At 61.8% G+C, this 230,686-nt stretch carries 208 protein-coding genes, 7 tRNA genes, 1 other RNA gene and 1 pseudogene (1 of these 217 cut by a window edge); 92 read left to right on the forward strand and 125 right to left on the reverse strand.

Translation table 11 applies throughout. The features are described from left to right. Window position 1 precedes the first annotated feature (1 nt). The 10 genes from K3179_RS00005 (at window position 2) to phoB (ending at window position 8,991) form a co-directional block, all read left to right on the forward strand. Window positions 2-76 (forward strand) — tRNA-Glu (locus tag K3179_RS00005). Window positions 77-122: 46 nt separating this feature from the next. Then, a tRNA-Glu gene (locus K3179_RS00010) sits at window positions 123-197 on the forward strand. 65 nt (window positions 198-262) lie between these two features. Beyond that, window positions 263-1,435 carry a sensor histidine kinase gene (locus tag K3179_RS00015; protein ID WP_221561922.1) on the forward strand — a complete coding sequence of 391 codons (1,173 nt, stop codon included), beginning with the start codon at window positions 263-265 and terminating at the stop codon, window positions 1,433-1,435. 150 nt (window positions 1,436-1,585) lie between these two features. Then, window positions 1,586-2,947 (forward strand): porin, encoded by a 1,362-nt coding sequence (locus tag K3179_RS00020; RefSeq protein WP_221561923.1) that lies wholly within the window; start codon window positions 1,586-1,588, stop codon window positions 2,945-2,947. A gap of 124 nt (window positions 2,948-3,071) precedes the next feature. Then, window positions 3,072-4,115 carry a substrate-binding domain-containing protein gene (locus tag K3179_RS00025; RefSeq protein ID WP_221561924.1) on the forward strand — a complete coding sequence of 348 codons (1,044 nt, stop codon included), beginning with the start codon at window positions 3,072-3,074 and terminating at the stop codon, window positions 4,113-4,115. Between the two features lie 17 nt (window positions 4,116-4,132). Continuing rightward, window positions 4,133-5,518 carry a phosphate ABC transporter permease subunit PstC gene (gene pstC / locus K3179_RS00030; protein ID WP_160594696.1) on the forward strand — a complete coding sequence of 462 codons (1,386 nt, stop codon included), beginning with the start codon at window positions 4,133-4,135 and terminating at the stop codon, window positions 5,516-5,518. Further along, window positions 5,511-6,761 (forward strand): phosphate ABC transporter permease PstA, encoded by a 1,251-nt coding sequence (pstA, locus tag K3179_RS00035; protein WP_221561925.1) that lies wholly within the window; start codon window positions 5,511-5,513, stop codon window positions 6,759-6,761. The genes pstC and pstA overlap by 8 nt, the downstream gene beginning before the upstream one ends. Before the next feature lie 38 nt (window positions 6,762-6,799). After that, window positions 6,800-7,546, forward strand: coding sequence for a phosphate ABC transporter ATP-binding protein PstB (gene pstB / locus K3179_RS00040; RefSeq protein ID WP_221562955.1), 747 nt, complete (start codon window positions 6,800-6,802; stop codon window positions 7,544-7,546). Window positions 7,547-7,559: 13 nt separating this feature from the next. Further along, entirely contained in the window at window positions 7,560-8,231 is a 672-nt protein-coding gene (gene phoU, locus K3179_RS00045) for a phosphate signaling complex protein PhoU (RefSeq protein ID WP_090479900.1), read from the forward strand. 70 nt (window positions 8,232-8,301) lie between these two features. Beyond that, the gene (gene phoB, locus K3179_RS00050; RefSeq protein WP_100261027.1) at window positions 8,302-8,991 is read left to right on the forward strand and encodes a phosphate regulon transcriptional regulator PhoB; all 690 of its coding nucleotides are present in this window, start codon (window positions 8,302-8,304) and stop codon (window positions 8,989-8,991) included. Here the strand turns inward: phoB and K3179_RS00055 are convergent. From K3179_RS00055 to K3179_RS00075, 5 genes are read right to left on the reverse strand one after another with little or no spacing between them, the layout of a single operon-like run. After that, window positions 8,988-9,719 (reverse strand): extensin-like domain-containing protein, encoded by a 732-nt coding sequence (locus tag K3179_RS00055; protein WP_247712743.1) that lies wholly within the window; start codon window positions 9,717-9,719, stop codon window positions 8,988-8,990. The genes phoB and K3179_RS00055 overlap by 4 nt on opposite strands. Continuing rightward, entirely contained in the window at window positions 9,716-10,354 is a 639-nt protein-coding gene (locus K3179_RS00060) for a LysE family translocator (RefSeq protein ID WP_221561926.1), read from the reverse strand. The genes K3179_RS00055 and K3179_RS00060 overlap by 4 nt, the downstream gene beginning before the upstream one ends. 21 nt (window positions 10,355-10,375) lie before the next feature. Next, window positions 10,376-13,915 carry an error-prone DNA polymerase gene (locus K3179_RS00065; protein ID WP_221561927.1) on the reverse strand — a complete coding sequence of 1,180 codons (3,540 nt, stop codon included), beginning with the start codon at window positions 13,913-13,915 and terminating at the stop codon, window positions 10,376-10,378. A 1-nt stretch (window position 13,916) separates the two neighbouring features. Then, window positions 13,917-15,365, reverse strand: coding sequence for a UdgX family uracil-DNA binding protein (locus tag K3179_RS00070; protein ID WP_221561928.1), 1,449 nt, complete (start codon window positions 15,363-15,365; stop codon window positions 13,917-13,919). Next, the gene (locus K3179_RS00075; RefSeq protein WP_221561929.1) at window positions 15,362-16,606 is read right to left on the reverse strand and encodes a putative DNA modification/repair radical SAM protein; all 1,245 of its coding nucleotides are present in this window, start codon (window positions 16,604-16,606) and stop codon (window positions 15,362-15,364) included. Before K3179_RS00075 ends, K3179_RS00070 begins: the two co-directional genes overlap by 4 nt. A 226-nt stretch (window positions 16,607-16,832) precedes the next feature. On the opposite strand from K3179_RS00075, the gene K3179_RS00080 reads away from it, so the two are divergent. The 3 genes from K3179_RS00080 (at window position 16,833) to K3179_RS00090 (ending at window position 18,460) form a co-directional block, all read left to right on the forward strand. Next, entirely contained in the window at window positions 16,833-17,555 is a 723-nt protein-coding gene (locus K3179_RS00080) for a carbonic anhydrase (RefSeq protein WP_221561930.1), read from the forward strand. Window positions 17,556-17,688: 133 nt separating this feature from the next. Next, window positions 17,689-18,087, forward strand: a complete 399-nt coding sequence (locus tag K3179_RS00085) for a PilZ domain-containing protein (RefSeq protein ID WP_221561931.1) — start codon at window positions 17,689-17,691, stop codon at window positions 18,085-18,087. A gap of 55 nt (window positions 18,088-18,142) precedes the next feature. Further along, window positions 18,143-18,460: a hypothetical protein gene (locus tag K3179_RS00090; protein ID WP_221561932.1), complete on the forward strand. Its 318-nt coding sequence runs from the start codon at window positions 18,143-18,145 to the stop codon at window positions 18,458-18,460. Here K3179_RS00090 and K3179_RS00095 read toward each other — a convergent pair. Both K3179_RS00095 and K3179_RS00100 read right to left on the reverse strand, forming a co-directional pair. Next, window positions 18,457-20,046, reverse strand: coding sequence for a Y-family DNA polymerase (locus tag K3179_RS00095; RefSeq protein ID WP_221561933.1), 1,590 nt, complete (start codon window positions 20,044-20,046; stop codon window positions 18,457-18,459). The two genes, K3179_RS00090 and K3179_RS00095, sit on opposite strands and share 4 nt — an antisense overlap. Next, a complete protein-coding gene (locus K3179_RS00100; RefSeq protein WP_221561934.1) occupies window positions 20,043-20,825 on the reverse strand; it encodes a hypothetical protein in 783 nt (260 codons plus the stop codon). Before K3179_RS00100 ends, K3179_RS00095 begins: the two co-directional genes overlap by 4 nt. Window positions 20,826-20,972: 147 nt before the next feature. Here K3179_RS00100 and K3179_RS00105 point away from each other — a divergent pair, with 147 nt between their 5' ends. Next, on the forward strand, window positions 20,973-21,458 hold the full coding sequence (locus K3179_RS00105; RefSeq protein ID WP_221561935.1) for a pyridoxamine 5'-phosphate oxidase family protein: 486 nt from the start codon (window positions 20,973-20,975) through the stop codon (window positions 21,456-21,458). 58 nt (window positions 21,459-21,516) lie between these two features. Here the strand turns inward: K3179_RS00105 and K3179_RS00110 are convergent, their stop codons facing one another. Together K3179_RS00110 and K3179_RS00115 are read right to left on the reverse strand one after the other, a co-directional pair. Next, complete coding sequence (locus tag K3179_RS00110) at window positions 21,517-23,094, reverse strand: amino acid permease (protein ID WP_221561936.1); 1,578 nt, start codon at window positions 23,092-23,094, stop codon at window positions 21,517-21,519. A gap of 118 nt (window positions 23,095-23,212) precedes the next feature. Then, entirely contained in the window at window positions 23,213-24,643 is a 1,431-nt protein-coding gene (locus K3179_RS00115; RefSeq protein WP_221561937.1) for a sodium-dependent transporter, read from the reverse strand. A 130-nt stretch (window positions 24,644-24,773) separates the two neighbouring features. Here K3179_RS00115 and panB point away from each other — a divergent pair, with 130 nt between their 5' ends. Continuing rightward, window positions 24,774-25,649, forward strand: a complete 876-nt coding sequence (gene panB / locus K3179_RS00120; protein WP_221561938.1) for a 3-methyl-2-oxobutanoate hydroxymethyltransferase — start codon at window positions 24,774-24,776, stop codon at window positions 25,647-25,649. A gap of 16 nt (window positions 25,650-25,665) precedes the next feature. Next, complete coding sequence (locus K3179_RS00125; RefSeq protein WP_221561939.1) at window positions 25,666-26,739, forward strand: DUF475 domain-containing protein; 1,074 nt, start codon at window positions 25,666-25,668, stop codon at window positions 26,737-26,739. Here the strand turns inward: K3179_RS00125 and K3179_RS00130 are convergent. From K3179_RS00130 to K3179_RS00160, 7 genes are all read right to left on the reverse strand, one after another. Beyond that, the gene (locus K3179_RS00130) at window positions 26,666-27,673 is read right to left on the reverse strand and encodes a bile acid:sodium symporter family protein (protein WP_221561940.1); all 1,008 of its coding nucleotides are present in this window, start codon (window positions 27,671-27,673) and stop codon (window positions 26,666-26,668) included. The two genes, K3179_RS00125 and K3179_RS00130, sit on opposite strands and share 74 nt — an antisense overlap. Window positions 27,674-27,708: 35 nt before the next feature. Continuing rightward, entirely contained in the window at window positions 27,709-29,424 is a 1,716-nt protein-coding gene (locus K3179_RS00135; RefSeq protein ID WP_221561941.1) for a tetratricopeptide repeat protein, read from the reverse strand. After that, complete coding sequence (prsR, locus tag K3179_RS00140; RefSeq protein WP_221561942.1) at window positions 29,408-30,772, reverse strand: PEP-CTERM-box response regulator transcription factor; 1,365 nt, start codon at window positions 30,770-30,772, stop codon at window positions 29,408-29,410. Before prsR ends, K3179_RS00135 begins: the two co-directional genes overlap by 17 nt. Continuing rightward, window positions 30,772-32,877: an XrtA/PEP-CTERM system histidine kinase PrsK gene (gene prsK / locus K3179_RS00145; RefSeq protein WP_221561943.1), complete on the reverse strand. Its 2,106-nt coding sequence runs from the start codon at window positions 32,875-32,877 to the stop codon at window positions 30,772-30,774. Before prsK ends, prsR begins: the two co-directional genes overlap by 1 nt. Continuing rightward, window positions 32,877-34,265, reverse strand: a complete 1,389-nt coding sequence (locus tag K3179_RS00150; RefSeq protein ID WP_221561944.1) for a TIGR03013 family XrtA/PEP-CTERM system glycosyltransferase — start codon at window positions 34,263-34,265, stop codon at window positions 32,877-32,879. Before K3179_RS00150 ends, prsK begins: the two co-directional genes overlap by 1 nt. A 135-nt stretch (window positions 34,266-34,400) precedes the next feature. Then, complete coding sequence (locus tag K3179_RS00155) at window positions 34,401-34,694, reverse strand: hypothetical protein (protein WP_221561945.1); 294 nt, start codon at window positions 34,692-34,694, stop codon at window positions 34,401-34,403. A 75-nt stretch (window positions 34,695-34,769) separates the two neighbouring features. Then, a complete protein-coding gene (locus tag K3179_RS00160; RefSeq protein ID WP_221561946.1) occupies window positions 34,770-36,155 on the reverse strand; it encodes a helix-turn-helix domain-containing protein in 1,386 nt (461 codons plus the stop codon). A gap of 148 nt (window positions 36,156-36,303) precedes the next feature. On the opposite strand from K3179_RS00160, the gene K3179_RS00165 reads away from it, so the two are divergent. Next, a complete protein-coding gene (locus K3179_RS00165; RefSeq protein WP_221561947.1) occupies window positions 36,304-37,902 on the forward strand; it encodes an isocitrate lyase in 1,599 nt (532 codons plus the stop codon). Between the two features lie 21 nt (window positions 37,903-37,923). Further along, on the forward strand, window positions 37,924-38,106 hold the full coding sequence (locus K3179_RS00170) for a hypothetical protein (protein WP_006832439.1): 183 nt from the start codon (window positions 37,924-37,926) through the stop codon (window positions 38,104-38,106). Between the two features lie 80 nt (window positions 38,107-38,186). Here K3179_RS00170 and K3179_RS00175 read toward each other — a convergent pair whose 3' ends face one another. From K3179_RS00175 to efp, 7 genes are all read right to left on the reverse strand, one after another. Further along, window positions 38,187-39,521 (reverse strand): amidohydrolase, encoded by a 1,335-nt coding sequence (locus K3179_RS00175; RefSeq protein WP_221561948.1) that lies wholly within the window; start codon window positions 39,519-39,521, stop codon window positions 38,187-38,189. Window positions 39,522-39,640: 119 nt separating this feature from the next. Further along, window positions 39,641-41,476 carry an SLC13 family permease gene (locus tag K3179_RS00180; RefSeq protein ID WP_221561949.1) on the reverse strand — a complete coding sequence of 612 codons (1,836 nt, stop codon included), beginning with the start codon at window positions 41,474-41,476 and terminating at the stop codon, window positions 39,641-39,643. A gap of 63 nt (window positions 41,477-41,539) precedes the next feature. After that, the gene (locus tag K3179_RS00185) at window positions 41,540-42,136 is read right to left on the reverse strand and encodes a hypothetical protein (RefSeq protein WP_221561950.1); all 597 of its coding nucleotides are present in this window, start codon (window positions 42,134-42,136) and stop codon (window positions 41,540-41,542) included. An 83-nt stretch (window positions 42,137-42,219) separates the two neighbouring features. Then, a tRNA-Leu gene (locus tag K3179_RS00190) sits at window positions 42,220-42,304 on the reverse strand. Window positions 42,305-42,363: 59 nt separating this feature from the next. Further along, window positions 42,364-43,182: an inositol monophosphatase family protein gene (locus tag K3179_RS00195; protein ID WP_221561951.1), complete on the reverse strand. Its 819-nt coding sequence runs from the start codon at window positions 43,180-43,182 to the stop codon at window positions 42,364-42,366. 9 nt (window positions 43,183-43,191) lie between these two features. Beyond that, window positions 43,192-43,545, reverse strand: coding sequence for a hypothetical protein (locus K3179_RS00200; protein ID WP_221561952.1), 354 nt, complete (start codon window positions 43,543-43,545; stop codon window positions 43,192-43,194). A gap of 3 nt (window positions 43,546-43,548) precedes the next feature. After that, window positions 43,549-44,112 (reverse strand): elongation factor P, encoded by a 564-nt coding sequence (gene efp / locus K3179_RS00205; RefSeq protein WP_090480322.1) that lies wholly within the window; start codon window positions 44,110-44,112, stop codon window positions 43,549-43,551. A 162-nt stretch (window positions 44,113-44,274) separates the two neighbouring features. Between efp and K3179_RS00210 the strand changes: the two genes are divergently transcribed. Next, window positions 44,275-44,646 carry an elongation factor P gene (locus tag K3179_RS00210; RefSeq protein ID WP_247712744.1) on the forward strand — a complete coding sequence of 124 codons (372 nt, stop codon included), beginning with the start codon at window positions 44,275-44,277 and terminating at the stop codon, window positions 44,644-44,646. A 1-nt stretch (window position 44,647) separates the two neighbouring features. Here the strand turns inward: K3179_RS00210 and K3179_RS00215 are convergent, their stop codons facing one another. The 4 genes from K3179_RS00215 to K3179_RS00230 are packed head-to-tail and all read right to left on the reverse strand — an operon-like array spanning window position 44,648 to window position 48,178. Then, a complete protein-coding gene (locus K3179_RS00215; protein WP_221561953.1) occupies window positions 44,648-45,322 on the reverse strand; it encodes a M23 family metallopeptidase in 675 nt (224 codons plus the stop codon). 17 nt (window positions 45,323-45,339) lie between these two features. Then, the gene (locus K3179_RS00220) at window positions 45,340-46,551 is read right to left on the reverse strand and encodes a L,D-transpeptidase family protein (RefSeq protein ID WP_247712745.1); all 1,212 of its coding nucleotides are present in this window, start codon (window positions 46,549-46,551) and stop codon (window positions 45,340-45,342) included. Between the two features lie 50 nt (window positions 46,552-46,601). Then, on the reverse strand, window positions 46,602-47,231 hold the full coding sequence (gene thiE, locus K3179_RS00225; protein WP_221561954.1) for a thiamine phosphate synthase: 630 nt from the start codon (window positions 47,229-47,231) through the stop codon (window positions 46,602-46,604). Between the two features lie 53 nt (window positions 47,232-47,284). After that, window positions 47,285-48,178, reverse strand: coding sequence for a fructose bisphosphate aldolase (locus K3179_RS00230; RefSeq protein WP_221561955.1), 894 nt, complete (start codon window positions 48,176-48,178; stop codon window positions 47,285-47,287). Between the two features lie 120 nt (window positions 48,179-48,298). Here K3179_RS00230 and K3179_RS00235 point away from each other — a divergent pair, with 120 nt between their 5' ends. Then, complete coding sequence (locus K3179_RS00235; RefSeq protein WP_221561956.1) at window positions 48,299-49,057, forward strand: flavodoxin family protein; 759 nt, start codon at window positions 48,299-48,301, stop codon at window positions 49,055-49,057. Here K3179_RS00235 and K3179_RS00240 read toward each other — a convergent pair. From K3179_RS00240 to tkt, 3 genes are read right to left on the reverse strand one after another with little or no spacing between them, the layout of a single operon-like run. Continuing rightward, window positions 49,054-50,253, reverse strand: a complete 1,200-nt coding sequence (locus tag K3179_RS00240) for a phosphoglycerate kinase (RefSeq protein ID WP_221562959.1) — start codon at window positions 50,251-50,253, stop codon at window positions 49,054-49,056. The genes K3179_RS00235 and K3179_RS00240 overlap by 4 nt on opposite strands. 11 nt (window positions 50,254-50,264) lie before the next feature. Next, complete coding sequence (gap, locus tag K3179_RS00245) at window positions 50,265-51,272, reverse strand: type I glyceraldehyde-3-phosphate dehydrogenase (RefSeq protein WP_221561957.1); 1,008 nt, start codon at window positions 51,270-51,272, stop codon at window positions 50,265-50,267. A 15-nt stretch (window positions 51,273-51,287) separates the two neighbouring features. Continuing rightward, complete coding sequence (tkt, locus tag K3179_RS00250) at window positions 51,288-53,267, reverse strand: transketolase (RefSeq protein WP_221561958.1); 1,980 nt, start codon at window positions 53,265-53,267, stop codon at window positions 51,288-51,290. 176 nt (window positions 53,268-53,443) lie between these two features. On the opposite strand from tkt, the gene K3179_RS00255 reads away from it, so the two are divergent. From K3179_RS00255 to K3179_RS00275, 6 genes are all read left to right on the forward strand, one after another. Next, entirely contained in the window at window positions 53,444-53,635 is a 192-nt protein-coding gene (locus tag K3179_RS00255) for a hypothetical protein (RefSeq protein ID WP_221561959.1), read from the forward strand. Further along, window positions 53,632-53,973: a cell division protein ZapA gene (locus K3179_RS00260; protein WP_221561960.1), complete on the forward strand. Its 342-nt coding sequence runs from the start codon at window positions 53,632-53,634 to the stop codon at window positions 53,971-53,973. Before K3179_RS00255 ends, K3179_RS00260 begins: the two co-directional genes overlap by 4 nt. A 10-nt stretch (window positions 53,974-53,983) precedes the next feature. Beyond that, window positions 53,984-54,151: non-coding RNA, 6S RNA (gene ssrS, locus K3179_RS13615), on the forward strand. A gap of 80 nt (window positions 54,152-54,231) precedes the next feature. After that, window positions 54,232-54,804, forward strand: coding sequence for a 5-formyltetrahydrofolate cyclo-ligase (locus K3179_RS00265; RefSeq protein WP_221561961.1), 573 nt, complete (start codon window positions 54,232-54,234; stop codon window positions 54,802-54,804). Beyond that, complete coding sequence (locus K3179_RS00270; protein ID WP_221561962.1) at window positions 54,801-55,034, forward strand: DUF2842 domain-containing protein; 234 nt, start codon at window positions 54,801-54,803, stop codon at window positions 55,032-55,034. Before K3179_RS00265 ends, K3179_RS00270 begins: the two co-directional genes overlap by 4 nt. A 47-nt stretch (window positions 55,035-55,081) precedes the next feature. Next, window positions 55,082-56,533: an MFS transporter gene (locus K3179_RS00275; protein ID WP_345721643.1), complete on the forward strand. Its 1,452-nt coding sequence runs from the start codon at window positions 55,082-55,084 to the stop codon at window positions 56,531-56,533. Window positions 56,534-56,598: 65 nt separating this feature from the next. Here K3179_RS00275 and K3179_RS00280 read toward each other — a convergent pair. From K3179_RS00280 to thyA, 5 genes are all read right to left on the reverse strand, one after another. Next, window positions 56,599-56,675, reverse strand: a tRNA-Asp gene (locus K3179_RS00280). Window positions 56,676-56,966: 291 nt separating this feature from the next. After that, window positions 56,967-58,262 carry a dihydrolipoamide acetyltransferase family protein gene (locus K3179_RS00285; protein ID WP_221561963.1) on the reverse strand — a complete coding sequence of 432 codons (1,296 nt, stop codon included), beginning with the start codon at window positions 58,260-58,262 and terminating at the stop codon, window positions 56,967-56,969. A gap of 5 nt (window positions 58,263-58,267) precedes the next feature. Beyond that, window positions 58,268-59,329 carry an alpha-ketoacid dehydrogenase subunit beta gene (locus K3179_RS00290; RefSeq protein WP_221561964.1) on the reverse strand — a complete coding sequence of 354 codons (1,062 nt, stop codon included), beginning with the start codon at window positions 59,327-59,329 and terminating at the stop codon, window positions 58,268-58,270. Continuing rightward, window positions 59,326-60,657 carry a 3-methyl-2-oxobutanoate dehydrogenase (2-methylpropanoyl-transferring) subunit alpha gene (locus K3179_RS00295; protein WP_221561965.1) on the reverse strand — a complete coding sequence of 444 codons (1,332 nt, stop codon included), beginning with the start codon at window positions 60,655-60,657 and terminating at the stop codon, window positions 59,326-59,328. The genes K3179_RS00290 and K3179_RS00295 overlap by 4 nt, the downstream gene beginning before the upstream one ends. A gap of 77 nt (window positions 60,658-60,734) precedes the next feature. Continuing rightward, window positions 60,735-61,661 carry a thymidylate synthase gene (thyA, locus tag K3179_RS00300; RefSeq protein ID WP_221561966.1) on the reverse strand — a complete coding sequence of 309 codons (927 nt, stop codon included), beginning with the start codon at window positions 61,659-61,661 and terminating at the stop codon, window positions 60,735-60,737. Window positions 61,662-61,778: 117 nt separating this feature from the next. On the opposite strand from thyA, the gene K3179_RS00305 reads away from it, so the two are divergent. The 4 genes from K3179_RS00305 (at window position 61,779) to K3179_RS00320 (ending at window position 64,827) form a co-directional block, all read left to right on the forward strand. Next, window positions 61,779-61,855 (forward strand) — tRNA-Pro (locus K3179_RS00305). 108 nt (window positions 61,856-61,963) lie between these two features. Beyond that, window positions 61,964-63,940, forward strand: coding sequence for a site-specific integrase (locus K3179_RS00310; RefSeq protein WP_221561967.1), 1,977 nt, complete (start codon window positions 61,964-61,966; stop codon window positions 63,938-63,940). Window positions 63,941-64,112: 172 nt separating this feature from the next. Continuing rightward, window positions 64,113-64,598: a helix-turn-helix domain-containing protein gene (locus K3179_RS00315; RefSeq protein ID WP_247712746.1), complete on the forward strand. Its 486-nt coding sequence runs from the start codon at window positions 64,113-64,115 to the stop codon at window positions 64,596-64,598. Window positions 64,599-64,740: 142 nt separating this feature from the next. Continuing rightward, a tRNA-Leu gene (locus K3179_RS00320) sits at window positions 64,741-64,827 on the forward strand. A 409-nt stretch (window positions 64,828-65,236) separates the two neighbouring features. Here the strand turns inward: K3179_RS00320 and K3179_RS00325 are convergent. Together K3179_RS00325 and K3179_RS00330 are read right to left on the reverse strand one after the other, a co-directional pair. Beyond that, window positions 65,237-65,668 carry a YbjN domain-containing protein gene (locus tag K3179_RS00325; RefSeq protein ID WP_221561968.1) on the reverse strand — a complete coding sequence of 144 codons (432 nt, stop codon included), beginning with the start codon at window positions 65,666-65,668 and terminating at the stop codon, window positions 65,237-65,239. 9 nt (window positions 65,669-65,677) lie between these two features. Further along, window positions 65,678-66,478 (reverse strand): helix-turn-helix domain-containing protein, encoded by an 801-nt coding sequence (locus K3179_RS00330; RefSeq protein ID WP_221561969.1) that lies wholly within the window; start codon window positions 66,476-66,478, stop codon window positions 65,678-65,680. A gap of 85 nt (window positions 66,479-66,563) precedes the next feature. On the opposite strand from K3179_RS00330, the gene K3179_RS00335 reads away from it, so the two are divergent. Beyond that, window positions 66,564-68,138, forward strand: a complete 1,575-nt coding sequence (locus K3179_RS00335; RefSeq protein WP_221561970.1) for a carbon-nitrogen hydrolase family protein — start codon at window positions 66,564-66,566, stop codon at window positions 68,136-68,138. 125 nt (window positions 68,139-68,263) lie between these two features. On the opposite strand, the gene K3179_RS00340 is transcribed toward K3179_RS00335, so the two are convergent. Further along, on the reverse strand, window positions 68,264-69,643 hold the full coding sequence (locus K3179_RS00340; protein WP_221561971.1) for a hypothetical protein: 1,380 nt from the start codon (window positions 69,641-69,643) through the stop codon (window positions 68,264-68,266). 563 nt (window positions 69,644-70,206) lie between these two features. On the opposite strand from K3179_RS00340, the gene K3179_RS00345 reads away from it, so the two are divergent. After that, window positions 70,207-72,444, forward strand: a complete 2,238-nt coding sequence (locus K3179_RS00345; RefSeq protein WP_221561972.1) for a GmrSD restriction endonuclease domain-containing protein — start codon at window positions 70,207-70,209, stop codon at window positions 72,442-72,444. A gap of 268 nt (window positions 72,445-72,712) precedes the next feature. On the opposite strand, the gene K3179_RS00350 is transcribed toward K3179_RS00345, so the two are convergent. The 5 genes from K3179_RS00350 to K3179_RS00370 form a co-directional block, all read right to left on the reverse strand. Further along, window positions 72,713-74,455, reverse strand: coding sequence for a nuclease-related domain-containing DEAD/DEAH box helicase (locus K3179_RS00350; protein ID WP_221561973.1), 1,743 nt, complete (start codon window positions 74,453-74,455; stop codon window positions 72,713-72,715). Next, entirely contained in the window at window positions 74,443-76,350 is a 1,908-nt protein-coding gene (gene drmB / locus K3179_RS00355) for a DUF1998 domain-containing protein (protein WP_221561974.1), read from the reverse strand. The genes K3179_RS00350 and drmB overlap by 13 nt, the downstream gene beginning before the upstream one ends. A gap of 2 nt (window positions 76,351-76,352) precedes the next feature. Beyond that, complete coding sequence (locus K3179_RS00360) at window positions 76,353-79,580, reverse strand: helicase-related protein (RefSeq protein ID WP_221561975.1); 3,228 nt, start codon at window positions 79,578-79,580, stop codon at window positions 76,353-76,355. After that, a complete protein-coding gene (locus K3179_RS00365; RefSeq protein ID WP_221561976.1) occupies window positions 79,580-81,751 on the reverse strand; it encodes a UvrD-helicase domain-containing protein in 2,172 nt (723 codons plus the stop codon). Before K3179_RS00365 ends, K3179_RS00360 begins: the two co-directional genes overlap by 1 nt. Window positions 81,752-81,894: 143 nt before the next feature. Next, window positions 81,895-82,320 (reverse strand): very short patch repair endonuclease, encoded by a 426-nt coding sequence (locus K3179_RS00370; protein ID WP_247712747.1) that lies wholly within the window; start codon window positions 82,318-82,320, stop codon window positions 81,895-81,897. On the opposite strand from K3179_RS00370, the gene K3179_RS00375 reads away from it, so the two are divergent. Continuing rightward, window positions 82,319-84,022 (forward strand): DNA cytosine methyltransferase, encoded by a 1,704-nt coding sequence (locus K3179_RS00375; RefSeq protein ID WP_221561978.1) that lies wholly within the window; start codon window positions 82,319-82,321, stop codon window positions 84,020-84,022. The two genes, K3179_RS00370 and K3179_RS00375, sit on opposite strands and share 2 nt — an antisense overlap. A 311-nt stretch (window positions 84,023-84,333) precedes the next feature. After that, entirely contained in the window at window positions 84,334-87,438 is a 3,105-nt protein-coding gene (locus tag K3179_RS00380; protein ID WP_221561979.1) for an SNF2-related protein, read from the forward strand. On the opposite strand, the gene K3179_RS00385 is transcribed toward K3179_RS00380, so the two are convergent. After that, window positions 87,432-87,785: a hypothetical protein gene (locus K3179_RS00385; protein ID WP_221563075.1), complete on the reverse strand. Its 354-nt coding sequence runs from the start codon at window positions 87,783-87,785 to the stop codon at window positions 87,432-87,434. The genes K3179_RS00380 and K3179_RS00385 overlap by 7 nt on opposite strands. 126 nt (window positions 87,786-87,911) lie before the next feature. On the opposite strand from K3179_RS00385, the gene K3179_RS00390 reads away from it, so the two are divergent. Continuing rightward, on the forward strand, window positions 87,912-89,156 hold the full coding sequence (locus K3179_RS00390) for a hypothetical protein (protein WP_345721657.1): 1,245 nt from the start codon (window positions 87,912-87,914) through the stop codon (window positions 89,154-89,156). Between the two features lie 183 nt (window positions 89,157-89,339). On the opposite strand, the gene K3179_RS00395 is transcribed toward K3179_RS00390, so the two are convergent. The 10 genes and pseudogenes from K3179_RS00395 to K3179_RS00435 form a co-directional block, all read right to left on the reverse strand. Continuing rightward, the gene (locus K3179_RS00395) at window positions 89,340-90,548 is read right to left on the reverse strand and encodes a transposase (protein WP_345721658.1); all 1,209 of its coding nucleotides are present in this window, start codon (window positions 90,546-90,548) and stop codon (window positions 89,340-89,342) included. Window positions 90,549-90,677: 129 nt separating this feature from the next. After that, window positions 90,678-90,950 (reverse strand): annotated as a pseudogene (locus K3179_RS13620) (transposase family protein); the annotation flags it as partial. 177 nt (window positions 90,951-91,127) lie between these two features. Then, window positions 91,128-91,631: a hypothetical protein gene (locus K3179_RS00400; protein ID WP_221561981.1), complete on the reverse strand. Its 504-nt coding sequence runs from the start codon at window positions 91,629-91,631 to the stop codon at window positions 91,128-91,130. Further along, a complete protein-coding gene (locus tag K3179_RS00405) occupies window positions 91,628-92,257 on the reverse strand; it encodes a hypothetical protein (protein ID WP_247712750.1) in 630 nt (209 codons plus the stop codon). The genes K3179_RS00400 and K3179_RS00405 overlap by 4 nt, the downstream gene beginning before the upstream one ends. Further along, the gene (locus K3179_RS00410; RefSeq protein ID WP_221561982.1) at window positions 92,257-92,787 is read right to left on the reverse strand and encodes a hypothetical protein; all 531 of its coding nucleotides are present in this window, start codon (window positions 92,785-92,787) and stop codon (window positions 92,257-92,259) included. Before K3179_RS00410 ends, K3179_RS00405 begins: the two co-directional genes overlap by 1 nt. Window positions 92,788-93,080: 293 nt before the next feature. After that, a complete protein-coding gene (locus K3179_RS00415) occupies window positions 93,081-96,041 on the reverse strand; it encodes a type I restriction endonuclease subunit R (RefSeq protein WP_221561983.1) in 2,961 nt (986 codons plus the stop codon). Then, window positions 96,038-97,213, reverse strand: a complete 1,176-nt coding sequence (locus tag K3179_RS00420) for a restriction endonuclease subunit S (protein ID WP_221561984.1) — start codon at window positions 97,211-97,213, stop codon at window positions 96,038-96,040. The genes K3179_RS00415 and K3179_RS00420 overlap by 4 nt, the downstream gene beginning before the upstream one ends. After that, window positions 97,206-98,714, reverse strand: a complete 1,509-nt coding sequence (locus tag K3179_RS00425; RefSeq protein ID WP_221561985.1) for a type I restriction-modification system subunit M — start codon at window positions 98,712-98,714, stop codon at window positions 97,206-97,208. Before K3179_RS00425 ends, K3179_RS00420 begins: the two co-directional genes overlap by 8 nt. Then, on the reverse strand, window positions 98,711-100,210 hold the full coding sequence (locus K3179_RS00430) for a type I restriction-modification system subunit M (protein ID WP_221561986.1): 1,500 nt from the start codon (window positions 100,208-100,210) through the stop codon (window positions 98,711-98,713). The genes K3179_RS00425 and K3179_RS00430 overlap by 4 nt, the downstream gene beginning before the upstream one ends. Before the next feature lie 426 nt (window positions 100,211-100,636). Next, the gene (locus K3179_RS00435; protein WP_247712751.1) at window positions 100,637-102,025 is read right to left on the reverse strand and encodes a DcaP family trimeric outer membrane transporter; all 1,389 of its coding nucleotides are present in this window, start codon (window positions 102,023-102,025) and stop codon (window positions 100,637-100,639) included. A gap of 141 nt (window positions 102,026-102,166) precedes the next feature. On the opposite strand from K3179_RS00435, the gene acs reads away from it, so the two are divergent. Together acs and K3179_RS00445 are read left to right on the forward strand one after the other, a co-directional pair. Continuing rightward, window positions 102,167-104,098 carry an acetate--CoA ligase gene (gene acs, locus K3179_RS00440; RefSeq protein ID WP_221561987.1) on the forward strand — a complete coding sequence of 644 codons (1,932 nt, stop codon included), beginning with the start codon at window positions 102,167-102,169 and terminating at the stop codon, window positions 104,096-104,098. Window positions 104,099-104,104: 6 nt separating this feature from the next. After that, the gene (locus tag K3179_RS00445; protein WP_221561988.1) at window positions 104,105-104,740 is read left to right on the forward strand and encodes a response regulator transcription factor; all 636 of its coding nucleotides are present in this window, start codon (window positions 104,105-104,107) and stop codon (window positions 104,738-104,740) included. Here K3179_RS00445 and K3179_RS00450 read toward each other — a convergent pair. The 5 genes from K3179_RS00450 to K3179_RS00470 all read right to left on the reverse strand — a co-directional run bounded on the left by K3179_RS00450 (window position 104,710) and on the right by K3179_RS00470 (window position 112,885). Continuing rightward, window positions 104,710-108,075, reverse strand: coding sequence for a hybrid sensor histidine kinase/response regulator (locus tag K3179_RS00450; RefSeq protein ID WP_221561989.1), 3,366 nt, complete (start codon window positions 108,073-108,075; stop codon window positions 104,710-104,712). The genes K3179_RS00445 and K3179_RS00450 overlap by 31 nt on opposite strands. 103 nt (window positions 108,076-108,178) lie before the next feature. Beyond that, the gene (locus K3179_RS00455) at window positions 108,179-109,954 is read right to left on the reverse strand and encodes a sodium:solute symporter family protein (RefSeq protein WP_221561990.1); all 1,776 of its coding nucleotides are present in this window, start codon (window positions 109,952-109,954) and stop codon (window positions 108,179-108,181) included. A gap of 11 nt (window positions 109,955-109,965) precedes the next feature. After that, window positions 109,966-110,244 carry a DUF4212 domain-containing protein gene (locus K3179_RS00460; RefSeq protein WP_090480089.1) on the reverse strand — a complete coding sequence of 93 codons (279 nt, stop codon included), beginning with the start codon at window positions 110,242-110,244 and terminating at the stop codon, window positions 109,966-109,968. A gap of 111 nt (window positions 110,245-110,355) precedes the next feature. Then, on the reverse strand, window positions 110,356-111,030 hold the full coding sequence (locus K3179_RS00465) for an exonuclease domain-containing protein (RefSeq protein ID WP_221561991.1): 675 nt from the start codon (window positions 111,028-111,030) through the stop codon (window positions 110,356-110,358). Beyond that, window positions 111,023-112,885, reverse strand: coding sequence for a putative nucleotidyltransferase substrate binding domain-containing protein (locus K3179_RS00470; protein ID WP_221561992.1), 1,863 nt, complete (start codon window positions 112,883-112,885; stop codon window positions 111,023-111,025). Before K3179_RS00470 ends, K3179_RS00465 begins: the two co-directional genes overlap by 8 nt. Before the next feature lie 111 nt (window positions 112,886-112,996). Between K3179_RS00470 and K3179_RS00475 the strand changes: the two genes are divergently transcribed. From K3179_RS00475 to K3179_RS00485, 3 genes are read left to right on the forward strand one after another with little or no spacing between them, the layout of a single operon-like run. Continuing rightward, window positions 112,997-113,470, forward strand: coding sequence for a low molecular weight protein-tyrosine-phosphatase (locus K3179_RS00475; RefSeq protein WP_221561993.1), 474 nt, complete (start codon window positions 112,997-112,999; stop codon window positions 113,468-113,470). Further along, on the forward strand, window positions 113,463-114,794 hold the full coding sequence (locus K3179_RS00480) for an ABC1 kinase family protein (protein ID WP_221561994.1): 1,332 nt from the start codon (window positions 113,463-113,465) through the stop codon (window positions 114,792-114,794). Before K3179_RS00475 ends, K3179_RS00480 begins: the two co-directional genes overlap by 8 nt. Further along, entirely contained in the window at window positions 114,791-115,597 is an 807-nt protein-coding gene (locus K3179_RS00485; protein ID WP_221561995.1) for a fructosamine kinase family protein, read from the forward strand. Before K3179_RS00480 ends, K3179_RS00485 begins: the two co-directional genes overlap by 4 nt. Here the strand turns inward: K3179_RS00485 and recG are convergent. After that, complete coding sequence (gene recG / locus K3179_RS00490; protein WP_221561996.1) at window positions 115,594-117,657, reverse strand: ATP-dependent DNA helicase RecG; 2,064 nt, start codon at window positions 117,655-117,657, stop codon at window positions 115,594-115,596. The genes K3179_RS00485 and recG overlap by 4 nt on opposite strands. Before the next feature lie 57 nt (window positions 117,658-117,714). Between recG and K3179_RS00495 the strand changes: the two genes are divergently transcribed. Together K3179_RS00495 and mfd are read left to right on the forward strand one after the other, a co-directional pair. After that, window positions 117,715-117,993, forward strand: a complete 279-nt coding sequence (locus K3179_RS00495; RefSeq protein WP_090480114.1) for an FAD assembly factor SdhE — start codon at window positions 117,715-117,717, stop codon at window positions 117,991-117,993. A 55-nt stretch (window positions 117,994-118,048) separates the two neighbouring features. Beyond that, window positions 118,049-121,534: a transcription-repair coupling factor gene (gene mfd / locus K3179_RS00500; RefSeq protein ID WP_221561997.1), complete on the forward strand. Its 3,486-nt coding sequence runs from the start codon at window positions 118,049-118,051 to the stop codon at window positions 121,532-121,534. Here the strand turns inward: mfd and K3179_RS00505 are convergent. Further along, on the reverse strand, window positions 121,531-122,850 hold the full coding sequence (locus tag K3179_RS00505) for a bifunctional diguanylate cyclase/phosphodiesterase (protein ID WP_221561998.1): 1,320 nt from the start codon (window positions 122,848-122,850) through the stop codon (window positions 121,531-121,533). The two genes, mfd and K3179_RS00505, sit on opposite strands and share 4 nt — an antisense overlap. Window positions 122,851-122,976: 126 nt before the next feature. Between K3179_RS00505 and K3179_RS00510 the strand changes: the two genes are divergently transcribed. Together K3179_RS00510 and K3179_RS00515 are read left to right on the forward strand one after the other, a co-directional pair. Next, window positions 122,977-123,759: an NAD kinase gene (locus K3179_RS00510; protein WP_221561999.1), complete on the forward strand. Its 783-nt coding sequence runs from the start codon at window positions 122,977-122,979 to the stop codon at window positions 123,757-123,759. Between the two features lie 98 nt (window positions 123,760-123,857). Next, a tRNA-Asn gene (locus K3179_RS00515) sits at window positions 123,858-123,932 on the forward strand. Between the two features lie 8 nt (window positions 123,933-123,940). On the opposite strand, the gene K3179_RS00520 is transcribed toward K3179_RS00515, so the two are convergent. After that, window positions 123,941-124,678, reverse strand: coding sequence for a sulfite exporter TauE/SafE family protein (locus K3179_RS00520; protein WP_221562000.1), 738 nt, complete (start codon window positions 124,676-124,678; stop codon window positions 123,941-123,943). A gap of 60 nt (window positions 124,679-124,738) precedes the next feature. Between K3179_RS00520 and K3179_RS00525 the strand changes: the two genes are divergently transcribed. After that, window positions 124,739-125,353: a GNAT family N-acetyltransferase gene (locus tag K3179_RS00525; RefSeq protein WP_221562001.1), complete on the forward strand. Its 615-nt coding sequence runs from the start codon at window positions 124,739-124,741 to the stop codon at window positions 125,351-125,353. Window positions 125,354-125,372: 19 nt separating this feature from the next. On the opposite strand, the gene secA is transcribed toward K3179_RS00525, so the two are convergent. The 3 genes from secA to K3179_RS00540 all read right to left on the reverse strand — a co-directional run bounded on the left by secA (window position 125,373) and on the right by K3179_RS00540 (window position 129,239). Next, the gene (gene secA, locus K3179_RS00530; RefSeq protein WP_221562002.1) at window positions 125,373-128,135 is read right to left on the reverse strand and encodes a preprotein translocase subunit SecA; all 2,763 of its coding nucleotides are present in this window, start codon (window positions 128,133-128,135) and stop codon (window positions 125,373-125,375) included. A gap of 109 nt (window positions 128,136-128,244) precedes the next feature. Further along, complete coding sequence (locus tag K3179_RS00535) at window positions 128,245-128,514, reverse strand: hypothetical protein (protein WP_100260971.1); 270 nt, start codon at window positions 128,512-128,514, stop codon at window positions 128,245-128,247. A gap of 104 nt (window positions 128,515-128,618) precedes the next feature. Next, entirely contained in the window at window positions 128,619-129,239 is a 621-nt protein-coding gene (locus K3179_RS00540; protein WP_221562003.1) for an energy transducer TonB, read from the reverse strand. 114 nt (window positions 129,240-129,353) lie between these two features. Between K3179_RS00540 and argJ the strand changes: the two genes are divergently transcribed. The 4 genes from argJ to K3179_RS00560 all read left to right on the forward strand — a co-directional run bounded on the left by argJ (window position 129,354) and on the right by K3179_RS00560 (window position 135,196). Beyond that, the gene (gene argJ / locus K3179_RS00545; RefSeq protein ID WP_221562004.1) at window positions 129,354-130,580 is read left to right on the forward strand and encodes a bifunctional glutamate N-acetyltransferase/amino-acid acetyltransferase ArgJ; all 1,227 of its coding nucleotides are present in this window, start codon (window positions 129,354-129,356) and stop codon (window positions 130,578-130,580) included. Beyond that, window positions 130,577-131,374: an inositol monophosphatase family protein gene (locus tag K3179_RS00550; RefSeq protein WP_425594726.1), complete on the forward strand. Its 798-nt coding sequence runs from the start codon at window positions 130,577-130,579 to the stop codon at window positions 131,372-131,374. Before argJ ends, K3179_RS00550 begins: the two co-directional genes overlap by 4 nt. A gap of 100 nt (window positions 131,375-131,474) precedes the next feature. Further along, window positions 131,475-133,661, forward strand: coding sequence for an RNA degradosome polyphosphate kinase (locus K3179_RS00555; protein ID WP_221562005.1), 2,187 nt, complete (start codon window positions 131,475-131,477; stop codon window positions 133,659-133,661). Then, window positions 133,658-135,196, forward strand: a complete 1,539-nt coding sequence (locus K3179_RS00560; protein ID WP_221562006.1) for a Ppx/GppA family phosphatase — start codon at window positions 133,658-133,660, stop codon at window positions 135,194-135,196. Before K3179_RS00555 ends, K3179_RS00560 begins: the two co-directional genes overlap by 4 nt. A gap of 3 nt (window positions 135,197-135,199) precedes the next feature. On the opposite strand, the gene apaG is transcribed toward K3179_RS00560, so the two are convergent. Then, window positions 135,200-135,598, reverse strand: a complete 399-nt coding sequence (gene apaG, locus K3179_RS00565; protein ID WP_090482842.1) for a Co2+/Mg2+ efflux protein ApaG — start codon at window positions 135,596-135,598, stop codon at window positions 135,200-135,202. A 239-nt stretch (window positions 135,599-135,837) separates the two neighbouring features. Here apaG and K3179_RS00570 point away from each other — a divergent pair, with 239 nt between their 5' ends. From K3179_RS00570 to K3179_RS00580, 3 genes are read left to right on the forward strand one after another with little or no spacing between them, the layout of a single operon-like run. Next, a complete protein-coding gene (locus tag K3179_RS00570; RefSeq protein WP_221562007.1) occupies window positions 135,838-137,103 on the forward strand; it encodes a TadE/TadG family type IV pilus assembly protein in 1,266 nt (421 codons plus the stop codon). 3 nt (window positions 137,104-137,106) lie between these two features. Continuing rightward, the gene (locus tag K3179_RS00575) at window positions 137,107-137,586 is read left to right on the forward strand and encodes a TadE/TadG family type IV pilus assembly protein (protein ID WP_221562008.1); all 480 of its coding nucleotides are present in this window, start codon (window positions 137,107-137,109) and stop codon (window positions 137,584-137,586) included. Further along, entirely contained in the window at window positions 137,583-137,984 is a 402-nt protein-coding gene (locus K3179_RS00580; RefSeq protein ID WP_221562009.1) for a TadE/TadG family type IV pilus assembly protein, read from the forward strand. The genes K3179_RS00575 and K3179_RS00580 overlap by 4 nt, the downstream gene beginning before the upstream one ends. A 4-nt stretch (window positions 137,985-137,988) precedes the next feature. On the opposite strand, the gene K3179_RS00585 is transcribed toward K3179_RS00580, so the two are convergent. The 3 genes from K3179_RS00585 to K3179_RS00595 are packed head-to-tail and all read right to left on the reverse strand — an operon-like array spanning window position 137,989 to window position 140,382. After that, entirely contained in the window at window positions 137,989-138,600 is a 612-nt protein-coding gene (locus K3179_RS00585) for a 2-hydroxychromene-2-carboxylate isomerase (protein ID WP_221562010.1), read from the reverse strand. Beyond that, the gene (locus K3179_RS00590; protein WP_221562011.1) at window positions 138,597-139,802 is read right to left on the reverse strand and encodes a trans-sulfuration enzyme family protein; all 1,206 of its coding nucleotides are present in this window, start codon (window positions 139,800-139,802) and stop codon (window positions 138,597-138,599) included. The genes K3179_RS00585 and K3179_RS00590 overlap by 4 nt, the downstream gene beginning before the upstream one ends. Before the next feature lie 40 nt (window positions 139,803-139,842). Continuing rightward, window positions 139,843-140,382, reverse strand: coding sequence for a TetR/AcrR family transcriptional regulator (locus K3179_RS00595; protein ID WP_247712752.1), 540 nt, complete (start codon window positions 140,380-140,382; stop codon window positions 139,843-139,845). Between the two features lie 71 nt (window positions 140,383-140,453). Between K3179_RS00595 and K3179_RS00600 the strand changes: the two genes are divergently transcribed. Continuing rightward, window positions 140,454-140,840, forward strand: a complete 387-nt coding sequence (locus K3179_RS00600) for a hypothetical protein (protein ID WP_345721670.1) — start codon at window positions 140,454-140,456, stop codon at window positions 140,838-140,840. Between the two features lie 43 nt (window positions 140,841-140,883). Beyond that, window positions 140,884-142,155 carry a phospholipid carrier-dependent glycosyltransferase gene (locus K3179_RS00605; RefSeq protein WP_221562012.1) on the forward strand — a complete coding sequence of 424 codons (1,272 nt, stop codon included), beginning with the start codon at window positions 140,884-140,886 and terminating at the stop codon, window positions 142,153-142,155. 4 nt (window positions 142,156-142,159) lie between these two features. Here K3179_RS00605 and K3179_RS00610 read toward each other — a convergent pair whose 3' ends face one another. From K3179_RS00610 to pgi, 10 genes are all read right to left on the reverse strand, one after another. Next, entirely contained in the window at window positions 142,160-143,272 is a 1,113-nt protein-coding gene (locus K3179_RS00610) for a glycosyltransferase (protein WP_221562013.1), read from the reverse strand. A 31-nt stretch (window positions 143,273-143,303) separates the two neighbouring features. Next, entirely contained in the window at window positions 143,304-144,371 is a 1,068-nt protein-coding gene (gene leuB / locus K3179_RS00615; RefSeq protein WP_221562014.1) for a 3-isopropylmalate dehydrogenase, read from the reverse strand. Then, complete coding sequence (gene recO, locus K3179_RS00620; RefSeq protein ID WP_221562015.1) at window positions 144,368-144,967, reverse strand: DNA repair protein RecO; 600 nt, start codon at window positions 144,965-144,967, stop codon at window positions 144,368-144,370. The genes leuB and recO overlap by 4 nt, the downstream gene beginning before the upstream one ends. Before the next feature lie 32 nt (window positions 144,968-144,999). Then, window positions 145,000-145,245 carry an accessory factor UbiK family protein gene (locus K3179_RS00625; protein WP_090482686.1) on the reverse strand — a complete coding sequence of 82 codons (246 nt, stop codon included), beginning with the start codon at window positions 145,243-145,245 and terminating at the stop codon, window positions 145,000-145,002. Between the two features lie 31 nt (window positions 145,246-145,276). Continuing rightward, a complete protein-coding gene (locus K3179_RS00630) occupies window positions 145,277-145,831 on the reverse strand; it encodes a TspO/MBR family protein (protein ID WP_221562016.1) in 555 nt (184 codons plus the stop codon). Window positions 145,832-145,948: 117 nt separating this feature from the next. Beyond that, a complete protein-coding gene (locus tag K3179_RS00635) occupies window positions 145,949-146,812 on the reverse strand; it encodes a hypothetical protein (RefSeq protein WP_221562017.1) in 864 nt (287 codons plus the stop codon). A gap of 46 nt (window positions 146,813-146,858) precedes the next feature. Beyond that, entirely contained in the window at window positions 146,859-148,214 is a 1,356-nt protein-coding gene (gene gorA, locus K3179_RS00640) for a glutathione-disulfide reductase (protein ID WP_221562018.1), read from the reverse strand. Between the two features lie 64 nt (window positions 148,215-148,278). Beyond that, entirely contained in the window at window positions 148,279-149,670 is a 1,392-nt protein-coding gene (locus K3179_RS00645; protein ID WP_221562019.1) for a DEAD/DEAH box helicase, read from the reverse strand. 206 nt (window positions 149,671-149,876) lie between these two features. Beyond that, a complete protein-coding gene (locus K3179_RS00650; RefSeq protein WP_221562020.1) occupies window positions 149,877-150,863 on the reverse strand; it encodes a calcium/sodium antiporter in 987 nt (328 codons plus the stop codon). Next, window positions 150,860-152,443: a glucose-6-phosphate isomerase gene (gene pgi, locus K3179_RS00655; RefSeq protein ID WP_221562021.1), complete on the reverse strand. Its 1,584-nt coding sequence runs from the start codon at window positions 152,441-152,443 to the stop codon at window positions 150,860-150,862. The genes K3179_RS00650 and pgi overlap by 4 nt, the downstream gene beginning before the upstream one ends. Before the next feature lie 53 nt (window positions 152,444-152,496). Between pgi and lepB the strand changes: the two genes are divergently transcribed. From lepB to K3179_RS00675, 4 genes are read left to right on the forward strand one after another with little or no spacing between them, the layout of a single operon-like run. Next, complete coding sequence (lepB, locus tag K3179_RS00660; protein ID WP_221562022.1) at window positions 152,497-153,396, forward strand: signal peptidase I; 900 nt, start codon at window positions 152,497-152,499, stop codon at window positions 153,394-153,396. Continuing rightward, the gene (gene rnc, locus K3179_RS00665; protein ID WP_247712753.1) at window positions 153,393-154,064 is read left to right on the forward strand and encodes a ribonuclease III; all 672 of its coding nucleotides are present in this window, start codon (window positions 153,393-153,395) and stop codon (window positions 154,062-154,064) included. The genes lepB and rnc overlap by 4 nt, the downstream gene beginning before the upstream one ends. Then, entirely contained in the window at window positions 154,061-154,966 is a 906-nt protein-coding gene (era, locus tag K3179_RS00670) for a GTPase Era (RefSeq protein ID WP_221562023.1), read from the forward strand. Before rnc ends, era begins: the two co-directional genes overlap by 4 nt. Before the next feature lie 12 nt (window positions 154,967-154,978). After that, a complete protein-coding gene (locus K3179_RS00675; protein ID WP_221562024.1) occupies window positions 154,979-156,232 on the forward strand; it encodes an MgtC/SapB family protein in 1,254 nt (417 codons plus the stop codon). A 10-nt stretch (window positions 156,233-156,242) separates the two neighbouring features. Here the strand turns inward: K3179_RS00675 and K3179_RS00680 are convergent, their stop codons facing one another. The 5 genes from K3179_RS00680 to plsY form a co-directional block, all read right to left on the reverse strand. After that, a complete protein-coding gene (locus tag K3179_RS00680) occupies window positions 156,243-156,425 on the reverse strand; it encodes a hypothetical protein (protein WP_160594611.1) in 183 nt (60 codons plus the stop codon). Then, the gene (topA, locus tag K3179_RS00685; RefSeq protein WP_221562025.1) at window positions 156,425-158,971 is read right to left on the reverse strand and encodes a type I DNA topoisomerase; all 2,547 of its coding nucleotides are present in this window, start codon (window positions 158,969-158,971) and stop codon (window positions 156,425-156,427) included. Before topA ends, K3179_RS00680 begins: the two co-directional genes overlap by 1 nt. Window positions 158,972-159,119: 148 nt before the next feature. Beyond that, window positions 159,120-159,485, reverse strand: coding sequence for a hypothetical protein (locus K3179_RS00690; RefSeq protein WP_221562026.1), 366 nt, complete (start codon window positions 159,483-159,485; stop codon window positions 159,120-159,122). Then, on the reverse strand, window positions 159,485-160,600 hold the full coding sequence (gene dprA, locus K3179_RS00695) for a DNA-processing protein DprA (RefSeq protein ID WP_221562027.1): 1,116 nt from the start codon (window positions 160,598-160,600) through the stop codon (window positions 159,485-159,487). The genes K3179_RS00690 and dprA overlap by 1 nt, the downstream gene beginning before the upstream one ends. Then, complete coding sequence (gene plsY / locus K3179_RS00700) at window positions 160,597-161,196, reverse strand: glycerol-3-phosphate 1-O-acyltransferase PlsY (RefSeq protein ID WP_345721678.1); 600 nt, start codon at window positions 161,194-161,196, stop codon at window positions 160,597-160,599. Before plsY ends, dprA begins: the two co-directional genes overlap by 4 nt. Before the next feature lie 96 nt (window positions 161,197-161,292). Here plsY and murI point away from each other — a divergent pair, with 96 nt between their 5' ends. From murI to K3179_RS00720, 4 genes are all read left to right on the forward strand, one after another. Next, entirely contained in the window at window positions 161,293-162,087 is a 795-nt protein-coding gene (gene murI, locus K3179_RS00705; RefSeq protein ID WP_221562029.1) for a glutamate racemase, read from the forward strand. Window positions 162,088-162,193: 106 nt separating this feature from the next. Beyond that, window positions 162,194-163,414, forward strand: a complete 1,221-nt coding sequence (gene hemA, locus K3179_RS00710; protein WP_221562969.1) for a 5-aminolevulinate synthase — start codon at window positions 162,194-162,196, stop codon at window positions 163,412-163,414. Window positions 163,415-163,479: 65 nt separating this feature from the next. Beyond that, complete coding sequence (locus tag K3179_RS00715; RefSeq protein WP_221562030.1) at window positions 163,480-164,172, forward strand: nitroreductase; 693 nt, start codon at window positions 163,480-163,482, stop codon at window positions 164,170-164,172. A gap of 50 nt (window positions 164,173-164,222) precedes the next feature. Continuing rightward, window positions 164,223-164,990 (forward strand): hypothetical protein, encoded by a 768-nt coding sequence (locus K3179_RS00720; protein WP_221562031.1) that lies wholly within the window; start codon window positions 164,223-164,225, stop codon window positions 164,988-164,990. A gap of 12 nt (window positions 164,991-165,002) precedes the next feature. Here the strand turns inward: K3179_RS00720 and K3179_RS00725 are convergent, their stop codons facing one another. Together K3179_RS00725 and K3179_RS00730 are read right to left on the reverse strand one after the other, a co-directional pair. Further along, window positions 165,003-166,205, reverse strand: a complete 1,203-nt coding sequence (locus K3179_RS00725) for a type III PLP-dependent enzyme (protein WP_221562032.1) — start codon at window positions 166,203-166,205, stop codon at window positions 165,003-165,005. 188 nt (window positions 166,206-166,393) lie between these two features. Beyond that, window positions 166,394-166,951, reverse strand: coding sequence for a LemA family protein (locus K3179_RS00730; RefSeq protein WP_221562033.1), 558 nt, complete (start codon window positions 166,949-166,951; stop codon window positions 166,394-166,396). Window positions 166,952-167,016: 65 nt separating this feature from the next. On the opposite strand from K3179_RS00730, the gene K3179_RS13555 reads away from it, so the two are divergent. Both K3179_RS13555 and K3179_RS00740 read left to right on the forward strand, forming a co-directional pair. Next, entirely contained in the window at window positions 167,017-167,961 is a 945-nt protein-coding gene (locus K3179_RS13555) for a DUF3137 domain-containing protein (RefSeq protein WP_221562034.1), read from the forward strand. A 155-nt stretch (window positions 167,962-168,116) separates the two neighbouring features. Beyond that, window positions 168,117-169,130: a hypothetical protein gene (locus tag K3179_RS00740; RefSeq protein ID WP_221562035.1), complete on the forward strand. Its 1,014-nt coding sequence runs from the start codon at window positions 168,117-168,119 to the stop codon at window positions 169,128-169,130. A gap of 3 nt (window positions 169,131-169,133) precedes the next feature. Here K3179_RS00740 and K3179_RS00745 read toward each other — a convergent pair whose 3' ends face one another. From K3179_RS00745 to K3179_RS00765, 5 genes are all read right to left on the reverse strand, one after another. After that, complete coding sequence (locus K3179_RS00745) at window positions 169,134-170,312, reverse strand: carboxynorspermidine decarboxylase (RefSeq protein WP_221562036.1); 1,179 nt, start codon at window positions 170,310-170,312, stop codon at window positions 169,134-169,136. 41 nt (window positions 170,313-170,353) lie between these two features. Continuing rightward, window positions 170,354-171,343, reverse strand: coding sequence for a peptidyl-alpha-hydroxyglycine alpha-amidating lyase family protein (locus K3179_RS00750; protein WP_247712754.1), 990 nt, complete (start codon window positions 171,341-171,343; stop codon window positions 170,354-170,356). Window positions 171,344-171,441: 98 nt separating this feature from the next. Further along, window positions 171,442-172,074 (reverse strand): hypothetical protein, encoded by a 633-nt coding sequence (locus K3179_RS00755; protein ID WP_221562037.1) that lies wholly within the window; start codon window positions 172,072-172,074, stop codon window positions 171,442-171,444. 11 nt (window positions 172,075-172,085) lie between these two features. Further along, complete coding sequence (locus K3179_RS00760; protein ID WP_221562038.1) at window positions 172,086-172,781, reverse strand: hypothetical protein; 696 nt, start codon at window positions 172,779-172,781, stop codon at window positions 172,086-172,088. Between the two features lie 375 nt (window positions 172,782-173,156). Continuing rightward, window positions 173,157-174,368 carry a saccharopine dehydrogenase family protein gene (locus K3179_RS00765; RefSeq protein WP_221562039.1) on the reverse strand — a complete coding sequence of 404 codons (1,212 nt, stop codon included), beginning with the start codon at window positions 174,366-174,368 and terminating at the stop codon, window positions 173,157-173,159. A gap of 65 nt (window positions 174,369-174,433) precedes the next feature. Between K3179_RS00765 and K3179_RS00770 the strand changes: the two genes are divergently transcribed. Genes K3179_RS00770 through K3179_RS00780 form a run of 3 tightly spaced genes read left to right on the forward strand, consistent with a single transcriptional unit; the run spans window position 174,434 to window position 176,343 of the window. After that, window positions 174,434-175,393 (forward strand): threonine ammonia-lyase, encoded by a 960-nt coding sequence (locus K3179_RS00770; RefSeq protein WP_221562040.1) that lies wholly within the window; start codon window positions 174,434-174,436, stop codon window positions 175,391-175,393. Window positions 175,394-175,447: 54 nt separating this feature from the next. Beyond that, window positions 175,448-175,882 carry an MAPEG family protein gene (locus tag K3179_RS00775; RefSeq protein WP_221562041.1) on the forward strand — a complete coding sequence of 145 codons (435 nt, stop codon included), beginning with the start codon at window positions 175,448-175,450 and terminating at the stop codon, window positions 175,880-175,882. Between the two features lie 11 nt (window positions 175,883-175,893). Further along, window positions 175,894-176,343, forward strand: a complete 450-nt coding sequence (locus tag K3179_RS00780; protein ID WP_221562042.1) for an MAPEG family protein — start codon at window positions 175,894-175,896, stop codon at window positions 176,341-176,343. A gap of 22 nt (window positions 176,344-176,365) precedes the next feature. On the opposite strand, the gene trxB is transcribed toward K3179_RS00780, so the two are convergent. Together trxB and K3179_RS00790 are read right to left on the reverse strand one after the other, a co-directional pair. Then, entirely contained in the window at window positions 176,366-177,331 is a 966-nt protein-coding gene (trxB, locus tag K3179_RS00785) for a thioredoxin-disulfide reductase (protein WP_221562043.1), read from the reverse strand. Window positions 177,332-177,396: 65 nt separating this feature from the next. After that, window positions 177,397-178,176 (reverse strand): tyrosine-protein phosphatase, encoded by a 780-nt coding sequence (locus tag K3179_RS00790; protein ID WP_221562044.1) that lies wholly within the window; start codon window positions 178,174-178,176, stop codon window positions 177,397-177,399. A 136-nt stretch (window positions 178,177-178,312) separates the two neighbouring features. On the opposite strand from K3179_RS00790, the gene K3179_RS00795 reads away from it, so the two are divergent. Then, entirely contained in the window at window positions 178,313-178,771 is a 459-nt protein-coding gene (locus tag K3179_RS00795) for a response regulator (protein WP_221562045.1), read from the forward strand. A 7-nt stretch (window positions 178,772-178,778) separates the two neighbouring features. Here the strand turns inward: K3179_RS00795 and K3179_RS00800 are convergent, their stop codons facing one another. The 9 genes from K3179_RS00800 to K3179_RS00840 form a co-directional block, all read right to left on the reverse strand. Continuing rightward, window positions 178,779-180,167 carry an alpha,alpha-trehalose-phosphate synthase (UDP-forming) gene (locus K3179_RS00800; RefSeq protein ID WP_221562046.1) on the reverse strand — a complete coding sequence of 463 codons (1,389 nt, stop codon included), beginning with the start codon at window positions 180,165-180,167 and terminating at the stop codon, window positions 178,779-178,781. Beyond that, window positions 180,164-181,963: a glycoside hydrolase family 15 protein gene (locus K3179_RS00805; protein WP_221562047.1), complete on the reverse strand. Its 1,800-nt coding sequence runs from the start codon at window positions 181,961-181,963 to the stop codon at window positions 180,164-180,166. Before K3179_RS00805 ends, K3179_RS00800 begins: the two co-directional genes overlap by 4 nt. Beyond that, the gene (gene otsB / locus K3179_RS00810) at window positions 181,948-182,691 is read right to left on the reverse strand and encodes a trehalose-phosphatase (protein WP_221562048.1); all 744 of its coding nucleotides are present in this window, start codon (window positions 182,689-182,691) and stop codon (window positions 181,948-181,950) included. The genes K3179_RS00805 and otsB overlap by 16 nt, the downstream gene beginning before the upstream one ends. A gap of 40 nt (window positions 182,692-182,731) precedes the next feature. After that, window positions 182,732-183,391 carry a retropepsin-like aspartic protease family protein gene (locus K3179_RS00815; protein WP_221562049.1) on the reverse strand — a complete coding sequence of 220 codons (660 nt, stop codon included), beginning with the start codon at window positions 183,389-183,391 and terminating at the stop codon, window positions 182,732-182,734. Window positions 183,392-183,444: 53 nt separating this feature from the next. Further along, the gene (gene egtD / locus K3179_RS00820) at window positions 183,445-184,443 is read right to left on the reverse strand and encodes an L-histidine N(alpha)-methyltransferase (protein WP_221562050.1); all 999 of its coding nucleotides are present in this window, start codon (window positions 184,441-184,443) and stop codon (window positions 183,445-183,447) included. Further along, on the reverse strand, window positions 184,440-185,666 hold the full coding sequence (egtB, locus tag K3179_RS00825) for an ergothioneine biosynthesis protein EgtB (RefSeq protein ID WP_345722210.1): 1,227 nt from the start codon (window positions 185,664-185,666) through the stop codon (window positions 184,440-184,442). The genes egtD and egtB overlap by 4 nt, the downstream gene beginning before the upstream one ends. Before the next feature lie 177 nt (window positions 185,667-185,843). Next, window positions 185,844-186,950 (reverse strand): GGDEF domain-containing protein, encoded by a 1,107-nt coding sequence (locus tag K3179_RS00830; protein WP_221562052.1) that lies wholly within the window; start codon window positions 186,948-186,950, stop codon window positions 185,844-185,846. A gap of 90 nt (window positions 186,951-187,040) precedes the next feature. Beyond that, window positions 187,041-188,414, reverse strand: a complete 1,374-nt coding sequence (locus K3179_RS00835; protein WP_221562053.1) for a class II 3-deoxy-7-phosphoheptulonate synthase — start codon at window positions 188,412-188,414, stop codon at window positions 187,041-187,043. A gap of 111 nt (window positions 188,415-188,525) precedes the next feature. Then, entirely contained in the window at window positions 188,526-191,462 is a 2,937-nt protein-coding gene (locus K3179_RS00840; RefSeq protein WP_221562054.1) for a M16 family metallopeptidase, read from the reverse strand. 97 nt (window positions 191,463-191,559) lie between these two features. On the opposite strand from K3179_RS00840, the gene K3179_RS00845 reads away from it, so the two are divergent. The 7 genes from K3179_RS00845 (at window position 191,560) to K3179_RS00875 (ending at window position 195,804) form a co-directional block, all read left to right on the forward strand. Beyond that, window positions 191,560-192,141 carry a NifU family protein gene (locus K3179_RS00845; RefSeq protein WP_221562055.1) on the forward strand — a complete coding sequence of 194 codons (582 nt, stop codon included), beginning with the start codon at window positions 191,560-191,562 and terminating at the stop codon, window positions 192,139-192,141. Between the two features lie 27 nt (window positions 192,142-192,168). After that, window positions 192,169-192,777, forward strand: coding sequence for a malonic semialdehyde reductase (locus K3179_RS00850; RefSeq protein WP_221562056.1), 609 nt, complete (start codon window positions 192,169-192,171; stop codon window positions 192,775-192,777). Between the two features lie 36 nt (window positions 192,778-192,813). Then, window positions 192,814-193,431 carry a tRNA (adenosine(37)-N6)-threonylcarbamoyltransferase complex dimerization subunit type 1 TsaB gene (gene tsaB / locus K3179_RS00855; RefSeq protein WP_221562057.1) on the forward strand — a complete coding sequence of 206 codons (618 nt, stop codon included), beginning with the start codon at window positions 192,814-192,816 and terminating at the stop codon, window positions 193,429-193,431. Continuing rightward, entirely contained in the window at window positions 193,428-193,880 is a 453-nt protein-coding gene (locus K3179_RS00860; RefSeq protein ID WP_247712755.1) for a GNAT family N-acetyltransferase, read from the forward strand. The genes tsaB and K3179_RS00860 overlap by 4 nt, the downstream gene beginning before the upstream one ends. 117 nt (window positions 193,881-193,997) lie before the next feature. Further along, window positions 193,998-194,435 (forward strand): Ros/MucR family transcriptional regulator, encoded by a 438-nt coding sequence (locus K3179_RS00865; protein WP_221562058.1) that lies wholly within the window; start codon window positions 193,998-194,000, stop codon window positions 194,433-194,435. A 72-nt stretch (window positions 194,436-194,507) separates the two neighbouring features. Beyond that, a complete protein-coding gene (locus K3179_RS00870) occupies window positions 194,508-194,930 on the forward strand; it encodes a Fur family transcriptional regulator (RefSeq protein WP_100260913.1) in 423 nt (140 codons plus the stop codon). Then, window positions 194,902-195,804: a lysophospholipid acyltransferase family protein gene (locus tag K3179_RS00875; RefSeq protein ID WP_221562059.1), complete on the forward strand. Its 903-nt coding sequence runs from the start codon at window positions 194,902-194,904 to the stop codon at window positions 195,802-195,804. Before K3179_RS00870 ends, K3179_RS00875 begins: the two co-directional genes overlap by 29 nt. Here K3179_RS00875 and K3179_RS00880 read toward each other — a convergent pair. The 4 genes from K3179_RS00880 to K3179_RS00895 form a co-directional block, all read right to left on the reverse strand. After that, complete coding sequence (locus K3179_RS00880; RefSeq protein WP_221562060.1) at window positions 195,801-196,685, reverse strand: LysR substrate-binding domain-containing protein; 885 nt, start codon at window positions 196,683-196,685, stop codon at window positions 195,801-195,803. The genes K3179_RS00875 and K3179_RS00880 overlap by 4 nt on opposite strands. Window positions 196,686-196,755: 70 nt before the next feature. Continuing rightward, entirely contained in the window at window positions 196,756-197,676 is a 921-nt protein-coding gene (locus K3179_RS00885) for a hemolysin family protein (protein WP_221562061.1), read from the reverse strand. A 17-nt stretch (window positions 197,677-197,693) separates the two neighbouring features. Next, window positions 197,694-198,185, reverse strand: a complete 492-nt coding sequence (gene ybeY, locus K3179_RS00890) for an rRNA maturation RNase YbeY (RefSeq protein WP_221562062.1) — start codon at window positions 198,183-198,185, stop codon at window positions 197,694-197,696. Beyond that, complete coding sequence (locus K3179_RS00895; RefSeq protein ID WP_221562063.1) at window positions 198,186-199,217, reverse strand: PhoH family protein; 1,032 nt, start codon at window positions 199,215-199,217, stop codon at window positions 198,186-198,188. 149 nt (window positions 199,218-199,366) lie between these two features. Between K3179_RS00895 and K3179_RS00900 the strand changes: the two genes are divergently transcribed. Then, window positions 199,367-199,945 (forward strand): hypothetical protein, encoded by a 579-nt coding sequence (locus tag K3179_RS00900; RefSeq protein WP_221562064.1) that lies wholly within the window; start codon window positions 199,367-199,369, stop codon window positions 199,943-199,945. On the opposite strand, the gene miaB is transcribed toward K3179_RS00900, so the two are convergent. Together miaB and K3179_RS00910 are read right to left on the reverse strand one after the other, a co-directional pair. Beyond that, a complete protein-coding gene (gene miaB, locus K3179_RS00905; protein WP_221562065.1) occupies window positions 199,934-201,280 on the reverse strand; it encodes a tRNA (N6-isopentenyl adenosine(37)-C2)-methylthiotransferase MiaB in 1,347 nt (448 codons plus the stop codon). The genes K3179_RS00900 and miaB overlap by 12 nt on opposite strands. Window positions 201,281-201,660: 380 nt before the next feature. Continuing rightward, window positions 201,661-202,122 (reverse strand): peptidylprolyl isomerase, encoded by a 462-nt coding sequence (locus K3179_RS00910; protein WP_221562066.1) that lies wholly within the window; start codon window positions 202,120-202,122, stop codon window positions 201,661-201,663. 103 nt (window positions 202,123-202,225) lie between these two features. On the opposite strand from K3179_RS00910, the gene mgtE reads away from it, so the two are divergent. The 6 genes from mgtE to K3179_RS00940 all read left to right on the forward strand — a co-directional run bounded on the left by mgtE (window position 202,226) and on the right by K3179_RS00940 (window position 207,530). Beyond that, window positions 202,226-203,677 carry a magnesium transporter gene (mgtE, locus tag K3179_RS00915; RefSeq protein WP_221562067.1) on the forward strand — a complete coding sequence of 484 codons (1,452 nt, stop codon included), beginning with the start codon at window positions 202,226-202,228 and terminating at the stop codon, window positions 203,675-203,677. 198 nt (window positions 203,678-203,875) lie between these two features. Next, window positions 203,876-204,265, forward strand: coding sequence for a DUF1489 family protein (locus K3179_RS00920; RefSeq protein ID WP_090482511.1), 390 nt, complete (start codon window positions 203,876-203,878; stop codon window positions 204,263-204,265). 118 nt (window positions 204,266-204,383) lie between these two features. Beyond that, window positions 204,384-204,518, forward strand: a complete 135-nt coding sequence (locus K3179_RS00925) for an entericidin EcnA/B family protein (protein WP_100260903.1) — start codon at window positions 204,384-204,386, stop codon at window positions 204,516-204,518. A 173-nt stretch (window positions 204,519-204,691) separates the two neighbouring features. Beyond that, window positions 204,692-204,937, forward strand: coding sequence for a hypothetical protein (locus K3179_RS00930; protein WP_221562068.1), 246 nt, complete (start codon window positions 204,692-204,694; stop codon window positions 204,935-204,937). Between the two features lie 186 nt (window positions 204,938-205,123). After that, entirely contained in the window at window positions 205,124-206,431 is a 1,308-nt protein-coding gene (locus K3179_RS00935; RefSeq protein ID WP_221562069.1) for a YjiH family protein, read from the forward strand. Between the two features lie 139 nt (window positions 206,432-206,570). Beyond that, entirely contained in the window at window positions 206,571-207,530 is a 960-nt protein-coding gene (locus K3179_RS00940) for a hypothetical protein (RefSeq protein ID WP_221562070.1), read from the forward strand. A gap of 12 nt (window positions 207,531-207,542) precedes the next feature. Here the strand turns inward: K3179_RS00940 and K3179_RS00945 are convergent, their stop codons facing one another. The 3 genes from K3179_RS00945 to K3179_RS00955 all read right to left on the reverse strand — a co-directional run bounded on the left by K3179_RS00945 (window position 207,543) and on the right by K3179_RS00955 (window position 210,396). Then, a complete protein-coding gene (locus K3179_RS00945) occupies window positions 207,543-208,232 on the reverse strand; it encodes a DsbA family oxidoreductase (protein WP_221562071.1) in 690 nt (229 codons plus the stop codon). Then, window positions 208,229-209,011 carry an NAD(+) diphosphatase gene (nudC, locus tag K3179_RS00950; protein ID WP_247712822.1) on the reverse strand — a complete coding sequence of 261 codons (783 nt, stop codon included), beginning with the start codon at window positions 209,009-209,011 and terminating at the stop codon, window positions 208,229-208,231. Before nudC ends, K3179_RS00945 begins: the two co-directional genes overlap by 4 nt. Before the next feature lie 80 nt (window positions 209,012-209,091). Continuing rightward, window positions 209,092-210,396 carry a serine hydrolase domain-containing protein gene (locus tag K3179_RS00955; protein WP_221562073.1) on the reverse strand — a complete coding sequence of 435 codons (1,305 nt, stop codon included), beginning with the start codon at window positions 210,394-210,396 and terminating at the stop codon, window positions 209,092-209,094. A gap of 110 nt (window positions 210,397-210,506) precedes the next feature. On the opposite strand from K3179_RS00955, the gene K3179_RS00960 reads away from it, so the two are divergent. Beyond that, window positions 210,507-210,728 (forward strand): hypothetical protein, encoded by a 222-nt coding sequence (locus K3179_RS00960; RefSeq protein ID WP_090482492.1) that lies wholly within the window; start codon window positions 210,507-210,509, stop codon window positions 210,726-210,728. Here the strand turns inward: K3179_RS00960 and mutY are convergent. Next, window positions 210,725-211,744, reverse strand: coding sequence for an A/G-specific adenine glycosylase (gene mutY / locus K3179_RS00965; protein ID WP_221562074.1), 1,020 nt, complete (start codon window positions 211,742-211,744; stop codon window positions 210,725-210,727). The two genes, K3179_RS00960 and mutY, sit on opposite strands and share 4 nt — an antisense overlap. A 14-nt stretch (window positions 211,745-211,758) precedes the next feature. Between mutY and K3179_RS00970 the strand changes: the two genes are divergently transcribed. The 5 genes from K3179_RS00970 (at window position 211,759) to K3179_RS00990 (ending at window position 218,198) form a co-directional block, all read left to right on the forward strand. Further along, window positions 211,759-212,346, forward strand: a complete 588-nt coding sequence (locus K3179_RS00970) for a DUF721 domain-containing protein (RefSeq protein ID WP_221562075.1) — start codon at window positions 211,759-211,761, stop codon at window positions 212,344-212,346. After that, entirely contained in the window at window positions 212,327-213,061 is a 735-nt protein-coding gene (locus K3179_RS00975) for a DsbA family protein (RefSeq protein WP_221562076.1), read from the forward strand. Before K3179_RS00970 ends, K3179_RS00975 begins: the two co-directional genes overlap by 20 nt. Before the next feature lie 114 nt (window positions 213,062-213,175). Continuing rightward, a complete protein-coding gene (locus K3179_RS00980; RefSeq protein ID WP_221562077.1) occupies window positions 213,176-213,922 on the forward strand; it encodes a thioredoxin domain-containing protein in 747 nt (248 codons plus the stop codon). 31 nt (window positions 213,923-213,953) lie between these two features. After that, window positions 213,954-217,376 (forward strand): AAA family ATPase, encoded by a 3,423-nt coding sequence (locus K3179_RS00985; RefSeq protein WP_221562078.1) that lies wholly within the window; start codon window positions 213,954-213,956, stop codon window positions 217,374-217,376. A gap of 42 nt (window positions 217,377-217,418) precedes the next feature. Beyond that, window positions 217,419-218,198: a class I SAM-dependent methyltransferase gene (locus tag K3179_RS00990; RefSeq protein WP_221562079.1), complete on the forward strand. Its 780-nt coding sequence runs from the start codon at window positions 217,419-217,421 to the stop codon at window positions 218,196-218,198. Between the two features lie 2 nt (window positions 218,199-218,200). Here the strand turns inward: K3179_RS00990 and K3179_RS00995 are convergent, their stop codons facing one another. The 5 genes from K3179_RS00995 to rpmF form a co-directional block, all read right to left on the reverse strand. Further along, window positions 218,201-218,578 (reverse strand): MerR family transcriptional regulator, encoded by a 378-nt coding sequence (locus K3179_RS00995; RefSeq protein WP_221562080.1) that lies wholly within the window; start codon window positions 218,576-218,578, stop codon window positions 218,201-218,203. 16 nt (window positions 218,579-218,594) lie between these two features. Further along, window positions 218,595-218,894, reverse strand: coding sequence for an integration host factor subunit alpha (locus tag K3179_RS01000; RefSeq protein WP_090482821.1), 300 nt, complete (start codon window positions 218,892-218,894; stop codon window positions 218,595-218,597). Window positions 218,895-219,000: 106 nt separating this feature from the next. Continuing rightward, window positions 219,001-219,966 (reverse strand): beta-ketoacyl-ACP synthase III, encoded by a 966-nt coding sequence (locus tag K3179_RS01005; protein WP_221562081.1) that lies wholly within the window; start codon window positions 219,964-219,966, stop codon window positions 219,001-219,003. Beyond that, on the reverse strand, window positions 219,963-221,000 hold the full coding sequence (gene plsX / locus K3179_RS01010) for a phosphate acyltransferase PlsX (RefSeq protein WP_221562082.1): 1,038 nt from the start codon (window positions 220,998-221,000) through the stop codon (window positions 219,963-219,965). Before plsX ends, K3179_RS01005 begins: the two co-directional genes overlap by 4 nt. 27 nt (window positions 221,001-221,027) lie before the next feature. Next, window positions 221,028-221,207 carry a 50S ribosomal protein L32 gene (rpmF, locus tag K3179_RS01015; RefSeq protein WP_090482457.1) on the reverse strand — a complete coding sequence of 60 codons (180 nt, stop codon included), beginning with the start codon at window positions 221,205-221,207 and terminating at the stop codon, window positions 221,028-221,030. Window positions 221,208-221,450: 243 nt separating this feature from the next. Between rpmF and K3179_RS01020 the strand changes: the two genes are divergently transcribed. After that, window positions 221,451-221,849 carry an MAPEG family protein gene (locus K3179_RS01020; RefSeq protein WP_221562083.1) on the forward strand — a complete coding sequence of 133 codons (399 nt, stop codon included), beginning with the start codon at window positions 221,451-221,453 and terminating at the stop codon, window positions 221,847-221,849. A 36-nt stretch (window positions 221,850-221,885) separates the two neighbouring features. Here the strand turns inward: K3179_RS01020 and K3179_RS01025 are convergent, their stop codons facing one another. Next, entirely contained in the window at window positions 221,886-222,527 is a 642-nt protein-coding gene (locus tag K3179_RS01025; protein ID WP_221562972.1) for an MBL fold metallo-hydrolase, read from the reverse strand. Between the two features lie 165 nt (window positions 222,528-222,692). On the opposite strand from K3179_RS01025, the gene K3179_RS01030 reads away from it, so the two are divergent. Further along, window positions 222,693-223,835 carry a sensor histidine kinase gene (locus tag K3179_RS01030; RefSeq protein ID WP_221562084.1) on the forward strand — a complete coding sequence of 381 codons (1,143 nt, stop codon included), beginning with the start codon at window positions 222,693-222,695 and terminating at the stop codon, window positions 223,833-223,835. Between the two features lie 42 nt (window positions 223,836-223,877). Here K3179_RS01030 and K3179_RS01035 read toward each other — a convergent pair whose 3' ends face one another. Beyond that, window positions 223,878-224,519, reverse strand: coding sequence for a S24 family peptidase (locus K3179_RS01035; RefSeq protein WP_221562085.1), 642 nt, complete (start codon window positions 224,517-224,519; stop codon window positions 223,878-223,880). Between the two features lie 176 nt (window positions 224,520-224,695). On the opposite strand from K3179_RS01035, the gene K3179_RS01040 reads away from it, so the two are divergent. Both K3179_RS01040 and K3179_RS01045 read left to right on the forward strand, forming a co-directional pair. Beyond that, complete coding sequence (locus K3179_RS01040; RefSeq protein WP_221562086.1) at window positions 224,696-224,911, forward strand: hypothetical protein; 216 nt, start codon at window positions 224,696-224,698, stop codon at window positions 224,909-224,911. Then, complete coding sequence (locus K3179_RS01045) at window positions 224,901-225,260, forward strand: hypothetical protein (protein ID WP_247712757.1); 360 nt, start codon at window positions 224,901-224,903, stop codon at window positions 225,258-225,260. Before K3179_RS01040 ends, K3179_RS01045 begins: the two co-directional genes overlap by 11 nt. Here K3179_RS01045 and K3179_RS01050 read toward each other — a convergent pair whose 3' ends face one another. The 6 genes in view from K3179_RS01050 to fsa are tightly spaced (at most 40 nt apart) and all read right to left on the reverse strand, a layout consistent with a single transcriptional unit that may run on beyond the window. Continuing rightward, window positions 225,261-226,199 (reverse strand): D-2-hydroxyacid dehydrogenase, encoded by a 939-nt coding sequence (locus tag K3179_RS01050; RefSeq protein ID WP_221562087.1) that lies wholly within the window; start codon window positions 226,197-226,199, stop codon window positions 225,261-225,263. Between the two features lie 40 nt (window positions 226,200-226,239). Then, window positions 226,240-227,688 carry a cysteine--tRNA ligase gene (cysS, locus tag K3179_RS01055; protein WP_221562088.1) on the reverse strand — a complete coding sequence of 483 codons (1,449 nt, stop codon included), beginning with the start codon at window positions 227,686-227,688 and terminating at the stop codon, window positions 226,240-226,242. A 26-nt stretch (window positions 227,689-227,714) separates the two neighbouring features. Beyond that, window positions 227,715-228,389 (reverse strand): nitroreductase, encoded by a 675-nt coding sequence (locus tag K3179_RS01060; RefSeq protein ID WP_221562089.1) that lies wholly within the window; start codon window positions 228,387-228,389, stop codon window positions 227,715-227,717. Then, complete coding sequence (locus K3179_RS01065) at window positions 228,386-228,658, reverse strand: hypothetical protein (RefSeq protein WP_221562090.1); 273 nt, start codon at window positions 228,656-228,658, stop codon at window positions 228,386-228,388. The genes K3179_RS01060 and K3179_RS01065 overlap by 4 nt, the downstream gene beginning before the upstream one ends. Beyond that, entirely contained in the window at window positions 228,659-230,485 is a 1,827-nt protein-coding gene (gene cobT, locus K3179_RS01070) for a cobaltochelatase subunit CobT (protein ID WP_221562091.1), read from the reverse strand. 10 nt (window positions 230,486-230,495) lie between these two features. Beyond that, window positions 230,496-230,686: the 3' end of a fructose-6-phosphate aldolase gene (gene fsa / locus K3179_RS01075; RefSeq protein WP_090482431.1), read on the reverse strand. 469 nt of this gene lie beyond the right edge of the window; 191 of the gene's 660 nt are visible here — the last part of the coding sequence; its start codon lies beyond the right edge, outside the window — the gene reads right to left on this strand; it ends in the stop codon at window positions 230,496-230,498.

Raw genomic sequence — 230,686 nt, forward strand, 5'->3', positions numbered from 1 at the left:
TGGCCCGTTCGTCTAGCGGTTAGGACGCGGCCCTTTCACGGCTGAAACACGGGTTCGATTCCCGTACGGGTCACCACGGTGGCGTTATTGCATCTGCAATCCGCGCAAAGCGCCACTTGTGTGGCCCGTTCGTCTAGCGGTTAGGACGCGGCCCTTTCACGGCTGAAACACGGGTTCGATTCCCGTACGGGTCACCACTTCTCCCAAATTTCGCACCGATTACGGCTGGCGCAGGCATTCGCGCCAAGCTAAGCGGCGTCGCATGAGCGCGCGCTCCTTTCCCTGGTCCGCCTTTGCCCTGGCGATTGCGACGACCATCGGTCTTCTCGTGCTCGAGGTCCCTTTTCTCATCGTAGCAGTGGTCCTGCTTGTCTGGGCAGGTTCGCTCTGGCTCGTCGGCTCGTCACCGCCCCCTCCCGCTGAGAAGACTAGCGACGGTGCAATCTCGCGCGATTCCATGGGTGATCTGTTCGAACACTCCGAAACGCCCGTCCTTCTGACCGAGAGTGGGCGAGTCATTATCGCCAATATTGCCGCGCGCAGGCTGCTGGGTGCCCACATTCTCGGGCAGGACGTGAAGATGGCTCTTCGCCAGCCGGAAGCGGTGCGCCTGCTCGAAACGCCGGAAGACGGGGCTGCCGTGGTCAGGGGGCTCGCGCGCCGCAAGGACATCTGGCGCATCAACCGCAAGAAGCTGGACAAGAACCTTTCGGTCATCGAGTTGGTCAACAAGACGGCCGAAGCCGATATCAGCCGTGCCCATACCGATTTCGTCGCAAACGCCAGCCACGAGCTGCGCACTCCGCTGGCCGCCATCCTGGGTTATGTCGAAACCCTGCGAGAGGACGGCTCCGACATCGAGCCAAAGATGGCGGACAAGTTCCTCGCAACGATCCAGCGAGAGGCCAAGCGGCTGCAGGACCTGGTGAGCGACCTTATGTCCCTGTCGCGCATCGAAGCTGAAAAACACGATCTGCCTGCAAAGACGGTCGCGCTTGGAGAACTGGCCAAGCGGGCGGCCCAAGACGGCGCCGGACCCGAGCGCCTGGACCGCCTGGACTTCGAAGCCCACGGTGAGTTTCTCGTTCGCGGCGACGAACAGCAGCTGGAGCAGCTCGTCCGCAACCTGGTCGATAATGCGATGAAATACGGGGCGCCGGAAACGCCGGTTACTGTTAGGCTCGTGCCGCAAGGCGATGCGCGCGTCCTGCTGACCGTGACCGATCGGGGGGACGGTATCGCTCCTGAACACATTCCTCATCTGACGCGCCGCTTCTACCGTACCGATCCCGGCCGCAGTCGCGCTTCGGGAGGCACCGGTCTTGGCCTCGCGATCGTGAAACATATCGTCGAACGGCATCGCGGCAAGCTCGTCATCGAGAGCAAGCAGGGCGAAGGAACGCGGGTGAAGATCACCCTGCCCCTCGCCGACTAAACTCGCCAAACGCGCCGTTCCGCGTGATTTTCCACAGCTATGCACACGAAATCCACAGGCTTCGAGTGCAGTGTGAACCTGTGTCACAAACCCGTAATTATCGGGTCATAGAGGCGTCTCCGGATCGTAACCTTGTAAGGGATTCGTCACATGAATTCGCCATTCCGGCTCTCCGTCATTGCCGCTGCCCTAAGCTGCACCATTGCAACTCCCGTCTCGGCGCAGGCCGACAATGCCACGTCGGCGGCTCAGGAACTGGCTGAGATGCGCGCCCAGCTCGCTGCTCTTGTCACGCGCATCGACCAGCTCGAAGGCGAACTCGCCGAAGAAAAAGCCGCCAACGCTGCGCAGGACGCGACGATTTCCGCCAATGCGGAAGCGGTTGCTACAGCTGCTCCGGCAGCGGAACCGCAGGTCGCCGAGCTCGAGAAGAAGGATGGCTGGAGCTTCAAGCCGCGCGGCCGCCTGATGTATGACGTCGGCTTCACGAGCGTTCCCGAATCGACGGGCCGCGACGACGGCTTCGGCAACGAAGTGCGCCGTGCTCGTCTTGGCGCGTCCGGCGGGCTTGGCGGAGGCTTCGGCTACAAGTTCGAACTCGACTTCGCCGGGAACGAAGTCGAAGCGGCCGATGCCATCCTGACCTACGAAGACGGCGGGCTGGAGGTCGCGATCGGCCACCATAACAATTTCCAGTCGCTCGAAGAGCTGACCAGCAGCCTCCACACGACCTTCATCGAACGTGCAGCCTTCACCGATGCATTCGGCTTCGAGCGCCGCATCGGCGCATCGGTCAGCTACAGCACCGGCATCGTTCTTGCGCAGGCCGGCGTGTTCACCGACAATTTCGATGACACCGGCACCGACAATCGCGGAGTTGATGGCCGGCTGGTGGTGATGCCGAAAAGCGGCAATACGCAGTTCCATCTCGGCGGCTCGGTGCATTACAACGAGCTGGGCCAGGATGACGCCAGCGTTCGCTATCGCCAGCGCCCGCTCGTGCACTTCACCTCCGAGCGGTTCGTGAACACCGGTAACCTGGACGCCGACAGCGAGTTCGGAATCGGTCTTGAAGGCGCCGTAATTTCCGGTCCTTTCCATGCTGCTGCCGAAGGCTTCTGGCAAAACGTCGACATGCCCGCGATGACCGACAACCCGACTTTCTTCGGCGGCTATGCCGAAGTCGGTTATTTCCTCACGAAGGGTGACAGCCGCGGGTACAAGGGCGGGAAGTTCGATCGCACGAAGCCTGAAAGCCCGGTCGGCGAAGGCGGCATGGGTTCGGTTCAGCTAAACCTGCGCTACGACTATCTCGATCTCAACGACGCAGGAATCGTCGGCGGCATCCAGAACGGTTACCTCGCGTCGCTGATCTGGAAACCGACGGATTACACGCTTTTCAGCCTCAACTACGGCAAGATGGACTACACCGATGCAGTCCATGCCAAGGCGGATGGCGAGACCGATTACACCGTCGATGCTTTCGGAATTCGTGCTCAGGTCGATTTCTGATCCATATCCCGCTAGGGGCATCGACAACGATTCGGTGCCCCGGAGCGGAAGTCACACTTTTGTCGTCACCTTGTAACAATCCCGCGCTCTTGCGCGGCTAGTTGGACAACATAGGGGTTCTACCATGACCAAGACTTTCAAGATTGCTCTCGCCGCCGCTTCGGCTCTCGCGCTCACCGCTTGTGGTGACAATTCCGCCGGTGGCGGTTCGCGCGAACAGATCAAGGCCGTCGGCTCCTCGACCGTCTTCCCGTTCTCAAAGGCGGTCTCGGAAGCCTTTGCCCGCGACACCCAGTTCGCATCGCCGATCATCGAATCGACCGGTACTGGCGGCGGCATGAAGCTGTTCTGCGCCGGCGTCGGCGCCGAAACGCCCGACATCGCCAACGCATCGCGCCGCATGAAGGCTAGCGAATTCGAAACCTGCCAGACCAATGGCGTGACCGACATCATCGAAGTCCAGGTCGGCCTCGACGGCATCGCCCTTGCCTCCTCAAAGGGTGGCATCATGATGAACCTTACTCCCAAGATGGTGTACGAAGCGCTGGCCGCTTCGCCCTATGGCGGTGAGCAGACCACCAAGACCTGGGCCGATGTCGATCCCTCGCTCCCGGCCGAGCCGATCCTCGTTTACGGTCCGCCGAGCACCTCGGGCACGCGCGATGCGCTCAAGGAACTGATCCTCGAAGCAGGCTGCAAGACCGACGAAGCGACCAAGGCTCTCAAGGAAACCGACGAAGACCGGTACGACCAGGTCTGCACCGAAGTTCGCAGCGACGGCGCCTATGTCGACCAGGGCGAACAGGACAACCTGATCGTCCAGAAGATCGAAGGCAATCCGAATGCCGTGGGGATTTTCGGGTACTCCTATCTTGAGGAAAATCTCGACAAGGTGCAGGGCCTGCCGATGAACGGCGTCGATCCGACCTACGAGAATATTGCCAGCTTCGAATATCCCGGCGCCCGTCCGCTCTACATGTACGTCAAGAAGGCGCACCTCGACGCCATCCCCGGCCTGAAGGAATTCCTCAGCCAGTGGGCAGGCATGTGGGGCAAGGACGGACCGCTCGCCAAGATCGGCCTCGTCGCCAATCCCGATGATGCGGCAGCTGCAGCCAATGCTGCTGTCACCGAGTACACCACGCTCGACGGTTCCGAGCTGAAGTAAGGGTAACCACGCACGCAATGTCGCTAACCATTCTGCTCCTCCTGGCCCTCGGGCTCGGGCTCGCCGGATGGTTGGCGGCTCGTGCGCGTGCGTGGACCTTCCGCAAGGCGAGCCCGACCGGACGGCTCGCCAGCTTGCCGAGCTATCACGCGTGGTACGTCGCGCTCTGGATAGTCCTGCCCGTTCTTGTCTTCATCGCCATCTGGAGTGCGGTTGCGCCGGGTCTCGTGACCCAATCGGTGCTGGCCGCGCCCGCAGCCGACCAGCTTCCTGCCTTCGGCTTCCAGCGCCAGACGATCCTCAACGAAGCGCGTGCGGTTGCCACCGGGGCTGCCCAGGGCGTCTTCAATCCCCTCGCCCGCGAATTCGTCGAGCCTTATCGTGACGCGCTGTCGTTCTATAACTGGATCGGCATCGCCGCGACGCTGGTCATCGCCTTCCTCGGCGGGGCCTTCGCTTTCCTGCGCCTTAAACCCGACTTCACTGCCCGCACGCGGGTGGAACGTATCGTCATGGCGATCCTGCTGGGCGCCTCGCTGGTGGCTATCCTGACGACCATCGGGATTTTCGTCAGCCTCGTTTTCGAGACGCTGCGCTTCTTCGGAATGGTCAATCCGATCGACTTCCTTTTTGGTACGCACTGGGCACCTGACCCGATGAGCAATCCGGAAAACCCGGATGCCACTCGCTACGGCGCGATCCCGCTTTTCTGGGGCACGCTGTTCATCGGTGCGATCATCGCCATGATCGTGGCTATACCGCTCGGCCTGATGAGCGCTGTCTACCTGACGCAATACGCGAACCCGCGCCTGCGCGCCTGGGTAAAGCCCACCCTCGAAATCCTCGCCGGTGTGCCGACTGTGGTCTACGGTTACTTCGCCGCGCTCACCATCGCCCCGGCCATCCGCGACCTGGCGGTCGACCTCGGGGCATCGAACCCGTCTTCCGAAAGCGCGCTCGCCGCAGGCCTGGTGATGGGTGTCATGATCATTCCGTTCGTGTCCTCGATGGCCGACGATTCCATCGCAGCCGTGCCGCAATCCATGCGCGACGGAAGCCTTGCGATGGGCGCCACGACGAACGAGACAATCCGCCGTGTTCTGGTTCCGGCAGCCCTTCCCGGCATCGTGGCCGGTGTGATGCTCGCCATCAGCCGCGCGATCGGCGAAACCATGATCGTGGTCATGGCCGCATCGACCGCTGCAAACCTCAGCGCCAACCCGCTCGATTCCATGACGACGGTGACTGTGCAGATCGTCGCCATGCTGACGGGCGAAGGCAGCTTCGACCATCCGGCCACGCTCAGTGCCTTTGCGCTCGGCTTCGTCCTGTTCATGGTCACGCTCGGTCTCAACTTTATCGCCCTGCGCGTCGTTAAGAGGTTCCGCGAAGCTTATGAGTGAGCACATCGCCCCCACGCGTACGCCCGCTTTCGAGGCGCGCCTCAAGAAACGCTATGCTGCGGAAAAACGCTTCCGGTCGCTTGGCCTTGCAGCGATCGTTTTCTCGGTCGCCGTGCTGGTTTACCTTCTCGGCACCATGACGCTGAACGGCATCGGCGGCTTCCAGCGGGCCGAAGTCGAGGTTCAGATCGATTTCACCCAGGCAGGACTGTCGGCCGATCCCGCGACCTTGGAATCGCCGCAGGCCATTCAATCGCTCCAAAGCCAGGGCCTGCCCGAAGTGGTCCAGTATTTCGCGCAGGAATCGCTCGGCGAGGCCGGTGCGCGAGGGCTTGGCGCGCAGGCATGGCGCGATGTCGCGCAGGCCATTATCGACGATCCCTCCATCGTTCGCGGTCAGGAAACCTTCTGGCTTCCCGCGAGCGCGGACCTTGCCAGCGGTTATGCCGGCGAAGGGTCGCAGGAATTGCAGACTCTTGCTGCCGAACTCGATGCCGCGGGCAAGATCGACAAGAATTTCGATGCCGGCTTCTTCTCCCGCGCCGATGCCACCAACCCGCAGCAAGTGGGTATCTGGGGCGCCCTCAAGGGCTCGATGCTGACGATGGTCGTCACGCTTCTGCTGGCCTTCCCGATCGGCGTGCTGGCCGCGCTTTACCTCGAAGAATACGCGCCCAAGAACCGCTGGACCGACCTGATCGAGCTTTCGATCAACAACCTTGCAGCCGTGCCGTCGATTATCTTCGGCCTGCTCGGCCTCGCCGTTTTCCTGACCCTGTTCCCCAATCTGCGTTCCGCCCCCGTAATCGGTGGTATGACGCTCGCGCTCATGACGATGCCGGTCATCGTCATCGCAGGCCGCAACGCGATCAAGGCGGTTCCTCCAAGCATTCGCGACGGCGCACTGGCCGTCGGGGCATCGCCGGTCCAGGTGGTTTTCCACCACGTCCTGCCGCTCGCACTGCCCGGCATCCTGACGGGTACGATCATCGGCATGGCACGCGCGCTCGGCGAAACCGCTCCGCTGCTCATGATCGGGATGCGCGCTTTCGTCGCCAGCCCGCCCGACGGCTTTACATCGCCTGCCACCGTCCTGCCCATGCAGATCTTCCTCTGGTCGGATGAAATCGACCGCGGTTTCGTGGAACGGACAAGTGCGGCTATCATCGTCCTATTGCTGTTCCTCCTGCTGATGAACGGCCTCGCCATCTACCTGCGCAACAAGTTCGAGAAAAAGTGGTGACCGTAGTTCACGAAAACCTGGAAGATACCGACGCCAAGATGAGCGCGCGGGACGTCTCCGTTTACTACGGCGACAAGAAGGCGATCGACGAGGTCTCGATCGATATCCCTACGCGCTATGTCACGGCATTCATCGGCCCGTCGGGCTGCGGCAAGTCGACTTTCCTGCGCACGCTTAATCGCATGAACGACACCATCCCTTCGGCCCGCGTCGAAGGGGACATCATGCTCGACGGCGAAGATATCTACAAATCGGGCATGGACGTGGTGCAACTGCGCGCCCGCGTCGGCATGGTCTTCCAGAAGCCCAACCCCTTCCCCAAGTCGATCTATGAGAACATCGCCTACGGTCCGAAAATTCACGGTCTGGCCGAAGGGAAGGACGAACTGGACGCGGTCGTCGAAAAATCGCTGCGCCGTGCCGGTCTGTGGGAAGAAGTGAAGGATCGCCTGCAGGACAGCGGCACCGCGCTTTCGGGCGGTCAGCAGCAGCGCCTTTGCATCGCGCGGGCCATTGCGGTCGACCCCGAAGTCATTCTGATGGACGAGCCCTGCTCGGCCCTCGACCCGATCGCCACGGCGAAGATTGAGGAACTGATCGACGAACTCAATGGCCGATATGCCATCGTGATCGTCACGCACTCGATGCAGCAGGCGGCGCGCGTCAGCCAGCGCACGGCCTTCTTCCACCTCGGAAAGATGGTGGAATATGGTCGTACATCTGACATATTCACCAACCCGCTCGAAAAGCGGACCCAGGATTACATCACCGGCCGGTACGGATAAGGCTTTGGAAAAGATGCAAGAACATACCGTAAAAGCCTTCGACGAAGACATCACGCGCCTGCGCGGCCTGATCGCCGAAATGGGCGGATTGGCCGAAGTCGCGATCCAGCAATCGCTCGACGCACTCGTGCGCGGCGACGATGATCTGGCGAAGAAGGTCGTCAAAGGCGACAAGAAGATCGACGCGCTGGAAAGCGAGATCGACAAGCTTGCTGTGCGCATCATTGCCCTGCGCGCACCCATGGCGGACGACCTTCGCGAAGTGATCGCCGCGCTCAAGATCGCCGGAGTGGTGGAACGTATCGGCGACTATTCCAAGAACATCGCCAAGGCGAGCCGCGAGATCGGCGACAATCGCAAGAAGTTCGAACCGCTCACCCTGCTTCCCGCCATGGCCGAAGTCGCCAGCGAGATGGTCCACGATGTGCTGACTGCCTACGCTGCTCGGGATCCGGAACTCGCCAAGGAAGTCATCCTGGCCGACGAGAAGGTCGATGCCTTCTACAACTCGATCTTCCGCAACCTCGTGAGCCACATGGTCGAAAATCCCTCGATGATCTCGAGCGCGGCGCAGCTACTCTTTGTAGCCCGCAATCTTGAACGTATAGGGGATCACGCGACTAACGTAGCCGAAATGGTGCACTTTGCAGCAACCGGACAATATCCGGTAGACGAAGACGGCTGACACATTCCTGTAGCCTGGGGGTCATAAAGACGTGTCCAACGAGAAACCACGCTCGCATGGAGACGCGAAAGTGCAGGCTGCCAAACTTCTTCTGGTTGAGGACGATCCCGCCCTCTCCGAGCTTCTGGAATACCGCTTTTCAAATGAAGGCTACAACGTCCGGACCACGCCGGACGGCGACGAGGCGATCCTGCTTGCGAGCGAGGAAACGCCCGACCTAGTTATCCTCGACTGGATGATCGAGGGGACGAGCGGGATCGAGGTTTGCCGCAGGCTGCGGCGCGACAAATCGACGGCGCATGTCCCGATCATAATGCTCACCGCGCGCGAGACCGAAGACGACCGTGTGCGCGGGCTCGAGACCGGCGCCGACGACTACCTCACCAAACCGTTCTCACCGCGCGAACTGCTCGCCCGTGTCGCCGCCGTGATGCGGCGTATCCGGCCGGTTCTGGCAGGCGAGACCATCGAGGCGGGTGACCTGTCGCTCGACCCGGTCGCGCACAAGGTCATGCGTCGCGGCAAGGTGCTCAAGGTCGGGCCGACGGAATACCGCCTGCTGAAGTTCTTCATGGAGAGCCCGGGCCGCGTCTTCAGCCGCAACCAATTGCTCGACGCAGTATGGGGCACGGAAAGCGACATCGAACTCAGGACCGTCGATGTCCACATCCGGCGCCTTCGCAAGGCCTTGGAGGTCGAGGGAATGAAAGACCCGATCCGCACCGTCCGCAGCGCTGGATACTCGCTCGAAGCGGTCTAGCGGCACAGCCCCCCGCGCCGAGCGCCCATGTCGAAGTGGAAGTGGTCGGTGTGGGCGGCATTGTAATCGGGCGAAAGCACGATGCCGAAGCTGTCGCAGGCGCGGTCGCGGACTTCGCGCAGGAAGCGGGCCTTGTCCCCCTCCCCGTCCCCGTCCCAGTCGCCCAGAACGCTGATGCGCGTGCCGTCGGCGAGGACGAAACCGGCAATATCCAGCGCGTTGCCCGTGGCGTGCTGGCTCCACGGCCCCTCGCCGCGACCATAGAGTCGGCGGCAGGAATACGCGCCCAAATGCTCGATCTGCGCCACTTCGCTACCGAAAATCTCCTGCGCCGCCGGATCGAGGCCGTCACGCTTCCATAGCTGTAATGCAATCGCCACCGGACAGGTCGTAGGCGGCGTGTCCGGGCTGAGGGGGAAATCCGACAGTTGCGTGCGGTCTTCGCGCCGGCACGGCCCCTCGCCCGCAGGTTCGAGCGCGTTGAACGCAACCTCACTCCGCTCCAGCACGGCCCGGCACTGCGGGACATCGCCGCGCAGTGCCAACAGCTTCGCTTCGGTCGCCCAGCCAACCGGGTCGTTCAGGTCGAGCGGTGCCCACGGATCATGCTCTGGATGCGCGGCGAGCCAGGAACGCCCTGCCACGGCAAGTGCGACAAGCATCAGCAGGACGATTACCCGGCGGTCTCCGACGAACTTCCCGATGTGGCGCGAAAGCGTGAATTTCAAATCTGCGTACCCATGAGATCGACCAGGATGGCGATCGCTATCAGGATGAATACGATTCCGATGCCCCGATCGATCCAGACGCGTGTTGCCGCGCGCTCCATCAGGCGGGCGAGCCGTTTTCCGGCGGCAATATAGAGCCACCCGATCACGAGGTCCGCCACCAAGGCGACCACCGCCAATACGACGATTTGCATCGGCACGCTGCGCTCCGGATCGACGAAGGGCGGGATGATTGCGACCATGTAGACAAGGGACTTGGGATTGCCGATTGCCACCGCGATACCATCGCGGAAAGCATGGTTGGACACCTTGCGCGACGGCGCGTCACCCTCGTCCTCGTCCGCGTGGAAAGAATGCCGGATCGCCTTGAAGCCGAGCCAAGCGAGATAGGCAACGCCGGCGATCGCGAGCAGCCGGAAGGCCAGCGGATAGGCGCTCGCCAAGGCGCCCAGGCCGAGCGCGGCGAAGGCCCACCAGACGAAATAGCCGACCTGCATGCCCATCAGCGCCGCCCATCCCGAACGCGGCCCGCGCCAGATGGCCTGCCCCATGACGAACATCATCGACGGGCCGGGCACGATGCTGGTCGTGGCCGTCACGATCAGGAATGCGAGGAGGGTTTCGGTGCCGATCACGCTGCGCCCTTAACCGCGGCCTCAATGGAAGTCGCGCGATTTCGGAATGATGCGCACATCGCGCGGGTGGCTGCCATGCCAGCCACATTCGCGATTGCCCGGCGGCGGTTCCTGCCACGGCTCGACGGGCTGGTAGGGATCGTCTGTGCCTTCGCGCAGATTGTCGCGTGGATTGAACTTGTCCGGCAGCGGCGAGGAGACATGGTCCGCGCGCGCAAGCGGGGCGTTGAGCATGTCGTCGGACAGCCTGTGCAACTGGTCGGTCGCATCGGTCATGTGCTGCGCGATCACGTGGATCACCTCGTCATCGTATTCGACACGCCCGCGCACCTCCATCAGGCGCGCACCCATGACCACGCGGCGCTGCTTTTCCTTCAGGTCCGGCCAGACGACGAGATTGATCACGCCCGTCTCGTCTTCCAGCGTGATGAAGCACACGCCCTTGGCGCTGCCCGGACGCTGGCGGATCAACACCACGCCTGCGACATGGACCATGGAGCGGAATTTCTTCGCGCGCAGGTCGCAGGCGCGCACGAAGCCTCGCTCTGCAAGACTGGCGCGCAGGAAGGCCATGGGATGCGCCTTCAGGCTGAGGCGCGTGGTCTGGTAATCGGCGACGACCTCTTCCGACAGCGGCATCTGCGGCAGGCGCGTAGGCTGTTTTTCCGCCCCTTCGTCCCGCGCAGCCGCTGCAGCGAACAAGGGCAGGTCCGGCCCGCCGACCAGGCTGCGGGCATCCCACAGGGCCTGGCGCCGCGTAAGGCCCATCGAGCCGAAAGCATCCGCACTCGCCAGCCGTTCGACATGGGCGGGACCGGTGCGGGCACGGTCGCGCAGGGCGCGCACATCGGCATAGGCGCCGTTCGCCTCGCGCTCCGCGATCAGCTGCGCCGCAACCGCCTCGGGCAGTCCGTCGATCTGGCGCAGGCCAAGGCGCAGCGCGATATGCTTGTCGAGCCGTCCGCTATCGCCCGCACCCGCCCCGCCTTCGCCGGTCCGTTCCAGCGTGCAGTCCCATTGCGACAGGTTCACATCCGCCGGGAGTACACGCACGCCATGTTCCGCCGCATCGCGCACGATCTGCGCGGGCGCATAGAAACCCATCGGCTGCGAATTGAGCAGCGCACAGGCGAAGGCGGCGGGGAAGTGGCATTTGAGCCAGCTCGACACATAGACGAGATGCGCAAAACTGGCCGCATGGCTTTCGGGAAAGCCGTATTCGCCGAAGCCGCGGATCTGGTTGAAGCACCGCTGCGCGAAGTCGCGATCATAACCGCGCGTGACCATGCGCTCGACCATCATGTCCTGAAGCTCGTCCACCATCCCGCGGCTGCGGAAAGTGGCCATTGCCTTGCGCAACCGGTTCGCCTCTTTCGAGGAGAATTTCGCTGCGTCGAGGGCGATCTTCATCGCCTGTTCCTGGAAAATCGGGACGCCCAGTGTGCGCTCGAGAATGCTCGACAGTTCGTCCGGCGGGCCATGCTGCGGACTTGGCGCAGGGATGACCACGGGCTCGGCCCCGCGGCGGCGCTTCAGATAGGGGTGGACCATGTCGCCCTGGATCGGCCCGGGCCGCACGATGGCGACCTGGATGACGAGATCGTAGAACTGGCGCGGACGCAGGCGCGGAAGCATGTTCATCTGCGCCCGGCTTTCGACCTGGAAGACGCCGAGCGAATCCCCCGTGCGCAACATGGCATAGGTTTCCGGGTCCTCGCGCGGGACATTCGCCAGCGTCAGCGTGCGGCCGTGATGGTCGTCAAGCAGGTCGAGGCACTTGCGGATGCAGGTCAGCATCCCCAGCGCCAGCACATCTACCTTGAGGATGCCCAGCGCCTCGATATCGTCTTTGTCCCATTCGATGAAACTGCGATCGGGCATGGCGCCATTGCCGACCGGTACCGTCTCCGTCAGTGCACCTTCGGTCAGGATGAAACCACCGACGTGTTGCGACAAATGACGTGGCATTCCAATCATTTGCTCGGTCAGCTTGAGAACCCGCTTCAGATGTGGATCGGTCACATCCATGCCGGTTTCCTGGGCGTGCTTCTCGCTGATCTCGCGGCCCCATCCGCCCCACACCGTCTTGGCGAGCGCTGCGGTGACATCCTCGGTCAGTCCCATCGCCTTGCCCACTTCGCGGATCGCCATGCGCGGGCGGTAATGGATCACCGTGGCGCATAGCCCGGCGCGGTGGCGACCGTATTTGCGATATAGATACTGGATCACCTCCTCGCGCCGCTCGTGCTCGAAATCGACGTCGATATCGGGCGGCTCCTTGCGGTCTTCGGAGATGAAGCGATCGAACAGCAGCTGGTGCTGCGCCGGATCGACATTGGTGATGCCGAGGCAATAGCAGACAGCCGAATTGGCCGCACTCCCACGCCCCTGGCACAGGATCGGCGGGTCGACCTTCTCCCGCGCGAAATCGACGATGTCCTTGATGGTCAGGAAATAGCGCGCGAGGTCCATCTTGCCGATCAGCGCCAGTTCCTTGTGCAGCGTTTCGGTGACGCTATCGGGAATGCCTGCCGGATAGCGCCACTCGGCACCCTTCCAAGTCGTGCTTTCGAGATATTCCTGCGGTTCGACGCCGCCGGGATAGAGTTCTTCGGGATATTCGTATTTCAGCTCGTCGAGGCTGAAGTCGCAGGCGTCGGCCACTTCACGCGCAGCGGCGATGGCGTGCGGCCAGCGTTCGAACAGGCGGCACATGGTCTCGGGCGGCTTGAGATAACGCTCGGCATTGCCGTGGAGCAGGTGCCCGGCGCGTGCCACGGTGGTCTTGTGCCGGATCGCGGTCATCACGTCCTGCAGCGGCCGCCTGTCGGGCGTCGCGTAATGGACATCGTTGGTGGCGAGGATCGACAGGCCGTTCGCGCGGGCCAGCGTATCGAGCCGTTCGATCCGCGCAACGTCGCTGTCGGTATAGAGGAAGGCCGCGGCGATATGGCGCAGGGTCGGCAGGCCTGCGGCAAGGTGCGGGACGATGCCCTCGATCGGGGCGGCGACCAATTCCTGCACCTTCTCGCCGCCGAGCCCCACGACATTGCTTGCCCATGCGGGGACGGTGAACTCTCGCGCAAGGTCGCGCGGGGGAAGCAAGATCAGCTGTACGCCTTGGGTATGCGCGGCCAGCATCGGCAGGGAGATGTCGCATTCGCCCTTCTCTTGCCATTCGCCCGACAAGGTGCGCATGCGCCCGGCGGAAATCAGGCGGCACAGGCGGCCATAGGCCTTGCGGCTCTTGGGATAGGCGAGGAAGGCTAGCCCCTCGACCGTTTCGATCCGGCAGCCGATGCACGGTTTCAGCTTGAGTGTCTTGGCTTCTGTATGAACGCGCACCACGCCCGCCATGGTGTTGGCATCGGCGATCCCGACCGCGTCATAGCCCAGCGCGCGCGCCTGCAGGACGAGGTCGACGGCATCCGACGCGCCGCGCAGGAAGCTAAAACAGGATACGAGGCCGAGTTCGACGAAGGGGCTGCGCGGCGGGGCGTCTATGCCCGCAGGGTCGAGCTCGATCGTCCGCTTGGGTATCTGGAGGTCGTTCTCCGGCATTTCACGCCAGTTCCTCCAGCCGCGCCTTCACTGCGGCAAGGTCGGCATCGAACAGCCGCGCCTGCTCCTCGCGCGCGGCACCTTCGAGACGCAGCAGGTAGGATGGGTGCGCGGTGACCCACAGCTCGCTGCCATCCTCCAGCGCGATGGGGGCGCCGCGCACTTTGGTAATGCTCACCGTCTTGCCGAGAACGCTGCGCGCCGCGCTCGCGCCCATGGCGAGCACCAGCTTCGGCTTCACGATCTCCCGCTCGCTCTCGATCCACCAGCGGCAGGTGTCGATTTCCTTCGCGCCCGGGTTCTGGTGGAGCCGCCGCTTGCCGCGCTGGACATATTTGAAGTGCTTCACAGCATTGGTGACATAAGAGCTGCGCCGGTCGATCCCGACCTTTTCGAGATGCGCGTCGAGCAGCTGACCGGCAGGCCCGACGAAGGGGCGGCCGATCTGGTCCTCCTGGTCGCCCGGCTGTTCACCGACGATCATCAGAGCCGCGTCCTGCGGCCCCTCGCCCATGACGGCATGGTTATCGAGGCTGCCGATAGGACATTTGCGGCAGGCATGGATCGCCTTGTCGATCGCGGCGAGCGTATCGGGCCGTTCCTCGAATTCCAGCGCGCCCTTCTCGACCATCTTCGCCTCGCGCCCCTGCGCGCCCGCGATGAGGTCGGGGATGAGCGATGCCTCGGGCATGTTCTTCCAGTATTTCTTCGGCATCTCCTTCAGCATCGCGCCGATCTTCAGGCGCGCGGGGTTGAAGATGGAAGCGTAATAGGTGCGCCAGAGGTCCTCCATCGGATCGCCGCCGGGCGCATCGTGACGCTCGGCAGGCGGGCCTTCGGACATGGTCTCCCCGTCCCAGTGCAGGCTGCCGCGAGGGGTCAGGATCGACCAGCGCATGTTGGAGAAGCGCCGCATGAAGAAACCCGCATTGGCGCGCAGGATGTGATGCTCCGGCTCGAACCAGGCGACGTAATGCTCGCCCACTTCCCCCTCCCCGGAATTAGCCTCACTCTCCACCAGCCGGAAACGGACGAAGGCGTGCATCTTGTGGCTGTCGCGGCGGACATTCTTGTCGAGTTCCTCCACGCGGCGGACATCGGGATCGGCCTTGTCCTCCATCATCCGCGGGTTCGATTGCAGCCGCCAGAGCACGCGATAGAGCAGCGCGAACCGCTCGGGGTCGGAATGCAGGATCGCATTCCTTGCAAGGCTGACGAAGCGGCGGTTGGCGCGCACCGGCTTCGCATCCATGGGCGGCACGGGCATACGCCGCTCCCCATGCGCGAAGAGGTCGCCGCTGCCGCCCGGCTCTACCCAGGCAATACGGTCGGGCGGCACGTCGCACTGGACGAGCGCACGTGCGCGCTCGCGCCAGAAGTCGAAGTCATCGGCTTCGGGCAAATGCACCACATAATAGGTGCCGAGCTTGACGTGCTGGAGCGCAGTCATGCCGCGAACAATTCAAGCTGCTCGGTCTTGGGCGCGAGCAGGCTGCGCAGATCGGCGCGGTCGGTCAGCGTGACGGGGCGCCAGTCGACGGTGCAGATGAAAGGGCGCACCTTGGTGATCGACTGGGTGAGCAGCGCGACGTCGTCGAGCCGCAGCGCGCGGTGACGGCGGCTGGCGAGGATCTTGCCCACTGCCTTCACACCGAGACCCGGCACGCGCAGCAATTGCTCCTTGCTCGCGCGGTTCACATCGACAGGGAAAGCTTCGCGGAACTTCAGCGCCCAGGCGAGCTTGGGGTCGATATCGAGCGGCAGGTTTCCATCCGCCTCGGTCGCCTGCATCACATCGCTGGGCTTGTAGCCATAGAAACGCATCAGCCAGTCGGACTGGTAGAGCCGGTGTTCGCGGATCAGCGGCGGGCGCTTCAGCGGCAGCACGGCGCTGGCATCGGGAATAGGCGAAAAGGCGCTGTAATAAACGCGGCGCAGGCGGAAATTGTCGTAGAGGCGACTTGCTTTGCCCACGATATCGGCATCGGTGGCGGCATCGGCGCCGACAATCATCTGCGTCGATTGGCCCGCAGGCGCGAAACGCGGGGCGTGGCGGAAACGCTTCCTTGCATCCTTCGCCTCGACCAAGTCGGCCTTGACCTTGCCCATCGCGCCTTCGATCTGGCGCGCATCCTTGTCGGGCGCGAGGCGGGTCAGGCCGCTGTCGGTCGGCAGTTCGACATTGATCGAGACACGGTCGGCATAAAGCCCCGCCTGGTGCACGATTTCCGGATCGGCTTCCGGAATGGTCTTCAGGTGGATGTAGCCGCGAAAGTCGTGCTCTTCGCGCAATATCCGGGCGACCTCGACGATCTGTTCCATCGTGTGGTTCGAGCTTTTCACAATGCCCGAGGACAGGAACAGCCCCTCGATATAATTGCGGCGGTAGAAGGCGAGCGTGAGGTCGACCACTTCCTGCGGGGTAAAGCGCGCCCGCGCCACGTTCGAGCTCTTGCGATTGACGCAGTAATGGCAGTCGAAAATGCAGTGGTTGGTCAGCAGGATCTTCAACAGCGAGATGCAGCGGCCATCGGGCGCATAGGCATGGCAAATGCCCATTCCTTCGGTCGAACCAATCCCCTTTCCGCCAAGGCTGTTCTTCTTTGCCGTGCCGGACGACGCGCACGAAGCATCGTATTTCGCCGCATCGGCGAGAATTTCCAGTTTCTGCAGGATGGTTTGCGCGGCCATATGTTCACTATACGTTCCGCTGTAGGATTCGCAAATATCAAAAGTTACATCGAGACGGGAACCTCACCGCAGCTTCCGCGTATACAGGCCACGGACCGGGCCCCTCTGGCGTGCAACCGCACGTGATGTCGGACGTAAGTAACGCCGACGGCCTGTCACACAAAGCAACGGCATCGTCGGCATACCTACATTCAGCGACCTTCTGGTCGTCAGTCTGGAGTATGCAATGAAATATCTCACTTCCCTCGCCCTGATCGGTCTTGCCGCGACACCTCTCTCAGCGCAGGAAAAAGACTGGAATTTCGGTGACGGTGTTTCCCCCGAACGCTGGGCAACCGTGAATGCGGCCTACGCCCTGTGCGATGCGGGCCTCCACCAGTCGCCCATCGATCTCGGCGCAGCCAATGCACGCGGCGATATCGCCCTCGAAACCAAATTCGGCGAAACCAGCGGCACGATCTCGCTCGGCACCGAAAAGGTCCAGGTGGACTTTCCCGCCGGCCTCGGAATGAATTCGGGTGGCAAGGAATTCGCCCTGATCCAGGTTCACTTCCACACACCGTCGGAACACGCGATCAGCGGCAAGCGCTATCCCCTCGTCGCGCACTTCGTGCACGCCACCGAAAGCGGTGAACTGGGCGTGCTGGGAGTCATGTTCAAAGAAGGCGACGCCAATCCCGCGCTTGAGACCATCGTGGCAGGTGTCGGTGCCGGCAAGGGTGCCGCAGTCGAATTCGACGTGAACGACATGGTGCCCGAAGACACCGGCATCTATCGCTACATGGGATCGCTCACCACGCCGCCGTGCAGCGAAGGCGTGAACTGGCATGTCGCCGACGAAGTGATGACCGCCAGCGCCGAGCAGATCGCGGCGATGGAAGCCAACCTCGGCCCTTCCGCACGATCAATCCAACCGCTGGGAACGCGTCTCCTCGTCGCACCCGAATAACGGCAAATAACCTCTTGAAACGGGTCGGAAGCTTGCCGCTTTCGGCCCGTTTCCTAATGGCGCGGTAATCCTGTCGGGAAGCGTGACATTTACCCTTCGCAACGCACAACGCGGAACCAAGGGGAGAAAATGTGTGGGGCTATTCCGCAGGAAGCAAGCCATAGCGCCGCAGGAACGGCGAGCGACGGCCCGCTATGCCGTCGACTGTCCCGCCACGCTCAAGATGCTGGGCGGTGATCGGGTCGGGCGCTTGTCCGACCTTTCCGATGCCGGGGCACGACTGGAAACGAATAATCCTCCCAGCGAAGGCGTGTCGGGCCTGCTTTCGTGGAACGGTCACGAACATTTCGGCAAGATCGTCTGGGCCAACGACAAGAGCTGCGGCATCATTTTCGAACGGCCCATCCCCATGCACATCGTGGATGAGACCGTCGAACAGGTGGAAGTCCAGACCGGTCCCGTGGCCAATTTCGGCAAGATACCGCTGGGCCAGAAGCGTTCTCGCCGGGCATCGCTGGTTTCCGAAGGTTGACCGTTCAGGCACGCGAAAGCGCGCGGGCGTAGAAGGCCGCGCGGAGGAGATTTCCATGCGCGCTTTCCTTTTCCTGTCTTCCCTCGCCGTTTTGGCTACCCCGTCGCTTGCTCAGGATGCCGATGCCTCTGTCGAAGAAGACAGCCGTGAAGTGCGCGAGTGCGTCGCGCCGCAAGTGATCGTCCCGACCTTCAACAACACGCCAGAAGCGATGGAACAGTCGCGCATTGCGGCGACGATGATGGCCGGCGACCTGGTGTGCAAGACCAGCGCGCTCAATCCCGAACTTTCGGAACTCCAGCACGGGCCTGAAGAGGCCCTGCTCCCGGATGAGGAAGAAGCTGGCGAAGAAGCCGCAGCCGAGCCTGCCTAGGCGCACAATCCCTGCAGGTACCAGTCGGGTGCGCCGCCGCGCCCGTCCCCCACGATGCCGAGCCGGTATATCCAGTACCGGCGGCCGCGGTCGTCCTCGATCCTGTAATAGTCCCGTAGCCGCGTGCTGCCGCGTTCGCGCCACCATTCCGGCGCGATCCGTTCGGGCCCTTCGACCCGCGTGACCTCATGCACGCCGCCGCGCCAGCGAAAACGCTTGGGATAGCCGTCGGGCGTTGCGTAAAGCACCGAAATCCTTTCCGCTTTGTCGAGCATTTTCAAAGGTCTCTTGTGGAAAGCCAACTCTCCTTGTGAAGCGGGTTCAGGCGCCAGCGGGGGTTGCCAGCGCTGCGCGCGTTCGGGAATGTGGCTGGCAAAGGCGACGGGGCGGCTGACCGCCTTTACCCCGAGCCGCACAGTCAGCCGGTCGATACAGGCCGCCAGCGATGTGCCATGCGTTTCGGCCGCCGCCTCGATATCGCCCTGCTCAAGGGCGAGCGGTTCCGACCAGCTGGCGCGCAGGCGCAGCATCTCGATCCCGAAACCCGCATCGACATCGTCCAGCCGAGCCGCGAAGAGGCGACATATATGCGTCGCCTCGCGCGTGGCAGAGGCCATTTCCAGGCGGCGCACGACGACTTCGCCATCGACGCGCCACAGGCCCAGTTCGAGCCGCCTCGCCCCTTCGCCTCGCCCTTCCAGTTCGCGCGCCATGTCCTGCGCCAGGTCTTCGACGACCTTGTCCAGCAGCTGGCGGTGGCGGATCGGCTCCATCAGGCGGCGCTGCACCAAGGGCATGTGCTGCGGGACCACGGGCAGCAAGGGCTCCGGCACCCGACCGAGGATCTGGTCGAGGCGGATGAGCGGGTTGGCGGCAGGCGACTTGCGGTTGCGAAAGCGACGCTGGATGGCATCGCGACCGCTACCTCCGTTCTCGATACCGGCGAGATCTCCCAGCCGCTTTAGACCTAGCCGCCGCAGGACCGTGAGCACATCGTCGTCGAGCCTCAGCGCAGCGACGGGCAGGTCTGCCAGCCGGGCCTCGAAATCGCCCTGCCCTTCCAGGATCGCGCCTTGCGGGCCGAAATGGGACAGCGCCCATGCCGCACCCGCCGTAGGGGCGATGGCACAGCGCAGGCCAAGCTCGCGCCGCGCGAATGCTGCCTCGACATCGGCGACCAGCCTTTCCTCGCCGCCGAACAGGTGCGGGACGGCGGTAACGTCGACCAGCAGGCCGTCGGGCGCGTCCATTGCGGACCACGGCCCCCAGCGCCGCGCCCAGATCGCCAGCTTTTCGAGAAAGGCGAGATCGCCTGCCGGATCGCTCGGCGCGGTGACGATATCGGGGCACAGGGTCCGCGCATCGGCCAGCATCATGCCGCGCCGCGCACCTGCGACCATGCCTGCGCGGTTCACCGCCTCGATGCGCGGTCCGTGCGCGGTATCGGCGATCAGGACCAGCGGTCTGTTGTCGAGCGAGCGGCGGCCCTCGTCCCCGGCGTTTCGCCAGCGGTCCATGGCCATAGCGGGCAGCCAAATGGATAGGATGCGGCGGGAAGATGCGGCATCCGGCGTATTCGCGCTCATCGCGCGCGGGGCGAGCGGCGATGCTGCAACCCGGCCGTCCAGCCCGCCACCGCGCGATCGGTATCCTCGCGCAGCTTGCTTGCGGTCAGCGCAGTGTCGCCGCCGCTTAATGTCCAAGTGCCCGGAGCATGGGAGCGGGCGCGGAAAAGCTCCGCCTTCCACGCCGGATCACCGGGAGCCTGCGCATTCCATGCAGACGCAGCAGACGGCGCGCTGGCCACTTCCCAGCGCATCCGGGCAGACGACAGGTCGTGCGCGGCGTCGATCCGCACGAGGAACAGCGGGATGCCGTGCCTCTCGCTCATCAGCGTCAAGCGGCGCGAGGCGGTGAAATCGAGCGCCTTGGCATTGCCAGCCATCTCGCCGATCACGAATGCGAAATCGCGACAGCGCAGCCCTTCCTCGAGAGCGAAGAGCGCATCCTCGGCCTTTTCGGCCATGACATGGATGAGCCGCGATTGCAGGCTTTGGGGCAGGCCCGCACGATAGGGTCGCCCGTTCAGCCGCGCCGCATCGCGGGTTTGCACCCACAGCACGTTGCGCCGATCGTCGGCTTCGCTGCCATCCGCACGCGGCAGGTGCCGCAAATCGTCGAGCGCCAATGCCAGCGCCACCCCTGCCCCCGCCGCGTCGCCCGAAGCGGTGAACACTTCGGTGTGGTGAGCCGCACCCTGTACAGCTGCAAGCCCCGGGCGCCAGCGCACGCTGCGCCGCGCAGACAATGCGGCAACGTCTTCGAAGGCCGTAATCGGCAGGGAGGAAAGATCGGCATAGGACATGAGAGAATCGACTCGCTTGTTCTTATTATGTTCCAATATCCCCGCTTGCGCAATTCATCCCTTCATCACTTCGGTCCGGCGCGCCTCGCGGAACGCAGACCCTCTCCCGAGCGTACGATAGGCAAACGCAAACACGAGAGGTCACTCATGAAATATTCCGAAGGCAATCCCGACGCGCTCAAGAAGAAGTTCTGGCTCGCCATGTCAGATTCGCCGTTCGTCTTCCTCGAACTCGACGGTCGTTCCGACACCGCGGTGCCGATGACCGCCCAGCTCGACAAGGACGCCAACAGCTCGATCTGGTTCTTCACCCAGAAGAACTCCACCTTCGCCCAGCTCGGCAAGGTCACGGCAAGCTTTGCCGGCAAGGACCACGACATGTTCGCGCGCTTCGACGGCATGCTCTCGGTCGAAACCAGCAAGGAACGCTTCGACCAGTTCTGGAACAATTTCGTCGAAGCCTGGTACGATGGCGGCAAGGACGATCCGGACATCCTGTTCCTGCGCATGGATCTCGGCGATGCCGAAATCTGGAGCGGAGACCTGGGCCTGCTCAACACCGCCAAGATGGCACTGGGCATGAATGTCCACGACGAAGCCGAAGAACGCCACGCCGACAACGTCGATCTCTAAGTCGACCCAATAACTACAAAATCGAAGGGCCGCTCCTAACGAAGCGGCCCTTTTTCGTTCAATCTTTCGGTGGGTGGATCGGAAGCATCGTTTCGTCGCCCACAACCGCGTCAACCACCTCGACGATGCCGTGTCCGAGATGGCTGTTGCGCCGACCGTAACCGAAGTAGACGACCAAGCCGATCGCCGACCACAGGGGCAGCATAACCATCGCCTCGAACGGCAGGTTGAGGAAGAGGAAGGCACACCCGGCCACCGTCGCAGGGCCGACGAACCACAGCATCGGAGTACGGAAATCACGTTTACGTTCGGGATCCGTCCTGCGCAGCGTCATCACGGCCAGAGCGACCATCAGAAATGCATAGAGCGTTCCCGCATTGGCGATGTCGGCCAGCTGTCCCACCGGGAAGAACGCTGCCCCCAGCGCCACGATGACGCCGGTCATGGCGGTCACGATATGGGGTGTCTTCCACTTCGGATGCACCTTGGAGAGGCTTTCCGGCAGCAGCCCGTCGCGGCTCATCACGAAAAAGATGCGCGTCTGTGCGAAGAGCAACACGAGAATGACGGAAGGAAGCGCAAGAAAAGCCGCAATGCCCAGCAGGTTACCGATCCCGGAGAAACCGATCTGCCGCAGCACGTGCGCAAGCGCTTCGTTCGAGCAGACCAGCGCATCCGAATAGGCAGGCAGCGCGCATTGCCGCGCAAGCTCTTCCGATCCGGCAGGGAACGGAATACCGCCCGGCCCCATGATCGGTTGTCCACCGATCGTCCCGATCGCACCCGCCGCAACGAGGATGTAGAACACGGTACAGAAGACAAGCGATCCGACCAGTCCGATAGGGACGTTGCGCTGCGGGTTCTTCGTCTCTTCCGCTGCGGTCGAGACGGCATCGAATCCCACATAGGCGAAAAAGATCGTCGCCGCCGCGCCAACCGCGCCAACGCCCGATCCGAAACCGCCGAAGACACCGGCAGGCAGGAAAGGGTTGAACTGGTCGGGATCGAAATAGGCGCTGGTCAGCGTCAGGCCGATGAAGGCGGTAAGCGCGGTGACCTTGATGGCGACGAGGATCGCGTTGACCTTCGCGCTTTCGCTTGTGCCGATCATCAGCAACCAGGTCACTAAGAGGGCGATGACTAGTGCGGGCAGGTTGACGAGACCTCCCGGTTCCCCGCCAAGGACGAGCGGGCCTGCCGACAGCCATTGCGGCAGCTGCACGCCGAGAAATTCCGTCAGGATGGTCCCTGTGAAATAACCCGACCAGCCGACCGATACCGCCGAAGCGGCAATGGCGTATTCGAGGATCAGGGCCCAGCCCACGGTCCAGGCGAGGAATTCGCCCATGGTGGCATAGCTGTACGTATAGGCCGATCCCGCGACCGGGATCATGGCGGCAATCTCGGCGTAGCAGAGCGCTGCGACGATGCAGACCGCGCCGGCTATGACGAACGCCAGCATCAATCCGGGCCCGGCCTTCTGCGCGCCGGCTGCGGTCAGCACGAAAATGCCGGTGCCGATTATACAGCCGATGCCGAACAGCATGAGTTGGAAAGCACCGAGCGACCGGTGCAGCGATTTCTTTTCCGCTGCGGCCAGAATGGCGTCGAGCGGTTTAACTCTGTCGAGGATCATGGATGGCCGGAAGGCTCCGCCGGCCCGCAACGGGACCTCCCCGTCCTGCCAGCCGGCGCGCAACAATTACTCCCAAGTCGCGCGCCAGCCTAGCGAAAACTTCCAGCCTGAATTTTTTTCAACTGCCCAGGATGCCGGGGAAAAGGCCGGTTACCAGAATAATCGTCACTGCGAGCGGGCACAGCCAGGCAAGCAGGAAGCGCCAGACGTTGAAGGCCAGCGGCGACAGGCCGGTGGTGGTGCGCAGCAGGTTCGTATCCGCCTTCCAGCCGATGAAGAGCGAGGTCAGCAAGGCACCGACCGGCAGCATCACCTTTCCGGTAAATCCGTCTACCGTGTCGAGAATGTCGGTGTTCTCGAACAGCGACCAGAACCCGAGCGGGCGAACGTCCGACAACACGTTGTAGCCGAGCAGGCAGAAGATACCGATCAGGAACGCGCCGATGCCGAAGATCAGCGCCGACTTCGTGCGGCTCCATCCACGCTCGCCGATGCCCCATGCGGTCGGCACCTCGAGCAGGGAGATCGAACTGGTCACTGCCGCCACGAGGATCAGGACGAAGAACAGGAAGCCGAACAGCGCGCCGCCCGGCATCGTCTGGAATGCAAAAGGCAGCGTCTGGAAGACAAGCGTCGGACCTGCTGCAGGATCGAGGCCCACTGCAAAGACGATCGGGAAGATCATCAGACCGGCCAGAAGCGCCACGCTGGTGTCGGCGACCGCAATCATCGCCGCGGTACTGCCGAGATTACTCTTTTCCTTGATGTAAGAACCGTAGGTGATGAGACCTGCGACACCCAGGGATAGCGAGAAGAGGGCCTGCCCAAGTGCGCTATTCATCACCTGCGGGGTCAGTTTCGACCAATCGGGGGTGAACAGGAAGGCCATGGCATCGCCGATGTCGCCCTCGATCGCCCCGTAGACCACGAGGCCAACAAGCAGCACGAAAAACATTGGCATGAGGTAGGTCGCGGCCTTCTCGATACCCGAGCTGACGCCGCGTGCGACGATGTAGAGTGTCAGGCCCATGAAGGCGAAGTGCATCGCCAACAGCAGGCTCGGGCTGGCGAACATGTCGCCGAGGCGCTGCTGGATCTGCTCCTGGCTTTCGCCCGCCAGCGCACCGCGGAACGGATCACCCGCGCCGATTGCCTGGATGAGGTCGAGGCCCATAACGCCCGCGTAATAGAGCACCCACCCGGCCACGACCGAGTAGAACGAAACGATGAGGAAAGCCGCAATCGCGCCCACACCGCCGAAGATCGACCAGCTCGGCGAAGCTTTCGATTCCTGCGATACCCTGCGGATCGAACCGACGGCATCGGTCTGGCCGACGCGTCCGATGAAGATTTCAGCCAGCACCAGCGGCAGGCCGAGCAGGAAAACGCAGGCGATATAGAATATGACGAAGGCCCCGCCCCCGCTTTCTCCGGCTAGCGTCGGAAAACGCCAGATATTGCCGAGACCGACGGCCGCACCCACGGCGGCTAGAATGAATGCGCTGCGCGAGGACCAACCCTCGCCCGTGGTTTGCGAAGTAGCGACCATGTGTCGTTAAAATCCCTTGTGTCCAGCGGCGCTCTCCCGTGCCGCTCCTCGGGGTGGGCTTAAAGCACGGAAACCCTTCGCTGTCCAAGCGTTGCTTTGCCTTCTTCCCAGCACTTGCTACGGGACGCATATGTCGACCACTTTCCAGCTCGATACGAGCACCAGCCGCGCGAACCCTACCCCGCAGCCGATGAAAAGGCTCACGGTGCCGAAGATTCGCGCGCACAAGGCCGACGGTGAAACCAAGCAGCCGTTGGTCATGCTGACGGCTTACACGGCCCGTCAGGCGCAATTGCTCGATGCACATTGCGACATCCTGCTGGTAGGAGATTCGCTGGCGCAGGTGATCTACGGCCTGCCGTCCACCATTCCCGTTACGCTCGACATGATGGCCAACCATGCCGCCGCGGTCGTTCGTGGGAGCTATCACGCGGTAGTGGTCGTCGACATGCCTTTCGGTTCCTACGAAGCCTCGAAGGAACAGGCGTTCGAAAGCGCCTCGCGCCTGCTCAAGGAAAGCGGTGCGGCAGCGGTGAAGCTGGAAGGCGGCGAGCAGATGGCGGAAACGGTCGCCTTCCTGAACCAGCGCGGCATTCCCGTGATGGGCCATGTCGGCCTCACCCCGCAGGCGGTAAACGTCCTGGGCGGATACATGGCCCGCGGACGCGACGATGCGGAGGCCAGGAAAATCGTCGGAGACGCCAAGGCGCTGGATGAGGCGGGCGCGTTCGCCATCGTCCTCGAAGGCGTGCTCGAACCCATCGCCATCGAGGCCACCAAGGCAGTCTCCTGCCCCACCATCGGGATCGGCGCCTCGGCGCAATGCGATGGACAGGTGCTGGTGACCGAGGACATGCTCGGCATGTTCGAGCGCGTCCCGCGCTTCGTGAAGAAATACGAAAATATCGCCGAAGTGATCGACCGCACGGTCGCACAATATGCAGAGGAAGTGCGCGAACGCAGCTTCCCCTCCGCAGATCAGACTTACCAGCCCAAGAAGGGCTAAGGACCTCAAGAAATCGATGGAAACGCTCCGCAAGTACTACACGTTCTCGCTCGTCTTTACGGCAATCTGTTTCGCTCTCGCCGGATGGTACGGATGGACCAGCACGGGCTCCGTCTCGGCGACGCTCGGCATCCTGTGGATCGTGCTCGTCCTGTCGATACTGGAGGTGTCGCTCAGCTTCGACAACGCGGTAGTGAACGCCACTGTCCTGCGCGACATGGACCCGGTCTGGCAGCAGCGCTTCCTGACCATCGGCATATTGATCGCCGTCTTCGGCATGCGGATCGTCTTTCCGATCGCAATCGTCGCGATCGCAGCCAAAATCGGCCCCATGGAGGCGATCAACCTGTCTTTGAACGATCCGAAGGAATACGAACGGCTGGTTTCCGACGCGCACATCGGCATTGCCGGTTTCGGCGGTGCATTCCTTGCCATGGTCGGCCTGACGTTCTTCTTCGAAGAGGACAAGGAGATCCACTGGATCGCGGTGCTGGAACGTACGATCAACAAATTTTCCAACGTGCCCGCGGTGGAGATCGGCCTCGTCCTCATCCTCGTCTATTTCGTCTCGACCATGCTGGCACCGGACGATGCGATCGTGTTCCTGACGGCGGCGATCCTCGGCCTCGTCACCTTTATCGCAGTCCACGCCATCGCCGCCATCATCGAGGCACGCGAGGCGCGAAAGAAGGCTGCTGGCGAGATCGTGAAATCGGGCCTCGGCGGATTCCTCTACCTTGAAGTGCTGGACGCAAGTTTCAGCTTCGACGGCGTGATCGGTGCGTTCGCCCTGTCGAACAACATGATCATCATCGCGCTCGGCCTGTCGGTCGGCGCAATGTTCGTGCGATCGATGACGATCCATCTCGTGCGGACAGGTACGCTCGCTCAGTACCGCTACCTCGAACACGGCGCTTTCTGGGCCATCATCGTGCTCGGCATCATCATGCTGCTGTCAGCGCGCTGGCATATTCCGGAAACAATCACGGGCCTGCTGGGCGCCGTGCTGATCGGCCTCAGTTTCTGGTGGTCGGTGCGCCATAACCGGAAACATCCGGGTGAAGAGCGGACCGAGTTGCCAGCCGAGTAGCGAGCGGCGCGGCCAGAACCAGCTGGAAGAAATGGTAGAGCAGCAGCGGCAGGACGATGAAACCTGCCGCCGCCGGCTCGAACAGAACGGTAGCCAGCGGAGCGCCGATCGCGGCTGACTTCTGGGCACCGGCGAAAAGAAACGCGATCCGGTCCGACCTCGGCAGGCCCAAGACGCCCGAGGCGAGCCATGCGCCTGCGTGACCCATAAGGAGGAACAGCGCGACCAATCCCATGGTAGCAGCCCATCCCGCTCCCTCGATACGCGTCCAGATGCCCTGCTCAACTGCCCCCGAAAAGGCGACGTAGACCGCAAAGGCGATGACAAGCCTGTCGAGCCAGACGATCCGCGTCTTCTGCGCGGCGATGAATGCGGATGTCTTGCCCTGCACCAGCTGGCCTATCGCAAAAGGCAGGATCAGGATCAGGACGATCTTCACGAGCGCATCGTTTCCGACCATTCCTTCCCCGCTTCCGCCAAGGGCGAGGAAGATTGGCACCGAAATGAAAACGCCCAGAATGCTCATGGAAGCTGCCGCGATGACGGACAGCGCAATGTTCCCACCGGCGAGCGAGCTATAGGACGTGGACGACTGCACCGTCGTGGGAAGGACACCGAGGTAGAGAAAACCTATCGCAAGCAGCGGCGGCAACAGGGCATTCCCGGCGTGCGACAGGGCCAGCCCGACGGCTGCCATGGCGCCGAAGATCCACAGCGTCAGCGGAAGGAAAAAGCGCCAGTTCGCTATACCCGAAACGATCTCGGAGCGGGCGATGCGCATCCCATTGGCAAGGAAGAGGAAGAAAATTCCGGCATTGGCCGCCGATTGTGCCGCATTCCGCCAGACCCCTGTCGCGGGGAAAATGGCAGCCAGCACCATCGCGGCGAGCAAGAGCCGCAGCATAGGGTCTTTCGTGATAGTGCGGATCGCCATAGGTCTGACGCCCTGCCGCCCCTTTCCCCAGCTGTCTAGGTCCCCGTCAGCGCGCGCAACTTGGCCGCGAGTTCGGAACGCAGCTGTGCGTCCTTTTCCGGCAAGGCAGCAAGAAGTGCAGCGATGGCAGGCTGGTTCATCCGCTGTGTCTCATAGGCTTCTATGGCCCAGTCGAGTTGATCGACGCCGTCGCCTTCGCCCAATTCGCGCGCGGCAACGCTTCGTGCGGCGAGAACCCAGGGCACGTTCCTCATCCCGTTTTCCAGAGCCCGGTCCAGCAATCTCACGGCATCCTGCCACTGTCCTGCAGCCGCATAACCGTCGGCAGCCATTGCAGCGGCTTCCGCGTGGAGTGGGTTGGCCTCGGCGAATGCCGCAATGAGGCGGGCAGCATCGGCACGCTCCCGGGTAGCCGCCATCCTCAGCACCAGCGGCCAGTTCCGGCGAACGCGCGCCGCCTCCTCGTAGGCGGCATAGGCGCCGTCCTTGTCATTTCCTGAAAGGAGCGCATCGCCAAGGAGGGCGGCGGCATCCGCGGATTGCGGAAACTTTGCGCCAAAGCTGCGCGCAATTGCAGTAGCGCGCTCGACATCGCCTTGACGCAAAGCGCTCCTTATCGAGCTGCGTAGCGCGGCGGCGTCATCCCTATCCTGGATATCGCCGGGGGGAATTGGGCGCAGTGCGGTCTGGTCGATCGCGGCCAAGTCGAGGAAGAGCGCTGCCTCCTCGCGTTCGTCCAGCGCTTCATATGCTCGCCCCACAAGTGTGCGCAGCCAAGGAGAGCCACCGGGACCCCGCGCCTCCTCCGCGAAACGATAGATCAGTTCCTGCTCGCTCCCGTTTCGCGAAAGGGCAAAGGCTAGCAAGTCACGGATGCGATGGTTGGCAGGCTGTTCCTGGCCGAGCCGGTCGAGCTCCTGCGCCGCACTCTGGTAATTGCCCAGTTCGACATCGATTATTGCCGAAAGCAGCTTCGCCGCAGCTGTTTCGCGGCGCGTATCCTCGGTGAGCTCCAGCGCCTCGCGAGCAGCGACGAAGTCACCACCCCGGGCTAGCCCGATCGCGTTCAGATACGGATCGTCGAATTGCGCGAGAACCGCTTCGGCTCGTCCGCTTTCTCCGGCATCGAGCAGGGTTGCTGCATATTCGAGTTGCAATGAACGCTCATTTGCCACCTGAGCGACTGCTCGTTCGAACCATTGCGCAGCAGGAACCATACCCTCGCTGTCGCGAGCCAGCTGGCCACGAAACCTCAAGGCCTCGACGTCATCGGGTCCCAACTCAATGGCCCGCTCGGCCGCCTCGATTGCAGCAAGCTGGTTGCCGAGACGATAGCGCAGGCGGCCGATGGACACCCAGACGCGTGGATCGCCGGGTGCGGCCGTCCTGGCCTGTTCGAGAGCGGCCGCAGCGGCCGTTACATTCCCTTCGCGCAGCTCGAGATCGGCGAGCATTCTGAAACCGAGCGAGGCTGTCGCCTGGTCGAATCGGCCATCGGCAAGCCAGGACCGCGCCTCTGCGAGATCGCCGCGCTGCAACGCTGCTTCTCCAGCATAGGCTGCATAGACGCTTCGATCGCGGTCAGTCTTCGCCAAGCGGTCGACCGTCAGCTGCGCCGCCCCCGCATCGCCGCGGGCGACTTGCGAACGCAGTTGCTCGAGATCGTTGCTTGCAACAGGCGCTCCACCACAGGAAGCCGCCGCGGTGCACAGCAGTGCGAGAGCAAAGGCGAGGTCAGGCCTGAAGATCATACTGCTTGAGAAGATCGTAGAGCGTAGGGCGACTGATCCCGAGCATCTTCGCGCTGTTCGAGATGTTCCCCTGCGTGCGGGCCAGCGCCTTGCGAATCATACGCCTGTCTGCCTCTTCGCGGGCCTGCTTGAGGTTGAGCGCCAGTTCGCCGCCGTCCTCGTCCGCATGCATATCGAGATCGTCTGCGCCGACGAGTTTCCCGTCGGCCATGATGACCGCTCGCTTGATCCGGTTTTCCAGTTCCCGGACATTGCCGGGCCAGTTCCAGCTATCGATGGCTGCCAGCGCATCGGGCGCGAAGCCCTTGACCTGCGGGTTCATTTCGGAAGCGAACTTCGCGAGGAAATGCTTGGCCAGAAGCACCGCATCGCCGGGTCGCTCGACCAGCGAAGGAATTTTTACCACGATTTCTGCGAGTCGATAAAAGAGGTCTTCCCGGAAACTTCCGTCGGCAATCATGGCCTCCAGGTTCTGGTGCGTGGCGCACACGATGCGCGTATCTACGGCGATGGGCTTGCGTCCCCCGATCCGTTCGATCACGCGCTCCTGCAGGAAGCGGAGCAGCTTCACCTGCAAGGGCAGCGGTATATCGCCAACTTCGTCGAGGAAGAGCGTGCCGCCATCGGCAAGTTCGATCTTGCCTTCCGTCGTTTTGACTGCGCCTGTGAAGGCACCCTTTTCGTGACCGAACAGTTCGCTTTCCAGCAGGTTCTCGGGGATCGCCGCGCAGTTGATCGCTACGAAAGCGCCGCGTTTGCGATCGCTTGCCTCGTGCAGCCCCTTGGCTAGCAATTCCTTGCCCGTACCGCTCGCTCCAAGGAGCATGACCGAAACGTTCGTAGGCGCCACGCGCTCGATCGTGCGGGCGACCTTGGCCATTTCGGGCGCTGCCGTGATCATCGATCCGAGCACCGTCTTCTCCTCGCCCACCTTTTCGGCGAGGCGTCGGTTCTCCGCTTCGATTGCGTGCAACCGGTGTGCACGATCGACGATCATTCCAAGCTGCTCGATATCGACCGGCTTCTGGTAGAAATCGTAGGCTCCTCGCTCGATCGCTTGCAGTGCACTTTCACGTGCCCCGTGCCCGCTCGCGACGACGACCTTGGTATCCGGTTTCATTTCCATGATCGCATCGAGCACAGCGAAACCTTCGGTCGTGCCATCCGGATCCGGCGGAAGACCGAGATCAAGCGTAACCACGGCAGGCTCTTCCGAACGCAACAGGGCCAAGGCCTGATCGCGATTTCCGGCGATCACGACCTCGTAATCGTCATAGGCCCACCTGAGCTGCGCCTGCAGGCCCTCGTCATCCTCAACCACCAGGAGCTTGGGTTTGTATTCGGCCATCAGACCGTCTCCTCGATATGTTCTCTAGGCCCGGCATAGATTGCCCGTGCGGATCGCAGCGGCAGGCTGACAGTGAATCGGGTCCCCAGGCCTTCGCGCGATTCGACATCCAGCCGGCCGTCCATTGCGCGAACGGTCTCGCGCGCCTCGTAGGCTCCGATGCCGAAACCTCCGTCCTTCGAAGACACGAAGGGCTTGAACAGCCCATTGCGGACGAATACGGGGCTCATGCCCTTGCCGTTGTCGATGATCTGGCACTGCCCGCTGATCCCGTCGCTGAAGACTTCGATCATCACCGGAACGTCCGGCTCGCTCGCGTCGACCGCATTCTGCACGAGATGGACGAGCGCCTGCTCGAGCCCATCGCGGTCGCCGATGATCTCTATATCCTCGCAGCGAGACAAACGTACCGGGTGCACCCCGTCGAAGCGCTTGACGAGAGAACGGGAGACCTCCGCCAAGTCGATGACCTGCATTTCTTCGCGACCGCCGGTTCCATACCGCCCGAGCCGCGCCAGCAGCAGATTGAGCTTGTCCGCGCTGTTCCTGAGCGTGACCAGCATGTCCTTGCGGAATTCGGGCTTGTCGGCGTGCTTTTCCGCATTGCGCAGGAGGAGCGACATCTGGCTGGAGAGGTTCTTGATGTCATGCATGACAAACGCCATGCGCCGGTTGAATTCGTCGAAGCGACTCGCTTCCGACAGGGCAGCCTGCCCGCTCTGTTCGGCCAGATAGCTCGCCAGCTGCCGTCCGACGATGCCGAGTAGGTCGAAGTCCTCCCAATCGAGCTCACGCTCTATGGCGGGTCGGGCAAGGACGACCACCCCGACCAGCCGGTCGAAGTGGAGCAAAGGCACGGCAGCCCAGGCACGGCTTTCCGCCTCGGCCCAGGCCGGCATGTGGTCCAACTCGCCATGATGGTCCTTGCCGGCTCGGACCTCATCGAAGTCCAGGATCAATCCTTCGCGTTCCATTATCCCGGCAAGATCTGCATTCATCGCGCAGGACGGCAGTTGTGCACTTGGCCAGTTCCAATGCGCCCCCAGCCCCAGCGTGCCATCGTCTTCCGGCAACAGCAAAAGCCCGCACGGACTGTCGGTGATATCCGCCAGCGCCTTGATCGCCCGCTCTTGCAGGCTGCTTTCGTCGAAACCGGTCCGCCCGATGGTGTTCGTGAAGCGGATCCACTCGTTGCGATAGTCGTAGCGGTGTTTGAACAGATGTTTGACCGCGGTCACCCGCAACCAGCCGCGCACGCGCTGGGAGGGCAACCAGATCAGCGCCAGGGCGCCCGCTGCCAGGATGAGGCCGACCTGCGTGAGCGCGCGGATATCGCCGCGTAGCATGTCGAGCGAATTCGCCAGCACCAGCATCAGGACGAAGTAGGCCCCGATGACCAGCAAGGAGAGAGAGCGAAACGTGAGCGTACGCGAGGGCCGGAACTCCAAGCCTGCAGCGCTCGAATTGAAGCCGACGGCGAATGGTATCGCAATGATTGCCGCTGCAAGGCCGCTGATTGCCTGCAGTTCGAGAGGCACCTCGCCTGTCAGGTAGCTGAGCGTGTAGAAATTGAGCGAGAAGGCCCACATGCCCGCCAGTGCCGCGGCGTTCCAGCGCAGGATCCGGCGCGAGGACAGGGCTGCACCGACATAAAGGTTATGCAGCAGGACCAGAGCGCCAACGACGGTCAGCGCCCGCAGGATTGCGGAGGTCTCGAAAACGAGCGTCGCAGCACCCGGCGAATTCGCATTGCGCAATGCAAGCATGACGAGAACGATCTGGAAGGCTTCGACGATCGCCAGCACGATCGCCGCCGGGCGCACGAGCCGCAGGGTCTCGTCGCGTCCATCGTTCGCGAACAGGCGCAAGAGCACGTAAATCCAGGCGAGGTTCTTGGCGACTTCGGTCAGGGCGACGACAGGCTGCTGGGCCCCGAAACTTGCAGCCGCAAAGCACCAGTTGGCCGTGAGGGCAAGCGCCGCCACACCTGCCCAGCGATCGGAACGCTCCGCCGCTCCCGAACGCGCGATCCACAGGGCCGCAAGTCCGCTGACCAACGCGCCCAGTAGGAACGAAAGCGATCCGATATTTGCGAGCCAGGGCATCAGCGAGCGCCCTCCGGCCACAGGATCACCCGCGCCGTCTGCAGGAGGATCAGGAGATCGAGGAAAGGCGAATAGTTCTTCGCGTAATAAAGATCGTATTCCAGCTTGCCGCGCGCATCCTCGATGCTTGCGCCATAGGGATAATTGATCTGCGCCCAGCCGGTGATGCCGGGTTTGACCATGTGCCGTTCGGCATAGAACGGAAGCTTTTCATCCAGTTCGGCCACGAATTGCGGGCGCTCGGGGCGCGGACCGACGAAGCTCATTTCGCCTTTCAGCACGCTCCACAACTGGGGTAGTTCATCGATCCTTACGAGACGGATGAAGCGCCCTACGCGGGTGATGCGCGGGTCGTCCTTTTCCGCCCATTTGATACCCTCCACCTCGGCATCCTGCCGCATCGAACGCAGTTTCGGGATCTGGAAGGTCTGGCCATAAAGCCCGACACGCTCCTGCCGGTAGAACGCAGGGCCCTTGCTTTCGAGCTTCACGAGAAGCGCGAAGAAACCGATGAGCGGCAGTGTCAGTATGAGGACGGCCAGGCTCACAACGACATCGAACAGCCGCTTCAAAACGGCCGAAATGCGCTGTCCGGCGATAAAGCCATCGGAAAAGATCAGCCAGCTGGGATTGAGCGTATCGAGATCTAGCTTGCCGGTTTCGCGCTCCAGGAAACCCGACAGGTCGCTGACATCGACGCCCTTGGTCTTGACCCGCACGAGGTCCTTCAGCGGCAGGGAATTGCGCCTTTCCTGCATGGCAAGCACGACTTCCTGGGCCCGGATCCGCTCCACGTACTTGCCGAGATCGCCGATCTCCTCGCGGCCGATCGCCCCGGCGACCCGTTCGGTCACGGCACCGCCCATTGCGACGAAAGTGAGGACGCGGAAACCGCTGTCGGGCCGATTGGAGAGATCAAGCAGGCGCTGGGCCCGTGGACCTGCACCGAGTACCAGTACGCGCCTGCGAAACACCTTGGCATCCAGCATGCGGGTCGCGATGAAGCGGTTCATAACCAGGAACAGCAAACCGAGCGCCATCGCGTAGAGCAGTATCGACCGCCACAGCGCCGTTCCGGGCATGACCAGATTGACGAAAGAAATGGACAGGATGCCCAGACCGAATGCTACGAACAGCCGTGCGGTCGCAAAGCGGATCGAACGCAAGGCTAGCGGGGTGTAGGTGCCGACAGCAATCACTGCGAGCCAGACGATCCCGGCGAAACCGCCGATGGCCGCCGCCCGTTCCGAGAAGGAGCCTGGGTGGATGGATAGCTGGAAGGTGCGCAACTGCCAGCCCACCTCGCCTGCCAGTCCGAGCAAGAGCAGGTCGAACAGGCAAAGCAGCATCACCTCCTTGGGGATGTAGTGCTTGAAGACTCTGATCATGGCAGGCGGCGATACCCCGAAGGTTGGTTAAATCCTTCCTTACCATGGCATTGGTGAACTGTCGGTAAACTTTACACCAAAGAAAACGGCGCCCCGGATTGCCGGGACGCCGCTAAGCTGGAATTGGTCAAATGGTCAGTTATTGACAGCGTCGCCAACGGCCTCGCCGGCTTCCTGCGCAGCGTCGCCGACCTGTCCGGCAGCTTCGCCCACCTGATTGGCTGCATCGGTAATGGCTTCATCCTTCGCCACTTCCGAACCGCCCATCTGGGTGAAGATCACGATCGCAGCTATGGCGGCAACCAGCAGGATGATTGCGATGACCCAGCCGGAGCCACCGCTACGCCGCGGTTCGTCGGTGACGACGGTGTGCGTCGTATGCGTGTTGCCGTCGGGCGTGCGCGTTTCGGTAATACGTTCTTCTGCCATGGAAAAATCCTTTCCCATCCATGTTTTACTGCGGCGCCAACGCGCGAGGGTTCCCCGCCGTTCCCCGCGTGATGGTTACCGCTCGACGAATTCGAACGGAGTGTTGCCGCGACGCATCCGGTCGAACTGCAATTTCCTGCCGCGCGGGGGCAGCGAACGCTGGCGGCAGTTCTGTCTCTGGCAGGCCGCACAACCGGGACCGATCGGCTGCGCATCGACAGGTTTGAGCGACAAGCCTCTCGCCTGCGCAAGGTCGGCAGCCAGCACCGCCTCGATCCCAACCGCCACCACGAAACGCGCTTCGCCTGGCGCTCCGCTGCCCTCTACGCTGCGCATCATGGTCAGCCACCCACCCGCCTGGCCTTCACCGGCCTGCTCCAGTGCAACAAATTGCGTGACGAGTTCGCCGCCGGTTTCAAACGCCCGATGCGCATCCCACAGGGGACAGGACACATCCGCGCTGGCAAAATGCGCGGTGCTCGCGCCGATGAAGCTTTTCGAGAACTGCCCAGCCCTGTCGATCCGGACCATGAAGAATGGCAAGCCTCGTTGCCCCACCCGCTGGAGAGTGGTGAGACGATGGGCCAATTGCTCGAAACTCACCGAAAAGCGCCGCTCCAGGACGGGGAGATCATATCCCGTCGCTTCGCAGGCGCGCAGGAAGCGGCCGTAAGGCATCAGCAGGGCCGCAGCGAAGTATCCTTCCAGGTGGCGCCGGAACAGGGCACGGGCGGCCTCTTCCTCGAATTCCGCGCCTTGGGCGACCGCTTCGATCTCGTCGCGGCTTTCCAATTGCGCCACTTTGAGCGCGAGCTGGAAATTGCGCGATGCGGGACCGAGCATCTCGGACAGCTGAATCTGTCTTGCATGGAGGTCCAGGCGGCTGAGACTTTCGGGAAGCACATCGCGGGGCAGGATGCGAACCGACAATTGATGCCGTTCGCGCAGGCGCTCGGTCAGAGCCAGCCCGATATCGCCGCGCGACAGGCGCATCTCGTCCGCCAGCGCTTCCGCCGAATGGTCGAGGTCGGCAAAGTGGTTGCGCCACCGTTCGATTTCCCGGCGAGAAGCCGCAAGCGCGTCGTCATGAGAATCGGCACCGGGACCGGCCTTGTCGTACAGCCGCGCGAAGGCTGCTGCGACCTGGGGCGCCGTGGACAGGAACTCCTCTGCCTCGTCACGGTCGATATCGAGATCGGAAAAGCGTTCGTCGGCAAGTCGGCGCATGAGGCCATCGAGGCCACCGACCGCCTCATCCTCTCGCAGCGAGCTGGGATCGAAGTCGAATTTCTCGACCAATGCCATCACAACACGGGCGCTCACCGGACGCTGGTTGCGTTCGATCAGGTTGAGATAACTTGGCGAGATTGCCAGCCGCGTCGCCATGGCCGCCTGGGTCAGGTTTTCACGTTTACGCAGTCGGCGAATAGCCGGTCCAGCCATGAGTGCGGCATCAGCCATTTGTAAATTCCTTTACAACGTTACACACTAAACTGGCAGATAAGGATTGTATAGACAACAAATTCTGTAAATTTTCCTGTCGCGGCGACGGAAACCTCCCCAAGTTCATCGGCAAGGCCACCGCGCCAGAAATTACAGGAGATTCGCCATGACCTACCAAAGCCGCATCGCCGAACTCGGCCAGACCATCTCGGAGAACGGGGCACCCTGGGGCGCGATCGACGCTGCCAGCGCTGCACGTATGGCCGTACAGAACCGCTTCCCGACCGGTCTCGACATCGCGCGCTACACCGCAAAGATCATGCGCGAAGACATGGAAGCCTATGACGCCGACCCGACGAAATACACCCAGTCGCTCGGTTGCTGGCACGGGTTCATCGCGCAGCAGAAGATGATTTCGATCAAGAAGCACTTCGGCAGCACCAAGCGTCGTTACCTCTACCTTTCGGGCTGGATGGTTGCCGCTCTGCGCAGCGAATTCGGTCCCCTGCCCGACCAGTCGATGCACGAGAAGACCAGCGTTCCGGCGCTGATCGAGGAACTCTATACCTTCCTGCGCCAGGCCGACGCCCGCGAACTGGGCGGCATGTTCCGCGAGCTCGACGAAGCCAAGGCCAAGGGCGACGCGGTCAATACGCACCGCCTGCTCAAGGAAATCGATGAGCACGACACGCATGTTGTGCCGATCATCGCGGACATCGACGCAGGTTTCGGTAATGCCGAAGCCACCTACCTGCTCGCCAAGAAGATGATCGAAGCCGGTGCCTGCGCCCTGCAGATCGAAAACCAGGTTTCGGACGAAAAGCAGTGCGGCCACCAGGACGGCAAGGTCACGGTTCCGCACGATGAATTCCACCAGAAGATCCGCGCGATCCGCTACGCCTTCCTCGAACTCGGCGTTCCCGACGGGATCATCGTTGCCCGCACCGACAGCCTTGGCGCAGGCCTGACCAAGTCGATCGCCTATTCGAAGGAACCGGGCGATCTGGGTGACCAGTACAACAGCTTCCTCGATTGCGACGAAGTCGACGCTGCCGACATCAAGAACGGCCAGGTCTTCATCAGCCGCGACGGCAAGCTGCTGGCGCCCAAGCGCCTGCCCAGCAACCTGTACCAGTTCCGCCCCGGAACCGGTGAAGACCGCTGCGTGCTCGACTGCATCACCGCGCTGGAAGCGGGTGCCGACCTGCTTTGGATCGAGACCGAGAAGCCGCATGTCGAGCAGATTGCCGGTATGGTCGACCGTGTCCGCGAAGTGATCCCCAATGCGAAGCTGGTCTACAACAACTCGCCCAGCTTCAACTGGACGCTCAACTTCCGCCAGCAGATCTTCGACAAGTGGGAAGCAGAGGGCAAGGACGTGTCGGGTTACGACCGCGCCAAGCTCATGAGCATCGACTACGACGGCACCGAACTCGCTGCCGAAGCCGATGAGAAGATCCGCACCTTCCAGGCCGATGCTGCAAAGCGTGCAGGTATCTTCCACCACCTCATCACGCTGCCGACCTACCACACGGCCGCGCTGAGCACCGACAACCTCGCCAAGGAATACTTCGGCGAACAGGCGATGCTCGGTTACGTCAAGAACGTGCAGCGCGAGGAAATCCGCCAGGGTATCGCCTGCGTGAAGCACCAGAACATGGCCGGTTCGGACATCGGCGATGACCACAAGGAATACTTTGCCGGCGAAGCGGCCCTGAAGGCCGGCGGCAAGGACAATACCATGAACCAGTTCGCTGCAGCCTAACGGAGAGGAAGGATGACTACGATGACCGAAGACACTCCAAAGACCGAGCCGGGCCGCGCACGTGCCCTGTTCTCGACCGCCGATTTCCGTCTCCTGCGCACCGCTCTCACGAGCTACGCGCGCCAGACCGAAGACCGCGAGGAGCTGGCGAAGATCAACGCCCTGCACCATCGCCTCGGGACCTACGTTCCCTCGGATGGCTAAGACCTAATTCCAAGTTCTCCTGGGGAGGAGAAACGGCCGTCGCAGCACCCCCAATGCTGCGGCGGCCGTCAATTTATGGGTCAGCCTCCGCTGCGCGGCATCAGGTCGAGCGCAGCACCGGCCAGCGCTTCGGCCCCGGTCGCAACGACCTTTTCTGCATCGGGCGCCCAGAACGGCGAATGGAGCGAGGGAAGCGGTTTGCCTTCCTCGTTGAGCGCGGTGAGCATTTCGTCGGTCGTGCCGCTGATCCAGAAGATCATGCTCTTCACGTCTTCGGGCGACGCGCGGCGGAACTGGCTGAAATCCTCGCCGCCCATGACCGCCGGCCATTGCATCACGCGCTCCTCGCCGAAACGCGCGCGGAAGGATGCGGCGCGTTCCTCGGAAAACTCCGGATCGTTGAAGGTCGAGGGCGTATATGGATCTTCCACCGTAACCACGGGATGCAGTTCTTCGGGCAGGCCTGCCGTAATCGCCTCGCCCTTCGCAACGCGGCGGATGCCGTCGAGCAGCAGCTGGCGGCTCTCATCCGAATAGCTGCGCACGGTCAGCTGCAGCTTGGCTTCATCGGAGATGATATTGTGCTTGGCCCCTGCATGGAAGCTGCCGACCGTGATCACTGCCGGATCGAGCGGCGAAGAATTGCGGCTCACCACCGTCTGCACTTTCATCACGATAGCGCTGCCGAGCACCACCGGATCGATTGTGGTGTGCGGATAGGCACCATGTCCGCCGATACCCTTCACCGTGATGTCGACGCTGTCGACATTGGCCAGAGCATAGCCCGGCGTGTAGCCGATGGTACCTGCCGGAGCGGGCGCAGCGGCGTCGTGGAAGGCCAGCACGTAGTCCGGCTTGGGAAAGCGCGTGTAGAGCCCGTCCTCGATCATCGCGATCGCGCCAAGGCCAAGCTCCTCCGCCGGTTGCAGGATCATCACCAGCGTGCCCTGCCATTCGTCCTTGTGTTCCACCAGCAGCTGCGCGGCGCCGATGAAGCCGGCCATGTGCGTATCGTGGCCGCAGGCGTGCATGACGCCGGTCGTCACGCCGCTGGCAGGCGTTGCCGTTTCCTTGCTGGCGAAGGGAAGCCCCGTCTGTTCGATCACCGGCAGCCCGTCCATGTCCGCGCGCAGCATGACCACCGGACCGTCCCCGTTCTTCATCACCGATACGACGCCGGTCTGGCCCACGCCTTCGGTCACCTCGAAGCCGAGATCGCGCATCCGCTTGGCCAGCTTGGCGGCGGTCTTGTGCTCCTCAAAGCTCAATTCCGGATGCGCGTGCAGGTCGCGATAAAGCTCCATCAGGCCGGGCATGTCCTCGGCCAGCGAAGCGCGCAGGTCCTGCGCCGAGGCAGGTGTAGCGAAGGCCATCGCGGCAAGCGCGGCGAGTGTTGGATGCAAGTTGGACTTCATTGGTATCTCCCCCACAGAGTGGAACATGTGGAACACGGTCCTGGGGAAGGAATCCCCGGGCCCGCATCCGGCGTTCGATTGAGCGCCTGTCTGGCACGCGCGGCAGCAGTAGGGAAGGCCTAGAGCCCGTAGGTAAAGACCAGCGCAGCCGAGAGCGCCACGACCATGATGATCACCAGCGGCACGCCGGTGCGCACGTAATCGAAGAATTCGTAGCTGCCCTCCGACATGATCAGCATGTTCGTCTGGTACGCGATTGGGGTCGCATAGCAGAGGTTGCAACCGAACAGGACGGCCAGCACCATCGGTTCAGGCGGCAGCCCGAGCTGCGTCGCGATGGCAAAGGCGATGGGCGTGCCGACCGTGGCCGCTGTAGCATTGGATGCGAAGTTGGTGATCACGGTCATGGTCAGCATGATGACGGCAAGCGCCGCTGCCGGGCTGAGATACTGCAGGCCGCTCGCCATCACGAGCCCGATCCAGTCTGCCGCCCCGCTTTCAAGGATTACGCGGCCAAGCGCGATACTGGCAGCCACCAGCACGATGACCGAGGCAGAAAGGGCGCGTCCCACGCGGTCGAACTTCACGCATCCGGTCACGAACATCAGAATCGCACCGAGCAGCGCCGAAATCGCGATTGGCACTTTCAGCAGGTAGAAGCCCTGCGATCCGTAGAAAGGCAGGCCCACCGATGCGAGCGCCACCGAAGCACCCATGATCGTCGCCGCCAACACCGCCTTGGACCGCCGAGGCAACTCGCGCCGCCCTTCGAGCGTCAGAAGGCCATCGGCACGTTCGAAATGCTCGATATCGTCGGGCAAGCCCATCACCAGCAGGACATCGCCTTCGATAAGGCGCATGTCCCCGCCTTCGGAGAACTGGTCCTTTTCCCCCATCAGCCGCTCTGGCCGGTGGGTACCGATAACCGCAACGCCATACAGGTCGGCGATGCCCGAGCTTGGCAGGGTGCGACCGATCAGGCGGGAATCGGCAGTAACGGTCATTTCGACCACGGCGATGTCGACGCCCTTTTCATGCGAGTTGCGGCGGATGCGGTCGATCACCCAGCTTGGCGCGGCATCGCCGCGAAGGACCGACATGGCCTCTTCGATGGCGGCATGGGTACCGGTCATCAGCAGGCGATGCTGCGGCCGCAACAGGCCGGGCGGTACGTCATGAAACTCGATCCCGTCTGGCAGGCGAGAGGCCACTTCGGATAGCTCGCGACCATTCAGGACGGAATTTTCGGTAATACGCAGCCGCGTTTCGAACTTGCGCAGGGCGTGGACCTGCTCGATCCGGTTGCTCTTCAGCATGCGAGGCATGACCAGCCAGACGTATGGCAAGGCGACCAGGCAGGCGACGATGACGATCGGCGTGAAATGGAACACGCCCATGCGCTCCATCCCCAGGTCCACCGCGATGGAAACGACGAGGATATTGGTCGACGTCCCGATCGTGGTCGCTAGGCCGCCGAGGAGCGATGCCGCGTTGAGCGGGATCAGCGTCTTCGATGCCGGCATCAGCCCTCGCTCTGCCAGGGCGACGAAGATCGGGATCAGCAATACCAGCACCGGCGTGTTGTTCACGCCCATGGACAGGATGAAGCAGACCACCAGCGAGAACAGCAGGCCCAGCTGCAAATTGACCTTGAAGACCCGTTCAAGGAACCGCGCGGCAGGCTCCAGCGCCCCAGTGACCACAAGGCCCCGCCCCATGACCATCAGCGCGCAGATAGTGATCAGCGCGTAGTGTCCGAAGCCGGAAAAGGCGAGTTGCAGCCCGTCGGTCGGCGCACTGCCTTCCAGCGGGAAGAAATAAAGCCCTACCGCAATAACCGCGATCGTCAGCAGCGAGATGATTTCAATGGACATTCGCCCGCGCGCAAAGGCGACGAACATGGCGAGGGTAACCGCCATGGCGGCAATCGCGTGATAGGACGGCATGCCGATCATTCGCCGCGGTGAATTCCACCGCTACGCAGGAATATCAAGGGTTTTCGCGCTATGACGCGCTTCTCAGGCCTGACTGCGCGATCTTTCCGCCCACAACAGGGTCAATGCCAGCGAGGCGGTTGCCGCCGTGCCTGTCCCGCCTGCGGGGAAGGTCCACGCCTTTGCGTCCACCATGGCGAGGAAGTTGAGGACTATTGCCCCAAGCCCCGCCATTGCCGCCAAGACGCCAAGGCCCTTCCCCCAGCCCGTGCCATTACGAGCGAGTCCTACTCCTGCGGTGAGTGCGGCTGCGCCGAGGATCAGCTTGGCGAGGAAGTAGAGGAAGAACGCGCCAGCGAGCACGGTCGCGAACAGTTGCGGTTCACTCTCGCCAGCTTCCATTGCCGGTGCGAACATGGAGAGGCCCATGCCCACTTGAAGCAGGTTGAGGATGCCCGAAACGCCGATGGCGGCCCACAACAGCGATTCCTCCGGTCTGCGCACCGATAGGGAAAGCGCGAAGATCGAGACTGCAACAAAGGCGAAGAGTTCGGTGAACCACGTGAGGGGCCGCAGCATCTCGTTCTCGGAGCCCGAGACGACGGTAATGTAGAATAGCTGGCTCGCCACGGTGAGCAGAAGCGCTGCGCCGACAGCGCTTACCAGTGATTGTGTTTTCATGGTCGGTCCCTTCGCCGCCCCTTGAGGGCTTTCATGCACCACCATTCGTGCCAGCAGGCAAGAAAGTTACAGCAAAGAGAGAGTGGTACCCCCGGCCGGACTCGAACCGGCACTTCGTAAGAAACTCGATTTTGAGTCGAGCGCGTCTACCAATTCCGCCACGGAGGCCCATGATGGACGGCGGGGATTAGCCCCGCTCGCCCATGCCATCAAGCGCTGTTTTCGCTCTATTTCAGCGCGCCTGCCAGCATCTTGTGCAATTTGGAGTGCAGCACGTCGTTCGCGGCGAGCACCTGCTTCGAATGGATCGGCTGCGAACGGCCGCGGAAGTCGGAGACGAAGCCGCCTGCTTCGCGCACGATCAGGCATCCGGCTGCGGTGTCCCAGTCGTTGAGGCCACTTTCCCAGAAACCGTCGAACCGGCCTGCCGCGAGCCATGCAAGGTCGAGCGAGGCCGCGCCGAAGCGGCGGATGCCTGCGACATTGGGGCCGATCGCACCGAAGATGCGCGACCATTCGGAGAAGTCGCCATGGCCCTGGAAGGGAATGCCGGTGGCGATAAGCGCTTCCGACGGCGCGCGGCGCGATGAGACGCGCAGGCGGCCGTCGTGCAGCCAAGCACCGCGGCTCTTTTCCGCCCAGAAGGTCTCGTCGGTGACGGGGTTGTAAACGACGGCGGCGGTCACATCGCCCCAATCGTCGCTGCCCAGCTTGCGTTCCTGCACCGCGATGCTGATCGCGAAATGCGGGATGCCGTGAAGGAAGTTGCTGGTGCCGTCGAGCGGGTCGACGATCCAGCGCGGCATGCCGTCTGCACCTTCGATGGTGCCGGCTTCTTCCATTTCGAAGCCCCAGTCGGGACGCGCCTGGAGCAGCTCGTCGTAGATTGTGCGCTCGGCGCGCATGTCGGCCTTCGACACGAAATCGGCAGGGCCCTTGCGGCTAACCTGCAGGTGTTCGATCTCGCCGAAGTCGCGGCGCAGGCGGCCACCCGCCTTGCGTGCGGCTTTCTCCATCACGCGGATCAGTCCGGAAATTGCGGCCATGGGTATCTCTTACTCGGTGAGCACGCGGATCGAACGGGCTTGCAGGTGGATATCTCCCCACTCGCAGGCCATGTCGAATTTCGTGCCTTCAATGTTGAACGTATCGATCGCGAAGCGGCGTTGCTTGCCCTCGCCGCCGGTTTCGCGGCGGTCGAGGCTAAGCTTGGAAATGCCTGCGAACTTGAGCATTCCGGGGTGGAAGCAGCATTCCTCGCCCTCTCCCGGCGCCTCGTATTCCGGGTGCCCCGGTTCGAGGCAGAAATCCATCTCCAGCGTCAGTTCGTCATCGTTGATGATGACCGCACGCAGGGTGCTCCTGGCGACATCGACATTGTCGAACCGGCTGGCGATGGATTTGCCCATAAATCAGGACGCCTTGCCGACGTAGCTCTGCTCGTAGACGTCGACGATGATGCGCGTGCCGCTTTCGATGTGCGGCGGGACCATGATGCGAACGCCATTGTCGAGCACGGCGGGCTTGTAGCTGGAGGACGCGGTTTGGCCCTTCACCACCGCATCGGCCTCGACGATTTCGGCTTCAATTTGTGCGGGCAGTTCGACCGAAATCGGCTTTTCTTCCCACAGTTCCAGCTTCACCTGCATGCCGTCCTGAAGGAACGGGCGGGCATCGCCCAGGAGGTCGCTCGGCAGGTTGATCTGCTCGTAGGTGTTCTGGTCCATGAAGACGAGCATGTCGCCGTCTTCATAGAGGAACTGGTATTCCTGGGTATCGAGGCGCACCTTCTCGACCGTGTCGGCGCTGCGGAAGCGGACGTTGGTCTTGCGGCCATCCTGCAGGTTCTTCATCTCGACCTGCATGTAGGCGCCGCCCTTGCCGGGCTGGGTGTGCTGGATCTTGGCGACCTTCCAGATGCCGCCTTCGTATTCGATGATGTTGCCCGGACGGATGTCCACGCCGCTGATCTTCATGAGGAACCTGCCTTCGATGTGAAAGAGCGCCGCCCCTTGGATGACACGCGGATTCGTGCGGGGCGGTCGTGCGCCGCGCGCCTTACCCGAGCCGGGGCCACGGGGCAAGGCAATGGAAAATTCAGCTTGTCCGTCCTATATGGAGAAGCGGAGGAAATCGCCATGACACGCCGCATCGCAATGGGCATCGCCGCTGCTTCGCTTTTCGCGCTCGTCCCCGCTACGGGCGAGGCGCAGGGCCGCCTGGGCCTGCTGGAACAGGGCGAATATGTCTGCGCCCTGCCCGGAAGCGCCACCGGCCCCGCCTGGCAGGAAATGGAAGCGCATAATTTCGCGATTACCGGCGCGTCCAGCTATCGCACCGACAAGGGCGTCGGTACCTACCTGCTCGAAGGCAAGCGCGTCACCTTTACCCGCGGCCCGATGAAAGGGCACCGCATGATGCTGCTTTCGTCCGGCCTGCTGCAGGAACTGGAGGGCGACGGTAAGCTCGGCCGACTGCGCTGCCACCGCGCCGGTCCGCTCGAAGACTGACTTACCGCTCTCCGGTGAGCAGCGGATAGGGGTTCACCGCATTTGCGGGTTCCCACCATTCCGCATCCGCTGTCGTCTGCAACACCGCAAAATGCAGATGCGGCGCCTCTTCCGAGGCATTGCCGCTGTAGCCGACAGTGCCGAGCCGCTGGCCGCGGCGCACGCGCTGCCCCTCCTTCAGCCCTTCCGCATATTCGTCGAGGTGGGCGTAGTAATGAATCGTCTCGCCGTCGTTCGAACGCACGTAGATGGTGTTGCCGCCCGCATCGGAGCGGAACAGCTTCTCGACCGTTCCGGGGGCCGCAGCGACCACGCTGGTGCCGACCGGGGCCATGATGTCGATCGCCTCGTGCAGACGCACGCCCTCGCCGCGCGAATCGCTGAACGTATCGGTAAGGTCCGATACGCGGATATTCTTGACCGGGATCAGCAGCCTGTTGCTGGCATTCTGCGCCGGTGACGTGGGCATCGCCGTATCGAGACCGGCAGCTTCTTCTTCGGTCTCGTCGCCTTTCGGCGTCGCTTTAGGGCTCGGCGCCACCTCGGCCGGGCGCGTGTTCTTGCGCTGGCCTTCGCTGGTGGCGTTTTCAATCAGGCTCCCCCCCGCCACGATCCAGACGATGCTGGTAATCGTGGCGGTGACGACGATGGTGAGAATGCGGTCGACGATATTCATGGCCCCTCCCTACCCGATCACGCTTCGAAGATCACCTGCGTCGATGGCGACACCATTCGCGCGAGGCGCGCAGCGTCCCAGTTCGTCAGGCGCACACAGCCGCTGCTCTGCGCGCGGCCGATGGTGTCCGGCTCCGGCGTGCCGTGGATGCCATAGTGTTCCTTCGACAGGTCGATCCAGACGACACCCACCGGGCCATTGGGACCGGGGGGAAGCTGATACGTTTCGCCCTCGCCTTCACCAAGCACCTCGGGATCGTAGGAATATGGCGGGTTGTAGGCTTCGCCCAGGATATCCCATTCGCCGATCGGCAGGGGGAACTGGCTGGAACCGGAGCTGACGGTAAACATGGCGACCAGCTTGTCGCCCTGATAGGCCTTGAGCGTATCTTCCGACTTGCTCACGACAATGCGATCGACCTCGGGCTGTTCGCTACCAACACCGAGAGCGGCCAGCGTCTGCTGCCAGCCCTTGTCGGTGATCGCACCCGGCTCGATCGCGTCGCCGCCGATATTCGGAACGCGGATTTGCTGGCCTGCACGGAAATACCCATCCCCGGGGCGCTTGGTCGGGGGCGCATCGGCCTCGGCATCATTCGTGTCCGACTGGCCCGTATCCGAAGCACCCGCAGGACGACCGTTCGGGTTAAGCTGGCGCAGCACCTCCACCGTGGTGTGGAAACGCTCTGCCAGCTTCTCGTCGAGCGAGGTGTAGCCAAGGTTTTCCATCTCCGCCTTCTTGGCCGTGTCCTCCGGTATTTCCTTGAACTCGATCTCGCCCCAGCTGGCCGGGATCGTCACGACCCGCGTGGCAGGAATGCGGTCCCATTCCGCGAGGGCGCTCTTGGTTTTTTCGTCAAGCTTGCCGGTCACTTCGAGGTCGTTCGCTTCCTGGAAACCGGTCAGAGCGTTCTCGGTGCTCATGCCCATCTTGCCGTCGATCACGCCGGGACCGAAGCCGATCCGGTCGAGCACGACCTGCGCCTGCATGATCGGGCGATCTTCAGGGTCTTCTATCTGCGCGCCGGAATTGCCTGACATGTCGCTTGCATCATCGTTCGATGCCATGCTGTCAGCATAATTGTCGTCGCTATAGGTCTCATAACCCTGGTCGGGTGCGGACCTGGTCTCTGCCGAAGCGGTGTTCGTATCGGTGTCATCCTCCGCACCATCCATGCCGCAGGCGGCGAGAGCGAGGGACGAAGCGGCGATAAACAGGAATTGGCGCATGAGTGCTCCCCAAAAACGGGGCGCAGTCCGCCCCTTTCGGAAGTTACAACTCACGCGGCGGCGATTTGCTCCGCAAAGGCTTGAACTGCCTCGACTTCATTGCCCGACCAGATTGCGCCCGACACGGCGAGGAAGTCTGCCCCGGCCTCGATAAGGGGTTTGCAATTGGCAGGCGTTATGCCGCCGATAGCGACCGAGGGGATTTCTACCATCTCGTGCCACCATTCGAGCAGGTCGGTGTCCGCGGTGTGCTCGGTTTGCTTGGTGGTGCTGGGGAAGAAGGCCCCGAAAGCGACGTAGTCGGCCCCGGCTTCACCGGCTTCAAGCGCAAGGTGGCGCGAGCCGTGGCAGGTTACGCCGATCTGCGCGTCGCGGCCCAGTTCTTCCCGCGCCTCGCGCGGGTCGCCGTCGCCCTGCCCCAAATGGACGCCATCGGCCCCGAGGCGCTTGGCGAGCGCGATGTCGTCGTTGACGATAAAGGCGACCTCGCGGGCAGCGCAGATTTCCAGCAAGGGTTCTGCCAGCGCAGCGGCCTCGTGCTGGTCCAGTCCCTTCACGCGAAACTGGAACGCGGTCACGACGCCCTTCCCGGCATCGAGCGCCCGTTCGAGACGCTTGGGAAAATCCCCGTCCGTTTCGAGCGGGGAGATCAGGTAAAGCTGGCAGGGTGTTTCGGTCATGCAACGCGCTCTATCGCCGCATGACCGATAGGCCAAGCAGATCGTCTATCGGATCAGGCCCCGGTGCTGGCGCAAGCGATCTCGTCGATCGCATTGCCCAGCGCCTGGTCGAACTGCTGGTCGTCCATCTTGGCCTGAAGCACTTCGAGAAGCGCGCGGCTGAAGCTGGCGATCATGCCGTCGTTCTTCGCCAGTTCGCGGCAGGCGTCCTCGCGGCTGTAACCACCCGACAGCGCCACGACGCGCAGCACCTTGGGATGGTCGATCAGCGGCTTGTAGAGGTTCGGCTCGCTCGGGATGGTGAGCTTGAGCATGACCTGCTTGCCTTCCGGCACGCGCTCCAGCTGGTCGAGCATGTTCGACAGCAGCAGGGCTTCGGCCTGCGGGCGGCTGGCGCTGTCGAGGCTGACTTCCGGCTCGAGGATCGGGACGAGGCCGAAAGACAGGATCTGGAGGCCGTAATCCATCTGCTGCGCGACATTGGCAGCGACGCCCTCGCGGTTAGCTTCATGGATGACCGAACGCATCTTCGTGCCGAAAACGCCCAGTTCCTTGGCGCGCTTGCACAGCGATTCGAGTTCGGGGATCGGCTTCATCAGCTGCGCGCCGTTCTCGACGTCGTGCATGCCCTTGTCGACCTTGAGAAAAGGGACCACGCCGCGGCGGCTCAGAAGTTCGGGAATGGGCGAACCTTCGGCGTTGCAGCCTTCCATGGTCTTTTCGAACAAAATCGCACCGATCACCTTGCCGTTCGAGAAGGACGGGGAATCGACGATGCGGCAGCGCATTTCGTGGATCTTGGCGAACATCTCGTCATCGCCGTCCCACTCGCCGTCTTCCACGCCATAGGCCCGGAGCGCCTTGGGAGTGGAACCGCCCGACTGGTCGAGAGCCGCGATAAAGCCCTGTCCGTCGCGCATTTTGGCCGTCATTTCCTCGAAATTCATGTCCGTCCTCGCTGGTGCATGCATAGGTATGCGCGGCCCATACAAAGGGCTTCGCCCTGCCGCAACGCCCGGCCGGTAACTTTACCCGCCCTCGTTCGTAATAGTGGCAAAGGAGAGACAATGCTGGATGATACGCAAGAGCGCCTGTGCGCCGAGAACAAGACGGACTTTTCCGATCTCAAGGCGCTGACGATCAACTGCACGTTGAAGCGATCGCCCGACGGCTCGCACACGGAGAAGCTCCTTGGCGTGGTCGAGACGATCCTGGTGCGAAACAAAGTCTCGCTACAGCAGGTAAGGCTGGTCGATCATGACATCGCGCCGGGCGTCTATCCCGACATGACGGAGCATGGCGCACCGAGTGACGACTGGCCGGCTATCTGGGAGAAGGTCGAAGCCGCCGATGTCCTGGTGGTCGGCACGCCGATCTGGCTGGGCGAGAAATCATCCGTCTGCCAGCGCCTGATCGAGAGGCTCTATGCCCACTCGGGCCAGCGCAATGATCGGGGTCAGTATATCTTCTACGGCAAGGTCGGGGGCTGCATCGTCACCGGCAATGAGGACGGCATCAAGCACATCGGCATGGGCGTGCTCTATTCATTGCAGCACGTGGGCTACACCATCCCGCCGCAAGCCGATGCGGGGTGGATCGGCGAGGCAGGGCCCGGTCCGAGCTATGGCGATGCGAAGGACGACGGATCGGGCTATGTCGGCTTCGACAACGATTTCACCAAGCGCAACACGACCTTCATGACCTGGAACCTGATGCACATGGCGCGCATGCTGAAGGACGCCGGTGGCATCCCCTGTCATGGCAATTCGGTCGATCTGTGGAACGAGGGCCGCCGCTTCGACGCGCCGAATCCCGAATACCGCTAGGCCGTCAGCGCAGCGACGCCGGGAAGGTCCTTGCCTTCCATCCATTCGAGGAAAGCGCCACCCGCCGTCGAAACGAAGGTGAAATCGTCCTTCACCCCGGCATGGGCAAGCGCGGCGACGGTGTCGCCCCCGCCTGCGACCGAAGTCAGCGAACCGTCCTGCGTCAATGCAGCCGCAGTGCGCGCGAGCGCGACGGTCGCTGCATCGAAAGGCTCGGTCTCGAACGCGCCGAGCGGGCCGTTCCACACCAGCGTGCGGCAGGTCTTGAGCACATCGCCCAGCGCTTCTACCGCCTGCGGGCCGACGTCGAGGATCATCTCGTCCGGGCCGACCTCGTGGACGTTGCACGTCCGCAGTGATGCCGGGTTCTCCGCGAATTCCTTCGCCACCACGACATCGTAGGGCAGATGCACGGTGCAACCGACGTGGTCTGCCGTATCCATGATCTTGTTCGCGGTAGCTGTGAGGTCGTGCTCGCACAGGGACTTGCCGACATCCACACCGCGCGCGGCGAGGAAGGTATTGGCCATGCCACCGCCGATGATGAGGTGCTGCACGCGCCCGACGAGGTTTTCGAGCACGTCGAGCTTGGTCGAGACCTTGGCCCCGCCCACCACTGCTGCAACCGGCGTTTCCGGGTTGCCGAGCGCTGCGTCGAGAGCCTTGAGCTCGGCCTCCATCGCCCGTCCCGCATAGGCCGGAAGATGATGCGCCAGGCCCTCGGTCGAGGCATGGGCGCGGTGTGCGGCGGAGAAGGCGTCATTGACGTAGAAATCGCCGTGGGCGGCAATGCCCTTGGCAAATTCGGGGTCATTGGCTTCTTCGCCCGGCCAGAAGCGGACGTTGTCCAGAAGGCCGATATCGCCGTTCCCAAGGATGCCGATCGACTGTTCGACCACCGGGCCCATGACCTCGGGGATGAACATGATCTCCTTGCCCAGTACGTCTTCCACGTCGCCCTGCACGAAGCTGGTCGACATGGTCGAATGACGCTGCCCCTTGGGACGGCCGTAATGAGCCAGCAGCAGGACCTTCGTGCCCTTCTCGGTCAGTTCGAGAATGGTCGGTTTGACCGCCTCGACGCGCGTCACGTCGGTAGCGGAACCGTCCTTCATCGGCAGGTTGAGATCGACGCGCACGAGCGCGACCTTGCCTGCGATATCGCCGAGATCGTCGAGGGTCCTGAAGCTGGCCATCATCGTGTTCCTTAGAGGAACTTCGCCATGACACCGGCGGTGTCGATCATGCGGTTGGAGAAGCCCCACTCGTTGTCATACCACGAAACCACGCGGGCAAGCTTGCCTTCCATGACGCTGGTTTCGAGGCTGTCGATGGTCGAGCTTGCCGGATAGTGGTTGAAGTCGCTCGAGACGAGCGGTTGGTCGGTGTAGTCGAGCACGCCCTTCATCGGACCTTCGGCAGCGGCCTTAAGCGCGGCATTCAGTTCCTCGGCGCTGGTTTCGCGACCCGGTGTGAAGACGAGGTCGACGAGGCTGACGTTCGGCGTCGGCACACGGACCGAGCTGCCGTCAAGCTTGCCGGCGAGTTCCGGCAGGACGAGGCCGACCGCACGGGCAGCGCCAGTGGTGGTCGGGATCATGTTCTGCGCGCCGCCGCGGGCACGACGCATGTCCCCATGCATCTGGTCGAGCATGCGCTGGTCGTTGGTGTAGCTGTGGATCGTGGTCATGAAACCGCGCTCGATGCCCACCGTCTCGTGCAGCACCTTGGCCATCGGCGACAGGCAGTTGGTGGTGCAGCTTGCGTTCGAGACGATGACGTCTTCGGCGGTCAGGACATCGTGGTTCACGCCGTAGACGATGGTGGCCGAAACGCCCTTCGCCGGGGCCGAGATCAGGACGCGCTTTGCGCCTGCGTCGAGGTGAGGACGGCAGGCTTCGTCGGACTGGAAGAAGCCGGTGCACTCGAGGACGATGTCGACGCCCTGTTCGCCGTGCGGCAGCTTCCCGGGTTCACGTTCGGAAGTGACCGCAATCGACTCGCCGTTCACGATGATGGCATTGTCGCCCACTTCCACCGTGCCGGGGAAACGGCCGTGCGTGCTGTCGTACTGGAACAGCAGCGCGTTCGACTTGGTGTCGGCCAGATCGTTGATCGACACGAGATCGAGATCGTGATCGTCACGCTCCAGGATCGCGCGCGCCACCAGGCGACCGATGCGTCCGAAACCGTTGATTGCAACCTTGGTAGCCATGCGAGAAGCTCCTGCTTAACCGTTTAATTTGTTCATGATTTGCGGAACGATATCGTCCGCCGTGAGACCGAATTTCTTGAAGAGATCGCCAGCGGGCGCCGATGCGCCGAAGCGGTCGATGCCGATGTTGAGGCCGTCCGTGCCGGTGTAGCGCTCCCAGCCGAAGGTGGTGCCCGCCTCGACGCTGACGCGCAGCGTGTTCGCCGGGATCATGTCGGCGCGATAATCTGCCGACTGCTCGTCGAACAGCTGGGTACAGACCATCGAAACCACGCTGGCGCCGATGCCTTCCTTCTCGAGCCGCTCTGCGCATTCGAGAGCGACGTGCACTTCCGAGCCGCTGGCCACCAGTGTGACTTTGTGGGCGTTGCTCGATTTCTTGAGGCGATAGGCGCCCTTCGAACACATGTCCGTTTCATCGGGTGCATTGCGTAGCTGCGGCAGGCCCTGACGCGTCAGTGCCAGGACCGTCGGGCGGTCCTTCTCGCGCAGCGCGATTTCCCAGCACTCCGCCGTTTCGACGACGTCTGCCGGACGCATGACGAGCAGGTTCGGGATCATGCGCAGGCTCTGTACGTGCTCGATCGGCTGGTGCGTCGGACCGTCTTCGCCAAGGCCGATGCTGTCATGGGTCATGACATAGATCGCGCGGGTCTGCTGCAGAGCCGACAGGCGGATCGCGGCGCGGCAATAGTCGGTGAAGACGAGGAAGGTACCGCCGTAGGGAATGACACCGCCATGCAGCGCCATGCCGTTCATCGCGGCGGCCATGCCGAATTCGCGAATGCCGTAATAGATGTAACGGCCCGAATAATCGTCGGCCGTGAGCGGGCCGATCCCGCCAGCCTTGGTGTTGTTCGAACCGGTGAGGTCGGCGCTGCCGCCGATGGTTTCGGTGAGCTTGCCGTTGATCTGCGCCAGAGCCATTTCGCTGGCCTTGCGGGTGGCAACCTTCTGCGGTTCTGCCATCAGCTTCTGGATGTAGTTATCGAGGCTGAAGCTTTCGGGCAGGTCGCCGGCCATGCGACGTTCGAATTCCTTGCGCTGGCCACTCGCATTGAGGCGATCCTGCCACTCATCGCGGGCCTTGGCATGGTCGGCGTTCTTCGCACGCCAGTCGGCATAGACCTGCTCGGGAATTTCGAACGGCTTGGCATCCCAGCCGAGCACTTCGCGGGCAGCCGAAATCTCTTCGTCGCCGAGCGGCGCACCATGGGTCGCGCTGGTGCCCTGCTTGTTCGGCGCGCCCTTGCCGATGACGGTCTTGCACGCGATCAGCGAGGGGCGTTCATCGGCCTGTGCTTCGTCCAGCGCGCGGCGGATGTCGTCGAAATCGTGGCCGTCGCAGCTGGTGACATGCCAGCCGGTCGCTTCGTAGCGGGCCTTGATGTCTTCGCTGGTCGACAGGTCGGTCGAACCGTCGATGGTGATGTTGTTGTCGTCCCACAGCACGTTCATCCGGCCCAGCTTCAGGTGGCCGGCAATACCGATCGCTTCGTGGTTGATGCCTTCCATCAGGCACCCGTCGCCTGCGATCACCCAGGTCCTGTGATCGACCAGCGCGTTGCCGAAGGCGGAGTTCAGATGGCGCTCCGCAATCGCCATCCCCACTGCCATCGCCAGGCCCTGGCCCAGCGGACCGGTCGTGCATTCCACGCCCGGCAGCAGGAAGTTTTCCGGGTGCCCGGCGCAAGGGCTGCCGATCTGGCGGAAGTTGCGGATATCCTCAATCGTGGGCTGCTCGTACCCGGCAAGGTGGAGCAGCGAGTAGATCAGCATCGAGCCATGGCCAGCGGACAGGACGAAGCGGTCGCGGTCGGCCCAGTCGGGCGCCTTGGGATCGTGGCGGAGGTATTCCGACCACAGCACGGTGGCGGCATCGGCCATGCCCATCGGCATGCCGGGGTGCCCCGAATTCGCCGCCTGCACCGCATCCATCGAAAGAGCCCTGATGGCGTTGGCCATCTGGACCATGCGGGCAGTGTCGATTGTCATGCTTTGTATCTCCGCGAGAGGGGTCGATTCGACGCGCGCGCACCCTTCGCGAACGCCGCGCGCGAGGTCAACCTCGGTGCGCCAGAGATGCCCCGCCGCACGGTTTTGGAGCGATTTATCAACAGCACGGTGCAAACCTTTGCGCTGCAACGCCAATCTTGGTATTTCTTCCCGCCATGAGCGAAGCGCGCATCTTATCTGCCATCGACAGGATTGAAAAAGCGCTCGCTCGAATCGAGACACAGGCCGCTCTTGCAGGCAGTTCGGGGCAATCCGGCGATCTCGCCGCAAAGCACGACGCACTGCGCAACCAGGTGACCGCCAGCCTGGCCGAACTCGACACGCTGATCGAGGAGATGGAGCGATGAGCGACGTCAAGCTGACCGTCGGCGAACGCTCCTACACCGTCTCCTGCGCAGACGGTCAGGAGCAGCATGTCGAACATCTTGCTGGCATGGTCGACGCAAAGCTCAAGGCCATGGGCGGAAACCTTACCGCGAACGAGGCGAAGAACCTGCTGTTTGCTGCACTGATGCTGGCTGACGAGGTCCACGAGGCTGGCAAGAAGTCACCTGTGGAAGCTCCGCCTGCTGCCGCGAATGCCGATGCCGGACAAGGCGACGCAATTGCCGCGCGCCTGGAACGACTGGCCACCGCATTCGAAAACGCTGCATCGGCCCTTGAGGGTGGACCTACGGCCTCCTAAATAGGCGGCGACGGGGCTGCCCGGCACGAGCCGCATGAACATCCCTGAGGCTATAAGCAATCCAAGGGAGCCGTCCCTACCGGATTGGCGGGTTTGTCCTGGCGATCTGGATATATGGCGCCCACCTGACGTGAAGGCGTCAGAGGATTTTCCGGCAACGACCCATGGCGGTCCCGTCACCCGATTTGTCGCGCTACCGCTTCGCTGCTTGAGCGCGGACGGGCGCTTACGGCCTCATCGAGATAAGCAGGTGGGTATTTGACCAAGGACGAACTTCGCAGGCATTTACGCACCGCGCGCCGCGAGCAGGTCGCCGCGCTGCCGGACAATATGCGCGCGCTGGTCTTCCACCGTCCGCCCGCCCCCTTGGTGGAGCTCGTCCCCGAGGGTGCGACGATCGGCCTGTACCGGGCCAATCCGTTCGAAGCGCCTGCGGCTTCCTACGCCAAGTTCTTCCTCGACAGGGGCCACGAGATCGCGCTGCCGCGGTTTGCCAGCCGCAATGCGCCGATGGAATTTGCGCGTCATTCCGACCCGTTCGACGAGGAGGACCTGGAGGTCGGCCCCTTTGGCCTGCTCCAGCCCTTTGCCGACGCACCTGTCCTGCAGCCCGACGTATTGATCGTGCCCCTCATAGGCTTCACCGAAACCGGTGAGCGGCTCGGCCAAGGCGGCGGCCATTACGATCGATGGCTGGCCGCACATCCGGGCACCCGCACGATCGGCCTCGCCTGGGACTGCCAGCGCGTCGACAGCCTTCCAGTCGAGGAACACGACGCACGCCTCGACGCTGTCGTCACTACGACCCGCTTTTACGGACCCTTCGAATGAGAGACGAACCCACCTGGCGCATTCCTGTCGGCCTTCTCGGCTTGCTTCTGGCACTGCTGGTCTACGGCATCCTGATCGCGCGCTACCTCCCCGGCCTGATCGGTGACTGGAACGCGCTGGTGCAGACGGTGATCTACCTCTTCCTCGGCCTTATCTGGCTGGCCCCCTTGCGGCGGTTCCTGACCTGGATGGAAACCGGCCGCTGGTCCGCCCCGCCCGAGAAAGATTGACCTCACGCCCGAGTGCCCTACCCTCCCCGTAACGGGAGGAGAGCCCTGTGACGAAAGAGACAACGGCGACGGCAGCACCCGTCGACGCGAGCGAGAAGATGCCGGTCTGGCTGAAGCTGGCGCATGGTTCCGGAGCCGCAGCATTCGGCATCAAGAACAACGGTTTCGATTACTTCCTGCTGATATTCTACGGGACAGTCATCGGGCTGGAGCCTTCGCTCGTCGGTCTCGCCATCCTTATCGCACTCGTGTTCGACGCGATATCGGACCCGCTGGTCGGATACTGGTCCGACAATCTGCAATCGCGCTGGGGCCGCCGACACCCGTTCATGTATGCGGCGGCGATACCGGTGGCGCTGAGCTATTTCCTGCTGTGGAACCCGCCCGAAATGGGTCAGACCTCGCTGTTTCTGTACCTGACCAGCCTCGCGATCCTGATCCGCACCTTCATCACTTTTTACGAGACACCGAGTTCGGCGCTGATCCCCGAGCTCACGACCGATTACGAAGAACGCACTAGCCTGCAATCCTATCGCCTGTTCTTCGGCTGGACCTTCGGCGCCCTGATGAGCGTGATCATGTTCGGTGCGCTGCTGACGGGCCCGCAAGGGCTCCTCGATCGGGATGCCTACGCTACCTACGGCATGATCGGCAGCGCGATGATCTTCATCTTCATCATGATCTCCGCAGTCGGTACGCATAGCCGGATTCCGTACCTGCATCGCCCCGTCACCCGGTCCGAGAGATACAGCGTCGGCCGGATCTTCCGCGAGATGATCGAGACGCTGAGCGAGAAGAGCTTCATCGCGCTGTTCTTCGCGACCGTGCTTTTCGCCATCGCGACCGGGCTTGCGGCCTCGCTGAACTACCTGCTGCTCACCTATTTCTGGGAATTCTCGTCCTACCAGATCTTCCTGTGGACCTGCACCGTGGTCCTTTCGGCCCTGTTCGGCTTCCTTTTGGCACCCTGGGCCACGCGCAAGATTGGCAAGAAGCCTGCGGTCATCGTGCTCGGCCTCCTTGCTTTCACGATACAGCCTGCCCCCGTCCTGTTGCGTCTCGTCGGAATGATGCCCGAAAACGGCGACCCGCTGCTGTTCCCTATCGTCCTTGGCGTCAATGTCATCGATCTGGCGCTGATCATTGCCGTCCAGGCGGTATCCTTCTCGATGATCGCCGACCTGGTCGAGGCGAACCAGGTCAAGACGGGACGGCGTTCGGAGGGCGTCTATTATGCGGCGATGACCTTCACCCGGAAAACCACGCAAGGCCTTGGCGTGCTGGCCGCAGGTCTGATCCTGTCCGGAATCGGCTTCCCCGAAGGAGCGGACCCCGGCACCGTCGACACGGATACCGTGTGGCAGTTGGGCGCTTGGTACGCCCCCTCATTGTTGGTGCTCTATCTCGGGGCTCTGTTTTTCGTCACGCGCTACAAGATCGACAAGCGCGGGCACGAGGAGAACCTGCGCCGCCTTCGCGAAGGCGCGGCGGCTCAATAGGGCCCAAACGAAAAAGCGGGGCCGAAGCCCCGCTTTCGCATTCATCATTCGAAGAATGTCCCAAGTGGCGCGAGTGACGGGACTCGAACCCGCGACCCTCGGCGTGACAGGCCGATACTCTAACCAACTGAGCTACACCCGCGCATCTAGGCGCTGTGCCTCTTGGGAGCCGCGCATCTAGGCGGCGGTCCGATTCCTGTCAATGCAGTTTTCTCGCCTTTTTTCGCTTCTTTTTCCCGCGCAGCAATTTACCCGAAAGTAACCACTCGCGCGCGACAGTGACCCACGCATTTCCACGTGGGGCAACGGGGGAAGTCGCATGTTACAGGGCGCATTACTCGCCGCATCGCTGGCGCTGCTTGGAGGCGGCGCGCTGGTCGCGAAATCGGCGATCGATATCCAGTACGACTGTTACCAGGCGCCCGCGCCCTGATCAGTCTACCAGGATCAATGCAGGCGTTTCGAGAAGCTTCTTGAGCTCCTGGACGAAACTCGCCGCATCATAGCCATCGACGACCCGGTGATCGCAGCTGATCGAGATGTTCATCAGCTTGCGCTTCTCGATGCGTTCGCCGCCAGCACCGTCGCTGACATACATCGGGCGTTCGATAATCCGGTTCGGGCCGATGATCGCGACCTGCGGCCGGTTGATGACCGGTGTCGTTGCCACGCCGCCAAGCGGTCCGAGAGACGTCACGGTGAGCGTGCCGTCCTCCATCTCTTCCTTCTTGGCCGTGCCGTTGCGCGCTGCCTCTGCAAGCCGCGAAATTTCGTTGGCGAGCTGCCACAGGTTCATTCCCTGAGCATTCTTGATGACAGGCACCATGAGGCCCGCATCGGTCTGTGCCGCCATGCCCATGTTGACCGCACCGAAGCGCGTCACCACGCCCGCTTCGTCGTCATACCGGGCGTTGATCATCGGGAACTTAGGCAAGGTCTTGCAGATCGCCGTGATCAGCAGCGGCAGGATCGTCAGTTTCGGCTTGTCGCCGCGATTGGTGTTCAGCTGGGCGCGCAGGACTTCGAGGTCGGTGACGTCCACTTCCTCGACATAGGAGAAGTGGGGAATGTTGCGCTTGGAAGCCGCCATGTTCTCGGCGATGCGGCGGCGCATCCCGATGACCTTCTTCTCCTCGTCCTGGCGAGTGGGCGCAGCCGCCGAATAGCCGGAGTTATAGGAGAGGAACTGGTCGAGGTCGCCGTGACGCACGCGGCCATCTTCGGCAGGCTTCACCTGCGAAAGGTCGACGCCGAGGTCCTTGGCGCGCTTGCGCACCGCAGGCGTGGCGAGAACCTTTGCCGACAGTGCCGGAGCATGCTCGGGCGCAGGCGTCGGGGTCGGAGCCGGCGGCGGGCTGGGATCGGCCGCCATCGCATCGTCGGCATCGCTCGCGTCCGATGTTTCCACCTCGATGCGCTCTTCGACCTTGTCGGCCTTGGGAGCGGGCGCCGGTTCGACGTCTTCCGCGACATCTTCGGGCACTTCGCCTTCGACCTCGATCACGACGAGCATCGAGCCGATCGAAACCATATCGCCTTCTTCACCGGCGATCTCGACGATCTTGCCGTCGACCGGGCTCTCCATCGGGACGGTCGCCTTGTCGGTCATCATGTCGACGAATTCCTCGTCTTCACGAACCGTGTCGCCGACTTTCTTGTGCCACTGGACGATTTCCGCCTCGGCAATGCCTTCGCCGATGTCGGGCATGTTGAATACGAACTTTGCCATGTCGGTTACTCGCTGAGAATCTTGTCGAGGGCCTCGCCGATGCGGATCGGGCCGGGGAAATAGGCCCATTCGAGGCTGTGGGGATAGGGTGTGTCGAAGCCGGTCACGCGTTCGACCGGGGCTTCAAGATGGTAGAAGCAGCGTTCGGTCACCAGCGCCGAGAGTTCGGCGCCGAAACCGGCGGTGCGGGTCGCCTCGTGGACGATCAGGCAGCGGCCGGTCTTCTTCACGCTTTCCTCGATCGCTTCGATATCGAGAGGCACGATCGTGCGAAGGTCGAGAATGTCGGCCTCGATGCCCTTCTCCGCGCAGACCGCTTCGACCACATGGACCATGGTGCCGTAGGCGAGGATGGTGAGTTCCTCGCCTTCTGTCGCGTGCCGCGCCTTGCCCAGCGGGATCGTGTAGTGGCCTTCGGGCACAATGCTCGCGTCGAACTTCTTCCACGGCTGCACGGGCTTGTCGTAATAGCCGGAGAACGGGCCGTTATAGATGCGCTTCGGCTCGAAGAAGATGACAGGGTCATTGTCCTCGATGCAGGAGATCAAGAGGCCTTTCGCATCGTAAGGCGTGGCCGGAATGACCGTCTTCAGGCCCGAAACGTGGGCGAAGATCGCTTCCGGGCTCTGGCTGTGCGTCTGGCCGCCGAAGATGCCGCCGCCGAAGGGGCTGCGGACCGTCATGGGCGAGGTATATTCGCCTGCCGAACGATAGCGCAGGCGCGCCGCTTCGGAGATCAGCTGGTCGAGGCCTGGGTAGATGTAATCGGCGAACTGGATTTCGGGCACGGGGCGCAGGCCGTATGCGCCCATACCGACCGCCGCAGCAATGATGCCGCACTCGGAAATCGGCGTGTCGAAGACCCGGCTCTTGCCGTATTTCTCCTGGAGACCTGCCGTACAGCGGAAAACCCCGCCGAAATAGCCGACGTCCTCGCCCATCACGACGATATTGTCGTCGCGCGACATGGTCACGTCGAGCGCCTCGTTGATCGCCTCGATCATGTTGAGGCGGCGTTCAGCGGGCGCTTCGCTTGTCGGCGCGGTTTCGGTTTGCGTGTCGCTCATGCGCCGTTCCCTTCGTTAGGAAGCCCTTCGGGAAACTTCGTCTCGCGTTCGCGGATCGCCTGCTCGCTTTGCTCCTTCAGGTGCCAAGGCAGCTCTTCGAAAACGTCTTCGAACATGGTGCGGAACGGATGGTGCAGGCCATGGCCGAGGATGCCGTTAGCCTCCGCTTCCTTGGTGACCTTCTTGACGTATTCCGCCGCTTCGAGGTCCATCTTTTCCTGACGTTCCTCGTCCCATTCACCGATGGCGATGAGATGGTTCTTGAGGCGCATCACAGGATCGCCCAGCGGCCATTCTTCACGCTCCTGCGCGCTGCGATATCCGCTCGGATCGTCGGACGTCGAATGCCCTTCCGCGCGGTAGGAGAAGAATTCGATCAGAGTCGGCCCGGCATTGGCGCGGGCGCGGTTGGCGGCCCATTGCTCTGCTGCATAGCAAGCCAGCGGGTCGTTCCCGTCCACGCGCAGCGATGCGATGCCATAGCCCACGCCGCGCGCGGCGAAGGTCGAACGCTCTGCCCCGGCAAAACCGCTGAAGCTGGAGATCGCCCACTGGTTGTTGACGACGTTGAGGATGACCGGCGCGTTGTAGACCGTTGCGAACAGGCAGGCGGAGTGGAAGTCGCCTTCCGCGGTGCTGCCCTCGCCCACCCAGGTGGCGGCGATGCGGCTGTCGCCCTTGATTGCAGAAGCCATCGCCCAGCCGACCGCCTGCGGGGTTTGCGTGGCGAGATTGCCCGAGATCGAGAAGAAATTGTGCTCGCGGCTGGAATACATGATCGGCAGCTGGCGGCCCTTCAGCTTGTCGCCCCGGTTCGAGTAGATCTGGTTGATCATCTCGATCATCGGATAGCCGCGCTGGATCAGGATGCCCTGCTGGCGATAGCTGGGGAAGATCATGTCGTCGGCGGCAAGCGCCATCGAGGCAGACACGCTGGTCGCCTCTTCGCCGGTACACTTCATGTAGAAGCTGGTCTTGCCCTGGCGCTGGCCACGGAACATGCGCTCGTCGAATGCGCGCGTCATGGCCATGTGGCCGAGCATCGTGCGCAAGGTCTCGGGATCGAGCTTGGGATCCCAGGGACCGTGCGCCTTGTTGTCGTCACCCAGCACGCGGATCAGGTCATGCGCAAGATCGAGCATGTCCTTCGGATCGACGGTTTCGTCCGGCCGTGCCTGGGCGCCCGCCTCGGGCACCTGGATGTGCGAAAAATCGACCGCATCGCCGGGGCGGTACTTGGGTTCAGGGACATGGAGCGAAAGCGCAGGGCGGTTGTCGCCCGCGCTCGCGGCATTCCGATCTCCCTCGGCGGGGGGCCGTTCGGCCATAAACTCTCTCCAGACGCAATCTTACGCTTGCGCGTTATTTTATTTCACAGGAGTGAAACGGTCAAGTGAGAGCCGGATCACACTGCGACGGGCGCCTTGATGGGCCCGTGCGGCGTGTAGTCGTGAACCGCGAAATCCTCAATGCGATAGTCGAAGATCGAGGCCGGACGCCGCAGAATCTCAAAGGTCGGATGCCCTTGCGGTTCCCGCGACAGCTGCTCTTCCACCAGGTGTGCGTGATTGAGGTAAAGGTGCGTATCCCCTCCGGTCCAGACGAGTTCGCCCGGTTCCAAATCGACCTGCTGCGCGATCATCCGCTGTAACAGCGCCGCCGACCACAGATTGAACGGGAGGCCCAGCGCGACATCGCAGCTGCGCTGGTAGAGAAGGCAGTTCAGCCGGTTTCCGGCGACGTGGAACTGGTAGGTCTTGTGACACGGGGGCAGCGCCATCGAATCGAGTTCGGCGACGTTCCACCCCTCGATGATGTGGCGCCTGCTACCCGGATTGGTCCTAAGCGATTCGACGACTTCGGCAACCTGGTTGACGCTTCCGGTGCGGGCATAGCTGCCATCGCCAGTGGGCGTGTAGACCGGCCAATCGACCCATTGCTTGCCATAGACCGGGCCGAGATCGCCCCACTTCGCGGCAAAGTCCGCATCGTCTGCAATGCGCTGGGCAAAGTCCTCGACCGAGATGTCCTCGCCGGTGGCCTTCATATATTTGGCGTGCGGCCATTCGTTCCAGATCTTCACGCCCTGCTGCACCAGGAGGCGGATGTTGGTGTCCCCGGTGAGGAACCACAGCATCTCGCGCGTGGCGGTCTTCCAGTAGACGCGCTTTGTGGTGATCAGCGGCATCGCGCCATCGGCAAGGTCGAAGCGCAGCATCGCACCAAAGACGGAGCGCGTGCCGACCCCGGTCCTATCGCGGCGTTCATCGCCTTCACGCCAGATGCGGCGCATGAGGTCGAGATATTGCTGTTCGTAATGCTGATTTGACACGGTGGAAGCCCTATCCCGATTTTCGGCAAAATGCCTGCTTGCGTGTGCCGCAATCCACACCTATAGGGCGCGCCTGCTTCGCACCCGCAGCGATTGTTCACTGCGGGCCGATCCGGTCGGGGAGTAGCTCAGCCTGGTAGAGCACTGTCTTCGGGAGGCAGGGGCCGGAGGTTCGAATCCTCTCTCCCCGACCATTTTATCGCGCAAGCGACGGTTTTCCGCCTTTTAGCATGGGTCATCGCACCGCTGCGGTCACACGACTGTAGCACATAAGCGATGCACATGCGGAAAGGTCACGACCAATGACTCGCATCGCTCATGTCACGCGCCGCGGCGCCCGATATGTCTTCCGGCGTCGCATCCATTTCCAAAATATTATCTCTCGCCCTCTAGCGCTCGCGCTCCAGACGGCCGACCCATCAATCGCGCGCCAGCGCGCTGCGATCCTGTCGGCACGTTTCGAGGTCGTAAAATCAAGCGTGAGAAGAATGATAGAACAAGGAACAGCCCTGACCGGGCCGCAGATCGAGGCGCTCTTCCGGCAGGAATTGGAAAGCGAGCTGAGAGCCATCGTGGATTTCGCCTTCAGCGACGGGGCCTGGGCCGATGAGGCGTTGAGGATCGCATCTGACGATCGCGAGAAATACGGTTTCTTGAGGTCGCCTGATCGCCATCGACCCGAGTTTGTCGAGCTCGCCCTCGGCCTCTTCCCAGATGAAATGGTGACGCAGCGGCTGGCCGGCGTCGGCGCTTCGACTGGCTCGAGCAATATCGCGGTGGCGCGCACGCACCTGATCCGTGCCCGCGCTGTTGCCGGGGCCAAGATCCAGAACCTGTACGATGACGAAGCCATGGATGCACCCGATCCCATCGCAGTTCTAATGGGTGAATTTCACGATCCAAGTCAGGCCACCCTCCCCTTGCCCGCGACAGCCGTCGTCCCGGCCGAGAATACTCAAACCCCAAAGGATGTGCGCGAATGCAAGTTCGACTACTACGACGAGCGTCGCTTCTCGGAAATCATCGAAGAGGTCGCGGCAGACTTGAAGACCGAAGGAATATGGAGCGGAAAGCTAGATCAACAGCGCAGGATTATGCGCACCTTCGCCTGGATCACGGGTGACAGAGAGCTTGGCTCTTACACGCACCGTGACGTGGCTGCTTTTAAGAAGGCACTCCTCAAGCTGCCAAAGCGCTTCAAATTCGGAACGCCTCAGAAGGGGGCGATGTCTCGACCCTTTGATCAAATAGCTAGGGAGTTGGCTTCCGCAAAATCCGGTGAGCCGAGAAGCAAGAAAACTGTCAACCGCGATCTCAGCACCATGAGTACGGTTGCCAAACACCTCGAGCAGACTGCCTGGAAGCCAAAAATAGAGGGCAGCAAGGTAATGAACTTTGCTGGCGCGACCATCGGAATCAAGGAAGGTAAAAGCACCGAATTGAGGCCGGTTTGGACGAAAGAGCACCTTCGGTGCCTATTCACATCCCCGATCTTCACCGGCGGTGGCGCTGGCAAGAAACGATTGAAGAACAGCGAGCATAGCCCGCGGGTTTGGCACGATGCAGCGTATTTTGCTCCGCTGCTCTGGTACTATACGCATGCATGTCGGGAAGAGATCTGCGGGATCGAGATAGCTGATGTCTTCGCCGACGTCCCTGTCCCATTCATCTGGATTCGTAATAATAAGACCCGCGGGGTGGACGGCGAGATGGCTGGTGAGAAGCGCCCCGCCCGCCGCAGAGAGATCCCGATACACCCCGAACTAATCCGCTTGGGATTTCTGCAGTACGTTGAGAAAATTCGCCAGAACGGTCACACCGAGGTGTTCCCAGAATTGTACCTCCAGCAATCCAAAAGAGGTGGCGCCCAGTTCTACTATAGAGCGTGGACACACATGGTGGACTGGATCGAAGACCGCATGACCATTCCGATCGATGAGAATGGCAAGAAAACCGACATCCACTCGATTAGAGCGCTGGGATCTTCTTTCTATGAGGTCGAGGGCGTGAATCCAATCATGCGCGCCGATCTAATGGGGCACGAGCGTGAGGGGACGAATGCGCGCCACTACTCTAAGCGGGTGGACGCGGAGGGTCTGTCCGTGGTTCTAGGTGAGCGCCTACAGATGCTCTGCAAGTATGTTCCTGTGATCACTGACCACCTAAATGCAGCGCCTATCAGCTTCTTGCCATTGGACAGCAGGTCTCGAGTGGGTTCAGGTCGGCCAAGAAAAGCTCGAAGTGATGCCGGGACTTCCAAGTCTAAATCGGGCAATTAAAGGCGTTGTCTATAGTAATTCCCACCGAGCGGGCGATGATTTGGACCTTCGACATCTGCTTCGGCCAACCCAAGCTTAAGGTGGCCCTAGGCGCGTCACTTCGCTGATCTTGAACTGCGCGAACTGATGGCTGTTTCGAAACCGATCGATCATATTGTGGATGGAGAAACTGATGGCGGATCCCGATAAATTCTCGACGGGCTGGCCTGCGTTGATGTCATCCGAGATGGCGGCTCGCTATCTCTCTGTAGATGAACAGACGCTATTTCGACTCGCCGATCAATTCAACAATCCGGCAATCGAGATTGAGAGCTTATCGATCAGGTGGCGAAAGCAAGATCTCGACCGTCTGATTAAAAAATTGCCGCTAGTCTCACCAAGCGTGAGAGAAGCCGACAGACCACGGCTGTTGAAGCTTGATAGTTCACAACTCAATGAACTCGCAGAGCAAGTTGCACGACGCATCGATCGCACCCAACCAAACACTACAGCTAAGCTGATATCCATAAACGACGCCTGTGCTATTCTCGGTCTTGGGCGTACAAGCATCTACAGGATGATCAAAGATGGAGCTTTGCAGGCTCGACGGATTGGTCGCCGAACTCTGCTTTCAAGAGAAGAGATAGAGGCGTTCCTCGATGGTTCAAACCGGGCCTAAATTCCGTTGATCTGGTCACCGGCTACGAGTGGTGCGTCTAATTTTTTGCCCCAGCGGGTATTCTAGTTGACAACCGCAGAGGGTGATCGCTATCGGCCCCCACCTACCCGCTGTCACAGATGATTTTTCCCGACAGCCGTGTGCCCAGATGGCGGAATTGGTAGACGCACCGTCTTCAGGTGGCGGCGCTCGCAAGGGCGTGGAGGTTCGAGTCCTCTTCTGGGCACCACTTTTTACGGATTTGGCGAAAATCCGCCAGTTCTAAAGCGCCCTGTTGAAGCAGTTGAGAGCTTTATGACGAGCCGCTCGCTAAAAGTTAGCGTTGCGCCCTCACCCCAGGCATCCGAGTTGCTCGCGAGTGACCCAGATTCCGCTGTTCGCGCTCGATAGAGCGGATGTCAGTTGTAAACAGCAGCTCGGACGGACTAAGATACGTGCGGCGGAGGACCTCTAGCAACTAATCCAGTGTAATGGGCTCCTCTTCGCCAGCAATTGCGAATTCTGATCTATCTTACCCTGACGCTCAAGGGTGATCGCGGCAACGCGTTGCGACACGTTATGCCTTAAATCTGAGGAGATCAGACAAAGATACACGTGCATTCGACGAATGTAGATCGCCTTTCCCCGCTCGCTGGAGATCAGGAATTGGTTGTCCCGCCCCCTTCATCCGCGTCGACGAGTTGCTTACCGTCCTCGCGCAGCATTTCGAGAAGTTCGCGAATGAGGCCCTCGAAGAGGGAGACCATAAGCTGTAACTTTCCTTCCGCATCGTCCTCGGCCGGATCGAACAAGAAATTGGATTGCAGCGTGAGGTTGTCATCGGACAAATATACGCTCCCGAAGCGGTAATTCGAGTTGAACTCATTGGCGTCGTTCAAGTCGAACGAAGAGGGAAATTCGCTCCATCCTGCCACGAACTGGAGCGATCCGGGTTCGTAGACTTGCGCGAGGATGCGAGTGCCGCTGAAGCTGCTCCTGACTACGCCGCGTTCGACCTCCTCCGCCTTGTAGCCGAGCCGCGAGAGCAGTTCCGCCAAAGTCGGGACTGAGATTTCTTGTTCCTGCGTCATAAAGTCACCTCAGACAGTTGCGAACCGATTGTCCGCTACGTGGTTGTGGTCGTTTGCAATGTCCGGCAATCTAGGCGAGTCGGCAAACTCGACGCGATGCGCCTCTTCGTGTTCCACAACAAAGTCGTCCACGAACGTCAGCCGCCCCGCTTTCTGGAGACGTCCCAGGTGGTTCTCAAGTTGACTGTTTTCGGAGAATGTGAGCGATTCCCGCCTAACAAGCTCCCTCGGTATCTCGACCCTTATCTCGATCCTACGCGATGACCCATCGCCCGCAGCCCTTCGGCCACGGGGCGTCAGACGGCTTAAGACCTTGCGTCCGGCCTTCCGAGAGGTAACGAGACCTTCTAGCTTGAGAGCAGTCAACAGCCGGGACATCGTCTCCGGGCGTACATCAGCGGCTTCCGCGAGCTCGCTGGTCGCCATCGCTTTTGTGCCCTTTAAACCCTTAAGGAGCTTGAGGACCTTCTCACGGGCTCCAGCGGCCTCGGGGTCTATGGGTATCGTTACGCCCTGCGGTCGCCTACGCGCCGCGATCGTAGCGAACATCACGTTTGCATCGAGCAGGGATTTGACCAAACGTCGCGGGTCCAAGTCCTCGTCGTCCGTACCAACTTCGGACCGAAACGCGGCCAGTTGGTCGCGCATGCGCGACAGCGCGCTGCGATCTTCACTGAAGACGCCATCCATGAACACCGTCATGAGTTGTTCGTTGACGCGCTGCGCGGCTGTCCAGTTGCCGGCCGCGATAGTCTGCCGCATGGAGGCAAGCACGCGCTCGAGCGCTCCGGCATGATCCAAGGTCTTCATTTTTTCCGTTCCTGTAGACACTCTAGCAATCAGACCCTAACAAATACCTGACGTCAAGTGATGTCACATATCTAGTATGAGCGCGATGGCCACACAAGAACCTTCTGACCTCCTCACATCCATCATTGCTCTCCTCAGAGATTTTTGGCGTCGAAATGAGGGAAATGCGGGGTTCCGCACGGCGACGCTCCGGGCGGCAGAGGCGATCATGCCTGCCCCTTCCGACAAGGAGGCGCACGAGCGCGATCTGGCGGAACTGCTGGCGAGCGAACCCGTTGCCACCGCCGTAGGACTGCTCGGCGCTGAGCCTGGAGAGCTTTCCGCCGAGGATCTCGCCGCCCTGCTAGCAGCCGCGCAGTCCTTGGACGAGTGGCATCGGCCGATCGCGAACGACCTGTCCGGCGAAACATGGCAAGTGCGAACAGCGCCCCATATCGAGGCCCAGACGCGCCTGAATGTCGAGGGGGTCTACAACACCAACAAGAATCTGGGCCTCCTCGTGCCACGGCATTGTTCAGACTTCCATCTATGCCCCACGGATTGGCTTGAGGCGGAAGTCCTCAAGGATTTCGCTACGGGAGACGAGACGACGGTCCATTTCGACGCGCGGCACTACCTCCAGTTCACTTGCATGCTTCCGGTGAGGATAACAGCGAGTGCTCCGGACGGCGGCGCCGGTCCGGACAGGGCCATCGCGGTGGAGCGAAAAGGAGTGGCCGCGGATGTTCTCGTACCGAATCGCGACACCCCTCACCGAATCCTTGTCGCTCCCGTGCTGGAGGCGAAAGACGAGGTCACCTTGTCCAGCAACGGAACGCGCTATCGCGTCGTATCGCACGATTTCGAGGATCGAGCTGCAACCATCGTGGAAGCCGCGTACACGCAGCAGGGCTCGATCCTCTTCATCCCCGAGATGGCGCTCTCAGACTCTAGCTACCGAGCGCTGAGAGCGGCGCTTCGTGCTAGTCACAGCACCTCAAGCGCAGGTGGTACCCTGCCACACCTTGCGTACGCCATCGTGGGGGTCATGTCGCACGAGGGCGTCAGCCCGCGCAACTTTGTCGCCGTCCTTGCGGGTAACGGTCGGGTCCTTGCCGAGCAGGACAAGATCAGCAGATGGGACCTGACGCCGGAAGAACAGCGCTGGCTCGGGCTCGGCAAAGACGACGACATTCTCCCAGACTCGTTAAAGGAATCGATCGCCCCGGCGGAACGCGTCACCCTACTTGACCTTCCTGGGTTCGGACGCCTCATGGTCCTCATCTGTGCGGACATGAGCATCGAAGAGCCAGGCGACTTCCTTTACGTCAACGGAGGCGTGAACTGGGTCTATGCCCCCATCATGGACCGGACGTGGCGACCGAAGCGCGACGGAAGTGAGGAGAACTGGATCGTGGCTCGCTCGCTGCGCGCCGCGCGCGCATCACGGGGTAACGTGGTAGTGACAAACAGCATGCCGCTGACAACGGTTTGCAACGAGACCAATGCCGCCCGGGGGATCGGTTATCCGCCCTCGCCAGTTTGCCACGTTGCCCTCATGCTTGACGGGCGCGACCAGAACCCCGCCAGTGCATTCAAGGACGTTGACCTCCGAAGGAGTGACGTGGTGGTTTGCGAAGATTGGTACGATGGTTGGGAAACGTTCTTTCCCCCGAAATGAAAGCCGGTCCTTGGGCGCGAGCGATCAACATTGGCACGTGGTAGTCCATGGAGGGAAATCGCAGTGGTCGGAATTAGACGCACACTTTGGCGGCTCGAATGTACCGGGGTCCGTGCGGCGTTCGATCATTGTCGCGCTTTTATGAGCCGAGAGGCATTGCGCTGGTTCGAACCCTCGAGCCGCTCAGTGATTGATTTCAGAGCCTCGTAGCGCCGGCGCCGTTCAGCTCCAATGTTAGCTGCGGAGTGCGCACCGATCCCTGCTATGAATCCTAAGGCTCCCACTCCGGTCGCGAACATTGCTCCAGCGCCTAACGAGCTGGCTACTGCGACGCGTGCTCCGCGGTCACCGAACTCTGCGCCGCGTTCTTCAAGCGGTATATGCTTCTTTCTGAAAGCCGAAAAGGCGATCAGGGCGAGGCCCAGAGCAGAGGGCGCAAAATCCTCAATGCCGACCTCAGCAGGGGGGCCTAATACTGAATCAATTTGGCCGTGCAGTTCCGACTCAGGGATCCCGCTGTCGATGACGCCAGCAACCGCGCCAGCGCTTAGTAGATCCCCATAGACTTCTGAGGTGGTAACCACATCGATGCTGGGGTACCGCTCTATAGCTTGCTGCACATACGCGACTGACTCGGTCGCCTTGGCTTGTATTTCATCAACGACATTCCCCTCTTCATCGAGAACCTGAATGTCATAGCCCGGCTGATTGGACGAAGATGCCAGGTAAGCATGCAGCCCGTCTTCAAGCTGACCTGCGTTCAGTTGGTCGACCAGCTGAATTTCGAATAGCTTGCCTTTGACCCCACTCACTAAGCCGATAAGCTCTTCTGGAGATTTATCGGCGATAGCCTCTGAGAAGGTTTCTCCTCCTTCTGCCTGACGCGGATAAGCTCGCGAGTACGCATCTTCAATCTGTGGCGGTATCGCCTCGGGCAACTGCATTGCGGCGGAAAGTGTTATGCCGCCGACTGTCAGCATATCGAGAATCTGTCCCTTGTCCCCTTTCTTGACGGCCTCACGGATAGCCGCATTTTGCTCGGAGGTTATCTGCTCGGACCTTTTGGCCGCTTGAGCGCAGCGCGCCTCCATCTCAGACAGTTCCGTTTCGGTTATGAAAACGTCGAAAAGTCCTCCGCCCGACTTAAACAGGCCGCCAAGTGCACCAGTGGTGGTCCCACCAAGTAAAGGTGCCCCTTTCCGAGCCCTCCGGCCTAACCCGCTAATAGCGTCGGTAATCAGTCTTGCTGGTTTGTCGGTCTTCGCCCGAAGCACCGCCTGTATCTTAGGCTGCCAAGTTGGCGCGTTTGCCTCAAGCTCCTTGGCCATGCGCTCGGTCGCTCGTTCAATGCGCGATCCTAATTTTTCGTGCGCTCCGCGCTGCTGCAAGCGGTGAAGACTGTCGCCCGACTTTCTGGCGGCGTCCTGAGCAGCCTTCTTGGTATAGCCCGCGACATCGGCAGCGACATTGGACATTCGATCGCGCAGATCTTTTTGCTTGCTCATCACTACCCCCCTGTTCGGTTATCCCTCTACCAAAAAGCCAAACCCGCCAAGGCCTTCTAGGCCAACATGCGGAGAATGGCCTCCTCGCGGGGTGCGCCTCCGTGACCAAAGAAGTCCTCCACCGCCCCCCTCACGGAGGGGACATTCTTATCTAACCAAAAGGCTGTTAACGGTTCTATTATAACCGCTCGGTCAGTAGCGCGCTTCACGCTTAACTCTTCCGCAATGAGATATGATGCCTCTCTCCGCAGGGTGCGCAAAGTATACGACATCCTCTGAACGCCGGCTGCGTAAAGAACGTTTAAAAAGAACAGTTCAAAACATCGGTGACCAAGAGGCTCAACTGCTTCCACTTGGATCGGGGAGTGGTAAGGCTCGTAGCCATAGCCAGGATACATCGTCCAACCGTAGAATGCCCTTGGCTTCAAAGTAAGTCTCGTGGTCATACAGCACTGCTTAGCTTGCCGATTTTCGTCATGGTCCCAACCCATCGCATCCAAACTTTGCGCTCAATATCTTAGCTGTTAGGGGAAACAAATATAAGCTATGTTTGGAGGGGCAGAGTGGCGCAATTATTCAACAAGGTTGATTGGGATCTCCAGAGCCTGTTGTCGTCGATTAGGAGCGGGCAACTCGCCCTTCCCGACATTCAGCGACCTTTCGTATGGCGGAATACGAAGGTTCGGAACCTGTTTGACTCGATGTATCGCGGTTACCCGGTGGGTTACTTTCTGTTCTGGGAGACTGGAGCTGGTGGGGCAAAGCAGATCGGAACCGACACGAAGCAATTAGCTCCTGCCAAGGTCATTGTGGATGGACAGCAGCGACTTACATCTCTTTACGCTGTTCTACACGGAGTGCCCGTAATCCGAGATAATTTCTCAACCGAGAAAATCGAGATTGCCTTTAGCCCTCTTGAAGAGCGTTTTGAGGTCGCAGACGCGGCTATCCGAAAAGATAGTTCTTTCATCCCCAATATCTCGGCCCTCTGGAGTCCGGAGGCGGGTCTCCTCAGTTTCACCAAAGACTATTTTCTCAAGTTGGAAGAGGCAGGCGCTGAGCTTGAAGAGGGCCAGGTGCGTAAGGCTGAGGCTGCGATCCAAAAACTGCATTCGCTGATCTTTTACCCTTTTACGTCCTTGGAGCTGTCCTCGGAGGTTAATGAAGAGCAAGTTTCCGAGATATTTGTCCGGATCAATAGCCAAGGAAAGCAGCTTAACCAAAGCGACTTCATTCTAACGCTCATGTCGGTTTTTTGGGAAGAAGGTCGAAAGGAGCTGGAGGAGTTCTGCCGGGCTTCACGGGTGCACTCGCCCGGTGCCTCTCCATATAATGCACTCTTTCAACCCGACCCAGATCAGTTGCTGAGGGTGGCGATTGCAGTAGGGTTTCGTCGCGCGAGGATGTCGGCAGTTTACTCGGTTCTGCGTGGAAAGACGAACCTTCCGGACGACGCGTCCAATCTCTCGAGAGACGAGCAGTTCGATCGCCTAAAGGCAGGTCAAGCTGCGGCCCTGAATCTCAATTACTGGCATGACTTTCTTAAAGCAGTGAGGCTTGCGGGATACCGTACTCCGAAGATTATCAGTTCCCAGAATAATTTGGTTTTCGCATATGCACTCTATCTGATCGGTCGAGCCCACATCGGAGTGGACGAGCACAAGCTTCGCAAAGCTATTGCCCAGTGGCTTCTGATGTCGTCCTTGACCAGCCGCTATTCTTCCTCGCCGGAATCCGAAATGGAATTCGATCTCGCAAAATTACGAGGGATCGAGGACGAAGTGAGCTACCTTCAAGTGATCCAGCAAGCCTGTGCGGAGACACTGACAAGAGACTTTTGGACCATCAGCCTCCCCAACGCTTTGGCAACCTCGTCTGCAAGGAGCCCGTCGATGTTCGCGTTCTTTGCGGCGCTGAACGTCCTCGACGCACGAGCGCTTTTCTCATCCCATACCGTGCGTGAATTAATGGACCCAGTTGCGCAGGCGCCGAGGACATCTCTGGAAAGGCACCATCTCTTCCCTGTCGCATACTTGAAAGAAAATGGTTTCAGCGACCGGCGCGACTACAACCAGATTGCTAATTACTCGATCGTTGAATGGGGCGATAATGCGCAAATAGGAGCTGCCCCCCCATCCGAATATGTTCCCGCGCTGGAGGACCGTTTCAACCACGAAACGCTTGCGTCCATGTATCGGCATCACGCCTTACCACTCGGGTGGGCGGATATGGATTACATCGAGTTTCTTTCTGTCCGCAGAAGCATGATCGCAGATACGATCAAGGAAGCTTACAATGTGTTGGCGACCAACTCTAAGCAGCCGCCACGCACGCCATCAGTTGGGGAGCTGGTGGCTGAAGGGGAGAGCGACGAAATAGAGTTCAAGTCTACCCTTCGCACAAATCTGCACACTGGGCAGAAGGACAGCAAAATGGAAATGGCTGTGCTCAAGACTATCGCAGGATTTTTGAACAAAGCTGGCGGCACGCTGATCGTTGGAGTAGCCGACGACGGAGCGCTGGTTGGCTTGGAGACGGACGGATTTCCAAATGAAGATAAGATGAGTCTCCATCTCATCAACTTGCTCAAGAACCGGATGGGGGGGCAGCAGGCCCTCCATGTGCATCCGCACTTTTGCGACTATAGAGAAGGGCGAGCGCTTGCCGTCGAGTGCAAGCCTTCGAAGAGTCCGGTTTGGGTCAAAGATGGCAACGAAGAACGATTTTTTGTGCGCTATGGTCCTTCCACTCAGGAACTGACCGGAGCGCAAGCGCAGGAATACATACAGCAGCGCTTTTGAACGGCGCTTTTTGCTGGCCCAGCTCGATCGCTAAGGCAGGACCGAGGCGCTGAGCCATCCGCGCCTTCACACCGCTAGACTTGCCAGCGCCTCCTCGGCGTTATTGCGGACCAAGTGACCATAGTGTCGTTCAATCACTGCGATGCTCGTTCTGAATTATTGACCTGCCGTTAGGGCTGGCAATCCCGCGCGAATGAGATCCGTAATAACACTGTGCCCCACGAACTTCACCGAGAATTCCCGCACTGATAATTGGATCAAAATCAGCTCAGGCATTGCTCTTGGCACCGATGCGCGAGCCATAGGCAACAGCCTGCCGATCGTATGCCGGTCGGCATTTGCGGGGCAGGAAGACATGGAGGAGGCCGCGGGCCCTCGAGAGACCGGCATAGTGCAGCATCGAGGCTTGCTCGGCTCCAATATCGCCCATCTCAATGGCAATGACGACCTGCCGATCGAGCCCCTTGAATGCATGCATCGTCGACATGAGCAGAGCGCCCCGGGCGATCTCTCTTTCCTGCCGCGGGTCTGCGAGGCTTCGTCCGGCTATCTGCGCGACCTCCGCAAGAAACGAGTTCTCTTTCCGCCTCGTGGCCAAAATTGCAATCTGATCCGGCTCGACATCGCTGTCGATCAGCTGTTCCAGAAGGTTCTCAAGCTGCGCCACAGCATCATTGTCATCATCATATTCGTGGATCTGAGCAGGTTGCCCGTCAGGGGCTCCCTCGACAGCAAGATCAATGCCCGAAACGATGGATGCCTGCGTTGCCACTTGTTTGGTGTTGCGACAGTTGTCGTAAAGATCATCGAAAGCAGGAGCTCCTTCCGACAACCTATCCTCGACCTCCGTCACCGTCTCCACATTGTAGATGTTCTGTTTCGGATCGAGGTAGAGGTGCCAGCGCCCGCGCTGCATCCCTTCCTTCAGCAGTAGATCGAAGACATCTAGGTTCTCTGGCGTGAGCAGATCCTGGGCTTCGTCGACAATTAGAACATCGAACGGCTCAATGGGCTTCTCCACAAGCGCATCCCATGCAACAGCGGGCATCACTTTGCGGAAGAAGCGCTCCTTGTCCTCATCCTCACCCGCCAGCTTCGAGCTCAATCCCGCTGCGCCTATCAACGAGCGAAAGTAGGAATGAGCGTGGTGGACCTCAACGTTTTCCGCGTCAGGGACCACGGCAAGGCTCTGGCGGAGATGCTCGGCTAGCAGTTGGTTGAAAGTCAGGAACAGAACCCGCGCGCCACCCTTAGACAACTGCTTTGCCCGGTCGACCGCTAGCACGGTCTTACCGGTTCCTGCCGACCCTCGAACAACGGTGCGGGGATTCGCTGCACCGCGCCGCGACACGCGGATCTGTTCATTGGTCAGGTAAAGCAGCGCATTGTCGGTACCGGTCAGATAGGTTCCAAGACTGAGAGCTGTCTCAAGGTCGGGTCTGAGTATCTGCCGAGCCACCTGAATTTCATCTTCGCGGAGCCCGCGGTAGGGCTTGCCGTGCTTGGTGGTATATTCCCGCGACCAGTATTTCTGCAGTGAAGAAATGTAGCGGTCGAGGTTGTCGCGGAAGTCCCGTTTGTCGAGGAGCACCTCCTGAACAATCTCGGCCCCGGTATCAGTGAAATTGGTGAACGGCATGACGACACCGCATCCGAACATGATGTCATGGAAGAAGCTGCGCACTTCGGTGAGCTTGGTCTTGAGCGCAAACATTGCGCCAGTGGCCTGCTGCCACGGACTCTCCTTCTTGTAGAACGTCGGGAAGTCCCCGCTGTACTTCCACTCGCCGCCAAGACATTCGACCTTTCCGCCCTTCACTTCGAGCGCGAAGATCCCATGGGTCGAGAGAACGACTATATCGGCCTCGCCCCAAACCTTCTTTTCGTGCGAGCCAAGCCCCAGCGAGTGCATGACCACCCATCGCTCTGGGAGCTCGCGCCCCAGCCGCTCGTAGACCAGTCTCTCGCTGGAATTGCAGTCCTTCGGTATCTCAGGGATCAGGATTGCCATTCAAGCTGCTCCAGCAAATCGTGAAAGAAGCCTTTGAAGCTTCGGTCTGCACTGCCCACCAGCATTGTCCGGTCGAGCTCTCGGTTGAATTTCTCGCACGCAGTTTCCGGGAGGAGCAGACAGCAGTGACATGCAGCACCGCTCACCCGGTCCCCTGACTGCGAGGGGTCCGTCTCAAGACATACGGGATCGCTTCCGCACCACCCGGAGCTCTGCAGCGCCCGAAGAACGATGGGCTCGAGAAGGTCGGGATCGGCAAGACGGACCAGACCGCCAAGGCTGCCCTCGGAGTCCGGCGAACCGGTATAGATCAGAACGCCGTTCTCCGCGGCGCGCGAACCCTCGGGCTCGGAGACGAAAAGACGCTCTCGAAGGGCAGCCGCCGAATATCCGCACTCAACCGAAATCTGCCGGATAAGAGCATGAGCAAAGGCATGAACCACAAGCAGGCGGGCAGTAATTACATAGTCGCGAGTATATCCTCGTTTCTCGGCAACAGCGCTGCTCCTTGCCTCGAGATCGGCAACCCTCTCTTCCAAAACCCGGCCCTGCTCTTCGACCCATTCATCAATCCTGTCGGTGCGAAAGCGCAGGAAAATGCCTTCGCCGCGGATTTCCGCCCCCGGCAGCCAGTTGCGGTTGGTTTTGGAAAGTGGGGATACCTTTCCGTCGGCGATCGCCTGCTCAACCTTTTCCGCGCTTACCGGGTAAGGCTCAATCCGCGAAAAGCCGGCCAGTGCCCGGACTTCCCGAAGCCGCGATGCAGCGCCAATGATGTCGAAATACGGCGTGAGGGCAGGAGGCGGATCAAGCACTGTGTTCTCGAACTGGGGCACGATGTTCCCAATGGGATCGTCGTGCTTCGTCTCGCTAAGCGCGGCGTATTCCTCGGAGCGGGCCATCTTCTCGGTAAGCCCCGCGTACCCCGCAGCCCCCGTATTCATGTGCTGCCAGGCCCGCACTAGCCGTTCCGGTTCGATGTCGTAATTCGCTGCAATTCCCTGCAGAACTTGAGGAATGGCCTCGGGAGGGGTCGCCTCGAGCACCATCCGCAGGTCCTCGATGATCTGGTTGATCGCCTCCGAATCCGGCGGGATGGACAGCGTGGAGCAGACAACCGGGAAGTGAACGTTCGACCCACCGCGCTGCAATGTCCGTTTGGTTTCAGGGCAGTCGTGCTCGCGGTTGCCGAGCCAAGGGCGGTAGCCGCTGCAGTCCGAACCGGAAAGGACATCCGCGCCGAAAGCGTCTCCCATGGATCGGGTCACTGGCTTCTCCGGCGTCGAACACGCCTCGCAGGAGACATAGAGATCGGAAAGCGAGGCGGATCGGCCGCGTGACTTCAGATAGAGTGCCGGCCGGTCGCATTCTCCGCCTTCGCGATCCCGGTGCGCCCACCACGACCATGGGAAATCAGCAAGGTGGCCGCGACGACAGGCGACGACAAAACGGACGGGGTTGGTATGGACCGGTTTCGTGTGCGCACTGCACTGCAGCCTGACACCATCGGCAGCGGTCTCGAACGGCTTGTCCAGGGTGCCGATCCGGTGGCAGCGCGGGCATTCGTGGAATTCAGGAAAGCGGACGGCGGGTGCAGCGCTGCGGGCACGAACCATGCTTGACCCGGGAATGGGCTCCTGAATCGGCCCAAGCCTGAAGTGGCTCACTCCAAGCATCTCCTCCAAACGTCTCTCGCCGATGCGAAGCGATGGAAAGCCGTTGACGCGCTCCCAGTCTTCCAGCCCCATGGGCATGAAGGACCCCTTCTCGAGATCGACAATGGCTCCAATCCCGAATGTCGACACCAGTTGAGATCGACGGATCGTGCCCACGGGCTCGATGCCATCGGTGGCCGCGGCAGGATTTGCCGCGCGGCGGGCGGGTCTTCGCGCCATTGTCAGCTGCTCCGGATGTTTTTGAGCATGAAGGCGGTGGAAGGCTCCACCTCACGCATGGAGTTGGGAGTGGGCCAAGACTTCCGGCCGGTTCCCCGGCCATCTTCGGCGGACCGCATCAGATAGCTGCCCGCGTGGGAGAAACCCGAGCCGGGATCCCAGTATCGAAGCGCCTTGCCTGTCGTTGAGGCATCGGAACTTCGCATGGTCCATTCCTCGATAAGGGCAGCAAGATCGTCGACCGTGTCCTCCCCTTCCACGTTTTCGCTGGCTGAAAAGGCACGATCCTCAATGATCTTGATGATTTCCCGTACGGCTTCGCTGTTGGGCGCAAAACGACCCGCCGCGTCGTCATCCTCCATGCGATCGACCAGATGCCGTACAGCGGCCGCAAGTACGGCGTGAAGCGCCTTGTCCCGGGCCCTTGGCGCCCATGGCGTCACGCTGGTGGCCTCAACGCTGCGGTATATGGCGTTGTGATAGGCGAGGAAGTGCTCGAAGTGCGATACGTCCCGTGGCCTTCCAAAGTTGTAAAGGGTTAGCACAAGACCATCGCGGCCGCGCCCGACGCGGCTCGAGGCCTGAATATACTCTGCTGTCGACTTCGGCTGCCCATTGACAAGCATCAGGCCAAGACGCGGCACATCGACACCGACGGAGATCATGTTCGAAGCCAGAACGACGTCCCGCGGCTCGGGCGCAAACGGATCCTCTTCCACACCCTCAAGACCATGATTGAGATTGTTCAAATGGTCCGGCAGTTCGCGCGACGAGACACGGCTGCTCAGCTCAACGGTGTCCGCCTCAAGCGCGCGCTTGGTCGACGCCTTTCCGCTGGATCGCACCAAACGCCCGGCGAGAAACTCCATCTGTCTGGGAATGTCGTCCTGCACCAGAACGTGCGCGCCGCCCAGCTCGCGAAGGCTGTTGAAGTAGAGAACAGAAGTCCAGAATGGATCGATCTCTTTCGGGGACGCTCCTTCTTGCTTCAGAAAGTCGGACGACTGAAGCAGAGCTGCCGCTGCCGCCTGCAGTGCGAACTTGGGGCTTCGGCCTGCGGAACACAGCCCCAGATAGACGCGGTCGGGCCCCTCATTGTCGCGCACGGCGAAGAAGGAGTCGGCCGCTTCAAATCCGGCAGGCGGGAACTGCAGAACTTCTCGGTCGAACAGCGCCCGCACCTGCTTGCGGGCTTGGCCGATCGTTGCCGTGGAGCCAATGACCTTCGGCCTCGCGCCGTTACGTGCCGCAAGCATGTCGATGACGGTTTCGTAAAGACCCGATATTGATCCGAGCGGCCCGGAGATAAGGTGAAGTTCGTCCTGAATGATCAGACCCGGACCGAGCGCACCGTCGAGGCCAAACAGTGTGCCCAAGTCACTACGCCGCGGAAGCTGCGCGAACTTGTCGATTGTCCCAATCAGGAGACTAGGGGGAGAAGCGTAGATGAAGTCGTCGACTGCCAGCACCGGTAAAGGCTGTCCCTCGGTCGCGCATGCAGCCGCCGGGCATCTGATGTCTATTCCGTCCTCATCGCCGGCCACTTGGTACGCCGCAGGAGCTAGTTCATGCCCGCACACCGGGCAATTCAAAAGCTGCCTTGGAGTCGACTTTGGCTTCAGCCCCTCATGCTCTTCCTCGATCGCACGGACGGCTTTATCTTTGCGGTTCGGCGTCGCATCGCCACCCACATAGAGACCCAGCGAAATCGGCGCGTCCCCGAGATCGCTGCGCTCCTGTCGGATTTGATCACATGCACAGATGAGCGAGGCGGCACGCTGGAACTGCTGCACGGTCAGGAGCCGAAGCGTGTAGCGCATCAAGACGTCGACACCCCCGATATCCCGCCTCTCCGCAGATGTCAGACGGCGATGGAATATCTCGAACGCGGTGAGACCAAGGTAAGCCTCGGTCTTGCCGCCACCGGTCGGAAACCAGAGCAGGTCGACCCAGTCGCGGTACTCATCCTCCGAGTCGACGAGCCCGGGCAGAGCCATCAGGATATAGGCCAGCTGGAATGGCCGCCAGACCAGTGGCCCCTGTCGCGGCTTCTTCACTTCGAAGCGGGCCTGTCGGTCCATTGCCGAATTCGCAAGCGTGAATGCAAGCCAGGATCCATCCGATGTCTCGAGAAGATCGATGCCCTTTTCGATGCGGGTGCACGCCAATTCGCAGTTTTTGAGATTGGCATGCGCTGCGATACCAAGGTCACCCTCGAAATCATCAACCCGGGCGCGCAACGCCCGGGTCCATTCGCGATAGCAGCCATTGAAGCCGCGCAGCGCGGCTACGACGTCCGAACGGCGCTGATGATCGGCGAGCCACTCGGCGCGCAGAGTGTGCGGCTGGTCCTTCAGGAATGAAAGGAGTGTGGAATGCCCCTCTGCGCTCATGTTCTTGAGTGCCGTATGCGGCATCCACGAAGTCCAAACCGAACCGACCCGGCGTTCTGCAGTGTCCTCCCACATGACCGCGATGCCGTGGCCAACCGCAAACTCGACGACATCGCGATATAGGAGCGCAGCCGACCGTGCGTCGTCGTCGGCTCCGGCGAGCAGCGGAGAAGGCCGGGGTGTGATCGCGCCGCGGCCATCCTCGGAACACGCCTCAATCCGAAGCATTGCCTGGAATAGACAAAGCTCATTGCGCAGGCGGTCATCGGCTTCGATCGCGCTGTTTATGAGCGTAACAGTGAGGACCTGGCGCTCATCCCGGACACGCCGCTTCACGTGAAGCCGGATGCCCTCGTCCACGATGGTCTCGCCGTCTGCATCAACAAACTCGTTGGTGCTGAAGGAGGCATCACCTCCCGGTTGAATGGCATACCGCAGACCAAGCTCGATGCGTCGCCATTCAGTCTGTCGGCGCCCCCCTTCCTCGGCCGGCTCGGTTTCCACTTTCGCGTACCGTGCGGTCGATCCGAGGTTCACCGTGACAGTGGCATTGCGGTCTGCAGCAAAGGTCAGCCCGACCGAACAGGGGCGAACGGCACGGTAGCCCGGCACCGCTCCATCGGTTTCCCCATCCTGTGCGGCGGGAGCCTGACAATTGTCATCGTCCGACTCCTCGGGTGCATCGAGCATCTCGCCTTCGGGCCAGAGGATTCCCGACAGATAAGTGTCGAGCGGAGGAGACGACAGCGCCTCATCTTCACTGAGAGGCCCTACGACAAGCCTCGACACAAGGTCGATCATCTGCCCGCGTGTGCTGGTTTGACTGACTTCAGACATCAGGTTCTCTTCCGGGGTTTGAAATCGCCCGAGCCGAAAAGTCCAACCCCGAGCCAGATCCGGCTTGGACCTTCGGTGCTCAGAGCAACCTCTCCGCTCGAGCCGCATACCGTCCCGACACCGGAGACACGAAGATTGAAAATGCGGCTGGGCAGGTAATAGCGGGGATGCAGCACATCCAAGAGGTCGTAGGTCAGCTGTTCGCTGGTTCTGCCGAGCAGCTGACCCGGGGAATTGTCCTCATTCTGCAGATGCACCCGCCAGAAAACCTCATCATCGACAGCGTCCTTGCAGAGCATGACCTTCCTGCCTTCGAGCTGCCCGGCGTTCTCAAGCAGGAACTTCTGAAGGTCCCTTACGGATTCTTCCGACCCGTGCAGACCCGGGTCAATGAAGCCGATTGGATCAAGGTCGCGCGGCAGTCCGACTTCGACATTCACCCAACCACCCCAATGCTCGAACAGACGCCGCCTGCTCCCACGAAAATCCTTCTGCCGGAGAGGCTTTCTGATCTGACTGTGGGGCACGCGGTCGAGCTGTTTTCCGGCACGGGTGATGCCGACGTAGGCGACGCTCGCAGCTGCGCCGGGATCGTCGACACCGTTCCCGGACCCGTCATCTTGACCGGCCTCGGGCCCCTCAAGCAAAGTGACGCAGTCGAACTCCATCCCTTTCGACTGATGCACAGTGGTGATCACAATGCCCTGGTCGAGCAGTGCCTGGTCATCCGGAAATGAATCCGGCCAGGCCATCCGTTCACGCAGATCATCGATGGAGATGGCTGAATCATCGCCGCCCCTGCCACTGGCAAAGGCGAGTCGATCCCAGGCCGCCTCCTCGCTCGGAAGGCCAAGCGCCTCGCGGGTCGCTTCGGACCACTTGCCGCACAGATGGGCATGGATCCGACTGAACTGGGACCGCTGGAGGCTTGTGCCCTGGAGCTGGGAGAGAAGTCCGGCGATCCAGGCAGGCGGCAGCATGGCGCAGTGCCCGGCTCGCAGCCGGATCGGCAATTTCGATCCTTCGACCGACTGGCCAACGAGGCTGCGGAGCACCTGCATCGCCTCGCCGTTTGTGCGGGTCAGGATTGCCCGGCTGCCCTCGCCAGCCCGGCTGACAAAACCGGGCGCCAGCTGTTCAGGACTTTCCGGAAGCTGGGCGACGGCTTCGAGGATGGCCTCCAGACGCTCGCTGTCCGGTCGATCGCTGAGCAAGACCGAACGGAGCCGCGCCGACAAATGCGCAAGCTCCGATCCCGCGCGGTAGTTGCGCTGAAGCACCTCGGTCGTAAGGCTGCCCTCGTACCGGGCAGCAACCGCGTTCCAGTATTCTCGGGGTGTCGGATAGGCGGAGCCGTCCGATCGCGTACCAGCGGCAAAACCATATATCGCCTGCGCGGGATCTCCGAGGATTGTGAATCCGATTCCTTCCGAATCCGGCGGCGCCAAGAGCTCCAGCAAAGCCAGAACAAGATCACCCCTCACCCCGGGCAGGTCCTGAAATTCGTCGACAATGAGATGCCTGCGGTTGCCGATGCACTGACGAAGCCGGTCGGCATCGGGGCCTTTGGCCACCTCCACAAGCAGCGCAATGTTGGCATCGTGGCTGTTCGAGAGAAGCGAAGCAGGAGAATGCCCCAGCAGCCTTAGCATACGAAATGCCCACGAATCGAAGGTTCGGACTGCAAGATAGCGCAGCTCTTCCACGACGCGTTCGTCACAATCGATCTTTGCGAAGCGGCGCGTCAAAGTCCGAACCGCGCTTCGGGAAAAGCTCAGCACAAGCACTTCGCTTGGCGCCAGATGGCGACCGACCAGTTCCGCCAGCCGCCTCGCGGCCATCTCGGTTTTTCCAGTACCGGGGCCCGCCTCGACCAGAAGCCTTGCACCCGGGCCGGCATTGATTATCCGCTCGCGCACATCGGAATCATCGACATCCACCGGATCAAAATCCAAGAGATGTTCATCCTCGCAGGATTCTTCCGAGTCAGCCGCTGTGCAGGGCTCGTCCCCGTCGACGGGGCCACGGTCGAGATCGACCACGCCGTCTTCGATTAGCCAGAGTTTCCGTCGGTATTTCACCGCAGGGCGGCCATCGATCGTATGCAGAGGCCGCAGGATGGACTTGACGAACTGCCCACCCTTTTCGACGTCGACTACAACGACAGACACCGCAACTCCCCACAATCGACAGGCCGGAAACGGCCCCACTCCGGCCGCGCTTCTCGCTGACGTTTCAGCACCTTGCAAGCATCAATCCGAAAATTGAAAGTGAATTGTTAATCTTGACTTGTTGAAATACATCGCGCTGCAGATCAATTGGGATCCTTCCTCCTGATAAGGTCAGTCTCGAAATATTCGGACCCTGATTTTATCCAATCGATAAGATTGCCTCCCCACTCCTCGAGCGCATCGCCTTCAGTCGCGCAGGCCCAGAAAACGGCTACGCGCCAGCCCATGTCAGTCAGTTCTGCGCGTTGCCTCGCATCGCGCGCCACCGTTGCCTCGAACTTGGGGATCCAGAAGTCGACATTGCTCGAAGGGGTGGTCGCATACCGGCAGTCTTTATGCCGGTGCCAGAAACATCCGTCCACGAAGATAGCAGCGCTCCAGCGGCGCAGGACTATGTCGGGCTTTCCAGGCAGATCCTTGGCATGCAGGCTGAAGCGAAGCCCCCTGCCATGGAGGAAGCTGCGTAGTCGCACCTCCGGCCCGGTGTTCTTCCCAGTTATCCGAGACATGTTCCTTGACCTTGCCGCCGGATCAATTGAATCTGCCACTGTCATCCTTTCGCTTGTCAAAGCTTGTATTGGGATAAACCGGTCAGGGGTCTTCAAGTTGCATCAATTCAACGTCGTCGACATCTTTGCAGGCCCCGGCGGTCTCGCAGAAGGTTTGTCCCAAGTGGAAGACGAAACCGGCAATGGGGTCTTCAAAATTGCGCTTTCCATCGAAAAGGAAAGGAAGGCTTACGAAACGCTGCGGCTGCGCAGCTTTCTACGGCAATTCGAGATCTTCCCGGACGAATACTATCGGTTCCTAAATGAGGGCGGAGACGAACCGGTCTGGAAAAATCTTTACCCACAGGAATGGCATGCCGCCTGTGAAGAGGCCTGGCAGATGGAACTCGGCGTCGAAGATCCGGGCATCCGGCTGAATAGACGGCTGGATGAGATCCGTGCTGAGAGCGGCAATCGGCTCATTCTTGTCGGTGGCCCGCCCTGTCAGGCTTATTCGCTTGTGGGGCGCGCACGCAATGCCGGCAAAAAGGACTACCGGCCTGCCGCGGACAATCGGCACTTCCTCTATCAGGAATACATCCGGATTCTCGACAGGCTCCAGCCAGCGGCGTTCATCATGGAGAACGTCAAGGGACTGCTGAGCTCGTCGGTCGACGGAAGCAGTCTGATCATAAACCGCATCCTCGATGACCTTCGGGGGCACCGTCAAAATGGTGTGCCTTACCGCTTGGTCGGGCTTGCACCGGAAGACGACGGCAGATTTCGGCTCGAAAAGCTACCAAGCCCCCGCGACTTTCTCGTCCGATCGGAGGATATGGGCGTTCCACAGGCACGTCACCGGGTGATCATCGTAGGCATTCGGGAGGATCTTGCCGATGCAGGCGGTTTTGGCCTGCAAGAGCCGCTGCCCTACAAGTCCATTCCTTCGGCCACGGTCAGGCATGTTCTTCAAGGTGCGCCCCGCCTTCGAAGCGGCCTGAGCAAATTGCCGGACAGTGCCAAAGCCTGGAGAACCGCAGTCAGAAATGGGCTCGAAACGATTACGCGGCTATCCAGCGGGCCATCAGCGGACGTGCGCGCAAAACTTCGTTCCCGAGCTGCACAAATTCTGGAGGGCCTCGTAGAGACTTCTCCGCCCGACCGCGAGGCACCCGGCGTCGGCCTTGCTGATGATTGCCCGAAAGTACTGAAGGCATGGCTGGTCGATCCGAAGCTGCGCAAGCTCCCAAATAACGACACGCGCGGTCACATGGAGGAGGATCTCACACGGTATCTGTTCTGTTCGCTGTTCGTGGAAATCGCGGGGCGCTCACCCAGTTCGCGGGATTTTCCCGAGGAACTGGCGCCCAACCACAAGAGCTGGAAGACTGGCAGTTTTGCCAATCGATTTCGTGTCCAGACATGGGATAGCCAAGCGACAACAGTCACGTGTCACATTTCGAAGGACGGGCACTATTTCATTCATCCCGATCCCGTCCAATGCCGCAGCCTGACGGTGCGTGAGGCGGCCCGGCTACAGACTTTTCCCGACAACTATTTCTTCAAAGGAGCACGCACCCACCAGTACACGCAGGTGGGCAACGCTGTTCCGCCATTCATGGCAATGCAGATCGGTCGGGTGGTTCATTCCCTGCTGCAAGAAAGCATCGACAACAGAGTGCAGGACAAAGAACCACAGAAAGGCGTGATGGAACCGGTTTGAATTTTCACCAGAACGGGGGATTTCCATACCCTTCTCGCCTGTGGCAAAACGCGACAGCATCACTGGGTTGATGTCGCCTCATTCAACAAGCAGGCCCGCTACCTTGCCAAAACCGCACTTGGCCAGAGCACCCTCTGCCGCCTCAAAAACGCGCTCGACGCTTATTTGCTCGTCAGAATGAGCGCAGCGTGATTACTGAATCACACCGCCTGCGGCGGCTTAAATTCTGACACTGCGGCAATATCGTCTTGACCATTTCACAATTAATTACAACACATTGAATTCCGCAAAGGACGGAGTTTGGGGACTTCATGTTTGCAGCAGGCGAGCGCGTTCGGTTTAAGGACGATCCTTCGGTCGTCGGAGTGGTTACAGGCGAGCGAGACTTTGAGCGTGCCGGTCGCCGATTCATCGAAATCGAACTTCCTTCGGGCCGGACCGCCTGTCCCGTCAACCAGCTCGAAGCTCTGCTTGCTGCACCGGATGCACTCGCGGACCTGAAGTCCGGAAAGCTTTCTGCGCCCGCCGACTTGCGGCGGGCGCTCACCCATCTGCGAATGACCGGCCGGCTGGCCGACATGATCTACAGCATGGGTGCGACCAATACCGAATTTCACGCCTACCAGTTCAAACCCGTACTAAAGCTCTTGAACTCGCCGTCGCGCGGTCTCCTGATTGCCGACGAAGTTGGCCTTGGTAAGACCATCGAGGCAGGATTGATCTGGACCGAGCTCGTCGCACGGTTCGACAGCCGCCGCCTGCTCGTTATCTGCCCAAAGGCGCTGGTTCAGAAATGGCGCGACGAACTGCGCAACAAATTCAATGTCAATGCGCCTATCTGCAACGCAGCAGAGCTGCTCGAATTGCTCAAGGATGATCAGATTCGCCGAGAGGGCTTTACCGCCATCGCTTCGCTGTCTTCACTGCGTCCGCCCAAGAAATGGAACGACCCCAACCAGCCCGCCAAGGGTGCGCGCGCCGATCTGGCAACCTTCCTCGCCGATGCCGAAGACGATCTCTTCGATCTCACGATCATCGATGAAGCGCACCATCTGCGGAACACCGACACGACAAATCATCGTCTTGGGCAATTGCTGTCAAATGTCTCCGACTATTCGCTCTTCCTTTCGGCCACGCCAATCAATCTGCGCGCCAATGATCTGCGCGCACTTCTGAAGCTGATCGATCCCGATACCTTCGAGCGCGAATGGCTCTTCGACGTTCTTCAAGACGAGAATGCGCCGCTCATCAAGGCATGGGAAGCAGCGCGCGACCCCCGTGTTCCGCTCAGCGAAATCGCCGAGATCATTGCCGACCTCCCCGAAGGCCAAGTGCTTAAAACCGGCAAACGGCTTGAGCGCCTGCGCGCCGAACTTGCCAAGGGGATGGAAGATACGCCTTCAAACCGGGTCCGCCTCGCCGCCCGGATCGAAGAGATGTCGCTCTTGGGCTCAATCATCAATCGCACCCGCCGCCGCGATGTCGCCGAGTTCAAGGTGCTGCGCAAACCGCAGACAGCTATGTGGGAAATGTCCGAAACAGAGCGGACATTCTATGATTTTGCTACACGGCAGATTGAAGCCTACGCCTATGCGCACGACATCAACGAGCGCTTCCTCCTCGCGCAAACACAGCGCCTGCTCGCCTCGAGCCTTGCCACCGCCTATCGTCACTGGGGCGCGCGGAGCGGCTTTCTCGAACTCGACGAAGAAGATGCCGACGGCGGCCGCAACAAGATGCCCGGCCCGCTCATCGCTACTCTCGGCGAGATCTGCGACGATCCGGAAATGCTTGAAGAGCTCGAACGTCAGGATTCGAAGATAGACAGGCTGACCGGCTGGCTGGAAACAATTCGCCAACGCGATCCAGACGAGCGCATCATTATCTTTTCGAGTTTTCGCAGGAGCATCGATTACTTGGCCAAACGGCTTGGCGATGCTGGCTATTCGGTGATGCAGCTGCATGGCGGCATTAAGGTCGATCGGCAGGAAACCATTGCCCGCTTCGCTGAATCTCCCGGCGGCACGATCCTTTTGACTTCTGAGGTCGGGGGCGAAGGGCTCGACCTTCAGTTCTGCCGCATCCTCTTCAATTGGGATCTGCCTTGGAACCCCATGAAGGTCGAACAGCGCATTGGCCGCATTGACCGCATTGGCCAGCAATCGCCATCGATCGACATCATCAATCTGGTCGCCGAAGACACGATCGAGCAACATGTCTATGACCGCCTCTATCTGCGGCTCGGCATCATCCAGCAGACGCTCGGCGATTTCGAACCCATCCTCGGCGAGATCATCCGTGATATCGAGATAGTTCTCACCGATCCTGAGCTGACTCAGGAGCAGCGCGACGCAAGGCTCGATCAATCAATCCTGGCGGCTGCCGAACGCAAGGCGCAGGCCGAGGAGCTCGAACGCGAAGCGCCCGGCCTAGTTGCCCATGGTGACAGCATTCTTCAGCGGATCAATGAAGCTCATGCGCCTTTCCGGCGACTGACCGGCGATGATCTTAGAGACTACGTCGCCAATGCTCTCATTCATCTGTTCGAAGGCTCGCGTATCCAGCCGACCAGTCAAACCGACATCGGAGCCTATGAAATCAGGCTTTCACCCAACGCGCACGCACAGTTCTCGCAATACCGTAGTACTCATGCGCGCCGCTTCCCGACCCGGTTCGCCCGGGAAGGAAGCTCGGGGGTCAAGACGTTCTTCGGCAGCAATCCAAATCCGGTGAAGTTCCCGGGGGTGGATGTCATCACCCTCTCGCACCCCTTGGCGCGCTTCTGCGCCGGACTCATCGAAGAGCGACAGTCCGGCATTGCCCCGCGTCCAGTAACAGCCTTTCGAACTCAAGGACGTCCGGATTGGCCGGTTCCACCCGGCACCTACGCCATTTGCATCGAGAAATGGTCGATGGAAGGCATCGTCCCCATCGATCGGCTCGCCTTTGTCGGCGCGAACCTGACAGGCGGCGAGATCCTTCCCGAGGACATGGCGGAGCAAATCCTGATGGAGGCCCTGATCGAGGAACCGGAGCTGCGGCCGTTGAGCGACGAGGAACAGGCGACTGCCCTTAGTCTGGTTCAATCCACTCTTCTGCCGACGCTAGCCAGCCGGCGAACCGACTTCGAAGACGCGGAAGCCGCGCGGCATTTTGACCTTGTCGATACCCAGCTGGCACTGATCCACGAGCATAAGGAACGCGAGACTAGGCGGGCGAACGAGCAGATTCGCGACCACCGTCTTTCAGGCAGCGACCGGCGAATGAACCTGTCTTACGCCGTCCAGGCCAAGCTCGACAAGTTCCTTGCCCGGATGGACCTCAAGCTTGCTGAAGTATCGAAGCGAACCTTGAATTTCCCAGCGCATTCGTTGGTCGGGATCGCCATCGTTGAAATCAACGGAGACAGTCAATGAGGGGTAAGAAAGGCGGTTTCCAATCGCTGAGCGATGCCGCTGACATGCTGAAGAGGGCATTCGCCGGCCAAGGCAGCGCAGCCACAGGTTCCAAGCCTGCGACCAAGCCTGATGTACCGCGAGCTGCCGAGAGCTCGAGAAAAGGATTTGCCGACGTCGAACAGGACATGCGCAGAAAGGCCAAGACAAAAAAGCGAAAGCAAAGGAAACAGCAGTCTGGCCAGAATAAGCGTCCGACCACTTCCAAGAAAAAGCGGGGCAAAGCCGGAGGATTCAAGACGATCCTCAAATTTCCCGGCGCCAAAGCGGCTTTGCGCAAGCTTCAGGAAGAGGAGCAGCGCGCCCAAGACGACGCCGCGGCCCCTGCGCCGGAACCGGCCCCGGATCCAAACACGGCCCACAAGGACGCGTTTCATCGTATCCGCGCGATCGTCGGCTCACGCTCACCTTCCATCGAGCCGCGACCCACTATTGTGTCGGCGCAGACCGCCAAGCAGATCGAAGAGCATATTGCGCGCGGTGCTGCCGATTTTGCGGCCCACCCGGAACCCGATCTCGACAACGGTTTCATAATTGGGTTCGATTTCGGAACGAGTTCGTTGAAACTCGCTGTGCGGCAACCCTATAAGGTCGGGCCCAGCATCGCGTTCCTCTCGGTACCTTACGAACTGCGGTCGGGCAGTCACTCCCACCTTTGGCAGACCGCCCTCTGGTTTGATCCTGAAAACGAGGCCTTTTCGCTGTTCCCGCAACCCGGCATGGCAGTCTTGGAAGGCTTCAAGACCGGCATCATCGGCGGGCACGGGGGAGAGCGCGTGCACACGGACCTTCCCGTCACGCGCGCAGAAGCTGCCATCGCCTACATCGCACTTCAGATGGCCCATTTTCTTGGCTGGTACGCAGAGACACGCCCGCTCACATCAGGGGGCGAACGCTTCCTTTCGATTAACGTCGGCATCCCGGTCGCAGCACATGACGACGAAAAGGCCTTCAAATCCTTCAGGCACATCGTTTCCGCAGCACGCGAGCTTGTCCCCTTCGCTGAGAAGCTTACGCTGAGCGATGTCCGCAAGACGCACCAGTCGTCCAGCGGGAGCCTGCCTGAGGGGTGGTACCTCATCCCCGAATTGACTGCCGCGATTGCCGGATACACTTCCGAGCCTACCTCGCTCGACGGTGCGCACGTCCTGATCGACGTTGGCGCCTCGACTCTCGACATCGTCGCCTTCAATCATGTTCGCCGCGAGCGCAACGCCGTTATTAGCGCCGGTGTCGAACTCCTGGGAGCCGCAGCGCTCGAGGCGGCGCGCGCGGATAACATATCCGACGAAAGTTTCTGCTGGGCGTGCGATCGCCAATTCCACTCGGTTTTTGGCGAGGCTTGCCGTCCGTCGCGCGGCAGTACAGGGTTTCATCCTGACCTTCGCTCGCGCGATGTGCAGCTCATTACGACCGGGGGAGGATGCGAAAGCTCGCTGCACAGTGCCTTCATCGAGCACAAGAATGTTCCGAAGATCTTGGGATCGCTCTTGGTCATGCGGCCCGAACCACCGGCTTCCAGTGTCACAGGCGTTTCCGATCCTTCGCGCTTGCTACTTGCCTATGGTCTGACCCGCGACATTCCAGAACTCCTCGACCTCAAGCTACCCTCTCAGGTCCAGGACATCACACCGCAGAAGGCGGTACTTGGCACCTATGTTTCGAAGGACGATGTATAGGGGGCAGCATATGTCACCTCAGAACGAAAGATTGGTCTACTTGCCAAGACAGACCAATCTCTCCCTTTCGCCTCGCCTCCATGGGCTTTCCAAATTCCGCGTCGCAGCCTTGAGTAATCCCCAAAGCGCTCGGGGCTCCTACTCATAATCGGGAGCCTTCCAAAAAAACTCGGGACGCTTCAATCATAGCAAAGCTACTTGCTTTGGTCGGATGAGGAGTGACTCCTCCTTTTCTGTCCAGATATCCGCTAATCCACAGCGTGTGACGAATGACTGTACAGGCTTATCGCCGGGGCGTGTGACTCCGGTGCTTGCGGGGTCACATTCACGACAGTAGGTTTGCGGATTAAAGTCGTCGCGCTGCCCGCGTGCCCACGCTGCCTCTTCTCGCTTTCGATTTCGTGCGCTTGGAACCCGCTTGAAGGCAAGTCGACAATTCGCACAAATTCCAAAATTATGAGCCACATCATAATTCGAAAAAATGGCTCGCGCACGGAGAAATCGATGTGAGTAAGAACGTCCTATTCTATTTATATGACGTATTTGTCTATTCTTCGCCTCTGCCACTGCATTGCTTTGGCCATGCCATTTTGTCAGAACCTGAGAGCCATTCTTTTTCGTTCTAAAACCAAGCTCCCAATATGCAAAAATTTCTTCGTACCAATTCGATATCTTAGCGATTACATTTCGAAAGGCGTGCTTTTGCTTCAAACTTAAGCCCGATAACCAATCTGCGTATCGCTTCTTAGCCTGACTGGCGCTGTTGGAATCATAGATATCGAGAAATTGCTCTTTTGCCTCGTATATCTGCTTCAAATCCGGAGCATCTTGGAGAAGGAAATCCACCTTACGAGCGACCTTTGGGCTTTTAAATTCAAGGCGCTTTCTTCGAGAATTCAGGGCTAGAGATAGATCCCTAGCCCTAACCCTAACCTTGTCATCCTCGATACTTCTTCGGCAATCAGTTACCACCTCAAGAATCTTCTGAGCGACGTGCCAACGATCGGCAATAACCGTAACCCTCTCTCCGAAAACTTTCTTTATAACTCTTCTAAAATCGTCAGCCATATCGATGGTGACATATTTTATATTTCTATAGCCCTCAACCGACTCTAAATAATAACGAAGAGTTTGCATTCTTCTATCAGGTAGTAGTTCTACTACTTGCGCGTTCAATCCGTTGGAAATTACTGTCCGACAAATTTTCGATTTTCTTTCTGGAAAATGAGCGCGAACGCTCGCCACTTTAGGATCCTTGCCAGAAGCCAAATGGATTTCATCGATCGCGAGAACCTTCGGAGTATCTATCCTGAAGTTTTGATCGAGCTTAGTCAGAAGACGATCCGCAATGCGCCTTACGGTGGCTTCTGGCACGCCCGTTTGCCTGGCCACCTCCGTAAACGCGTACTTAAAGCAATTGTCTTCAATGTACCGTCGACATCGACCTGTCATAGTCCCATCGAAATGATCTGCAGATTTGAATTGGAAAGTGTTCGTGGCGCAGCCAGCGTTGCGGCAGCGCCCCCTCGGTATTTCAACGCGCAGACGAACTGGTCTTCCGCCGATCGGTCTATCAGCGTACGTCTGTTCGATAGTCCCATGGGAAAGTGCGCGCTCTCCACACGCAGGACAGTGATGCCTAATCGGGCGCACCAAGATTGCATTCACCCAAGTTTTGGGGCCGCTGTCATCGACTGAAGTGGTGACGCAATCTGGGATGTTGAGGAAGTCGACCCCATTAAGGGTTTCATGGAAAGCTTCCCCGGATCGCCGGCTATCTAATCTCGCATTCATGCGTCGCGCGTAGCGATCAAGTTATTAAATCAACCTAACTTTTTATCGGGAAACTAAGATCCTGCTTAGTTTTTCGCACGAGATGGCCGGCTAGAAATCGGTTCCAAATTTAGCTGTTGAACGTGATTTCAAATCGATCATGTCCCGAAAGATTGCGCCGCGCTCCCGATATTCGATTCAGGAACGGTTTTCGTGCCAGCGGCTGATGAACAGGAATGCGGCTGGTGCGTCCCTCGCCTCATCAAACTCCTCTAAAGTTCGACGGATATACGGAGAGATGAAGGTCTTCGAAAATTGGAAGTCTCCTATTCCGAGCTTCACCTTAGCCTCATTGGCAAGTGTGTGGCCGATTTGAGCCGCCAATTGTCTGCGGAACTCATCCTCATCCCGAGCGAGGCCTGACGCGAAGTAGACCGTGTGGCCGGTGCCCGTTGCCAAGTCACTCACCGTTCCAAGGAAGATACGCCTTGGAGCATTCCTTCGGACTTCGGTGATCTTCCAAGGATACGGGGGCAGTTCGAAGGGGTTTTCGCCCTCCGCGTATGGCTGGACCTCCCCGCTCACCAGTAGCTGGCGAGCGAGGTAGATGGTGGCCTGCATCTTGTCGAGTTCATCCGGTCCCTTGCGCGCCAAGTGCTCTGCAAGGAAGGCTGAGGGAGCGGCTTCTCTTTTATCGCTCATGCTGGCTCATCCACCCAGTTTCTCTTGTGTTCGCGCCATGCAGCAAGCGCAGCCTCGTAACCGCGATCGCTACACAAATCGGTGCAAGCACCGCCGAAGCCGTTAATAGTGATCTCTCGGGAAAGCACCGCGCAATGGACGTGATTGCCCTGCCCTTTGAGGCCAACGAGGCCTGGGACATGTGCGATCAGGACCGTCGCGAAGCGATGCGCGAAATGAGCGCGAGCGTAGCTACGCACCCTTTCGAACCCGACGTGCCAAGCTTCTGCGGGATCGAGCATGATCTTCACGTGGATCATCGCGTGCTTTTCATAAGGAGGGAGAGTATCGTCGAACCGGTCCACCAGAGTTCCGTACCTGCCGAGATCTCCCGGAGTCGTCGGGGGGACAAGCAGATCGCACTTGGCCGCGCAACCGAACCGGCCGTCCTCACCGGGAAAGATCTTCTTGTTGAGCCAGGGTTCCACACCGACCCTGTTCTCCGGTCCCTTGTACCAATGGCGCGAGAACTCGAAATCGGGATGCTCGTCGCACCGATGGTGGACGAACGCGCTCAGCTTCGTCTGCGGCGGCTGAGCGACATTCTCGCCGCTGTCGACATCGCTGGAAGTGATCTGGGCCAACATCAGAACCTCACTTCGAAAGACGGGGCTTCGATGGCACGAATGATGCCAGAGTAGCGCTCCGAGCCATTTGCGTAAGGAGCGCCTTCGCAAACTTCGAGCCCACTCTCACTCAGGCAGAAGTACGGACCCGAGGCCCGCGTCGGCACCAGCCACATGTCTCTGCCATCGCGGCGCCAGGCGAGGAAGTCGCACAGCCAACTCTGGCCGCCTGCCATCAGCACATCAAACGAGGCACCAAGGAGCGGATCAAACCGCATCAGCACGAGGTCCATCTGCAGGAACTGGGCCAGCGCTTCGCATTCCGGGAAGAACAGCGGCCGGTCACAGGAGGTGGCGGTGACCACCACGCTTGCGTGCCGGTCGGCATGGAACCCGCGCGCAGTGTGGGCGCTCATGTCTTCGCTCTCGCGCCAAAGTCCGGTTGCGCCCAGGAATGCGCCGAACCGGCTCTCCGTCCTGAAGGTCCTGTAGGTAATAGGCGGCAGCAAGTGTTCGCCCTCAAGAGGACGTTGCAGGGTAGTCATTTTCATGTCGGATATTCCTTTGAGGGAGATCGCTCGGGCCGAGCTCGCTCTACCCACTTAATTTCATATTCTACTCGGCCTTACCGCCGAGCCACTGCATTTTCCCGGGATCAGCGGTGATGGCTGTCGGCACCACAATTCACGAGGAACCTCTTCTGGCGAAGACGAGGCCGCGATCGAGATCGTCGCTGACCGTCGCGCAAATCTGCAAAGGGCGATATGCCCGGCCAATCTGAGCGATCGAGCGGAGCGCCATAAGTCAGAAGGACGCGGCTGGCGCCTCTTAAGGACCCGTCACCTCAGTAGTACTGGCACACATACCTATAAGCACGGTCAAACAGTTCGGTATCCTGGTGGAGCTTGTACTTGAACAGGGTCTGGCGAAGCGCCTTCTTGACCTCACGCTCCCCGGCATGGGTATCCTGCCAGCCGTCGAAGCGGACGGCCCGGACGATGTCGTCGATGTCGTCGACCACGCGCTTGATCATTATCGGGGTCTCGCCCGTCTGCACCTCTTCGAACAGCTCGGTCAGCGCAGCCTTGCCCCGATCAACATCCTCTTCGGCTGGCGTCTCGCGCTCAGCCTGAACCACATCCTTGGCCAGTTCGAGCAGGGCCTTGAGGAATTCGACGCTGAGCAACAGGCCCTGCTGGTGCCGCTCCTTGAGATCCTCGAGCCGCTGGCTCAGCGCCTTGAAGGCGGGGTTGCCTGCATGCTTGCGCAGACGTGCGGTCAGCTTAACCGAGATCTCCTTGCCCTTCTTGTCGGGGTCCGGCGATCCCAGCACGGCTTCGAGCAGCTCTGCGTCAAGCACCAGCGTCTCGAGGTCATCGCGCACCGTCTCGACATGTACGTGCTCGTGGATGAGCTCGATCGTGTTGGCGCCAAGCTTGTGCCACAGCAAGCGTCCCGTGCCCGTCGAGGGCTTGAGCGATTCATAGACCTGAGCGAGCCAGCGATAGTCCTTCTGGAACGCGGATAGAGCGGGGTCGGGCGACAACGCCTCCCAGATGCGAGCCAGCAGGCTAAATTCGGCAGCGAACGCGTCACGCAGCTCATTGTTGGGCAAGCAGTCCTGCGCAGCGATGAGGCCTTCATAGCCTTCCAGGTCGCGGTCCACTCCCGCAAAGAAGCCAAGGCACTTTTGCACCTGACCAGGAAGGACCGAGAGCAGTTCTGCAATGTTCGAGACGGCCTTCTTCGCGCTCTCCTCATCGAAATCGAGCGCCTGCGCCACATCATCGAAGACACCCAGATAATCGACGATCAATCCATGCGATTTCTGGTTCCCATAGGGCCGGTTGGTGCGACAGATTGCCTGTAGCAGCGTATGATCGCGCAGGGGCTTGTCGAGATACATGGTCTGAAGGATCGGCGCATCGAAGCCCGTCAGGAGCTTGGAGGTGACGATGATTATTTTGAGCGGGTCCTTGGGATCGCGGAACCGATCGAGCAGCTTCTCTTCGGCGTCACGATCTCGCTTGTAAGGCGCATACTGCGTCTCTCCGCTGTTCACCGACATGACGATGTCGGACGCTTCAGGCGGGAGCAGTCTGTCCAGCTCCTCCTTGTAGAGAACGCAGCTTTCTCGGTCGAAGGTGACGACCTGAGCGCCAAATCCGTTGGGCTCGACCTTCGCCTGGTAGTGCCTGACGATGTCAGCGCATATTGCGCTCACGCGCTCCGGCGCCTTGACCAGGATGGCCATTTTGGCCGCCTCCTTGCCGAGACGATCACGGTCATCATCCGTGAGACCGGCTGTTAGCTCGGCATAGGCCTCTTCGATCGCCTCCTGATCGATATGAAGGTCAACGAGGCGCGGTTCGAAGTGAAGTTCCTTTGTCGCGCCGTCCCGGATCGAGTCGTTGAGGCCGTAGCGGCTCATGTAACCGCCTTCATCCTCATCGGCACCAAAGGCGTAGAAGGTGTTCTTGTCGCTGCGATTGATCGGCGTTCCGGTCAGGCCAAACAGAAAGGCATTGGGCAGGGCTTCGCGCATCTTGCGCCCCATGTCGCCTTCCTGTGTCCTGTGGGCTTCATCGACCATGACGATGATGTTGTGACGGTCATTGAGGACGCCTTCAGCCTCGGCGAACTTGTGAATGGTGGTGATGATGACCTTGCGGGCATCGCGCTCAAGCAGGCTCTCGAGCTCCTTGCGACTGTCAGTCCGCACGAGATTGGCCATGTCGGCTGCGTAGAAAGTGCCCGAGATCTGGCTGTCGAGATCGATCCGATCGACAACGATCACGACCGTGGGGTTCTTGAGCGCGGGATGAAGTCTCAGCTTCTGCGAGGCGAACAGCATAAGCAGCGATTTGCCTGACCCCTGGAAGTGCCAGATCAGTCCCTTGCGGGGACGACCCGCGATTACGCGCTCGACGATCCTGTTGACGCCCTCGACCTGCTGATACCGGGCAATGATCTTGATCCGCTGCTTGCCCTTTTGCGTTGCGAAGGCGGTAAAGTTCGCCAGCAAGTCGAGAACCATTGCCGGGCGCAGCATAGAACTAACAGCCTTCTCGACTTCGCTCAGCGATTGCGGTCCGTCCTCGTCCAGCCGCCAGGGCCCCCAGATGTCGACAGGCATACGAACCGAACCATAGCGATATTCCTTGCCCTCGGTTGCTACCGAAAAGACATTGGGCACGAAGAGCTCGGGGATGTTCTTTTCGTAGTCTTCGTTGACCTGGAGTGCAGCGTCGAGCCAGCTCTGGCTGGAGCGCACTGGCGTCTTCGCTTCGATAAGAACAAGTGGTAATCCGTTGACCAGCAACACCAGATCGGCGCGCTTCTCTGTCTTCCCCGCACGAAAGGTGAATTGCTGAGTAACGACAAAGGTGTTCTGCTCGATGTCCTCGAAATCGATCAGGCGTATAGTGACATGTTCGCCATCGGGCCCGAACGGCATGGAGCGCTCGCCGAGCATCCAGGAAGCGAACTCCTCATTGGCCTTCACCAATCCGTCTGAGCGAGCTCCCATGACGATCGCGCGCAACCGGTAGAGGACGTCGTCCACGCGCGAAGGTCGAGCGGCAATGTCGGGATTCAAACGGATCAGGGCATCGCGCAGATATGGCTCAACCAGCGCTTCCTGAGGCTGGCGCGGCAATTCGGTGGGACCAACGAAATGCCAGCCGAGACCAGAAATAGTACTGCCCTGCCGAGCGAGGCCGATTGAGACTGCCACGGAACCAACGCTTCCCGCGAGACGGTCACGGATAAAGGCTTCGACAGTGTTGGCCTCATTGAAGGTCATGGAGACGGAGTTCCAACGAAGACATCGCGCGATACCTGATTCCGTAGCGCAGCAAGTTCATCTTCGCGAACACGCGTAGCTTTCACTTGCTCTTCTAGAGTCGTGATATGCTCAATCCTCTTTTGTTGGCTTTCTTTGTCAGGCACTGAAATTTCTACAGCTTTTAGCCGGCTTAAACCGAGGTGCGCCACCGAAGAGGTCTGACTGCTTATTCTAACAAACTCGCCAGAATAGAGCATATACCGGAAAAAAGTGTGAGCAAACTCCGGCATGAGCTTATCACTTCTAAATCTTATCAATGTATTCTGAAAGCAGCAATTATCTATTTCATTATTGAAAATAGAACTTCGGCCGACGAGCTCTCTACTTTGCCCTTCGTTGAGTAGGATATCTCCTCGGCGGAGACGATATTTGCTGAAATCGTCTTGGTCAAAATCCATTTCGAGAACATCATCGGTCGTAATGAAGCCATCGTAGACGTTAGCAACTCTCAAATAGGGCACGGAATGCAAGCCCGTCTGATATTTCGGAGATCGCTGCCTGCCGAGAATGAGTTCTCCAACCTCATCCAATCGATGTCTTGGCAGCGTTGGATCGGAAATTAACTCTCGTCCAAAGGCAACACAGGCAGACCTGAATGCGTTCTCCGCTGCCACCCTTAGCTTGCGGACGGAATCTGATGTCTTTTCCAATGCCTCGAAACAGTTCAACAAGTGTGCTTGCTGACTAATTGGCGGCAGCAGAAATTCCTCTTTGGCCAGCGTTTTCCAGTTGATTGTAGGAGATAGCGATCCAACTGAAATGCTAAGCGCTCGCTCCATGAACAAGTCGCTCTCTATGAAGTAAGGTAGAAACTCAGGCAGTACTGCCTCGGGCTTTGCGCGCAGCACCATGGCATGAGCCGAACAGATCCCTTCGAAATCCGCCACAGCCACCTTGCGTTGATATGCCCGCCGCTTACCGAAGATGATGTCACCTGGCCGGAAAAGCAGTTTGGTAGACTCGACGTCGCTGGTATCGCCCCACTGTAGGATGCGGAGACAGCCAGGCTCAAGATGTTCCAGGCCGACATATCGCTCCATGTCGGCCTCTTCCGGCATGACCCGATTGTTGATCTGGTTCGCCAATTGATCGAAGCGGTAGAGGTTAAGTTTTGACGGCCCCTCAGCCATTGGCATCCTCCGTAGATGCGAGCCCGTCGAGCATGTCGACAAGCGCATCCATTCCAGTCCAGAATTCACGCCCCTCGGCTTCAAAGGATTCCCAAGTCGCCGCGAAGGTAACTTGATTGTTCGCGTCGATCGCGTGCCTGACTTTCTTCACGTAGCGGGCGATGGAAAGATTACCTCCAGCGGCGAGCACGTCTTTAGTCTCAGCTACAGCGGTAAAGCCAGGGTCACTCTCAAACGCCCGATACGCGGCCAGGATACGCGCCTGGTGTGTGTCCCGCAGAAAGCTCTGGGCCCGTTCGCGGGCAATCTCGTTGACTGCATCGATGAACAGGATCCGGCCCTGCCTTTCGGGCGCTTTCTTGGCCCGGCAAATCACAACACAGGCTTCCATCGGCGAGTTGTAGAACAGCCCCGGCCCAAGCCCGAGCACACATTCGACCAGATCCGCCTCGATCAGCTTGCGCCGCATCTCGGCCTCTTCATTGCGGAAGAGCACCCCGTGCGGGAACAGGACCGCACAGCGTCCGGTCTTCGCATCCATGCTCCTCAGGATATGCTGAAAGAAAGCGTAGTCAGCGCGCCCCTGGGGAGGCGTGCCGAGGAAATTGCGTCCCCAGGCATCCTTCTCCCAGGCGCCGCGGTTCCATTTCTTGATCGAATAGGGAGGGTTTGCGAGCACAACATCGAAGGTGCGCAGCTTGTCGCCTTCCGCAAATGAAGGCGCAGCAAGCGTATTTCCGCTCGCAACATGAAAATCAGAGACGCCGTGGATCACGAGGTTCATTCGGGCAATGGCCGCCGTGATCGAAATCAGCTCCTGACCGAACAGACCCATCGTCCGTGTCTCGCCGCCGCGCCGCTGAACCTCGGCCAGACAGGAGATGAGCATCCCGCCCGTGCCGCATGTCGGATCGTAGATATCTTCGCCCGATTGCGGCTCAAGCATCCGGGCCATGAGGTGGACCAGCGTCCGGTTCGTGTAGAATTCCTGCGCGGTATGTCCGCTGTCATCGGCGAACTTCTTGATTAAATACTCATAGGCATTGCCGAGCTCGTCCTCCGGTACAGCGGCAAGCGTCAGCCTGTGCTTCGAGAAATGCTCGATCAGATTCTTGAGAGTGGCATCGGGCATCTGGCCCTTGTCGGTCCAGGGCGCGTTTCCGAATACGCCCTGGAGCCGTTCCGGATTGGCAGCCTCTATCGCCAGGAATGCGGATAGCAGGGCCCGGCCGACATCCTTGGGAGCGGTCCGAACATCGTTCCAGTGGGCGCCTTCGGGGATGAGGAAGCGATCGTTGGCGGTCGCACTCGCGTATCCCTTGTCGCCGGTTTGATCGAACGCCTCTTCATAGTCTTCGTCCCAGACGTCAGACAGCCGTTTGAAGAACATGAGAGGAAAGATGTACTGCTTGTAGTCGCTGGCATCGACCAGGCCGCGCAGCAACGTTGCGGCGCCCCAGAGATAGCTCTCGAGTTCGCGCTGGGAGATCTGCTTGCTCATTGGAGCCATCCCCCCTCGGTCAGGACTTCGCGCAGACGATCCTCCGCTGCTCGTGCCTCGCCGAGCGCCGTCTTGAAGGAATCGATTGCTTCAGGCAGCGGCGGAATGTCTTCTCCGATTGGCGGAAGGACATAGCGAGAGATATTGAGGGTCCACCCCTCCTTCTTGATCTCATCAATGGTCGCAACCTTGGCACGATCCTCGACGTCTTCAAACGCGTTGTACCAGGAGAGGATCTGATCGCTGTGTTCCTTGTCGAGGAAATTCTGCGCACGCCCTTTCCGGAACAGACTGGAAGCGTCGATGATCATTACCTTGTTCTTCCGCTCCGCAGGTTTCTTTCGGCGAAGCACCACCACGCAGCCAGCCAGCTGCGTGCCGTAGAAGAGATTGGGCGCGAGCCCGATCACGGCCTCGATCAGATCTTCCTTGAGCAACTGCGTACGGATTGCTCCTTCGGCCGATTTCCGAAAGAGAGCACCCTGAGGAAGGACAACGGCCATCCGGCTGTTTCCCGCAGCAGCCATGGAGACGATCATGTGCTGAACGAAGGCGTAGTCACCGTAGCTCTCAGGCGGCAGCCCATAGGTGGCCCGTCCCCACGGATCCGCTTCCCACAGGTCACGGCCCCATTCCTTGAGTGAGAAGGGAGGATTGGCGATGACGCAGTCGAACGTGGCGAGTCCCCCCGTGCTCGCATCCGTAAACGCCGGGCTTCTCAGCGTATCTTCGCGGGCAATCTCGAAATCCTCGATGCCGTGGAGCACCAGGTTCATACGCGCGATGGCTGCCGTTGTGAGGTTCTTCTCCTGGCCGAAGATCTTCCCATAGAAGGTTCTCGGGTCGCCGCCTTTCCGCTCGACATGCTCGATCGCGCCTAGAAGCATGCCGCCCGTCCCGCAAGCCGGGTCATAGATGCTTTCGCCCTCTTGAGGATCCAGCAGCTCGACCATCATTCGAACGACGCTGCGAGGCGTGTAGAATTCTCCCGCCTTGTTGCGACGGGTAACATCAGCGAATTTGCCGACGAGGTATTCGTAGGCATCTCCCAATACGTCGGTATCGACCTGCGAATTCCCGAGCGCGATCTCGGAGAACCCCTCGATCAGATCCTTCAGGAGCTCATCGGAGAACTTCTCCTTGTTACCCCAGTCAGCGGTGCCGAAGACGCGGAAGAGTGTATCGGGATTGGCGCGCTCGATTTCGCGCATCGCGTGCAGCAGCACGGCGCCAACATTGGACGAAGCCTCGCGCACGTCATTCCAGTGGCACCCCTCAGGCACCTGAAACCTGTGTATCTCCGGAAAATGCGACGGGTCGGCTTCTCCGTAGAGCTCGCCCGCCTCCGCAGTCTCCTCATCCCAGACGTCCGAGATCCGTTTGAAGAAGAGAAGTGGGAGAATATACGCCTTCCAGTCGGTGCGATCGACGGCCGAACCGCGAAGCGTATCGGCGGCATTCCACAAAGCCGACTTGATGTCTCGCTCACCGCTCAAATTGCCTTTTCCATTTCAGTCATTTGCAACATTCTTCCAGCCATTCCTGAACTCCCTGCGCAACTCAAGCGCAATTGCGCGAGCTTGACCTTCTTTCACCGGAATCTCACCCCTTGGCACTCGTCGGCGTGCAATGCTGCTTTTCCGGATGACCACAGGACCTTGAGCGCTAATTTAGGTAAAGAGGACCCTAGTATTGGAAGACGCCAACTAGACAGGTACACATAAATGTAGCACAAGCCTCGGACCAACTCTCGAAATCCGCGGAAAGCCGCCATTTTTCGCGAGCGCTATTTTAGTCTGGAATCCTCTCTCCCCGACCATTTCGATCACGAACGAAAATCGCGCCGCGGCGGACTGGTATTCCCTCGGGAAGATCCAGCTACCAGCGGCGCGTGTTCGTTTGCGGTCTTCCATGCGCTGAAGTCAGAACGAGTATTTCGTCGAGACCTGGATCTTCTGCAGATTGCCCGACTGGCCGTTTTCCAGCGTGCGTTCCGCGTACATGTACTCGATCCCGATATCGACCGGTTTGACGGGCGAATAGATGATGTTCGCCAGCACGTTCCAGCTTTCGTCGGTCACCGCACCGGAGGTCAGCAATACCGGATTGTCGGCCTTGAAATAGGACGCTGCGATGTTGGAGCGGACCTTGTCGGACCACATGTGCCGATAGGCGCCGAAACCCGAATAGGTGAAGATCGGGTCGAGATCGCCGTCGAGGTCCAGCGCGGCATCGTTGACGATGTTGAGGCCGATATAGCGCCCCAACCCGTCACCCACCGTTCCCATGAAGCGGAAATCGTCGCGCTCGCCCAGCTTCAGCTTGCCGGACAGGCTGACCCCGTACCCCATTGCGCTGTCGCCATCGGTGCCGAAATCGTCCTCCGAAATCTTCAGGTTGCGCAGAATGCCCGAGGCCGACAGCGAGCCCCAGTCGCCGCTGAAGTTATAGCGCGCAACGATATCGGGAAGCGAATCGTCGCCCGCTATGACCCTCGCACCCGTGCTCGATGTCACGGTCGTCTCGGGCTGTTCCACCGCCAGCATCAAGCCGCCGTCGGTGTAACGGATCATCGGCTGGCGGGCGAAGATCGTGCCCGGCGTAGTGCCGATGAAGTCGAGGCTTTCCGGCAAGGCGCCGACATTCTGGAAGGTCGTCCAGGCCTGGCCGAACAGCCAGTTATCGTAGGTGATGAAGGCTTGCCGCAGGCGAGGTGTATAACTGTTGGACACCCGCTCGTCGCCGTCGGGCGTGACCATGAAGTCGAGCTCGATTTGCGAATTGAGAGTATGCTCTGCCCCGACGTCGGTCGCTGTCTTGAAGATGAAGCGCGATTGGCGGGCGTTGAAATCGGTGTCCCAGCCCGATCCGTCTCCGCCGACGGGGATGGCCCCGGGGATCAGGAAGTCGCGCACGATACTGCCGGAGGCGACCTGGCCGCCGCTGGTGCGCTGGCTGATCGCGTCGAGCTTCACATAGCCGGCGTAGGACACCGTTGTGTTGCCCACGCGGAAGCCCTTGTCTTCCTGCTTTTTGGGTTCGTCGATCTGCGCGGCGAGTTCTTCCTGCCGCAGCTGCAGCGCGCGGGTTTCGGCCAGCGCCTGCTGTGTGGCCGCGACGGTTTCCGCGCGGGCCGCATCCATTTCGCCATCCTTGGCATCGAGACGTTCCACCAATTGCATGACCAGCGCTTCGAGCCGCTCGAGCCGCTCCTCGACGTCGGCATCCTGCGCCGAAGCTGGCACGGCGATCAGGCAGGTCGAAGCGAGCAAGCCTGTTCGCAGCGCCAGTTTCAAGGACTTCCCAGTCATTCCAACCTCCCTCTTTTTCTTGTCGGGCGATTATGATGGGCAAGGCTGGACTGGATAAATGGGCGATTGGTCGTAAGACCTTCGTCTGAAAGCGCGACTGGCCGCTTACCTGCTATGCCGTCGCTGAAGGGAGACACTTTCATGCTCGAGATCGTCAAACGCCCGCAGAGTTCGGCAGCCACGCACTGCACCAGCAGCGACTACGAAACGATGTACCGCCGTTCGGTGGAAGACAGCGATGCGTTCTGGCTCGAGCAGGCGGAGCGGCTGGACTGGGTGAAGGCTCCGACCAAGGGCGGTGAGTGGTCTTTCGACCCGGTCGACATCGCGTGGTTCGCCGACGGGAAGCTCAACCTGTGCCACAATGCAGTGGATCGCCATGCCGCATCGCGCCCCGATGCGACCGCCTTGATCTTCGAGCCGGACGATCCCCAGAGCGCGGGACGCACCCTCACCTACCGTGAATTGCAGTCCGAAGTCGTCGCTATGGCGAACGCGCTGAAGGCGATCGGTGTGAAGAAGGGCGATCGCGTCACGATCTATATGCCGATGATCATCGAAGGCGTGCTGGCCATGCTCGCTTGCGCAAGGCTCGGTGCGATTCATTCTGTCGTGTTTGGCGGTTTCTCGCCCGAGGCGCTGGCCGGCCGTATCGAGGGCTGCGGGAGCCGTTTCGTGGTGACCGCAGACGAGGGCCTGCGCGGTAGCAAGCGCGTGCCGCTCAAAACCAATGTCGATGCCGCCCTGGCAGAGCCGGACCACGACACTCCGCTCGACGGGATGCTGGTGGTGAAGCACACCGGTGCCGACGTCCCGATGACCGAGGGGCGCGACCACTGGTACCATGACGTCCGCTCCGACGCGGAATGCCCGTGCGAGCCGATGGATGCCGAAGATCCGCTATTTATCCTCTACACCTCCGGTTCCACCGGAAAGCCCAAGGGCGTGGTGCATACGACCGGCGGCTATGGCGTGTGGACGGCGACGACGTTCAACTACATTTTCGATTACCAGCCGGGCGAAGTTTTCTGGTGTTCAGCGGATATCGGCTGGGTCACCGGGCATAGCTATATCGCCTACGGGCCGCTGCTGAACGGGGCCACGCAGGTCATTTTCGAAGGCGTGCCGAATTACCCCGATCACGGCCGCTTCTGGCAGGTCGTCGAAAAGCACAGGGTCAATATCCTCTACACGGCCCCCACTGCGATCCGCGCGCTGATGCGCGAAGGCGACGACTTCGTGACCAGGCACGACCGCTCGTCGCTCCGCCTGCTCGGCACCGTCGGCGAACCGATCAACCCGGAAGCATGGCGCTGGTATTTCGAAGTGGTCGGGGAAGAACGCTGCCCTATCATCGACACCTGGTGGCAGACCGAAACGGGCGGCTGCATGCTCACGACCCTGCCCGGTGCCCACGACATGAAACCGGGCAGCGCAGGACTGCCCTTCTTCGGTGTCCGGCTCCAGCTGGTCGACAATGACGGCGCGGTGCTGGAAGGCGCGAACGAGGGCAATTTGTGCATCACCCACAGCTGGCCCGGCCAGGCGCGGACCGTTTACGGAGACCACGAACGCTTCGTGCAGACCTATTTCAGCACCTACACCGGCAAGTATTTCACCGGCGATGGCTGCAAGCGGGACGAAGACGGCTATTACCGCATCACCGGCCGCGTGGACGATGTGATCAACGTGTCCGGCCACCGCATGGGGACCGCCGAAGTTGAAAGCGCGCTAGTCTCGCATCCGCTGGTCGCGGAGAGTGCGGTCGTCGGATACCCGCACGACATCAAGGGCCAGGGCATCTACTGCTATGTCACGCTCAACGCGGGCGAGGAAGGGTCCGACGCCCTTTACACCGAACTGCGCAATCATGTTCGGACGGAAATCGGCCCGATCGCTTCGCCCGATCATATCCAGTTCACCGACGGACTTCCCAAGACACGGTCGGGCAAGATCATGCGCCGGATCCTGCGCAAGATCGCAGAAAACGATTACGGTTCGCTGGGCGATACCTCCACCCTTGCCGATCCCAGCCTCGTCGAGCGGCTGATCGAGGGGCGGCAGAACCGCTGATCGCCCATGACGCAGCGCATCATCATCGCCGATGACCACCCGCTCTTCCGCACAGCGTTGAGCCACGCGGTAGGCAAGGTCTGGCCGGAAGCGGAGATCGTGGAAGCCTCGTCCGCGGCCCAGGCTCGTGCCGAGGTGGAAATCGGTGCCGAAGCGCTGTTGCTGGACCTGCACATGGGAGATTCCCGCGGATTGTCCGCGCTCATGGACTTCCGGCAGGACTTCCCCGCCCTTCCCGTGGCCATCGTATCGGCGAGCGAGGATCCGCGCGTCTATGCGGCGGCCAGCCAGCTTGGCGCTGCGGCCTTCATTCCCAAGTCTGCCCCGCTGGAGCAGATGCGCGATGCCCTTGCCTGCGTCAGGGACGGCGATGGATGGTTTCCCGAGACCGACGCCGAACCTGACGAAGACCTGGCGAAGATCGCGACGCTCACCCCTGCCCAGCGGCGTATCCTGGCACAGCTCAACGAGGGCCTGCTCAACAAGCAGATCGCTTACGAACTGAATATCAGCGAAGCTACCGTCAAAGCCCACATTACGGCGATTTTCCGCAAGCTTGGCGTGGTGAACCGGACGCAGGCCGTATTGCTGGCCGCAAAGCTCGTCGTGGATCAGGAAGCGGCGGAATCCGCGTCGGGCTGACCGCTTGCCCCGCTGCGGGCGACGCAATCGGAGATAAGGGCACGCAATGCCGCGGGCGAAGACGGCTTGAGCAGGCGATTGGCCCCCATGCGCCGTGCGGCCTGCTCCGTCTCCTCTCCCGCTTCGGCAGTCAGCAATATCGCCGGAGGACGAGTGCCCCAGTGCGCGCACAGCTTTTCATAGACCCCGTCACCGCGCGCATCGCCATCTAGGCGGAAATCCATGATCGCGACGTCGGGCGCGGTGGACGCGGCACGAAGCGCTTCGTCCTCGCCGAGCGCGCAGACGACCTCCAATCCCCATCTCTTCAGCAAGGCAGTGGTCGCGCTGAGGGCGGCGGGATCGTTATCGACCACGAGCACGCGCGCATTGGCCAGTGTCGAGGCCTTGCGTCTGGGAGCGGCCGCCGTCCGCGCACCCCAGCGCAGAACCGGCAGGCGCACTGCGAAAGTTGTCCCCTGCCCGACCACGGAGCGCGTCTCTACCTCCACATCCAGCAGGGCCGCGATACGCCTGACGATCGCGAGGCCGAGCCCCAGCCCTTCCCTGTCGCTGGTTTCCCCGCGCTGGAATTCGTCGAACAACCGCTCAACGTCCTTTTCCGGAATGCCGGGACCGGTGTCGCATACGCATATGTCGATCCCGTCACCGACCCTTCTCGCACCCAGGAGCACGCCGCCGCTTTGCGTGTAACGGATCGCATTGCTCATGAGGTTACGCACGATGCTGGCCATCAAGGCGCGGTCGGTCAGGATCCAGGCGCTGCTGCGAACAAGCGCAAAGCGCAGGCCCTTGCTGTGCGCCTGCACGGCAAACTCGCGCATGATCTCGTCGAAAATGTCGTCGAGCGCGACCGGTTCCATACGCGGTTCGATGCCGCCACCATCCAGCTTGGAAATATCCAGCAAGGCGCGGATGAGGCGGTCGGCCGAGGTGATCGAGCCGTCGAGATCCTTGACCAGCCGCACCAACTGGTCCCTGCCCCGTACCTCCTCACCCAAGGCCGAGGCAAACAGGCGGGCCGCGTTGAGTGGCTGGATCAGGTCATGGCTTGCCGCTGCCAGGAAGCGCGTCTTGGAACGTGTAGCCGCTTCGAGCGCCGCATTGGCCTCGCTCAATTGCTGCGTACGTTCGGCCACCTTGGATTCGAGCGCCTGCTCTGCCCTGCGGTCAGCAGTCACGTCGCTGTAGCTGGTGACATAGCCGCCGCCCGGTGCGGGGTTGCCGACGATGCGCATGATGCGACCGTCGTGCTGTTCACGTTCCATCCGGTGCTGGCGGCCCGCGCGCATGTGCTCGAGCCTGCGAGAGACCTGGAGCTCGACTTCCGCGTCGGGTAGACCGCTTTGCCGCAGGTTGAAGCGGATCAGGTCGGCGATGGGAGTACCCACGCTCGCCAGTTCGTCCGGCAGGGCGAACATTTCCTGGTAGCGGCTGTTCCAGGCGACGAGGTTCATGTCCTTGTCCACCAGGGCCACGCCCTGGTCGATGTTTTCGATCGCGAGCTGCAACAGGTCGCCGCTGAAGGTGAGCCGCCGATTGGTCTCGTCGAACATGGCGACGACCTGTTCGAGCGGCACCGGATCGCCCTGCGACCAGCTCGACAAGAGCATGCGCGCAGACGAAGTGCCGACAACACCGGCGATGGTGCGCTCCACCATCGTTAGCATCTCCTGGTCCGCAGGATCGCTGTCGCGAAGGCCCGCCCCCATCGCCTCGATCGCCGAACTCGCGCGCTTATGGCCCACGAACTGGGCGAGCAGCAGGCGGATGTCGGCCACGCGCTTGGCCGTGACGAACCCCGGCCGCGTGCCCGGCGGCGTCGTGCCGACGAAAGCAGCAGCTTGCGCGGCATCGACCAGTGTCTCGCGGCTCACTGCAGAGCCCATCCAGTATGCCGCGATATTCACCCCGAGGCTGAGCAATACGCCAGAGACCAGCGGATCGGGATGGATGGCGAAAAGTGCCGGCTCGCCCGTTGCTGCGGGCACGATCAGGAGGACCAGCCAGCATGCAAAGCCTGCAACCAGGCCGGAAACCATGCCGCCCTTGTTTCCGTGGCGGCTCGTCACCCCGAGCACGAGGCCGGGGGCGAATTGCGCCATGGCGGCAAATGCCAGCGTGCCAAGCCCTGCAAGGTCCGCCGCCGCTCCGAAGCCGAGATAGAAGAGATAGGCGAAGAACAGCAGCGCCGCGATGATCAGGCGGCGCACCATGAGCAATCGCGAAGCGAGCCGGGTGCGATCGCCCGTGCCGCGCAATTCCCTGCGGAACAGCAGCGGAGAAACAAGGTCGTTCGTGATCATCGTCGACAGGGCCACGCTGGCCACCACGATCATCCCGGTGGACGCCGAGAATCCGCCGATGAATACGAGCAGCGCCAATGTCTCGCTGCCCGTCGCAAGCGGCAAGGCCATCACGATCATGTCTGCCTGCGTGCCTTGGGGTAGCAGCGCCAGTCCTGCGAGCACGATAGGCACGATGACCAGCGACGTTAGCACGAGGTAGGCGGGGAATAGCCACTGCATGGTTCGCGTCGTGCGGTCCGTCTTGGCCTCGACGAAGGCCATATGGAACTGGCGCGGCAGGCACAGGGCCGCGCATGCGGCAATAATCGTCAGGATGACGAAACGCGCGTCCAGCTGCGCCATCGAGAAGGGAGACACCGCGGCTTCTGCCGGGACACCGGCAAGGACCGCCACCGCCAGCGCAGCGACTGCCAGCAGTGCTAGGATTTTCACCACGGATTCGACAGCAATCGTCAGGACAAGCCCGGCATTGTCACCTGCCCTGTCTCCGCGCCGCGAGCCGAAGAGGATGGCGAAAAGCGCCATGCTGGCGGCGACCAGCAGGACAAGCTCTTGCGCCGAAACGCTTGCCTGCAATTCGGGATCGAGAGCGAGCAGCGAGCTGCCGACCGATTGCAGTTGCAAGGCCATGTAAGGCAGCGATCCGACTGTCGCGATGATAGTGACCAGCGCCGCCACGCTCGCGCTCTTGCCATAGCGCGCCGACAGGAAATCCGCGATCGAGGTCGAATGCTGGGCCTTGGCCTGCGCAAGGATGCGGCGCACCAGGCCGAAGCCGAAGGTGAAAACCAGGATGGGGCCAAGGTAGATCGGAAGGTAATGGAGTCCGCTATTCGCGGCCGATCCGACGCCGCCGAAGAAGGTCCAGCTGGTGCAATAGACTGCCAGCGAGAGGCCGTAGATCCAGTCACGGCGGCGGCGCGAGGGCGCGTACCCTTCTTCAGCCCGGCGGTCCTGGCGCGCGGCGAGCCAGAACAGGGCGATCAGATACAGTGTCGCTGCAGCTATTGCGGCGCCGAACAGCATCGCATTCCTCCCTCTGGTATCGAAGCTATCGCAAGCGCCCGATTATGCAACGAAAAGGGCGGCACCTTTCGGCACCGCCCCTTCCATCTACGGCCCGTCACGCTCAATGCGCGTGGGCATCGCCTGCACCGCGCGGTACGCGGATCGAGTCCACCAGCTTGCGGATTTCGACCGGCGGACTGGCGGTGACCTTCGAGATCGCGATCGCGACCGCGAAGTTCAGCACCATGCCGACCACGCCGATACCTTCGGGCGAGATACCAAACAGCCAGTTGTCCGCGACATTCGCCGCCGGGTTCATCAACTTGAAGTAAAAGATGTAGCCAAAGGTGAAGACGAGGCCGACGACCATGCCGGCAATGGCGCCCTCCTTGTTCATGGACTTGGAGAAGATGCCCATGAAGATCGCAGGGAACAGGCTGGCAGCAGCAAGTCCGAAAGCGAAGGCCACGACCTGTGCCACCCATCCCGGCGGGTAGATGCCGAGATAACCTGCCACTACGATTGCCGCCGTCGCCGCGACACGGGCCGCGAGCAGCTCACCCTTCTCCGAGATATTCGGCTTGAAGGTGGACTTGAGCAGATCGTGGCTGACCGAGCTGGAAATCACCAGCAACAGTCCTGCCGCCGTAGACAATGCCGCGGCGAGGCCGCCGGCTGCGACCAGCGCAATCACCCATCCCGGCAGATTGCCGATTTCGGGATTGGCCAGCACCATGATGTCGCGGTCGACATAGACCTCGTTCTCGCTGTCGGCGACAGGAGCGTTAGTCACGACACGCTCGCCCGAGGGGCCGGTGCCTTCCGCGAATTCCGGCGCGCCTTCGAAGGCGTCGCCGCTGCGGTACTGCATCACGCCGTCATTGTTCTTGTCCTGGAAGGCGATGAGATCGTTGCGTTCCCAGTTCGTGAACCAGCCGGGTGCCTCGGAATAGCTCGTCTCGTTCACCGTATCGATGAAGTTGAGACGGGCGAAGGCGCCGACTGCAGGAGCGGTGGTGTAAAGCAGGGCGATGAAGACCAGCGCCCAGCCCGCCGACTTACGTGCGTCCGATGCCTTGGGCACGGTGAAGAAACGCACGATGACATGTGGCAAACCTGCCGTACCAACCATCAGGGCCAGCGTGATGCAGAACACGTCGATCATGCTCTTGGAGCCGTCGGTATAATTCCCGAAGCCCAGGTCGGAGAGCACGAGGTTCAATTTCTGCAATACGTATAGCCCGGACCCGTCATCGACCGTCGACCCAAGGCCGATCTGCGGGATCGGATTGCCCGTGATCATGAAGCTCAGGAAGAAGGCCGGGACCATATAGGCGAAGATCAGCACGCAATATTGCGCGACCTGCGTATAGGTGATGCCCTTCATCCCGCCGAGCACGGCATAGACGAATACGATGCCCATGCCGATGATCACGCCCAGCGTGATCGGCACATCCAGGAAGCGCGAGAATACGATACCCACGCCGCGCATCTGGCCTGCGATATAGGTGAAGCTGATGAAGATCAGGCAGATCACCGCCACCACGCGTGCGGTCTTGGAATAGTACCGCGTGCCGATGAAATCTGGCACGGTGAACTGGCCGAACTTGCGTAGGTAAGGCGCAAGCAACAGCGCCAGCAACACGTAGCCGCCGGTCCAGCCCATGAGGTAGACCGACGCGTCATAGCCGAGGAAGGCGATGAGGCCGGCCATCGAGATAAAGCTTGCCGCGCTCATCCAGTCGGCCGCTGTCGCCATGCCGTTGACGACCGGGTTCACCCCGCCGCCGGCAACGTAGAATTCCTTCGTCGAACCGGCGCGCGACCAGATCGCGATACCGATGTACAGCGCGAAGCTGAGGCCGACGAAAATGTAGATCAGGGTCTGTGTGTCCATGATCGCCTCCCCTAGTCGTCGAGATCGTACTTGCGCTCGAGCTTCTTCATCCTGACGACGTAGAAGACGATGAGTGCGATGAAGATGTAGATCGAACCCTGCTGGGCGAACCAGAAGCCGAGCGGGTATCCACCCAGCATGAACTGGTCGAGCCATTCACGGAACAGGATGCCCGCCCCGAAGGAGCAGGCGAACCAGATTGCCATCAAGCTGACCAGCAGGCGGATATTGTCGCGCCAGTATGCGCCCTCCGCTTCGCTGGTTTCATGGGTTTCGTTTGTTTCGGCCATGGCCTCCCCCTTCCTCCTATGTGTCGAGCACCCGCAGATTCGGGAGCTTCTTCACGAGGCTATGGAAGAGGCGTCGCAAGGGCGAGAGCGACATAAGTCTAATAGGGCGCGCTACCAGCTTTCGAGCGAACCCAACCTGACGTCCGCTGGCAGCCTGGATAGCTGTGCGAGGAACAGTTCGGCAGCCGCCAGGGCGTCGGACAAGGCGTCGTGCTGGGCATAGCCGGGCAGATTACGCCGCTTGCGAGCGGCTGACAGTCGATAGGCATCGCTACCCACGAGGTTGGGGCTTATCCTCCGTTCCAGTTGCAACGTGCAGATCGAGCGCACCGGCGCTTCGCTACCGAACATCGCCTTGGATATCCGCCGGATGACGTCTCGCTCGATCGATGCGCCGTGGGCGACCAGTATCCTGCCCGAAAGGTCACCCAGGAAGCTGCGCGCTGCCTCCTGCAATGCCACCCCCTGACGCGCGCGCTCTTCACCGATGCCGTGAACTGCGACAGCGCTATCGTCCAACTGCCTGAGACTGCGCACATCGACCGAACGCGCTCCTGCAAGGGCAATCCCGCCGCTATCGAAACCGATCCAACCCGCCTGCAGGACGTGGGCATTTCGCGCCAAGCCATCGAGCTCGAAATCGAGCGCCAGCAGCGGCGCCTCGCGTACGGGGATGTCAGGCGACGGCCATGCGGCACCAGCATAGCGGGTCAGGACCTCGTCGTCAGCCGCAGTGCAGGCTTTGAGGCCGCGTGCGAAACGCCAGCGGCCCAACCGTTCACGCAATGCCGCCCGCCAGATTGCGCTTGAGCGATTCCAGCCCGGACCGGACGACGGAGAATGCATCCTTCAAGTAATCGCGCTCCAAGGGCGAAAGATTCGCCGGAGCGATGCGGTTATCGGGCGCGATACCGGCGCGCACCTGCGCGGCCTGGTGAGCGATGCGCAACTCGTTCACGAGGAGGAATGCGTCCTTCAGGCTCTCCGCATCGCCCCGCGCCATCTTTCCCGCATCGGCCAGGGCATCCAGCCGTTCGAGCGTGCCGACGGCGGCAATGCCTTCGGATAATGCGAGGCTGCGGGCGATATCGATGACCGGCAGGATGGCCTGCGCCTTGGCGTCGAACACCTTCTCGCCGTCCGCCGATTTTTCCAGCACCAGATTGCGGAATATGCCCAGCGGCACGCGGCTGCGCTGGGCATCGCGCGCCAGATAGCTGACGAACAGCGGGCTGGACTTCGCCTGTTCCAGCACAGGACCGCGCAGGTTCGCCGCAAGCTCGGCAGAACCGTGCACTGCGCGCATATCGAAGAAGATCGTCGCGCGCAGGATGCTGTCTTCGTCGGGATCGGATATCCACCGCGAATAGCGGTCCTGCCACTCGCCGACGGTGAGGCGCTGATCGGCGTTCATGGCCATGATCCCGCCGTTACAATAGACATATCCGGCATCATCCAGGATGTCCGAGACACGCGCTCCCAGAGCCGCGAAGTATTCCCGCCCTGCCCCGTCCACCGCATCGTCCATGACAATGCCGTTATCCTGGTCCGATCCCACCAATTGTTCGCCGCGCGCAAGCGAGCCGAAAGCCAGCAGGGCATAGGGGACCGGCGGCGGTCCCAGTTCGGCCTCTGCCAGCTGGGCCGCACGCCGGTGCACCGCTTCACCGAGCGCCGAAGTGAACCGCATCGTATGTTCGGCATGGAAACCGCCCGCCTCCATACGCGCAAATCCTTCGGGGATTTGTTTCGACGCAGCAATCAGGGCTTCCGCAGTTGCGGAATTGGACACCAGCATGCCGGTGTCGATCGCGCTATCGCCTAGATGCGCGAGGATGTCCGTCGCGCTCAGGATCGCGCGCAGTTCCCCTGTCGGGCCAAGTGCCGGGATGTGGCGAAAGCCCCCGGCCGCCATCATTCCCATCGCCTCGGAAAGGCTCGCTCCTTCCGGCAATGTCAGCGGGGACGGCGTCATGACCTCGGAAATCGGCGCATCCAGCGACCTGCGCATGGCAACGACACGGTTGCGCAAATCCTTGTCCGTGAAAATGCCCTTCAGCCGCCCCTCGCTGCATACGGCCAAAGTGCTGACGTCCCGGTCGCTCATCAGGGAGGCGGCATCGGCTATCGAAAGATTGGGACTGCACGACACCGGCTCGCGGTGCGGGACCAGAGAGCCGATCGTTATCTGTTCGAGCGATTGGGACCGATTGCGTTTGAGGTCGCGAACCGCGCTGCGAATGCGTTCCTGCTCGCTATCGGCGAAATAGTCGCGAAAGCCTTGCGAGCTTTCCCGCAAGGCATGGAAGTCGTCCGCCGGAAGCAAATAACAGAGCGTGTCTTCCAGCGCGGTCGTCGTATTGCGTACCTCCCCGCCGCGCAGCAGCGACGGGAAAGCGAAGCACCCGCCTCGCTCCAGCCGCGCGGTCAATTCGTCCCCCGCCAGCCGCAGTTCGACCGCGCCAGATCGCACGACGAACAGGAAGTCGTTGTGCTCACCGCTGCGCAGGATTTCATCGCCGCTCCGGTAATAGCGCACGGTAATCTTGCGGACGATGGCGCGAAGCTCCTCATCGCCGAGCCTGTCGAATGGAGCGGTCGCCTTGAGAAAGCTCTCGATCTCGCTGAGTTCGCTCGCCATGGCCCGAGCATAGCAGACTACGAGGAAATGCGCATTGCGACCTTTCGCCTAGGCATACCGGATATTCGGCGCCGGATGGAAACCCCTGCCCGCCTGCCTCGTTCAAGCGATATGGCTTCCCAATCCGTTCTGTTCGTCTGTCTCGGCAATATTTGCCGTTCCCCCCTTGCCGAAGCGGCCTTCCGTCGCGCCGCTCAAAATGCAGGCCTCGACGTGAAGGTCGATAGTGCCGGGACCGCTGGCTATCACGTCGGCGAGCCGCCCGATCCGCGCAGCATTGATCAGGCTCGCAGCGAAGGGATCGACATCACCGGCTATCGCGGCAGGCAGTTGTCGCAAGACGACTTCCACGAGTTCGACTTCATCATCGGCATGGACCGGTCGAACATGCAGGACATAGCGCGGCGCGACCCGGGCAGTGGCAAGGCGAAAACCGCGATGCTGCTCGATATCGTGCCCGGGCAGGAAGGACGCGAGGTCGGCGATCCCTACTACGGCGGCGCCGACGGATTTGCCGTTACCTGGAGCGAGGTCGATGCCGGGGCCCAGGCGCTGGTCGCGGTGATGTTGTCCGAAAATGGCTGATGAAGACAAGCGCCGCGCGCGCTCCGTTCCCTCATCCCGCATAGGAAGGCTGGCAGGCTTTGGCGGTCTTGCCGGGGGAATGGTTGCCGGGGCGCTCGGCGAAGGGGCACGGCGTCTTGCTGCGGGTGAGCGGCCCAGTATGGACCAGATGCTGCTGACGCCGGGCAACGCCAAACGTCTTGCCGACAGGCTCGCCCATATGCGCGGTGCGGCGATGAAGCTGGGCCAGATGATCTCCATGGATGCGGGAGATGTCCTGCCGCCCGAGCTTGCCGCCATCCTCGCCCGCCTGCGCGAACAGGCCGATTTCATGCCGCCGCGCCAGCTCGACAAGGTTCTTGCGAAGCAATGGGGCAAGGACTGGCGCAAGCAGTTCCGGCGGTTCGAGCCGAGACCGATTGCCGCGGCATCGATCGGTCAGGTGCACCGCGCCCTCACCCGCGACGGGCGGACAATGGCCATCAAGGTCCAATATCCCGGCGTCGCGCAGAGCATAGAATCAGACGTCGACAACGTGGCCGGACTGCTGCGGATGACGGGACTTTTACCTGAGGAACTCGACATTGCGCCGATGCTAGCTGCGGCGAAGGCCCAACTGCGCGAGGAAGCGGATTACGAGCGCGAAGGCCGCATGATGCAATGCTATGCCGAATTGCTGGAAGGCGACGATCGCTTTGCGCTTCCCACGCTCGACCCCGCGCTCACACGCTCGCAAATCCTCGCGATGAGTTTCGAGGAAGGACGCCCGATCGAGGCGCTGGCCGACGAGCCGCAGGATGTGCGCGATGCGGCCTTCGCCAATTTGATCGAACTGGTCGGGCGGGAATTGTTCGATTTCGGGTTCATGCAGACCGATCCGAATTTCGCCAATTACCGCTATCGTGCCGACACCGGGCAGATCGTGCTGCTCGATTTCGGCGCGGCGCGAAAGGTCGACCCTGCAATATCGGCGGATTACCGGCGCTTGCTTGAAGCGGGCATTGCCGAAGATCGCCCGCGCGTGCGCGACGAGGCGGTCGCTGCCGGCTTCATTGCCCCGCAAGCGATCGAACGCCATCCCGAGCGCATCGACCGCGCGATCGATATCGTGGTCACGGAAATGTCGCGCGAGGGGCAACTCGACTTCGGCGACCGCGCCTTCGTCCCGCAAATCCGCGAGGAAGTGATGCCGATTGCGAAGGACAAGGCCAGCTGGCACCTCCCTCCGCCCGAGACTCTCTTCGTCCAGCGCAAGGTCAGCGGCACCGCCCTGCTCGGCGCGAGGCTGGGCGCGCGCGTGGATGTTCGCGGCACGGTCGAGCGTATCCTGGCGGAAACCGCGTGACGCAGGAACTGCGCGCGGCCATCGAAGCGATTTGCGGCGCGGCGGTCGAGAGTATCGAGCGCTTTCCCGGCGGCGACATATCCGGAGCCTCTGCGGTAGAACTGGCAGATGGCCGCAAATTCGTGGCGAAAACCGGCCCCGTCGTCTCGGTAGAAGCGGGAATGCTGCGCGCAATGGAGGCAGCTTCCACCCCATCGCCAAGGGTAATCGGCTGCCGCGATAATGTAATGGTTATACAGCATCTTGTAGCGCGAGGCGGGCTAGGTGATGCATGGGATAGCCTTGCCGAAGCGGTCCTCGGATTACGCGAGCTGACTGGCGAGACTTACGGTTGGCACAAGGATTATGCCCTGCGTCACGTCCGGGTCGAAAACGCGCCGACAGACAGCTGGTCGCGCTTCTGGGCTGAGCGACGTCTGGCATGCCATGTTCCGCATCTCGAGATATCGCTCGGCAGGCGGATCGAGAAGCTTGGCGGTGAACTGGACGAGATCATTCCAGCAAATCCCGACGTCTCCTTCGTGCATGGCGACTTGTGGGGCGGAAATGTCTTGGCATCGGGCAACCGGATAACCGGGCTGATCGACCCTTGCGCGTGCTGGGGTGACCGCGAGGTCGATGCGGCGAGCCTGACCGTTTTCGATCATCCGCCCGAGAGTTTCTTCGCCGCGCTCGACCTCGAAGCGGGGTGGCGCGAACGGCAGCCGGTCTACCGGCTGTGGATGTGGCTGCTTCACGTGAGGCTGTTCGGCGACAGCTACCGGCCCGCCGTCGAGCGCGAACTCGATACGCTCGGCTTCTAGCCTCCGCGCAGGGTTTTCACGCCAAAGTCGCGTTCGAAGAGATAGAGCAGGATCCGCGCCGCCTCCCCGCGCTTGCCTTCCAGCCCGCCGTCGCGTTCCATCAAGAGGCGCGCATCGTCATGGGCCTTGGGCAGCAGTTCGGTAATCTGTTCGAAACTGGCGATGGTGAACGGCGTGTCGCCCGATTGCCGCGTGCCGAGCAATTCGCCCCCGCCGCGCAGCCGCAGGTCTTCTTCGGCGAGCAGGAAGCCGTCCTGCGTCTCCCGCATCAGGGCCAACCGTTTCTGCGCGGTTTCGGACAGGTTTTCGCCGTGGAGCAGGACACAGAAGCTCTTTTCGCTCCCGCGCCCGACGCGCCCACGAAGCTGGTGCAACTGCGCCAGACCGAAGCGTTCGGCCTGCTCGATCACCATCAGCGTCGCGTTGGGCACGTCGACCCCGACCTCGATGACGGTGGTCGCCACTAGGAGGCGCGCATGGCCGCGGGCGAAGCGCTCCATCGCGGCGTCCTTCATTTCCGGTGCCAGCTGGCCGTGGACCATCACCACGTCGTCACCGAACCGCTCTTTCAGCGAAGCGTAGCGCGCCTCGGCCGCGGCGATTTCCTCCGGACCTTCCATTTCGCGCACCATCGGGCAGACCCAGAAGGCCTGCCTTCCCTGTTCGAACTGCGCGGCGAGCCGCTCCGCCAGCGCGGGGATCCTGTCCTGTCCCATCACCACCGTGTCGATCGACTGGCGACCGGGCGGAAGCTCGTCCAGCTTGCTCACATCGAGTTCGCCATACTGGGCGAGCGTCAGGGTGCGCGGGATCGGCGTGGCCGTCATGGCGAGTACATGCGGTGCGCGCTTGCCCTTGCTCGCGAGCATCAGCCGCTGCCCGACCCCGAAGCGGTGCTGCTCGTCGATCACGACCATAGCCAGATTGCGATAGGCCACCTTGTCCTGGAAAATTGCGTGGGTGCCGACGACGATGTCGATGCTGCCGTCCAGCAGCCCCATCAGCGTCGCCTCGCGCGCCTTGCCCTTGTCGCGCCCGGTGAGCAGCGCGACCTGCGCCCCGGTCGGCTCGGCCATGCGGCGCAGGCTCTCGTGATGCTGGCGGGCGAGGATTTCCGTCGGTGCCAGCAAGGCGGCCTGCGCCCCTGCCTCCACCGCGATCAGCATCGCTTCCAGCGCGACGACGGTCTTGCCCGCACCGACATCGCCCTGGAGCAGGCGCAGCATGGGCGCTTCCTGCGCCATATCGCCTTCGATTTCGGCAATGGACCGCTTTTGCGCGCCCGTCAGCGGGAACGGCAGGTCCAGTTTCCCGCGATAGCTGCCATCGCCTTGGAGCGGCTGTCCCTTGCGCTTGCGGTTGTCCGCGCGGACCAGCATCAGCGCCAGCGCATTGGCCAGCAGTTCGTCGTAAGCCAGCCGGTCGCGCGCTGCGTTGTGCTCGCCCTTGTGCGCAAGGCGCATGGCCTCCTGCCAGGCGGGCCAGTCGTGCTCGTCGACCTGCGTCGGCTCGATCCATTCCGGCAGAGCGGGACAACGGTCCAGCGCCTGCCCGACAAGTCCTGCGACTTTCGGCTGCGTCAGGCCTTCCGACAGGCGATAGACCGGCTCGCACAACCGCTGGAGGGTATCGCCGCCTTCTTCCACCACGTGGTCGGGATGGACCATCTGGAGCATGTCGCCATAGCGCTCCAGCTTGCCCGCCACCCAGCGCGTTTCGCCCACCGGCAGCTGTTTTTTCGCCGTATAGGACGCGCGGCCGAAATAGGTGATCGACAGCACATTGCCGATGCTGTCCTGCGCCAAGACGCGATAGGGCGCGCGCGGCGACCTGCCGCTGCGGTGTTCGGTCACCGTCAGGCGGATGACGATATTCTCGCCCTCGCCCGACTCGTCCAGCGTTTCGACCGCGCGCCGGGTGACGAAGCGATCGGGCAGGTGATAGGCGACGTCCCTGATCCGCGTGAGGCCCAGCTTCTCCAGCGGCTTCTTCAGCTTCGGACCCACGCCGTCCAGCGTGTCGGTTTCGGCGAACAGGGGATTGAGCACGTCGGGCCGCATAGTGATTTGCGCTATAGCCGCTTGCGCGCATTTGGCGAGTGCCCTACCCGCGCAGCCATGGCAGAATTGCTCACCTTCGAAGGCAGGAAACAGCGCGCCCGGTTTCGCGCCTGGCACCGCGGCACCCGCGAAGCCGATTACATGATCGGCGGCTTTTTCGACCGCTATCATGCGGATTGGGGCGCGGAAGAACTGGCCTGGTTCGAAGCCCTGCTGGAAGAAGACGATGTCGACGTGATGGCATGGGCGCTCAAGACCCAGCCCACGCCGCCGCGTTTCGAAGGCGCGCTGATGGCCAAGATGCAAGAGCTCGATTACGTCGATATTCCGCGCTGAGCGCGCAATAGTGCGTTGACGGGAACACGCGGCGCGTTATCGCGCTGTCCCTTCAATGCCCGACCTTTCCCGCATCCTCAAAGCAAAGCAGCCGCTGACGCTGGCACAGGTCGCGCGCGGCGCGCAGCCGCTGGTCATGGCCGACCTTGCCCGCGCAAGCACCGGACGCGCGGTATTCATTGCCCCCGATGATGCGGCAATGAGAGCGGTCACGGATGCGGCGCATTTCTTCGCGCCGGAACTGGAAGTCATCGAATTCCCCGCGTGGGATTCGCTCCCCTACGACCGTGCCAGCCCGGCCCTGTCGGTCAGCGCCAAGCGTCTCGCCGCTCTGCATCGCCTGCAGACGGGCAAAGCGAAGGCACAGCTGGTCGTCACCACGGCCAATGCCGTACTCCAGCGCGTCCTCACGCCATTCCGCATTCGCGAGAGCGTGCGTGAATTCAAACCCGGCACCGAGATCGGCCGCGAAAGCCTTGCCGCGCTCCTGCAACGCCAGGGCTACAGCCGCACCGACACGGTGATCGACAAGGGCGAATACGCGATCCGTGGTTCCATCGTGGACGTGTTCCCCTCCGGCATGGACGAGGCGCTGCGCCTCGATTTCTTCGGCGACGAGCTGGAATCGCTGCGCAGCTTCGATCCCAATACGCAGATGAGCACCGGACGGCTCGACAGCCACCTGCTGCTGCCTGCCAGCGAAGCCTTGCTCGACGAAGACAGTATAAAGCGTTTCCGCAGCCGCTACCGCGAGATGTTCGGCGCCAATGCGACGCAGGACCCGCTCTACGAAGCGGTCAGCGAGGGGCGGAGGCTCGCTGGTATGGAGCATTGGCTCCCGCTGTTCGAAGAGCGCCTAACGACGCTGTTCGATCACCTCGGCGAAGACGCTATCGTCGTGATTGACCAGGCATCGCTCGCCGCTGCTGAAGAGCGCATCGGCGATGTGTCCGATTATTACGAGCAGCGCACGGCGACCACGGGTCAGGCCAAGGGCAATTACCGGCCGCTAAAGCCCGAAGCGCTTTACCTGACGCACGAAGAATTCAAGACGACCCTGGCCGATGCCCCGGCCCATCGCGCGACCCCTTTCGACGAGCCCGAGAGCGAGACCGTCGTCGGCTTCGGCTTCCGTTCGGGACGCGATTTCGCACCCGAGCGGGCACGCGGCGACAATGTCTATCCGGCGCTTGCCGATCACCTCAAATCGCTCGGCAAGGCGGGCAAGCGTCCCCTCCTCGCCGCCTATTCGACCGGCAGCCGATCGCGCATCGCCTCGATCTTGGAGGAAGCGGGCCAGCCCGTCGCGCTGGCGGACAGCTGGCAGGAAGCGCTCGGCCTGTCGGCCAAGGGCAAGCCTGCCGCCATGGTCCTCCCCTTGGAGGCCAGCTTCGCCAATGACGAGATGGAACTGCTTACCGAGCAGGACATCCTCGGCGACCGCCTCGTGCGCCGCAAGAAGAAGCGCAAGGATGCCGATGCCTTCCTGGCGGAGTTGCAGGCGCTCTCCGTCGGCGACCTAATCGTCCATACCGAGCACGGGATCGGCAAGTATCTCGGCCTCGAACCGATCGCGGTGGGCAAGTCGAAGCACGACTGCGTCCAGCTCGAATATCGCGGCGGCGACAAGCTGTTTATCCCGGTCGAGAATATTGACGTTCTGAGCCGCTATGGCTCTTCCGAAGAGGCGGTCCAGCTGGACCGGCTCGGCGGCGAGGCGTGGCAGAAGCGCCGTGCCCGCCTGAAGGAGCGTATTCGCGAGATCGCGGGCGAGCTCATGCAGGTGGCAGCCCAGCGTGCATTGAAGAAAGCGCCGGTCCTCGAAGTGGAGGAAGGCCCTTACAACCAGTTCCTCGACCGCTTCCAGTACGAGGAAACCGACGATCAGGACCGCGCCATCGCCGATGTCCTGTCGGACCTCGAAAGCGGCAGGCCGATGGACCGCCTCGTCTGCGGCGATGTCGGTTTCGGCAAGACCGAGGTCGCGCTGCGCGCCGCCTTCGTTGCGGCCATGAACGGACAACAGGTCGCCGTGGTCGCCCCGACCACCCTACTCGCCCGCCAGCATTTCGAGAATTTCAGCCAGCGCTTCAACGGATTCCCGCTTAAGGTCGGCAGGCTCTCTCGCCTCGTGTCCGCCAAGGAGATGAAGGAAACGCGCGAGGGGCTGGCGAGCGGCGATATCGACATCGTCGTCGGCACCCATGCGATCCTGTCCAAGAACACCAAATTCAAGGAACTCGGCCTCGTCATCGTCGACGAAGAACAGCGTTTCGGCGTGACGCACAAGGAAAAGCTCAAGCAGCTGCGCGCCGACGTGCACATGCTGACGCTGACCGCCACGCCGATCCCGCGCACCTTGCAGATGGCGATGACGGGCCTGCGCGAACTGTCGACCATCCAGACCCCGCCCGTCGACCGGCTGGCGGTGCGTACTTACGTGATGGAATGGGACGACATGGTGATGCGCGAAGCCCTGCTGCGCGAACACCATCGCGGAGGGCAGAGCTTCATCGTCGTGCCCCGAATCTCCGACATGGAAGCCATTTCGGACTGGCTGCACGAGAACGTGCCCGAAGTGAAATTCGTGTCCGCACACGGCCAGATGAGCGCAGGCGAAATCGAAGAGCGCATGAGCGCTTTCTACGAGGGCAAGTACGACGTCCTGCTGGCGACGACCATCGTCGAAAGCGGCCTCGACCTGCCGAGCGCAAACACCATCATCATCCACCGCGCGGATATCTTCGGCCTCGCCCAGCTTTACCAGCTGCGCGGACGTGTGGGCCGGTCGAAACTGCGCGCCTACGCTTATCTCACTTACGAGAAGGACACCCAGCTTTCCGAGGTCGCGGAGAAGCGCCTCAAGGTGCTCGGCGATCTCGACAGCCTCGGTGCGGGCTTCCAGCTCGCCAGCCACGACCTCGACATTCGCGGGGCGGGTAACCTCCTCGGTGACGAGCAGTCCGGCCACATCCGCGAGGTCGGTTTCGAACTCTACCAGTCGATGCTGGAAGACGCGATCCTGGCGGCCAAGGCTGGCGAGATGGGTCTCGAGGCCAAGCCGGAAACCGTGAGCCCGCAGATTACGGTCGATGCCCCGATCATGATCCCGGAAGACTACGTCCCCGACCTGGCGGTCCGCATGGCTCTCTACCGCCGCCTGAACGATGCCGAGAACGCCGCCGAGATCGAGGCCCTCGCCGCAGAGATGATCGACCGTTTCGGGCCGCTGCCCTCGGCCACGGAAAACCTCGTCAGGCTGATCAGGATCAAGCTGCAGGCGATCGAGGCGAATATCGCCAAGATCGACGTCGGCGCTGCGGGCACATTGGTCACTTTCCACCAGGACAATTTCCCCGACGGACCGGGCCTCATCGCCTATGTCGACCGGCTACAGGGCACCGCGAAGTTACGCCCCGATATGAAGCTGGTCATCAGCAGGGCGTGGAATTCGCCGGAAAGCAGGCTCAACGGCCTGTTCCAGCTGACGAAAGGTCTGTCCGGGATTGCGCGCAAGGCACGCAAGCGCGAGAAGGCCTAGCTGCGGGCGAGAAGATCGAATTCCGCTGCCGTCATCGGCTGCGCGCGCAGGAAACCCTGATAATACTCGCAACCTTCGCGCGCGCAGAAGTCCCTCTGCGCCTCGGTTTCGATGCCTTCGACCAGCACGCTGAGATCCAGCGCGCGGGCCATGCCCATGATCGCGCGGAAGACAGCCTGGTCGCGCTCGTCATCGATCACACCATCGACCATCGAGCGGTCGAGCTTGATGCAGTCCAGCGAGAGCACTTTCAAGTAGCGGAAATTGCAGAAACCGGCGCCGAAATCGTCGAGCGCAATCCGGCAATCGAGCAGTTTCAGCTGGTCGAGCACACTCTTCACCCGGTCGAGGTCCCCAAGCAGGACCTGCTCGACAATCTCCAGCGTAACCCGCTCCATCGGGAAGCCGACCGTGTCCGACAGGCGCGCGAAGTCGAGTGCGAAATTCTCTACCGCTAGGTCCGCCGGCGTGATGTTGAGCGACAGGCGCAGGCCTTCTGGCCAACTGCGCGCACCCTGCAGCGCACGCTCTGCGATATGCCGGGATAGCTGCGCCGTGTGGTCGGCCCGGTCCGCGATCTGGAAAAGGGCGCCTGCCCCGACCTTGCCGATGACCGGATGGTGCCAGCGCGCCAGAGCCTCCGCGCCGATCATCCGGTCATCCGAGAGGGAAAATTGCGGCTGGAAGAGAATCTCGATCTCGTCGCGGTCGATCGCGGCCAGCAGGTCGGCCTCGAGCTCGTGGCTGGAGCGCTTGCCCTGCGCCACGATCCCGCTCGACCAGGCGATACGAGACCCCGCAGACTGGCGGTTGCGTTCGGCCAGTTCCGACAACCTGTCGAGGATCGTGTCGGCATCGTCATGCTCGCTCGCCCGCATGAGCGCGATCCGGGGCCAGAGGCGCAGGTTCGATCCGCCTTCCGGGTTCACGATGGGTCCTGCAATCGCGTCGGCCAACGCCTCGGCCAGCCATTGCCAGCGTTCGCGGCTGCATTCCTCGCGGGCGAGCAGCATGAAATTGCCGCCGTTGAGCCGCGCGGCGAGCCAGACGCCGCTTTCCAGTTCGTCCGAAGCGAAATGGCGGATACGCTGGGCGACTTCGACCAGGGCCACGTCGCCCGCGCTTTCGCCGAAAGCCACGTTCACGGTGTCGATCCGGCCGATAGTGATCAGCATCGCATGGATCGGGCAGGTCCCGCCCGGTTCCGGCCATTCCGACTGCCAGCGCGCGACCGTCCGGCGCAGCTGCGCCGGGTCCGCAAGGCCCGTCAGGATGTCCTTCGTTTCGTCCATAATCGTTTCATCTGCGCGACCCATGGGAACTGCTTATCCACTCGCGCGGCAAATATTGCTAGAATTTCCGCATTTGTTGCCAAATGGGACGCTCGCCCATAGGGGTTCGCTTCAAGGGCCGTCCGAGGATGGTCGAAAACGGGACAGGCAATGGCCGACTTTAACCGACTGGCACTCTTGGTTTCGGATTCGGACCGCGCGCAGGAAGCTGCGGCGGAAATCTATCGCCCGCTTGCCGACTGGGTTCCTATCGAAGAGGCGGATGCGGTTGTTGTCCTGGGCGGTGACGGCTTCATGCTCCAGAGCCTGCATTCCATGCACGATTCCGGGCGGATCATTCCCGCGTATGGCGTAAACCTGGGCACCGTCGGCTTCCTAATGAACCGCAACCGCCAGCCGGACAAGCTGCTGAGCCGCCTGGCGCGCGCCAAGGAACTGAACATCAGCCCGCTGGCGATGGAAGCGGAGACGCAGGATGGGCGCACGGAGCGGTTCTGCGCCATCAACGAAGTGTCCTTGCTGCGTGAAACCCGCCAGACCGCGAAGATCGAAGTGCTGGTGGACGACAAGGTCCGGATCAAGGAACTGGTGTGCGACGGCGTGCTGCTGTCGACCCCCGCCGGCTCCACTGCCTATAACCTCTCTGCCGACGGGCCGATCCTGCCGCTCGATTCCCAGTTGCTCGCCCTCACTCCGATTTCCGCGTTCCGCCCGCGCCGCTGGAAGGGCGCGATCCTCCCGGATCGCAGCTGCATCACCTTCCGCGTGCTTGAATCGGAGAAGCGCCCGGTCGCGGCCGTGGCCGACCAGCGCGAGCTGCGCGACGTCGCCGAAGTCCGACTGGAGATCGCGCGCGACAAGACCCTGACGCTGCTGTTCGATCCCGGCCACACCCTCGACGAACGGATTGTGGCGGAGCAATTCCAGGTCTGAGAAGCGGCGCCGGGCGAGGCACCCGCAATTTTTTGCAAAACCCCGCTTGCCAAAGCAAATCCCCGCCCATATAGGCGCACCCCTGCCGTACAGGCTGCTCCCCGATAGCTCAGCGGTAGAGTAGGTGACTGTTAATCACTTGGTCGTTGGTTCGAATCCAACTCGGGGAGCCACTTTTCTCTTACAATCCAAAAAGTAAGCGCGCGCCCACCCACGCGGTGAGCGCGGCTGTGCCCCATCGTATCCAGCGCTGGGGAAGGTATTTGAGCGCCAGCAGGCTGCCGATCTGCCCCCCGATCGCCACCGCGACGAGCAGTGGCAGGCCCACATCGAGTGCGGCAACGAACCTGCCCTCGCCGCCCTTCAATATCTGGCCCGCCAACCCGAAGAGCGAGTTCACGAGAATGAACAGGCTGGCTGTCGCGGCGATGGCACGTGCCGAATTCCATCTCATCAAGTGCAGGAGCGGCGCGAGGAAGATGCCGCCGCCGATCCCCACAAGTCCTGCCAGATAGCCGAGCGGCGCGGCGAACAGCCATGCCCACGCCCCGCGCTTGTCCGCTTCCCCGTCCGTATCGCGCACAGGGACCAGCATGGTCGCCGCAGTGAGCAGCAGCGCGGCACCCAGTAGCGTCAGGAACGCGGTCTCCGATATCGGGGTCAGACCTCCCAGCAATGCAGCAGGTGCGGCAATCGCGGTGAGCAACCCGGCCTGACGCCATGGCGTCACCCCCGCCCTGGCGAAGCGGACGGTGCTGCCGGCCACCACCACGATGTTACACGCCAGCGCGATCATCGGGAGGATGCGGTAATCGACGCCCGAGAGCGCCAGCAGCGCATTATAGGTCGACCCGCCGCCGAAACCGACGCTTGCGTAGAGCAAGGCTGTGACAAAGAACGCTATGAGGAGCGGCAGCATCGCAATCACCTAGACCGCGTGCAGGTTCGCTTCTAGCCTCTGAATGCGGGAGGGGATTGCATGACGGCGGACGATATCGAACTGAGCGACGGGCTGGTGCGCGCGAGAACGGGAGAAAGCGGCCTCGTCGGCGACATCACGGCCGAGGCGTTCCGCAACGATCCCTTCAATCTCTGGATGCTCGGCCGCTATCCGGCCATTCGTGCGCTATTCCGCCACCAGGCCAAGCGCATCTATGTGCCCCGGGGTTTCGTCTACCGCGCAGGCACTGACGGCGCCTGCATGTGGGCACTGCCCGGAACGGACACGCTGTTCACCCGGCTGGACTATTACCTCTTCGCGCTGCCGACGCTGGTCTACAGCGGACCGGCGGCCATCGCGCGCGCGGTAAAGACCGGGGAAGCGATGGAGGAGAGCCATCCAAGCTTTCCCCATGCCTATCTGTTCAGCATCGGGGTCCGGCCCGAAAAGCGGGGCACTGGCCTTGGCCGCAAGCTGATCCAGCCCGTGCTCGATGCGTGCGACCGGGCGCAGGTGCCCGCCTATCTGGAAAACTCGAACCCGGCGAACACCGGGTTTTACACCTCGTGCGGATTCGAGCCCGTCGGAGAGATCAGGCCGACTCCGGATGCGCCTCCGCTAATCCCCATGGTCCGCCAGCCCCGCCGCTCATAGCGACGGGGCGGCAGGGCAATCAGGCTTTCGCGCCGACCGAACCGTGGCAGTGCTTGTACTTGCTGCCGGACCCGCAGGGGCACGGCGCGTTGCGGCTGATTTCCATGTCCGCGAACGGGTTGTCGTGCGAGGAGGCGCCACCCGGGCTAGCGGCTGCGCGCGGGCTTCCGGCAAGCGAACCGAACAGGTCGGCGCGGCTTTCCGAACCGTCGCCATCGGCCGAATTGTCGGCCCCGGTGAGCGGGTCGATATGGCCGGTGAGGAAATCGGGCAGTTCCGGCAGTTCGACCGCAGGCAACGGAGCGGGCTCCGCCAATTCGATGCGCAGCAGCTTGGCGGTCACGTCTTCGCGCAGATTGTCGAGCATACGCTGGAACAGCGCGAAGGCTTCCTGCTTGTATTCGTTGATCGGCTGCTTCTGCGCATGGGCACGCAGCCATACGACCTGGCGCAGAGCGTCTAGCGTGGAGAGGTGTTCCTTCCACTGGTGATCGAGTTCCTGCAGCAGCAGGCTCTTCTCGATGCGGCGCCACAGGCCCGGATCGGCATTGGCGATCTTGGCGTCCATGCGGGCGTCCGCCTCGGCAAGGATACGCTCCTCGATGATTTCCGGCTCGATCTGGTCTTCTTCCAGCCAGTCTTCGAGCGGGAAGCTCATCCCGAAGGCCTCGTCGAGACGGGTCTTCAGCCCTTCGACGTTCCACTGCTCCGGATAGGATCCCGGAGGGCAGTTTTCGGTGACGATGGCATTGATCGCATCGTGACGCATGTCGAGCACGACATCGTCCACGGCCTCGCTGTCCATGATCTCGGCGCGCTGTTCGTAGATGACCTTGCGCTGGTCGTTCATGACGTCGTCGTACTGGACGACCTGCTTGCGAATTTCGTAGTTGCGCGCCTCGACCTTCTTCTGCGCGGTCTCGATGGCCTTCGACAGCCATTTCGAACCGATCGCCTCGCCATCTTCGAGGTTCGAATTCATCATCCGGGCGAAGAGCGTGTCCGGCCCGAAGATGCGCAGGAGATCGTCTTCCAGGCACAGGTAGAAACGGCTGAGGCCCGGGTCGCCCTGGCGCCCGGCACGGCCGCGCAGCTGGTTGTCGATGCGGCGGCTTTCGTGGCGCTCGGTACCCAGGACGAACAGGCCACCCGATGCGAGGACTTTCTCGCGTTCGGCGGCGACTTCTTCCTTGATCCTGGCGATCGCAGCGTCGCGCTCGGGGCCTTCCGGCATGTCGGCGAGTTCTTCCTCGACGCGGAATTCGACGTTACCACCCAGCTGGATGTCCGTACCGCGACCGGCCATGTTGGTGGCGATGGTCACGGCACCGGGACGACCGGCCTGCGCGACGATATGCGCTTCGCGCTCGTGCTGGCGGGCGTTGAGGACTTCGTGGACGACGCCCTCTTTCTCGAGGAACTGGCTCAGAAGCTCGGATTTCTCGATCGAGACCGTGCCGACGAGGACCGGTTGGCCGATTTCGTTCTTCTCGCGGATCGCCTTTGCAATCGCGGCGAACTTGTCGAGCGTGTTCTTGTAGAACTCGTCGTCCTCGTCGATACGCTGGACGGGGACGTTGGTCGGGATCTCGACCACGTTCATCTTGTAGATGTCCCAGAATTCCGCCGCTTCGGTGGCGGCCGTACCGGTCATGCCCGACAGCTTGGGATACATGCGGAAGTAGTTCTGGAAGGTGATCGAGGCGAGCGTCTGGTTCTCCGGCTCGATCTTGACGCCTTCCTTGGCTTCCACCGCCTGGTGGAGGCCGTTCGACCAGCGGCGTCCGTCCATCATGCGTCCGGTGAATTCATCGATGATGACGACTTTCTCGTCCTTCACGATGTAATCCGTGTCCTTCTTGAACATGATGTTCGCTTTGAGCGCCTGGTCGAGGTGATGGACCACCTGCGTGTTCTCGACGTCGTAAAGGTTGTCGGTTTCGAGGAGGCCGGCTTCCTTAAGCTTCTCCTCGATCGCGTCGGTGCCCTCTTCAGTCCAGGTGATGTTCTTGGTTTTCTCGTCCGCGTCGTACCATTCGGGATCTAGATCCTTCACGATCGCGTCGATCGAAACGTAGAGATCGGACTTGTCTTCGGTCGGACCCGAAATGATCAGCGGCGTACGCGCTTCGTCGATCAGGATGGAGTCGACTTCGTCGATCACGGCGAAATTGAAGGGGCGCTGGACCATCTGACCGCGCTCGTGCTTCATATTGTCGCGCAGGTAATCGAACCCGAATTCGTTGTTCGTACCGTAAGTGATGTCCGCGCCATAGGCGTCGCGGCGTTCCATCTCGTTGAGATTCGGCACGATGACGCCGATCGTCAGGCCGAGGAACTGGTGCAGGCGGCCCATCCATTCCGCGTCGCGACGGGCGAGGTAATCGTTGACCGTGACGACGTGAACGCCCTTGCCCTCGATCGCATTGAGATAAGTGGCAAGCGTGGCGACCAGCGTTTTACCTTCACCGGTGCGCATTTCGGCGATTTCACCGCGGTGAAGGACGATGCCGCCAACCATCTGCACATCGAAGTGGCGCATTCCCAGGACGCGAACCGATGCTTCGCGCACGGTGGCGAAGGCTTCGGGCAGGATGTCGTCCAGCGTCTTGCCGTCTTCAAGCTGGGCGCGGAACTTGTCCGTCTGGGCGCGCAGCTCGTCATCCGAAAGCTCCTGAAGTTGCGGCTCCAGAGCGTTGATTTCATTGACGATCTTTCCGATCGACTTGACGTAGCGTTCGTTGGATGAACCGAAGAGGGATTTGGCGAGAAGTTTGAACATGATGGGGCGCAGGCCTCGAATGAGCGAGCTGGAATGCTGGCGAATTAAGAGAAAATGCCCGCGCACCAGATCGGGTGCCGGGCATGAAACCGGATCTTATTGTCGGGGTTTATTCGTAAGCGCGGTCAGCGCCGAACATCACCGTGGGGATATAGATCGTGACCGGTTGCTGTTCCTTGCAGGGAGCCAGCTTGTCGGTCCGGGATTTCTGCTTGCGCTGCTTTTCCGAGCACGGGGACTGTGCGTCCTTCGCATCGTCCTGGTCGGCGCGCTGTTCGACGCCGATGCGTGTGGTGCCATCGAAAGCCGCCTGTACGGGCGCGCCCATGGCCGCAAGGCCGGTGAGAAGCGCGAGAAAGGCGAGAAGACGTCTGGTCATCGTTCGACCTAGATAATGCGTAATATGCATGGCGTCCACCCCGACTCCCCGTTTTCCCTAACTCAATGCTTGCCAGTATTTAATGAATACAAGTTGAATTGTCATCAATCTTCGTCGCTCAGCGGCAACCGTTCGATAATATGCGTGAGCCGGTACCGCCTCTGTTCCAGTGTTCCATCTGCGGCACGCGGCGGTTCGAAAGTCGGCGCGATATCGCACGGGTCGACTGCCTCGTCTTCCGGCAGGCCTTCGACCTCGCATTCCTTCACGGAGCCGTCGCGGTCGACGAGATATTCCAGGATCAGGCGACGTTCGGTGGGTAGGCTTGATGCGCCCGGAAGCACGAAACGAACCGATTGTTCGTAACGAGAGGCAATCGGAATGCCTTTTTCGTCGCGCGCAGGTTTGAAACGCGCGCGCTGCCTCAGTTTTTCGCAGGCAGTGCGATCCAGGTCGGGAATGTCGCTACTGACAAGGATGCGGCAGGCACTGACGCGGCCGGATTTTTCCACGACCAGTTCCGTAACCACCCTACCCTGCGAACCGGTACGCGCAGCCCAGCCCGGATAATCGGCAGTCGTCACCCAATTGCCGGGATTTTCCGTCGGCTGCGCTTTCTCCGCTGGCTCGGAAGGCAAAATCCGAACGGGCGGAACTACCTCGCTTTCCTGTGCCACGACCGGTGCCGATACTGTGCACACCAAGAATACGAGAAACTTTTTCATTACGACCCCTCCGGTATTGGCAGAACAACTACGTGCCGAGCTTGCGAATACGCGTTCCGGCGTATCGCGTGATACGGCTTGACGCAACCGGCCATGCGAATAAGCCACAGGGTCATGGATCTACCCCCTTCCCCGCTCGCCCGGCCCTTTCCCGACATGCCGCCGATTGCCGGTGCAGAGCTGCGCGTGGCCCGCGCCCGCTACAAGGAATGGGACCGCGCCGACCTCACCCTTGCCACGCTGGCCCCAGGCACGAGCGTCGCAGGGGTCTTTACCAGCAGCGCCTGCGCATCGAGCGAGGTCGAACTTGGGCGCGAGCAGGTGAAACTCGGCCAGGCACGCGCGCTGGTGGTGAATGCGGGCAATTCCAACGCCTTCACCGGAATTCGCGGCCGCGAGGCTGTCGAACAGATCATGGCGCAGGTCGCCGAGGCTCTCGACTGCAAGCCGAGCGAAGTGCTGGTTTCCTCCACCGGGGTAATCGGAGTGCCCCTGCCCAAGGACAGAGCTCGTGAAGGCATCGCTGCCGCCATCGATGCGCCGACCTGTGGGTGGGAAGAGGCAGCGCAGGCCATCGGTACGACGGACACCTTCACCAAGGGCGCCCATGCAGCAGCCATGCTCGGGGAAACGCGCGTGGAAATGTGCGGCATCATCAAGGGAAGCGGCATGATCGCGCCCGACATGGCGACGATGCTTGGCTACATCTTCACCGACGCGGCAGTCGCTCCGGCTTTCCTCCAGGAATTGCTGTCGAAGGCGAATACGGAAACGTTTTCCTGCATCACTGTCGACGGAGACACTTCCACCAGCGACACCATCCTTGCCTTTTCAACCGGCAAGGCAGGAAATGGCGAACTGTCGTCCTGGGACGATGCCGGCGCGGACGCTTTCTATGCCGCCTTGCTGTCAGTGTGTCGCGAACTGGCCCAGCTCGTCGTGCGCGATGGCGAAGGCGCACAGAAGTTCATCGAGATCGCCGTTAAGGGCGCAAAAAACGACGAAAGCGCCCGGCGGATCGCGCTATCCATAGCCAATTCGCCCTTGGTGAAGACCGCGATTGCAGGGGGAGATGCGAATTGGGGCCGCGTTGTCATGGCCGTCGGCAAGGCGGGTGAACCTGCCGACAGGGACCGCTTGTCGATCGGTTTCGGCGGCGTCTGGGCGGCCAGGGACGGTCAACCGCTGGCGAATTACGACGAGGCGCCGGTCGCGCGGCACCTGCAAGGCGACGACATCCGGATCGACGTCGACCTCGGCATTGGCGATGGGGAGGCTACCGTCTGGACCTGCGATCTCACGCATGGATATATCGCGATCAACGCGGATTACCGTTCTTGAAGGCCCTGGATCGGCAGATACGCGCGCTCATGGAAAGCGTTACGCAGGCCGCCATCCTGCCGCGCTTCCGCAACCTTGCCTCCGGCGATGTGGAGGACAAGGGCGGCAACGATCCCGTGACCATCGCCGATCGCGACGCCGAAAAGCTGCTGCGCGAAGGGCTTTTCGGCCTCGATCCAAACATTGCCTTCGTCGGGGAGGAAGCGGCGCATGATGATCCTGCAACGCTCGACCGGCTCGGCGACGACTGCTGGATTGTCGATCCGGTGGACGGAACGCGCAATTTCGCAGCCGGTCATGCGCCCTTCGGTGTGTTGATCGCGCGGGCAAGCGGCGGCTTCACCCAATCGGGGTGGATTTACGACTGCCTCAGCGGCCGCTTCTGCGCCGCCCATCGCGGAGAAGGCGCGTTCATCGACGGCGAGAAGGTGACGGCCAGGTCGTCGGGCCGGAAACCACCTGTCGCGGCGATTTCGCTCGTCTACATGGATGACGCACAGCGCGAAGCCACCAAGCGCCATATCGCGCCGAATTACGCGCTCGTCGACATTCCCTACTGCGCGGCCGAGCAATATCCGCGCCTCGCATTGGGCGAGAACGATGTGTCGATTTTCGAGCGGACGCTGGCGTGGGACCATGCGGCGGGCACGCTTTGGCTCGAAGAAGCGGGCGGAAAAGCGGCACGCCCGGATGGATCGGCCTACCGGGTCGACGAACATGGCCGCAAGGGCCTGATCGGCGCGGCCAGCCCCGCCTTGTGGGATGATCTGGCCCGTCTCTATGCCGAAATGTGACGGTGATCTGACCATCCCCGACAATCGATGACTTCAAGGACGGGTTTCAAATAGCGCACCTTCAATCTACATTCGCAAGGCAGCCATCGAAGGATTGTTCGTGACCCTAGGCAATGCTCCCAATTCCGGCGACGACGCCGAAGCGCACGATGCAGGCGCAGATGCGCCGGTCGAGCCGCAGGCGGCGGAGGAGCGTTACACCAACCGCGAACTGTCCTGGCTTAGCTTCAACCGGCGCGTGCTCGCGGAGAGTGAGAACGAACGCTACCCGCTTCTCGAACGCCTCCGCTTCCTCTCCATTTCCGGCAGCAATCTGGACGAGTTCACCACCGTCAGGATTGCGGGCCTCGAGGGACAGGTCCAGCGCGGTATCGAAACGACAGGTATCGACGGTCTCAGCCCCCGGCAGCAGCTCGACGCTATCCGCGAACAGGTTCTTGCGCTGGAGGATCGCCAGCAGGAAAGCCTTGAGGTCCTGCGCGACCTGCTCGCCAGCGAAGGCATACTTATCGTTACGGTCGAGCAGCTGGATCGCAAGGCGCAATCCTGGCTCAAGGACTATTTCACGACCGACATCCTGCCGCTGATCACTCCACAGGCGATCGACCCGTCGCACCCCTTCCCCTTCGTTGCGAGCGGCGGCATGGGCGTACTCTTCCGCCTCAAGCGCGGCAAGCGCAAGGGCGAACTGGTCGAAATGGTGCTCATCCCCTCGGGCGTGCCGCGCTTCGTCCGCGTGCCGGGCGAATTGGCGATCTATGTAGCGATCGAGCAGCTGGTGACGCAGTTCGCCGACCAGCTCTTTCCCGGTTTCAAGATCCTGGGGGACGGCGTGTTCCGGGTGCTGCGCGACAGCGATATCGAGGTCGAGGACGAGGCAGAGGACCTCGTGCGTTATTTCCGCACCGCCATCCAGCGGCGACGCCGTGGCCGCGCGGTCATGCTGGAACTCGACGACGAATGCGATGCCTCGGCCGAAGCGCTCTTGCGTGAGCACTTTGATGTCGATGCCGCCATGATCGTCAAAACCGGAGGCATGCTGGGGCTTCACGACCTGTCGTCGATCTGCAACGAGCCACGCCCCGACCTCAAGTTCACACCCTTTTCCCCGCGCTATCCCGAACGCGTGCTGGCCCATGACGGCGATTGCTTTTCCGCGATCCGGGAAAAGGACATCGTAATCCACCACCCTTATGAAAGTTTCGAAGTGGTGGTCGATTTCCTGCACCAGGCTGCGGTCGATCCAAGCGTGGTCTCGATCAAGCAGACCCTCTACCGCGCCGGCGACCAGTCGCCCGTGATCGCCGCCCTTGTCGAGGCCGCGCAGAACGGGAAGGCCGTGACAGCAGTGGTCGAGCTGAAGGCGCGTTTCGACGAGGAGCGGAACCTGCGCTGGGCCAACGAGCTTGAACGGGCAGGCGTCCAGGTCATCTACGGTTTCACCGAATGGAAGACCCACGCCAAGGTCAGCCTCGTCGTCCGCCGCGAAGAGGACGGATACCGCACCTACTGCCACTTCGGGACCGGAAACTATCACCCGGTCAATGCGCGCATCTATACCGACCTCAGCTATTTTACCGCCGATGCCGCCCTTGGCCGCGATGCCGCCAAGATGTTCAACTTCATCACCGGCTATATCGAGCCGGACGCCCTCGAAAAAATCGCCGTGTCGCCCATCGGCATGCGCCAGAAGCTCTACGATCTGATCGACGTGGAAATTGCCAATGCCAAAGCGGGCAAGCCGTCGGGCATCTGGGTGAAGATGAATTCGATCACCAATCGCGAGTTGATCGACAAGCTCTACGAGGCGAGCCAGGCCGGCGTGGAAATCCGCATGGTCGTGCGCGGTATCTGCTCGCTGCGTCCGGGCATTCCGGGCATGAGCGAGAATATCAGCGTGAAATCGATTATCGGGCGGTTCCTCGAACACGGGCGCCTGTGGGCCTTCGCCAACGGCAAGGAGCTCCCAAGCCGACAGGCAAAGGTCTACCTCACCAGTGCCGACGCCATGAGCCGCAATCTCGATCGGCGGGTGGAGGTGCTCGTGCCGGTCACCAACAAGACCGTGCACGACCAGCTTCTCGGCCAGGTCATGCTCGCCAACATCCTCGATACCGAACAGAGCTGGAGCCTCGATTCCAGCGGCCAGTACCAGCGGATGCGCAAGGGCGAGGACGGGTTCAACTGCCACGAATACTTCATGTCGAACCCCTCGCTATCGGGTCGAGGATCGGCACTGCAAAGCCATGAAGTGCCGCGCCTGACGCTGAGCGGAGCGCGCAAATGACGTCTGTGAAGTCGCGCAGCGCGAAATGGCAGCGGCGCCTTATCCACCCGCCGCGCGCCGTCATCGATATCGGATCCAACACGGTGCGCCTGGTTCTCTATGAAGGCACCGCACGCGCGCCCGAAACCGTGTGGAACGAGAAGGTCGCCGCGCGGCTGGGACGCGACCTGTCCGAAACGGGGCGCATACCGGACGAGGCAATGGACGAGGCGCTCGCCGCGCTCGAACGCTACGCGTTGATCATCCAGGACCGCGGTATCGACAACGTCCAGACCGTGGCTACCGCCGCTGCCCGCGATGCCGACAACGGTGCGGAGTTCCTGTCGCGCGTCGAAGCGCTCGGCCTGTCGCCGCGCCTGCTTTCAGGTGAAGAAGAGGCCTGCGCATCGGCCTTCGGCGCGATCGGCGCCTTCCCCGGGACACACGGCATGGTCGCAGACCTGGGCGGCGGCAGTCTCGAACTGGTGTCCATCGGCGAAGGCGAATGCAAGGACGCGGTCAGCCTTCCTTTCGGCACCCTGCGCCTGCCTGCGCAACGCGCGGCAGCGGACGATTTCGGCGCGAGCGTACATGACGCGCTGTCGGGTGTCGGCTGGGCGTCGAACCACGGCGGGCCGCTGTACATGATCGGCGGTACCTGGCGCGCGCTTGCGCACTACGCCATGCGCGACAGCGACTATCCACTGACCGATCCGCACGGCTTTTGCCTTTCGGTCGAGGACGCCCAGAAACTGGCGGACGATCTCGTCGGCGCCGATCCAGAAGAACTGGTTCAAATCTCCGGAATTTCGGAGATGCGCGCCAACTATCTGCCAGATGCGGCTGCGCTTCTACGTCCTCTGCTCGATGAACTGAAGCCGGAGCAGCTGGTCTTTTCCAGCTGGGGTATCCGCGAAGGCCTGCTCTTCAGCCAGCTGTCCGACATCACCCGCTCGCTCGATCCCTTGCTGGCGGGCGTCCACGCTTTTGCCGAGCCGCGCGACGCCCCGATCGTCGATGCAACCCGCATCGTGGGCTGGACCGTCGATCTCGCCAACGGCGAAGGAAAGCGCAATGAACGCATCCGGCTTGCCGCTGCGCAACTTGCGCTCGCACTGCAGCGTGTCGAGCCGAACATGCGCGTCAACCACGCCACCGAGTGGGCGCTGGACAAGCGCTGGATCGATTGCGACGCGCGCGACCGCGCCATGATGTGTGCCGCGCTCTTCGGCAGCCTCGGCAAGACCGCGCTACCGGAAAAGCTGCGGGTGCTGGCAAGCGACGACGATCTGCGCGAAGGCGTGACCTGGGGCCTCGGCTTCAGGCTGGCCCGCAGATTGGGAGCCGGTGCGCGCACCGCGCTCGCCTCGAGCCGCCTACGCTTGAAGAAGAAATCTCTCGTGCTCTACCTCGACAACAGCCGCGCAGCGCTGGCCACGTGGCCGCTGACCAAGGACTTCGAGATCCTGGCCGAATGGCTGGACCGCAAGCCCAAGATCAAGACCGGTGAATTTCACTTCGAGGACGACCTCGAAGAAGAGGATGAAGAAGAGTAGGCCCTAATCCGCCGTCGCAGGTGCGGCGAGCGGGAAGAAGGGAATGCGAACCTCGAAGGGCGAGCCGTCTTCGCGGTGGAAAGTGTAGAACCCTTCCATCGATCCGAAAGCCGTTTCGAGCGGGCAACCGGATACGTAATCGTGGCTTGCGCCGGGAGCGAGCGAAGGCTGTTCGCCGACCACGCCTTCGCCATCGACATGCGCGACCATTCCGCGCGCATCGGTGATGCGCCAGTGGCGGGTCTTGAGCTGGACGGTTTCGTGCGAGCCGTTCTCGATCCGGATGTGATAGACCCAGAACCACTTGTCCGCATCTGGCTGGGACTGTTCCGGGAGGAAATTCACGGCGACCCGGACGGTGATCCCGTCGGTCGTTGCGGCGTGTTGAAATAGCTCCTTGATCACAGTCACAAGTTAGGAATTGTCGAGCGCTGGACAAGGTTCCAAGAGCCTCGAAACGGCATTTATCCGCCGTTTTTTGCTCCGAGCACGCCCTGCACTCCAAAATTATTCCGAGCTGCTGCCTGCTCCTTGCCCGAAGAGCCTATGGTTAACATCGGTTTACCGCGGTTCGCGACAAACTCTTAGCAAGGCCCGCTCTATCCCGGACCGTGACGAATTCGACGACCGGGGAAACAGGGATGCGTAACCGTATCGGGACATTTCTGAAGCGCCTGAGAAAAGACGTCTCGGGCAATATCCTGCTCATGGCAGGAGCCGGAACCACGGCCCTCATCGGTGCGGCCGGGATCAGCGTCGACACTGTCCAGTGGTATCTCTGGAAGCGCCAGATGCAGCAGGCGGTCGACACGGGCGCAGTCGCAGGCGCACTCGCCATGTCGTTCGGCCGCGATCACAATGCTGCGGTCAATAGCGAAGTCGGACGTACGGCCAACACCTCGCATACCATCGAGCTTGTCTCCACTCCGCCCACCTCTGGCGCATGGAGCGGTGACGCCGGAGCCATCGAGGTGGTCGCCACGACGAGCCAGGTCCTCGCGTTTTCGTCGATCTTCCTCGACACGCCTCCGACCATCCGAACGCGCGCTGTCGCGACGGCGGTGGCCACGGGTAACCCTTGCGTGCGCGCCCTTGCAACCGACGGCACCGGGATCGAAGTTTTCGGTAGCGCGCTGGTAAACCTTGGCTGCCCGGTTTCTTCCAATTCGCCGGGCGGCGTTTCGGTCGATCTGGGCGGTTCGAGCTATCTCGACACCAACCTGGTCCTGAGCGTCGGGGGCATCGATTACGGCAGCGGCAATGTCCCTTCGGACGCCGCGCTGGTCTCCTACGGCCTGCCGGTCGAGGATCCGCTCGCCGACCGTAACCTGACCTGGCACAACGACTGTCCGCAGAACAACTTCCGCGTCCGTCCGAGCGACACGCTTACGCTCAACCCGTGCCGCTACAACAACGGGCTGCGCATTGCCGGGACGGCCTATTTCAATCCCGGTGTATACGTAATCCACGGCGGCACCCTTACGGTAAACTCAGGCGCAGTATTGCGGATGGCCCCGGGCACGACTGGCGGTGTAACCATAGTCCTCACCGGAAGTAGCCCCAATACAGTCGCAACGCTGTCCATCAACGGCGGCGCCGACATCGACCTCAAGGCGCAAACAATGGCCGAGGATCCCCTGTGGGGCGGCATCCTTTTTTACCAGGATCGCATCTCGTCCGACCTCAACAATACGATTAACGGCGGGTCGAACATCAACCTGCACGGCGCGATCTATTTCCCCACCAGCGACCTGACCTACAACGGCGATTCGGCGCAAACCGCCCAATGTCTGCTGATCGTAACCAACCGGGTAAGCTTCGGCGGTGCAAACAATATCGACAACAATTGCGATCCCGATCTCACCGCCATGAACACCGCCGCATTCACCATCCGGGTAGTGGAGTAAGCCATGCTGTTCCATTTCTTCCGCAAGTTACGCTACGACATTTCGGGCGTCGGCTTTGTCGAGCTGGCCCTGACCGCACCGCTCCTCGCGCTCATGTTCCTAGGTATGACCGACCTGTCGATCATCGTGGCCTCGCGCATCGATCTTGAACAGGCGGCGCAGCGCACCACGGACCTCGCCCTCGCCAAGCGCCCGACCAGCACCGACACCAGTTACCTGGTGGCCGAAGCGATGGCCGCCAGCGGTAGGCCCGCCAGCGATGTGACGGTCACTTACATCCTCGAGTGCAACGGCACCGTGATGAGCAGCTTCAACGACACGTGTGCGGCCGGCGAAGTGCCCAAGCGCTTCGTCAGCGTTTCGATCGTTGAGCCGGTTGCCACCGGGTTCAACTGGCGCGGTCTTGCCGGAATGTTTACCGGAGAAGTCGCCGCCTACGAAGGTACGACCGTCACCGGTGACAGCATCGTGAGGCTGCAATGAAAACCCTCGCCAAGAACCTTCGCCGCGATGATGCAGGCTCCTTCGGGGTCGAATTCGCCATCGCCCTGCCGGTGCTGATCGCGCTGATGATCGGCATCCTGAACTTCGGCCTGGTGTTCAATGCCAACGGCTCGATGCGCAACGCGATGGGCGAAGGCCTGCGCTATGCCAAGGTCGAGCGCACCGCGAGCGATGCGGACGTAATCTCGGTAACGAGGCAGTCGCTTGTCGGAGTGGCTCCGAATGCCGTTCAGACCCTCACGTTCAATCGCGGCACTGCGAACAATACGGAGACCGGCACGATGACCATGTCGATCGTCATCCAGCCGATCATTCCCTTCGCGCCTCTGCCGCCGATCACGTTGACGCAGACGAAGTCGATCTACCTTCCGACCTGAGCGGTCAGGGCTTGCCGCCCTTCAGATAGGTCTCGATCTGCTCAAGGCGCTCCTTCCCGAACCACATTTCATCGCCGATGAAGAAGGTCGGGATGCCGAAAGCGCCGCGGTCCACGGCGGACTGGGTGTTGTCCGCCAGCTTCTGTTTTACGACCGGATCCTGTGCTGCCTGGAGAAAGCGTGAGGCATCGAAGCCGCCCTCTTCCAGCACGCCGCCAACCGCATCGACTTCGCTGCAATCGATGTTCCTTTCCCACACGGCGGGCTGGAACAGGTCGACCAGCCGCTGCATCTCGTCCTGGTCGCTCGACGCCACGAGTATCCGCTGGAGCAGGACGGTGTTGAACGGCAAGTCCGGGTGCATCCGGAAAGCCGATAGCTTGTGCCGGTCGATGAACCGCTGAAATTCGAGCGCGGCGTAAGGGACTTTGCCCTTCACATTGGCATCGCGCATCATCGGCGGGGAATTGCCCGTCAGCTTGTGCATCCCGCCAAGAAAGACCGGCGTGACCTTCAGGCTCGCCCCGGTTCGCGCGATGATTTCCTTGAGCGGATACCAGGCGAGGTAACCGTTGGGTGCCCCAAGATCGAGGATGAATTCGACAGTCTTGCTCATAGCCCGGCAGCCTTCAAAGCCTGGTCGAGGTCTTCCTTGATATCCTCGACGTCCTCAAGTCCGACATTGATCCGCAGCAGTCCCTCGGTGACGCCCATCTCGTCGCGAGCCTCCTGCGACATGCCGGCATGGGTGGTGCTGGCCGGGTGACACATCAGGCTGCGCGCATCGCCGATATTGTTGGAGATGTCGACCAGCCGGAGCGCGTCGAGGACGGCGAAAGCAGTCTGGCGGTCACCGACGTCAAAGGCAAAAATCGGGCCGGTTGCGCTCATCTGCCTCATTGCCAGCTCGTGGCGCGGGTGGCTTGGGAGGCCGGGATGCAGCATCTTCGGCACCCGCGCTTCTATGGCCTTGCCAAGCTCCACGGCGTTTTCGCTTTGGCGATGTGCCCTGAGACCTAGTGTTTCGAGCCCCTTGAGCACGACCCAGGCGTTGAATGGAGCGCAATTGGGGCCGGTGTTGCGCTGGAACGGCAGCAGGACTTCGTCGATCCATTCCTGCGATCCGCAGACCGCCCCGGCGAGCACCCTGCCCTGGCCGTCCATCAGCTTTGTCGCGCTATAGGCCACAACGTCCGCCCCGAAATCCATGGGCCGCTGGAGTGCGCTGGTGGCAAAGGCGTTGTCGACGACAGTCGTGATCCCGTGCGCACGCGCGACTTCGCAGACATGGGCGAGATCGACCACATCGAGCGTGGGGTTTGCGGGCGTCTCGAAAAAGAATACCTTGGTGTTCGGCCGGATGGCCGCTTCCCATGCATCGTCATCAGCGCTGTCGACGACGGTGGTCTCGATGCCGAACCGCGGGAGGAGATGATCGAGCAGCCAGCGGCACGAGCCGAAAGCTGCACGCGCACCGACAACGTGGTCGCCAGCCGAGACCTGGCACAACAGCGCAGTCGTCATTGCTGCCATCCCGCTCGCCTGCGCGCGGCAGGCTTCGGCGCCTTCCATGAGCGCGATGCGTTCTTCGAGCATGGCGACCGTCGGGTTCTGCAGGCGGGAATAGGTCATCCCGTCCGCCTCGCCCGCGAAACGATCGGCCACGGTCTGCGCGTTATCGTAGGTATAGCCCGAGGTCAGGAACAGGGCTTCGCTCGTCTCGCCATGTTCGCTGCGCCAGGTGCCGCCACGCACGGCCTGGGTGGCAGGGCGCCAGGTGGAGGTGATCGAGCGGTCGGTTCCGGTGGTTTTCTTCATCGCTCGCGGGATAGCACGCGCATGGCCTGCCGCAAGCGGGTCAGCCTTCGAGAGCGAAAAGCCCCGCTTTGGCGATCTCGTCGCGGCCGATGGCCCTGAGCATCTGTGCGCCCTCGATCACCGTGAGGACTGCGCGCGCCCCTTTAAGCGGATCGGGATCACCTTCTGGCAGATGATCGATGACCCACTCCATCAACTGGTCCATGATCCGGCCCGCTGCATCGAGATAGGCGGAATTGCCACCAGCGCATCCCGCCACGATGTCCCACCACACCCGCAGGAAGGGTTCAAACCCGGCTTGGCCCGTAATCTCGAATACCGCCTCGGCGCAGGCGCGGCGCGAGGGCGATCGTTCGGCGGGAAAATGGCTATCGAGCGCGAGTGTGAACTGCATCGCGAGGTGATCCAGCAAGGCCGTGATCAGCTGTTCCTTGCTGCCGAAATGATAGAGCAGCATCCGGTCGCTCGTGTTCGCAGATTTGGCAAGCGGACGAAGAGAAAGGCCGCCGAGCCCGTGCCGGAGGACATGGGCGGCAAGCGCAGGGAGCAAGGTTTCCCGGGACATCCTGACGGCGTTCATGCGCGGCTTGTAGCGGGTGCTACACACAGCTACAAGTGTAGCGCCTGCTACAAACGACTCGGAGATTGCCAGTGTCCGCCTTCGAAATCCCCGCCGCTGCCGGTCTCGCATCGGCCTTGCTCGCCCTCGGTTACGTCCTTGCCGGTTCCCCGAAGGTCGGCAGCGCCATCCTGGCGGCGGCACTGGCAGCTGGGTTCGGCGCGTTCACCGCCGTCACGATCGCGAACGAAGGCGTCCTGCTTGTCTGGACCAACCACACCCAGAACCTGTGGGGCGTCCAGGTCTGGTGGGACCTGCTTTGCGCAGTCGTGCTGGCAGTCTTCCTGATCGCGCCTCGCGCACGCACCGCCGGGATGAGGATGATCCCTTGGATTCTCTTCGTTGCTGCCACGGCAAGCATCGGACTATTGGCGATGGTCGCACGCCTTTTCTGGCTCGAAGCACGCGCGGAAAAATGATGCGGGTTGCGGCGCGCTTCGCCGCTGCCTAAGCCAGCGCGTGATGACGCGCGCACCCGAGCAGCCCCTGGATCCTTTCGGCTGGTGCGTGGCGCTGGCCCTCGGCTTCTGGCTTCTCATCCTGTGGAACCTGGCCATCCCCAGCACTCCCTACTTCGACGAAGTGCATTACGTACCCGCCGCGCGCGAGTTGCTGATGCTGGAGCAGTTCAACAACCGAGAGCATCCTTTGTTCGGCAAGGAGATAATCGCGCTTGGAATAGCAGTCCTCGGCGACAATTCGTGGGGCTGGCGCATCTTTCCCTCGCTGGCAGGGATGTTGGCCCTGTTTGCCTCGATGCGCGCGGTGTGGTTCGCGACGGTAAGCCGGTTCGCCACCATCACGTCAGGTATCCTCCTCGCCACCGGATTCCACCTCTTTGTCCATTCGCGCATCGCCATGCTCGACATCTTCATGATTGCCGCCCTGGCAACCGCCTTCTGGCAGCTGGCTGGCGCAATGCGCGAACCGGAGACTGGCCGGTGGAGGCTGGCGCTGGCGGGGATCGCCCTCGGCCTTGCGCTGGCGAGCAAATGGAATGCCGTCCCCGTCGCCATGGTGCCGGGCCTCGCCTTCCTCGCGCTGCGCTGGAAAGCCGGACGAAGGCGCCTGGTGCTGTCGCGCCGCGGCATGCCCGTGCCCGGAATTACTCTCGCAGAGGCATTCCTCTGGCTCGGGCTAGTACCGCTGGCGGCGTACTGGATCACTTTCTGGCCCGGATATCTGTTCGGGGTGAACGGCATCGAGAAGGGCATATTCGCGCATCACCGCCTCATGCTCGACCTCCAGACACAGGTCCTGACCATGCACCCGTACGAATCCACCTGGCCGGAATGGATGCTGAATCTGCGGGCGATCTGGTATCTTTACGAAGAGGTCGACCAGGCACAGCGCGGCGTCATGCTGGTCGGCAATCCGCTAACCATGCTGCTCGGAGTGCCCGCAATCGTCTGGTGCGCGCTGCGCGGCGTAATGCATCGCCAGCCCGCTCATGGCGCGATTGCACTGCTCTATGCAGTCAGCCTCGGCCTGTGGTTTTTCGCCCAGAAGTCCACACAGTTCTATTACCACTACTTCCTGCCGAGCAGCTTCCTGCTCGTCGCCCTCGCCATCACGCTCGACGATTTGTGGAAGGCAGGGTGGCGAAATCTGGCAGTGGCTGTGCCAGCCGCAAGCGTATTGCTGTTTGCATTCTTCTATCCGATCCTTGCTGCAGAACCGCTGGAGGGGCCCGACAGCTTCGCCGTCTGGACGTGGATCGAAAGCTGGCGGTAACGTCCTAGTATCGGCCCCAGACGAAGCGGCTCGACAGGGCGTAATTCCAGACCGACGCAATGGCGATGCCGATCAGGGCCGCCAGCATTTCGTGGAACCCGCGCTGGAACAGCATCGTCGCGATGGACACGTTAGCCACCGCCCCTACCGAACAAGCCGCAACGAAGCTGGCCCAGCCGCGCAGAAGGTCGCCCACCCTTCTGATGCGCCGGTCGCGGTAAGTAAGGAAATTGTTGAGCCAGAAATTGAAGGTCATCGCCCCGAGCGTTGCGACGGCCTGGCTCCATGCGAAGTTGGCCCCTGCGAAGATCAGGAACAGGTAGAGAATGGCCATGTGGACCAGGACACCCAGCGCGCCCACGGTCCCGAAAAGCGCGAAACGCGTGGGAACGAACTTGCCAAAAGTCTTGTCATAGAGGCCGGCAAGAAAATCCAGAGCGATCGCCCGGTCGAGCTTGCTTTCACCAGAGCGTCGGGCGGCGAAATCCAGCGGGAATTCCTCGACGTCGAGCGGTTTCTCGGAGGTTGCGAGCAGGTCCAGCAGGATTTTGAACCCGATCCCCGAAAGGCCCGGTACCAGCCTGAGTGCGGTCTCCGTCGGCAAGAGGAAATAGCCGCTCAAAGGGTCGGTAAGCTTTACGCCTGTCAGCTTGCGCGCGAGCGCGTTGGCGAGGCTGGACAATTGCTCCCTGTCCGGACGGCCCCAGTCTTCCGTGCTCGCCCCTTTCGCAAACCTGCTGGCCACCGCGACCTGCGCCCTGCCGGATCGCACCGCTTCGAGCATCGGGGCAAGCAGCTTGGGATCGTGCTGGTGATCGGCATCCATCACGGCGCAATAGGGTGCGGCGGTTGCGCAAAAGCCCTCTATTGCCGCGCTGGACAGCCCTCGCCGCCCGATACGCTGGATGACGCGAACGCGATGGTCGGCCCGAGCGATCCGCCGCGCTTCCTCGGCAGTCCCGTCGGAGGAATTGTCGTCCACGACCAGGACTTCCCATCCGGTATCGCCCAGCGCTCGGTCGATCCGCTCGACAAGCGGCGCGAGATTGTCGCGCTCGTTCAGCGTCGGGAGGATGATCGCCAGCTGAAGACTGCCTTGGGATCCGGTTGGGTTCATGACGCGACCCTTGCGGAGGGTGCAGCAATTCTCAAGCGATTGCTTGCAGTTGTCTCACGATTGCATCGCCGATTTCCTGCGTGCCCGCATTACCGCCGAGATCGGCGCCGCGGACTTCGCTGGAAAGGCTCGCAGCAACTGCACGTTCGATCCGGTTGGCATCCGCATCGCGGCCAAGCGAGTGTCGTAGCAGCATTGCAAGGCTCAGGATCGAAGCGACCGGATTGGCCTTGCCCTGCCCTGCGATATCCGGAGCACTGCCATGGATCGGCTCGTAGAGGCCGAACGTACCGAATTCCGTCGTGCGCTCGCCCAGGCTGGCGCTCGCAAGCAGGCCGATAGATCCGACACACGCGCTGGCCTGATCGGATAGGATATCGCCGAAGAGGTTACCCGTCACGATTACGTCGAACTGGCCCGGGCTGCGCACCAGCTGCATCGCGGCATTGTCGACATACATGTGGTCGAGCTCGACATCCGGATACTCGCCAGCCAGTTCGATGACGGTTTCCCGCCAGATCCGGCTGGTTTCGAGCACGTTAGCCTTGTCGACGCTGGTCAGTTTCTTGCGACGTTTCTGCGCGGCGCGAAAGGCACTGTGGGCGATGCGGCGGACTTCGGCTTCGTTATAGGACATATCGTCCCAGCCTTCCCTGCCGCCTGCGCTGTCACGCTCCCCCTTGTCGCCGAAATAGACGTCGCCGTTCAGCTCGCGCACCACGAGAAGATCGATTCCGCGCGCCAGTTCGGGCTTGAGCGGGGAGAGGTCTTCCAAGCCGGGAAAACCGGCAGCGGGGCGCAGATTGGCGAACAGCCCCAGCTCGCTCCGCAAGCCAAGGATCGCCTGCTCGGGACGATGTTCGCGCGGGAGCGTGTCGCATTCCGGATCGCCAACGGCACCGAACAGGACTGCATCCGCAGCACGTGCCATCTCCAGCGTTTCGGCGGGAAGCGGATGGCCTTGGCGTTTGTAGGCGATACCGCCTACGTCACCTTCGAACAGGGTGAGCTGCGGCAGCGCCAGCGCATCGAGCACCTTGAGCGCCTCGCGCGTGACTTCGGGCCCGATGCCGTCACCCGGCAATATCGCAATTTTCATGTCTCGATCCGCCCCAGACGCTGCCTCAGTACAGTCCTAGCGGCTAGAACGTCGGCGCGTGTGTCGGCAAGGAGATAGCGCGCTATGAGGCCCTCCGAACGGTCGAGAATTTCCAAGGCCTCGCCAAGCCCCGCTATCTCGGGCCGCTGGCCGCCGTATCCGAGCTCGCGCAGGAGAAGCACTTCATAGCTGGCGAGCGCTGGCGCCCAGCCGCGGGCGGAGGGCGCGTTGCAGATCGCGTCGAGCAAGGCGACGAGCGCGTGGTAAAGGCTAGGATAGGCGTTGCGCTCCGGCAGGGCCGAAGCCGTCAAGGCGCAGGTCCAGGCAATGGCCGATGCCGGGAGCGGCTCCGTAAGCCAGGGCCCGCGGCTTTGCGATAGCTCCAGCCGGGCGAAGGGCAACTGGCTGTCGGACTTCGCGCGAATTTCCGCTTCGACGAGATTTCCCGGAATGACCACGGGGCGCAGCTGACGCCCCCTGCCGCCTGCAACATAGGCAGCCACCACGCCGCTTTCTTCGGTCAGCAGACGCGCAATAACCGCCGTCTCGCCGTGCGGACGGGCGGCAATGACTATCGCTGGCGCGGAAAGGTGCATTTTCGCCCCCTACCCCAAGGCAGGGGCGAGCGTCACTTGTGCTTGGCTTCGAGCGCGGCGATCCGCTCTGCCAGCTTGTCGCATTCTTCGCGGGCACGAGCCGCCATCGCCTTGACCGTGTCGAATTCCTCGCGCGTGACGAAATCCATTCCGCCGAAAGCTTCCTTGGCGCGCTCGCGTGCGCTTTCACGCGCTTCGCGGGTCATGCCCGCAAGCGTGCCTGCCGCCGAATTGGCGAGTTTGACGAAGTCGGCGATCATGGGGTTCTGGCTTTGCATGACTGGTATCTAGGCGCGAAAGTCCCGCGCTTCAATTGCCGATGCGCACGCGCTCCGAACCGCCCGATACAGCACCGCCATCAGCGTCGGGATTGAGCTGGAGAAACTGCCAGTTGAGGACGGTCGCGAAGAGCACCCATGCGAGATAGGGCAGTAGCAGGATCGCCGCCAGCTGCCTGACTTTCCAGAACAGTGCGATGACGATCAGCAGCGTCACATCGATCGCGATCAATACCGCGAGCGCAAAGGTGAGCTCCTTCATGCCGAAAAACACCGGCGTCCAAGCCAAGTTGAGCAGGAAATGCACGACGAACGCCGTCAGCGCGATGCCGCGTCCGCGCGCACCCCAGGCAGCGCAGACGAGCGCGACCGCAAGGCCGATCATCACGTAAAGGATGGTCCAGACGATGCCGAAGGTTGCAGGCGGCGGGTAGATTCCAGGCTTTTCGAGCGCCTGGAACCAGTAGCTGTCGGGTCCGCCAAGCTGTCCGGACAGAAAGCCGAGCAATACGCACAGCGGCACCGTGAACAGCGCCCAGCGAATGAAACTTGCGCGCAATTGTCCGCGCGAAGCCAATACGTTCATCGAAAACCCCCACAGGCGATTCGTTTGTTTACCTTGTGACCACCACGACACCTGCTGGCAACACGAGGCCGTGAACCATGCCGGATCGGGACGGTTCTAGCGGATCGACACGGATATTTAGCTGGCGGCGCCGTTGCCGGCATCGGGCGGCGGCGGCGGAACCACAGGATTTCTCAGATGCGGGGAATTGGTCAGAAAGCGTTCGCTGCTCTCGGGTGAGCCGACCACCAATATGGGGGCCTCGCCACATGCCGCGCGCAGCTTACGCTCGGCTTCGGGCGAGATATAGGCAGAGGGAGGGCCGCCCCAACTCATCGCTTCGCCGAGCCGCGCCCGCGTCTGGCCTCCGACGCGATCGACGAGGATGTAATATCCCTCATCGTCGCGATCAAGGCCGATCTCGGCGTGGAAGAATGCCAGCTTGTCGGCCTCGCCGTCGCCCTCGGTGGCCCAGAAACAGCCGTCGCGCAGTTCCACCTTGCCTGCCAGCAGCGCCTCGTTTTGCGCGCCCGTGCGCGCCGAGGATGCGGGCCATATGCGGATACCCTCGCTTGCCGCTTCGGACACCGGAGGCAGGTTCATCGCAGGGACGAACGACCAGGAGATATGGCTGGGAACATCCCAGCGGTTTTGCGTGGTCCACGACCGGAACTCGCTCTCGGTCATGCCGACATCGAGATGCGTCACGACGCCGTCAGGTCCTTTTCCGTCGAGCCCAGCACCAAGGAGCAAGTTTCCGGCTTCGAGCCGTTCGAACCAGCTTTGCCCGACAGCCTTCGCGTCTGGCGGCATCGGCCCTGTCGGGTTGCGGCGGACATAGCTTTCGCCTTCCAACCGCGTTTGCTTCATCAGCTCGGCGTAATCGGGCGTCGGAGCATCGACCTGCGTTGCATAGTCGCGATCGGCAGGTGCGGTGGAGCTGTCATCCTGCTGAGGTGCGCAGGCGACCAGCATTACAGCAAGGGGGAGCAGATATCGCATGGCGCATTCCTGCTCAGGCTTGGCTGACACCCGGCTGAACGCGGGATCAGCGCATCAGGACAAGCTCTTCCGCCATGGTCGGATGGATTGCCGTCGTCGCGTCGAAATCCGCCTTCGTCAGACCCGCCTTCACCGCGATCGCTGCCGCCTGCATCATTTCGGGCGCTTCGGGCGCGATCATGTGGATGCCGACGATCTTCCCGCTGTCGCCATCGCAAACCATCTTCATGAGGCTGCGCTCGTTGCGACCGGCGAGTACGTTCTTCATCGGCCGGAAATCGGACAGGTAGACCTTGACCGAGCCCAGCTTGTTCTTCGCTTCACCCTCGGTCATGCCAACCGCGGCAATCGGCGGATGGCTGAATACGGCGCTGGGGATGCAGCTGTGATCGACCGCAACCGGATCGCCGCCTCCGAAGACGGTATCGGCAAATGCCTGGCCTTCGCGAATGGCAACCGGTGTCAATTGGACGCGGTCGGTAACGTCGCCCACGGCATAGATGTGATCGACATTGGTCTTGCTGAAGCGGTCGACCTTGATCTCGCCGCCATCGCCGAGCTCGACGCCGACCGCGTCGAGGCCCAGACCTTCGGTGTTCGGAAGTCGGCCGACTGCGAACATCACAAGATCCGCGTGCTCTTCCTCGCAGTCGGACAATTTGACGAAATAGCCGCCGTCTTCGCACGGCTTGATGTATTCGAACGTGGTGTTGAAGCGGAAGCTGATCCCCTTCATCGTCGAGATCTGGAGCAAGCGGTCGCGCACCGCTTCGTCATAGCTGCGAAGTAGCCTGTCACCGCGATTGACGATGTCGACCTTGCAGCCGAATTCGTTGAAGATACCGGCGAACTCATTGGCGATGTAACCGCCACCTGCGATGATCACCTTCTTTGGCAACTCGTCGAGATGGAATGCCTCGTTCGAACTGATGGCATGCTCGGCACCCTGGCATTCCGGCATGCGCGGGCGCGCGCCGGTTGCGATCAGGATGTACCTGGCAGTTACCTTCTTTCCGCTCGCGAGGGTAACCTCGTGCGGACCGGTGATCTCCGCGCGTTCGTGGAAGATCGTGACATCGTGGTTTTCGAGCGTTTCAGTGTAGGCGCCCTCCAGCCTGTCGACATCGGCCAGCACATTGTCGCGCAGCGTCTTCCAGTCGAACTTCTTGCCTTCGATCTCCCAGCCAAATTTCTGGCAGTCCTCGAGGTCTTCGGCGAAATGCGCGCCGTAGACGAGCATCTTCTTCGGGACGCAGCCGCGAATGACGCAGGTTCCGCCGACCCGGTGTTCCTCGGCGATCGCGACCTTCGCGCCATGTGCCGCCGACACGCGGCTGGCACGCACCCCGCCGGAGCCCGCGCCGATGGTGAAGAGGTCGTAATCGTATTCGGTATCGGCCATCCGGCGCTCCTGTCAGCTTTGCGCGTGTCTCTCGCCAACAGTGAGCGCGATGGCAAGTTCCGAGTTAACTTACGCCGCGAGACTGGTGGCGGTTACGGTTGCGATTGCGATTTCCGCCGGGGCGGCCACCGCGCGACTTGTCCCCGCCTGGCGCACCATCGCGCTTGGGCGCACCGGCCCGGTTGGGATGCTTGTTCTTGGGCTTCGGCTTCTTGGCAGCGGCGTTGCCGGTCGGGCGAACCTTGGGCTTCGCCATGCGCTGCCCGGGGGCCGCGCGCTTGGTCGGCCCGACGCCTTCGACGACAGCGCGGAAGTTGTCAGGGAGCGGCAGCCGCTCGAACTCGGCGTCGGTCTTCTTGCGAATGTCCTTGAGGTAATCGCGTTCGTCCTCGGCGCAGAAGGCAATCGCTACGCCATCGCGGCCTGCGCGCGCGGTACGGCCGATGCGGTGGACGTATTGCTCCGGCACGTTGGGCAATTCGTAATTGATGACATGGCTCACGCCCGGAATGTCGATCCCGCGTGCGGCCACGTCGGTCGCGATGAGGATCGGCGTCTTGGCGCGCTTGAATTCATCGAGCGCGCGTTCGCGCTGCGGCTGGCTCTTGTTGCCGTGGATAGCGTTTGCGGGAATGCCGACCTGCGAAAGCTTCTTCACGACACGGTCGCAACCATGCTTGGTGCGCGCAAAGATAAGCACACGCTCGAACTTGCCAGGGACGCTATGGCGTTCAGACAGGATCATCTCGAGCAAGGTCTGCTTTTCGTCCTGTTGCACCATGAAGAGATACTGATCGATGCGTTCTGCCGTCGTGCTTTCTGGCGTTACGCTGACCTTGACCGGATTGCGGCAATATTTGCCGACCAGTTCCTGGATTTGCTTGGGCATGGTTGCCGAGAAGAACAGCGTCTGGCGATCTTCCGGCACAAGCTGGCTGATACGGCGCAGTGCGTGGATGAAGCCGAGGTCCAGCATCTGGTCGGCTTCGTCGAGGACGAGGATTTCGACGCCGTCGAGCTTGAATGCCTTCTGATCGATCAGGTCGAGCAGGCGGCCCGGAGTGGCGACAAGAATGTCGGTGCCGCGGTGCAGCTTGTTGCGGTCCTTGTTGACCGAGGTGCCGCCGACGATGGAGTGAACCTTGAGACCGGCGAGCGCTCCGTAATCTTTCGCGCTGTCGGCAATCTGGCCTGCCAGTTCGCGCGTCGGCGCAAGCACCAGCATGCGGCAGGACTTGAACGGCGTCTGTTTGTCGGCTTCGCGCAGCCGGTCGATGCTGGGCAGCATGAAAGCTGCGGTTTTGCCGGTGCCGGTCTGGGCGATGCCCATCAGGTCGCGGCCTTCCAGGACGGGCGGAATGGCCTGTGCCTGGATCGGCGTCGGCTCGGAATAGCCCTTGAGGTCCAGCGCCTGGAGGACGGGCTGGGAAAGGCCGAGATCGGTGAATTTTGTCATGAGTACTCGCAATAGATGCGGCGCGCAGACGGATTGGTCGCGCGGCGCGGGTGTCAAACGACCCGCGTGAAAAGGGAAGTCATTGGAAAAAGACCGAGGCGCGGCCGGGGCGATGAATGTCTCTCAAATCGCCGCTTCACGCTGGCTAGCGCGCTTCGATGGGCCTCATGTGGATGCTGCGCCGCACAAAGTCAATGAAACTTACGTCAGATCGCGCTGACGGTGTAGGCCAGGAAGCCGACATAGGCCGCCAGCAGCAGGCCGCCCTCACGCCTCCCCAGCCGTCCGCCCGTCCACGAAAACACGATAGCCGCAATCGCCGCCAGCAGCAGGATATAGAGATCGCCCGTCAGGATACTGTTCGGTATTGGACCCGGCGCGACAAGACCCGTAACCCCGCCGATGAAGAAGATGTTGTAGATGTTCGAGCCAAGCACGTTGCCGAGCGCGATATCGCTTTCCTTGCGCAACGCGGCAATGACGGTGGTGGCCAGTTCCGGCGCGGATGTCCCGGCAGCAACGATGGTCAGTCCGATGACCGTATCGGAAACTCCCAGCGCACTAGCGATTTCAATGGCTCCGTCGACGAGGACCGTGCCGCCGGCGACGATCAGGACGATCCCGACGAGGAAGAAGGCGACCGATTTCACCAGTCCCTTGCGGTCGGGTCGCGGGTGATCGTGCAGTCCGGGATCGGCGTGTTCAGCAGCAGCCGTTCGCTGGCTTGCCGCCTGCAACTGGTGGCCCGTTCGCTCCTGGTGATAAGCGAATACGATATAGGCGGTGAGCGCCAGCAACATTCCTGTGCCAGCAACCCGGTCCAGACCGATGGAGTTGCCCGCGAGCAATAGCACGACGACCCCGGCCAAACCGACCATACCGTCGCGCCACAGGACGCTGCCGCGCACGGCGATCGGCGAAATGAGCGCTGCCGCTCCGAGAATGAGCAGGGTGTTTGCGAGGTTGGACCCGACGATATTGCCGAGCGCAATACCTGGCGATCCGGCAAGCGCTGCCTGGACGCTTGCCGCGAGTTCCGGCGTACTTGTCCCCATCCCCACGATCACGAGGCCGACCAGCATAGGCGAAAGGCCCATCTCCTCCGCTAGGCGCGACGCACCGCGGACGAGCAATTCGCCACCGCCTACTAATAGGGCGAAACCAAGCAGCAGAAGCAGGATGGAGGTCGTCACTCGGCGAGGCCCGCGGCTTCCAGCAGCGCTTCGGTGCTGGCGTCGAACTCCTCGCCGCCTTGCTCGATCGCCTTGGCCATTTGCTTGCCCAGTTCGACGCCGAACTGGTCGAAGGGATTGATGCCCATTAGGACGGCGCTGGCAAAGGTACGGTGTTCGTGAAACGCGATCAGGGCACCCAGGGTTGCGGCATCCAGATCGTCACACAGGATCGTCGCGCTCGGCCGGTCGCCCGGATAATTGCGCGCCGGATCTTCGCCCTTCTTGCCCGCCATCAGGGCAGCCCCTTGTGCGAAGCAATTCATCAGCAGGATGCGATGATGCGCCGGATCGAGATCGTCTCCCGGCGCCGCGCTGGCGATGAAATCGACCGGGATGAGGTGTGTACCCTGGTGCAGCAACTGGAAGACCGCGTGCTGCGCATCGGTGCCCACACCGCCCCATGTAATCGGCGCGGTCGGGCCGTCTACGGGCTGCATGTCTGCGGTGACGCGCTTGCCGTTGCTCTCCATTTCCAGTTGCTGGAGATAGTCGGGAAACAGGCCGAGCCGTTCGTCATAGGCGAAGACCGCCCTCGTCTGGCATCCGCGGACGCGCGTGTAATAGAGATCGGCGAAAGCAGCGCGCAGCACGAGGTTTTCGCGTCCGTCGGTATCGCGGAAATGCGCATCGACTGCCGCAGCGCCTGCCAGCATCTCGCGAAAATCGTCCATGCCGACCGCCAGCGCGATGGGGAAACCGATCGACGACCAGATCGAATAGCGCCCGCCGACGCTTTCCTGGAATGGCAGGATGCGTGTTTCGTCGACGCCCCATTCCACGGCGCCTTCGGGGTTCGCGGTAAGCGCGATCACCCTGCCCGACGGATCGGAAACGCCATTGTCCGACAGCCATTTCAGCGCGCTCTGCGCATTGGTCATCGTCTCGATCGTGGTGAAGGTCTTGCTGGCGACAGCAATGAGCGTCTTGGCGGGATCGCATTTCGCGAATGCCGCTTCCAGCGCGACGCCATCGATGTTCGAGACGACATGCACATCGCACAGCGACAGGTCGCGGCTGAGGGCATCGACGCCCAGCGCCGGGCCAAGGGCACTTCCCCCGATCCCGATATGGATGAGATGGGCGATTTCGCCGAAAGCGCCCTGGTGGATGGCTTCGACCAGCATGCCCATCCGGTCGATCAGGGCAGCCGCTTCTTCGACCTTTGCCGGGTCGCCGACACCGCGCAGGGTTGAGTGGTCTGCCGCACGACCTTCAGTCGGATTGACCACCTCGCCGGCGAACAGTTTTTCGCGCTGGCCAGCGAAATCCATGGTGTCGGCAAGCGCCTCGAACCGGTCGAGCACGGCCCGGTCGAGATGGGTCTTGGACCAGTCGAACAGGATGCCGCCCGGTGCCATCGGGTCTTCCGCCCGATCTGCAGCCAGTTCCAGCCGCCCGGACAGCATGGCAACGCGCTCTGCACCGCCCGGCTCGTCTGCCCCCTCGCCCCCGTCGCGCACCGCGCTGAAGAGTTCGAGCAGGGTCGGTTGGGGCAGGTCGCGCAATTCGCCCCACAGGTCGGCGGCAGTCTTTGGCATGGCTTGGCAAAAGTCCTTTCGTGACGGTGTTAGTGCGACTAGGGAATGCCGCGATGATTGAGAACCCCGCAAAGAGCGAAACCGGCGCGGATACGAATGTGACCGACACGAAAAAGGACGAGGAAAGCTGGGGCAGCTTCCTCAAGTTCTGCCTCAAGCTGGTCCTTGCGGTCCTGCTGTTCCGCACGCTGATCGCCAGCTTCTTCACGATCCCGTCCGAAAGCATGCTTCCGGGCCTCAGGATCGGCGATTACCTCGTCGCTGCGAAATGGCCTTACGGCTATAACGAAAATTCGCTGCCGCTGGGCCTCCCCGGCCCCAAGGATCGCATTTTCGGCAGCCTGCCCGAGCGGGGCGACGTCGTGATCTTCAAGCACCCGGTCGACCGTACCGATTATGTGAAGCGCGCAATCGGCCTGCCCGGCGACACGATTGCGATGCGTGACGGCCAGCTGATCCTGAATGGGCAACCGGTCCAGCGTGAAGAGGCGGGTTATGCCGACATCCCGATGAGCTCGAACACCGCCTGTCGTGCGGATGGCGGCGTGGTGATCGACAACCTGTGCCGCTATCGCCAGTTCCGCGAGACGCTGCCTTCGGGCAAGAGTTACATGACCATCGATTTCGGCAATGTCGGCGCGCGTCCGCTCAGCGATACCAACGGCCAGTTGATGGTCGATGCCAATGGTCGCCCGGTCATGATCGATCCGGACAACACGGCGCCCTTCGTCGTGCCCGCAGGCAAGATCTTCGTCATGGGCGACAATCGCGACAATTCGCTCGACAGCCGCTATCCTGCCGTCGGCGGCCAGGGCGTCGGCATCATCGACGAGGAACTGCTCGTCGGGCGCGCTGGCATAGTCCTGTGGTCGACCGATGGCAGTGCCGAATGGATGCTGCCCTGGACATGGTTCACGGCTGCACGCTGGGACCGGATTGGAGAAGGCATTTGAGCGGTCTCGACCCAGAAGCGCGCGCATGGCTCGAAGCGACCGGCTTTTCGGTCGACGACGAAGCGATGTGGCGTGCGGCGTTGACCCACGGCAGCATGGGCGAAAAGCGCGATTACGAACGCCTCGAATTCCTTGGCGACCGTGTCCTTGGCCTGTCCATTGCGCATTGGCTGTTCGAACAGAGCGAGGCACCCGAAGGCAAGCTCGCCCAACGCCTAAACGCCATTGTCAGCCGTGAGATGTGCGCGACGATCGCACGAGGGATCGGCCTATCGGACCATATCCGCATTTCGAAGCAGGCACGTGCGGACGGCGGCAGGGACAGCGACAATATCCTCGGTGATGTGATGGAATCGCTCCTTGGCGCGCAATTCATCGATAACGGGTTCGAGGAAGCGCGAAAGCTCGTCCACCTTCTGTGGCGCCCGGCCCTCGAAAGCGGCGCTGGTGAAAGCAAGCATCCCAAGAGCGCTTTGCAGGAATGGGCCGCAGGGTGCCGGCGCAAGCCGCCGGAATACGAGGTCATTGACCGGTCGGGCCCCGATCATGCGGCTAAATTCACCGTCCGCGTGAAAGTCCACAAGGTCGGCGAAGCGGAAGCCATAGCCGGCAGCAAGGGCGAAGCCGAAAAGGCCGCCGCAAAAGCATTCATGGAGAAATACGCGTGAGCGAGACCAGCCAGACCCGCTGCGGCGTCGTCGCCGTGATCGGCGCCCCCAATGCGGGCAAATCGACCCTCGTGAACCAGCTCGTGGGGCAAAAGGTCGCCATCACCAGCGCCAAGGCGCAGACAACCCGTGCGCGGATGATGGGCATTGCCCTGCATGACGAGACACAGATGATCCTGGTCGATACGCCCGGTATTTTCGCACCAAAGCGCCGCCTCGACCGCGCGATGGTCAACGCCGCCTGGGAAGGCGCGGAGGCCGCCGATGCGATCCTGCTGCTGGTCGATCCGATCAAGCAGCGCCGCCACGAACTCGACCCGCTGATCGAGCAGATCGCATCGCGTCCGGAGCGCAAGATCCTCGTCCTGAACAAGGTCGACCGCGCGAAGAAGGAGCCGCTGCTGGCGCTGGCTCAGGAGCTAAACGAAAAGGTTCAGTTCGAGACGGTCTACTTCGTTTCCGCCCTCACCGGCGACGGCGTGCCCGAAATGAAGGCAGCGCTTGCCGATATGATGCCCGAGGGCCCTTGGCATTATCCCGAGGACCAGGTCAGCGACGCCAGCGAACGTTTGCTCGCCACCGAGATCACGCGCGAACAGCTGTACCAGCAGCTACACGAGGAGCTCCCCTACGACAGCGCCGTGCGCCCGGAGAAATACATCCAGCGGCCCGATGGCAGCGTGGAGATCCACCAGCAGATCGTGGTGATGCGCGATAACCAGCGGGCCATCGTTCTCGGCAAGGGTGGCAGCCGCATCAAGGCGATAGGCCAGGCTGCGCGCGAAGAGCTTTCGGAATTGCTAGGGCAGAAGGTCCATCTCTTCCTGCACGTAAAGACCGACGAACGCTGGAGCGAGGACAAGGAAATGTTCGAGGAAATGGGCCTCGACTGGACCCGCTAGGATGCTTCCCGGATGAACTGGCTCGACATCCTCCCGCATCTCGGCGCAGCGATCGCCGTCGGGTTGATGATCGGGCTGGAGCGCGGATGGAAGCTGCGTGAAGCCCAGGACGGGCACAGGGTTGCCGGTATCCGTACCTTCACCCTGCTTGCGCTCGCCGCAGGGCTTTCGGGAGTTCTGTCTGCCATCGCTTACGAAATCGCCGCGGGCGTCCTGCTTGCGGGTGCTGCGGCCGTTATTGCCATCGGCTATTCGCGTTCGGTGCTGGACAACGGCAAGCCCGATGCGACGTCTGCAGTCGCGGCCATGGTCACGCTTGGGCTCGGGTTCCTGGCTGGTATCGGCCAAGGGGCACTTGCAGTGGCAGGCGGCGCCCTCGTCACCCTGCTGCTCGCGCTGAGGAACGACGTGCATCGCTGGGTCGGCCTGCTCGATGAAGACGATATCAAGGCCTTCGCGCGCTATGCCGTGATCGCCCTTGCGGTGTTTCCGTTCCTGCCGGACGGTCGCTTCGGTCCCTATGATGCGTGGGAGCCGCGCAATCTCTGGCTGGTGGTCATCATCGTCACGGGCTTTTCCTTTGCCGGTTACGTGGCGAACCGCCTGTTCGGGGCACGGCGCGGCACGATCGCCACCGCGGTGATCGGCGGTCTATACAGCTCGACCGCAGTCACCCACTCGTTTTCGCAGAAGATCGGCGCAGGCTCTGGCGGCGGCGCCGAAAACGCCGGTATCGCCCTTGCCAGTGCAGTGATGTACCTGCGCGTGATCGTGCTTGTCGGGGTCCTTGCCACAAGCCTGCTTCCGCATTTCGTGATCGTTGTCGCACCTGCCCTGCTGGTCGGCTTTGCCGTGGCCTGGCGTCTTTACCGCAATGCTCCGTCGACGACCGGCCCCGCCCCGCCGGGTAATCCGATCGCATTGCTGCCTGCCCTGACGTTCGTCACCTTCGTTGCCGTTGCCGCCGTTGCAGCGCGATGGGCGCAGGAGGAGTTCGGCGAACAGGGAATAGCGATCTTGCTGCTGCTCATGGGCAGCATGGACGTGGACGCGGCAATCGTGACTGCAGGCGGCTTGGAACCCGGCACGATCGCTCCCCAGCTGGCCGCCCTGGCAGTCGCCGGGACAATCCTCGCCAACATGTCGGTGAAGCTGGGCGTGACGCTTGTGTACGGCAAACGGCAAGCCCGCCCGGCTGCATGGGCGCTGGGGGCAAGCATGGTCGCCTTGGCGGCCAGTCTCGTAGTCGGATATCTCCGGCTCTAGTCGAGAAACGTCAGCGCTTTTTCGCGACCTTGATCTTGTTCTTCTTCGCGAAGTCCTTGGTGGATTCCTCGCTGCGCCCCAGAGCCTTTGCGATCTGCTTCAGCCCCTGCCCCTTGGCAGCGAGGGTGCGGAGTTGCCCCGCCTCCTCGCCCGTCCATGGTTGCTTGTGACGCTCGAAGCGTTCCTTCCCCATCAGTCGGCCTTCTTCTTCGCCGCCGCCTTCTTCTTCGGAGCAGCCTTCTTCTTGGCCGGAGCCTTGCGCTTTTTCTTGGCCGGTCCCTTGGCGGCGCGCGCATCGATCAGTTCGATGGCCTGTGCCTCGGTCACGTCCTCGGGCTTCATGTCCTTAGGGATCGTGGCGTTGGTCGTGCCGTCGGTGACGTAGGGCCCATAGCGGCCCGGCATGACCTTCATCTCGCCGCCGCTGGTGGGATGTTCGCCCAGTGTCTTAATCGGTTCGGCCTTACCACGTCCGCCGCCCTTGCGGTTGGCTGCCTGGGCAAGGATGTCGACGGCGCGGTTCATGCCGACCTCGAACACTTCGCGCGTGTTCTGCAGCTTTCCGTATTTGCCGTCATGCCGCAGGTACGGGCCGTAGCGCCCGATTGCCGCCTCGATTTCCTTGCCGGTTTCCGGATGCGCCCCGACAATGCGCGGAAGGCTCAATAGTTTGAGCGCCCATTCGAGATCGAAATCGTCGAGATCCTTGGGGATGCTGGCCCGCTTGGCGTCCTTGCCCTCGCCCAGCTGGACATAGGGGCCAAAGCGGCCGGTCTTGCGCTCTACCGGAAGGCCCGTGTCCGGGTCTTCGCCCATGACGCCGTCATTGGCCGCGTCGTCACCCTCGCTGCCAGGCTTGGCGAACTGGCGGGTGAATGTGCACTCGGGATAGTTGGCGCAGGCAACGAATGCACCGAAGCGACCACCGCGCAGCGCCAGGCGACCACCTTCGCGGCCCTCGGTCTCGCACAGCGGGCAATGGCGCGGATCCTTGCCATCGGCGCGTTCGGGGAAGAGATAGTCGGACAGGAATTCGTCCAGCACCTCGGTCACTTCCGAGGGTTTCTTCTCCATGATCTCTTCGGTCTTGGGTTTGAAGTCCTTCCAGAATTCGGCCAGCAAGGCCTTCCATTCCTCTTCGCCAGCGGAAACTTCGTCGAGCTCGTCTTCCATGCCGGCGGTGAATTCGAACGCCACGTAGCGCTCGAAGAACCGTTCGAGAAATGCTGTCAAGAGGCGACCCGATTCCTCTGCAAAGAAACGGTTTTTTTCCATGCGGACATAGTTACGATCGCGCAGCGTCTGGATCGTGCTGGCATAGGTCGACGGGCGGCCGATGCCGAGCTCTTCCAGCTTCTTGACCAGGCTCGCTTCCGAATAGCGCGGCGGTGGCTGGGTGAAGTGCTGGTTCGCCTCGACCGCCTTCTTTGCCGGGGCATCGCCCTTGCTCATATTCGGCAGCAGGCCGTCCTCGTCATCGTCCCCGCTATCGTCGCGACCTTCCTGGTACACGGCGAAGAAGCCCGGGAATTTCACGACCTGGCCGGTCGCACGCAATTCGTGCTGGCCGGTCCCGTCGCGCAGCGTCACTGTAGTGCGCTCAAGCTGGGCGGCGGCCATCTGGCTGGCCATCGCGCGCTTGAAGATCAGGTCGTAGAGCTTGCCCTCGTCGCCCGATCCTGCACGGTCTCGCTTGAAATCAGTCGGGCGGATCGCCTCGTGCGCTTCCTGCGCATTCTTGGCCTTGCTCGAATAGAAGCGCGGCTTGTCGGGAATGTAATAGGCATCGTAGCGATCGGCGATGGCCTTGCGGCAGGCGTCGATCGCGCTGCCGTCCATCTGCACGCCGTCGGTACGCATGTATGTGATCGCACCCGCCTCGTAGAGCGACTGGGCGCACCGCATCGTGTGGCTGGCCGAAAAGCCGAGCTTGCGGGCTGCTTCTTGCTGCAACGTGGAGGTCGTGAACGGCGGCGCAGGATTGCGCTTGAGCGGCTTGGTCTCGATATCCTCGATGGTGAAACGCGCATCCTGGACCGCCTTTTGCGCGGCCTTGGCGCTGCCTTCATTGCCGAGCGTCAGCTTGTCGAGCTTCTTGCCGTCGAACTTGACCAGGCGCGCGTCGAATTCCGTCCCGTCCTGTTCCAGCTTGGCGATGATCGACCAATATTCGTCGGCCTTGAAATGCTCGATCTCGATCTCGCGATCGACGATGATGCGCAGCGCAACAGACTGCACGCGGCCGGCGCTTTTCGCACCGGGCAGGCGGCGCCACAGCACCGGGCTGAGCGTGAAGCCATAAAGATAGTCGAGCGCGCGGCGAGCAAGGTATGCATCGATCAGCGGCTGGTCGAGCTCGCGCGGGGCCTTCATCGCATCGGTGACGGCCTGCTTGGTGATGGCGTTAAAGGTGACGCGGTCGACCTTCTCCGGCAGCGCCTTGCGCTTGGCCAGCAGTTCGCGGACGTGCCAGCTGATGGCTTCCCCTTCGCGGTCGGGGTCGGTCGCGAGAACGAGGCGGTCGGCCTGCTTGGCCGCATCGCTGATTTCCTTGAAGCGCTTCTGCTTGTCGCGATAGAGCTCCCAGTCCATCGCGAAATCCTCATCCGGGCGCACGCTGCCATCCTTGGGCGGCAGGTCGCGGACATGGCCGTATGAGGCGAGGACCTTGAAGTCCTTGCCGAGATATTTCTCGATGGTTTTCGCCTTTGCGGGCGACTCTACGATTACGAGTTGCATTGTGGTCTGGGACGTCCCTGAAGTTTGGGCCTTACGTGTGTACGTGCGTATACGCGCGAAAATGGGGTTCGGGTTGGAGGGGCGTCAAGCGAGTTTGTTGCGGGTGAAATTGCGGGTGGCCGCCAACGACCCGATTGCGGTCGTTGGCTCAGGCGGTTCGCGACTTCAGAATGCATTCTCGAACTGCCGCATAGAACGACACCGGTTCGCTATCTTCAGTACGCCACGTTAGATCGTCATTTGTGAAGTTGCCTAACTGCAAGACCAAGTCGTCAATTGTCTCGACCCAACGGTCGCCATTAGCGACATGCTGCCCTTGATCGTTTCGGAAATCGAGCTTCCAGCCGCCAGGCATCTCTTTATAGAACGTGATGGTGATTTGCGACCCATTGCCGTCTACTTTCGCCGTAAATGTCCGTGTCCACATCATCATCGATCCAACTGTTACACCAGCGACGAGTTCGCTGAAGGCTTCGCGGATTACAACGTCCGCTTCCCGCTCAGTAGCGGACATCAGGACAAACTCACCCGTCCCGCCGCATGTCGCTCCAGCCGCCCAGCAATCTCCAGCTCCAACAACGCTAGCTGCACCGCCGCCGCGCTTTCGCCTGACTGACGAATAAGTTCGTCGATAGCGACCGGCGCGGTTGTCAGGAGCGAGGCGATGTCGGCGGGTTCGGCCCCAGCCATCTCGGCCGGTTCGAAATCGAAGGGCGATACCGGCTCGCGAAAGGTCGAGCGCGGGCTGCCATCGAAGCCGGTGAGCAGTTCCACCACATCCTCAGGCGATTGCACCAGCACCGCGCCTTCACGGATGAGATGGTTGCAGCCGTGGCTGCGCGCTTCGAGCGGGCTGCCCGGAATCGCCATGACCTCGCGCCCTGCCTCGCCTGCCAGACGTGCGGTGATGAGGCTGCCGGACTTGACCGCCGCCTCTACTACCAGCGTCCCGCTCGCCAGCCCTGCGATGATGCGGTTGCGGCTGGGAAAGTGGCTGCCGCGAGGTTCGGTGCCGGGCGGCTGTTCTGCGATCAGCAAGCCCTCGGAGGCGATACGCTCCTGCAGGTCGGTGTGCTGCGGCGGGTAGGCGATGTCGATCCCACTTGCGATGACGCCGATGGTGCTTGGAAACGAGCCCTCGTGCGCCGCGCCGTCGATGCCGCGTGCAAGGCCCGACACAACCGTAAAGCCCGCCTCTGCCAGGCCCTGCCCGAACTCTCGCGCCAGCTTGACCGCAGCGGCGCTGGCGTTGCGCGCGCCGACCATGGCGACGCAGGGCTTCGCCGCCAGCGAGAGGTCGCCGCGATAAGTGATGATCGGCGGCGCCCCGTCGATTTCTGCAAGCAGGGCCGGATAATCCGGCTGGTCGTGGAAGAGATATTTCGCGCCCGCCGCGCGTACGCCCTCCACCTCGCGCTCGATCCGGTCCTGCGGCGCGGCGCGATATTGCCTGCCGCCCTTCTTCCCAAAGTCGGGCAGAGCCTCCAGCGCAGCAACCGCATTGCCATAGCGCGCCAGCAGCATGGCGTAGCTGACAGGTCCGATATTGGGCGAGCGCAGCAATCGGATGCGCGCGAAGGCTTCGGGCTGCGACAGAGGCGCAGCTTGCGGACGGACCGCCTCGTTCACTTGGGTGAGCCGACCTTCGGTTCGGTCCCTGCGGCCAGCCGCTTGATGTTTTCACGGTGGAGCCAGATCACCAGAACGGCGATGAGGGTCAGCACCTTGGCGAATGTCGGCATGCCAAGGACGAAGGCCATCACGGCAGCAGCCACTACCGCGCTCATCCCCGCCAGCGAACTGATGCGCGTTATGGCGAGGATGCCGATCCACACAATCGCGTAGGCGACACCGATCGGCCAGGCGAGCGCGAAGCTGACACCGGCATTGGTGGCGACGCCCTTGCCGCCCTTGAAGCCGAGCCAGACGGGGAAGGCATGTCCGATGACGGCAAACAGCGCGGCCCAGCCAATGTCCTGCCAGAACCACATTCCCGTCAGCCAAACCGGCACGAAACCTTTCGCGAGGTCGAGCAGCAGCGTGGCGGCGGCCAGCCCCTTGCTTCCGGTGCGCAGGACGTTCGTCGCCCCGATATTGCCGCTGCCCTGCTGGCGGATGTCGCCCTTCCCGGCCAGCTTGGCGAGGATCAGGCCGAACGGGATCGACCCGAAGCCATACCCCAGCAACGCGGCATAAAGCGCGGTGATGGTCAGTTCGGTCGGCACTGGCGGTCCCCTTATCTCTTCACGCAAAGGCTTGTCCTGCCCGTGTATTTCCATCTACCGCCCTAAACAAGGCGACAGGCGAAAGGATCATCGGTTTTGGACGCGAAAGCACCCATCCTGCTCTTCGATTCCGGTGTGGGCGGGCTGACCGTCCTCGCCGAATTGCGCGCCGTGCTGCCCGATGCCCCGGTGATCTACACCGCCGATATCGCAGGGCTACCCTACGGCGCGAAGAGCGAGGCGGAAGTCGCCGCGCGGGTCTCAGGCCTGCTTGGCCGCATGGCCGAACGCTACGAACCGCGCCTCATCTGCATCGCCTGCAACACCGCCAGCACGATCGCGCTCGGCATGGTCCGCGACGTACTGGAAACGCCGATCGTCGGAACTGTGCCCGCCATCAAGCCCGCGGCCGCCATCACGAAGACCGGCACCATCGGTCTGCTGGGAACCGAAGCCACGGTTCGCCAGCGCTATGTCGACGATCTCGAGAAGGAATTCGCAAGCGGTAAGACGTTGCTGCGTTATGGCGCGAACGACCTGGTCGCGCTGGGCGAAGCCAAGCTGCGCGGCGACAAGGTGAGCGTCGATGATGTAACCCGCGCCGCTTCGGGTCTCGTCCTGCAGGAAGGCGGCGAGAATCTCGACACGGTGGTGCTGGCGTGCACCCACTTCCCCTTGCTCGAGCCGGAACTGCGCGAAGCATTCGGCAAGGATGTCACCTTTGTCCATGGAGCCGAAGGCATAGCGCGGCGCGTCGCTTATCTCGTCGATGGTCAGCAATTCGATGCCTCGGGCGGCGACTTTGCGGTCACTACCGGCGAGATGGACGATTTCGAGCGCCTGGCTCCGGCCTTCGCCAAGCACGGGATTTCGCGGCTGGTGCACTTCTGATCCTTGCGAATCGTTCGCAAAGATCGCGGTGGCGAAACGGCGTTCCTTGCACTATGTGACCCCGCAGAATTTGCCGCTGACGGGCGGCGCTGACGGGCAAACCCGCGTGAACTACGACCAGATCTTCGACGAAGCGATCGACCGCCTCCACACGGAAGGCCGCTATCGCGTGTTCATCGACATCATGCGCAACAAGGGTGCGTTTCCCAATGCGCGATGCTTCCACGGCCACAACGGTCCGAAACCGATCACTGTCTGGTGTTCGAACGACTATCTTGCCATGGGCCAGCACCCCAAGGTCATCGAAGCGATGGAAAATGCGCTTCACGATGTTGGCGCAGGCTCGGGCGGCACGCGCAATATCGGCGGTAACACCCACCTCCATGTAGAGCTGGAACAGGAACTGGCCGACCTGCACCGCAAGGATGGCGCGCTGCTGTTCACCAGCGGCTATGTCTCGAACGATGCGACGCTCTCGACGCTCGCCAAGCTCCTGCCCGGCTGCGTGATTTTCTCCGACGAATTGAACCATGCCAGCATGATCGCCGGCATCCGCAATTCGGGCTGCGAGAAGCGAGTGTTCCGCCATAACGATCTGGAACATCTCGAAGAGCTGCTCGCCGCTGAAGACGAGTCGACACCCAAGCTGATCGCTTTCGAAAGCGTCTATTCCATGGATGGCGATGTCGCCCCGATCCATGCGATCTGCGACCTGGCTGAAAAGTACAATGCCCTGACCTATGTCGACGAAGTCCACGCGGTCGGCATGTATGGCAATCGCGGTGGCGGCATCACCGAACGTGACGAGGCCGCCGACCGGATCGACATCATCGAGGGCACGCTGGGCAAGGCATTCGGCGTGATGGGCGGTTATATCGCCGCCGACACCCGCGTGATCGACTGCATCCGCTCCTATGCCCCCGGCTTCATCTTCACCACCTCGCTCAGCCCGGTGCTTGTCGCGGGTGTGCTCGCAGCGGTCCGCCACCTCAAGGGCTCCAGCGAAGAGCGCGACGCCCAACAGGCGGCCGCCGCCAGCCTGAAGGCGAAAATGCGCGAAGCGGGACTGCCGGTCATGGACAGCACCACGCATATCGTGCCCCTGATGGTCGGCGATCCGGTACGCGCCAAGAAAATCAGCGACATCCTGCTCGCCGAATACGGCGTCTATGTGCAGCCGATCAATTTTCCGACCGTGCCCCGCGGGACGGAACGTTTGCGCTTCACACCCGGCCCTGCTCACAGCGAAGCGATGATGGACGAACTGGTCGCTGCGCTGGTCGAAATCTGGGACCGCATGGATATGGAACTGCGCAAGGCAGCCTGATCCGTAAGGGATTTTACCGAGCCGCTTCGCTGCGCTAATCCTTTCCCGCCTGAAGGGAGAGAAATGTGAGCGGCAATCCGGAACAGACATTCGCCGAGGTCGTCCTCGGTCGGCGCAGCATTCGAGGCTATCTCGACAAACCCGTGCCGCGCGAGTTGATCGAGGAAGTGCTGGCCCTGGCCATGCGCTCCCCCTCCTCGATGAATACACAGCCCTACCATTTCCACGTCATTACCGGAGCGCCACTCGACGCCATCCGCAACGGCAATACGGAAAACATCCTCGCAGGCGTGCCTGACAGCCGCGAGTTCCGCCGGGGGGAGCCTTTCGCCGGCGTCCATCGCGAGCGGCAGATCGGCTGCGCCGTCCAGCTGTTCGAAGCCATGGGTATCGAGCGCGACGACATGGAAAAGCGGCAGGACTGGGTGCTGCGCGGATTCCGCCAGTTCGATGCGCCGGTCTGCATCATCATTACCTACGACAAGGAATTGTCCGGCAGCGACGACACGCCTTTCGACTGCGGGGCCGTGACCACCGCACTCGTCAACGCCGCCTGGAGCCGCGGACTTGGCTGCGTGATCAATTCGCAAGGCATCATGCAATCGCCGGTGGTACGTGAGCACGCCAGCATTCCCGATGATCAGGTCATCATGAAAGCGGTCGCCATGGGCTGGCCGGACCCCGACTTTCCTGCCAACCCGGTCAAGATCACCCGCCGCGAGGTTAGCGAGGCGGCCAGGTTCGTCGGTTTCGAATAAGGGAAAGAAACGCCCGTTCGCTGGTTAGGGAAGCGAACAGGAGGACGAACTTGGCAGACAGGCTGGTAGATTTGGGTGACGGTTTCTGGACCGTCAGGGGCGAGTTTAAAATCGGGTTGCTCGAAATAGGCACCCAGTGTTCGCTTGTCAGACTGCCTGACGGAAATTTCGTCTTCCTCGACAGCTACACGCTCGACGACAGGATACGCGCACAAATCGATGGCATTGTCGGTGATGCCAAGGTCGCTGCGATCCTCAATCTCCACCCGTTTCACACCATCCATTGCGAATGGATGCACAAGGCCTACCCGGACGCCGAACTGTTCGGCACCGCGCGCCATGTCGAAAAATTCCCCACCCTTCCCTGGCAGGAAATGCGTTGTGAAAACGATGCGATGAACGAACGGTTCGGGCCCGATCTGACCTTCTCCGTCCCGCGCGGCGTTCCCCTAGTCTGCGAGGACGAGAGTGTGCATTTCTCCTCGGTTCTAGCCCTGCACCGGCCTAGCGGTACCATCCACGTGGACGACACCTTCGTCTATCTCGATAAAGGTTTCCCGCTTTCCCTGCTTCCGATGGTCAGGCGCCTGTCTTTCCACCCCACGCTGGCAAAGGCGCTTGAGCCGCGTGCAGGTGCAGCAGATGAATTTCGCGAATGGGCGATCGAGCTCGGTATAGACTGGGCCGATGCGCAGCGGATTGCCGCTGCCCATAACGCGATTTTCGAGTTCGGCGAGAAGCGCTTCCCCGATTACGTGGGAGAAGCACTTGGACGTGTCGCTCCCGTCCTCGATCGCCATCGCGCCGAGCACGGGTAAGCAGACGAGGAATTACCTGAGACTGACGACGTTGTCGGCGGCGGGACGCGTGCGGCTGCCGTCGTAGAGGCTCGCCATCGGCTCGTCCTCGACGATAATGCGCTCGGCAGAGCCGAAGCCGTTGAAGTCGGTCTTCATGGCCGCGCCATACGCGCCGAGCATACCGATCTCGATGTAGTCGCCGGCTTGGATGTCTTCCGGTAGGCTGAACGGTCCCGGCATGTAGTCGGCATCGTCGCAGGTCGGGCCGTAGAACGCGAAGTCCATTTCCGGCTTGATGAGATCGTCTTCCAGCGGGCGGACAGGGAATTTCCAGTCGACATGCGCTGCATCGAAGAGCGCCCCATAGGCACCGTCGTTGATATAGAGTTCCTCACCGCGGCGCTTTTCGACCTTTACGACGAGGCTGGAATATTCCGCGCACAGGGCGCGACCCGGCTCGCACCACAATTCGGCGTTGTAGGCGATCGGCAGCGCATAGAAGTGCTGGTGGATGATGGTGAAGTAATCTTCCAGCGGCGGCGGTTCCATGCCCGGATAGACGCTGGGGAAGCCCCCACCGACGTCGATCATGTCGATGACCACGGAAGCCTCGGCGATCGCGGCACGCGTACGGTCCAGCGCCTGGACATAAGCGAACGGGCTCATCGCCTGGCTTCCGACATGGAAGCAGACGCCCAGCCAGTCGGCATACTGGCGGGTTTCCTGAAGCAGCACGGGCGCCTCGGTCAGGTCGCAGCCGAATTTGGAAGCAAGGCTCAGCGCCGCATGCTCGCTCGAAACGCGCAGGCGAACGCACAACCTAAGGTCGGGCGCGTCGTTACCGTCCGCATCGCGGGTCGCTTCCACGATCTTGGCAAGCTCTTCGCTCGAATCCAGGCTGAAGGTCTTCACCCCATGATCGAAATAGGCTTCGCGGATGGCGCCGCGTGACTTGACCGGGTGCATGAAGCACAGCGTCGCGTCGGGCAGGACCGAACGGGTCAGCCGCACTTCCGCGATGGAGGCCACGTCAAAATGCGTAACGCCATTGTCCCACAGGATGCGGAACAGGTCAGGCGACGGATTCGCCTTCACGGCATAAAGCGATTTGCCAGGGAACTTCTCGACGAAGAAGCGGGCAGCACGCGCTGCGGCGTGCGGGCGATTGAGGATTACGGGCTCGTCCGGCGCAAGGGCGCGAACTACGGACCGGGCGTCAGGAAAATGCTGCAACTCAAGGGACCCCCTAAACAGCTCTTGCGAGCCATGAAACGACAAGCTGCCTTGCGGTTAGGAAGTCCCCTTGGGGCAGCAGGAGGCGCGCATATACTTCGTGTGTCATGAACTGCAAGTGAAAACCGTCCTCGCAATTGCAAGGTTCCACAGGTCGCATCGGGCCTGATCTGCGATGGGCCGTGCCCTCAGAAGCCGACCTTCGGCACAGCGTCGACCACGCCCTTCTCGCTGTCGTCGAGGCGGTGGAAGTCCGCTTCCTGAAAGCCGAGCGGTCCGGCAAACAGCACGGCAGGGAAGCTTTCTCGGCCCGTATTGTACCGCGAAACCGCCGCGTTCAACGCCCGGCGAGCCGCAGTCAGCTTGTCTTCCACATGGGTCAGCTCGCGCTGCAATTCCTGGAAGTTCGCGCTTGCCTTGAGGTCCGGATAGGCCTCGCCCAGTGCCAGGAGCCGGTCGAGCGCGACGCGCAGACCCTGCTCGTCCCCCGAAGAGATCGGCCCGTTCGCCGCCTGGTTGCGCGCGGAAATCACGGCATCGAGCGTCTCTTTCTCGTGTCCGGCATAGCCCTTCACCGTTTCGACGAGATTCGGGATGAGGTCGTGGCGCTGGCGCAGCTGTGCGTCGATGTCCGCAACGCCCTGGTTCACCGATTGGCGAAGCCCGACCAGCCGGTTGTAGATACCGATCACGACCAGCGCGAGCAACACGACGAGCGCGATCAGGACGATTGCAACCACTTCCATTCCTTAACCCCCTATTCGATGTCCGCGGGTATGATAGGGAACAAGGGTTAAGGGGGAAAGTACGCGTGATCGAATATCCGGACGCCGACCGGCTGATGGCAGGCGAGCTTGGCGAATGGCTGCAGGGCCAACGCCAGGTGCGCCAGGATGCGATCGCGCAGTCGCACGAACGCTTGTTCAAGTCCGGGCTCGTCCTGCTCCCCCTTGCCGCGTTCCTCTTCATCCTCGCCCCCCTGCCGCTCGAACCTAAGTTCTGGATCACCGCGATTGCCGCGGGCGGCGCATGGGCGTGGAGCCAGGTGCCGAAGCACAAGGCGAAGAAGCAGGTGAAGACAGGCATCAACGAGGCGATCGCCAACGCGCTTGGACTTGCCTACCGTCATGATTGCGAGGGCAGCGAGGCGTTTACCAGAGCGCGCGCATATTCGATGCTTCCTTCGCACGACCGCGCCAGTTTTGAGGATATGTGGGCGGGCGAAGCGGGCGGCCATTCATTGTTGCTCCACGAGGCGCATCTCGAAGAACGCCGCGGATCGGGCAAGAACCGCCGCTGGGTCACTGTGTTTCGCGGCGTTGTCCTGTCGATTGGCTTCGACGAGTCCTTCCATGGGACCACCCTGCTCGCCCCCGATGGCACCTTCAGCAAGTTCTTCGGCGGCGCGAAGGACAGTATCAAGATCGACGGACAGCTGCTCGACCGCGCGCAGATGGTCAGCCCCGAATTCGAGGACCGCTTCGACATTTACACCACCGACCAGACGGAAGCGCGCTGGCTGATGCACCCTGAGTATATCGAGCGCGTCATGGCGCTGGAACATTCGCTGGGCGGAAAACACAGCGCCGTCCTGTTCGCTGGCGGCAGCATGGTGATGGCGATCAAGAGCAGCAATATGTTCGAAAGCGGATCGCTCGATCACAACGAAGACGCGTTCCTCGTGCGCGAAACGATCGAACAGTTTGCAAGGCTGGCGGACCTGGCGCTGGCGCTGAACAGGCTGCGAACAGATTAATATGGTTTGCAACGACATATGTAGCACCGGAAAATCAGACAATTAAGCCGAGGAAACCGCAGAATTCGGCCATTCTGCCAGAATGTGCTATGAAATTTGGCGGTCGCCCAAAAACGACAGGTCGCGCTCACAAGCATTCCTTAGGGAGACCCGTCATGTCCGCAATCCGCCCTCTCGCATTCACCATTCTAGCCGCGGCGCTGGCAGTTGGATCAAGTGCGGCGCCGCCCGAAGGCAAAGGTGGCGTGGGTGGCGGAAAAGGCGGCAAGGACGATGCCGCCGACTTTCAGCCCGAAATCCTCTACCAGTACAACGGACGCAAATCGCAGGATGTCAGGCTTACCGATATCGATGCCTCATCCTTCGTAACCGTCCATGCAGCTGAGCCCGCCCAGCTTGACGGCTTTGCAGCCTCCGACGAAGAATATGCGATGATCGCCTATGCTGAAGCAGGCGACATCTACCTCACGAATTGGACGGCGTCGCCAGTCGAAATAGGTGGAAAGGCGCTCATCTCCGCGAGAGACGATCGCGCTCCGGGATCGGGCCGCGTCCACTGGATGGATTTTTCCCCGGACGGCACCCGCCTCGTGTTTACGGAAAGCTCTGCCGAACCGAACAATCTTGGCTCCGATGCGGAACGCCGCCTGTGGGTTTACGAGATCGGTAGCGAGACCCTTTCTCTCGTCCTTTGGGATTTCAGCATTCTCGACGTCGCCTGGAGTCCGGTCAGGGATGAGGACGACGTGGTGTATTTCACCGGCGGTGCTGTCGGCCTGAACTACCCCGAGCACCTTTTCCGCTTCGACATGGCGACAGGCGATCTGGATCCGGTCCTCACCTATGGTATCGATTATACGAGCAGGTATTTCGACATAACCGGCAAGCATGCCGCCGGACCGCCCAAGATTGCCATGGCGTTCAAGGAGGCCGACGGACGCGACTACATCAGGATCTACGACCTCGCAGGCAACCGCTTATACAGTGACTGGATGTCGCGCGGCGACATTCTGAATTTCGACTGCACAGGGACGCGCCTGATCGGCAAGGACGAGGGTTCGACCGGCGCCAATCTGACAATCACACAAGTCGGCGGCACCGCTACCGGTTTCGTGTCCGGTCGTGGATATCATTCAGTGTCCGACTGGATGCCGCGCAATCCTTGCTAAGCGTTAGCTCAGCCGGTCCCGGAACGTATCGTAACCGAATTCCGTCACCAGCTCGAGCTGGTCGATTTCGCTATCCCAGAGGTAGATGCTGGGTAGCTGGACACCGTTGAAGGTGTTCGTTTTCACCATCGAATAATGTGCCTGGTCGAGGAAGGCGAAGCGTTGGCCGACCTGTGCGCCCCCGGGAATGCGATAGTCGCCGATCACATCGCCTGCGAGACACGAGGGACCGCCGATGCGGACCTCGGGCGTCTCGTGGTCCATTGCCTCGCCCAGCATGGCGGGCCGATAGGGGGCTTCAATCACGTCGGGCATATGGCAGGTCGCTGAGATATCGGCGACTGCTACCGGCAGTTCGTTATGGCCGGTGTCGAGGATCGTGCCGACGAGGATGCCAGCATCGAGCGCCACGGCCTCGCCCGGTTCCAGATAGATTTCCGCGCCTGTGTCTTCCTTCGCGTCGCGCAGGAATTCGATCAGCTCCTCGCGCTGGTAATCCGCGCGAGTGATGTGGTGACCACCGCCCATGTTGATCCATTTGAGCTGGCCGAACCACGGCTCAATCGCGTCGAACACCTTGTCCCAGGTGGCATGGAGCGGTTCGAAATCCTGTTCGCACAGATTGTGGAAGTGGATACCGTCGACGCCTTCCATGATTTCCGGCGTCAGCTGGTCGATGGGAAAGCCGAGGCGGCTACCGGGGCTGGACGGGTCGTAGCGCGGCACTTCGCCGGTTGGATGCATCGGGTTGATGCGCAAGCCGACGTCGAAATCCTGTCCAGCCGCGCGTGCAGCATCGAGGATCAGGGTTGCGCGCTCCATCTGGCCGGGGGAATTGAATATCACGTGATCGGAAAGGCGGCAGACCTCTTCCAGCTCTTCCGGCTTGTAGGCGGCAGAATAGGTCGCGATCTCGCCGTCGTAGAACTCGCTCGCCAGCCGCGCTTCCCAAAGGCCCGAGGTGCACACGCCGTCGAGATATTCGCCGATGATCGGCGCGGTCGCCCACATCGAAAACGCCTTGAGTGCCGAAAGCACCTTGATATCGGCCTCGTCGCGGATTTCCGCCAGTATCTGGCAGTTCGCGCGCAGCTTGGCAGCGTCCACGACGAACGCGGGGCTGCTGACGCGGTTGAGGTCGAAATGGGCGAATGCCCCGGGATCGCCGGCTTTTGTTTCCATGCGCCGCGACTTAAGGTGCAGTGCGCCCGGAGGGAAGAGGTCTATTCGCTTGAGTCGCCTTCTACCCCGGTTAGATCGAAGCGGATCACCCGGTTCCCGTAGACATCGATCATGTAGGCTCGCCCCGCCCCGTCCAGCGCAATATCGTGGCCGAGGCTGGCATTGTTACCTTCCAAGCCGAGATCGAAAGATCTCTCAACCGTCCCATCTGGCCGATATACGCGCGCGATTGCCCCGGTTCGATCAAGCATGTCGCGACCCTCGACCGCCAATACCCAGCCGCCGCCTAACGGCTTCACGCTGTAAGTGTGGCCGCGTTCGAGGCCGCGCCATTCACCGGCCGGCTCGCCGTCGGTGGTGAGGACGGATATCCGCGCGTTTTCCCGATCAGCGACGAATACCCGGTCGCCATCGGTGGAGATGCCGTGCGGAAGGTCGAACTCGCCGGCGTCCTGTCCCTCCTCGCCCCACTGGCCCAGGAAATTACCATCGCGGTCGAAGCGGGCGATGCGGTTGTTCGTGTAGCCATCCGCAACCAGTACCGTGTCGCCAAGAAAGGCGATGTCGGCCGGGCGACCGAAGTGCTCGCCATCCTGCCCCGCTTCTCCCCTGACGCCCCACTCGGACCGTAGAATGCCTTCGTGCGAGAACCGCAGAACCTGTTCGCGAGCGACATCGGTAATCCAGATATCGTCCTCATCGTCGATGGAGAGGCCGTGCGGCATGACGAGTTCGTCCGCCGCCCAGCGGGCCAGCAGCGATCCTTCCGGCGAGAACATGAACACCGTCGGCTGCGCAATGGTTTCGGTCGTGAACGGCTCTTCCCACTCGCGCCCTGCACGGTGGAGCACGAAGACATGGCCATGGCTGTCGACATCGACCGCACTTGGCTCGCCGAATATCGCGTCTTTCGGAATTCTCGGCCATTCGGTGTCGATGGCGATGCGCGGTGCCTGTTCGCGCGGACTTCCATTGCAGGATGCAAGTGCAACCGCTGCGAGAATAGCCATCGGGGCGTTGCGCATACTCATGCGGCAATAGTATTCAGCCAGCTTTCCGCGTCAAAGACAAACTTGAAAAGGAGCGGGAGGACGCTCGCCCTCCCGCCCCTGTTCAAATATTGCGAGGCCTAGTTTGCGTCGTCGGGACGGTAGACCAGCGCGCGGATCGGCCCTTCGTAGGAGAACCCGCGCGACATCATCGCCTCGTGTCCGCTGCGCCAGTTCGACGCCCCGAAACCGGTGTAGATGGTCGTAGTTGCAGTGCCCGCTACGATCGTGTCGTGGCTTTCGCCGATCGGTTCGGGATCTACGGTTACCAGCGCATATCGCTCGTTTTCCTGCGGCACGAATTGCACCGAAAGAAGGCCTGGGCGGAACATGTACTGGTCACGCGTGAAAGCGCGCGTCTCTACGCCATCGGCATCGAGGAGCACGACTTGCGGCGAAACCACCCGAGCAAAGTCCAGCGCGGCGCCGAGTTCCACCATCTTCGCCCTGCTCGGGTCCGGCAGCGCATAGACCATGTAAGGCGCCGATGAACCATTGCGCACGAGGCACGGGCCGCTGGCCGAAAGCTCGTTATCCAGCACCCAGATCTTCTTGTCCTTGTCCGGTGTCAGGCTGACAGCCGTCACCATTTCAGGAGCATCGGCGCAGTCCGTCCGGTCGAACGACAGCGTGGCGGGATAGCTGGGCGTGGTCGTCGCACACCCGGCCAGAGCCGCCGAAGCCGCCGCGAGAAGAAGCGTCGCTTTCTTCATCGCGAACCCCGTCACCGCATCAGGCGGACGGCAGTTTCCGCCACTTCCCTGAGCGCGACGTCGATGCCCTGAGCCAGACGTTCGGGCTGGGAGATCATGTCTTCGCGGTTTTGAAACGCATAGTCCGGGCTCGGCGCGATAGTGACAATGCCAGCCTGTGCATCGACCGGATTATAGATGATGCGGTTTTCCATCAGCGTCGCTCCGGTACCGGCATCGATCATCCTGACGTCGGCTGCCACGGTCGGACGCCAAAGCTGGTTACCCGAATTGACGTAACCGTAAGCGGTGACATTGAAGTCGATTAGCGCCTGCACACCTGCGGGCGCGGTCGGGTATTCCTTGAGAAACTCACGCTTCTCGCGATCCGGACCTTCGAGCATGGCCGCTTCGATGTCGGCTTCTGCCAGTGCGGCGATAAGATAGCTTTCGAAATTGGCTTCGGGAGTGTGGTTCACGCTTTCCAGCGCTTCGTTCACACGGCTCTTGCGCGATCCCTGCACGCCAGCGTCGATGAGCGCGCCAAGCAGGCCGAAATTGCCCATGGTCGAGGCTGCTTCGAATGCCACTGCATCATCGCCCAGCGGATCGTCGACGATGGCGACAGAGGTCACCGGCACGGCAGGTGCGGTATAAGGCGTACCGACATACGGATTGGCGCATGCGGCAAGGCTAAGCAGCCCGAGGGCTGCGATAGATTTTTTCATTGATTACGTACCCCTCAAATCACCCGGCAGATAATTCCGTCCGGGCGCGTCCGTGAAAGACGACGCGAGGTATATATACGATGGATTGACGGTCAATCCTCCGAAACCGCAAAGTCGACATGGTCACTGTCTGTGGCGACTTCGCCACGACCACTATCGCCGATGTTTAAGCGGAGGCCTAACGGTCTCTACGCTTGAGTATGATTAGCGCACCCCGCTCTCGCGTGTTTGCTGCGCGGAAATGTCTCGTATTTCAGAAGGGCATGGCTCGGGAAGCTGCCTCTCTCGCAACCGCTTCGGACAGTTTTGAGGAAAGTGCCGCGCCCAAGCCGACCTTAACAAGGTCGATTGGCTTAGGCGCGGCCTTTCAATGCGTCAGAAATCGACCGGGCCGTCGAGTTCCTTCACCTGCCAGGGCAGGCCGTGATCGTTGAGCATATCCATGAAGGGATCGGGATCCATTTCCTCCATGTTGAAGACGCCGTCGCCTTCCCACTTGCCCGTCACCATCATGGCCGAACCGATCATCGCAGGCACGCCGGTGGTATAGGAGACCGCCTGGTTGCCGGTTTCCTCGTAAGCCGCTTCGTGGCTGCAGATATTGTTGATGTAGAAGGTCTTCTCGCCGGAGCCATCCAGCGCCTCGCCGGTCGCGATGACACCTATGTTGGTGTTGCCCTTGGTCGTTTCGCCAAGCGTTTCCGGCTTGGGGAGCACGGCGGCGAGGAATTGCAGCGGGATGATGTCCTTGCCCTGGTAACGGACCGGATCGATCCGCGTCATGCCGACATTCTGCAGCACGGTGAGGTGCTTGATGTATTCATCGCCAAAGGTCATCCAGAAGCGCGCCCGCTCCAGCTCAGGATTGAACTTGGCGAGGCTTTCCAGCTCCTCGTGATACATCATGTACATATTCTTCGGGCCGACGCCCTCGAAGTCGAATTCGACCTTCTTGCCCATCGCCGGGGTCTCGACGAACTCACCGTCTTCCCAGTGACGCGCAGGCGCAGTCACTTCGCGGATGTTGATTTCCGGGTTGAAGTTGGTGGCGAAAGCCTGGCCGTGATCGCCGCCATTGCAGTCGAGAATGTCGAGCTGACGAATGGTCTTCAGCTTGTGCTTCTTGAGCCACATGGTGAAGACGCTGGTCACGCCCGGATCGAAGCCCGATCCCAGCAGCGCCATGATGCCCGCCTCCTTGAAGCGGTCGTGATAGGCCCACTGCCAGTGGTATTCGAACTTGGCCTCGTCCTTGGGTTCGTAATTGGCCGTGTCGAGGTAATCGACGCCCACTTCGAGACAGGCGTCCATGATCGGCAAGTCCTGGTACGGGAGCGCCAGGTTCACGACCAGGCTCGGCTGGACCTGCTTGATCAGGCGGACCATCGCCGGGACTTCTTCCGCGTCGATCTCGTAAGTGCTGATGCCGACGCCGGTGCGCTCTTTCACGCTGGCGGCGATTGTGTCGCACTTGCTCTTCGTACGGCTGGCGAGATGGATATCGGTGAAGATATTCTTATTCATCGCCATCTTGTGAACGCACACGCTGCTGACGCCGCCTGCGCCGATGACCAGGACTGTCGACATGGGAAAACCTCTTAGCTGAATTCGATTCTTGCCTGCCCCCTAGCGAAATGCGCTATCGCAGCCAAATGATCCGAGACGATATGCGCAAACCGACGACACAGGGCGTCATTGATGCCGCCGCATCGATCGCCGGAATACTGCAGCCCAGCCCACTGCTCCCTGTCGAAATCGGCGGGGCGAAAGTGCATGTGAAGGCAGAGAGCCTCCAGCCTGTCGGCGCCTTCAAGATCCGCGGCGGCTGGTGGCGGCTTTCGAACCTGACCGAGGAAGAAAGGGCGCGCGGTGTTATCGCAGTGTCTTCGGGCAATCACGCGCAAGGTGTTGCGTGGGCAGCTCGCAAGCTCGGGATCAAGGCTGCCATCGTCATGCCGCGCAACGCGCCGCGGGTGAAGCTTGAAGCCACCCGCGCCCTTGGTGCAGAAATCGTGCTCTACGAACGCCCAGGCGAGGATCGCGACGAGGTCGCAGCCAAGCTGGTTGCAGGACGCGGCGGAACGCTGGTCCACGCTTTCGGCGATCCCTGGGTGATAGAAGGACAGGGAAGCGCAGGTATAGAGATCGAGCAACAGCTTGGCCGGGCACCATCACGTCTGATCGTATGCTGCGGCGGTGGCGGACTGGCAGCCGGCCTCGCCCTCGCCTGCCCGCAAAGCGCGATCCACGTGATCGAGCCGTACGGGTGGGACATGGTTGGACAAGCGCTGGCGGCAGGCGAAATCGTGCGTGTAGCCGCTAATCCGCCTTCCACCATTTGCGACGCCTTGCAGCCCGACGCGACGAAGCCGATCAACCTGGGCGTGCTTCAAGGGCGCGCCGAGCCCGGAGTAACCGTGACCGACGAGGAAGTGCGCGAGGCGCAGCGCTTTGCCTTTTCGAAGCTCAACCTCGTCGTGGAACCCGGGGGCGCCGCAGCGCTCGCGGGAGCGCTTGCCGGCAAGGTTCAGCTGGACGAGGACACCGTCATCATGATCACCGGCGGCAATACGGACGCCGACAGCTTCGCCGAAACGCTACGCGGAGTTTGACAATCGGCGCGCCCCGCATCACCCATGCAGGCACAAAGGGAGGGAGTTCTTTCAATGCAGGCTCAAATGCTGGCACCGGCAGCGGTGCTGATCGCGTGGTCGCTTATCATGCTGCTGTGGATGGCGTTCACCCGCTTTCCGGCCATGAAGAAGAGCGGAATGGACCTCGGCAATGCCAAGCCCGGTGGCCGCGGGCAGGACCTGGAAGGCGTATTGCCGGACAAGGTGCAGTGGAAATCCCATAACTACGCGCACCTGATGGAACAGCCGACCATCTTTTACCCGACCGTCCTCATCATCGCCCTGCTGGGCGGCACCGGCGTTGATGCGCTGGTGGCGTGGATCTATGTCGGCCTTCGCATCATCCATTCGGTCTGGCAGGCGACGGTAAACACCGTCTCGGTGCGCTTCCCGCTGTTCGTGCTGGCGACAATTGCGCTTGCCTACCTGGCAGTCCGCGCTGTCACCCTCACCATGTTCGCCGTTTAAGGAGAGGCCAGATGGATATCGCACACTCGCCCATCCTCCAGCCCGTCGTGGCGCTGGCGATCTGGACCATGATCATGTGGTGCTGGATGTATGGCACCCGCATTCCGGCCATGAGCCGCAATCCCAAGATTGATGCTGCCAAGCTCGTCGGTACTACAGGTGCGAGCCTGCGCGCCGAATTGCCTGAAAAAGTCAGCTGGAAGGCGGACAATTACAACCACCTGCACGAAGCGCCGACCGTGTTCTATGCCATTGCGCTGGTGCTGGCTATCACCGGTTACGGTGATGGCTTAAACGCACTGCTCGCGTGGATTTATGTCGGGCTCAGGGTCATACACTCGCTGGTCCAGTCGACCAGCAACCGCGTTCTCGTGCGTTTCGTGCTGTTCGCCCTGTCGAGCATCGTGCTGATGGCGATGATCTTCCACGCGGCGATCGTCACCTTCGACATCCACCTGTAAGCGCACAGGCGGCGGAGTAGCCTTACTCCGCCGCTTCGCGTTCAGCCACTTCGAGGGTCGCCAGAAAGCGCTCGGCGTCGAGTGCCGCCATGCAGCCGGTGCCGGCCGCGGTTACCGCCTGGCGATAGGTGTGATCCATCACGTCGCCAGCCGCGAACACTCCAGGTACCGAAGTTTTCGGCGTGCCCGCCTCGACGAGCAGATAGCCGCTGTCGTCCATCGGCAGCTTGCCCATGAACAGTTCAGTCGAGGGCGCATGGCCGATCGCGACAAAAGCGCCATCGCAAGAGAAGTCGCTATCTTCGCCCGTCTGGGTATCGCGCAGCCGCAAGTGCGACAGCGCGCCATTCTCGCCCGCTTCGAAGCTTTCGACCGTCTTGTTCCACAGGACCGAGATCTTGGGGTGGTTCAGCAGGCGATCCTGCAGGATCTTCTCCGCGCGCAGTTCGTCGCGGCGGTGGATCAGGGTGACGTCGTCCGAGTGGTTCGTCAGGTAGAGAGCTTCTTCGACGGCAGTATTGCCGCCTCCGATGACGGCGACTTTCTTGCCGCGATAGAAGAAGCCGTCGCACGTCGCGCAGGCCGATACGCCCTTGCCGCCAAGTTCCTGCTCGCCCGGCACGCCAAGCCATTTGGCCTGCGCGCCTGTTGCGATCACCAGGACGTCGCCGATATATTCATCGCCGCTGTCGCCCACGGCGCGGAACGGAGACCCGTTTTCCAGATCGACCTCGACGATGGTGTCCCACATCATGCGCGTGCCGACATGCTCGGCCTGCGCTTTCATTTCTTCCATCAGCCAGGGACCCTGCACCACATCGCGAAAGCCGGGATAATTCTCGACATCGGTGGTGATCGTCAGCTGGCCGCCGGGCTGGAGGCCCTGCACCACGATCGGCTCCATCATCGCACGCGCGCCGTAGATGGCTGCGGAATAGCCGGCCGGGCCGGAACCGATGATGAGCATTTTGGTGCGATGGGTAGCCATGGAAACTGTCTCTAAATCGTCTGAATTGAAGCGAAGGCGCTATATGGGGATTGGTCGGGCGAGAGTCACGCCAGATAGGCGCTGCACAGCCTCTCGCGAAGGGGTTCATCCACACCTAAGGCGGCTTCGATATACCGATCGAGCGATCCGTGGTCTGCCTCTACTTCTTTCCAGAATGTCGCGAGATAGTCTTCCTGCACGCCTAGCAGTGCCTTGACTGCATCATCGTCGAGCTTGCGACCCAGCCGCGCCTCGATCCCCGGCACCGACTGCGCGGCCAGCACATCCATGCTCGGCGCATCATTGGTCCGCAGGAACTCCGCCATCTGGCGATCGCGGTCGACGCCCAGGATGTGCAGCAAGAGCATGGCCGCGACACCGGTGCGGTCCTTCCCGGCGAAGCAATGGACGAGGCTGGCCCCTTCCCTGTCCGACAAGATATTGAGATAGCGGCCAAACATCTCGGTCATGGCCGGATTGCGCGGCATACGGGTGTAGACTGCCATCATGCGCTTCCGCGCGAACTCGGCCGTGGTGGTTTCGGCATCCACATCCATATGCGGCGGGCTGGAGCTGGTTTCGCCCTCGTAGAACACCACCTCGCCATCGAAGCCCTCGACCCGGCGACAGGGATTGCGCTCCCGCTCGCTGGCGCCGCGCAGGTCGATGACGGTGCGGATATGAAGTCTGCCGATCGCTTCCAGGTCTTCGTCGCTTGCGTCGACATGCTGTCCGGAACGCCACAGCAGCCCCGTCTTCACCCGCGCGCCGTCGGTTGTCTCCCACCCTCCGTAATCGCGGAAATTGTGAATGCCGTCGGTTTCGATGAAAGGATCGCGAATCATGCTTCGCGGTGTGGCAGGCACGCCACCATCCCGCAATGCGCGCTAGGGGCGAACGCGTAGTGCCGACCTTACCGTGAATTCGCATAAGACCCCTTAATCCGCGGCTATCCGGGCAGCCAGACGAAGGGCAGTGCAAATGGCGAAGATCATCATCGTGGACGACGACGAAATCATTGCGGACATGGCGAGCAATATCCTGTTCGAAGCGGGCCACGTATGCGGCTGGGTGCCCGACGGGGAAAAGGCGCTCGAATTGCTCCGCTGGCGACGGCCCGACCTGCTGCTGCTCGATCACGATATGCCCGGCCTGACCGGGGCGCAGGTCCTGCGATCCCTGCGCAGCTCTGCCGAGAATTACGACCTGCCCGTCATCATGTTCACCGGTCTTTCGGGCGCGGAAGACGAAAGTCACGCCTATTACAATGGCGCGCAGGGCTTCATCCGTAAGCCGTTCGACGCCAAGATGCTGCTGCACGAAGTCAATCTGGTGTTGAAGGCGCGCGCGGAACGGCCGCAACACCGCACCCTGATAGAGCATCTGGAGCAGAAAGCGGGACGTTGGAGAGACTCACCCGAAAAGCGCGTGATGCTCTGAAACCTGCTTAGCGCGTATCGAGATCGCGCAGGAAATTGCTCGTCCAATCCTTGACATTGTCGTCGCGAACCGTGGAAACCAGCGCTTCGTAGCGCCTCCGCCGCTCCTCGACCGGCATATCGAGCGCTGTGGCGATCGCATGCGACAGATCGTCCGGGCTGTGCGGATTGACCAGGACCGCCTCCTGCATTTGGGCGGCTGCACCGGCAAATCGCGAAAGGATGAGTACGCCCGGATCTTCGGGATCCTGCGCGGCGATATATTCCTTCGCCACCAGATTCATTCCATCACGCAGCGGAGTAACAAGTCCGATCTTGGCGGCGCGGAAAAAGCCGTAAAGTTGCTCGTGACTGTAACCGCGGTTCACATAGCGCACCGGGACAAGGTCGACCTCGCTGCGCGCGCCATTGATCTGTCCGGCCTTCTGTTCGAGCAGCGTGCGGATTTTCTGGTAGCTCTCGACATCCTCTCGGCTCGGCGGCGCGACCTGGATGAACACGAGATCGCGAACCCGCTCCGGATTGCGGTCGAAAAAGCGGCCAATGCCGTCGAGACGCTCGGGCAGTCCCTTGGAATAGTCGAGCCGGTCGACGCCGATCATGGCGGTGCGGCGACGAGTGGAACTTAAGAGACGCTGCTCTGCCTGACGGGCTTCGCCGGTGTCCCTGAGGCTGGTAAAGTGGTCCCAGTCGATACCGATGGGGTAGGCGCGCGCGATTGTCGTGCGCCCGTCCAGCGTGACCGAACCGCTGGCATCGTCGACCTCTGCGCCGAGTTCGGTCCGGCAATAATGGAGGAAGCTGTCCAGCCATTCCTGCGTTTGGAAACCAAGCAGGTCGTAGTGCAGCATCGTGCGCACCAGCCGCTCGTGATAGGGTAGCGACACGAACAGGCGCGTTGGTGGCCACGGGATGTGGAGGAAGAACCCGATCCGGTTTTTCACGCCGCGCGACCTTAGCCGTTCTCCCAAAGGGATCAGGTGGTAATCGTGGACCCAGACGATGTCTTCGTCCTCGATCAACGGGCGCAGCGTTTCCGCAAAGCTTTCGTTGACGCGCTCGTAGCCCTTACCGGTCTCGCGTTCGTATTCCGCCAGATCGAGCCTGTAATGGAACAGCGGCCACAAGGTCGAATTGGCATAGCCGTTATAATATTCGTCGACGTCGCGCTTCGAGAGATCGATCGTCGCGGTCGTCACGCCGTCGGTGGTTTGCGTAGAGATTTCGCCCGAATTCTCTTCCACCTCTTCACCGGACCAGCCGAACCAGACCCCGCTGCGATCCTTGAGCGCGGCATTCAGTGCACCGGCGAGCCCGCCCTGAGCCCCTGCCGCCCCGCGCGCCTTGGGTACAGCCACCCGGTTGGAGACAACCACAAGACGCGTATCTTCGCTCACCTGACGTTACTCCATGGCTTCGACAACAATCCGGCTGAATTGATTATTCCAACCAGCGAGTAGGTCTGGGGGAAGTTCCCCCAGAGTTCCCCAGTGTCGTAGTCGAGATCCTCGCTCAGGAGGCCCGAACGCGTCGTATGGCTGAGCATGGCGCAGAACAGGTCTCGCGCCTCGGCGCTTCGCCCTGTCAGGTGCAGCGCCTCGATCAGCCAGAAGGTGCACACGTTGAAAGCCGTCTCCGGCGCACCGAAGTCGTCTTCGGCCGCGTAACGCAGCATGTGATCGCCCCTGCGCAGGTCGCGTTCCACAGCTGCAAATGTTTTCAGGAAGCGTTCGTCGTCGGGCGCTAGATACCGAAGCTCCACCATCTGGAGCAGGCTGGCGTCGAGATAATCGCTTTCGAAACTGGCGCCGTAATGGCCGCCCTCCTCGCTCCATGCGTTCTTTTCGATCTTTGCACGGATCGCTTCGGCACGTTCCTTCCAGTAACGCACGCGATCACCCTTGCCGAGGCGCGCGGCGACGTTTGCGAGGCGGTCGCAAGCCGCCCAGCACATTACGGCCGAATAGGTATGGACCTCCTGCCGCGTACGGAATTCCCATAGGCCCGCATCGGGTTTGTCATGCTTGGCCCAGGCGGCCTCGCCCACTTCCTCGAGATGGGCGAAGTCCGTTTCGTCCGCCATTCGTAGCAGTCGGGTATCGAAGAAAGCCTGCGCGGTAGGCATGACGATCTGGCCATAACAATCGTACTGGACCTGTTTATAGGCCGCGTTGCCGACGCGTACCGGGCCCATCCCGCGATAGCCCGCGAGGTTTTCTGCAAAGCTTTCGTGCAGTTCCGCCTCGCCCATCACCGAGTAAAGCGGCTGGATCTGCCCTCCCCGCGCCTGGTCGATGATGTTGCGCAAGTAGGCGAGATATTTCTCCAGCACATCCAGCGCGCCAAGCCGGTTGAGCGCCTGGACGGTGTAATAGCTGTCCCTGATCCAGCAGTAGCGATAGTCCCAGTTGCGCTCGCTTCCTGCCGCTTCCGGGATGGATGTCGTCAGGGCCGCGACGATCGCGCCCGTTTCTTCGTGCTGGCACAGCTTGAGCGTGATGGCTGCGCGGATCGTCTCCTCCTGCCATTCCAGCGGGATGTGCAGGCCGCGAACCCAGTGCTGCCAGTATTTGCGCGTATTGGCCTCCATCCGCCGGATTTCGCTGCGGATATTGCCGACGAAAGGCTCGTCGGGGCCAAGGAAGAAGTGCTGGTCAGCCTCGACACGGTAGCTACGGCCTTCGAGGACGTATCCGACCGGCGCATCGGTCGACAGTCGCATGGTCTGGTCGCCGAGCTGGTAGCGCACGTGATTGGTGCCATTGGTAGTCGTCGCTTCGGCGCTGCCATAGCCGTGCAGCGGCGCAAGCCGTACGCGAAGCCGCGGCGCGCCGGCGACGGGCCGCACGATGCGGGTGAAGGCTACCGGGCGGTACATCCTGCCCGAGCCTTCGTAACGCGGTGCGAAGTCGGTGATTTCCACCGCACTGCCGTCTTCCGCCTCGAGGCGTGTGACGAGGATCGGGGTATTACGCTCGTACTGCTGGCTGGCGGACACCTGCCCTTCCAGCTCGAAGCGCCAGACACCCTGGTCCACCTTGTCGCCATTCAGCAGCGAACAGAAGATCGGGTCGCCATCGACCCGCGGGACGCAAGCCCAGACGAAGCCCGCGCGCTCGTCCACAAGGGCGCTGACCTGGCAATTGCCGACGGGAGAAAGTTCGAGAGAGCTTTGTGTCACAGTTCCAGCCATTGATGCACGGCGCCCACGCCGCTCAGGTGAAAACGGGCGTTCTCGCTGTCGCGCTCGCCCACGGCAATGCCAAAACCTCCGCATTCGTTTGCAGCCGCCATGCCATCTTCATCGGTCGTGTCGTCCCCGACAAATACTGGCAGTGAGCCTGAAAACGGCTGCTCCGAAAGGAAAGCACGCACAGCCCCGCCCTTGTCGGCGCCCGGTCGTACAATTTCGGCAATGGATTTGCCGGTGGCGAGATGGAGGTCATGTGCATCTGCGACCGAGCGGGCAAAGGCGACGGCCTTTTCCTCCTTGTCCGGAGCGCCGCGGAAATGAATCGCACCGCCGTGGCTCTTTTTCTCATACAGCAAGCCGTGTTCTGCCGCGAATTCGCGCAACTCGCTGACCACCGGATCGGGCAGTCCCTCGGGGGCGCGTCCCAGGCGCGATCCATCGGCAAACAGGCGGGATACGCCATGCGATCCCGCCCGGCATACAGCGATGTCGTCGAGATGGCTTTCCAGATCGTCGAGAGCGCGCCCGGTGACCAGCGCCAGCCTCCCCTCGAGCCTGTCACGGAGGCGGTGCAGCCTGTCGACCATGTCCTGCGGGACATCTATCGCGCCCGGCTCCGGCGCCAGCTCGACCAGTGTTCCGTCGAAATCGAGAAACAGAGCAAGGCGATCCTGCGCAAGCAGGTCGTGAAATTTGGGTGGAGGCGGTAGCAAGAGGGGGCTGGCCATCGCCCCCGTGCTTAACGACTGAAGCGGCCGCGTCAAACGCTCACTGTTGCGGAAATGCGGAACCAGGGGTCAGGATAAGGTCGCCATTCTCGACCCGCCAACCCTCTAGGCGAGACAGAAAATTCATCCCCAGCACGTTGGTGTTGCCCAGATTGGGCGCAATGACAGCGTCCAAGCCTTCGGCCGTTATATTTCCGAAGGAAAGGCTTTCCACCGTAGTCAGGTCCGCCGTAACCGTGCCGTTCGCCGTCCCCAGCATGACCGGTAGTCCACCGGGCCTCGGTTCGAGCCCGGCTGCATCTGCAGAGCGCGTGGAAAAAGCGGTCAGCGTCGCGCCGGTATCGACCATCAGGCGGGTCGGCACGCCGTTTACGTCTGCCCTGAGCCAATAGTGCCCGTCCGCCGCCATCGGAATGACTGTTTCCGCGCCTACGATCGTCTGTTCGGGCAGGCCTATTTCCGTCATCGCATCGAGGCGGGGATCGAACCGCGCCACCTGCAGGAAGACCGTCACCAGGATACCGACCAGCGCCAGCGTGCTGACGGACCGAACCAGCCTGCCGCCCGCAATCTTGCGGCGTAGCATCATGGAGCCGACCCACCCCGCGACGAGTGCCGCGATGGTAGCGACTAGCAGCCCAGAGCGCGGGATCGCCCGGATCAGTTCTGCCAATGCCGTGAGGATCGCTTCGCCTTCCATGCGACCGATATAGGGAGCCTAAGCCTCATCGTCCATGAATGGCACGGCAAGTATCACGGAGCGTTCCGATGCTCGCTCGCTTCGGCGAGAATTACGGAGAAACGATCCTGGTCGTCGGTCCAGCGGGCCACCGGCGTCCAGCCCCCGGCCAGCAGGAGCAGGTTGGCGCTTCGCGGGCTGAACTTGTGACTGTTTTCCGTGTGGATCGTCTCGCCCGCACTCATGGAAAACCGTTCCTCGCAGACATCGAATTCGAGATCCCGAGTGGCTTCGAGGTGCATTTCTATCCGCGAATAGGCATCGTTCCAGATGGCACGATGGACGAAAGAGTCGAGGGGAATGGTTCCTTCCAGCTCGCGATTGATCCGCCGCGCAAGATTGAGATTGAATTCGGCCGTGACACCCTTCGCATCATCATAGGCCGCTTCGAGCACGCCGATATCCTTCACGAGGTCCATGCCGATCAGGAGGAAGGGGCGCTCATTCTCGGACCCTCCAAGGGTCGTGCGCATCGAGCGCAGCAAATCGACCGCAGTTCGCGCGACCATGTTTCCGATCGTCGATCCCGGAAAGAAGCCGAGTTTGCGCACCCGCTCCACCTCGTCGGGCAGCGTGACCGGTTTCATGAAATCGGCCTCGACGGGATGGACCGGCAAATCGGGAAATTTCGCGGATAGCGCAGCAGAGGACTGACGCAGGAAATCGCCCGAAATATCGAGCGGGACGTATGCCGCAGGGTCAATTGCCCTGAGGAGAAGCGGTGTCTTTACCGAGCTGCCCGACCCGAATTCCACTACCGCGCGACCGCTTCCGATCAACTCCCGAAATTCAGCGCCTCTTGCCTGGAGAATCTGCGTCTCTGCACGTGTCGGGTAATATTCCTCGAGCGAGGTAATATCCTCGAACAATTGCGATCCGGCATCATCGTAAAGCCAGCGCGCAGGGATTGCTTTTTGCTCCTGTCGCAGTCCCGCCAGCACATCGCTGCGAAAGGCCTTGTCGATCCCGTCTTCGTCGCGGTCGACCAATGCGATCCCTTGATTTGCTTTCATACGTCCCTCGCGAGCCTCAGGCCGGTAAATTGCCAGCGCTGGTGCGGGTAAAAGAAATTGCGATAGCTAGCGCGCGAATGTCCGCGCACCGTCGCACAGCTTGCGCCCTTGAGGACGAACTGCCCACTCATGAATTTGCCATTATATTCGCCGACCGCGCCTTCAGCGGGCTGGAAACGCGGATAGGGAAGGTAAGCCGAGCGCGTAAATTGCCAGCAGTCCCCGAACAGACCCTCGCCTCCGATCGGAAGCGGCGGCGCAGCGTTATCGAGCTGGTTTCCACCAGCCGGATCGTGAGCGGCAAGCTCACCCTCCTGCCCACGGGCGATAGCCTCCCATTCGAATTCGGTCGGCAGGCGCTTCCCTGCCCATGTGGCAAAGGCATCGGCTTCGAAATACGAGATGTGCGTGACCGGGGCATTGGGATCACGGACCTGCGATCCGCAGTGCGTGAACGCCTCCGCCCCTTCCCAGTAGAGCGGCGCGGCAATCCCGTTTTCCTTCACCCATGCCCAACCGTCCGACAGCCAGAGGGATGCCGTCTCGTAGCCCCCGTCGGCGATGAAGTCGGCCCATTCGCCATTGGTCACAAGGCCGGCGGAAAGCGCGAAGGGTTCTAACAGGACGCGGTGATCAGGGCCCTCGTTATCGAAGGCGAAGCCCTGTTCCTGATGCCCGATCCGCGCGATCCCGCCAGGGTGTTCATGCCAATCTTGCGATGGCGCTGGTGCAGGAGATTTTTGTCCCTCCTGCCACATTGCCGCACCGAGCGGGTTCTGGAACAGCGCATGCTTGATATCGGTCAGCAACAGTTCTTGGTGCTGCTGTTCGTGCGCTATACCCAATTCGACAAGTGGCCGAAGCTCCTCCCGCTCGAACAGTGGCAGCATCGCGTCGTCCACCTGCGCGCGCCAGTCGATGATCTCGCCCATGGTAGGACGCGACAGCATTCCGCGCGAAAAACGGTGAATCCGCTCTCCCTCGGCCTCGTAATAGGAATTGAAGACGAACGGCCAACGATCGTTATGGAGCCGGTATCCGTCGAGGTGATCTCGCAGAAGGAAGGTTTCCCAGAACCACGTCGTGTGCGCGAGGTGCCACTTGGCAGGCGAGGCATCTTCCATCGACTGGAGCGTTGCATCCGCCTCGGAAAGAGGTTCTACCAAGGCCTCGCTCAGCGAGCGGGTCGCGGCGAATTCGTCTGCCAGTCCTGCGGGACCAATGTCTTGTCGTGCCGCGCGAGAGGTGATTGGCGCGCTCCCCCAATAGTTCTTTAACCCAATAGTCCAGTCCCATACCGGTTCCGGCAATCGCCCCCATAATGGCGAAAAACCCCTGATCAGGAAAGAGGGCCAATCCATCTGTTTTCAATACGCTAACCTTTGATAATTCGGGTGCTATCAGGCGGCATGGGCAACCCGGTTGCGCCCGTTGCGTTTGGCTGCGTAAAGCGCCGCATCCGCGCGAGCGAAGAGGGTCAAGGCTCCCTCCCCCGGTAAAAGGGTAGCGTGGCCAGCACTGATAGTGATTTCGGGAATGGGTGCCGAATGGGTTCCGGCCTCAATCGCCCAGCGCAACCTTTCGGCGGCGTCGAACGCGGCTTTCGCATCGCAATCGGGCAGAAGCCAGAGGAATTCCTCCCCGCCGACCCTGCCTACCCTATCCGCGCCGCGCGCCTGCCGCACGACGATCCCGGACAAATGTGCCAACACCCGGTCGCCAACGGTGTGGCCATGCAGGTCGTTGATTTGCTTGAAGTAATCGATGTCGAAGATGACAATGGAATAGTGTTTCCCGGAACGCTGCGCCTCCAGGATCGAGCGGTCGAGAGAAGCCATGATCGCCCGCCTGCTGGCCAGCCCGGTCAGCGCATCGGTATTGGCCTCTTTCTGCGCTTCGGCAGCAAGTTCGAGAGCGCGTGCCTTCTCCTCTTCGACCTGGCGTACAACTGCATAATCGTCAGTCACGTCGCGCACGACCATGAAAACACGTTCCCGGCCCCCGTCGGGACCGAACTCGTTTCGCGCGCGGGCCCGCAGCACTCGCTCCTCGCCAGTACGCAGGACCACTTCGAATTCGACGACAAAAGGCATGGGATCGATGGCATGCGCTCCCAAGGTAGTGCGCAACTGAGACAAACCGTCGGGCATGAGGTGCCTGAGCAGTTCGTGCGTCGGGGCAGTGCCCTTGGGAAGGCCAGCGAGATGACACATCTCTTCGGACCAGATATGCCTCTCCTCAGGAAGCTCCACGCACCAGCGCCCGATACCTGCAAGGCCTTCGGCGACCTCCAGATGTGCGACATTGCGCGCCAGCTGGAGGTTGCGCGAGGCCAGCCGCCTCGCCCTGTGTGAATTTCGAAATAACAGGGTGGCCAGCCCCAGCCCGGCCAAGGCCAGGGCAATCACGGACGATACCAACGCCGCCGCAACTGCCGCGCAAAACGCGACCGCAGCCGCAATCGCCAGGGGCAAGTCAAACCTGCCGATATGTGCGCCTGAATCCAAGCCCGTCCTCCTGCCACCGCAATGGCAATGACAGGTGGATACGAAATCCCGGTCAGGAAGCAGCTAGGTGAAATTACCTAGCCAAAGGCATCAGGCCGCGTCGGCCCTCACCTGCTCGTGCTCGGCATTCAGCGTTTCGGCAATCAGGAAGGCCAGCTCCAGCGATTGCGCCGCGTTCAGGCGGGGATCGCAATGGGTGTGGTAACGGTCTTTCAGCGCCTCGTCGGTGATGGCGACTGCCCCGCCAACGCATTCGGTCACGTCCTGGCCGGTCATTTCCACATGGATACCGCCCGGATGGGTGCCTTCCGCGCGGTGCACGGCAAAAAAGCCCTTCACCTCCGTAAGAATACGATCGAACGGCCGTGTCTTGTAACCGCTGTCCGATTTGACGACATTGCCGTGCATCGGATCACAGCTCCAAACCACCGGGTGCCCCTCGGCTTTCACTGCGCGAACGAGACGCGGCAGGCCGTCTTCGACCTTGTCGTGGCCGAAGCGGCTGATCAGCGTGATCCGGCCCGGTTCTCGAGCAGGATTGAGGGTGTCGAGGAGCTTCAGGAGAGCATCAGTTTCCAGGCTTGGTCCGCACTTCATCCCGAGCGGATTGCCGATGCCGCGCGCAAATTCGATATGCGCACTGCCCTCGAAGCGGGTGCGGTCCCCGATCCACACCATGTGGGCGCTGGTGTCGTACCAGTCACCCGTCAGGCTGTCCTGCCGTGTCAGCGCCTGCTCGTAAGGCAGGAGCAGGGCTTCATGGCTGGTGTAGAAACTGGTGCCTTGCAGTTGCGGAACGGTTGCCGGATCGACGCCGCACGCTTCCATGAAGTCGAGCGCTTCACCAATGCGGTCGGCCAGATTGCCGAACTTGTCGGCCCACGGGCTGCGCCCCATGAAATCGAGCGTCCACTGGTGGACCTGGCGCAGGTTCGCATAGCCGCCACCGGCAAAGGCGCGCAGCAGGTTCAGGGTCGAAGAGGCCTGGTAATAGGCGCGCACCATCCGCTGTGGATCATTGGTCCGGCTTTCCGGATTGAAATCGATGCCGTTGATGTTGTCGCCGAAGTAGCTCGGCAGGGTCATGTCGCCCTGCGTTTCGGTATCCGAACTGCGCGGCTTGGCGAACTGGCCCGCCATGCGCCCCACCTTCACGACCGGTTTCTTGCTGGCGAAGGTCATGACGACCGCCATCTGCAGCAGAACGCGGAAGGTGTCTCGAATGTTGTTGGGATGGAATTCCGCAAAGCTTTCAGCGCAATCGCCGCCCTGCAGCAGGAAGGCCTTACCCTCTGCAACCTCGGCCAGATCAGCCTTCAGCGCGCGCGCTTCACCGGCGAATACGAGCGGTGGATGGCTCGACAGCGCAGTTGTCGCTTCCTCAAGCGCGGCGGCGTCTTCATAGCGCGGCAGGTGCCGTGCTTCGAACTCCTGCCAGCTATCGGGTGCCCATTCGCGTGCCATTTCAATTCCATTCTTTCAGTAAATGCGGTCGACCACGCAACCGCATCCGCCCTTTTCGCGCAAGCAGCATAAACTTGGCCAGCGCAAAAGCGCGATTGCCGTGATCGGGACTTAGCGACCCGTCGCAGCGGCTCCCGATGCGGGCGCTGCGGTAGCCAGCTCCTGACCTTCAGGGATCACTGCCATGCGCCATCCGGGCGTCCCGGCGAAATATTCTTGCGCCAGGGCAAGCATCGCATCCGGCGTGGTGCTGGAATAATCGTTCAGCAGACCCCGCAAGGCCATCATGCGCCGCGGATCGATGGTCGAATTCTCCAGCTCGAGCAGGAAGAAGTAGTTTCCACTCGAAATCCGCTCGTAATAGTTACGGAGGGGCTCGGTCGCACGGGCAAGCTCGTCCTCGCTCGGCGGCGTTACGGTCAATTCGCTGGCGATACGGTCGGCCTCGCGGAAGAAGGTCGGAACGTCGGTCGGGCGCAGCTGCGCAAGCGCGGTCACGGTTCCACCGGTCTCGACATCGGTCGGCCAGTCGAGGCGTACGACCGGGGCATAGCTGGCTCCGGCACGCTCGCGCATCGCATCACGAAGTCGGTTGTTGAACACCTCCGTCAGGATTGCGAGCTGGCGCGACTTGCGAATTTCCGCAGGCCCCGCGCCCACCGGCCACGCAATTACGGCGGCAGCCTGGTCGGCTTCGCCCGAATGCTTGCGCACGAGCGTCTCGCCGGGGGTAGCAAAGCCGAATTCGCCCGACGAGACATCGGCAGGCAAAGGCTCTCGTTGCGGCAAGGCACCGAAGGTACGGCGCAACGTCTCGATCGCTGCTTCCTTGTCGTAATCGCCAAAGATCAGGACTTCGATGGGACCCTGCTGCAGCGCAGGTGTCCAGGTGTCACGGAACTCCGCCAGGGACACTGCGTCGAGCATGTCCGGAGTCGGCGTCAGGAAGCGCCGGTCCTGGCCATAAAGGTAATATTCGAGATCGCGATTGATGATGCCCGCAGGGCTTGCGTTATAACTCTGGTAGGCGAGGCGTGCCGCAGCCTTGGCGCGTTCCAGCGGGGCGGCATCCCAACGCGGCATGCCCAGCTTTGCGGCGAACAGATAAAGCTGGTCGGCAAGATCCTGCCTGCGGGTTTGCGCGTTGAAGGAAAACGCGCCTTCCCCGATCGCGAAGTCGAAGCCCATCTTGCGGCCCGTCGCCAGGCGGTCGAGCTCTTCCTGGCCAAGTTCGCCCAAACCCGATTGGATCAGTGCGCCCTCACCCAGTTGGATGATCGCCGCCTCGTCTTCGTCGAACGCGCGCAACCCGCCGCCAAAGCGGACTTTTACCGCCACGCGGCCGGGCTCGTGGTCATTGGCGAGCAACAGCGCTTTCACACCATTGTCGAATTCCACCCGCTCCACGTCGCCGATCGAATGCGGTGCCCTCGCGACCACTTCGCCCGGTTCGCCAATTGGGGGAAGTTCGTCGAAGGAGATGCTTTGCGCCGTAAGGCGAGCATCGCCGCTCGCCTTCACGTCGGCCGACAATGCAGCCGCCAGGCTTTCCTCGGTCGCCTCATTGGCGGCGGGAGTGATGTAAGTCGCTCGAACGACGTTGCCGCTGAACAGCTTGCGTGTTTCCTCCAGCACGTTTTCCGGCGTTGCCTTTTCGCGCATTGAGTTGAAAACCATCAGGAAGGTTTCGGGCGCGGCAATGGCTTCCCGGATATCGACCGCATTGACGAGGTCGTCGGCATAACCGGATCCGGCAAGGACAGAGCGCTGCTCCACCAGGTTTGCATAGCCAACTTCCATTTCCTGGAGTTCGCGCTCCATTTCTTCACGCGTCGGTGGATTGGACAACGCGTCGGCGATGACCGAGCGGACATCGGCAAGCGCCTGCTCCCAATCTTCCGTCAACGGAGCGAACTGGACCAGCGTCGCGTGTGTCGAGCGGCTGATCTTGGCCTCGTTTGCCTGAGCGTAAAGGAAGCTTCCCCCCGATCGGGCGCGGGCTTCCAGCCGACGGTTGATCAGTTGGAGTGCGAGCTGTTCGCGCAGACGGCCTTCATTGTAGACGATGGTGTCGAGGACCTGCCGCCAGGGTTTGAAATAGCCATAGGTGAAGGCGCGAGGCAGCGACGGCTCCACGATTACCGCTACGTCGCCCACGGGATTTTCACCGTTCGCGCCTGCTGGCGGGAGCGGATCGCCGAAGTTGGGGGCTGGTGTAGGCTCACCTGCGACCGCCCAGTCGGCAAAATATTTCTCGATAAGACTGGCGAAAAGTACGGGATCCAAATCGCCGACGACGGAAATCACCGTGTTTTCGGGGCGATACCAGCGATCGTAGAAGGCCTGCACCGAAGCGCCGGTGGCGCCGCGAAGGCTTTCGTCGGTGCCGATAGTAATGCGCTCGGCCAGCCGCTGACCGGCGAAGAGCGTTTGCAAGGAAGCTTCCGAAACGCGCTCGTTCACACCGCCCCGCTCGCGCTTTTCGGCGAGCACGATCGGCACTTCGGTAGCGACATTGGAATCCGACAGGACGGGCGCGCGGACCATGCCGGACAGCAGCTTCATGCTTTCTTCCAGCTTTGCGGGGTCTACATTTGGGAGGTCCAGTTTGTAGACTGTATGCGTGGGGCTGGTTTCGGCGTTGGTATCGCTGCCGAATGTCGCGCCCAACCGCTGCCAGGTCGGGATCGCCTCCGAAATTCCGAGATACTTGCTTTCGCGGAACAACAGGTGCTCCAGCAAGTGGGCGTAACCAAGTTCATCGTCCTCTTCGTAAAGCGAACCCGCATCGATCCTGACCCTGATCGACACCTGGCCCGGCGGAACACCGTTCTCGCGAACGCCGTAGCGCAGTCCGTTATCGAGCTCGCCGAACAGCCATTCCTCGTCGCGCGGAACGTCGCTGCCCTCGTAGATCCACGGAACCTCTCCTTCGGCCTGGAGCGACGAAGGAGCCGGGATGCCCTGCGCCGCCAGCGGCTGCACCGCGAGCAAGGAAAGGGGAAGGCAGAGCGCGAGACGCCGGAAGGCGCGCGGAAAATCAGTCATGGGACATGTATAGGTACGCTGCTGGTGAAGGACCAGTGAACACGAACAAATGATAGCTTCGCTTGCCGCTATGGGTCAGCATCACTACATGGCTGGCATGTTCATCGAAACCGAAACCACGCCCAATCCTTCCAGCCTGAAGTTCCTCCCGGGCCGCCCGGTCATGGGCCAGGGAACCCGCGAATTTGCTTCGCCCGAGGCAGCTGAAGCCAGCCCTCTGGCGCAGGCGATTTTCGATACGGGAGAAGTGGTGAACGTGTTCTTCGGTGGCGATTTCGTCACCGTGACCGCGGCGCCTGGTTCCAGCTGGACCGACCTCAAGCCGCAGGTGCTTTCCATTCTGCTCGATCACTTCGTGTCCGAAGCTCCGCTGTTCGCAGCTGGGACCGCGGCCGGCATCGCGGTGCCGCCGGAAGACGACGACCTGCTGGTAGAAGAGAACGAAGCCGACGCGGACATCGTCGCGCAGATCAACGAACTTCTCGAGACGCGCGTTCGACCGGCGGTGGCCGGCGATGGCGGCGACATCCAGTATCGTGGATTTCGCGATGGGGTCGTCTATCTCCAGCTCCAGGGAGCATGCGCCGGTTGCCCCTCGTCGACCGCGACGCTGAAGCACGGGATCGAAGGTCTTTTGAAACATTATGTCCCGGAGGTCGTTGAGGTTCGCGCAGCCTGAACTTCAATTCCCACACGCGAGTATTCGATGACCAAGCAGTTTCACGACACCACCCTTTCCGCCGATGCCCTCGACCAGGTTTTTCGCGAAGCACGCAGTTACAACGGCTGGCTCGAAAAGGATGTGTCGGACGAGCAGATCCATGCGATCTACGAATTGATGAAGATGGCGCCGACGTCTGCGAACATGCAGCCCTCGCGCATTATCTGGGTCAAGTCCGAAGACGCGAAGAAGAAGCTCGCAGATTGCGCCTCGGAAGGAAATACCGACAAGATTCTTACCGCTCCGGTCACTGCGATTATCGGATACGATATCGACTTCCATGAGGAGCTTCCCTGGCTCTTCCCCCACACCGACGCCAAGAGCTGGTTCGAGGGCGACGAGGAAGGACGCAAGGAAGGCGCGTTCCGCAATTCTTCGCTACAGGGTGCCTATCTGATGATCGCGGCCCGTGCCGTGGGACTCGATTGCGGACCGATGTCCGGTTTCGATGCCGATGCGGTCGACAAGGCGTTCTTCGGCGACAACCCGAAGCACAAGACGAATTTCATCTGCTCGATCGGTTACGGTGATCCGACCACGATTTTCGATCGCAGTCCACGTCCCGATTTCGACAAGTTCAACACCATCGCCTGACTTGAAGCGCGCGCAAGGCTGGGGCACTGCGCATCCATGCGTTTGCTTGTCATAGAAACCGCGACGGAAGCCTGTTCGGTAGCCTTGTTCGAAGAGGGCAGACTGTCGGGGTCTTTCCACGAAACCATCGGTCGCGGCCATGCGGAGCGGCTGGTGCCGATGATTTCCCGTCTCGACGAAAAGGGCCGGGCAGACCGGATCTGCGTCTCACTTGGACCAGGTAGTTTCACAGGAGTGCGGATCGGCCTGGCCACCGCACGCGCGCTGGGCGTCGCATGGAATATACCGGTGCGCGGCTACCCCACCCTTGCTCTCGTCGCCGGCATGGCCCGTACTAACGGGGTAGGTGAAGTGACTGTCTGCATGAACGGCGGTCACGGCGAGTGGTTCGTACAGGATTTCGACACGGATGGCCTGCCGGTGGGCGATCTCGCCTCACTCGCACCAGAAATTGCTGCCGCTAGAGCCAGTCGCCCTGTTATCGCAGGCTCGCGGGCCGAGGAGATGGCAGCGTTAGTAGGCGGCCAACCGACAATATCCGCCAGCGCCCTGCCAGATGCCGCGCAATTCCTCACGGTTCCCGACGCCCTTCTGACGGAACACCTCACCCCCTTGTACGGACGCGCACCGGACGCCAAACTGCCAGCAAGATGACCGATCTCGACAAGGTGATGGCGGTTATGGAAGCCGCATTCGATCCTCACTGGCGCGAAGCCTGGACTCGCCGCCAGGTAGAGGACTCGCTCGCACTTTCTTCCGGTTTCTTGATCCTCATGAACGAGACGGGTTGTCATCCTTCTTCGGAGGAGCCGGCCGCAGGCTTCGTGCTTGCCCGCCGGGTGCTCGACGAGGTCGAGCTGCTGCTGATCGGGGTGTTGCCCGAAAAACGTGGTCGCGGCCTCGGTGGGAAGCTGCTTGACGAATTCCTGCGCAGGTCAGCCGAGTATGGCGCGGCCAACGTCTTTCTGGAGGTGCGCGCGAACAACCGGGCCGAGAAGGTTTACCGGGCTGCTGGCTTCGCCCCGGTCGGGCGCCGCAAAGATTATTATCGCACCCTGGATGGGACAAAAATCGACGCAGTGACCTTTGGCAAAACCCTCTGATCACGCCAATTCTGCCCGAATCTTGTATACACGCGACAAAAGTGGCGGTTTTGTACAATTTAGAGTAGACAGTTCCAAAAACTCCCTATAGCCGAAAGAAAAGGGAGTATTTGCATTATGGACCACTTCGAAACCGACATGACCGAAACGCTGATTACGCTGACCTCGGACATCGTCGCAGCTCACGTGAGCAATAACAGCGTCGCCGTCGAGGACGTGCCGACGTTGATTTCGAATGTCTATGCGGCGCTCACAGGTCTCGAAGGTGGAAGCACGGCGGAAGAAGTGCGTCCCGACCCGGCGGTCTCGATCCGCTCGTCGATCAAGAAGGATCACATCGTCTGCCTCGATTGCGGCAAGAAGATGAAGATGCTCAAGCGCCACCTTTCCACCGAACATGGCATGACGCCGGACGAATATCGCCAGCGCTGGGATCTTTCCGCAGATTATCCGATGGTCGCTCCGGACTATGCCGATACGCGCCGCGATCTTGCGAAGAAGATCGGCCTCGGCCGCAAGCCTGGCCAGAAGCGCGGTCGTCGTAAAGCTGCCTAATCGGCACTGGCTGCTTGAGAACAGCGCCCCGGCCCGATAAGGGTGCGGGGCGTTTTCAATTGGGGAGCCCCATTGCACCAGAAGATCGATCTAGAGCAGCTTTGTGCTGACAAGGGACTGCGCATTACCGAACAGCGTCGCACGATTGCGAAAGTGCTGTCGGAGAGCGATGACCATCCCGATGTGGAAATGCTCCATGAACGCGCAAACAAGATCGACCCCGGCATCTCGATTGCCACGGTCTATCGTACGGTGCGCCTGTTCGAAGAAGCCGGTATTCTCGACCGGCACGATTTCGGTGACGGTCGCGCCCGTTACGAAGCCGCGCCCGAAGCGCACCACGACCATCTGATCGACGTGGAGAGCGGCAAGGTCGTCGAATTCGTCGATCCCGAACTCGAAGCCCTGCAGAAGCAGATCGCAGAGAAGCTGGGTTATCGCCTGGTCGACCACCGTATGGAGCTTTATGGCGTCCGCCTCGACCGCGAAGGCTGAGCGCCGCCTCGAGCGTTATACGAAGAAGCGGCTGGCTGCAGCGCGCGGCGAGAAAGTCCCCCTGACGCTAATCGGATGGGTTCGCTTCATCCTGCGCCTGGTCGGCATCGTGCTGCTTTTGCTGTTTTTCGTTCCCCTTCACTATGCCTTCCGCATTTTCGCCTACGGCTCGCCCTTTCCCATGCTGTTCCTGCGCTACACCGCGCGCGTCGTCGGGGCACGGATCGAGGTAGTCGGCACTCCCCTTCGCCGAGATGTCTTTTTCATCGCCAACCACGTCTCGTGGATCGACATTCTCGCCATGGCGGGGGCCAGCGGGACCGCTTTCGTCGCCAAGTACGAATTGAGCCAGGTTCCGGTTATCGGCTGGCTATGCAGCCTGAATCGAACGGTCTTCGTCAAACGCGAACACCGCATGGGTGTCGCAGAGCAGATCAATGCGCTGAAGGAAGCTCTGGCGGACAATTGGTCCGTCACCGTCTTTCCCGAAGGCACGGTCACCGACGGGCATTCGCTGTTGCCCTTCAAGTCCAGCATGATTTCCGTCCTGGAACCGCCGCCCCCGGGGGTCATGGTCCAGCCCGTTGTCGTGGATTACGGCGCCAATTCGGAAGAGATTGGCTGGATCGGCGAGGAGAGCGGAGCGCATAATGCCATGCGCATCATGGCGCGGCGCGGTACTTTCAAACTGCGCCTGCACTATCTCGAGCCCTTCAGTCCCGAAGAATATCGCGGTCGCAAGGCTATCGCAGCCAAGGCCCGCGAAGAGATCGAGGAGCGACTTGTCGCCAATCTCGGGGGGCCGCTGCGCGATTACCAGCATGTCGTGGATGCCGTGCGATACAAGCCGCGGCAGGCCGAAGGGCAAAGCTAGAGTTCGGCCTTCACCAGCCAGTCATGGAACAGCCGCACCGGCCTTTCCTCAAGTGCGGTGGGTTTGCACACGAACCAGTAGCTATAAGGGCTCTCGACTTCGACTCCGTAGAGATCGGTCAGGCGATCGTCAGCCGCGCGGCGCAAGTGATCGTCATGCATGATCGCGATGCCGAGGCCCTGTGCAGCGGCCTCGAGCATTAGCTGGCCGGAATCGAAATGGTCGATCGCCGCCGGCTCGATATCCCTGAGGCCCAGTTCGTCTTTCCAGGCCACGAAGCTTTCGGGCAGGCCGTTGTGGATCAAAAAAGTCTGGCGGCTGAGCAGTTCCGGATCGGGCCTGTCGCCAAGCTTTGCGGCCAGTTCCTTGCTCGCGATCGCATGCACCATGTTGAAGTCGAGGCGCACTGCATGGAGACCGCTGGCCGGTCCGCGCGACAGGATGATCGCCGCATCGAGCGTATCGCCTACGCGATCTTCGAGATGAGGCCCCGTGTCGATATCGATATGGAGCAAAGGATGACGTGCGCGGAGCTCGGCAAGCCGAGGGAAAAGCCTCTGACTTCCGAACAGGGGCAGCACGCCCAGATGCAACCTAAGTACGGAGAGGTTGTCGGATTGGCTCTCGACCGCCCTCGCCAGGGCTTCGAGCTGGGGATTGACCGCTTCGTAAAAGGCATGTCCGTCGTCCGTCAGCTGCATGGCCTGACGCGCCCGTGTGAAAAGCTTCTTGCCGACGAAATCTTCGAGATTCCCGATACGCCGCGACAGGGCCGAAGGGCTCAACCCCAATTCGTCTGCTGCCGCACGTGCAGACCCGAGCCGCACGGTGCGGACAAATGCCTCGAGGGCGCGCAAAGGAGGAAGTCTGCGGACAGCCATATCGCCTGCGGCCTATTGCGCCACTGCGAAGCTGTCGAGCACCAATGTGCAAATTAATGCAACAGAGCGGTCACTCATCCGCTGCAGCCTCGGAGGGCGGCTCATGAAGGCGCATGCGTTTGACGTGCGTTTCGTCACCATCGAGGATTTCAATCCGCCAGCCGCTTTCGTGTTCCAGAACCTTTCCGACCGGCGGGACCTGTTCCGCAAGAACGAAAGCCAGGCCACCGAGCGTATCGACCGCTTCCTCCACCTCCGCGAGTCGCGGGTCGACCTTCTGGGCTACGTCGTCCAGTTCGGCACGGGCGTCGCAGTCCCACATGCCCTCGCCGATCGACACGATCCACTCTTCCGGCAGTTCGTCATGCTCGTCTTCGATTTCCCCGACGATCTCCTCGACGAGGTCTTCGATCGTGATGAGCCCGTCGGTGCCGGAGAACTCATCGATGACAACTGCCAGGTGCATGCGCTGCGCACGCATGTCTGCGAGCACATCTAGGGCGTTACGGGTCTGCGGCACGTAGAGCGGTTGCCGCATCAGCACGGTCCAGTCCGCTGGCGGTTCTCTCTTCTCCGCCAGGAAGGGGAAGACATCCTTGATGTGAATCATGCCGATCACATCGTCTAGCTGGCCGCGATAGACCGGCATGCGTGAATGGCCGTGCTCTGAGAAAGTTTCGACCAGCTCGTCCCAACTCGCATCGGCGGACATCGCCACGATTTCGCCGCGCGGCACCGCCACATCGTCGGCGTCGTGCTCGCTGAAATGCAACAGGTTGCGCAGCATCTGGCGTTCTACGCCGGACAGATCGCCCTTGGCATCGTCCTCAGCGGACGAATCGCCATTCTCGCCCTCGTGTTCGTCGATAGCCTCTTCGAGCTGCGCGCGCAGGGAGCGCTCGCCGCCATCGGGGTCGAACAGTTTACGGATCGCGGGCCACAGCCCGCTGCTACTCTCAGCGTCTCCGGCGGGGGTGGAAGAATTGGCCATGGGCCGGGTGCGTACTCCTATTTGTCGCGGTCCCCATATGGGTCCGCTATACCCATTTTTGCAAGCGCTTCGATCTCGAGTTTTTCCATGGCAGCGGCCTGCTCGTCCGAATCGACGTGGTCGTGCCCTGCAAGATGCAGGAAACCGTGGATGAGCAGATGGGCAGTGTGATCCCTCAGGCTGATGCCTTTCTCACCCGCTTCACGCTCGCAAGTCTCTAATGCCAGCGCGATGTCGCCAAGCATTTCGGGCGGCCCCTCCTCGCCCAGTTCGAGCAAGTCCTGACGCTCCAACATCGGGAAGGACAGCACGTTGGTGGGCTTGTCCTTGCCGCGCCATTCCTTGTTGAGTGTGTGAACCTCATCGTCGGTTGTGAACAGGATGCTGGTAATCAGGCGGCCAGACGCAAGGGCTTGCTCGACCGAAGCGGCCGCATCGTACACACTTTCGGACAAGGCCGCCCAATCAGTTTCACTTGGCCAGCCGTCGATTTCTAAATCCAGTTGCACCTAGGCCGCCGGCCCTTCGTAAGCCTCGACGATACGCCCCACGATCGGATGGCGGACGACGTCGGCGGCGGTGAAGCGGATGGTGCCGAAACCATCGACGCCTTCCAGCTTGCCGACAGCATCGGCAAGGCCGCTCATCCCGTCACCGCCGGGAATGTCGACCTGCCGCGGGTCGCCGCACACGACCATGCGGCTGTTCTGGCCGAAGCGGGTGAGGAACATCTTCATCTGCTCGCGCGTGGTGTTCTGCGCTTCGTCGAGAATGACGAAAGCGTCCGCCAGCGTGCGGCCGCGCATGAAAGCGATGGGCGCGATCTCGATTTCGCCCGACGCCAGCCGCCGCTCCACCTGCTCCGGCGGCATGCAGTCGTAAAGCGCGTCGTAGAGCGGGCGCAGATAGGGATCGACCTTGTCCTTCATGTCGCCCGGCAGGAAGCCGAGCTTTTCGCCCGCTTCGACGGCTGGGCGCGACAGGATCAGGCGCTGCACGCTGCCATTGATGAGCTGCGCCACAGCCTGCGCCACAGCCAGATAGGTCTTGCCGGTACCTGCGGGGCCGAGCGCGAAAATGATGTCGTCACGCGTCAGCGAACGCATGTAAGTCGCCTGCATGGCGCTGCGCGGTACGATGGTCTTGCGCCGCGTGCGGATCATGATCGGCGGGCCTTTCGGCTCCGCGTCCATAATCCCGTCGAGCGTCGGCTCGTTCGACATGGAGATCAGCGACTCAATCGCGCCGGCGTCTAGGTCCTGTCCCTGCGAAAGCCGGTCATACATCTCGTTCAGAACGTCACGAGCGCGCGCCACGCTGTCTTCTGGACCTTCGATATGGAGATCGTTGCCCCGTGCCGCGATAAACACGCCGAGGCGGTTCTCGACCTGGACCAGATTGGCATCGAATTGCCCGAATAGTGCGCCTAGCAGGCTCTGGTTTTCGAAGCTGATATCGATCTGTGCGCGGCGAACTTCACGCTGCGGACTAGGCGGCGGTGTGAAAGCCCGATGAGCCTTCGGTGCGGGTTTACGAGCCATGCGCTCCTTTCGTTTCCGAGTCGGAATCTAGGCTTCCCTTCGCGAGGCGCAAGTGGTGCGGTCTCATGACCGTGGAAAGTAAGCGGCTTGCCACAAACGCCGACCGCGATCAGACTCCCGCTCCGACTCGCAGCATCGGGAGTAAGCAAATGCTTCGTCAGACCCTCGCCGCCATATCGATTTGCACTCTCGCTGCATGCTCTCCAGCAGACGCACCGGTCGATCCGGCAGAGACTGAAGCTGCGGATGACATGGCGACCCAAGCGGACGCACCCGACCCGGAGGACGACATCCGTCATTACCTGCTGCAGGAGTATCCCGATGCAGGAGCCATGCGGTACGCGCTCGCGTGGAACGATCTCGATAATGATGGCGCGCAAGAGGCGATCGTCTACCTGGCCGCCCCCTATTTCTGCGGTTCGGGCGGATGCCCGACGCTCGTCCTGACCGCTGCGGGGCCGATGTGGCGCAAGGTCGGCGACATCAGCGTGTCGCGCACGCCCGTTACCGTGCTGGATAGCAGCACGAATGGCTGGAAGGACATCACCGTCGCAGTTTCCGGCGGCGGCGGTGCGTCCGGCAATGCACTCTTGAAGTTCGACGGAGAGGCCTATCCATCCAATCCCACGGTCGCTCCGGCCGAGATGACGGAGACCACCGGGACGGTCGTGATCGCGGAAGACCCCGGGTTCACCGACCTCGAGCCGGTCGAAGCGTCAGGCGGCTGACAAAGCCGTTTCGCGAAGCGTACCGGCGAGAGAGTTCGGTCCGGCTTCCACCAGCTCTACCTCGACCAGATCGCCGATCTGCGCGTCGCCCTCGAACCACACGCTCTGGAGCCACGGCGACTTGCCGAGCCACTGGCCGGGGTGCTTGCCCTTGCGCTCCACGAGGACTTCACACGTTCTCCCGACGCTTGCCTCGTTGAAGGCAAGCTGGTCGCGGTTGAGCGCGTCCTGCAGTCGGCGCAGGCGCTCGTCCATGACGTCCTTGGCGACCTGCCCGTCCATCGTGGCGGCGGGGGTGCCGGGACGCGGCGAGTACTTGAAGCTGAAGGCCTGCGCGTATTTGACCTCGTCGACCAGCGCGAGGGTTTCCTCGAACTCGACATCGGTTTCACCGGGGAAGCCGACGATGAAGTCGCCCGAGAGCGCAAGGTCGGGCCGCGCAGCGCGGAAGCGGTCGAGCAGCTTGAGGTAGCTTTCGGCCGTGTGGCTGCGGTTCATGGCCTTGAGCACGCGGTCGCTGCCTGCCTGTACCGGCAGGTGGAGGAAAGGCATGAGCTTGTCGATCTCGCCATGCGCAGCGATCAGATCGTCGTCCATGTCGGCCGGATGGCTGGTGGTGTAGCGGATACGCGCGAGGCCATCGACCTTGGCAAGGTCGCGGATGAGGCCCGCGAGGCCGACCTGGTGGCCCTTCCCGTCCTCGCCCGACCATGCGCTGACATTCTGGCCGAGCAGCGTGATTTCTTTCGCACCAGCGTCGACCAGCTTCTTCGCTTCGGTCACGAGGTCCGCATAGGGGCGGCTGATTTCCGCGCCGCGCGTATAGGGCACCACGCAATAGGTGCAGAACTTGTCGCAGCCTTCCTGCACGGTGAGGAAGCTCGCCGGATTGGTGCGCCGGCGCTCGGGCAGCGCGGCAAACTTGGCAATGGCCGGCATGTCGGTGTCGGTCGCCCGCTCGCCCTTCACTGCCTTTTCCAGCATTTCCGGCAGGCGGTGATAGGCCTGCGGGCCGACGACCATGCTGACCGCCGGAGAGCGCCTCATGATCTCTTCGCCCTCGGCCTGCGCGACGCAGCCCGCGACGGCGATCATCGGTGCCTTGGTCTGTGTCTTGCCCTTGGTGAGCCGACCAATGTCAGAATAGACCTTCTCCGCCGCCTTCTCGCGAATGTGGCAGGTGTTGAGCACGACAAGGTCGGCATCCTCGCCTTCGGGCGCAGGCACGATGCCCTGCTCGCCCAGCATTTCGGCCATGCGCTCGCCGTCATAGACGTTCATCTGGCAGCCGAAGCTCTTGACCCTGTAGGTCTTGGGGGAAGTGGTCGGTTTCATGGGAGGAGGCGCTTTAGCGGCAATTGGGGCGTGGTTCAATTGAGACTGTGCCGCCTCAGGCCTCGTACGAGATGCTCCGACAGCACTCCCGCATAGTAGCCGATCCAGAGGGGCGACAGGTAGACCAGACCTACGAAGTACCAGATCCAGTCATCGGCTTTAGGCCACTGAGTGAAAAGCGTCAGTAGGACGGTATACAATACCGGGGGAAGGAGCACATGCAGCAGTGCGCCCTTCCACCAGTCGAAAGCAAATCGCCGGTTGATGAAGAACGACGATGTGAAACCGAGGGCCAGGCATCCGAGAAGAATGAGCCATCCTGCCGGTTGCATCACCTGTAGGACAGCCCAGACCTCTCGGAAAAACGCGGCCAAGCTGTCTTAGCCAACAGTCGCCTTCACGATCTTGCCCGGCTCGCGCGGCGGCTCGCCCTTGGGCAGCGCGTCGACGTGTTCCATGCCGCTCTCGACCTGGCCCCAGACGGTGTACTGGCCGTCGAGGAATTCCGCGTCGTCGAAGCAGATGAAGAACTGGCTGTTGGCGCTGTCGGGGACCTGGGTGCGGGCCATCGAGCAGGTGCCGCGGGTGTGCGGTTCGCTGTTGAATTCGGCCTTGAGGTCGGGCTTGTCGCTGCCGCCCATGCCGGTGCCGGTCGGATCGCCGCCCTGCGCCATAAAGCCGGGGATCACGCGGTGGAACACCACGCCGTCGTAGAAGCCTTCGCCTGCCAGCGTCGTGATGCGCTCTACGTGCCCGGGCGCGAGGTCGGGGCGCAGCTTGATCACCACGTCCTTGTTTTCGCCGTCGCCGGTGTCGAGGGTGAAGGTCAGCTTGTCGGCCATTGGTATTGTCTCCTGTAAATCGGTTGGCGCCTACATAGGCGTTCACAGCCTCATGTCACCCTCTGCTTGCTTTATGGGGCCCACTGCCTAGAGGTTGCGCCCCATGGCGGAGCACGAGCGCCCCCTTGACGATGACGACGTGATCCTGGCCGGCGAGGAGCAGGAGGAAGGCGCACGTCCGGACGACCGCATCGACGACGAGCGCATGGACGAGGAGAACACGCTCAAGCGCGAGTTCGTTTCCTCGGTCGAGGACGCGCTGGAAGCGGGCGAGACCGGTGCGGTCTACGACCTCGTCGAACCGCTCCACCCTGCCGACGTCGCCGACCTTCTCGAACTGTTCGACAAGGAAGACCGCGCCACCCTTGCCGCGGCCATCACCGACCTGATGACCAGCGAGGTCGTTGCCGAGCTCAACGATTACGTCCGCGAAGAGATGATGGAAGCGCTGCCCGCCGATGCGGTGGCGCAGATTGCGGAACAGCTGGAAACCGACGACGCCGTCCAGCTGATCGAGGATCTGGACGAGGACGACCAGCGCGCCATCCTTGCCGAGCTGGAACCGGAAGACCGGATCGCCATCCAGTCGGCCCTGTCCTATCCCGAAGAGACCGCGGGACGCCTGATGAACCGCGAGTTCGTGGCGGTTCCGGAGCACATCACCGTCGGCGACCTGATCGACTTCCTGCGCGACGGGCGCGACTTGCCGGAGGACTTCTTCGAGGTCTTCATCGTCGACCAGCGCCATCATCCGGTCGGCACCTGCAACCTCTCGTGGATCCTGCGCACGCCGCGCAACATCGCTTTGGGCGATGTGATGAAGCGCGACCAGACGCTCATCCCGGCCATGCTCGACCAGGAAGAGGTCGCGCTGATGTTCCAGAAGTACGGTCTCATCTCCGCCGCCGTGGTGGACGTGGACGGACGCCTGGTAGGCCAGATGACGGTCGACGACATCGTCCATATCATCGCCGAGGAAGCGGGCGAGGACGCCCTGCTGATGTCCGGCGCGGGCGAAGGCGACATCAACGAGCCGATCCGCGAGGCCTACTCCAGCCGCGTGCGCTGGCTGGTCGCCAACCTTGGTACTGCGCTCATCGCATCGCTCATCATCGCGGCCTTCGGTGCCGCTATCGAGAAGCTGGTCGCGCTGGCCGTACTCATGCCGATCGTCGCCAGTATCGGTGGCAATGCGGGAACGCAGACCATGGCCGTGACCGTGCGCGCCATCGCCATGAACCAGCTGACGCGCAGCAACACGCGGCGCATCCTGACGCGCGAGTTGCGCGTTGCCCTGCTCAACGGGGTGACCATCGCCGTGCTTATCGGCGCGGCGACGGCGGTCATCTTCACGCCCCTGCTTGGCGCAGTGATCGCGCTGGCGATGGTCATCAATGTGGTGACCGCAGGGCTTGCCGGCGTTTTGGTGCCGGTAGCGTTCGACCGGCTCGACCAGGACCCGGCAGTGGCATCCAGCGTCTTTGTGACCATGATCACGGATTCGATGGGCTTCTTCGCTTTCCTCGGCCTTGCCGTGGCGTTGCAGGTCGTCTGATCTCCTACAGAATGGAACGGGTGGAACACGGTCCTGGGAGAAAAAATCCCCGGGCGGCAAACCACCCCCGAAGTGGCGCAATTGCGTGCGTGAGAGGCGAGTAGCGCTGTCCATGACACCTGCCTGCCCCAGCCGCACAAGTGTAGGAAAGCCAGTTCCCGGCATTGCGCATCGGCCCGTGCAAACTACATCGGTCCCATGCCGCTCAACCTGACCAAGATCGCTTTCGGTGCGCAAAGCTATGGCGACATCGAGAGCTGGTATGCGCAGCGGCGCAGTCCGAACCTGACCACCCGCTATCGCCCGACCAAGTGGGAACAGTGCATCGGCGGCTCGCTCTACTGGATTCACCAGCACTCTATCGTGGCCCGTAGCGAAATCCTCGGCTTCAGCGAAACGAAGGACGGGCGCTGGTCCATCGACCTCAAACCCGAACTGGTGCGCGTCATGCCCCGCCCCAAGCGCGCCCACCAGGGCTGGCGCTATCTCAAGGGCGACCCGCCGCGCGACCTGGAGGATGGCGAGGACATCGGCGACGCCTTGCCCGGCAAGCTCGCCGGCAAGCTGGAGCGCCTCGGCCTGATCTAACCCGACTTCCCAAAGACTTAGACAAGCATCTCCGGAACCGGCTGCAATCCGCGCCGTTGTGACGTCACCGACTGATTAAACATGGCGCGCCGTCGGTCTGCGCTATCGGAGAGTGACTATGAAGAAATTCCTGACAATGCTCGCGTTCGGAAGCTCGGCCATCCTTCTTTCGGCCTGCAACACGATCGACGGCATCGGCGAAGACGTCGAATCCGCAACCGATTGTGCCGACGGCGTAGAAGGCAACTGCTAAGCCGCACCAAGCCGATCGGCTTACGAAAGAGGCGCTGCCCCAAGCGGGCGGCGCCTTTTTCCTTGCTGATTGCTTCTGCCTGCTCGCGCCCTCGGGAAGACGAGCGCACGGTGCGATGAAATGCGGAACATTGCCAAGGGCTTACCCGTTGGTTTGGCAAAGGAGACATTCATATGCCCGAACGCCAATCCATGCACCCCGACAATGACCTCATCGACGAGATCACGGAATACGACACCCCGTCGCAGCAGAGCCGGTCCGGCGGCGAAGTGAACCGCCAGGTCGGCACACGCGGAGAACTCAACCGCGCATTCGACCCCGCCAATCGCGAGCCGGAGGTCGGCTCGGACAATCCTGCACAGGACGCACAGAAGGGTCCCAAGACCCGGCAGGCCATCCAGGACGACCGGTCCAGCTAACGAGGTTATCAGGCCGATAGAAAGGCCCCGCAGACTCGCTCTGTGGGGCGTTTCTCTGTGAAAATCTGGTTCGCGCCATTTGACCGCGCGAAGGCTTTGCTTCACCCAGTTTGTAGGGGCGCCCCGATTGAATTCGGTTCAGGGGGACGTGGCATCAGCAGCGAGAAATCTCACAGGGGCGCCAACTTGCTGCGCTTCATCCTCCCGTCAGCCATCGGCGCGGCATTTTTTCTTTTCCCGGTCCCACAAGATGGTGGGGTCAAGGTCCCCATGGCCATCCTCACGGACTGGGTTTTAGCCGTTGCGGCACCGGTCCTCCCTATCGCAGTCGTTATCCTGTGCATCGTTTCGGCATTGGCAACGATTGCCTACGCCATGACGCAACCCGGCCCTTCGGAGAGCGCCACAGAACAAATTCTTCGTCCTGGGATCGCGTGGACGCTCTTGCGCGTGGCAGGCGCGGTCAGTGCTGTGGTGATCTTCTGGGAGATCGGACCGGTATGGATATGGGGCGAAGATACGGGCGTGACGGTACTCAACGACCTCTTCGTTCCTGCGCTCGTGACCATCGGTATTGCCTGCATCATTCTGCCGTTCATCACCGAATTCGGATTGATGGATTTCTTCGGTGTCCTTGTGGAACGCCCGTTCAAGGCGCTGTTCAAAGTACCCGGCCGCAGCGCGATCGATGCGATAGCGTCATGGCTTGGCGGAAGTTCGGTCGGCGTCATTGTGACCATCCAGCAGTACGAATCAGGCCAGTATTCCGCCCGCGAGGCAGCGATCATCGCCACCAACTTTTCCATCGTTTCGATCGCATTCTGCTATGTGATCGTCGCATTCCTGGATTTGGACGCCTATTTCCTGCCGTTCTACGGTGTCCTGACGCTTACCGGCATTGTCTGCGCGATGATCATGGCGCGGATCCCGCCACTAAGCAGGAAGGCCGACAGCTATTTGGTCGACGGCTTCGCCATGGACCGCGAAGCGACGCAGGCTCCGTCCTTCGCTACCGCCCTCGACGCCGCTCTGAGCAAGGCTTCGAGTGCCCCGCCCTCTTCCAAAATTGCCAAGGGTGTCGCGGCTAACATCCTCGACATCTGGCTGGGTCTTATTCCGGCCGGGATGTTCATCGCGTTGGTGGGGACGATAATCGTCCAATATACCGACTTTTTCGTCATTCTGAGCCAGCCCTTCGTGTGGCTGCTGACCGCCTTGCAGGTAGCCTATCCGGCCGAAGCAGCCCCGGCCATGATCGTTGGATTTGTCGAAGTTTTCCTGCCTGCCGTAGCCGCTGCGGACATACCCGCGATGTCGACGCGCTTCGTGGTGGCCGTAGTCTCCGTCGGTCAACTGATCTTCATGTCCGAGGTCGGTATCCTGATGCTGAAGTCGTCGCTGCCGCTCAACCTAGTCGATCTCGTTGTGATCTTCCTGCTGCGGACCTTGATTTTGTTACCAATGGCAGTCTTGAGCGCCGCGCTGATCTTCTGACGCTTCTGAAAACGCTGCGTTTATTTCTGTTTCAAGCGCGCAGGTTGGGGATCTACGGCCTTTTCTGCTATGATTGTACCGATCCAGAGTCGCACAAAAACGAAGGTCGCTTCCATTTATCGAAGAGGAGGCAATCGTCATGCGTGCTGTTAATATTCTGGCTTTCGGCGTCGCTGCTGCAGGTCTTGCAGTCGCCGCAACGGGTGCACCACCATCTGGCAAAGGCGGAAAGGGCGGCAACGATTCCGGCCCCGCCTACGAAGTCCCGACAACCGTATTCGTAGAGCGACAACGACGGACACCACCAAGGTTGGTCGTGGCCGGCAATGACAGTTCCAAAAGTCAGCCGGTCTATCAGTATGAAAACTATGCAGCCTACCTGCACGATGCCGTGCTGGTATCGGAAGGACACGGACGCGCGCTGATAACCGACCGCGCCGACAACCCCCTGCCGATGATCCTGGTAGAATTCTGGTTCGACACGGACGGAAAGATCACCGATACCAGTCATGTCCCGCTGGTTTCGCGGCCCGACTGGGGTTGCGAGGCCCTGTCTTCCGATGGCACGCGCGCACTCTATTACGACCGGGATGTGAGCGAGGTTCGCGTGATCGACCTGGCCAATGGAGATGACACCACCCTCGTCGCCTCGGACCCATCCCAATCCTTCGGCTCTTCATGCGATTACAAATCCGACGATCCGCTAAACCTGAACGGAGTTTTGCACGCCGTCGTCAGGGATTCGAGCGGCGCGCGCATCGATCGTATCGACATGGCGGCAGGATCGACCAGCACGGTGTACGGACCGACCTCCGCCGATCTGCGCGATTTTTCGATCCATTACGAAGGTTCGAACATCGCTCTGGTGGCCATTTCCGAAGATTATACGATCAGGTTCGGTTCGAACTTCTCCCAAGCAGGAGCAGCGCCGGTCTCGATTGCGAGCGGCACAGAGGCGGACTTCTACTGCGAAGGGACGCGTCTGCTGTTCAAGGGCAACGTCAGAAAAGCGCGCTACACACGTGTGTATGATACGACCACCGGGGAAGCGGCGACCTATGATGACGACTCGGAGTGGACGCCGAGGACACTCTGCTAACGGTTCGGGCGCTTAGCCAGCCGCGGTCGTTTTCTCCGCCACACGTCGTAGCGCGTTGACGTAGGATTCCGGCGGCTGTGCACCGGGCACCATGAAGCGGCCCTCCAGGATCATCGCGGGCACGCCGCTGATGTTCATGTCCCATGCGGCGCGTTCTTCGGCGCGGGTCTTGTGGGCGATCTGCTCGTCGTCGAGCGCGGCCGAGGCGGCATCCCGGGCGAGGCCGACGCTCTCCGCCACATCAAGCAGCACTTCGCGCTCGCCGATCCGCTGGCGGGCATTGAAATGCGCCTTGAACAGGGCGAGCTTGAGTTCGGTCTGCTTTGCCGGCCCGTGCTCCTCGCCGGTCCAGGTCAGCAGCTTGTGCGCCTCGAAGGTGTTCCACATCATCGCATCGGGCGCAGGGTCCGGACCTTCGTAATCGAGCGATACGCCAGCCGCATCGGCAGCCTGCCGCATCTGGCCTTGCACTTCCTTGGACTGATCGATCGTGCGCCCGTATTTGCGGGCGATATGGGCGGTGCGCTCCTCGCCTTCTTCCGGCATGTCGGGATTGAGTTCGAAAGCGTGCCAGCGCACGTCCGCCTCGATCTCGCCTTCCAGCTGCTCGAGCGCCTGCGACAGATTGCCCCAGCCGACGAGGCACCAGGGGCACATTACATCGGACCAGATATCGATCGTCATCTTGCGGGGCTGGGTCATTTGTGGATCCACCAATGCATGAGGTGATGGGCGATGGCATGGGGTGGCGGCGCGCGGAACGGGCCGTCGCCTGCCAGCGAGGCTTTCACCTCGTCGCGCGTGTACCAGTTGATTTCCGCCATCTCGGTTTCGTCGATGGTCAGTGCGTCGTCATCTGCATGGCTGTGGCAGCCGATCATCAGCTGGCTGGGAAACGGCCATGGCTGGCTGGCGACATAAGTCACGTCGCGTACGCGCACGCCGCTTTCCTCGAACACTTCGCGCGCGACGCCTTCCTCGATGCTCTCGCCCGGTTCGACGAAACCTGCGAGAGCGGAAAAGCTTCCTTCCGGCCAGCCCAGTCCGCGGCCGAGCATCAGCTTGCCGTCATATTCGACCAGCATGATCGTGACCGGATCGGTGCGCGGAAAATGGCTTGCCCCGCAGGCCGTGCAATCGCGCTGCCAGCCGCCCTTGGCCAGCTTTGTATCGCCGCCGCATTGGGCGCAGAACCGGTGGCGCGCATGCCAGTCGACGATGCTGCGTGCGCCGCCATAGAGCGCAAGGTCGTCGGGCTGCAGATTCGCCATCAGCGACCATAGCTGCGGGTTCGCCATGCGCGGACTTGCATCGCCGCGCGGCGGGACGGCGGCAAAGCAGGCCTTGCCCTCGTCGAGACCGAGGAACACCAGCTCCGCATCCTCCGGCGCATCCGCCAGCGTGCCCCAGGAAAGGCGCCCATCATCGTTCATCGACGGCATCAACCCGTCGAGAGCGAGCAGGCGCGCCTTCCAGTTCATGTAGCCGGCCAGCCGCTCCGGATCGGCGCGGACATGGTCGGCGCGATCCAGGCGCGAGCCGGTAAAGGAAAGCACGCCGCTTACGCGCCCATCATGGCTGCAAGGTCGGCCTGTACGGCGTTGGGGAAGCCTTCGTGGATCGGATAGGCTTCGGACGGCATGTACTGGGTGTAGAGGCTTGCCCTCAGTTTCGCCGGGTAGTTGACGAAAGCGACCGTCCCGGCAGCGCCGCCCCAGCCGAACGAGCCGTCGGTGACGCGGCCACCGGCGCCGAAGCCCTGTCCTTCGATCCAGGTGCCCTTGGTGACGGCGGTTTCCGGCAGGAGGTTCGAGGTGCCGAGCCTGACCGCAGCCTCGCTCATCACGCGCTTTCCGTCGATTTCGCCATAGCCGAGCAGCATCTTGAGGAAGCGGTCGTAATCGCGCGGGCTGGAGACGAGCCCTGCCCCGCCGAACGGGAATGCCGGATCGTCGAGATAGATCGACGCGCCTGCCGGATCGAGCGGCAGCGGTGTGCCCCCCATAATTCCGTAATTGGTGGTGAGGCGCGGCACTTCGCTCTTCGGTACGCGGAAGAACGTGCTGTTCATGCCGGCCGGCTCGAAGATTTGGGTGCGGAGATATTCGTCGAAGCTCATCCCGCTGGCGACTTCGATCACGCGGCCCAGGAGGTCGAGGCTGACCGAATAGCTCCACTTGCTGCCCGGCTGGAGGACCAGCGGGAGCTGGGCGAGATTGTTGGCGAACTTGTCGAGGCCGCGGATCGCTTCCTCGCGGCCCAGGCCCGGGATCGGCAGGCGCGTCACCTGGCCGGGCACCACGCCGTATTTCACATATTGTTGGCGGATCGGACCCTTCTGGATGATCGAATAGCCAAGGCCCGCCGTGTGCGTCAGCAGGTGGCGGATCGTGATCGGGCGCTCTGCCGGGACGAGATCGGTGACCGAACCGTCATAGGTCTTCTGCACCATCATCTTGGAGAATGCGGGCAGCGTTTCGGCCAACGGCTGGTCGAGGCCGAGCTTGCCCTCGTCGATCAGCATCATGGTCGCCATGCCGGTGACCGGCTTGGTCATCGAATAAATGCGGTAAAGGCTGTCCATGCCGGCAGGTGTCGCGCCGCCGATCGCCAGCGTGCCTTGCGCAATGAGCAGGGGGTCGCGGTCACCCCAGCCCAGCGCGGCCGCCATGTTGGCGACCTTGCCTTCGGACACATATTTGTCGACCAGCTTGGAGACCATGGGCCAGTCCGCCGACTTGCTGTGCGCCAGCGCCAGGCTGCCGCCTGGCAGGCCCGATATGGCTGCACCGGCGGTCAGCCACGCCCCGCCCCTCAGCAGCGAACGGCGCGAAAGCTGGGCATCGTCGAAATTGCGGTAGGCCATGGAATTCCTCTCGAAGTTCTTTTCGCGCCTTTTGTGCGCAAGCGATGCTGAACGGTCAATTGCGAATTGAAACTCTTGAATTCACTCACTGTCCTATCCATATAGGACACATGCTGAACCTTCTCTCGTTCCTGTTCGGAATCGTCTCGCTCGTCATCGTCATTCCGGCGACCATTCCCTTGCTGGGCTGGGCCAACTGGCTGGCGCTGCCGCTGATCGTCATCGGCATCATCGTCGGCCAGCTGTCGTCGAGCAATTCGGGACGCAACTTCAACATCATCGTGCTGCTGATAGCGGCCCTGCGCCTGACGCTGGGCGGCGGCATCATCTAGGCAAGCGCCAGCCGCGCTGCCTTTGCAAACAGCGTCGGCAATCCCGCTTCGTCGAGCCTGTCGAGCGGCCACCATTCCCCTTGATCCAAGGGATCTAAGGTCGCTTGCGTTTCGCACACCGCCAGTTCCAGCGCGAAATGCGTGAAGGTGTGCCGGACTTGCCCCAGATCGCGCCACGGGCCGCCGGTCGGAGCATTCTTGTGCCCGTCTCCCTGCGCCGACCAGCCGTCATCGGGAAGCGCGCGCATTCCGCCAAGCATTCCCGTGCCCTCGCGCCGTACCAGCCACACATGGTCCTCTTTGGTGATCCAATAGGCCTGACCCTGCCTGACGGGCTTGGCTTTCTTGGGTGCCTTGATGGGAAAACGCGCCGGATCGCCCGTTTTCCTGCCTCCGCAGGCCGCCGATAGCGGGCACAGCAGGCACTTGGGGTCGCGCGACGTGCAGATGGTCGCGCCGAGATCCATCATCGCCTGGGCAAAGTCGCCTGCCCGCTTTTCCGGGGTAATCTCGTCGGCGCGTTCGCGGATCAGCTTGCGCGAGGCCGGCAAGGGCTCCTCGATCGCGAACAGCCGCGAAACCACGCGTTCGACATTGGCATCGACGACGACGGCGCGCTGTCCGAACGCGATCGCCGCTACCGCAGCAGCTGTGTAGGCGCCGAGACCGGGCAGATTGCGCAACTCCCCCTCGGTTCTTGGGAAAGCGCCCATTTCGGCAATCGCGCGAGATGCCTTCACGAGGTTTCTCGCCCGCGAATAATAGCCCAGCCCCGCCCATGCCGCCATGACGTCTTCTTCCGGCGCTGCCGCCAGATCCTGGACCGTCGGCCAGCGACCGGTGAAGGCCTTGAAGTAGGGTTTCACTGCGGCGACTGTCGTCTGCTGCAGCATCACTTCCGAAAGCCAGACCCGGTAGGGGTCGGTCGGCGGCGCACCCGGCCGCGCACGCCACGGCAGGTGGCGGGCATGAGTGTCGTACCATTCAAGAAGTATGTCGGAGATGCTGGCGGCCACTCGCTGCCTATGGCATGAGCGCCGCCACAATGGAAAGCGACAAGCCCAAATCTGCCAACAAGCCCGCCCGGGCAAAAAAACCGTCCGGGAAAGCCAAGGCGGGAAAGCCTTATGAACGGCCTCGGGGCGGGCAGGCCAAGGCCATATCGGACCTCATGCCGCAAATCGGCAGGCCTGCCTTCCGCCGCTTCGGCTTCGTCCAGTCCTCGATCGTGAGCCGCTGGCCGGAAATCGTCGGCGATACGCATTCTCAGGTCTGCACCCCGGAAATGATCCGGTTCCCGCCGGGCGAGAAATCGGAAGGAATACTGGAACTCGTCGTCAAACCCGCCCACGCCCCGCTGATCCAACAGGTCCTGCCCGAGATCATCGAGCGCGTGAATCGCTTCTTCGGCTATAAGGCAGTGGCGCGGATCAAGCTCCGGCAAGGTGCGGTTAAGCCGCCCGAGGCGAAGCAGAAGGCGAAAGCCCCGCCCTCGCTCAAGCCGATACCGATGGAACTCGGCGACAGTTTGCGCGATATCGGGGATCCTGAACTGCGTGCCGTGCTTGAATCGCTGGCACGCGGGCTAGGATCGCAAAATGAAGATGGAACCGACTGACGTGAAAACCCTTGCCAAATTCGCCGCGAGCGCCCTCGCCGCCGCTGCCGCATTTGCTTCGCTCCCCTCCACGGCCCAGGACCTGGCGACCAGCAAGCCGCGCGGAAACTGGAATACCGTCATCAACGAAGTCGACGGCGGCCATGTCCTCGGCAACCCCGATGCCGAGGCGCGCCTGGTCGAATTCATGAGCTACACCTGCTCGCACTGCGCGGAATTCACCAAGACCGGCGAAAGCGCGATCAAGCTCCTGTATGTGCCCGGCGGGAAGGTGTCCTACGAAGTGCGGCACCTGATCCGCGATCCTGTCGACCTTACGGCAGCGCTGACCGCGCAATGCGGTGCGCCTTCCAAGTTCTTCGCCAACCACACGGCCCTGCTGATGAAGTATCCCGAATGGATGGCGAAGGCGCGCAGCATGACGCAGGCGCAGATGGCGCGCTGGAATTTCGGCAGCTTCGGTGCCCGCGCACAGGCGATCGCCAGCGATCTCGACTTTTACGAGATCATGGAAACCCGCGGTTACTCGCGCATCGCGCTCGACGATTGCCTCAAGGACGAGACCAAGGCCCGCGCGATCGCGGCGCAGAGCCAGGCCGATGCCGAGAAATACGGCCTGCGCGGCACACCGACCTTCATCATGGGCGGCGAGACCCTCGACGCGCACGACTGGACGCGTCTCCAGCCCTATCTCGACGCGCTCTACAAGAAGTAACCCTGCAACCTCATGGTTGCATTTGTCGGGGATAGGCCTGTGGACACCGCGTCCGCTGCGCTTCACCCGGCACGAACCCTGGCTTAGCCTACCTATCCACTCGAGAGGAAACCGATGAACACCAGCCTGCGCCTTGCCATTCTCGCACCATTTGCCCTGACGCTCGCAGCATGCGGCGACAGCACGGAAGAAGCAGCCGCCGGTTCGCTCGAAGGGGATGCAATTGCCGCGATCCCCGCTCCCGAAGGCACGAGCTGGCTGGAAGTTGCCAGCAAGACCGACGAAGGCGGGTTCGTCATCGGCAATCCCGACGCACCGCTCAAACTGGTAGAATTCGCCAGCCACACCTGCGGCGCCTGCGCCTATTTCGCCGAAAACGGGTCGACGCCCCTGCAGCAGGATTACGTCGATACCGGCGTGGTCAGCTACGAAATCCGTCCGCTGCTGCGCGATCCGGTGGACGTGACGATCTCGACCCTGGCCCAGTGCGGCGCCCCGGAAAGCTTCCACGCCCTGTCCGACCAGGCGTGGGGCTCGCTCGCTTCCTTCTACGAAAACATGGAAGCCAACCAGTCGGCCTACCAGGCAGCCATGCAGGCGGCGCCCGACCAGCGTTTCCTCAGGCTCGCAGAGGCCGCCGGGCTGATCGACTTCTTCGCGGCACGCGGTCTGTCCGCGGACCAGGCGCGCAGTTGCCTGACCGATGCACAGGGCATCGAAACTATCGCGAACACCTCGCGCTCCGCAGCAGAGGAACTGAACGTCACCGGCACGCCCACCTTCTTCCTCAACGGCCAGCGGCTCGACGGGAACCAGTGGGCGCAGGTCGAACCAATCCTGCAACGCGCCGGCGCCAGGTAAGGCCGGGGCTAGAGGGGGGGACACGGCGACGATGCTCATAAAACAGCTCAGACTGAGCGGTTTCAAGAGCTTCGTCGAGCCGTCCACACTGCGCATCGAACCCGGGCTGACCGGCGTGGTCGGCCCGAACGGGTGCGGTAAATCCAACCTTCTCGAAGCGATCCGCTGGGTGATGGGCGAAAACTCGCCCAAGTCCATGCGCTCGGGCGGCATGGAAGACGTCATCTTCGCAGGCACCGCCACGCGGCCGCCGCGCGATTTCGCCGAAGTCCAGCTTTCCGCCGAAAGCGACGATGGCGACGAATTGGAGGTCATCCGCCGCATCGAACGCGGGGCTGGCAGCGCGTACCGCGTCAACGGCAAGGACGTGCGCGCCAAGGACGTCGCGCTCACTTTCGCCGATGCCGCCACCGGCGCGCACTCCCCTGCCCTCGTCAGCCAGGGCAAGATCGCGCAGGTCATTGCGGCAAAGCCCGTCGAACGCCGCCAGATGCTCGAAGAGGCGGCCGGGATTGCGGGCCTTCATGTCCGGCGCAAGGATGCGGAGAGCAAGCTGCGCTCCACCGAAAACAACCTCGCGCGGCTCGAAGATCTCATGGCTGGGCTCGACAGCCAGATCGCCTCGCTGCGCCGGCAGGCGAAACAGGCGGAACGCTACAAGACGCTTTCCGACCAGATAAAGACCGCAGAGGCGCGGCTGGTCTACGCCCGCTGGCGCGATGCTGCCGCCGCTGCCGAAGAGGCCAAGAAAGCCGCTGCCGCAGCCGAAGCGCGGGTGACAGAGGCGCAGAAGGCTGCGGACGAGGCGCAAAGGGCGCAGCGCGCGGCTGCCGAGGCATTGGCCGAAGCGCGCGAGGAACAGGCCGACCGCCGCGACGATGCGAGTGCGCATGGCCACCGCATGGCTTCTCTTACCAGCCAGCTGGAGGCTGCCGAACAGCGCCTTGCCGACCTCGACCGTCAGAAACGGCGGCTGGAAGAAGATCGCGGTGATGCCGATCGCATGACCAAGGACGCGGCAGAAGCGCTCGCGCGACTGGAGAAGGAACTCGCGAACAGCGAGAAGGACCTTGCCGCCAACGAGGATCGCCGCCCGTCTCTCGTCGCGCAGAGCGAAGACGCCGAACGCGCCAGCCGGACGGCGGAACTCGCGTTGGCCAAGGCGACCGCCGACAATGCCGGTGTCGAGGCTGAATGGCGCGTCGTCGAGGCCGAAATCTCGCAGGCCCGGATGCGGCTCGAACGGGTCGAGGCGGAAGGCCGCCGCATGGCCGAGCAGCGCCAGGCGCTGGCCGGAGAAGATGTCGATGGCGCGCTCGAAAGCGCCAAGTCCGCCGCCGAGGAGGCTACCAGGTCATTGGCAGACAAGCGGGCGGCCATCGAAACCATGCAAGCCCGCAAGAGCGAGTTGCAGGCAGCCCGCGACGAAGCATCGAGCGCCCTGTCCGCCGCCCGGGCCGAGCTGTCCGGCATCCAGCGCGAACACGATGCCCTGCTCCGCGACCGCGAAGCGCGCGAGCGCGCAGCCGCTAAACGTTCCGGTCGCAAACAGGCCATTGATGGCGTGCGCGCGGCCAAGGGCTATGAACGGGCAGCAGCAGCCGCTCTGGGCCGCGATGGCAAGGCCCTGCTTGGCCTGCCGGACGAAGGGGCGGAAGGGCGCTACTGGACCGGTGCGGACGCCCCGCCGGCGGTGGCCGACAGCCTCGTTGACCACCTCGACCAGTGTCCCGACGAATTGCGCGCCCGGCTCGCGCTCGTCAATGTCGCGGACCGCGACGACGGACGCACGCTCGCCCCCGGCGAAAGCCTCGTCACGCGCGATGGCCACCTTCGCCGATGGGACGGCCTTGTCGTTCGAGGCGAAGGCGCTGCGGAGGCTGCCAGGCTGGAAGCGGACAATCGCTTTGCCGATCTGGCGCAGCAACTTCCAGCCCTGCAATCGGCGGTTTCGACAGCGCAGGCCGACGAAGCGCGTGCGAGCGAGGAACTGTCCACCTTGCAACGCGACCTGATCGCTGCCGATCGCGAACTGGCCGCGACCGCCGATGCAGAGCGCCAGGCCCTGCGCGCACTAGACCAGGCTGAGGCCGCACGCGAACGTATCGCCGCTCGGCTGGAAGAACTGGAACGCGCCGAAAGCGAACACAGCGACTTGCTTTCCTCTGCACAGTCCGAGCTGGAGGCAGCACAGGCCAAGCAATCCGCTTTGCCCGATCCGGCAGCCGGTCGCGCCTCGCTCGATGCTGCCCGGGCGAAAAACGAGGCCGCCCGCTCCACCCTGCAGGCACGCGCCGCCGAGCTTGCCGCGCATGACCAGTCGCTGGCCGTAGCGCGCGAACGCACGGCCGCTCAGCGCAGCGACATGGCCAACTGGCAGGCGCGTTCGGGTGAAGCGACGCGCCGCCTTTCGGACATGGCCCGCCGGTTCGAAGAGATCGAGGAAGAGCGCGCGGTCTTCGCTGCCAAGCCCGAAGGGCTGATGCGCGAGATCGAACAGGGCGACCAGGTCCGCGAACGCCTCGGCACGGAGCTGGCGAAAGCGGAGGCCGCAGTCGCCGAAGCCAATGAACGCGCAGCCGAGGCCGACCGCGCTTTCGCTTCCGCCAATGAAGCGTTGGCGGCTGCCCGTGAAAATCGCGCCGGCCTGTCCGAACGGGCAGAGAACCAGGACGGTCGCAGGATCGAGATGGCGCGGATCTCGGGCGAACGCTTCCAGTCGCCCCCGCCCCTCCTGCCCGCCAAATTCGAGTTCGAGGCAAGCGACGTCAAATCGGCGAATCTGGAAGGCGAGGAGATGGATCGCCTTACCGCCAGCCGCGAGCGTATCGGGCCCGTGAACCTCGTCGCTGCCGAAGAGCTGGAAAAGATCGAGAGCGAGCATGGTTCGAACGCGGCTGAGCAGGAGGAACTGCGCGAGGCGGTCAATCGCCTGCGCGGTTCGATCGGCAGCCTCAATCGCGAAGGGCGCGAGCGGCTGCGCGAGGCGTTCGAGCAGGTGAACGACCACTTCAAGCGTCTCTTCACGCGCCTGTTCGAAGGCGGGGAAGCGCATCTTGCGCTAATAGACAGCGACGATCCGCTCGAAGCGGGCCTCGAGATTTTCGCCCAGCCGCCGGGCAAGCGGCTCCAGTCGCTAACCCTGCTGTCGGGCGGGGAGCAGGCGCTGACCGCAACGGCGCTGATCTTCGCACTGTTCCTGACCAACCCAGCCCCGATCTGCGTGCTCGACGAAGTCGACGCGCCGCTGGACGATGCCAATATCGACCGCTTCTGCGACCTGCTCGACGCCATGGTGCGCGAAACCAACACGCGTTACCTGATCGTTACGCACAACGCCGTGACGATGAGTCGGATGCACCGCCTTTTCGGTGTCACCATGATCGAGAAGGGCATCAGCCGCCTCGTCAGTGTCGACCTCGGCGGCGCGGAAGAACTTCTGGCGGCAGAATAGCCTCTCGGATAATCCTGCTGCGTGATGCGGTGGGGGAAAACGATGACTCAACGGACAAGCGACGGCAGCGCGGGCGATGTCGATTATGGCGACATCGGAGGAACCTACGCGCAGTTCCGCCAGCCGGACCCGATAATCGAAGCGCAAATCCACCGCGCGCTCGGCGATGCCGAGACAGTGCTGAATGTCGGCGCAGGAGCCGGGTCCTACGAGCCCACCGACCGGCAGGTCACGGCGGTCGAACCGTCGCAATCCATGCGGGCACAGCGCCCGTCGCATCTGGTCGAGGCGATCGATGCCACGGCGGAAGACTTGCCCTTTCCCGACAATTCCTTCGACGCCTCGATGGCGAGCGTTACCGTTCACCAGTGGAGCGATCTCGAGAAAGGTTTGTCGGAAATGCGGCGGGTCACGATCGGTCCGGTCGTCCTCCTCGTGTGCGATCCACAACTGATGCACGACTACTGGCTGAGCGATTACATTCCCGAAGTGCGCGCAGTCGAAGCAGGGCGCTTCCCGCAGATTTCGAGGATTGTGGACGCCTTGGGCGGCAAGGTGGAAGTCGAGCCTGTTCCCGTCCCGCTGGAGTGCAGTGACGGTTTCAACGAAGCCTATTATGGACGGCCCGAGCGCTTTCTCGATCCGGCCGCGCGGCTCGCCTGTTCAAGCTGGAGCCTGGTGAGCGAAGAAGCGGTCGACCGCTTCGTCACGACCCTTTCCAGCGATCTGGAGAGCGGTGAATGGGACCGGAAATATGGGCACTTGCGCAGGCAGGCCTTCTTCGACGGCCCGCTGCGGCTGGTTATCGGAAGGTGTGACTGAAGCTAGACAGCGGCTTCCAGTGCGGCACGCAGATCGTCCCTCACCGCCTTCAGTCGTGGAAGGAAGTTCGAGGCAGCCTCGGTGCCGTTTGAAACGGTCGTTTCCTGGGCGGCGCCCTGCTGGTCCGGCACGCCGCGAAGGGCCGCTTTTGCGCCCTTCAGGGTGTAACCTTCTTTGTTTACGAGCCGGTCGATCCGCTCGACCAGCGCAACGTCCTCGGCCCGGTAGTACCGGCGCCCGCCACTGCGTTTCAGGGGCTTGAGGCTGGGGAACTGCTGCTCCCAATATCGCAACACGTGCGTTTTGATGCCCGTCGCACGGGCGACTTCACCGATGGTGCGCAGCGCACCTTCTTCCTTGTGATCGTCGAATTCGGCCATGCGATCCCCTTAGCAGTTAGCCGTTGGCGACGCGATCCTTCAGCAGCTGGCTTGCCCGGAAAGTCATGACGCGGCGCGGCGTGATCGGTACTTCTACGCCGGTTTTGGGATTGCGGCCAATACGCTCTTTCTTGTCGCGCAGAACGAAGCTGCCGAAACCGGAAATCTTGACGTTTTCACCCTGGATCAGGGCCTGCGACATCTTGTCGAGCACCTGTTCCACCAGATCGAGCGACTCGGCCCTGCTGAGGCCCATCTTCCGATTGATAGTTTCCGCCAGATCGGCACGGGTCAAAGTTCCCACCGAGCGCATCATGTCCATTTCTCACTCTCCCCAGACGCGACCCTGGGTCCGACTTAGAAATGGCAACGTACTGTATTCGGTAGTGTTTTACAACCGAATGTGTACTTTGTTTATATGCTCACATCCGGGCGAGCGAGGCACCCCATGTGAAGCCGCCGCCCATGGCTTCGAACATGACCAGATCGCCCTGCTTGATCCGACCGTCACGGCGCGCGACATCGAATGCCAGGGGAACCGAAGCAGCCGATGTATTGGCGTGCTTGTCGACCGTGACGATGACCTTTTCGGCCGGCATATTCAGCTTGCGGGCTGTCGCATCGAGGATGCGGGCATTGGCCTGATGAGGCACGACCCAGTCGATGTCTTCTGCAGAAATACCCGTGTTTCCAATAACTTCGCGCAGGACGTCGGCAAGATTGACCACGGCATGACGGAAGACTTCGCGACCCTTCATCCGTAGTTTGCCAACCTCGCCAGTGGTCGAGGGACCGCCGTCTACATAGAGCAGTTCGCAATGCGCGCCGTCGGCATGCAGCTTGGTCGAAAGGATGCCCGGGCCGTCTTCGGCGACATCCTGTGTCTCGAGGACCACGGCCCCGGCGCCATCGCCGAAAAGGACGCAGGTGGTGCGGTCTTCCCAGTCGAGAATGCGGCTGAAAGTCTCTGCGCCGATCACCAGCGCCTTGGTTGCCATGCCGGTGCGCAGCATCGAGTCGGCGGTGGCCAGAGCGTAGAGGAAGCCCGAACACACGGCCTGCACATCGAAGGCCACGCCCCCGCCGCAGCCCAGTGCATGCTGGACCTGCGTGGCGGTTGCCGGGAAGGTATGGTCGGGTGTCGCGGTCGCCAGAACGATCAGACCGATTTCGCTCGCATCGACACCTGCGTTTTCAAGGGCATTGCGGGCGGCTTCGGTCGCCAGGGTCGACGTCGTCTCGCCCTCGCCCGCGATATAGCGCTGCCGAATGCCGGTGCGCTCCACGATCCATTCGTCGCTGGTATCGACGCGCTCGGCCATTTGGGCATTGGTCACACAGTTGGCGGGAAGCGCGCTGCCGCTGCCGGTGATGACCGAACGGATCATTTCGCGGCGAATCCTTCGCTGCCTACCTCGCCGAGGTCCTTGCGGATGCGGTTGAGGATGTCGTCCTCGAGCAGGCGTGCGGCGACTTCCACGGCATTGGCAACCCCGGTGGCGTCGGCGCTGCCATGGCTTTTCACGACCACGCCGTTGAGGCCGAGGAAGACCGCGCCGTTGTGGTTGTTCGGGTCGAGATGGTGCTTGAGCAACTCGGTCGCCGGACGCGACACGAGGAAGCCCACCTTGGAGCGGACCGAACTGGTGAAAGCGCGGCGCAGCAGGTCAGTCACGAAACGCGCCGTACCTTCGATCGCCTTCAGCGCGATATTGCCGGAGAACCCGTCGCACACGACCACATCGCATTCGCCGCGGTTGATCTTGTCCGCTTCGACATAACCTTCGAACTCCATGTCGAGGCCGGTGGCTCCGCGCAGAATTTCGGCTGCGTTCTGGATGTCTTCGGTGCCCTTGGTTTCTTCCGTGCCGATATTCAGCAGACGGGTGCGCGGGCGTTCACGGCCGGTCACGATACGCGAATAGGCCGCGCCCATAATGGCGAACTGCACGAGGTTTCGCGCGTCGCATTCGCGGTTCGCGCCAAGGTCGAGCATGATGACGTCGTTGTCGCCCAGCGTCGGCAGAAGCGCTGCAAGGGCGGGCCGGTCGAGACCCGGCATGGTGCGCAAGGCAAGCTTGCTCATCGCCATCAGTGCGCCGGTGTTTCCGGCAGAGACGGCTGCGCCGGCCTCGCCGCGCTTAACGGCGTCGACAGCCAGGCCCATGCTAGTCGTCCTCGCACGACGCAGGGCCTTGGAAGGCTTTTCGTCGCCCCCGACCACATCTTCGCAATGCAGGATTTCCGAAGCGCCCGACATTCCCGGGTGGTCGGCAAGCGCTTTCTTGATGCGCTCCTCGTCGCCGACCAGCAGGAACTTGAATCGATCGTGGCGGCGCCGCGCCATCGCGGCACCGTCGATCATGGTGCGCACGCCTTCGTCGCCGCCCATCGCGTCAATAGCGATACGCGGCAAACTCATGACGATCTCCGGCTTACGGTGACGGTCTTAGAGACCGACGGCGATGACTTCGCGCCCGTTGTAGAAACCGCAGTGCGGGCAAAGGTTGTGCGGACGCTTGAGTTCACCGCAGTTCGAGCACTCGTGATGAGCTTCGACCTTGAGCGAATCGTGCGCACGACGGTTGCCGCGGCGGTGGGGCGATACTTTCCTCTTGGGGACGGCCATGGCGGCACCTGTTCCTCAAACAATTACAATCAATTTCGGTGGCCGCCCTAGTGGAAGGTCCGGCAACGCACAAGTGCGCTTAAACCCGAAACTTCCCGACCATGACGGTGAAGGCGCGCGCTATAGCGATTTTTCGCCTCAGTGCAAGCGCTGTGCGTTAGTCATGCCTGCACATTGCATGGTCCGGCCCTTGCCTATAGCCCGAGATGGGGTTCGCGAGGGAAATCACAAGGGAGGGATCGTATGGGCCTGTTTCTACCCGTCACTCTGACGGCGGCTGCTGCCGCGGCACTTATCAACCTGTGGCTGGCGGTGCGCGTCGGCCAGATGCGCGGCGCGACCAAGACAATTCACGGCGACGACGGAGGTGGTCCGCTGACCCGCCGGATGCGCGCGCAGCTGAATTTCGTGGAGAACACGCCGTTCGTGCTCGTGCTCATCGCTGCAATCGAGATCACCGGCAAGGGTACGCCCTGGCTCGCCTGGGTTGCGGGGATCTACATGCTGGGCCGGGTTGCCCACGGAATGGGCATGGACGCCGAAACCGGCACCAAGCCGCGCATGATCGGCACGCTCATCACCATGCTAACCCTGCTGGGGCTGGCAGTGATGGCCACGCTGATTGCGATGCGCGTTATCTAGGAACTTGGCGGGCCGGGCGCGTATCCGGCCCACTTTTTACGCAAGTGCCGCGTCGCTGACGAAGGCGTTGGTCTTGCGCTCCTGACCGAAAGTGCTGGTCGGGCCGTGGCCCGGGATGAACGTCACGTCGTCGCCAAGCGGCCAGAGCTTCTGCGTGATCGCGTCGATCAGGTCCTGGTGGTTGCCCATGGGGAAATCGGTACGCCCGATGCTGCCCTGGAACAGGACGTCGCCCACGATGGCAAATTTGCTCGGCCGGTTGAAGAAGACCACGTGGCCGGGCGTGTGGCCAGGACAGTGAATGACTTCGAGTTCCAGCTCGCCAACAGTGACGGTGTCCCCGTCTTCCAGCCAGCGGTCCGGTTCGAAAACCTGGCTGTTCATGCCGTAGCGCGCGCCGTCCTCCTCCAGCCGGCTGATCCAGAACCGGTCAGCCTCCTGCGGCCCTTCAATCGGCAGGCCGAGCTCCTTGGCCAGTACGCCCGCTTCGCCGCAATGGTCCATGTGGCCATGCGTGATGAGGATCTTTTCCAGTTCCACCCCGGTCTTGGCGACCGCTGCCTTCAGCTTGTCGAGATCCCCGCCCGGATCGATCAAGGCACCCTTGTTGGTCTTGGTGCACCAGATCAGCGAGCAGTTCTGCTGGAGCGGCGTTACCGGCACGATGCCGGCTTTCATCGGGGGCTGATTGGGCGTGTCGGTCATAATGGCGAGATGGCTGTAGCGGCGAGGGATTGCAAGTTTCCGTGAAGCGCCGCCACTGTGGCGATTGCTGCCGGTCTGGCGACGTGCGAATAGACGTTCGATTGCTACAGTTTATCGGGAGCGTTCGGGTTGGAACACATGATCGAATATGGCGACTACATGCCGCATGGCATGTGCCTTCTGTGGGAGCCGTGGCTGGTTATCTTGTGGGCTGGATCGGACTTGCTGATCTTCCTTTCCTATACCGCAATTCCGATCGCCTTGCTGACCGTGCTTCGCAAGCGTGAGGACGTCCCCCACGCTGGCCTTGTAACACTCTTCGCATCGTTCATCCTGCTATGCGGCCTGACCCATCTGCTTGGCATCGTGACCCTGTGGTTTCCGATTTATCCGTGGGTCGGATGGGTCAAGTTGGCGACGGGACTGGTATCGATGACGACCGCCGCAGTCCTCTTCAAGCTAATCCCTACGCTGGTCAATTTTCCATCGCCGGCGAGGATGCAGGAAGCAAACCAGAGACTACGTGACGAGATTGCCGCACATGAACGCACGCTCGCCTCGCTCGAGAAAAAGGTGGAGGAACGCACCCGCGAATTGACGGCCGCCAACACGACCCTTGCCATTCAGACCCGCGAAGCGGTGCATCGCAGCGGCAACCTGCTTTCCGTTGTCACGTCGCTTGCGGTGCAGACGGCCAAAGGGCGCCAGAAGACCGAAGAATTCCTTGATATTTTCGTCGCGCGCCTGCGGGCCCTGTCCAGCGCAACGCGATCCATTGAACGAAAAAACGAAGCATCGATCTCGTTGGGCACAGTAATCGACGAAAGCCTTCGGGTGCTGGAAGAGACCTACGGCGAACGCTTCGCCTATGCCGGGCCAGAGCTGGTCATCAACCCCGAGGCCGCCCAGCAAATCAGCCTCGCGATGCACGAGTTGGCAACGAATTCGCAGAAATACAGCCTCTCGGTTTCCGAGGCTGCACATGTCGAAGTGAGTTGGTCCATCGAGAGCGGCAAGTTCGACCTGAGTTGGCGTGAATACGGTATGCCGGTGTTACAGTCGGACGACCTGCTCAGGCCGGAGGGTTTCGGCACAAAACTTCTGACGAGGGTTATTCCCACCATGCTGAGAGGCGAAGCCAGTCGGACCTTCGAACAGGGTGGGCTTGTCTACCGGCTCTCAGTCCCTCTCGAGGCTGTTATCGCAGAACAGGATCAGGGCGATTCCGATCGAATGGCGGCACGGATCGTGGACGAAACCTTTGGAATCGATCCGGCCTAGAGAACGTAATCCTAAACACCGGTGGGGCATCCGGGTCGGATATCAAACCCTGCCTCCCTTCCAAACCACACGTCCGATGACCTCGACCTCGTCGCGGGCGAGTTCGATCGGTGCATAGGCGTCGTTCGCACTTATCAGGGTGATGCGCCCAGGCGCGCTGGCCTGGACCTGTTTGACGTGCAGCACGTCGCCGATGCGCACGACATGAATGCCCTCGCCCGCGCGCTTGTTGCGGTCGACGAAGATCTCGTCCCCGCTGCGAAGGGTCGGCTCCATGCTGTCGCCTTCCACGCGGATCGCGGACAAATCGGCGCCCTCCAGACCCATTTCGCGCAACCAGCGGCGCGAGAAGCGGAAGCTGTCGAAGGATATTTCCTCTGCCGAAACGGCGCCAGGACCGGCTGACGCGTCGAGAGCAAGGCGGGGAACGGCCAGAAAGTCGTCCGATTCGCGTGGCCGCGCAAGGTCCCGATCCGCCCCCAACTCCACTTCCCCGACACCGAAGAATTCCGCCAACTTGCGCCGGTCCTGTTCCTCCAGCCTGCGCGGGCTGCCCTTGCGTACGAATTGCTGCAAGTAACTGGGATTACGCCCCAACATAGACGAAAGAGCCGACAGGCTCGCGCGGTTCGATTCCGCCAATTCGACCAGTCGCGCCCGGTCCGCGCTGAGTTTTTCCGCCATCCTTAACTCCTTGCCAACTCTCGTGATTGGCACAAATCCGCACTTCCCGAAGAACTCGCCAGAGAAAATTCCTATAGCATAGGATTTTTCCTAGACAAGTAGGATTTCGACTGGAACGAATAGGGAACACGGCGAGCGATTCGTCATTCCGGACAGCCAAAAGGGGAGCACCGCACATGCTGATTCGATCCATCGAGAAGTTCCTTCGCACCCACGAGATGCCGCCGACGAAGTTCGGCCGGCTCGCGGCACGCGATCCCCGCTTCGTCCTTGATCTCAGGATGGGTCGCGAGCCGCGCAGCGGAACCGAAGCGCGCATCCGCGGCTTCATGACGGGCTTCGAGGCTGCGCGCGGCGAAGGTCCTGCAAAGGAGGCGGCGCATGTCGGCTGAATGCAAACCTCCGCGAAAGAAACTTGTCCGTCCGCGCCGCAGTTCGGGCGATCGCCTGCGGGACGCCCTGATCGCGCTTGGCGAACATCAAGGGCAAGTCCTGACGCACACGGAGAAAGCGTGGGCGAGCATTACCTTCGCAGGCACGCGGCACAGCCTCTCCCTCCTCTTCCCTGGCGAAGATGCGGTGGAAGCGGGCGAACGTTTTATCGCCGCCCTGCCCGACCATGAATTCATGCTAGCAGGCCAGCTGGTCGCCGATGCCGGGGTGAGCGAGGTCGATCACCGGATCATGCCCGACTCCCGGCTGGTCGTTCAGTGCGAACTGCTCCTGCTCGAGGACGCCTGATCAGTAACCGGCGGCAAGGTCCATCTGCGGAGTGACCGGCTCGCCCTTCCGCCACCGTTCGAGATTTTCGACGAACCTGTCGGCGCTGCGCTGGAACATTTTGGTCTGCGCGCGGCCCGACAGGTGCATGGTCACCTGCGCATTTTCCAGGTCCCACAGCGGGTGATCCTCGGGCAATGGCTCCGGATTCGTCACGTCGAGCAAGGCGGCTTCGATCTTCTTCGCCTGCAACGCCTCGACGAGCGCATCCTGTTCGACCACATCGCCGCGCGCGATATTCACCAGCACCGCATTGGGCCGCATGGCCGCGAGTTCGGCCGCGCCGATCATGCCCTTGGTTTCGTCGGTGGACGGCACCGCAAGGATCACCCAGTCGAACTCGCCGAGCTTCTCGCGCCATTCGCCGGGGCGCAAATTGCCCTCCCCACCCGAACGACGCACTGGCACCACCGTCATGTCGAACGCCTCGAGCCGGGTCTTGATAAGCCCGCCAATCGCGCCGAGGCCGAGCAGGAGCACGCGCTCCCCTGAAAGCTCGCGCTTGCCGGGGCTGTCGAGCAGCCAGTCGTGCCGCTCCTGCGCGCGCACCACCTCGCGGTACCCCTTGGCATGGGCCAGCATCAGCATGACGACATATTCGGCAATGGTGATGGCGTTGATGCCCACGCCATTCGTGACCGTGACCCCGCGCTCCTGCAGGAGGTTCAGCGGCATGAAGTCGAGGCCCGCGTAGATCGAGTTCAGCCACTTGAGATTGGTCGCGGCCTTCGCGATCTCGATCATCGGCTCCTTGTCGTTGAGGTCGAACCAGCCGATCTCGGCCTCGGGCGCCATTTCCAGCGCCTGTTCCTTGGTCATGAACCATAGCGGCTCGACCCATTCGGGCAGGCGCGGCTCCACCAGCGGGCGAATCAGGGCGGACATCACGGCTTTTGTCATCGGGGGACTCTCCTCTTGCCGATAAGTCCCTAACCGCAACTTAGCCCAGCTTCCACTCCCAGCCGAGCGGATCGCCGTCCATCACCTCGACGCCCTTGGCGGCGAGGGTGGCGCGGATGGCATCGGAAGTCGCGTAATCCTTCGCGACCTTGGCTTCCTTGCGGCGGATGAGTTCCGCTTCGATTTCGGCCTCGGTGACCTCGGCCGAGGCGGGACGGATGCGAAGGTCTTCGCGAGTGAGATCGAACAGGTCGAGGCCGAGCACGCGGTCCATGTCCTCGATCACGGCACGCTTCACCCCGCCGTCGACTTTCTTGACCGCCAGCGCCTCTTCCAAAGCGACCAAAGCGATCGAGGTGTTGAGATCGTCGGACACGGCGGCGGCGAATTTCTCGCGCATGGGTGCGAACTTCTGGTGCGAGGGATCGCCAGCCATCTCGCCCTTCAGGCGTTCGACCTGCATCACGATGCGCTTCAATCGCGTGAGCGCGGCGCCCAGCCCTTCCCAACTGAACTCCAGTTCGCTGCGGTAATGCGCCTGCAGGCACATCATGCGGTAGGCTAGCGGGTGGTAGCCCTTGTCGATCAGCAGCTGCAGGCGCAGGAACTCGCCCGAGCTTTTCGACATCTTTCCCGACCGTTCGACGAGGAAGTTGTTGTGCATCCAGATGCGCGCGCCGCTGTTTTCGGCCTCGCTTAAGCCGCCGGTGCAGCAATGCGCCTGGTTCTGCGCGATTTCGTTCGGGTGATGGATTTCGCGGTGGTCGATCCCGCCCGTGTGAATGTCGAAGGGGAAGCCGAGGAGCTTTCCGCCCATGACCGAGCATTCGAGATGCCAGCCCGGCGCGCCCTTGCCCCAGGGTGACTCCCATTCCATCTGGCGCTTTTCGCCAGCAGGCGTCTTGCGCCAGATCGCGAAGTCGGCCGCGTTGCGCTTGCCCTCGACCGTATCGATGCGGCCTTCACCTTCTTCGGTGACAGCGCGGGCAAGCTTGCCATAATCCTGGATGGTGGAGACGTCGAAATAGAGCCCGCTATCGAGTTCGTAGCAGTGCTTGTCCGCGATGCCTTTCGCGAATTCGATCATCTCGTCGATGTAATCGGTGGCGACCGACCACTTGGCCGGCTGGCGGATATTCAGCGCCTTCACATCGGCCCAATAGGCTTCCGTATAATGCTTCGCGATGTCCCAGATCGACTGCGCGCGCTCGGCAGCCATCTTCTCCATCTTGTCCTCGCCCTCGTCCGCATCGTCGGTCAGGTGGCCGACGTCGGTGATGTTGATGATGTGGGTGAGATCGTAACCCTTCCAGCTCAGCGTGCGGCCCAGCACGTCGGCAAAGACATAGGCGCGCATGTTGCCGATGTGGGGGTAATTGTAGACCGTCGGCCCGCAGGTGTAGACGCGCGCCTCGCCCGGGTGGACGGGGGTGAAGGTCTCGGTCTCGCGGGTGAGCGAGTTGAACAGCTTGAGCGGCGTTTCGGTCATGCGCAGGCCATTAGGTCGCGGCGCGCTTACTGCCAACCCTCCCAGCGCACAGATTCGTCCAGCGGCGCACGTTTCACATCGAACCGGTTCACCGGCGCGTCCGGATCGCGGTAGCCGATGGCCATACCGCAGAAAAAGATGTGGTCATCGGGGATGTCGACCATCTCGCGCACCTGCGGGCTGTAGGCGGCCCAGGCTTCCTGCGCGCAGCTATCGAGCCCTTCCTCGCGCAGCAGCAGCATGATGGTCTGCAGCCACATTCCGATATCGCTCCACTGCGGCGGCCCCATGTACTTGGGCGTGTGGACCAGCATCAGCACCGGCGCCCCGAAGGCGCGGAAGTTGTTGGCGAACCACATGAGGCGCTTGGCCTTGTCCTCGCGTGTGATGCCGAGCGAGGCGTACATGTCCTCGCCCACGCCGAAGCGGCGCTCCTCGTAGGCCCCGTCAAGGTCATTGGGATAGATATCGTATTCGGGCTTGAGCGCCGCGCGTCCCTTGGGAAATTCCTGCGCCACCCGGTCGAAAAGCGCCTGCATCGGCTCGCCGGTGAGGATTACCGCGTTCCACGGCTGGACGTTGCCACCCGAAGGAGAGCGCTGCGCCTTTTCGAGCACGCGGGTCAGGGTTTCGCGGTCGACCGGCTGGTCCGTAAAGGCGCGGACAGAGCGGCGGGACTGGACGGCTTCAGTGGGTGTCATGGGAGAAATGCCGCGATCATGAGGACAACACCGCTGGCTATTCCGATCATGCTGAGAACCCTTACCTTCTTGGCGGTTGCGTGAGCCGGTGGAGGATATGCCTCCAATTGCCGGCGCTCCTCGAAGTAAGCTTCGTCAGCGCCTTCCTTCAATTCGCGAAGCCGCCCCTGCCAACCCTCGACGCTGTGGACATCCTTTTCCGGTCGGCGGAAGCCCGACAGGGAGCCGAAGATCATCAGAATCCCGAGGAAAAACAGGCTCCAGTCCATCTATTTCTCCACCTCGAACAGTCCCGCAAGCTGCTCGATAATGGTGCCGCCGAGCTGTTCCACGTCCATTATCGTCACCGAGCGCTTGTAATAGCGGGTCACGTCATGGCCGATGCCGATGGCGGCGAGCTGGACGGGGCTTTGCTTCTCGATCCACTCGATCACCTTGCGCAGGTGTCCTTCGAGATAACCCGCCTGGTTTACGCTCAGCGTGCTGTCGTCGACCGGTGCGCCGTCGCTGATGACCATGAGGATGCGGCGGTCTTCGGGGCGGGCGAGCAGGCGATTGTGCGCCCAGAGCAACGCCTCGCCGTCGATGTTTTCCTTCAGCAACCCCTCGCGCATCATCAGGCCGAGGTTGCGACGCGCGCGGCGCCAAGGCTCGTCGGCCTTTTTGTAGATGATGTGGCGCAGGTCGTTCAGGCGGCCCGGATCGGCGGGACGGCCATCGGCGAGCCATGCCTCGCGTGACTGCCCACCCTTCCACGCGCGGGTGGTGAAGCCGAGAATTTCGGTCTTCACGCCGCAGCGTTCGAGCGTGCGCGCCATGATGTCGGCGCTGATTGCGGCGATGGAGATCGGCCGCCCGCGCATCGAGCCCGAATTGTCGATCAGCAGCGTGACGACCGTATCCTTGAACTCGGTATCGCGCTCCATCTTGTAGGAGAGCGCATGGCCGGGGCTCACGACCACGCGGGTGAGGCGCGCGGCATCCAAGAGGCCTTCTTCCTGGTCGAAATCCCAGCTGCGGTTCTGCTGCGCCATGAGGCGGCGCTGGAGGCGGTTGGCCAGCCGCGTGACGATGCCCTGCAGGCCCGCCAACTGGCTGTCGAGATAGGCGCGCAACCGGTCCAGTTCCTCGTGATCGCACAGCTCGGGCGCTTCGATGATCTCGTCGAACTTGTCGGTATAGGCGCGGTAATTGAAATCTTCTGGCAGGTCGGTCCACGGGCGGTTCGGGCGGACGGGCTGCATGCCCTCGCCCTCTTCGTCCGAGGGATCGCCGTCGGACATCTCCTGCTCGCCCTCGACGTCCTGATCGGCATCGCCATCTGCCTCGCCGTCGGTGACTTCGCCGCGAGCATCCGTTTCCTGTGGCTGGGCCTCGCCCTCGTCTTCCTCGTCGGTGTCCTGGTCTTCCTCGGGCGTATCGCCCTCGTCCTCGTCACCGTCCTCGCGGCCCTCGTCCTCTGGCATGTCGGGCAAGGTCAGTTCGAGGTGCCGGAGCATTTCCATCGTCAGGTCCTGGAAAGCGCGCTGGTCGTCGAGCGCCCCTGCAAGATCTTCCATATCGCTGCCGATCTTCGACAGGATATCCTCGCGCACCATGTCGACGCCGGCCTTCGCGCGCTCGGGGATGGCTTCGCCCGTCAGCGCCTCGCGCAGCATCAGGGAAAGCGCGGTCGGCAGCGGGACTTCGTTCGCCGCATCGGCGCGCGCGATCGGATCGCTGGCTGTGCGCAGTTCGACCGCCGCGTCTAGATTGTCGCGAATGCCGGAGTAGCGCGTGCTGCCGATCGCCTCGTAGCGCACCTGCTCGATCGCATCGTAGCAGGCGCGAGCGATCGGTTCGGGCGGCGCGCCGCGATTGTGCAGCGCTTCGTTATGATGGCGCAGGCGCAGCGCGAAGCTGTCGGCAAAGCCGCGCGCTTCCGTCGCCTGATCCTTGGGAAGAGTGCGACCGGGAAGCGGAACGCGGAAGTTCTTGCCCGACTGGCTCGGACTGTCCGCGCTCCACGCAACCTCGACCTCCGGCTCCTGCGCCAGGGCGCGCGCGGTGCCGGTCAATGCCTGCTTGAAGCGGTCGAGGGGTGTCTGTTCGGTCACGTAAGCCTAGTTAGGATGTCGGGATGCTTTGGCCAGTCTTTTCCCAGTCCTTGATGAAGCCTTCCAGCCCCTTGTCGGTCAGGACGTGCTTGAACAGGCCCTTGATCACGGCAGGCGGCATGGTGGCGACATCGGCACCGATCCGCGCGCTCTGCAGCACGTGGACGGGATTGCGGATCGAGGCGACGAGAATTTCGGTGT

Origin of the sequence: Qipengyuania intermedia (assembly GCF_019711615.1) — a bacterium.
GTDB lineage: Bacteria > Pseudomonadota > Alphaproteobacteria > Sphingomonadales > Sphingomonadaceae > Qipengyuania > Qipengyuania intermedia.

Bases quoted from the DNA above. Each gene is read 5' to 3' on its own strand.
- K3179_RS00015 (WP_221561922.1), top strand. From the start codon at position 263: ATGAGCGCGCGCTCCTTTCCCTGGTCCGCCTTTGCCCTGGCGATTGCG.
- K3179_RS00020 (WP_221561923.1), top strand. From the start codon at position 1,586: ATGAATTCGCCATTCCGGCTCTCCGTCATTGCCGCTGCCCTAAGCTGC.
- K3179_RS00025 (WP_221561924.1), top strand. From the start codon at position 3,072: ATGACCAAGACTTTCAAGATTGCTCTCGCCGCCGCTTCGGCTCTCGCG.
- pstC (WP_160594696.1), top strand. From the start codon at position 4,133: ATGTCGCTAACCATTCTGCTCCTCCTGGCCCTCGGGCTCGGGCTCGCC.
- pstA (WP_221561925.1), top strand. From the start codon at position 5,511: ATGAGTGAGCACATCGCCCCCACGCGTACGCCCGCTTTCGAGGCGCGC.
- pstB (WP_221562955.1), top strand. From the start codon at position 6,800: ATGAGCGCGCGGGACGTCTCCGTTTACTACGGCGACAAGAAGGCGATC.
- phoU (WP_090479900.1), top strand. From the start codon at position 7,560: ATGCAAGAACATACCGTAAAAGCCTTCGACGAAGACATCACGCGCCTG.
- K3179_RS00065 (WP_221561927.1), bottom strand. From the start codon at position 13,915: ATGCCGGAGAACGACCTCCAGATACCCAAGCGGACGATCGAGCTCGAC.
- K3179_RS00070 (WP_221561928.1), bottom strand. From the start codon at position 15,365: ATGACTGCGCTCCAGCACGTCAAGCTCGGCACCTATTATGTGGTGCAT.
- K3179_RS00075 (WP_221561929.1), bottom strand. From the start codon at position 16,606: ATGGCCGCGCAAACCATCCTGCAGAAACTGGAAATTCTCGCCGATGCG.
- K3179_RS00080 (WP_221561930.1), top strand. From the start codon at position 16,833: ATGAAATATCTCACTTCCCTCGCCCTGATCGGTCTTGCCGCGACACCT.
- K3179_RS00090 (WP_221561932.1), top strand. From the start codon at position 18,143: ATGCGCGCTTTCCTTTTCCTGTCTTCCCTCGCCGTTTTGGCTACCCCG.
- K3179_RS00095 (WP_221561933.1), bottom strand. From the start codon at position 20,046: ATGAGCGCGAATACGCCGGATGCCGCATCTTCCCGCCGCATCCTATCC.
- K3179_RS00100 (WP_221561934.1), bottom strand. From the start codon at position 20,825: ATGTCCTATGCCGATCTTTCCTCCCTGCCGATTACGGCCTTCGAAGAC.
- K3179_RS00105 (WP_221561935.1), top strand. From the start codon at position 20,973: ATGAAATATTCCGAAGGCAATCCCGACGCGCTCAAGAAGAAGTTCTGG.
- K3179_RS00110 (WP_221561936.1), bottom strand. From the start codon at position 23,094: ATGATCCTCGACAGAGTTAAACCGCTCGACGCCATTCTGGCCGCAGCG.
- K3179_RS00115 (WP_221561937.1), bottom strand. From the start codon at position 24,643: ATGGTCGCTACTTCGCAAACCACGGGCGAGGGTTGGTCCTCGCGCAGC.
- panB (WP_221561938.1), top strand. From the start codon at position 24,774: ATGTCGACCACTTTCCAGCTCGATACGAGCACCAGCCGCGCGAACCCT.
- K3179_RS00125 (WP_221561939.1), top strand. From the start codon at position 25,666: ATGGAAACGCTCCGCAAGTACTACACGTTCTCGCTCGTCTTTACGGCA.
- K3179_RS00130 (WP_221561940.1), bottom strand. From the start codon at position 27,673: ATGGCGATCCGCACTATCACGAAAGACCCTATGCTGCGGCTCTTGCTC.
- K3179_RS00135 (WP_221561941.1), bottom strand. From the start codon at position 29,424: ATGATCTTCAGGCCTGACCTCGCCTTTGCTCTCGCACTGCTGTGCACC.
- prsR (WP_221561942.1), bottom strand. From the start codon at position 30,772: ATGGCCGAATACAAACCCAAGCTCCTGGTGGTTGAGGATGACGAGGGC.
- prsK (WP_221561943.1), bottom strand. From the start codon at position 32,877: ATGCCCTGGCTCGCAAATATCGGATCGCTTTCGTTCCTACTGGGCGCG.
- K3179_RS00150 (WP_221561944.1), bottom strand. From the start codon at position 34,265: ATGATCAGAGTCTTCAAGCACTACATCCCCAAGGAGGTGATGCTGCTT.
- K3179_RS00155 (WP_221561945.1), bottom strand. From the start codon at position 34,694: ATGGCAGAAGAACGTATTACCGAAACGCGCACGCCCGACGGCAACACG.
- K3179_RS00160 (WP_221561946.1), bottom strand. From the start codon at position 36,155: ATGGCTGATGCCGCACTCATGGCTGGACCGGCTATTCGCCGACTGCGT.
- K3179_RS00165 (WP_221561947.1), top strand. From the start codon at position 36,304: ATGACCTACCAAAGCCGCATCGCCGAACTCGGCCAGACCATCTCGGAG.
- K3179_RS00170 (WP_006832439.1), top strand. From the start codon at position 37,924: ATGACCGAAGACACTCCAAAGACCGAGCCGGGCCGCGCACGTGCCCTG.
- K3179_RS00175 (WP_221561948.1), bottom strand. From the start codon at position 39,521: ATGAAGTCCAACTTGCATCCAACACTCGCCGCGCTTGCCGCGATGGCC.
- K3179_RS00180 (WP_221561949.1), bottom strand. From the start codon at position 41,476: ATGATCGGCATGCCGTCCTATCACGCGATTGCCGCCATGGCGGTTACC.
- K3179_RS00185 (WP_221561950.1), bottom strand. From the start codon at position 42,136: ATGAAAACACAATCACTGGTAAGCGCTGTCGGCGCAGCGCTTCTGCTC.
- K3179_RS00195 (WP_221561951.1), bottom strand. From the start codon at position 43,182: ATGGCCGCAATTTCCGGACTGATCCGCGTGATGGAGAAAGCCGCACGC.
- K3179_RS00200 (WP_221561952.1), bottom strand. From the start codon at position 43,545: ATGGGCAAATCCATCGCCAGCCGGTTCGACAATGTCGATGTCGCCAGG.
- efp (WP_090480322.1), bottom strand. From the start codon at position 44,112: ATGAAGATCAGCGGCGTGGACATCCGTCCGGGCAACATCATCGAATAC.
- K3179_RS00210 (WP_247712744.1), top strand. From the start codon at position 44,275: ATGACACGCCGCATCGCAATGGGCATCGCCGCTGCTTCGCTTTTCGCG.
- K3179_RS00215 (WP_221561953.1), bottom strand. From the start codon at position 45,322: ATGAATATCGTCGACCGCATTCTCACCATCGTCGTCACCGCCACGATT.
- K3179_RS00220 (WP_247712745.1), bottom strand. From the start codon at position 46,551: ATGCGCCAATTCCTGTTTATCGCCGCTTCGTCCCTCGCTCTCGCCGCC.
- thiE (WP_221561954.1), bottom strand. From the start codon at position 47,231: ATGACCGAAACACCCTGCCAGCTTTACCTGATCTCCCCGCTCGAAACG.
- K3179_RS00230 (WP_221561955.1), bottom strand. From the start codon at position 48,178: ATGAATTTCGAGGAAATGACGGCCAAAATGCGCGACGGACAGGGCTTT.
- K3179_RS00235 (WP_221561956.1), top strand. From the start codon at position 48,299: ATGCTGGATGATACGCAAGAGCGCCTGTGCGCCGAGAACAAGACGGAC.
- K3179_RS00240 (WP_221562959.1), bottom strand. From the start codon at position 50,253: ATGGCCAGCTTCAGGACCCTCGACGATCTCGGCGATATCGCAGGCAAG.
- gap (WP_221561957.1), bottom strand. From the start codon at position 51,272: ATGGCTACCAAGGTTGCAATCAACGGTTTCGGACGCATCGGTCGCCTG.
- tkt (WP_221561958.1), bottom strand. From the start codon at position 53,267: ATGACAATCGACACTGCCCGCATGGTCCAGATGGCCAACGCCATCAGG.
- K3179_RS00255 (WP_221561959.1), top strand. From the start codon at position 53,444: ATGAGCGAAGCGCGCATCTTATCTGCCATCGACAGGATTGAAAAAGCG.
- K3179_RS00260 (WP_221561960.1), top strand. From the start codon at position 53,632: ATGAGCGACGTCAAGCTGACCGTCGGCGAACGCTCCTACACCGTCTCC.
- K3179_RS00270 (WP_221561962.1), top strand. From the start codon at position 54,801: ATGAGAGACGAACCCACCTGGCGCATTCCTGTCGGCCTTCTCGGCTTG.
- K3179_RS00285 (WP_221561963.1), bottom strand. From the start codon at position 58,262: ATGGCAAAGTTCGTATTCAACATGCCCGACATCGGCGAAGGCATTGCC.
- K3179_RS00290 (WP_221561964.1), bottom strand. From the start codon at position 59,329: ATGAGCGACACGCAAACCGAAACCGCGCCGACAAGCGAAGCGCCCGCT.
- K3179_RS00295 (WP_221561965.1), bottom strand. From the start codon at position 60,657: ATGGCCGAACGGCCCCCCGCCGAGGGAGATCGGAATGCCGCGAGCGCG.
- K3179_RS00310 (WP_221561967.1), top strand. From the start codon at position 61,964: ATGACTCGCATCGCTCATGTCACGCGCCGCGGCGCCCGATATGTCTTC.
- K3179_RS00315 (WP_247712746.1), top strand. From the start codon at position 64,113: ATGGCGGATCCCGATAAATTCTCGACGGGCTGGCCTGCGTTGATGTCA.
- K3179_RS00325 (WP_221561968.1), bottom strand. From the start codon at position 65,668: ATGACGCAGGAACAAGAAATCTCAGTCCCGACTTTGGCGGAACTGCTC.
- K3179_RS00330 (WP_221561969.1), bottom strand. From the start codon at position 66,478: ATGAAGACCTTGGATCATGCCGGAGCGCTCGAGCGCGTGCTTGCCTCC.
- K3179_RS00335 (WP_221561970.1), top strand. From the start codon at position 66,564: ATGGCCACACAAGAACCTTCTGACCTCCTCACATCCATCATTGCTCTC.
- K3179_RS00340 (WP_221561971.1), bottom strand. From the start codon at position 69,643: ATGAGCAAGCAAAAAGATCTGCGCGATCGAATGTCCAATGTCGCTGCC.
- K3179_RS00350 (WP_221561973.1), bottom strand. From the start codon at position 74,455: ATGGCAATCCTGATCCCTGAGATACCGAAGGACTGCAATTCCAGCGAG.
- drmB (WP_221561974.1), bottom strand. From the start codon at position 76,350: ATGGCGCGAAGACCCGCCCGCCGCGCGGCAAATCCTGCCGCGGCCACC.
- K3179_RS00360 (WP_221561975.1), bottom strand. From the start codon at position 79,580: ATGTCTGAAGTCAGTCAAACCAGCACACGCGGGCAGATGATCGACCTT.
- K3179_RS00375 (WP_221561978.1), top strand. From the start codon at position 82,319: ATGTTCCTTGACCTTGCCGCCGGATCAATTGAATCTGCCACTGTCATC.
- K3179_RS00370 (WP_247712747.1), bottom strand. From the start codon at position 82,320: ATGTCTCGGATAACTGGGAAGAACACCGGGCCGGAGGTGCGACTACGC.
- K3179_RS00380 (WP_221561979.1), top strand. From the start codon at position 84,334: ATGTTTGCAGCAGGCGAGCGCGTTCGGTTTAAGGACGATCCTTCGGTC.
- K3179_RS00400 (WP_221561981.1), bottom strand. From the start codon at position 91,631: ATGAGCGATAAAAGAGAAGCCGCTCCCTCAGCCTTCCTTGCAGAGCAC.
- K3179_RS00405 (WP_247712750.1), bottom strand. From the start codon at position 92,257: ATGTTGGCCCAGATCACTTCCAGCGATGTCGACAGCGGCGAGAATGTC.
- K3179_RS00410 (WP_221561982.1), bottom strand. From the start codon at position 92,787: ATGAAAATGACTACCCTGCAACGTCCTCTTGAGGGCGAACACTTGCTG.
- K3179_RS00415 (WP_221561983.1), bottom strand. From the start codon at position 96,041: ATGACCTTCAATGAGGCCAACACTGTCGAAGCCTTTATCCGTGACCGT.
- K3179_RS00420 (WP_221561984.1), bottom strand. From the start codon at position 97,213: ATGGCTGAGGGGCCGTCAAAACTTAACCTCTACCGCTTCGATCAATTG.
- K3179_RS00425 (WP_221561985.1), bottom strand. From the start codon at position 98,714: ATGAGCAAGCAGATCTCCCAGCGCGAACTCGAGAGCTATCTCTGGGGC.
- K3179_RS00435 (WP_247712751.1), bottom strand. From the start codon at position 102,025: ATGACTGGGAAGTCCTTGAAACTGGCGCTGCGAACAGGCTTGCTCGCT.
- acs (WP_221561987.1), top strand. From the start codon at position 102,167: ATGCTCGAGATCGTCAAACGCCCGCAGAGTTCGGCAGCCACGCACTGC.
- K3179_RS00445 (WP_221561988.1), top strand. From the start codon at position 104,105: ATGACGCAGCGCATCATCATCGCCGATGACCACCCGCTCTTCCGCACA.
- K3179_RS00450 (WP_221561989.1), bottom strand. From the start codon at position 108,075: ATGCTGTTCGGCGCCGCAATAGCTGCAGCGACACTGTATCTGATCGCC.
- K3179_RS00455 (WP_221561990.1), bottom strand. From the start codon at position 109,954: ATGGACACACAGACCCTGATCTACATTTTCGTCGGCCTCAGCTTCGCG.
- K3179_RS00460 (WP_090480089.1), bottom strand. From the start codon at position 110,244: ATGGCCGAAACAAACGAAACCCATGAAACCAGCGAAGCGGAGGGCGCA.
- K3179_RS00470 (WP_221561992.1), bottom strand. From the start codon at position 112,885: ATGGCGAGCGAACTCAGCGAGATCGAGAGCTTTCTCAAGGCGACCGCT.
- K3179_RS00475 (WP_221561993.1), top strand. From the start codon at position 112,997: ATGGCTTCCCAATCCGTTCTGTTCGTCTGTCTCGGCAATATTTGCCGT.
- K3179_RS00480 (WP_221561994.1), top strand. From the start codon at position 113,463: ATGGCTGATGAAGACAAGCGCCGCGCGCGCTCCGTTCCCTCATCCCGC.
- recG (WP_221561996.1), bottom strand. From the start codon at position 117,657: ATGCGGCCCGACGTGCTCAATCCCCTGTTCGCCGAAACCGACACGCTG.
- K3179_RS00495 (WP_090480114.1), top strand. From the start codon at position 117,715: ATGGCAGAATTGCTCACCTTCGAAGGCAGGAAACAGCGCGCCCGGTTT.
- mfd (WP_221561997.1), top strand. From the start codon at position 118,049: ATGCCCGACCTTTCCCGCATCCTCAAAGCAAAGCAGCCGCTGACGCTG.
- K3179_RS00505 (WP_221561998.1), bottom strand. From the start codon at position 122,850: ATGGGTCGCGCAGATGAAACGATTATGGACGAAACGAAGGACATCCTG.
- K3179_RS00510 (WP_221561999.1), top strand. From the start codon at position 122,977: ATGGCCGACTTTAACCGACTGGCACTCTTGGTTTCGGATTCGGACCGC.
- K3179_RS00520 (WP_221562000.1), bottom strand. From the start codon at position 124,678: ATGCTGCCGCTCCTCATAGCGTTCTTTGTCACAGCCTTGCTCTACGCA.
- K3179_RS00525 (WP_221562001.1), top strand. From the start codon at position 124,739: ATGACGGCGGACGATATCGAACTGAGCGACGGGCTGGTGCGCGCGAGA.
- secA (WP_221562002.1), bottom strand. From the start codon at position 128,135: ATGTTCAAACTTCTCGCCAAATCCCTCTTCGGTTCATCCAACGAACGC.
- K3179_RS00535 (WP_100260971.1), bottom strand. From the start codon at position 128,514: ATGACCAGACGTCTTCTCGCCTTTCTCGCGCTTCTCACCGGCCTTGCG.
- K3179_RS00540 (WP_221562003.1), bottom strand. From the start codon at position 129,239: ATGAAAAAGTTTCTCGTATTCTTGGTGTGCACAGTATCGGCACCGGTC.
- argJ (WP_221562004.1), top strand. From the start codon at position 129,354: ATGGATCTACCCCCTTCCCCGCTCGCCCGGCCCTTTCCCGACATGCCG.
- K3179_RS00560 (WP_221562006.1), top strand. From the start codon at position 133,658: ATGACGTCTGTGAAGTCGCGCAGCGCGAAATGGCAGCGGCGCCTTATC.
- K3179_RS00570 (WP_221562007.1), top strand. From the start codon at position 135,838: ATGCGTAACCGTATCGGGACATTTCTGAAGCGCCTGAGAAAAGACGTC.
- K3179_RS00575 (WP_221562008.1), top strand. From the start codon at position 137,107: ATGCTGTTCCATTTCTTCCGCAAGTTACGCTACGACATTTCGGGCGTC.
- K3179_RS00580 (WP_221562009.1), top strand. From the start codon at position 137,583: ATGAAAACCCTCGCCAAGAACCTTCGCCGCGATGATGCAGGCTCCTTC.
- K3179_RS00585 (WP_221562010.1), bottom strand. From the start codon at position 138,600: ATGAGCAAGACTGTCGAATTCATCCTCGATCTTGGGGCACCCAACGGT.
- K3179_RS00590 (WP_221562011.1), bottom strand. From the start codon at position 139,802: ATGAAGAAAACCACCGGAACCGACCGCTCGATCACCTCCACCTGGCGC.
- K3179_RS00595 (WP_247712752.1), bottom strand. From the start codon at position 140,382: ATGAACGCCGTCAGGATGTCCCGGGAAACCTTGCTCCCTGCGCTTGCC.
- K3179_RS00605 (WP_221562012.1), top strand. From the start codon at position 140,884: ATGACGCGCGCACCCGAGCAGCCCCTGGATCCTTTCGGCTGGTGCGTG.
- K3179_RS00610 (WP_221562013.1), bottom strand. From the start codon at position 143,272: ATGAACCCAACCGGATCCCAAGGCAGTCTTCAGCTGGCGATCATCCTC.
- leuB (WP_221562014.1), bottom strand. From the start codon at position 144,371: ATGAAAATTGCGATATTGCCGGGTGACGGCATCGGGCCCGAAGTCACG.
- recO (WP_221562015.1), bottom strand. From the start codon at position 144,967: ATGCACCTTTCCGCGCCAGCGATAGTCATTGCCGCCCGTCCGCACGGC.
- K3179_RS00625 (WP_090482686.1), bottom strand. From the start codon at position 145,245: ATGCAAAGCCAGAACCCCATGATCGCCGACTTCGTCAAACTCGCCAAT.
- K3179_RS00630 (WP_221562016.1), bottom strand. From the start codon at position 145,831: ATGAACGTATTGGCTTCGCGCGGACAATTGCGCGCAAGTTTCATTCGC.
- K3179_RS00635 (WP_221562017.1), bottom strand. From the start codon at position 146,812: ATGCGATATCTGCTCCCCCTTGCTGTAATGCTGGTCGCCTGCGCACCT.
- gorA (WP_221562018.1), bottom strand. From the start codon at position 148,214: ATGGCCGATACCGAATACGATTACGACCTCTTCACCATCGGCGCGGGC.
- K3179_RS00645 (WP_221562019.1), bottom strand. From the start codon at position 149,670: ATGACAAAATTCACCGATCTCGGCCTTTCCCAGCCCGTCCTCCAGGCG.
- pgi (WP_221562021.1), bottom strand. From the start codon at position 152,443: ATGCCAAAGACTGCCGCCGACCTGTGGGGCGAATTGCGCGACCTGCCC.
- lepB (WP_221562022.1), top strand. From the start codon at position 152,497: ATGATTGAGAACCCCGCAAAGAGCGAAACCGGCGCGGATACGAATGTG.
- K3179_RS00675 (WP_221562024.1), top strand. From the start codon at position 154,979: ATGAACTGGCTCGACATCCTCCCGCATCTCGGCGCAGCGATCGCCGTC.
- K3179_RS00680 (WP_160594611.1), bottom strand. From the start codon at position 156,425: ATGGGGAAGGAACGCTTCGAGCGTCACAAGCAACCATGGACGGGCGAG.
- topA (WP_221562025.1), bottom strand. From the start codon at position 158,971: ATGCAACTCGTAATCGTAGAGTCGCCCGCAAAGGCGAAAACCATCGAG.
- K3179_RS00690 (WP_221562026.1), bottom strand. From the start codon at position 159,485: ATGTCCGCTACTGAGCGGGAAGCGGACGTTGTAATCCGCGAAGCCTTC.
- K3179_RS00730 (WP_221562033.1), bottom strand. From the start codon at position 166,951: ATGGAAGTGGTTGCAATCGTCCTGATCGCGCTCGTCGTGTTGCTCGCG.
- K3179_RS00740 (WP_221562035.1), top strand. From the start codon at position 168,117: ATGTCCGCAATCCGCCCTCTCGCATTCACCATTCTAGCCGCGGCGCTG.
- K3179_RS00745 (WP_221562036.1), bottom strand. From the start codon at position 170,312: ATGGAAACAAAAGCCGGCGATCCCGGGGCATTCGCCCATTTCGACCTC.
- K3179_RS00750 (WP_247712754.1), bottom strand. From the start codon at position 171,343: ATGAGTATGCGCAACGCCCCGATGGCTATTCTCGCAGCGGTTGCACTT.
- K3179_RS00755 (WP_221562037.1), bottom strand. From the start codon at position 172,074: ATGAAGAAAGCGACGCTTCTTCTCGCGGCGGCTTCGGCGGCTCTGGCC.
- K3179_RS00760 (WP_221562038.1), bottom strand. From the start codon at position 172,781: ATGAAAAAATCTATCGCAGCCCTCGGGCTGCTTAGCCTTGCCGCATGC.
- K3179_RS00765 (WP_221562039.1), bottom strand. From the start codon at position 174,368: ATGTCGACAGTCCTGGTCATCGGCGCAGGCGGCGTCAGCAGCGTGTGC.
- K3179_RS00770 (WP_221562040.1), top strand. From the start codon at position 174,434: ATGATCCGAGACGATATGCGCAAACCGACGACACAGGGCGTCATTGAT.
- K3179_RS00775 (WP_221562041.1), top strand. From the start codon at position 175,448: ATGCAGGCTCAAATGCTGGCACCGGCAGCGGTGCTGATCGCGTGGTCG.
- K3179_RS00780 (WP_221562042.1), top strand. From the start codon at position 175,894: ATGGATATCGCACACTCGCCCATCCTCCAGCCCGTCGTGGCGCTGGCG.
- trxB (WP_221562043.1), bottom strand. From the start codon at position 177,331: ATGGCTACCCATCGCACCAAAATGCTCATCATCGGTTCCGGCCCGGCC.
- K3179_RS00790 (WP_221562044.1), bottom strand. From the start codon at position 178,176: ATGATTCGCGATCCTTTCATCGAAACCGACGGCATTCACAATTTCCGC.
- K3179_RS00795 (WP_221562045.1), top strand. From the start codon at position 178,313: ATGGCGAAGATCATCATCGTGGACGACGACGAAATCATTGCGGACATG.
- K3179_RS00805 (WP_221562047.1), bottom strand. From the start codon at position 181,963: ATGGCTGGAACTGTGACACAAAGCTCTCTCGAACTTTCTCCCGTCGGC.
- otsB (WP_221562048.1), bottom strand. From the start codon at position 182,691: ATGGCCAGCCCCCTCTTGCTACCGCCTCCACCCAAATTTCACGACCTG.
- K3179_RS00815 (WP_221562049.1), bottom strand. From the start codon at position 183,391: ATGGAAGGCGAAGCGATCCTCACGGCATTGGCAGAACTGATCCGGGCG.
- egtD (WP_221562050.1), bottom strand. From the start codon at position 184,443: ATGAAAGCAAATCAAGGGATCGCATTGGTCGACCGCGACGAAGACGGG.
- K3179_RS00835 (WP_221562053.1), bottom strand. From the start codon at position 188,414: ATGGCACGCGAATGGGCACCCGATAGCTGGCAGGAGTTCGAAGCACGG.
- K3179_RS00840 (WP_221562054.1), bottom strand. From the start codon at position 191,462: ATGACTGATTTTCCGCGCGCCTTCCGGCGTCTCGCGCTCTGCCTTCCC.
- K3179_RS00845 (WP_221562055.1), top strand. From the start codon at position 191,560: ATGTTCATCGAAACCGAAACCACGCCCAATCCTTCCAGCCTGAAGTTC.
- K3179_RS00850 (WP_221562056.1), top strand. From the start codon at position 192,169: ATGACCAAGCAGTTTCACGACACCACCCTTTCCGCCGATGCCCTCGAC.
- tsaB (WP_221562057.1), top strand. From the start codon at position 192,814: ATGCGTTTGCTTGTCATAGAAACCGCGACGGAAGCCTGTTCGGTAGCC.
- K3179_RS00860 (WP_247712755.1), top strand. From the start codon at position 193,428: ATGACCGATCTCGACAAGGTGATGGCGGTTATGGAAGCCGCATTCGAT.
- K3179_RS00865 (WP_221562058.1), top strand. From the start codon at position 193,998: ATGGACCACTTCGAAACCGACATGACCGAAACGCTGATTACGCTGACC.
- K3179_RS00875 (WP_221562059.1), top strand. From the start codon at position 194,902: ATGGCGTCCGCCTCGACCGCGAAGGCTGAGCGCCGCCTCGAGCGTTAT.
- K3179_RS00880 (WP_221562060.1), bottom strand. From the start codon at position 196,685: ATGGCTGTCCGCAGACTTCCTCCTTTGCGCGCCCTCGAGGCATTTGTC.
- K3179_RS00885 (WP_221562061.1), bottom strand. From the start codon at position 197,676: ATGGCCAATTCTTCCACCCCCGCCGGAGACGCTGAGAGTAGCAGCGGG.
- K3179_RS00895 (WP_221562063.1), bottom strand. From the start codon at position 199,217: ATGGCTCGTAAACCCGCACCGAAGGCTCATCGGGCTTTCACACCGCCG.
- K3179_RS00900 (WP_221562064.1), top strand. From the start codon at position 199,367: ATGCTTCGTCAGACCCTCGCCGCCATATCGATTTGCACTCTCGCTGCA.
- miaB (WP_221562065.1), bottom strand. From the start codon at position 201,280: ATGAAACCGACCACTTCCCCCAAGACCTACAGGGTCAAGAGCTTCGGC.
- K3179_RS00910 (WP_221562066.1), bottom strand. From the start codon at position 202,122: ATGGCCGACAAGCTGACCTTCACCCTCGACACCGGCGACGGCGAAAAC.
- mgtE (WP_221562067.1), top strand. From the start codon at position 202,226: ATGGCGGAGCACGAGCGCCCCCTTGACGATGACGACGTGATCCTGGCC.
- K3179_RS00920 (WP_090482511.1), top strand. From the start codon at position 203,876: ATGCCGCTCAACCTGACCAAGATCGCTTTCGGTGCGCAAAGCTATGGC.
- K3179_RS00925 (WP_100260903.1), top strand. From the start codon at position 204,384: ATGAAGAAATTCCTGACAATGCTCGCGTTCGGAAGCTCGGCCATCCTT.
- K3179_RS00930 (WP_221562068.1), top strand. From the start codon at position 204,692: ATGCCCGAACGCCAATCCATGCACCCCGACAATGACCTCATCGACGAG.
- K3179_RS00940 (WP_221562070.1), top strand. From the start codon at position 206,571: ATGCGTGCTGTTAATATTCTGGCTTTCGGCGTCGCTGCTGCAGGTCTT.
- K3179_RS00945 (WP_221562071.1), bottom strand. From the start codon at position 208,232: ATGACCCAGCCCCGCAAGATGACGATCGATATCTGGTCCGATGTAATG.
- nudC (WP_247712822.1), bottom strand. From the start codon at position 209,011: ATGAACTGGAAGGCGCGCCTGCTCGCTCTCGACGGGTTGATGCCGTCG.
- K3179_RS00955 (WP_221562073.1), bottom strand. From the start codon at position 210,396: ATGGCCTACCGCAATTTCGACGATGCCCAGCTTTCGCGCCGTTCGCTG.
- K3179_RS00960 (WP_090482492.1), top strand. From the start codon at position 210,507: ATGCTGAACCTTCTCTCGTTCCTGTTCGGAATCGTCTCGCTCGTCATC.
- K3179_RS00970 (WP_221562075.1), top strand. From the start codon at position 211,759: ATGAGCGCCGCCACAATGGAAAGCGACAAGCCCAAATCTGCCAACAAG.
- K3179_RS00975 (WP_221562076.1), top strand. From the start codon at position 212,327: ATGAAGATGGAACCGACTGACGTGAAAACCCTTGCCAAATTCGCCGCG.
- K3179_RS00980 (WP_221562077.1), top strand. From the start codon at position 213,176: ATGAACACCAGCCTGCGCCTTGCCATTCTCGCACCATTTGCCCTGACG.
- K3179_RS00985 (WP_221562078.1), top strand. From the start codon at position 213,954: ATGCTCATAAAACAGCTCAGACTGAGCGGTTTCAAGAGCTTCGTCGAG.
- K3179_RS00990 (WP_221562079.1), top strand. From the start codon at position 217,419: ATGACTCAACGGACAAGCGACGGCAGCGCGGGCGATGTCGATTATGGC.
- K3179_RS00995 (WP_221562080.1), bottom strand. From the start codon at position 218,578: ATGGCCGAATTCGACGATCACAAGGAAGAAGGTGCGCTGCGCACCATC.
- K3179_RS01000 (WP_090482821.1), bottom strand. From the start codon at position 218,894: ATGATGCGCTCGGTGGGAACTTTGACCCGTGCCGATCTGGCGGAAACT.
- K3179_RS01005 (WP_221562081.1), bottom strand. From the start codon at position 219,966: ATGATCCGTTCGGTCATCACCGGCAGCGGCAGCGCGCTTCCCGCCAAC.
- plsX (WP_221562082.1), bottom strand. From the start codon at position 221,000: ATGAGTTTGCCGCGTATCGCTATTGACGCGATGGGCGGCGACGAAGGC.
- rpmF (WP_090482457.1), bottom strand. From the start codon at position 221,207: ATGGCCGTCCCCAAGAGGAAAGTATCGCCCCACCGCCGCGGCAACCGT.
- K3179_RS01020 (WP_221562083.1), top strand. From the start codon at position 221,451: ATGGGCCTGTTTCTACCCGTCACTCTGACGGCGGCTGCTGCCGCGGCA.
- K3179_RS01025 (WP_221562972.1), bottom strand. From the start codon at position 222,527: ATGAAAGCCGGCATCGTGCCGGTAACGCCGCTCCAGCAGAACTGCTCG.
- K3179_RS01030 (WP_221562084.1), top strand. From the start codon at position 222,693: ATGATCGAATATGGCGACTACATGCCGCATGGCATGTGCCTTCTGTGG.
- K3179_RS01035 (WP_221562085.1), bottom strand. From the start codon at position 224,519: ATGGCGGAAAAACTCAGCGCGGACCGGGCGCGACTGGTCGAATTGGCG.
- K3179_RS01040 (WP_221562086.1), top strand. From the start codon at position 224,696: ATGCTGATTCGATCCATCGAGAAGTTCCTTCGCACCCACGAGATGCCG.
- K3179_RS01045 (WP_247712757.1), top strand. From the start codon at position 224,901: ATGTCGGCTGAATGCAAACCTCCGCGAAAGAAACTTGTCCGTCCGCGC.
- K3179_RS01050 (WP_221562087.1), bottom strand. From the start codon at position 226,199: ATGACAAAAGCCGTGATGTCCGCCCTGATTCGCCCGCTGGTGGAGCCG.
- cysS (WP_221562088.1), bottom strand. From the start codon at position 227,688: ATGACCGAAACGCCGCTCAAGCTGTTCAACTCGCTCACCCGCGAGACC.
- K3179_RS01060 (WP_221562089.1), bottom strand. From the start codon at position 228,389: ATGACACCCACTGAAGCCGTCCAGTCCCGCCGCTCTGTCCGCGCCTTT.
- K3179_RS01065 (WP_221562090.1), bottom strand. From the start codon at position 228,658: ATGGACTGGAGCCTGTTTTTCCTCGGGATTCTGATGATCTTCGGCTCC.